This is a genomic window from Variovorax paradoxus (genome assembly GCF_030815855.1).
GTDB lineage: Bacteria > Pseudomonadota > Gammaproteobacteria > Burkholderiales > Burkholderiaceae_C > Variovorax > Variovorax paradoxus_M.
In genome coordinates this window covers 2,748,347-2,972,682 of the sequence record NZ_JAUSXG010000001.1, presented here as the reverse complement: position 1 = coordinate 2,972,682, position 224,336 = coordinate 2,748,347, and the positions used below count along the sequence as shown (strand labels likewise).

Sequence of the window (224,336 nt, the reverse complement as noted above, 5' to 3'; positions counted from 1 at the left end):
CGGCTGCTGGGACGCCGTGGATCTGTGGCCCGAGCGGCTGATCGTGATGACGCTCGAGCGCGTCGGCTCCGGCGCCGGCCCCGACCTGGAGACCCTGCAGGAAGTGCGGCGCCTGGCACCGAAGGCCACGGTCATTGGCGCCGGCGGAATCCGCAGCGAGGAAGACCTGGCGCTTGCTGCCGCGGCCGGCGCCGATGCCTGGCTGGTCGCCAGCGCGCTGCACGACCTGCACCTGCCACGGGTGCGCCGCTGATCCGGCGGATCGGGTGCGGCGAGGGTGGGTGTGGCATGCCATCAACCCGCCGCACACACGAACCGTGCCATCCCGCGCGGAGCCTGCATGCACTGCCGGGAGCCGCAACCGGCACGCATTGACCGTCAAAACCGCAACACTATGTCTCACAACGTGTGTGCCATGCGGCCGTCTGCCAGCCGAATTCCCCCCGCGTCCGAGGCGCGCGAGCCAGATCGGTGAATGGCACATGCCTTGCGTGGTTGCCCACCCATGAGCGAATTCGACCCCGCCGCGCAGCCCGCCGATCCTCCGTGGACCTGTCCGTTCTGTCCCCTGTTGTGCGACACCTTCGGCGTCGACCTCGGACCGCCCGGCACACCGCTGAAGCTGGTCGGCAGCGACTGCCCGCGCGCGCGCACCGCACTGGCTGCCTTCGACGGCTCCCCGCCCACCGCGCAGCCGCAGGTCGACGGCCGCGACTGCGATCTCGACACCGCGCTTGCCGCCGCCGCATCCCTGCTCGCGGCCAGCCGACAACCCTTGTTCGGCGGGCTCGGCACCGACGTCGCGGGTGCCCGGGCCTTGTATGCGCTGGCCTGCGAAACCGGCGCCATTTGCGACCCCGCGCAAGGGCAGGCGATGATGCATGGCTTGCGCGCCCTGCAAGACCGCGGCGGCTTCACCACCACGCTGGCGGAAGTGAGAACGCGGGCCGAGCTGATCGTTTGCATGACTGCAGATCCCACCGCACGCTATCCGGAATTCTTCCGCCGCTGCGGCATCGGGGAACGCGATGACGTGCACGCCGAAATGCTGCCCATGCACGGCGACCTGTTCGACACCGTGGCCCTGCTCGCGGCCATCGTCGCGGGCCGCATTCCGCCCGGCGACGATCGCGTGCCGGCCGGCCTGGCGGCACTGTCGATGCGCTTGCGGGCATCGCGCTATTCGGTGCTGGTGTACGAGCCCGGCCGCCTGCCGGCACAGGGCGCGTTGATCATCGAGGCCATTCAGCGCATCGTTGCCACGCTCAACCGGAGCACGCGCGCGGCCTCGCTGTCGCTGGGCGGCGGCGACGGTGCCGCCACCGTGAACCAGGTGTTCGCATGGCTCTCGGGCCTGCCGCTGCGTTCGCGCGCCGGACCCCTGGGCCTGGAACACGAGCCGCTGTGTTTCGACGCCGGGCGCCTGCTCGCCGATGGCGCGGTCGACACGCTGCTGTGGGTGTCGAGCTACGGCTCCGAGCCCGCGCCGCCCCAGGCCGGCATGCCGCGCATCGTCCTCGGCCATCCGGGCTTGCGGCCGCGCAACGGGGCGGCGAGTGCGCACCAGCAGGTGTTCATTCCCGTGGCCACACCCGGCATCGGCACCGACGGCCATCTGTTCCGTACCGACGGCTCGGTGCTGCTTCCGCTGCGCGCGCTGTACGAAGACGGGTTGCCGAATGTCGGAGATGTGCTCCGGCGCCTGACCCAGTCCGTCAAGTCGCTGAAGCAGGGGCGCGTGCAATGACCACGCTTCGCTTGCGCGGCGGCCGCGTCATCGACCCCACGAACGGCTGCGACGAGGTGCGCGACCTGTACCTGCGCGACGGCCGCATGGTGGACCTCGCGCCGAACGAGGTCGCGACCGAGGAGATCGACCTCGGTGGCTGCATCGTGATGGCCGGCGGCATCGACATGCACACCCACATCGGCGGCGGCAAAGTCAATCTTGCGCGCATGCTCATGCCCGAAGACCACCGCGCCAACGCGAACCCCCTTGCGCTGCCCGACAACGTGCTCGAGCTCGCGTCGTGCGGCACCTGCACGCCCGGAACGCTGGCCACCGGCTACCGCTACGTCGAGATGGGCTACACGGCGGCCTTCGAGCCGGCCATGATGGCCTGCAACGCGCGCCACACGCACATGGAGATGGGCGACACGCCCATCCTCGACCACGGCGCGTACGTGATGCTCGGCAACGACGAACTGTTTCTGCGCATGCTGGCCGAGCGCTGGGATTTCGAACGCATCCGAGACTATGCAGGCTGGACCATCAACGCCAGCAAAGCGATGGGCGTGAAGGTGGTGAACCCCGGCGGCATCTCGGCCTTCAAGTTCAACCAGCGCAAGCTCGACGTCGACGAGAACCACGTGCACTGGCAGGTCACGCCGCGGCAGGTGGTGCACACGCTGGCGCGCGCACTGCGCGAACTCGGCGTGCCGCATCCGCTGCACATCCACGGCAGCAACCTGGGGGTGGCGGGCAACATCCAGTCGACGCTCGACACCATCGCCGCACTGGACGGCTTGCCCGGCCACCTCACGCACATCCAGTTCCATGCCTACGGCACCGAGGGACCGAAGAAGTTCTCTTCCGCGGCGCTGCAGTTGGCGGAGGTAGTGAACGCGAACAAGAACGTCAGCATCGACGTGGGCCAGATCATGTTCGGCCAGACCGTCACGGCCTCGGGCGACACCATGCGGCAGCACGCGCAATCGGGCCTGGCCGATCCGCGCAAGTGGATCGGCGCCGACATCGAGTGCGAAGCCGGCTGCGGCGTGGTGCCGTTCCGCTACCGCGAGCAAAGCTATGTGAATGCGCTCCAGTGGGTGATCGGGCTGGAGATCTTTCTGCTGGTCGACGATCCGTGGCGCGTGGTGCTGACCACCGACCATCCCAACGGCGGCCCGTTCACGAGCTATCCGCACCTGATCCGCCTGTTGATGGACCGCAGCTTTCGCGCGGAGCAACTGGCCAAGCTGCACCCCGAAGTGGCGGACCAGGCGGCGCTGCGCTCGATCACGCGCGAACTGACGCTCTACGAGATCGCGATCATGACCCGCGCCGGCCCTGCGCGCCTGCTGGGGTTGCGCGACCGCGGCCACCTGGGCGCGGGCGCCGCGGCCGACATCGCGGTGTACCGCGAGAACGCCGACCGCGAGGCGATGTTCGCAACGCCCGAGTATGTGTTCAAGGACGGCGCACTGGTCTCGCGCGCCGGGCGCGTCACGGCGGCGCCGGTGGGCGGCACGCACTTCGTCGCGCCGGACTACGACCGGGGCATCGAGCAGCGGCTGCGCCGGCATCTCGCGGCGCAGGGTTCGGTCAATTTCGACCACATCGCGATCGGCCACGACGAGCTGTGCCAATGCTGCAACGGCGGGCGCCTGCTGCCCGCCGCGTGTTTCCAGGAGACGTCGTCATGAAGGCGGGTGCGGCATGACGGCGGCGCCGCCCCTGCAACGCAACGGCGTCGTCGTCGACGAAACCTTTGCAGAGGCCTTTCCGATGAAGGCCACGCGCATCGTCATTACGGCGCACACCCTCGAATGGGCGCGCCATGCGGCGGTGTCCGCCACGGGCTTCGCGACCTCGGTCATCGCCTGCGGTTGCGAGGCCGGCATCGAGCGCGAGCTGAGCCCGAGCGAGACGCCCGATGGCCGGCCGGGCGTGAGCGTGCTGATGTTCTCCATGTCGGGCAAGGAGCTTGGCAAGCAGCTCGAGCGCCGCGTGGGCCAGTGCGTGCTGACCTGCCCGACCACGGCGGTGTTCGCCGGCCTGCCGCGCCATGCCGGCAGCGACGTGGCCGCGCTCGGCAAGAACCTGCGCTTCTTCGGCGACGGCTGGCAGATTTCGAAGGTGATCGACGGCGTGCGCTACTGGCGCGTGCCGGTGATGGACGGCGAATTCGTCGCACAGGAAGATACGCCCGTGGTCAAGGCGGTCGGCGGCGGCAACCTGCTGCTGCTGGCGCGCGACACCGATGGCGCATTGGCTGCCTCCGAGGCTGCCGTGGCGGCGATGAAGCGGCTGCCCAACGTGGTCATGCCGTTTCCAGGCGGCGTGGTGCGCTCGGGCTCGAAGGTCGGCAGCCGCTACGCGAACCTGAATGCCTCGACCAACGACGCCTTCTGCCCCAGCCTCGTGGGCCTCGTGGCCCACAGCGAACTGGCAGGCCGTGGTGCTGCATCCACCGAGGAGATCGGCTGCGTGATGGAAATCGTGATCGACGGCCTGACCGAAGCCGACGTGGCCGCCGCCATGCGCGTCGGCATGGAGGCCGCCATCGCCATCGGGCCGGCCGGCGGGCTGCTGCGCATCTCCGCCGGCAACTACGGCGGCAAGCTGGGCCCCTTCCATTTCCACTTGCACAAGCTGCTTGGCGCGGGAGATTCGCCATGAGCCGCCGGGCCGCTCCCAAGGCGAATACCGCAGCGCGCAGCGCGGAGGTTGCGTTATGAGCCGCCGGGCCGCTCCCAAGGCGAATACCGCAGCGCGCAGCGCGGAGGTTGCGTTATGAGCGGATGGCATTTCAGGCTGCGGCAGATGCCCGCATTGCGCGTCGATCTGCGCGGCATCGTGCCGGTTGCGCTTGCACAACTGTCGGCTGCGCAGGTCGGGCAGCTGCCCGTGGGACACGGCAACGAGATGCTGGCGCTGGCCGAGCTGTTCGACATCACGCCGGGCGAGGAGGGCGTGCTGCATTTCGAGGGCAACCTAGAGCGCTTCGACCGCATCGGCTGGCAGATGGACGGTGGCCGCATTCGCGTCGACGGCCATGCGGGCCACTATGCGGGCGGCTGCATGCGCGGCGGCGAGCTGCGCATCGAAGGCCGTGCCGGCTTGCTGGCCGCCTGCGAAATGGCGGGCGGCATGCTCACGGTGGCGGGCGACGTTGGCGATTTCGCCGCGAGTACCCTGCCCGGCAGCATGGACGGCATGCGCGGCGGCACCTTCGTCGTTCACGGCAACGCGGGCGAGCGCTTCGGCGACCGCATGCGCCGCGGCACCGCGCTGGTTCATGGCGGCACGGGCGCGTTCCTGGGTTCGCGCATGGTGGCGGGTACGATCGCCGTGGGCGGGCATGTCGGCGCGCATGCGGGCTATGGCATGCGCCGCGGCAGCATCGTCTTCGCCGAGGCGGGAGCGGCCCTGCCGGAAGGCCTCCGGACGGCGCTGACCTTCGTGCCCAACCGCGCCGCGACTCCGGTGTTCTGGGCGCTGCTGGCACGCGACCTCGCGCGCCACGGCGGACTTTTCAGCGGCTTGCCCGCACGCCGCATCGAACGCCACCTGGGCGATCTCTCGGCCGACGGCAAAGGCGAGCTTCTCATCTGCCTTTGAGACTCGCCCCAAGGCTTTTCAAACCCTCCGGATACTCTCCATATGACGCACCCTTATCTTTTCCATGCAGGCGAAGCCACCGTTCTTGCCAGGGAGGGCCAGTTCACCGACGCCATGCCAGAGATCCTGATCGGCGCGACAGACGGGCCCGTGGGCCAGGCCTTCGCCAATATGATGGCGCAGAGCAAGGGCCATACCGCGATGTTCGCGATCCGTGCGTGCAACCAGCTCGTGCGGCCGGCCACGATCATGGTGCCCAAGGTCACGCTGAAGGATGTGGGCAACATCGACCTGTTCGGCGGCGTGGTGCAGAGCGCAACGGCCGACGCGGTGGTCGATTGCCTGATCGAAGGCATCATCCCCAGGGAACACGCCAACTCGCTGTGCATCATCAGCCTGGTGTGGATCGATCCGCGCTGCGCCAAAGACCAGGACCTCGACAAGAAAGACATGTACCGTACCAACTACGAAGCCACCAAGCTGGCCATCCGGCGCGCGCTGAACAACGAGCCCTCGGTCGACGAGCTGATTGCCAACCGCCATCGCATCAAGCACGACATGGACGACTGGAGCTGACCTTGCCATCTTTCGCGCTTCTCGACGACTGCGGCTCGACGCCGGAGCGGCCCACGAGCCGGCTGCATACCGGGTTCGTCCGCGAGCACCGCTGCACCGATGCGGCCGGCCTCGCCGACATGTGGGCGCGGGTCGATGCCGATTTGCGCCAGGGCCTGCATGCGGTGCTGCTGGCCGACTACGAATGGGGCGCCAAGCTGTTGCATGCGGGGCAGGCACGGCTCGCGCCGAACGACGCTTCGGCACTGCGCGTGTTGATGTTCCGCGACTGCGCCAGGCTCTCGGCCGGCGAGGCCGGCACCTGGCTGGAAAAGCTCGAACGGCGCGAGGCCGGCGAAGCGCATGAAGCCGGCATCTCGCAGCCCGCCGGCGTGATGGACCTGCAGCCCAGCATCGACGAACCCGCCTTCACCGAGGCCATCGCGCGCATTCACGAAGCCATCGCCGCGGGCGAGACCTACCAGGTCAACTTCACGTACCGGCTGCATGGACGAAGCTATGGTTCGCCCGTTGCTTTGTACCGCCGGCTGCGCGAGCGGCAGCCGGTGGCCTATGGCGCGCTGATCGCGCTGCCGGAAAGCACCGGCACGGCCGGCGAGAACGACCCGGCGGAGGAAACCACCCACGTGCTCTCCTGCTCGCCCGAACTCTTCCTGCGGAACGACGCCGGCGTGCTCACCGCGCGCCCCATGAAAGGCACCGCGGCGCGCGTCGATGCGCCCGAAGGCGACAGCGAAATGGCGCGCCTGCTCTCGGTCGACACCAAGAACCGGGCCGAGAACGTGATGATCGTCGACCTGTTGCGCAACGACATCGGCCGCGTGGCCGAGGTCGGTTCTGTCAAGGTGCCGACGCTCTTCGCCATCGAGCCCTACGCCACCGTGTTCCAGATGACCTCGACCGTGCAGGCGACGCTGCGGGCAGGCGTCGGCATGCCCGAGCTGCTGCGCGCGGTGTTTCCCTGCGGCTCCATCACCGGTGCGCCCAAGCATCGCACCATGGAATGGATCGCCGAACTCGAGAGCACGTCGCGCGGCCTTTACTGCGGCGCCATCGGCTGGGTCGATGCGCCGGCGCAAGGCGAGGCCATCGGCGACTTCTGCCTCTCGGTGGCCATTCGCACGCTCACGCTGGGCGCGGAATGCGAGGGCTTGCGGCCGCTGCGCCTGGGCATCGGCGCTGGCATCGTGCAAGACAGCGTCGCGGCCGACGAGTTCGAGGAGTGCCTGCTCAAGGCGCGCTTTCTCACCGCCCTCGATCCCGGTTTCGAGCTCTTCGAAACCATGCTGGTCACACCGCGCGAAGGCATCCGCTACCTGGACCGGCACCTGGGCCGGCTGGCGGGCAGCGCGCGTGCGCTGGGCTTCAGGTTCAGCCGCGATGCCGCAATGGAGGCGCTGCAAGAAGCATTGCCCGCACTGTCGCCCAGCCAGCCGTCGCGGCTGCGCCTGGCGCTTGCGCACGACGGGCGCATCGGCATCACGCACTCCCCGTTGCCGCCGTTGCCTCCGGGCGCGGTCAAGCTCGTTGTTGCGGACCAGCGCTTGCCCAATGCCAATCCGCTGGCCGCCTTCAAGACCACCGTGCGCCAGCACTACGATGCTGGCGTGCGCGCCGCGGAACGCGCCGGCGCCTTCGACAGCCTGTTCTTCACGGAGGACGGCCGGCTTGTCGAAGGCGGGCGCAGCACGCTCTTTGCACGCATCGACGGTCGCTGGTGGACACCGCCCGTTTCCGACGGTGCGCTGCCCGGCGTGATGCGCGGCGTGCTGATCGAAGACTCCATCTGGGAAGCCGCGGAGCGCAGCCTGTCTCTGCAAGACCTGCAAGCGGCACAGAAGCTCGTGGTGTGCAACGCGTTGCGCGGCGTGCTGCCGGCGCAGTTGCTCACTGAGTCTCAGCTGCGGCCGCAAGAGGCTTCGGCTGCTGCTGCTGCTTGATGCCGATGCGCAGTTCGCTGTCGGTCCCGCAATGAAGCTGGCGCTGTTCGATCTCGATCACACGCTGATTCCGTTCGACAGCGGCATGGCCTGGACGCGCTTCCTGGTGGCGCGCGGCGTGCTCCCGGCGGATGCCGAAACGGTCTACCTCGGCTATTGCCAGCAGTACTTGGACGGCACGCTCGACATCCGCGAGCTGCATCGCGTCAGCGTTGCGCCGCTGGCGAGCTTCGGGATGCTCAGGCTCCGGCAGTGGGCCGCGGAGTTCGAGGCCGAGATGGCGCCGCGGGTGCCCGAGGCGATGCGCGCGCTGGTGCGAAAGCACCAGGCCGCGGGCCACCTCTGCGCCATCGTGACCGCGACCACCCGCTTCATCGCCGAGCCCTTCGGCCGGGTGTTCGGCGTGGCCGACGTGCTGGCCACGCGCTCGCTGGTGATCGACGACACGCTCGACGGCGGCATCGATGGCGACCCGTGCTTCGGGGTTCACAAGCTGGCGCATGTGAACCAGTGGTTGGCGCTGCATGGCACGCGGCTCGATGCGCTCGAGCAGTCGTGGTTCTATTCCGATTCGGCGAGCGACTTGCCGTTGCTGGAGGCGGTATCGGACCCTGTGGCAGTGGCCCCGGATGAACGCCTGCGCGCGCGGGCGTTGCAATCCGGCTGGCCGATTCTCGAGCGCAGCTGAGCTACACCTGGATCAACCCCCACCGCAGCGCCACCCACGTCAGCTCGGCCTGGTTCGTGGCGCCGAGCTTCTGCTTCACGCGGTAAAGGTGCGAACCGACCGTGCTGAGCGAAAGGTTCAGCGTGCTCGCAATCTGCGCTACCGTCATGCCGCGCGCGAGTTGGATGAAGACCGAGAACTCGCGCTCGCTGAGCAGGTCGGCCGGGTTGGCTTCGCCCTCGATCTGCGCCGTCGCGAGCGCCTGCGCAGTGTTGGCGTCGATGTAGCGCTCGCCCCGCGCCACCGCCTTCACGGCGGCAATCAGCGCGTCGGGCGCGCTGCGCTTGGCCAGGTAGCCGAGTGCGCCGGCCCGCAGCACGCGGCGCGGATGAATGGTGTCTTCATGTGCCGACAACGCCAGCACGCGCGCTTTGGGGTCGTGGGCCAGCAGGCGCCGCAGGGCTTCGAGGCCGCCCATGCCGGGCATCGAAAGGTCCATCACCACCAGGTCGGGCCGCACCTGCGGATAGTCCTGGCAGGCCTGTTCGCCGGTGTCGGCTTCGGCCGCCACTTCGATCTGCGCGTCGGCCAGCAGCATGCGAAAGCCCATGCGCACCAGCGCGTGGTCGTCCACCAGCATCACTCGAATCGGCTGAGTCGCCTGGGTCATGTGTTCTCCGCGGCGGCTGCCGGCAAAGGCAGCCGCACCGTCAATTGGGCACCGCTGGGCGCGGCGGGTTCAAGGCGCAACTCGCCGCCCAGGCTGTCGATGCGCTCCGCGAGCCACCGCAGGCCATAGTGCCCGGTGCTGGTTTCCCTTGCAGCGGCAGGGCCGGGAAGGCCGTGCCCATCGTCCGTCAGCGTGAGCTTCACCGTTTGTTGGTCGCCCTGCAATGCAAGCACGATACGGCGCGCCTCGCCGTGCCGCAGGGCGTTGGTGATGCCTTCCTGCGCGGCGCGGTACAGCACCAGCGCGGTGTCGGTGTCGAGCCGGAGCCGGTCGAGCTCGATGTCCAGATGCCAGTCGATCTGCACCTCGCCATGGCTGTTGCGGGTTCGCTCCACCAGGTCTTCGAGTGCGGCCACCAGCCCGAACTTGTCGAGCACCAGCGGCGTCAGGCGCGGGATCATGCCGTGCATGGCCGTGTAGAGGCGGCCAGATTCCTCGGCGATCAGCCGCGCCGCCTGCTCGGCCTGCGGGTCGAGCGCCTGCACGCGCTGCGCGATCGACAAGGCCATGCTGCGCATCGCGGTGACCGACTGCCCCAGTTCGTCGTGCAGCTCGCGCGCGATGAGGCGGCGCTCCTGCTCGATCTTCTGGTCGACCCAGCGGCCGAGCTCGCGGCTTTCCGACAGGCGACCTTCGGCCCGCACGGCGCGGCGCTCGGTCTCGATGTGCTGCTGCAGCATGCCGACCATGCGGTTGAAGGCCGCGCCGATGGCTGCGGCCTCGGTGCCGGGCAGGGCGCGAAGCGCCACGTCGAAGCGGCCGCTCTCGAGTTGGTTCAGTGCATCGACGATGTCCGCGAACGGGCGCGTCGCGCGGCCCACGAGCCAGAACACGCCCGCGTTGACGACCGCCAGCAAGCCCAGCGCGCTGAGCATCAGCAGCACGAAATCGTCCCATGCGTCGAGCACGGCGCGCGAAGCGTTGGAAACCACCGCGAGCCGGCCGCCCGGAAAGGCAATGGACAACTGCGAGGGCGGCGGCGAAACCACGCCGGCGAACCAGTCCGGCGCATCGCGCCCGGCCTTGTAGACCGAAGTGGGCGAGCTGTACAGCACGCGGTCGTCGCTGTCGAGCAGCGTGATGTCGTTGGAGCGCACGCGCCCCACGCCTTGCAGAAACGACAGCATGGCCGGCGTGCCCTGCGCCGCATAGAGCCAGGCGGTGCGGTTCAGCAGCTGCGCCGCCACGCGATTGGCCGCCACGACTTCTTCATGCACCGATTCGCGCATGGCGCGCACCTGCAGCGCGAGCATGGCCGCAACGAACAGCAGCGTGAGCAGGCTGACGATCAGGTTGATCTTCAGGCGCAGCGTCACGGCGCAGTCCCGCTTCCGAAGTGGCCATGCTGCGCACAGTTGTCGAGCGCTGCGACCATCGCCGATGCCATCGCTGGATGCGAAGGGTCGTGGCCCGCGCCGTCGACCCACTGCAACTGGCTGTGTGCGATGCGCTCGTGCACCGCCTGCGCGCCTTCGGGCCGGCAGACCCGGTCGTCGCGCGAATGGAGCAGCAGGGTGGGCACCTTGGGGAGCGCGTCGAGCCGATCGAGCAGCGGGGGCGTGTCGAGCCAACAGCGGTGCAGCAGGTAATGGCTCTGCACCCGGTAGCGGTCGACCAGCGCGTCGAGCGTCTCGCGATCGGGTTCGGCTGCACGCTCGTCGTCCGATGCCGGGGAGGCGCCGCCGGCGAGCGTTCTTTCCCAATGCCACCACGCGAGAGCGAGCCGCCGGGGAAGGTCCGCATCGCCGCCGCGCGCCGGTGGCTGGAGGCCGCGGGCGAGAAAGCTCAGCAAGTCGTGGCGTTGATCGGTCGGTGCCACGGAGGCGAACCGCTCCCAGGCGGCGGTGGCGCGGCCGGCTGTGTCCTGGAAGAAGCCTTCGATGTCTTCGGCGCGCGGCAGGAACACCGCTCGCAGCAGCAGGGCCGCCACCGCTTGCGGCTCTGCCGCCGCATGGGCGAGCGCCAGCGTGGCGCCCCATGAGCCGCCGACCACGAGCCAGCGCGGCACTTCGAGCCGCTCGCGCACAAGGCGTAAATCCTCGAGCAGATTTTCTGTGCGGTTATGCACCGTCGCACCGCGCGGGCGGCTCCGGCCGGCACCGCGCTGGTCGATGCAGATCACGCGATACCGCGCAGGGTCGAAGAAGCGGCGCAGCAGCGGCGATGTGCCCGAGCCCGGTCCGCCGTGCAGCACCACGGCGCAGAGGCCCGCCGGATCACCACTTTCTTCTACATGCAGCACATGGCCGTGCGGCACCTCCCATGCGTGGGTGCGCCAAGGCGGAGTTTCAGGGTACAGGCCGGTAGAAAGCACGAGGGCCATGGTACGCGGTGGCCTCACTGCCGCTATTCATGAAAATCATGAAGCACCATTCATGATTTCACGGCTAGGTTGCGGCGATGCATCGGTTCAATATGCGTTCTGGAGCGCTCGAAGTTCCCGCAGCCGCCACGTGGCGCTGTGCAACTTTTTCAGGAGACACTATGAAATGGGAAACCCCGACGGCAACTGATCTTCGCTTCGGCTTCGAGATCACGATGTACGTCAGCGCACGCTGATTGCGCGCTTCTTCACAACCCGCCCCGGCATGCCCGGGGTGGGTTGTTTCGAACCCCTTTCTTCCTCATTCGATGCGCATCACCGTTCTGGGCTCGGCTGCCGGCGGCGGCTTTCCGCAATGGAACTGCAACTGCCCCAATTGCGCCGGTGTGCGCGCGGGCACGGTGCGCGCCAAGCCGCGCACGCAGTCTTCGATCTTCGTTCAGCCCGACGACAGCGCCGATGGCGTGCTGTTCAACGCATCGCCTGACATCCTCGAGCAGATTCGCAACAGCCCGGTGCTGCAGCCGGCACGTGCACTGCGCGACACCGCCATTGCCGGCGTGGTGCTGATCGACGGACAGGTCGACCATGCCACGGGACTTTTCATGCTGCGCGAGCGCGGCACGCCGCTGCCGCTGTGGTGCACCGACCCGGTCGCCGAAGACCTGAGTCAGGGTAATCCCGTGCTGCGCGTGCTCTCGCACTATTGCGGCGTGGCCCGCCACCCGATCGCGCTCGACGGCAATGCCTTCGAAGTGCCGGGCGTGCCCGACCTGAGTTTTCGCGCGCTCGCGCTCACCGGCAAGGCTGCGCCGTATTCCCCGCACCGCGAGCAGCAGGTGGCTGGCGACAACATCGGTGTGACCATGTTCGACCGCAAGAGCGGCAAGAGCCTGTTCTATGCGCCGGGCCTGGGCGCCATCACGCCGCCGGTGTTCGACGCCATGGCAAGCGCCGATGCCGTCATGGTCGATGGCACCTTCTGGACCGACGACGAGATGGTCCGCCTCGGTGTCAGCGGCAAACGCGCGCGCGAGATCGGTCACCTGCCACAGTCGGGCGAGGGGGGCATGATCGAATGGCTGGCGCGGCTGCCCGCGGCCACCCGCCGCATGCTGATTCACATCAACAACACCAACCCCATCCTCGACGAAGACTCCGATGAGCACGTGCTGCTGCGGCGCGCGCGCATCGAGCCGTGCGAGGACGGGATGACGATTCAACTCTGAAGCAAAGCGCCGGGCCCACCACCATGCACGCCGACAGAATCCAGGACCCGTTCCGCCCGGCCACCGGGAGCGAGCAAGCTGCGCCGGCGTGGGGCCGTGAAGAGTTCGAAGCCAAGCTGCGCGAGCGCGGCCGCAGCTATCACATCCATCATCCGTTCAACGTCATGCTCAACAGCGGCCGTGCCACGCCCGAGCAGATTCGCGGCTGGGTGGCCAACCGCTTCTACTACCAGATCGCGATCCCCATCAAGGACGGCGCGGTGATCTCGAACTGCCCCGATCCCGAGGTGCGGCGCGGCTGGGTGCAGCGCATTCTCGACCACGACGGTTTCGAACTTGGCGGCATCAAGGACGAAGGCGGCATCGAAGCCTGGCTGCGCCTGGCCGAAGCCGTGGGACTTTCGCGCGAAGAGGTGCTCGACCTGCGCCACGTGGTGCCGGCGATGCGTTTTGCGGTCGATGCCTATGTGAACTTCGCGCGCCGCGCGCCGTGGCAAGAGGCGGTGTGCTCGTCGCTCACCGAGCTCTTCGCGCCCGAAATCCACAAGCAGCGCCTGGCCACCTGGCCCGAGCACTACGCGTGGATCGAGCCGGGCGGCCTGAGCTACTTTCGCAACCGCGTGAGTCAGGCGCGGCGCGACGTGGAGCAGGGCCTGGCCATCACGCTCGGGCACTTCGACACCCGCGCGCTGCAGGAGCGCGCGCTGGAGGTGCTGCAGTTCAAGCTCGACATCCTCTGGGCCATGAACGACGCCATGGCAACGCGCTACGGCGTGACGGAGGCAACGGCATGACCGAGGCCAAGACCATGCTTGCCGCCGAAAGCAAACCCCGCGTCGGCCCCGGCTTTCGCCTGCAATGGGAGCCGGCGCAAGACTGCCATGTGCTGCTGTACCCCGAGGGCATGGTGCGGCTGAACGGCAGCGCGGGCGAGATCATGAAGCGCTGCGACGGCGAGCGCAGCGTCGCGCAGATCGTGGCCGACCTGGAACAAGCCTTCGACACCACCGGGCTCGAACCCGAGGTGCGCGGCTTCGTCGAAATGGCGGCGCAGCAGAACTGGCTGCGCTGGGACCCTGCATGACAAATGCGGCACCCCGCCCCGGACCGCCGCTCTGGCTGCTGGCCGAGCTGACCTACCGCTGTCCGCTGCATTGCGTGTTCTGCTTCAACCCGGTCGACTTCGCCCGGCAAGAGGACGAGCTCGGCACCGACGACTGGCTGCGGGTGCTGCGCGAAGGCCGCGAACTCGGCGCGGTGCAGTGCGGCTTGTCGGGCGGCGAGCCGCTGCTGCGCGACGACCTCGATATCATCATTGCCGAGGCCGCGCGCCTGGGCTACTACACCAACCTGCTGACCTCGGGCGTCGGCCTCACGGCGCAGCGCGCCGCCGCGCTCAAGGCTGCGGGCCTGGACCACGTGCAGCTGTCGTTCCAGGATTCCACGCGCGAGATGAACGACTTTCTCTCGCACACCAAGACCTTCGAACTGAAGAACCGGGTCGCGAAGATCATCAAGGACCAGGGCTGGCCGATGGTGCTGAACGTGGTGATCCACCGCATGAACATCGACCACATCGACCGCATCATCGAGATGGCGCACGAGATGGGCGCCGAGTACCTCGAGCTTGCCAACACGCAGTACTACTCGTGGGCCTTCGTGAACCGCGACCAGTTGCTGCCCACGCACGAGCAGCTGCGCCATGCCGAGGAGGTGACCGATGCCTGGCGCAAGCGGCTCGGCGAGCGCATGCGCATCTTCTTCGTGGCGCCCGACTACCACGAGGGCAAGGCCAAGAAATGCGTCAACGGCTGGGGCAGCATGTTCCTTACCGTGGCGCCCGACGGCACCGCGCTGCCGTGCCACACCGCCAAGATGCTGCCGGGCCTCGAGTTTCCGAACGTGAAGGCGCACAGCGTGCGCGACATCTGGTTCGACTCGGAAGGCTTCAACCGCTACCGCGGAACCGGCTGGATGAAGGAGCCCTGCGCGAGCTGCGACCAGCGCGAGCAAGACCTGGGCGGCTGCCGCTGCCAGGCCTACCTGCTGGCGCAGGATGCGGCCGCGGCCGATCCGGTGTGCGCGAAGAGCCCGGACCACCACCGCGTGGTCGAGGCGGTGGAGCGTGCGGCTGCGCGAGACCCCGCGGCGCCGGTCGAGCATCCGCTGGTGTTTCGCGATCCGGCCAGTTCGCGCCGGCTTTCCGCCGCGCTGGTCACGCCGGACGCGTGAGGCCGCGCGGCTGAAAGCGTTCGGCCGCTTTCTTCTCCCGCGCCATCGGCCGCCGTTCGCGCAGCCAGCCGAAATCCGGCGCAAACCGCCATGCCAGCAGCAGCAACGCGAGCAGCGCGGGAATCCACCGCAGGTCGGTATCGGTCGGCACCTGCTGCGCATAGCGGCGATCGAGCATGGCGCTCATCAGCGCATCCGGTTGGGTCAGGCGCCGGTAGTTCACACCCACCAGTTCGGCGAGCGAGCGCAAATGGTCTTGCCGCAGCTCCGAAAGATGCTCGTGATTCAGCGTGCCGCCCATGGCCGAGCCTTGCACCACCTCGTCGGCCCGCCAGTAGCCCGCGGGCTCGCCGCTGCTGCCGGTCTTGGGAATGGGCACCGGCACATCGCCGCCCACGCCGACGAGCCAGCCCTTCACGTCGCCGGGCTTGATGTCCGTCATCGGCGGGGTCTCGTTGATGCGCAGCGGCGGCGACTCCTGGCCGTCGCTGATGAAGACGAAACTCGTATCCGGCCCGATGCTGCGCGCACCGCGCACCGCCCAGGTCACGCCCTTGCTGACGTTGCTGGCATTGGCCCAGCGCATGCGCCCGTCGATGCGTTCGAGCGAGGCCAGCAGTTCTTCATAGTGGCTGCAGACCTCGACCGGCGTGAGGATCACCACCGAGCGGTAGTCCGCAAAAACGCTCCAACCCACCTTCGAGCCGCAGGGCAGCGCACCCAGCACGTCGCGCATGGCCGCACGCGCGAGCGCGAGCCGGCTCGCCGCCGCGTGGTTGAGCTCCACATCTTCGACGTTCATGCTCTGCGTGATGTCGAAGCTCACCTGCCAGTTGAACACCGGGCGCTGCAGCTGCAAGCGCGGCGGCCAGACGGCCAGCGCCAGCAGCAGCAGGGCGAGCAGCAGCGGCCCGTTGCCGGTGCTGCCGCCGAAGCGCCGCAAAGCTGACAGCCATCGCGCAGGCAGCGGCCGCAGCCTCACGGCAGGTCCCCGGCAACAAAGCCCGGAACCCGGACCCGCCGCTGCTCGTGCGCCGGCTGCTGCTCGGCGGAAAAGGCTTCCTGGTCTTCGGGCGCGAGGCGCAGCGCACGCTCCAGGTTGTAGCGCGCATCCCAGTCCTGCGGCGCGGCGCGCAGCAGGTCGCGCAGCCGCTGCTTGCCCAGTTCGAACAGGGGCAGGGCGCCGGCCTCTTGCGCCATGCCCTGGCGCAGGTACATGTTGCCGAGGTTGAAAAGCGCCTCCTGCGCCACAGGGTCGCGCTCGCCGCCCTGGATCAGCGCCGCGTAGCCCTTGAGCGCGGCATCGTGCGCCCCGGCTTTGGACAGCGCCAGTGCTTGTGCAAGCTGCAGTTGGCGCGGCGCCGATACGGGTGCGGGCGCCGCGTCCTTGCCGACCGGGGCGGCCGCGATGCGGGCGATCTCCGCGTTGAGGTCCATCGTCTGGCGCAGGCGCAACCCGCGCTCCAATGCCGTGCCGACGCAGCACAGGCTCAACACACCGAACATCAGGTGAACGGTACGCCGCTTCATGCGTTTTTCCGCCAGCTCTGCAGTTGCACGGCACGGCAGGCGAGCAGGCCGGCGCAGCACAGCATCGCCGCAACATAGAAGGCAGCGCCGTGGTCGCGCCGCGGCACGCGCTCGTGAATCGTCAGCGGAAAATTCTGCTGACGGTCGATCTCGGCCATGGCGGCCGCCATGGCGTTGGAATCGTCCACCTGGTAGAGCCGGTAGGGCGTGCTCAATGTCTTGAAGAACTGGTGCAGCGCCAGTTCTTCGCCGAGGCCATAGGCCGACACCGTTTCGGTGTTGAGGTTGGGCGAGTTGGGGCCGCTGCGCACGTAGATCCAGTAGAGGCCGATCTTCTCGCGCGCCAGGCCGGCATGAACGCGCTGGCGCGTCGCCTCGTCGAGCTGGGCGCCGCCGTCCGAGACGACCAGGATCACGCGGCTGCCCGAATAGCTGCGGCCTTCGAACTCTTCGATGGCCGCCAGCAGCGCGGCGCCCATGCGGGTTTCAGGCAAGCCGCGGCCGATGGCCGTGGCGGCGAGCGCGGCCTGCACGGTGTCCGTCTTCTGCGTGAAGGGCACCGCCACGATCGGCACCGTGCTGAAGGTCATGAAGGCAAACCGGTTGTCGGGCCGCTTGGCGACGAATTCGCCCAGCAGGTCGCGCACGACCTTGGCCTTGGGCTCCTGCGACATGCGGCCCGCGGTCTGCAGGCCGTTGGTGTGAACGGTGGCGTCCATGCTGCTGCTGCGGTCCATGAGAATGAGCACCTCCGCGCCGCGCCCGGGCCGCTCGACCACCGCGCCCGACTGCCCGGGTCCCGCAAGGCCGAGAACGGTGAACACCATGGCGCCGACCGCGAACGCACGCCACAGAAAACCGACAAGGCGGCCGATGCGATCCGACGGCAGCCAGGCCAGGTAGGAGAAGCCCAGCGTGTCGCTGCGCCGGCGCAAGAGCGGCAGCAGCGCGAGCGGAAGCAAAGCGAGCATCCAGGGCTGGGCGAGGTCGAAGCGCATGGCTCTGCTCCCGTCAATGCCGGTGGCGCTTTTCCGCATTGCGCAGGGCACGGCACAGCGGCTTGAGCGGATAGGCGGCGTGAGCCTCTGCCGACGCGGCGGCGCTCTCGGCAAAGAAGAAGCGCCGCGTCGACTCGCGATAGAAATCTTCGAGACGCGGCTGCAGCGGCCGCAAATAGGGTGCATCCGCCAGCAGCCGCGGCAGGCTGGCGCCGTGCACCACGCGGCCGGCGCTCCGGTTCAGCGCGCGGTGCACCACGCGCCATGCTTCGGGGCTGGCGGGGTCGCCGATGCGTTTCAGCTCGCGCCAGGCGTGCGCGAACGGAAGCTGCTGCGCTTCGCGGGCGTTGCGCCACGCCCACCAGGCGAGCCATGCCAGAAGCACCGCCAGCAGTGCGAGGAACGAGAGCTTCAGGTGCCGTTCGACGGCGTAGGTCGGAAGCGCCGCCACGGGGCGGTCCGGCCGCAGCGGCTGCAGATCGCCTTGCCCCGGCACTTCGAGCGGTGTCAGCGGGCCGATGCTGACCGGCCAGGCAGGCAGTGCCAGCGCCGCGCCCGATGCGGTCGCAATGCTGAGCGCCGGCAGCGAGACGGCGGTCAGCGTGCGCGGGGCGTTGATGATCTGGTAGTCGATGGCCAGCCAGCGCCGCCCCTCGGCATCAGTCTCGATGCGCGACGGCCTGCGTTCGAGCCACAGGTCGATGCGCGCAGCGCTGGGCATTGCGCCGGGGCGCAGCGGCTGGCCGGCCTGCTCAAGCAGCACGCGCTGCGTGAGAACGTCGCCGATCACATGGCCGAAAGCGCGGGGCTGCTCGACCGTGGCGGCGCTTGCCGCGCCGGCAGCAATGGCGAGCGCCAGCACGGCCGCAAAGAGCCGGTTCATGCCGTCGTCTCCATGAAGTACCGCGTGAGCGCTTCGGCGTCGAAACGGCCGTTCAGGTGAAAGGGCGGCATGCCGTGCGCGTTGAACAAGGCGTTGAGTTCGGCGCGCCGCTTTGCGACCGACTCGCGCCACCGCGCGCGCAGCGATTCGCGCATCCACAGGCTGCGCCGCACGCCGGTTTCGGCATCGCTCAAGGCGACCAGCGCGCGAGCGTCCGGCGGCTCCATTTCCGCCGGGTCCCAGACCACCAGCGGAACGACGCAGGCCGGTGCGAACTGCGCGAGCAGTTCGCCGAGTGCGTCGATCGACCAGTGAAAGTCCGAAGCCAGGAACACCAGTCCGCCGCGGCCCACCAGGCGTTCGGTGGCGCGCCGCAGGCCCGCCAAGGCCCAGTCGTCGGTGGGCGGCGCACCGGTTGTCGCACGGCACTCGCGCAGCATGCGTGCCATCAGGCTGCCGTTGCCGCGGCTGTGGCGCGCGGGCACAAAGAGGTCTTCGCGTTCGCGCTGGTCGAAGGCCAGCAGGCCGACCGTGTCGCCGGCGCGAAATGCGCTGTAGCCCAGCGCCTCGACCAAGTCGGCCACCACGTCGAGTTTGCGCCGCTCGGCGCCGAAATGCATCGAGGCCGACACATCCACCACCACATGCACGGGGATGGCCACGCGCAGCCGATGAATGCGCACCAGCCAGTCGCCGCGGCCGTCGCACACGCTGGCGCGCAGATCGATGCGGCGTGGGTCCGGGTGGTCGAACAACCGCCGGTGCGCGGCAAATTCCTGCCCGCTGCCCTGGCTCAGGCCGCGCTGCGCACCCGGCCGCCAACCGCCAAAGCGGCGCGGCAGCTGGTAGTGGAATTCGTCGATGCGCTCCATGGCATCACGGCGCCGCGATCTTGTCCATGATCTGCGCCACCAGCGCCTCCGACAGCTCAGCACGGCGCAACTCGTACACCGGCGTAAAGAACACGCGGTGGCCGAGCACCGAGGGCAGCACCGCCGCAAGATCGGCCGGTTCCAGGTGCGAGCGCCCCTCGAGCCAGGCCACCGTGCGCGCGGCGCGCAGCAGCGCGCTCATGCCGCGCGGGCTGGCACCGGCGAGGATCAGGCGGTCCATGTCCACGCCGTCGAGCCGGAGGCCGAACTTCTGCGGCGCTTCGGTGGCCTCCCACACATCGAGCACATAGCGCTCGATGGTCTCGCTCGCACTCACGCTGCGCTGCACCTCTGCGCCGATGGCGTTGAGCCGGTCCCAGGGCAGGATGGCGGGCGCCACCTTGTCGATCAGGCTTTCGGTGTCGTGGTAGGCCGTATCGAACACCAGCGACTGGCGAATGCCGCGGTCGGCGGGCTTGGGCATGTTCAGCTCGAACATGAACCGGTCGCGCGCCGCCGAAGCCAGCTCGAAAGTCTCTTCGCGCTCGACCTTGTTGCGGTCGGCAAACACCGTCATGTGGGGAAAGCTGTACTCGCGGTCGAAGGCCGATACCGTGCGCTCGGCCATGGCGCGCAACAGCAGCGATTGCACCTGTGGCCGGGCCCGGTTGATCTCGTTGAAAAAGAAAGTGACCAGCCGTTCGCCGTGGCGCAGCAGCGGCCCCGGGTCGATGCGGGGCCGCCCTTCGGCATCGACGTAGGTGTGATAGATCAGATCGCCCGGCATCAGGTCGACCGTGCCCTCCACACGCTCGAAATCGCCGCCGATGGCGCGCGAAAAAGCGCGCAGCACGGTCGTCTTGCCCACCCCCACGTCGCCCTCGAGCAGCACGTGGCCGCGCGCGAACAGCGCCACGTTGATGAGCCGGATCGTCTCGGCCTGCCCGATGATCGCTTTCGCGACTTCGCTCTCGAGGCGCAGCGCGAGGCGTCTCCAGTCTTCGAGTTGTTCTTCGGTGCCCATGGTGTTGCGTCCGACGGCCGGGCTATTTCGATTCCATCATCTTCTTGAGGTTGGCAAGGCCGCCGCGGTACACACCGGTCACGGCCTTGAGCGCGGCTTCGTCGTTGAGTTCCGGCGGCGGATTGTTATTGGGAAAGCCGCGGTAGAACGCGCCGCGCCATTCGACGACAGACTTGCCGCCGTCCGCCACCACGCTCAGGGTGGAGGTGTAGTTGGTGACCGGCAGCGCGCCGCCGTCCTTGGCGCGGTAGCTGTATTTCTTCTGTGCGTCGTCGTAGCTTTCGAGCGTTTCGACGAGCGTGCCGCCATCCTTGAGCTTGACGGTGCGGACCGAGCCTTCGGCGTTGCCCTTGTCGGCGGGGCTGTCCGCCACCGCGGGATGCCAGTCCTTCAGGGCGTTGAAGTTCTTGATCTTTGCCCACACCGCATCGGCCGGCGCCTCGATGGTGACTTTCTCGCTGGCCTTCTGGCGCGTCGGCCCATGGGCCAGGCTGGCAGAGGATGCGGCGAGAAGAAGGGATGCGAGAACGACAGAAAGAGCTCGTCGGCTGGAAGGATGAGTCAGCATGGAAGCGTCCGTGATGAAGTAGGGAAAGGTCGGTCGAAAAAAACGTCAGGGCTCGATCGGCGCGCCGATGAAGGCGCCGAACCCGCGGCTGTTCTGCCCCGTGGCAATGGTCTTGAGCTTCTGTCCGCTCGCGGCGTCGAGCACTTGCACGTTGTCGTCCATCCAGTTGACGACATACACGCGGTCGCCGTGCGCGGCAATGCCTTCGGGATACCCGAAGCCGGGGAGGGTGCGCAGCACCTTCAGCGAGGCCGTGTCGATCACGCTGACGGTGTCTTCGTGCTGGTTGGTCACATAGAGCAGCGCGCCGCCCTGAGCCAGCGCCGCGCCGTAAGGGGCCTTGCCCACCTTCACTGTTGCAATGACAGCCGGCCGGCGAACGTCGCGCAGGTCGATCACCGACACGTCGTTGCTCTGCACGTTGAGCGCGTAGAGCCGGGAGCGCGGAGCGTCGTAGAGCAGCGCGAACGGATGGCTGCCGACGCCCACGCGTGCCGCCACCCGGCGGGCTGCGGTGTCGACCACGGCCACGCTGTCGTCGTCGCGCTCGGCCACGAACACGGTGGCGCCGTCGGAATGTGCGGCCACGCCCGCCGGCGCATGGCCGACGGCAATCGAGGCCAAGGGCTTCGAGGCTTTGGCAGTCAGTGCGTCGAACAGCAGCAGCCGGCTGCTGTACCAATCGGCCACGTACAGGTGTTTGCCGTCGCCCGAAATGTCGATGCCCACCGGCCCGTCTCCCGCCCGCAGCGTGTTCACCACCTTCTGCAGGCGCATGTCGATGACCGAGATCGTCTTGCTGTCGGGGTTGGAAACGAAGGCCCGGCCCGCGCGGCTGGAGGCCACCACACCGGCCGGCGACCGGCCCACCGGAACAGTGGCAACCACCTGCTGCGATGCCAGGTCGATCACCGACACGTCATGGCTGCCCTGGTTGGTGATGTAGGCAAAAGGCGCGGCCCAGGCCCAGGCCGCGGCGCAGCAGAGCACCGTCGCTGCAAACCCGGTGCGCACAGGTGTTGCGTAACCCGTCATCGCCATGTGCCCGGGCTGTCGCGGCTCAGCGCGCGGTGGGAGGGCCGATGAAGCAGCCCTTGTTCACCTTGGCTTGCAGCGCCTTGTAGCGCTTGATGTCGGCCTGCAGCTTTTCAGAGTCGCGGATGTAGCCGCCGCGCTCGCCGCCGATGGTGGTGGCCTTGGCCGCGGTGCTCAGGTCGACATATTCCGAATACTTGACTTCCCTGGCCATGGCGTCGACCGCGCAAGAGCATTTGCTCGTCATCTCGAACTTGCCCGCGTCCGGATGCGCGGTGATGCATTCCTGCACGTACAGCACGCGATCGATGGTGGGAAAGTCGTTTGCATGCGGCGGGGCGCCATGAACGGCCATGGGGAGGCCGAGAAGACAAAGCATGCGCAAGATTTTTTTCATGGCGTTCGCTGGAAGATCTGGAAATGGCCGAGCTAGCGCGCCGGTGCCTTGGCCCCGTCGATGAGCAGTTCCTCGACGAGCAGGGGCTGGACAGCGGCGCTCTCGCCCGGTATGAAGGTGCGAATGCCGTAGACGCCGCCCGGCACTGCATCCGACAAGGTGAAGCGGTAGTTCTTGGTCGCAAACTTTTCGTACTTGGGCCGGTTCGGGTCGTCCAGGAAAGGACTGAACGCAATCTCCTTGCCCTTGACCGTGCGGCCCTGGTAGCGCAAAGACACGTCGCGCACCTCGGCGTCCTGGTAGATCGCCATGCGGATGCGCTTGCGAAAGTGGTTCTCGGAGCCGCGCGTGAGGCGCTTCATCTCGCGAACGTCGTGCTCCAGGAAGTAGAGGATGACGGGGTTGCCGTCGGCGGCGGGTACGTCGGGCACCGCCAGCTTGCGGGCGCCGCTCAGGAACACGCCTTTTGCATCGCAGCAGCCGCCGTTCGCTTTGGCAATGAGGGCCACGGTAACGTTGTCGGCAAAGGCTTCTTCGAAGCTGCCCGCCTTGCCGAAGGTATAGCGCAGCAGCATGGGCGCTTGCAGGCCCTGCAGCTGCGGCGTCATGAACAAGAGGCGCTCCGCCGCCGAGAAGTCGCGCTTGTCGGCCTCGGCGTGCGAGGCAAGGGGAGCACCGAGCAGGGCGCAGAGCAGGGCACAGGCGGAAGAACGAAGCGAAAAGGCAATGGCGAAGCGCATGGATGGAAAACCGGTCAGTTGTTGGGCGCTCCGAACGATGCATCGACCAGCGGAACGCCGTACTCCTTCAAGATGGCCTGGATCTCGGGCGCCTTCGATTCGATCAGCCCTTCGATCTGCTGCTTCCATTCGCGTTCGCCGTAGCGCACGCCCATCGCCATCTGGTAGTCGAGCCGCAGGCCTTTTTCGGACTTGAGCGGCACCACGACCAGCGCCGGAGTCTTGACACGCCGGGCGAAGAAGCCGGCAATCGGCCCCCAGACCACGACGGCGTCGAGCTTGCCTTCGGCCAGGTCTTTCTCGACGATCTCGCCCGGATACTGCGCGGGGTCGGCGCTCATGAGCTTGTAGGGCACGCCTTGCTCGAGCAGGCCATGCCGGTTGAGCCATTGCGAAGCCGGCGACCGGTCGTAGATGCCGATGCGCAGCGACTTGAGCTTGGCTGGATCGAGCTTCAGGAAATCTTCGGCCGAAGCCACGTTGTCCATGCCCTTGCCCTTGGGGAAGACCAGCGCATAGGTCGAGCGGTAGTAGGGCTTGGTCACCGAGACTTCATCGAGCCCAACGGGCACGCCCATCACGATGTCGCAAGGGTAGTCTTGCCCCGGCAGCTTGAAGCGCAGCGTGTTGCGAAAGAAGGCCATGCGCTGCGGAAACGAGTAGTAGACGACCGGCAGGCCGAGCGTCTTGCCGAACAGATCGGCGATGCGGTTCTCGATGCCTTCTCCCTTGGTGTTGGAGAAGGGCAGGTTGTTGGGGTCCTGGCAAACGCGGAATTCCTTGCGTGGCGGCGTTTCCTGCGCCTGGGCCGGAAGCACTGCGCAGCAGCATGCCGCGCCCACGAGACCCGCGAGGCCCGTCCGCAGTCGAGCGCCGAGGGAAAGGGGATTGGCAGCACGCTGCCGGGCGGTCATTTGTTTTCTTCCACTCGGGCGCGCGTGATTGCGCCGTCGGACCGGCCCTTCAGGTAGGCATAGAGCTGGTTGATGTTTTCCATCACCGCAGGGTTGTTGCCGAAGCTCTGCATGCCCTTGTCGAGCCGACCGTCGCGAACGGTCTTGATGAAGTCTTCCTTCTTCATGGTCTTGAGGCTGTTGATCAGCGAGGGGCCGACCATGCCTTCCTGGTTGGGTCCGTGGCAGCGGTCACACGCTGCGGAGCGCCAGGTGCGGAAACCCTTCATGGTTTCCGGGTCCACCTTGTAGCCGTCGGTTACTTTGTAGGGCGCGGGGTCCGGCGCGGCAGCGACGGCCAGTGTGCAGGCGACGCCGGCAAGCAGTACGAGGGAAGGCAGCAACGTTGACTTACGAAATTTCATGGCTCCAGGGTCTCCGGTATCTTTGAAGGTACGGGGGAGAGCCCTCGAGCGAGTGCTCTCCCTGTCCGCATGTTGCGTCTATCTGTCTCTCGACGCCTTGGTAATAACCTCAGTCGCTTGCTTCAACTTCAGTTGCTGGGCAGCGCAAACACGGTGAGCGAGCCGCCCAGTTCGGTGTATTGGCTCAGCTCCTTGTAGCCACCCACGGCACCCAGGCCTTCGGTGCTCTTCTCGGGGTCGATGCCCGCTGCCATGCCGATGCCGGCCCAGCCGCCGATGCCCGAGAACACGCCGATGTACTGCTTGCCCTTGTGCTCATAGGTGAACACGTTGCCGATGATCCCGGACGGCGTCTTGAACTTGAAGAGCTCCTTGTTGATGTCCTTGGCATCCACGCACTTCAGGTAGCCTTCCAGCGTGCCGTAGCAGGAGATCCCGCCGGCGGTGTTCAGCGAACCGCTCCACACCGAGAACTTCTCGGCCTTGGTCTGCACGATCTTGCCGGTGCCCGCGTCCCATGCAATGAAGTTGCCCATGCCGCCATGGCTGCCCGGCGTGGGGTACATCGAGAGCGTGGCGCCCACGTACGGCTGGCCCGCGGTGTACTCGACCTTGAACGGCTCGTAGTCCATGCAGACGTGGTTCGTCGGCACGTAGAAGAGCTTGGTGTTGGGGTCGTACGAGGCGGGTTGCTGGTCCTTGCTGCCGAGGGCGGCGGGGCAAACGCCCTTGGTGTTGACGTCGGCGCCGTTCTGCGCGGTGGAGTACTTGGCAACCACTTGCGGGCGGCCCGTCTTCATGTCGACGTGCGTGGCCCAGTTCACCTTGGGGTCGTACTTCTCGGCCACCAGCAGCGCACCGGTCACGCGGTCCAGCGTGTAGGCAAAGCCGTTGCGGTCGAAGTGCACCAGCGCCTTGGTGGGCTTGCCCTTGACGTTGATGTCCGCCAGGATCATTTCGTTGATGCCGTCGAAGTCCCACTCGTCATACGGCGTCATCTGGTAGACCCAGTTGACCTTGCCCGTGTCGACGTCGCGCGACCAGATGCTCATCGACCACTTGTTGTCGCCGGGCCGTTGCGCCGGGTTCCAGGTCGACGGGTTTCCGGTGCCGTAGTACACGGCATTGGTCGCCTTGTCGTAGCTGTACCAGCCCCAGGTGGTGCCGCCGCCGATCTTCCACTGGTCGCCCTTCCAGGTCTTCAGCGAAGAGTCCTTGCCTACGGGCGCCATCTTGCCGTCGGTCCAGGTCATGGTCTTGGCCGGGTCCATCAGCATTTCTTCGTCAGGCCCCGTGCTGAAGCCCTTCCAGGCCAGCTTGCCGTCCTTGATGTTGTAGGCGGCCAGGAAGCCGCGCACGCCGAACTCGCCGCCGCTGATGCCGGTGATGACCTTGTCCTTGAAGACGTGGGGCGCGTTGGTGTTGGTGGCACCGACCTTCGGATCGCCGTTCTTCACCGTCCACGCCACCTTGCCGGTCTTGGCATCGAGCGCAACCAGTGTGGTGTCGGCCTGTTGCAGGAAGACCTTTCCTTCGGCATAGGCAAGCCCGCGGTTCACCGTGTCGCAGCACATGACCGCGATCACTGACTGATCCTGCTTGGGTTCGTACTTCCACAGGATCTTCTGGGTCTCGACGTCGACCGCGAACACCTTGTTCGGGAACGGCGAGTGCAGGTACATCGTGCCGTCGACCACCAGGGGCGAGCCCTCGTGACCGCGCAGCACGCCGGTGGAGAACGTCCACGCGACCTGCATCTTGCCCACGTTGCTCTTGGTGATCTGATTCAACTTGCTGTAGCGCTGGTTGAACATATCGCCCGCTTGCGTGGCCCAGTTCTTGGAGTTGGCGATGTTTTTCTCTACATCGGCATTGGCAAGCGCCAAAGCCGGAAGAGCCAACATCGCGACGCCGATGTGCCGTACGAGACGGCCGGCGATCTGCCTGGAAAACTTCATAAATGTCTCCTCACATTTCAGTGGGTTTCGAACACGATCTGGCATCAGCCTGCGGATCTTTCGATCGCTTTGGCGAATGCTGCGGTCCGCAACATCCATGCCTGCCGTTTCATGCCGTGGCTGTCCCGCGGCGCGCTGTGCCCTCGATGCAAAGGCCTGCGGCTTCACTCGCAGGAGGGCATTGCGGCGCTGCACGCCCGCTGCTTGCGGCGGCGTGCCGCAATGGGAACTGAACCTAGGGAAATCCCGGGCGTTCGAAAGCATTGCGCAGTGCAGCACAACACCCATGCGGTTGCACGCGCACGGTGTGCGCATCCAAATTTGACGCAAAGTGTCTCGTGCGAAGTACGGATGCCCGGCGCCTGCGAGCCGCATCGGCGGCTGCACGGCCAAATGAGCAGGGACTCATCACAGTGAAAACCCTTGTGGGCCAGAGGCACAGAATTTGCGGCTCCAAGAGCAAACGGCAAATACCATTGAAATCCGAACAGCTCGACAAATTTCCTACATGCTGCGAACCATCGACTTAACCAAGCGCTATGGCACGCGCACGGCGCTTCGGTCGTTGTCGCTGCAGTTGGGTGCGGGCCAGTTCGTGGCATTGCTCGGCCCCAACGGCGCGGGCAAGTCGACCCTGTTCCAGGTGCTGACGGGCATGTTCGCCGCCGATGAAGGCGAGGTCGAAGTCGCCGGCCATTCGCTGCGCCGATCGGCCACTGCTGCACTGCGGCACATCGGCGTGGTGTTCCAGCAGATGTCGCTCGACCTGGACCTGAGCATCCGCCGCAACCTGCTGTTCCAGGCCGACCTGCACGGCCTGCCGCGGCGGCTGGCCGAAGAGCGCATTGCTTCGGCGTGCGAGCGCCTGAACATCGACGCGGACCTGAACCGCAAGGTGCGCGAACTGTCGGGTGGCAACCGGCGCAAGGTAGAGCTTGCGCGCGCGGGCCTGCACCGGCCGGCCGTGCTGCTGATGGACGAAGCCACGGTGGGGCTCGACCCGAAGTCGCGGCAGGATCTGCTGGCCGCGCTGCGGGCCGACGTGCGCGAGCGCGGCGTGTGCGTGCTGTGGGCCACGCACCGGGTCGAGGAAGCCGAAGAGGCCGACCGCGTGCTCGTGCTGCACAAGGGTTCCCTGCTGGCGGACGGCACGCCGGCGGAGGTGGGGCAGCTGCTCGGCGGCGCCACATTGGAGGCGGGCTTTATCGCGCGCACCGCCTGAACCAAGAAGAATTCGAGTCAAGAAAATGGAGACACCGCATGCCGCAACCTTCTTTGCTTTCGCTCCGTTGCGCCCCTGTTCGCGCGGCCTGCCGACCTAGCGCGATCGCGATCGCGTTCGTGCTGGCCGCCGCGGGCAATGCCGCACTGGCGCAAGGCACCGCCTATGTATCGAGCGAGAAGGACAGCGCGCTGACGATGATCGATCTCGGAACCCTGGCCGTGAAAGGCACCATTGCCACCTGCAAGCGCGCGCGCCACATCCAGCTGACGCCCGAGCGGCAGATCATGGTGGCGTGTACCGACTCCAACCAGGCCGACCTGATCGATCCCGCGAGCGGCAAGTCGGTGCGGCGCATTCCTCTCGGCGACGAGCCCGAGGCCTTCGACCTGTCGCCGGACGGCAAGGTCATCTATGTTTCCAACGAGGACGCGGGCGAGGCCAGCTTCATCGATACGGCCAGCGGCAAGAAGCTGCGCTCCGTGAAGGTGGGCGCGGAGCCTGAGGGCGTCAAGGTCAGTGCCGACGGCAAGACCCTGTACGTGACCTCGGAAGTGGCCAGCCTCGTGCACGTGATCGACACGGCGACCGGCAAGGTCGTGAAGAACGTCAAGGTCGGCAAGCGGCCGCGGCGCATGGCGATCACGCCCGACGGCAAGGAGCTGTGGGTCACCAACGAACTGGGCGCCAGCGTCAGCATCGTCTCGACCGCCACGCACGAAGTGATCGACACGCTGAAGTTCGAAGTGAAGGGCGCGCGCGCCGAAGACATCACGCCCGTCGGCATCCAGATGACGAGCGACGGCAAGCGGGCGTTCGTGGGCCTCGGCCGCGCCAATCACGTGGCGTTCGTCGACGTGGCCGCCCGCAAGGTCGGTTCGCTGGTGCTGGTCGGCAAGCGGGCCTGGAACGTCACGCTCGACAAGGCGCAGGCACGGCTGTACGTGGTCAACGGCCTGAGCGACGACGTGACGGTGGTCGATGTGGCCGGCGCCAAGGCCATCAAGAGCGTTCCGGTAGGGCGCGTGCCCTATGGGCTCGTGATCGTCGAATGAGGATGTACGCAACGGCATTCCGGTATGCGGGCGCGTGGTTGGCGGCTGCTTTCGGCCTCGGTCTTCTCGCTCCCATGGCGGTGGGCGCGGCGGTGCTCAAGGCGACCCTGATCACGCCCGGCGACGATCCCCGCCTGGAGCGTTCGCGCCTGGAACGGGCCTACCTCGGGCACCCGGGCGGTCCGCTTTCCGAAGGGCTCGAGGTCGCGCTCGAAGAAGCGAAATTCGAACTCGAGGCCACCGGCGCCGAGGTGGCGCTGGCCACCGCGCCGGCCGCTTCCATCGAGGCGGCGCGGGCCGCCGCGGTGGCCGCCGAGAAGGCGGGTGCCGCGGTGCTGCTGACCGACCTGCCGGCCGATTGGACGCTGGCGGTGGCCGATGCCGTGAAGTTGCCGGTACTGAACCTGAGCGATCCATCCGACCGGTTGCGCCAGCAGGACTGCCGCGCCCGCTTGTTCCACCTGATACCCAGCGAACGCATGCGCAGCGACGCGCTGGCGCAGACGCTGGTGTCGCGCAAATGGAGCAAGCTGCTCCTGCTGGTGGGCGGCAGCCCGCAGGACGCACTGCGTGCGGCGACCGTGCAGGCGTCGATCAAGCGCTACGGGTTGCAAGTGGTGGCCAGCAAGCCGTTCAAGCTCTCGGCCGACCCGCGCGAGCGCGACCTGGCCAATTCGCTGTTGCTCACGGCCGGCAACAGCTACGACGCCGTCTGGGTGGTCGACAGCGACGGCGAGTTCGCCCGAACGCTGCCGTACCGCACCGTGCTGCCGCGGCCGGTGGTCGGCGATGGCGGGCTGGTGCCTCTGGCCTGGCACGCGCAGTTCGAGCGCTACGGCGCGCCGCAGGTTTCGCGGCGCTTTGCCAAGGCCGCGAAGCGCCCGATGACCGCGCACGACTGGTCCGCGTGGATGGCCGGCAAGACGCTGGCGGCAGTCGCCATTGCCGCGCCCAAGGGTCCCAACACGGCCTGGGCACAGGCTATTGCCAAGAGCACGCTCGACGGTTCCAAGGGCACCGCCCTGAGCTTTCGCGCCTGGGACGGCCAGCTGCGCCAGCCCATGCTGCTGAGCGATGGGCAGGGCGTCATCGCGCAGGCGCCGGCCGAAGGCGTGCTGCATCCACGCAACGTGCTCGACACGCTGGGCGCCGATGCGCCGGAGAAGCTATGTCCGAACGCACGCTGAAAACCGAAACGCCCGCGGGCGAACACGCCGAGCCGGCGGCCCGGCGAGGTATTGGCCATGCCCTGCAGGCCATGCGCGCCATCATGCTGCGCGAGCTGTACAAATTCTCGCAGCAGACCGGGCGGCTGGTGTCGGCACTGGTGCGGCCGCTGCTGTGGCTGGCCGTGTTCGCCGCGGGCTTTCGCAATGTGTTCGGCGTGGCGATCGTCGAGCCCTACGACACCTACATTCCTTACGACGTGTACATCGTGCCGGGGCTGGTCGGCATGGTGCTGCTGTTCAACGGCATGCAGTCGTCGCTGGCGATGGTGTACGACCGCGAGATGGGCCTGATGCGCCTGTTGCTCACCGCGCCGCTGCCGCGGCCCTGGCTGCTGTTTTCCAAGCTGTGCGCCACCGCGCTGCTGTCGGTGCTGCAGGCGCTGGTGTTCGTGGTGGTGGCGGCGCTCATCGGCACCGAACTGCCGCTGCTGTCGCTCTCCGGGCTGCATGCGCTGGTGGCGCTGGCGGCCGGCGCGCTCATGCTGGGCGCGCTCGGGCTGCTGCTGTCGGTGCATATCAAGCAGCTGGAGAATTTCGCGGGCACGATGAATTTCGTCATCTTCCCGATGTACTTCCTGTCGACCGCGCTCTATCCGCTGTGGAAGCTGCAGGAGTCGGGCGCCGAGTGGGTGTACCAGCTGGCGCGCTTCAATCCCTTTACCTACGCGGTGGAATGGATCCGCTTCGCGCTCTATGGCAAGGACCCGGGCCTTGCCCCTTATGTGGTGCTGGGTTGCCTGATCGTCTTCTTCGGGTTTGCGTGCTGGGGCTACGACCCGCAGCGCGGTTTCGGCGGGCTGACCAAGCGCGGAGGAGGCGGGCCATGAGCGGGCAGGGCGGCTTCACCCGGCGCGGCTGGCTGCGCGATGCGGCTGCGCTGGCGCTGGGCGCGCTGCCCTTGGCGGGAGCGATGGCTTCGACCGAACCTTTTCCTTCGCGGCCCGTCACGCTGTGGGTGCCCTGGCCCGCGGGTGGCGCCACCGACATCTCGCTGCGGGTTCTGGCCGACCTGGCTTCCGCCGCGCTGGGCCAGACGGTGCTGACCGAAAACCGCGGCGGCGCCGGCGGCACACTCGCGATGCCGGTGCTGCAGCAGGCACGGCCCGACGGCTACACCATCGCCCAGATGCCGCAGCCGGTGTTCCGCGCGCCGCACACGCAGAAGGTGCTGTGGGACCCGATCCGCGATGTGACACCGATCATCCAGGTCTCCAGCGTGACCTTCGGCGTGCTGGTGGCGGCCGGCAGCCCCGTGCGTTCGCTCGACGACATGTTTGCATTCGCGCGCGCGCGGCCCGGCGAGCTGACCATTGCCACCAACGGCATCGGCACCACGCCGCACATGGTGCTGGAGGCGCTGTTCACGGCGCGCGGCTTGCGCTACATCCACGTGCCGTACAAGGGCACGGCCGAGCAACTGAATGCGATCGCGGGCGGGCAGGTGATGGCCGGCGTCAATTCCACGGGCTTTGGGCCGGCCGTCGATGCGGGCACGCTGCGGCTGCTGGCGATTTTTTCCGGCGAGCGGTCGAAGCGTTGGCCGCAGGTGCCCGTTCTGCGCGAGCTCGGCTTCGACATCGTGGCCAAGTCGCCCTACGGACTGGCCGGACCGCGCGGCATGTCGCCGAGGGTGGTAGCGGTGCTGCATGACGCTTTCAAGAAGGCCATGTTCGACCAGCGCTTCAAGGACGAGCTCGCCAAGTACGACCAGGAGGTCGATTACCTCGGGCCGGAGGCCTACGCGCAGTCTTGCCGGGAAATCTTCGCGCAGGAGCGCGCCATCGTCGAAAAGCTGGGCCTCACGCGCACCGGCACCTGAGGGAGGAGAACACCGTGAGCCGACCGAACCCGCAAACGACCCGCCGGCTGATCGGCCTTGCCGTGGCCGCCGCGGCCTGCCCCCTGACCGGGCAGGCGCAGGAACTCGCGGCGCAGGCCGGCAGCCTGCCCACCGTCGAGGTGGTCAGCGCCACGCCCGTGCCGGGCATCGAGGTGCCGAAGGACCAGATCCCGTCGAACGTGCAGACCGCGGACGACCGGAGCTTGCGCCGCGCGCAGAGCCTGAACCTGCCGGATTTCATGGCCACGCAGATGCCGAGCGTGAACGTGAACGAGATCCAGGGCAATCCGTACCAGGTGGACGTGAACTACCGCGGCTTCAGTGCGAGCCCGGTGCTCGGAACGCCGCAGGGGCTGTCGGTGTACCAGGACGGCGTGCGCATCAACGAGCCCTTTGGCGACGTGGTGAACTGGGACCTGATCCCGAAGGCGGCCATCTCGAGCATCACGCTGCTGCCGGGTTCCAACCCGCTGTTCGGCCTGAACACGCTCGGCGGTGCGCTGTCGCTGCAGACCAAGCGCGGCGACACGCACCCCGGCACCGAACTGGAGTTGCAGGCCGGCTCCTTCGGCCGCGTGAGCACCGAGCTCACGCACGGCCGCAAGCTGGCCGAAGGCGGGCACCTGTTTCTCGCGTTCGGCGGGCTCAATGAAGACGGCTGGCGTAACTTTTCGCCGTCACGCGTGAGGCAGCTGTTTGCCAAGGTCGGGCAAGACAGCGGCAAGCTTTCATGGGACCTGAGCTTCACCCATGGCGACAACCGCATGGTGGGCAATGGCTTGCTGCCCGAATCCATGCTGATGCAGAACCGAAAGCAGGTGTACACGCGGCCCGACCGCACCGAGAACCGCATGTCGATGCTCACGCTCAACGGCAGCTATCGCCTGAGCGACGTGCAGACGATTTCCATGACCGCGTACACGCGGCGCTCGCGCTACAGCACGCTCAACGGCGACCTCAACGACGATTTCAATCCGCCCGACGTCGAAGCCTCGGGCGTGGAGAACCGCACCTACACGCGCCAGCGCAGCGAAGGCGTGGCGCTGCAGTCGACCTACACCGCGGGCATTCACCAGCTCACCTTCGGTGCTTCGGTCGATCGCGCACGCACGCGCTTCCTGCAGACCGAAGCGGAAGGTTTTCTCGACGCCACGCGCGCTGTGGTGCCGCAGGAAGAGGCCGAGGCCGACGCGCTGCTCGCTGGCAAGAGCCGCACGATGAGCCTCTATTTTTCCGACCTGGTCACGCTGCAGCCGAACCTGCAGCTGAGCCTTTCGGGCCGCTACAACGACACCCGCGTGTCCACCCGCGACGATGGGCGCGCCTTGCTCGGGCTTTCGACCCAGCTCGACGGCGAAGGCCGCTACAAGAAGTTCAATCCCGCCATCGGGCTCACATGGCAGGCCACGCCGCGGCTCACCGCCTATGCCGGCTGGAGCCAGGGCAGCCGCGCGCCGAGCCCGATCGAGCTGGGCTGCTCCGACCCGGCCAACGCCTGCGTGCTGCCCAATGCGCTGCAGTCCGATCCGCCGCTCAAGCAGGTGGTGTCGCAGACCTTCGAAACCGGGTTGCGCGGCACGCTCGACCATGGGCTGCGGTGGAACGCCTCGGTGTTCCGCACGGTCAACAAGGACGACCTGCTGTTCGTCAGCAGCGGGCTTTCGCGCGGCTACTTCAGCAACTTCGGACGCACCCTGCGCCAGGGCGTGGAACTGGGCCTTTCGCAGCAGAACGACAGGCTGGACTGGTCGCTGTCGTACAGCTACCTGCGCGCAAGGTACGACTCGCCGGCGTGCCTGGTGTCCGAATCGAACAGCAGCGCCGAGACCAACGCCGCATGCACCGGCGAAGGCGAGATCGCGGTGCGGCCCGGCGATCGCCTGCCGGGCCTGCCGGCGCACTCGCTCAAGCTCAACGTCGACTGGCGCGTGACACCAAGCTGGAGCCTGGGCGCGCAGTACCGCGTCTATTCGCGGCAGACTGTGCGCGGCAACGAGAACGGCTTGCACGCGCCCGACGGCGCCGACTTCAGCGGCAGCGGCCGCATCGGCGGCTATGCGCTGCTCGACCTCACCACGCGCTGGAAGCTCGGTCGCAACGTGGAGCTTTTCGCCAAGGTGGCGAACGTGTTCAACCGCCGCTATGCCACCGCCGGCCAGCTGGGCCGCAACGGATTCGACGCCGGCGGCGCAGTGTCGGCGCCTGATGCATGGCGCAACGCCCAGTTCGTGGCACCTGGCGCGCCGCGCGCGGTGTGGATCGGCGTGAGGATGCAGCTGGGCGTCTGAGCCGCGCGCCGAAAAGCTCAGGCGGTGCGCCGCACGCTTCGCTTTTTCGCGGGCGCCCGCGCCGCCGGCAGCGAACCCAGCTGCTGCTGGATCTGCGCCTGCCCGTTCGCGCGCAGGTAGTCTTCGAACGCCAGGGCCACCTGCGGCAATTGCCGCGACGCCAGGTGCATCACGTACCAGTCGCGCACCACCGGATTGCCGGGCACGGGCAGCACGCCCAGCAAGCCGGCATTCATCTCGAGCACGCAGGTGTGCATCGACAAAAATGCGATGCCGAAGCCCGCGGCGCACATCTGCTTGATGGCTTCGTTGCTCGACAGCTCGGAGCCGATGCGCAGCGGCAGGCCCTGGTCCTTGAAGAAGCGTTCGACCGTGGTGCGCGTGCCCGAGCCGCGCTCGCGCACCAGCATGCGCGTGTCCGACAGCATGGCCAGCGTCGGCTTGGCAGCTGACATCAGCGGATGCGAAGGCGCCGCGAGAAAGGCCATCGGGTGCTTGGCGAAGGCGCTGGAGTCGGTCTTCAGCTCAGCGGGGGGGCGGCCCATGATGGCGATGTCGATCTCCTGGCCCGCGAGCATTCGCACGATCTCGTCGCGGTTGCCGACCTGCAGCTTCACCTTCACCTTCGGGTGCTCCTTGGCGAAGTTCACCAGGATGGGCGGCAGCAGGTATTCGGCCGTGGTGATGGCGCCCACGCGCAGCGTGCCCGAGAACACGCCCTGCAGCATCGCCATTTCGTCGCCGGCCTCGCGCCACAGGTCGAGGATGCGGCCCGCATAGCCCGCGAGCAGTTCGCCTGCTTCGGTCAGCCGGATGCCGCGGCCCGTGCGCTGCAACAGCGGCGTGCCGGCCGACTCTTCGAGCGTGCCGATCTGGATCGACACCGCGGGTTGCGTCAGATGCATTTCGTCGGCAGCCAGTGAAACGCTGCCGAGCCGCGCCACGGCGTGGAAGGTGGCGAGCTGGCGAAAGCTCGCGTGCTTGGTAAGAGGCATGAAGTGATATTAGGTTTCGCAAATGTGAATGTCAAAAGATTTAATTTTTCTTAATCTTTTATGCGGCCTACATTCACTTCACCGACAGCACCAACCCCCTTCACTCGAGAGGCACTCCATGGGCAACATGAACGAAGCAATCCAGATCACCGACGCCAAGAAGCGCTATTCGGCCGGTGTGCTGAAGTACGCGCAGATGGGCTACTGGGACGGCGACTACGTGCCGAAGGACACGGACATCCTGGCGCTGTTCCGCATCACGCCGCAAGAGGGTGTCGACGCCGTCGAAGCCGCCGCTGCGGTGGCCGGCGAATCGTCCACCGCCACCTGGACGGTGGTGTGGACCGACCGCCTCACCGCCTGCGACATGTACCGCGCCAAGGCCTACAAGGTGGAGCCGGTGCCCAACAACCCGGGCCAGTACTTCTGCTACGTGGCCTACGACCTCTCGCTGTTCGAAGAGGGCTCCATCACCAACGTGACGGCTTCCATCATCGGCAACGTCTTCAGCTTCAAGCCGCTGAAGGCGGCGCGGCTCGAGGACATGAAGTTTCCGGTGGCCTACGTCAAGACCTTCCCCGGCCCGCCGACCGGCATCGTGGTGGAGCGCGAGCGGCTGGACAAGTTCGGCCGGCCTTTGCTGGGCGCCACCACCAAGCCCAAGCTCGGCCTCTCCGCCCGCAACTACGGCCGCGTGGTGTACGAGGGCCTGCGCGGCGGGCTCGACTTCATGAAGGATGACGAGAACATCAACTCGCAGCCGTTCATGCACTGGCGCGACCGCTTCCTCTTCGTGATGGACGCAGTCAACAAGGCCAGCGCCGCCACCGGCGAGGTGAAGGGCAGCTACCTGAACGTCACGGCCGGCACCATGGAAGAGATGTACCGCCGCGCACAGTTCGCCAAGGAGCTCGGCTCGGTGATCGTGATGATCGACCTGGTCGTCGGCTACACGGCCATCCAGTCGATGAGCCACTGGTGCCGCCAGAACGACATGATCCTGCACCTGCACCGCGCGGGCCACGGCACCTACACGCGCCAGAAGAACCACGGCGTGAGCTTCCGCGTGATCGCCAAGTGGATGCGCCTGGCGGGCGTCGACCACATCCATGCGGGCACGGCGGTCGGCAAGCTCGAGGGCGACCCGATGACGGTGCAGGGCTACTACAACGTCTGCCGCGACACGCACACCAAGGTCGACCTGCCGCGCGGCATCTACTTCGACCAGGACTGGGGCGCGCTGCGCAAGGTGATGCCGGTGGCTTCGGGCGGCATTCATGCGGGCCAGATGCACCAGTTGCTCGACCTGTTCGGCGACGACGTGGTGCTGCAGTTCGGCGGCGGAACCATCGGGCACCCGCAAGGCATCCAGGCCGGGGCCACCGCCAACCGCGTGGCGCTCGAAGCCATGGTGCTGGCGCGCAACGAAGGGCGCGACATCGCCAACGAGGGGCCGCAAATCCTGCGCGACGCGGCCAAATGGTGCACGCCGCTGGCGGCTGCGCTCGACACCTGGGGCGAGATCTCCTTCAACTACGCCTCCACCGACACGTCGGACTATGTGCCGACGCCGTCGATGGCCTGAACCCGTTTTCCGTTCCGCAGTTCTCCAGGAGCAACAGACATGCGAATCACACAAGGCACTTTTTCCTTCCTGCCCGACCTCAGCAACGAGCAGATCAGCCGCCAGGTCGAGTATTGCCTCGACAAGGGCTGGGCCATCGGCCTCGAATACACCGACGACCCGCATCCGCGCAACACCTTCTGGGAGATGTTCGGCAACCCGATGTTCGACATCAAGGACGCGGCCGGCGTCATGCTCGAACTCGCGTCCTGCCGCAAGACCTTTCCGCAGCAGTACATCCGCGTGACCGCGTTCGACTCGACGCACGGCACCGAGTCGGTCGTGATGTCGTTCATCGTCAACCGGCCTTCGAACGAACCGGGCTTTCGCCTCATCCGCACCGAGGAGCCGGGCCGCACGATCCGCTACAGCATCGAAAGCTATGCGGCGCAGGCGCGGCCTGAAGGCAGCCGGTACTGAAAGACCCCGCTGCACGGAATTTTCTGGAGCCTTGCATGGACGCCACCGAAACCCCCGTCATCCCGGCCGTCGCCACCGCGCCGAAGCAGCTCTTCGAGTCTTCGGGCGTGAAGGCGCTGCTCGACCAGCTCGATGCCGAGCTGATCGGCCTGGCGCCGGTGAAGGGCCGCATCCGCGACATTGCGGCGCTGCTCCTGATCGACAAGCTGCGCCAGGAACAGGGCCTGCAATCGGCGCCGCCTTCGCTGCACATGTCGTTCACCGGCAACCCGGGCACCGGCAAGACCACCGTGGCCATGCGCATGGCCGAGGTGCTCAAGCAGCTGGGCTACGTGCGCAAGGGCCACCTGGTGGCGGTCACGCGCGACGACCTGGTGGGCCAGTTCATCGGCCACACGGCGCCCAAGACCAAGGAGGTGATCAAGAAGGCGATGGGCGGCGTGCTGTTCATCGACGAGGCCTACTACCTCTACCGGCCCGAGAACGAGCGCGACTACGGGCAGGAGTCGATCGAAATATTGCTGCAGGTGATGGAAAACCAGCGCGACGACCTGGTGGTGATTCTGGCGGGCTACAAGGACCGCATGGAGACCTTCTTCAGCAGCAACCCGGGCATGGCCTCGCGCATTGCGCACCACATCGATTTTCCGGACTACAGCGAGGCCGAGCTGATGCAGATCGCGCAGCTCATGTTGGGCCGGCTGAACTACAGCTTCGACGACGGCGCGGCGTCCACCTTCTCGCGCTATGTGGGCCTGCGCCGGCAGCAGCCGCACTTTGCCAATGCGCGATCGATCCGCAATGCGCTCGACCGCATCCGGCTGCGCCACGCGACGCGCCTCTTCGGCAGCGAGCAGGCCCTGACGCGCGAGCAGCTCTGCACGCTCGAGGCGCAGGACATTCTGGCGAGCCGCGTCTTCAATCCAGCAGCGAATGCCGTGGGAACGGAAGGAGCGTAACCATGAGCATCGAAGCCCTGGTATTCGACGTCGACGGCACCCTGGCCGACACCGAGGACGTGCACCGCATGGCCTTCAACCTCGCGTTCGACCAGCTGGGGATCGGCTGGCACTGGGAGCAGGCCGAGTACCGGTCTCTGCTGGCGGTCACAGGCGGCAAGGAGCGCATGAACGCCTACATCGATTCGCTGCCCCTGAGCGCATCGGAGAAAAACCGGCTGCGTGACCGCGTGCCCGAAATCCATGCCGCCAAGACGCAGCACTACACCGACATCGCACGCCGAGGCGGCATTGCGCTGCGTCCCGGCGTGTTGCGCTTCCTCGAAGAGGCCCAGAACGCCGGCTTGCGCCTGGCCATTGCGAGCACCACCACTGCGGTCAACATCGACGCGCTGCTGCAGGCCACGCTGGGCGCGAGGGGCCTCACGATGTTCGACGTGATCGCCTGCGGCGACCAGGTGCGCGCAAAGAAGCCGGCCTCCGACATCTACCTGCTCGCGCTCGACACACTCGGTGTGCCGCCCGAGCGCGCCATCGCCATCGAGGACTCGTCCAACGGCCTGCGTTCGGCGCTGGGCGCCGGCCTCTGGACCCTGGTCACGCCCACCTTCTGGACCGAGGGCAGCGACTTCAGCGGCGCCGGGCTGGTGCTGCCCGGGCTGGGAGACCCCACCGGTCCGCTGCCCGGCGAGCCGGGCGCGCGCCTCCAGTCCGCGGCGTGGCTCGGAATCGAAGAACTCTTGCGGATGGCCACCGTGGCCCCGTCTCCGAATGCCGTGCAGGCGCTCTACCGGGAGGACTGTTGAGATGCAGAACCCAAAACCCATCGCATCGGGGTTTGCCCCAGCCATGCGCATCGCGCCCAGCCTGCTGTCCGCGAACTTCGCGCGGCTTGGCGAAGAGGTCACGGCGGTCATCGAGGCCGGCGCCGATCTGATCCATTTCGACGTCATGGACAACCACTATGTACCGAATCTGACAATCGGCCCGCTGGTGTGCGAGGCCATCAAGCCCTACGCGACGGTGCCGATCGACGTGCACCTGATGGTCAAGCCGGTCGATGCGCTGATCCCCATGTTCGCGGAGGCGGGCGCCTCGATCATCTCGTTCCACCCCGAGGCCAGCGAGCACATCGACCGCACGATCCGGCTGATCAAGGCCAGCGGCTGCAAGGCCGGCCTGGTGCTCAACCCCGCCACGCCGCTGCAGGTGCTCGACCATGTGCTGGACCAGCTCGACCTGGTGCTGCTGATGTCGGTCAACCCCGGCTTCGGCGGGCAGAGCTTCATCGAGAGCGTGCTGCCGAAGATCGAGGCGGTACGCCGCCGCATCGATGCCAGCGGGCGCGACATCTGGCTCGAGGTCGATGGCGGCGTGAAGCCTGACAACGCCGCCCGCGTCGGCGCCGCCGGCGCCGACACGCTGGTGGCGGGCTCGGCCGTCTTCAGCGGCGGCCGCTATCGCGAGGCCATCGACGCGATTCGCAGCCAGGCGCTGCGGGGCCGGCATGCCGTGGAAGAGTGTCCCGCATGACGAAAGATCTACGCGATATCGACGCCATTGCCTTCGACCTCGACGGCACGCTGGTCGACAGCGCCCCGGACATCCGCGCGGCGCTGAACGCCGCGCTGAAAGAGGCCGGGTTCGCGCGCTTCGACCTGGACACAGTGCGCACATGGATCGGCGACGGCCCCGACGCGCTGATCCTGCAGGCCTTGCGCCAGCAGGGCGTTGCCGCCGACGAGGCGCTGCGCGCGCAACTGCGCCGGGCCTTCGATGCCGCCACGCTGGCGGCCCCGTTGCAGTTCGGCGGCGTGTTCGAGGGTGTGGCCGAACTTGTCGACGGCCTACGCCGTTCGCTGCCGATGGTGGTGGTCACGAACAAGCCGACGCCGCTGGCACGCGCCGTGCTGGATGCAGCGGGTCTGCTGCAGCCGATGGCGGGGGTTTACGGCGCCGATGCCGCGGCGCAGCGCAAGCCCGCGCCGTTCCTGCTGCAGGCCGCGGCGCACCGGCTGGGTGTGGAGCCCGCGCGCTTGCTGATGGTGGGCGACGGTCCGGCCGACCTGCTGGCCGCGCATGCCGCCGGCTGTCCGGCGGCGCTGGTGGCCTGGGGCTACGGCGGGCACGCGGCGGCAGCCGGGGCGCCGCCGGCGTGGCGCGTTGCGACGCCCCAGCAGCTGTTGTTGACGGTGCGCGAATCGCGCGGCGTTCGCGGCGATGAAGAAACGACGACAACGAACAGAGTTTTTTGAATCCAACCAGGAGACGATCATGCCGATTGCAGGCAAGGCCACGCTGACCCAGTACATCATCGAGGAGCGCCGCCGCCACCCCGGTGCCACGGGCGCGCTCAACGCGCTCATCACCGACGTCTCTCTTGCCTGCAAGGCGATCTCGCGCAAGGTGGCGCTCGGCGCGCTCGGCGACGTGCTGGGCAGCGCCAGAACGCAGAACGTGCAGGGCGAAGAGCAGAAGACCCTCGACGTGCTGAGCAACGACATGTTCCTGCGCGCCAACGAGTGGGGCGGCCACGTGGCGGGCATGGTTTCGGAAGAGATGGAAGAGCCGTACCTGCCGCCGCAGCAGTTCCCGCGCGGCAAGTACCTGCTGCTGTTCGATCCGCTCGACGGGTCGTCGAACATCGACGTGAACGTGGCGGTGGGCAGCATTTTCTCGATACTGCGTGCGCCCACGCTCGATGCCGATGCGAAGCCTGAAGATTTTCTGCAGCCCGGCACGGAGCAGGTGGGCGCCGGCTACGCGATCTACGGCCCTTCGACGATGCTGGTGCTGACGCTGGGCAACGGCACGCATGCGTTCACGCTCGACCCGCAGCTCGGCGAATGGGTGCTGAGCCATCCGAACCTGAGCATTCCGCGGCAGACCAGCGAATTTGCCATCAACGCGTCGAACAGCCGCTTCTGGGAACCGGCCGTGAAGCGCTATGTCGACGAATGCCTGGCCGGCAAGGAGGGCCCGCGCGGCATCGACTTCAACATGCGTTGGATCGCCTCGCTGGTGGCCGAGACGCACCGCATCCTGATGCGCGGCGGCGTCTTCATGTACCCGCGCGACAGCAAGGAATCAGGCCGTGACGGGCGCCTTAGGCTGCTGTACGAGGCCAACCCGATTTCCTTCTTGATCGAGCAGGCGGGCGGCATGGCCAGCACCGGCCGGCGCCGGCTGATGGCGGTGGAGCCGGAATCGATTCACCAGCGCATCGGCTTCGTCTTCGGCTCGTCCGAAGAGGTGGCGCGCGTGGAGGCGTACCACAGCGAAGACCCGCAGGACACCTACCAGGCCCCGTTGTTCGGCAAGCGCGGGCTCTTTGCGACGGCTGCCTGAACAACGGCGCAACGGCGCGCCAGCAACAAGACAGCAGGGCCGAGCGCGTGCGGCCCCGTACGAATTCTTTATCTCCCCGAGGCCACCATGTCAGCCAAGCATCCCATCGTTGCCATTACCGGTTCGTCCGGCGCGGGCACCACGTCCGTCACGCGAACCTTCGAGAACATCTTTCGCCGCGAGAGCGTCAAGGCGGCGATCGTGGAGGGCGACAGCTTCCACCGCTACGACCGCAGCTCCATGAAGGTGGCGATGGCCGAAGCCGAGGCCGCCGGTAACCGCAACTTCAGCCACTTCGGCGAAGACGCCAACCTGTTCGCCGAACTCGAGGCGCTGTTTTGCGACTACGGCGAAGCGGGTGTCGGCCGAAGCCGCAAGTATTTGCACGACGCTCAGGAGGCGGCTCCTTACAAGCAGGAGCCCGGCACCTTCACGCCGTGGGAAACGCTGCCGAACAGCGAGCTGCTGTTCTATGAAGGCTTGCATGGCGGCGTGACGACGGAGAAGGTCGACATTGCGCGCCATGTCGACCTGCTGATCGGCGTGGTGCCGGTGATCAACCTCGAGTGGATCCAGAAGCTGCACCGCGACAAGAACACACGCGGCTATTCCACCGAGGCCGTGACGGATGTGATCCTGCGGCGCATGAACGAGTACGTGCACTACATCTGCCCGCAGTTCACGCGCACGCACATCAACTTCCAGCGTGTGCCGGTGGTCGACACCTCCGACCCGTTCATTGCGCGAACCATTCCGAGCCCGGATGAGAGCCTGGTGGTGATCCGCTTCGCCAACCCGATTGGCTTCGACTTTCCGTACCTGCTGAGCATGCTGCACGACTCGTTCATGTCGCGCGCCAACACCCTGGTGGTGCCGGGCGGAAAGATGGAGTTGGCCATGCAGCTGATCTTCACGCCGATGATCCTGCGCCTCATGGAGCGGCGCAAGAAGGCCTATGCGATCTGACGAGCCGCGCACTCCCTGCACACCGCACAAAACCATCAACAGGATCTTCGGCATGACGATTGAAAACCTCGCCTTGCGCACGCAATGCGCCAACGCCATCCGCGCGCTGGCCATGGATGCCGTGCAAGCCGCCAACTCCGGCCACCCCGGCATGCCGATGGGCATGGCCGACATCGCCGAGGCCCTGTGGCGGCATCGCCTGCGGCACGACCCGGCCGACCCGCGCTGGATGAACCGCGACCGCTTCGTCGTTTCCAACGGCCATGGCTCGATGCTGCTCTATGCGCTGCTGCACCTGAGCGGCTATGCGCTGCCGATCGACGAGTTGCGGCGCTTTCGCCAGCTGCATTCGCGCACGCCGGGACACCCCGAGGTCGGCGTCACGCCGGGCGTCGAGACGACCACGGGGCCGCTGGGGCAGGGCATCAGCAATGCGGTTGGCATGGCTCTGGCGGAAAAGCTGCTGGCCGAGGAGTTCAACCGGCCCGGCCATGAGGTGATCGACCACCGCACCTACGTGTTCCTGGGCGACGGCTGCCTGATGGAAGGCATCAGCCATGAAGCCTGCTCGCTCGCGGGCACTTGGCGCCTGAACAAGCTGGTGGCGTTTTACGACGACAACGGCATCTCGATCGACGGCGAGGTCGGCGGCTGGTTCAGCGACGACACGCCGGGCCGCTTCGAAGCCTACGGCTGGACCGTGCTGCGCAACGTCGACGGCCACGACATCGCGGCGCTCGACGCGGCCATCGCAGAGGCCGCGGCCGCCGACCGGCCGGTGCTGGTGTGCTGCAAGACACGCATCGGCCAGGGGTCGCCAAACCGCGCGGGCACCGCGAAGGCGCACGGCGAAGCGCTGGGCGATGCCGAGATCGCGCTGACGCGAGAAGCACTCGGCTGGAGCGCCGCGCCCTTCGAAGTACCGCCAGTTATTGCGCAGGCCTGGTCGGCGCGTGAGAAGGGCGCCGCATTGCACCAGGCGTGGCAAGAGCGCTTTGCAGCCTATGCGCACGAGCACCCGGCGCTTGCGCGCGAGTTGATTCGGCGCCACCGCACCGATGCGCTGCTCACCGCGCAGGTCGAGGATGCATTGGCTTCGGCCGCGGCCGGCGCGGAGCAGCGCAAGGCCTCAGTTGCCACGCGCAAGGCCTCGCAGCAAGTGCTCGACGAGGTGGGGCCGGCAATGCCGGAGCTGATCGGCGGCTCGGCCGACCTCACGGGTTCGAACCTCACGGACTGGAAGGGCCACCGCGCGCTCAAGGGCACGGGCACAGGCAACCACGTGCACTACGGGGTGCGGGAGTTCGGCATGGCGGCCATCATGAACGGGTTGGCATTGCATGGCGGCTTCCGCCCGTTCGGCGGCACCTTCCTGACTTTTTCCGACTACGCGCGCAACGGTGTGCGCATGTCGGCGCTGATGAAGCTGCCGGTCATCTACGTCTTCACGCACGACTCGATCGGGCTTGGCGAAGACGGCCCCACGCACCAGCCGGTGGAGCATGCGTCGAGCCTGCGGCTGATTCCCGACGTCGACGTCTGGCGCCCGGCCGATGCGACCGAAACCGCCGTGGCTTGGCGGCAGGCGCTGCGCCGCGCGGACGGGCCGAGCTGCCTGCTGCTCACGCGCCAGGCGCTGCCGCATGCGGGCGAAGGCAGCGAGCGTATCGAGTCGATCGCACGCGGCGCGTATGTGCTGCGGCGCCCCGAGGCCGAGTGCGTGGCGCTGCTGGCAAGCGGCTCCGAGGTCGGCGTTGCGCTGGCTGCCGCCGCATTGCTGGCGGAGGAGGGCATCGAAGCCCGCGTGGTCTCCGTGCCGTGCATGGATGTGTTCGAACGCCAGGATGCGGCGTGGCGCCACGCGGTCATTCCGCGCCATCTGCCGCGCGTGGCGGTGGAGGCCGGCAGCACCGGCCTGTGGTGGAAGTTCGTCGGCGAATACGGCGACGTGGTCGGACTCGACCGCTTCGGCGAATCGGCGCCGGCCGGCGAACTGTTCAAGCTGTTCGGCCTGACCGCCGAGGTGGTGGCCGAGCGCGCCCGGCGCCTGCTTGCGAACGCCGCGCTGGCCAATGTGAAAGAGGCCGCATGAAGCCGGAGGCGGCACAGCGGCCGCCCTCGGCCATCCCCATTCCCCACATCGACAGGAGCCTCCCATGCCCATGATTTCGCTGCGCCAATTGCTCGACCATGCCGCCGAGCACCGGTACGGCGTGCCGGCGTTCAACGTCAACAACCTGGAGCAGATCCAGGCCATCATGCAGGCCGCCAAGAAGACCGACAGCCCGGTCATCCTGCAGGCCTCGGCGGGAGCGCGCAAATACGCGGGCGAGCCGTTCCTGCGCAAGATGGTCGAGGCGGCGGTGGAGATGTACCCGGAGATCCCGATCGTGATGCACCAGGACCACGGCGCCAGCCCGTCGATGTGCATGCAGGCCATTCGCTCGGGCTTCACCAGCGTGATGATGGACGGCTCGCTGATGGAAGACGCGAAGACCCCCGCGAGCTACGACTACAACGTGGGCGTGACCCGCCGCGTGGTCGAGATGGCGCATGCGGTCGGCGTGTCGGTCGAGGGCGAGCTGGGCTGCCTCGGGTCGCTCGAATCGGGCATGGCCGGTGAGGAGGACGGCAGCGGCGCCGAGGGCGTGCTCTCGCACGACCAGCTGCTGACCGACCCGCAGCAGGCGGCCGACTTCGTGTCGCGCACCGGCGTGGATGCGCTGGCGATTGCCATCGGCACCTCGCACGGTGCCTACAAGTTCAGCCGCAAGCCGACCGGCGACATCCTCGCGATCGACCGCATCAAGGAGATCCATGCGCGCATTCCGAAGACGCACCTCGTGATGCACGGCTCTTCGTCGGTGCCGCAGGAATGGCTGGCCGTGATCCGCGAGTTCGGCGGCGACATCAAGGAAACCTATGGCGTGCCGGTGGAGGAGATCCAGGAAGGCATCCGGCACGGGGTGCGCAAGGTCAACATCGACACCGACATCCGGCTGGCGATGACGGGCGCCATGCGCCGCGCCATGGGCAGCGACCGCAGCGAATTCGATCCGCGCAAGTTCCTGAAGGAGGCGACCGCGGCCGCGCGCGATCTGTGCATCGATCGGTTCCAGGCCTTCGGCACCGCCGGCATGGCGTCGAAGATCAAGCCGGTGGCGTTGTAGGAAAGCCCTGTGCGCGAAACCCGGGTCAGAGTCCGTGCACGAGGAACACGCCCTGGGGCGACACCGGCACTTTCAGCGTGTGCTCGCCCACCTTCGTGAAGCGGTATTCGCGGCCGTTGATGTACGCCGACTTGGTGTTGGTCCAGATTCGGTATTCATGGCCGTCCTTCAGGGGCGTGACCTGCAGCACGCGCAGCACCGGCGGCACGACCACCCTGAAGCTCAGCTGGCCCGTGGCGCTGTCGACCCCGAGCGTGGCTTCCGCCACGCACACGGGCGGCAGCAGCAGCAGCGCGGACAACGCGCTTTTCATGCACACCCCTGAAGAGAACATGCTTCCGGACATAAGGCTTTCCCCCCAAAAAACGCTGGGCTGGAGGCATCGCAACGACGCCCGACCTTCTTATATCGGCAGGCCTCTTCAAAAATTGAGGCCTGTGAAGCAAGTAAATACCGCAATCTCTCCGTGCGCAATCGCCTTTCGTCTGTTCAGCGATCTTTCTGGATGGGGAAGTCGGCCACGGCGGCGTCGCGCACGTACACGCTCACGCGCCGCGAAGGCGAGCCGGCAGTGCTCCAGGGCAGGGGCAGGTTGTCCTGGACCAGCTCGATCTCGTGGCTGCCCGCGGCCACCGAGGGAAAGCTGTAGAGGCCCTGCGCGTCGGTGCGCGCGACGTAATGGCGGTCGAGCACCACCGTGACGCCGCCGACGCCGCCTTCGCTCGCCTCGCGCAGTCCGTTGTTGTTCTGGTCGAAGAAAACGTAGCCTTCGAGCCTGCCTGCGCCCGTGCCCGGAGCGCCGCCGATGGGCGCGCTGGCCAGGCCGGCGCGGCTCTCGTAGCGCAGCGCCACCATGAACGAGCGGCTGGACGGAAGCACGAGCACCGCTTGCTGCATGGCCGTCGTCAGGGCCGATACGACGGCCGGGTTGAGCGACTCTTGCCCGCGCGCCGCGGCGTATTGGGCAATGAACGACCAGCCTTGGCCCAGCGGCCAACTCAGGCGCGCGTTGGCGCTCAGGAAGCGCGTTGCGGTGCCGCTGATGCCGTTGCTGCCGCGCAGGCTCAGGTCGAGCCGGGCACCGGCGGCCAGCGGCGTGGTGCCGAGCACGCCCCAGTGCGCCGAGCGTGCGTCGACGCCCGCCTGGCGCGATTGTTCGAACGCCAGCGAGGTCGAGAGCGTTTGCGTTTCGCCGACGCGCCACGCGTGATTGAGGCCCGTGCGCAGCACGCGCAGGTCGGTGCCTTGTGCAACGTCCGTGCGCCACTGGGTGTAGCCCCAGTCGGACTGATGCTCCCAGGTGAGCTGGGCCGAGCGCGCCGCGAAGCTGCCGCTGCGCGCTGCCACGTTGCCGGAAATCGCATCGCGCGAATCGAAGCGGAAGCGGCCGAACAGGCTGCCGTACAGCGAGCGGTTCTGGAGCCCGGTCACGCTGTCGCTCACCTCCATGTTGCCGCCCAACTGCCATTGGCGGGTGGACACGTCGCCGCGCCACGAGGCACCCCGCAGGTTGCTTGGCAGTGCATCGCCGCCCCAGCGCAGCGAAGGCTGGAAATAGAACACCGAGGCGTTCTGCTGCATGAGGCTCGTGCGCCAGGCGGCGTCGACCCAGCCGCCGCTCGCCGAATCGCGCGGTGCGCGCGACTGCGCATCGGTCGGTTGCCCGGTGCTGTTGGCCACGTTGGCCTGGACGCGCAGGCCGCCCACCCGTTCGCCGATGCCGCCGAAGCCGCTGCCGACCGTGTCGGCCCAGGGCGCCTGGCCCTGCCAGGAGACGGCGGTCCACACCGAGCGGGTGTTCTGGGCGAAGCCGGGCACGCCGTTGGCGTTGAAGTTGCGGGTTTCAATCAGCTGAACGGCCGCGTCGGTGCGGTCGAGCGCGGAGGGGCCTTGGCCGCTGCTCAGCTGGGTCTGCGCGCCGGCGCCTGCCGCGCTGCCTTGTCCGGACGAGAAACCCTGGAACGAGATACCGTTGAAATAGCCCAGCCGGCCAGCCGACGCATTGAAGGTGGTCTGGCCCGGGCGCTCGATGCTGAGGGCGATCCCTTCGATCGGCAGGCTCGGCAGGTAGACCCGGCCGACACCGCGCGCCAGCGGCGTGCTCGCCATGTTGATGTTGCCGATGCTGTTGTTGCCGAACCAGCCGCCGTCGAAAGGCAGGGCGCGCTGGTCGATGCGCCAGGTGCTGCCGTTGCGGTAGGTGTAGGGCACCTGCGTCGTGGGCGTGCCGGTGGTGCCGTATACACCGACGCCGCTCACCGGCACCGAATCGCGGTTGAAATTCAGGTTGGCGGAAAAGGTGCCGTGGTCCGGCGTGTCGAGGTGGCCCGAGAACAGCAGCGAATGGCTGCGCGAGCGCACGGCCCCGCTTTGCTGTGTCGACTGGCCCTCGAGGGTCCAGCCGCGCGGCCAGCCGCTGCTGCCGTCGCGGGCTTCGGGTTCTTCCACCGGCGCCGCTTGCGGGCTGTCGTCCAGCACGCGATCGACATAGTTGGCGGATGGGGGCTGCGCCCACGCCGCCGTGCCGGCCAGCGCCTGGCCCGCGCCGCACAAGCCGAGCGCGCCGTTGCGCAGCAGGCGTCTCATGGAGCGAAGCGCTGGTTGATCGGCAGCGAGCCGCTCTTGCCCCATTCCAGCTTGCCGCTGATCGTGATCGGGAAACGCACCGCAACGGGCGTTTCGCTTTCGCCGGGCTTGTTGGCCAGCAGCGCGATGTCGCGCGTTTCGCCGGCCATGATGGGCGTGGTGCTGGCCTGCAGTTCCAAGGCCGTGCCGCTCGCATCGGTACCGCTGAGGAAGCCGGCCAGGCGGCCGTGCGCGGTGCCGGTGTTGCGGATCTTGAGCACCGGCGTGGCCTGGCCGTCGACCGTTTGCACCGAGGTGCCCGCGAGCTCCAGCACCGGCGCCACATTGCCCACGGCGACATACACGATGACGCCGATGCGCGCACCCAGCGCCACCGGAACGCCCGGCGCGGCCGCGGCCTGCTGGCCTTCGATCATCACGGCGAAGCGGCATTCGGTTGGCGGCGTATCGGCCGGCGGCGTCACTTCGAAGCGGAAGCGGTAGGGGCGCCCCGGGGTGATGCTGAGCTCGCGCCGTTCGATGGCCACCCACGGCCGGCAACTGCCCGGCAACAGCTCGTCGCTGAAGTCGACCGAGGCATCGGGGCGAAAGGTCCAGTCGGCGGTCTTGAGCTTGTAGGCCCCGGCTTGCGTGTCGCGGTGCGTGAGCTCGATCACGTCGCGCACCCGTTCGCCCGGCTTGGTCGACAGTTCGAAGCGCGGCGGCGAGACGGCAAGAGAAAACTGCGCTTGAGCCGGCGTGCCCATCGTCAGGGCAACAAGGCCGGCGGCGAGCAGAAACACGGCCGCGCAGCGGCCATGGAAAAACAGTGCGACACGGCGCATCACGGCGATACCTCGATCTCGAAGAAAAATTGCAGGGATTGCGCGCGCTCCAGCTTCCGGCCGTCGACCGCGAGATCGATCACGATGCTTTCCTGCAGGAAAGACTCGCGCACCACGCCTTCGAACACCAGCGTGCGTCCGCCGCCGCGCACGGTGCCCGGGAGCAGCCTGCCTTGCGTGCGCCACGTGGCGACCAATTGCTCGCCGTCGGTCGGTGCCAGGGCAAGGTAGATGCGCGCGGGCCGATTGACCCAGGCCGACAGATTGAGCCGCAGCGCCACGGACATGCGGCCTTCCATCGTGTGGTCGCCCGAGCGGCCGGGCGCCAGTTGGCGCCAGCGCATCGGCGTGACCGGCTGGCTCACGAAGCTGCCGGTGTCGTCGACCCTGTAGGTTGCGGCGCTCGCGGGCGGCACTGCGGCCAGGGCCAGCAGACCGGCAAGCGCGGCAACGGCGGCAAGCGGGAGTCGGGCTTTCATGGCGCGGTGAGCGTGTAGGTCGCTGTCCCGCTGAAAGTGCCGGCGGGAACCAGCTGGGTGTTGAGATAGCGGAAGGCGAGGCAGCTCTCGAACCAGGTGTTGCGGGTGATCGACAACAGGCTCTGGGCGCCGCCCGCGAAGGTGCCGCTCGGAATGGTCGGCGTGTTGTCGCTGTTGCCCGAAGAGGTCCACGCAATCGTGCTGAACGGAATCGTCTCGCCGGCGGTGTTCGTCAGATTGGCTTGCGTGGTGACCGTCAGCGACGCCGCGCCGGCGGTGCTCGTGCCCGGCACGCGATAGAAGCCGCCTACATACACCTGTCCCGTGGTCGCAGGCGACGTACAGAACGCGAAGCCATCCCATGGACTGATCGTCACGGTGCTGTCGGTCGCCATGGGCAGGGCCGTGCCCGAGCCCAGCTGGGCGGCCGTCACAGTGACCGACACGAGATTGACGGTCGTGTTGTTGCCGGGTGTGCCGCGGTTGTTGAAGTTCCCGCCCGTCATCGTGCCGGCGCCCACTTGAAGGAAAAGCGCGCGGTTGCCGGCGTCGATGGCCGCCGTGAAGCCGTGCGCCGCCGGCAGCCAGACGCCGCCGCCGCCCAGCACAGCGAGCGCCAATGCGGCGCGCCGAAGTCGGGACTGTGGGGGCAACGCGAGCTCCATGCGGCTTTTTTCTAGACGGCGAGGGCAGAACAGGCCGGCCTTCGCTCACCGTGTTTCGAAAGCCGCGTGTTCCCGGACGTCGTGAACGCGATCAGGGGGCGGTCGCGGTGTAGGTCACGCGGCCGTTGTTTCCGGTCGTGTCGCCGTAGGTACCGGCGGGCAGGGTGGCCGTATTGGCGTATGCGAAGGTCCAGCTGCCTTCACGGCGCACGAGGCCGGCCGAGGCGGTCAGCGTGGTGGCCGTTGCCGAAGCACCACCGGCGGCGGCGTTGTTGAAGGGCGGGTGGGCGATGGCCGCGTTGGTATAGCCGGTGGTCGTCGTCGCGAGCGCACCGGGGGTCACGACGATATCGGTCCATGGCACGGTGGGGTCGCCAGCGACACCGCTGGTGAGTTGACCCGTGGTCGCGTTGGTCAGGCTGACGGTGCCGCTGTTGCCAAGCACGCGAACCGTGACGCCGCCGCCGGCGAGGTCGCCACCGGTGCCTGCCACTGCGGTGCCGTTGCCGATCGCGCCGGCCGGCACGTCGAACGAGACTTTATTCACCGTGGCGTTGTTCGCGAGGTTGGTGCCGGTACCGACTTGCAGGAAAAGCACTTTCGGCACGACGACCTTGAAGTCGAGTCTCGCGCTGGCGCTCTGGGCGCCCGCGCTGGTGACAAAGGTCGATTCCGCTTGCGCAGCGAGGGGGGCCAGGGCCGAAGCGATGGCCGTGATCAGAAGGAGTTTTTTCATGAAATGTAGGCTTTGTTACTAACTTCAAGGGAGGGGCCCGCGGAGTGTAAGCAAAAGTCTACATTTATGTTAGTTATTTAGTACTCAGGTTTACATTTTGGCTGTAAATTGCATCTTATTGCAACAAACAAGGCATTTGCGGGGCTCGGGGACCGCCGCCCAGGTGCAAATCGCCACCCGGAATCTGCCGTCAAAGCGCGAATTTCCCGGGCGGGGGGCTCAACCCGCCGTGTACCGCGACGCTTTACCGGCACGCAAAGCTGGACGCCACTTCGATGCTGCCGCCGATGTAAGCCGCTGTCTTCGGATACGGGCACAACGGCCGCGTGCGGGCGGGCGACCAGTCGGCGGGCAGCTCGGCATTGACCACGTTGGCGCCCGCCCCGCGCGCCGTGGCAACAACCGCCGCGGGAGCCTTGCCCTGTTCTACCCATGCGACGAGCGGCGTCAGCATGTCGAACTGGTCGGTGGCCGGCCCACCTCCGCAATGGTTCATGCCGGGCACGGGGAAGAAGCGCGCAAAGCCGGATGCATCGCCGCCGTTGGCCGCGCGCAGCTGCTCGTACCAGCGGGTGGTGTCGTCCGACGAGAACACCGCATCGCTGGTGCCGTGATAGACGATGAGCTTGCTGCCGCGATCGCGAAGCACCGGCAGGTTGCCGGGGTTCGGCGGCGTCATGAACGACATCGACGACTCCGTGTAGAGCGCGGTGCTCGCGAAGATGCCCGGCGCATCGGCGTCCATGCTGAACCCGAGCGCGAAGTCGATACCCGGCGGGCGGCTGGTCGCGAGCGGCGGGCTGCTGAAGACGAATCCGACCGCGGCGGTGTCCAGGTTCTGCGAGTTGGAGAATTCCCACTGCCGCCAATCGGCACCCCTGATGCCGGCATCAAAAGGAAAGCTGCTGTAGAGCGCGGTTCCCGCCGTGTTTCGCGCACCCGAGAAGATGTTGCCGAGCACGCTCTTCTGCGTGGCCGTGAGGCAGCTGCCGTTGCGCGCGCCGGTGCATGTGGTCACGTCGGCTGCGAGGTCGAAGGCCTGCTTGCACCTCTGGACATCGGCGACGATGCCGTCCACCGCGCCATCCAGGGCGTCGCAACGCGCGAGCACCGCGTTGGCGACCGTGGTCATTTCCGCCGGCGTGAAGGCGGTCTGCAGATCCGGCTTGCCGGCCGCGGTGTTGGCGGTGGTCACCCGGGCGTATTGCTGCACGCCGTAGAGCTGGGCCACCGCGGCCTTCGGCAGGTTGAAGCCGGGATTGCCGGCCAGGATGCCGTCGTATTGATTGGCGAACCGCGCAGCGGCCACCATCGCGTGGCGGCCGCCGTTCGAGCAGCCTCCGAAATAGGAGCGGTCGGGCGCGCGGCCGTAGGCCTTGGCAATGAGGTTCTTGGCCATGGGCGTGAGCTGCGCAACGGCGTTGTAGCCGTAGTCCAGGCGCGCCTGCGGATCGATGCCGAAGGTCGGGTTCTGCGAGCCCGAATGCCCCGCGTCGGAGCTGATGACCGCGAACCCCATGTGCAGCGCGGTGGTCGTGGGCGCGCCGCCGCCGATGCCGCCTGTCGCGCGGCCCACGTTGCCGTCCAGCCCGCCGTTGGCCTGATAGAAAAACCGGCCGTTCCAGTTGACCGGCAGGCGCATCTCGAAGCCGATCGCATAGGTCTTGCCGTCGACGCTGCTGGTGCGCTGGTTCATCTGCCCCTGGACGAGACAGTGCTCCGGGGCAGGCGTGCTCGCACCGGCGACCACGAGCGTGCCTGCGGCCACGGTACTCGCGCTGGTATAGACCGTGCCGCCAAACGCCGCCTTGCTTGCGAGATCGGTGCACGACTGCAGCGTGCCCGGGCGCGCTTCCGACACCGGGGAGCCGCCAGCGCCCGGCGTGGCAGGAACGAAGGCGAAACCTCCGCCTCCACCTCCACCTCCCCCGCCGCAGGCCGCGAGCAGGGATGCCGTGGCGAGAGCTGCCCATGTCGGGCGGCACGAAGAGAACACGGTGTGATCCATATTTGTCTCCTTTACCGGGGCGGGCCGGCGCGTCATAAAGTTATTTCAGGTAATCAATATAGTTTTGTTAGATAACTAAAAAATAGGGCAAACCCTTGCGCAGGGTTCTGCTCTGGACGCCATGGGCGTCCAGGAACGGCTTGAACCGCCAAGGCGTGCCGGTGGCTATCCCATCAGCGCCGCGGCCGCCTTGATGGCCTCGCGGATGCGGCCATAGGTGCCGCAGCGGCACACGTTCTCGATGGCATCGATATCGGCATCGGTGGGGTTGCGGGTGCGCCGCAGCAGGTCGACCGCCGCCATGATCTGGCCCGGCTGGCAGAAGCCGCATTGCGGCACGTCGAGGTTCATCCAGGCCTGCTGCACCGGGTGCAGCGTGTTGCCGTTGGCCAGGCCCTCGATGGTCGTCACTTGCCGGCCGCGCACGTCGGCCACCCGCGTCGAGCAGGCGGTGACCGCCTTGCCGTCCACGTGGCAGGTGCAGGCCTTGCACACGTTGATGCCGCAGCCGTACTTGGGACCGGTAATGCCGAGCTTGTCGCGCAGCACCCAGAGCAGTGCCATGTCGTCGGGCGCCTCGACATCGACGTTGCCGCCGTTCACCTTGAAAGATTGCACGGGCATGACGGGCCTCCTCAGGTGGGTACCGGCACGACGACCGGCGTGGGCAGCTTGCCCGGGGGGATGGGGGTGAAATCGACCGGGAAGTTCAGCGGAAAACTTCGCGGCTTTCGGCCGGCGGCACGCGCGTAGGCGTTGGCAATCGCGCCCGAGCTGGCCGACAGGCCCACCTCGCCCAGGCCGCCGATCGCCTCGGCGCCGTTGGCCGGCATGATGATGACCTTCACGTCTTTCGGGTAGTTCTTCATGCGCGCGAAGTGGTACTGCGAGTAGCTGCCTTCCAGCGGCAGGCCGTTCTGGATGTGCAGCCCCGCCGTCAGCACGATCGAGATCGACTCGCACAGGGCGCCCTGCATCTGCGCTTCGATGCCGGAAGGATTGATGGGCGTGCCGACGTCGATCGCAATGGTGGCGCGCGTCACCTTGGCGTCGGTCGGGACCCGCGCGTCGATCTCGACGATGCAGGCCGTGAAGGACTTCGACTCCTGATGCACGCCCACGCCCTGCGCGAAGCCCGCCGGCATGGCCTTGCCCCATTGCGCCGCCTCGGCCACGGCCTTCAGCACGGCGCGTGCGCGCGGCAGGCGCAGGTACTCGAGACGGAAGGCGACCGGGTCCCTGCCCAGCGCCCTGGCCATTTCGTCGACCAGGATCTCCTCCACCAAGCGAGAGGGCTGGATATGCACCGAGCGGTAGGAACAGGTGTTGATGTCCATCGCCACCGGCGTCAGCAGCTTGGTGGTGACACCGAAGTTGTACGGCGACGTGACCATGGTCTTGAGCATGACCTGCTCGATGCCGAAGTTGCCCACCGTCTGCGGAAAGCCGTTGGGCAGTGCGATGGCCGCGGCGCCCAGCATCTCGCCGAAGCCGTGGCGCGTATCGAGCCGCACTCCGGCGATGCGCTGCTCGAAGGCGATGACCTGGCCCAGCAGCATCGTGGCGCGCGCGCGGTGGAACATGGGCGGGCGCACCCGGCCATGGCGCATGTCGTCGGTGCGGTGGTACATCAGGCGGCAGGGCCGGCCCAGCGCCTTCGAAACCTGCACCGCTTGCAGCGTCGCGTCCCAGAACAGGCGGCGCCCGAAGGAGCCGCCCGAGGGCACGGCATGCACCTTGACCTTGTCCAGCGGCAAGCCCAGCTCGGCGGCCACGGCCTGCTGCGTGACGATCGGACTCTGCAGGCCGGACCAGATTTCGGCCCGGTCGGCGCGCACATCGGCAATGGCGCATTCGGTTTCCATCGGGCAGTGCGAGACCGCCGCGAACTCGAACTCTCCCTCGACCGTGAGCGCGCCCAGCGGCGGCAGCAGGAAAGGCAGCAGCGCGGACTTCAGCTTCTGCTGGATGCTGGCGTTCGATTCGCCCGCGACCGCGCCCGCGCTCCAGGTGACGTCGAGCGCATTCACCGCGGCCCAGGCCTGCCCGAAGGTTTCGGCCATGACCGCCACGCCGGGTGGCGTGGGCACGATGCCGCTCGTGGCGGGAATCGGCGTGATGCCGAGCACGCCCGGCATCCCCATCACCGTGTTCATGTTGTTGATGCGCACGAACTTGCCGTTGATGGTCGGCGGCCGGCACACCATGACGGGCTTCGCGTCGGGCACCGCCAGGTCGAGCGTGAACTTCTTGCGGCCGGTCACGATGTCCAGCGCGTCGAGCCGCGTCGTGCGCTGGCCGACCACCGCGTTCGCGGAGCCCGAGAGCAGCCCGCCCAGGCCGCCGAGCAGCGGCATGCCCGCATGCAGCGAACGCACGCTCGAGGAGCCGCCGGTGAGCTGGTTCCAGGCGAGTTCGGGGCTGGCATCGGCGGAGCCGACCTCGATTGCACTCAGCGGCAGACGCAGCTTGTCGGCCAGCATCATCGCTGCGGCGGTGGCGATGCCCTGGCCTGACTCCAGGCGCGGAAGCTCCAGCCGGACGCGGCCGTTGCCGATGTTGCTCACCTTGACCAGCGGCATGGTCGGCAGCGCCGTCACCGTCACCGCATCACCGATGTCGATCAGGTCGGTCGTGTCGGGCGGCGTCATCGGCAATATCGCGGCCTGGGCCGAGGAGGGAGCCGCCATGCCGCCGAGGCCCGCGGCGGCTGATAGCAACGGCGCGGAGGCCGCGTATCCCAGCAGGTTGCGCCGGCGCATGCCGGGCGGTTCGTCGTGAGAGGGCGCATGCGTGGGACGCGCGCCGGATTCCGGATGTTCCATCCTTTGTCTCCTGTCTTATGGTGTGGCGAACAGGAGTCAATATGGCATGATCGCCGCGCCAAAAATGTCTTTTCAGAGACATTCCTTACGCGTGTTCGCCAGCCTTCACGCGGGTCGGCGCAGGTGCAGTAGCGAGTCAGCGAGCCGAGGAAAACACGTATGCCGTCGATGGCCATGGAGACCATGCTCCGCGAGAGCTTGTGGGCGCAGACCCTGACGGCCGAAGAGCTCGACCGCGTGGTGCGCGAGTCCTACGAGCGCGAGGTGCCTGCCGCGGGTTTCGTGATGCGCCGCGGCGAGCCGGCCGATCTGTGGCTCGGCGTCATCGAGGGGCTCGTGAAGATGTCGGTCTCGCTGGCCGATGGCCGCATCTCCACGTTCACCGGCGTGACCACCGGCGGCTGGGCCGGCGAAGGCTCGCTGCTGAAGCCCGGCCTGTGGCGCTACGACGGCGTGGCCATGCGCCCGACGCGCATGGCCTGCGTGCCGCGCCATACCTTCGAACGCCTGCTGTCGACCAACCTCGAGTTCAATCGGTTCCTTCTGTTGCACATCAACGCACGGCTGAGCCTGTTCATCGGGCTCATGGAGTTCGACCGCTTGCTCGGTCCCGATGCGCGCGTCGCGCGTTGCCTGGCCAGCCTGTTCGATCCGATCCTCTATCCGCAGGCGAGCAGCTTCGTGCGGCTGAGCCAGGACGAGGTCGGGCTGTTGTCCGCGGTCTCTCGCCAGCGCGCCAACAGGGCACTGCATGAACTCGAGCGCGCCGGCCTGCTGCGGGTGGAGCATGGCGGCGTCGAGGTGATCGACCTCGAGGGCTTGCGCAGCTACCTTGGGGAGTGAGCGACCTCGCCGCCGAGCCCGGGCTGCAGAGGCAGCCACAGCGTGAAGCGGGTACCCGCGCTGCTGGACTTCCAGCTCACGGTGCCGCCAATGGCCGAGGCGCGCCGTTGCTGGTTGCGCAGCCCCCGTCCGCTCCGGCGCAGGGCCTCTTCCACGATGAAGCCGGATCCGTTGTCTTCGATGACCACGCACACGCCCTGACCCTCGGTGGCGGTGCTGAAGCAGATGACGGTGGCGCGCGTGTGGCGCAGCACGTTGGCCACGCATTCCTGCATGATGCGCAGAATGTGCAGTGCGCTGCTCGGGTCCAGCCAGGGCAGCGCAGGCAGGGGCTGCACCTCCCAGCGCAGCGCGAGGCCGGCGCTCTCGATGCGCGGCGCCAGCCGAAAGCGCAAGGTCGCGAGCAGCAGCAGCAAATCGGCGTCGACGCTTTCCATGGAATCGATGGCCAGCTTCAGGTCTTCCATGCAGCCTTTGAGCACGCCAGATACCTCGGCGTCGTTCAGCGCGCCTTGCTCCACCGAACGGATGGCGCTGATCAGCGACGAACCCAGGCCGTCGTGCATGTCTTGCATCAGGCGCCGGCGCTCGGCACTGAGCATTTGCTCGTTTTCGATCACGCGCAGCCGCTGATAGCTTTGCTCCAGCTCGGCTTCGCGCGCTCGCAGGCGCTCTGCGAGGCCCTTGTTCAGCCGGCCCACCTCGGCGAACGCGCCCGTGTAGCGCTGGAACATGATGTACGAGAAGATGAAGAACAGGCCGATGATGGCGTAGGGCGATGTGTACACGCTCTCCGGGCTGACCAGGTTGTTCTGCAGGAGCCCGTCATAGGAGGTGAATGCGACGGTCAACGCCGCCCAGCCCGCGACCAACCGCCCCTCGGGCAACTGCGCGCGCAAGGCCTTGCGCAGGTTCACCGCAAAAATCAGCACCGCGATGGGCAGCACCGCCAGGTTGAGCAGGGGCGTGAGCAAGTAGAGACTGGCGATCGACGTCGACGCATGCGGCAGCGTCGCGGCATTGCAGACCAGTGCCAGGGCCACCGACGAACGCGTCAGCCAAGGCGAGGGCTGCTGGTGCAAGCGCTGCAGGAACAGGTGGATGAGGATGATCAGCCAGAGCAGGGAAGCAACCGTCGTCCATTCGAGCCACTCGTCCGAGATCGGAAAGTAGTCGCCGCCCGCGTAGTAGTGAAACATCCGCAAGGAAGCGGTCGCCGAGATGGCAAAGAACAACAGGTAGAGCGATTCGCGCCTCTTGCCCAGCCACACCGCGAAGGCAAACAAGCCGACGGCCAGGAAAGCGGCGCTCCCCATGAACGGCAACTGCACTTGCAGCAATCGGCGGCCTTGGTAGCGCCAGCTCAGGGACGCCTGGTCGCCCACCCACACCGTTGAAAATCCGCTCCCGCTGCTGCGCAGACGGTCGACGCGAATCAGCACGGACGCCGGCGAAAGCGTGTGGGCCGCCGCGTTCAGCGGCAGCAGCAGCGGATGGTTGTAGCCGTTGTGCACGGGGCTGCCGTGGGATTGATAGAGCAACACGCCGTCGCCGTACACCGCGATGTGGCCCAGCGTCTTCCAGCGCGGGAGGTACAGAAGGCGCTCCTGTGCCGATGGCGCCACCGCGGCCAGGTCGATGCGGTACCAGTCGGTGACCGTCTGTGCACCGCCCGACGATGTGGGGACCAGCTCGCGACCGGCGGTATGCGGGAGGTTGACCGCTTTCCACCCCGTCGCTCGGCAGCCCGGCATCCTCGATACGCCGCGGAGGCGCGGAGTAGCCGGTACCGGCAACGGACAGCAATTCGGCATGCGTGATGTGGACAGCGCCGCCGCGCTCCGACAATTCGTTCGCCGTCGACGGCTCATTCGCGTGGGCACAAGGCAGAACGGCCAGCGGCAAGGTCAGCCACAGCTTTGCAATCCAAAGGCCAATCCGCCGACCGCCCTTGCTGCCCGGTTTCACGAAGCGCGCCAGTGATCTCGTCGACCGTACAGCCTCATGCGATGAGGTCCGACGTCCCGCTCTCGCGGGCCGGCGTGCGGCGGCCAAGGGCAAGAGGAGGCGTTTTCATCAGGTCACAATTATGTCTTCGGCCAACCACTCCGGCCAGCTGGACCTTTTTGCCGCGCGCTCGCGCGAGCGGGTCAGTTGAGGCAGCGTGCCTCGAGCGCGTCGATGAAGGCGCGGTCCCAACGGCCTTCCTTCATGGCTCGGATGGTCTCTGCTTCCGTCGCCAGGTGCGCTTGTGCCTTCTCGATCAGCAGCTCGGATTCGTCGGGCGCGAAGGCCATGAGCCCGTCCTGATCGCCGACCACGATGTCGCCCGGATTGACGACCATCCCGCCCACCGAAACCGGCACGTTGATCTCGCCGGGCCCGTCCTTGTAGGGACCGCGGTGGGTGACGCCTCGCGCGTAGACCGGAAACTCGCGCGCCCGGACCTCGGCAACGTCTCGGATGGCGCCGTCGATCACCACACCCAGGACGCCGATGTGCGCCGCGTAGAACGAGAGGATGCCGCCGACCACCGCATTGTTGAGGTCGCCGCCGGCGTCGATCACCAGCACGTCACCGGGCCGGCAGAACTCCAGGGCGCGCAAATACGTCAGGTTGTCGCCGCCGCGCGAGCGCGCCGTGACGGCCGTGCCCGCCATCGTCCGGCCGCTCGGGCGGTGGTAAGGGTGCAGGCCCATGCTGCCGATGTTGCGGTGCATGTTGTCGCTCAGCGCTGCCACGGGAATCTCCCGCAGCGCGGTGAGGATCTTGGGTGCGACCGGTGCGGCGGACGGGTTCTTGCGAATGGCTTTGTAGGGCATGGGTGTTCTCGGTGATTTCAGGGGCGCTTCAGCGCAGGGCCGCCACGGCTCGCGCGATGCGCGCGCAGCCTTCTTCCAGCGTCTCGATGCCGGTGGCGATGGAAAGACGGAAGTAGGGCGAGAGCCCGTAGGCGGTGCCCGCAACCAGTGCCACGCCTTCGCTTTCGAGCAGGTACATCACCACGTCGCCGTCTTCGTCAAGCCGCTTGCCCTCTGGCGTGGTCTTGCCGACGAGGCCACCGCAGTGGATGTACAGATAGAAGGCGCCGGACGGCGCGGCGCAGCGCAGGCCGGGAATGTCGTTGATGAGTGCAAGGGTGCGGTCGCGGCGCTGCTTGTAGATCGCCACGCTCTCGGCCACGAAGCCCTGGTTACCGTTGAGCGCCGCCGCGGCGGCCGCCTGGCTCACCGAGCAGCAGTTGCCGGTGGACTGCGACAGCAGCGTGTCCAGCGCCTGGATCAGATCGGCCGGGCCGGCTGCATAGCCGATGCGCCAGCCCGTCATCGCATAGGTCTTCGAAACGCCGTTCACCACCAGCGTGCGCTCGCGCAGCGCGGGCGCGACCGCAAGCAGGTGCGGCGTTGCCTCGGCGTCGAAGCGGATGTGCTCGTAGATGTCGTCGGTCATCACCATCACCTGCGGATGGCGCTGCAGCACCTCGGCCAGCGCGCGGTATTCGCCACCGGTGTAGCTGGCGCCGGTCGGGTTGCTGGGCGAGTTGATCAGCAGCCAGCGCGTGCGCGGCGTGATCGCGGCCTCCAGTTGCGCGGGCGTCAGCTTGAAGCCGTTGGCTTCGGGGCAGGCCACCGTGACCGGCGTGCCTTCGCAGGCCAGCACCATGTCGGGGTACGACACCCAGTAAGGCGCGGGAATGATGACTTCGTCGCCTGGCTCCAGCGTGACGGCAAAGGCGTTGTAGATCGCGCTCTTGGCACCGCTGGTGGCGATGACCTCGTTCATCGCGTAGCGCAGGCCGTTCTCGCGTTCGAGCTTGGCGATGATGGCCTGACGCAGCTCCACCGTGCCGGCCATGAGGGTGTAGCGCGTCGCGCCTTTCTCGATGGCGGCGGCAGCGGCCTGCCGGATGTGGGGCGGCGTGTCGAAGTCGGGCTCGCCCACCACGAGGTTCACGATCGACTTGCCCTGGCGGCGCAGTTCGTTGGCACGGTCGGCGGCCGAGGTGCTGGGCGAGGGCTTGATGCGCCGCACGCGGGCGGCAATGCGGGACGTGGTCACATGACTTCCTGTGTCTGGGATTGCATGGACTGAACGGTACGCAGATCGATCACGCGAGGCCAAGACGAGATTGCACTGGTCGTATAGGCGCAGCTTATGGTGAGCGCCTATACCTGCCGCACAGGCGCAGTGCTAGGCTCGGCTTTTGCTTGGGGACACGGCGTGAACCTGCGACGCCTCAAATATTTCGTGAAGATCGTGGACATCGGCAGCCTGACGCAGGCGGCCGAGGTTCTTTTCATCGCCCAGCCCGCGCTGAGCCAGCAACTGGCCACGCTCGAAGGCGAGGTGCGCCAGCAGTTGCTCGTGCGCACCAAGCGCGGCGTGACGCCCACCGAGGCCGGCAAGGTGCTGTACCGGCATGCGCAGATCATCCTGCGCCAGTGCGAGCAGGCGCGCGTCGATATGGAAGCGGCCGGCGAAGGGCTCTCGGGCCAGGTGTCGGTGGGGCTTGCGCCCGGCACGGCGGCCTCGGCGCTCTCGTTGCCGCTCTTGCGCACCGTGCGTGCGCGCCACCCCGGCATCCTGCTCTACCTGAACGAGAACTACGGCACCACGCTGAGCGAGCTCATCATGAACGGGCGCATGGACCTCGCTGTGCTCTACGGCGACAAGGCGATCCACGGCCTGAGCTTCCTGTCGCTGCTCAAGGAACCGCTGTTCCTGGTCGGGCCGGCAGCGATGCCGGCGCCGGCGCAGCCGGTGAAGCTGGCCGACCTGCGCGACATCGAACTCTTTTTGCCGCGCCCCTACAACGTGGTGCGCAAGCTGGTCGACGCGGCCTTCGTGCGTGCGGGCATGGCGCCGCGCGTGGTGGCCGAGATCGAATCGGCCTTCACGCTGACGGCGGCCATCGCCGACGGGCTGGGCGCTACCATCCTGCCGGCGTCGATGGCGCGCGAAGTGGTGGCGGCCTGCGGGGCCTGGCAGTTCCAGATCGTCGATCCCGTCATCGAGGCGCCGCTGGCACTGTGCCAGTCGGACCACCTGCCGCTTTCGGAGCCGGCGCAGGCGGTGAAAAGCATCCTGCTCGAGCTGGTGGTCGATCTCGCCACAACCTTCGCGGCCACGCCCGAACCCGATCTCGCCGCGCTGTCTTAAACGTGGTGTCGTACGTGGTGTCATAAGCCGGCCTTATCCCGGCACAGCCATTCCGTCTTGGGCTTTGTGTGCGCGGCCCGTTACCTTTCATGCCTGCCGTCACGCGTTCGCGGAATGCGTCGGCCACCAAGGATGTTCTGTCGCCACAGACAGGCCCGGCATGAAGCAGGAACAGATCAAGACGCTCATCGACGCACTCGCGGCCTCGGACCTTGCGGAGCTGGAGTACAGCGAAGACGGCAGCAGGTTGCGGCTGGTGAAGCAATCGGCGTTGACGTCTGGGCCAGCGGTGCGAAGCCCGGCGGTCGTGCGAAGGGCGCGCGCCGCGGTGTCTGCGGAACCGACGCCGGCGGCTGCAGCCGAATGCCTCGCGCCACTCTATGGCGTGGTGCACTTGCAGCCGACGCCCGGCGAGCCGCCGTTCGTGCAGCCGGGGCAGGCCGTGGAGGCCGGCCAGATGCTGTGCGTGATCGAGGCCATGAAGATGTTCAACGAAATTCGCGCCGACGCAGACGCCACCGTTCAGGCCGTGCTGGTGCGTTCGGGCCAGGAAGTGGACGCAGGGCAGCCCCTGTTCCGCTTCGGTTGAGGAAGGCCGCGCGATATGTTCGATACCGTCCTCATTGCCAACCGCGGTGAAATCGCTTTGCGCATCCTGCGCGCCTGCCGCGGCCTGGGCCTCAGGACCGTGGTCGCGCACTCCGAGGCAGACCGCGAGGCGAGCTACGTCGCACAGGCCGACCAGGCGCTGTGCATCGGGCCCTCAGCGCCGGGGCAGAGCTACCTGAACCAGTCCGCGATCCTGTTCGCGGCCGAAGTCAGCGGCGCGCAGGCCATCCATCCGGGCTACGGCTTCCTGTCGGAGAACGCGGCCTTTGCCGCGCGCGTCGAAGAGGCGGGGCTCGTCTTCATCGGCCCCAGCGCCGCCTGCATCCGTACCATGGGCGACAAGGTCTCGGCCAAGCGCGCGATGCGCAAAGCCGGCGTGCCCTGCGTGCCGGGGCCTGACGAGGCGCTGCCGCAAGACCCGGCGGCCGTCCAGGCCATTGCGCGCGACATCGGCTACCCGGTCATCGTCAAGGCCGCGGGCGGTGGCGGTGGGCGCGGCATGCGCGTGGTGCTGGGCGAAGCGGCGCTGCTCGATGCAATGGCGCTCACGCGCGAGGAAGCGCGCCAGGCCTTCGGCAACCCCGAGGTCTACATCGAGAAATTCTTGCTGCACCCGCGCCATGTCGAGATCCAGGTGCTGGCCGACAGCCACGGCAGCGCCGTGTGGCTTGGCAGCCGCGACTGTTCGCTGCAGCGCCGCCATCAGAAGGTGATCGAGGAGGCACCGGCGCCCGGCATCGACGACGCACTGATGGCCGAGGTGGGCGAGCGTTGCGCGGCCGCCTGCCGGCAGATCGGCTACTGCGGCGTGGGCACCTTCGAGTTTCTCTACGAGAAGGGCGCCTTCTATTTCATCGAGATGAACACCCGCCTTCAGGTCGAGCATCCGGTGACCGAGATGACCGCGGGCATCGACATCGTGCAGCAGCAGCTGCGCATGGCGCGCGGCGAGCGACTTTCGCTGGTGCAGCGCGAGGTGCGATGCCAGGGCCATGCGATCGAGTGCCGCATCAACGCCGAGAACCCCAACACCTTCGCGCCTTCGCCCGGGCGCATCACCGGCTGGCAGGTGCCGGGCGGTTTCGGAGTGCGCGTCGATTCGCATGCCAACGCCGGCTACCGCGTGCCGCCGTACTACGACTCGATGATCGCCAAGCTGATCGTGCACGGCGCCACTCGCACCGATGCGCTGGCCCGCATGCGCCTCGCGCTCGCGGAGATGCGCATCGACGGCATCGTGACCAACGTGCCCCTGCACCGCGAACTGCTGCGCGACGAGGGTTTTGCCGTCGGCGGCGTGGACATCCATCACCTCGAACGCTGGCTGCAGCAAAGGAGCGCGGCGTGATCGCAATTGCACAAGAGCCATCGATCAGTCTGCTGGGCACGACCGCGCTGATCTTCGAAGCGCCCGGGGAGATGAACCTCAGCTCGCAGCAGCGCATCTGGGCGCTGGCGCACGAAACCCAGGCCTGGCCAGAGATTCGCGAAGCTGTGCCGGGCATGAACAACCTGATGCTGACCTTCCTGCGCTCGCCGCGCGGCCATGCTGCGCTCGAGGCCCTGGAGGCGCGCCTGTGCGATGCATGGGACGCGGCCGTCGCGCTGCCGCGGGACGGCCGCGTGGTCGAGCTGCCCGTGGTCTACGGCGGCGAGGGCGGCCCGCACATGGCCGACGTGGTGGCGCACACGGGCCTCAGCGTCGAGCGGATCGTCGAACTGCATAGCGCGCCGCTCTATCCGGTGTATGCGCTCGGCAGCCACCCGGGCTACTGCTATCTGGGCGGCATGGACGCGCGCATCGCCACGCCGCGCCGCAAGGTGCCGGTGCTGAGCATCCCGGGCGGTGCGGTGTCGATCGGCGGTGCGCAGACCGGCGTCTCGGCCTCGGCCGGGCCCAGCGGCTGGAACACCATCGGCAGCACCTCGATGTGCTTCTTCGACCCGGCGAAGGACCCGCCCGCGGCGCTGCAGCCGGGCGACATGATCCGTTTCCGCGTAGAGGGCATCGTCCGATGATCGAAGTGCTTTCATCTGCCGCGCTCGCCACCGTGCAGGACCTGGGGCGCACCGGCAGCCTGCGCTGGGGCGTCGGCACTTCGGGCGCCATGGACAACCTGTCGCTCGCGGCCGGCAACCTGCTGCTGGGCAATGCGGTCGACGCGGCTGCCATCGAAGTCCCGGTGTTTCCGTTCAAGGTGCGGTTCGGCGAGGACTGCGCTTTCGCATTGACCGGGGCCGATTGCGCGGCGCGGCTGGACGACCAGCCGCTGCTGCCCTGGTGGGTGCACCGGGCGCGGACCGGGCAGGTGCTGGCGCTGGGCCTGCCGCAAGGCGGCGCGCAGCGCGGCAGCCGTGCCATGCTGTGCCTGGCGGGCGGGGTCGACGTGCCCGAAGTGCTGGGTTCGCGCAGCACGCAGTTGCGCGGCGCCTTCGGTGGCCATGAAGGGCGGGCGCTGCGCCGGGGCGATGTCTTGCGCGCGGCAGGCGCAGGCGCGGCATGCAAGACCGGCTTCGGCCTGGTGCCGCCCGCGCTCGCATTGCCGTTGGAGCGCGATGGCGTGGCCGCTGTACGCGTCCTGCCCGCAGCCGAGTACATGGCTTTCGAGCCGGCGTCGCGTGACGCTTTCTGGGCCGGTGAATGGAAGATCACCTCCCAGAGCGACCGCTACGGCTACCGGCTGGAGGGCGAAGCGCTGCGCCCCATCGCGCCGATGGAACTGCGCTCGCACGGCATCGTGCCCGGCGTGATCCAGGTGCCGCACAGCGGGCAGCCCATCATCCAGATGCGAGACGCCCAGCCCTCGGGCGGCTACCCCAAGTTCGGCACCGTGATCGAGGCCGACATGTGGCGTCTCGGCCAGGCGCCGATCGGCAGCCGCATGCGCTTCATCGAAACCACCTGGGACGAAGCGCTGGCCGCGCTCGATGAAGTGCGCGCCTGGCTGGACAAGGTGGCGCGCATGGTGGAACTGCACCGCGGTGCGCCTGTGCCTGTGGGAAGGCACTGAGATGGAACCTCTCTTTTCAATTCTTCTTCTTGTGTGTGAAGTGGGCGGTTCAGGGCGCCATTCAGGGCGCACTCCCGCCGACGGGGTACCTTGCTCCGCGAATGTCCCCCGGCCTGCGGCCTCCTCCTTGATTTCGCTGCGCAAGGCACCCCATCGGCCGGAGCGTTGCAAACAGCGGTCGTTGATCGGCGGTGCACCGAGAGCGTGCCCTAGTGCACAGGGCATCGGGTGCTCCCCGCAGCGAAATCAAGGAGGAGGCGAAGCCGGGGGACATTCGCGGAGGGGAGTACCCGGTGGCCTGTGCACGCGCCCTGAACAGCAGCGCCCTGAACAGCAGCGCCCCGAACAAAAGCGCCCCGAACAAAAGCACCCCGGGAAGAACTGACATGCAGGACACCGCACTGCGCACCCCGCAACTGGCCGCCTGGCTGGCCGGCACCGACATCGGCCTGCTCGAACTGCGCACGCCGCAGGGCACGCTGCGCCTCGGCCGGCAGGGCGACGAAATCATCGAACTGCCGGATGAAGAAGCCGAGCCCGAACGCCTGACAATCCACGCCCCTTCGGTCGGCCTGTTCCTGCACAGCCATCCGCTAGCCGCCGCGCCCCTTGCGCGCACCGGTGAACGCGTGGAAACCGGGCAAACCGTGGGCCTGATGAAGATCGGCCCGCTGCTGCTGCCCGTGACCGCGCCGCAGGCCGGCATCGTCGACCGCATCCACGCAGCCGACGGCCTTGCGGTCGGCTACGGTATGCCGCTGTTCGACCTGCAAGCCCTCTGACGAACGAGCAAGAAGGACACCCCATGGACATCGACCTGAACGCGGACCTCGGCGAAGGCTTCGGCCCCTGGCACATGGGCGAGGACGAGGCGCTGCTGGACATCGTCTCTTCGGCCAACGTGGCCTGCGGTTTTCATGCGGGCGACCCGGTCATCATGGACCGCACCGTGCGCATGGCGCTCGCGCGCGGCGTCGATGTCGGGGCGCACGTGGGCTTTCCCGACCTGCTCGGGTTCGGCCGCCGGCCGATGCAGATCGAGCCGAAGGAACTCGTCGCCTACGTGCTCTACCAGCTGAGCGCGCTCGACGGTATGGCGCGCACCGCCGGCCACCGCATGACGCACATGAGCTTTCACGGCGCGCTCGGCAACATGGCCGCGGCCGATGCGGCGCTCGCCGAGCCGCTGGTGCGCGCCGTGGCCGACTTCGATCCCTCGCTCACCATCAGTTCTTCCACCAGCCGCGCCATCGAGGATGCGGCCGCGCGCTGCGGCCTGCGCGTGCGCACCACCTTCCTGGCCGACCGCGCCTGCGACGACGACGGCCTGCTGGTGCCGCGCAAACTGCCCGACTCGGTGATCCACGACCAGGGCGCGGTGCTCGCGCGCGTGCGCCAGCTGCTGGAGGAAGGCACCGTCACCAGCTACAGCGGAAAAAAGATCACGATGCGCGCACATTCCATCCTGTTGCATGGCGACACGCCCGGTGCGGTGGACCTGGCCCGCGCGGTGCGTGGCGTGGTCGAGCAGGCGGGACGCGTGATGCCCATTTCGAGGCAGCCGGACTAGCAGGTCCGGAGCCCGGACATGGTGCTTACCCTAGGTCATGCGCACGAACAAGGGGCAACATAAGGGCGGCTTATCGCTCCACAGCCAATCCGTCTTGGCGCCGCGCAGAAGCGCTCGATACAGTGAATCAAAGCAGTGATCTGCAGTTTCCAACGAAAGAAGCAAGATGCCGTTCTCCGACTACAAGACCGCGCTGGTGACGGGCGCCTCCTCGGGCATCGGCGCCGCGGTCGTCGAGCGCCTGTGCAAGGAAGGCCTCACGGTCCATGCACTGGCGCGCAGCGGCGACAAGCTCGCCGAATTGGCCGCGCGCACCGGCTGCATTCCGCACGCCATCGACGTGAGCGACCTCGCCGGCATTACGCGCCTCACGCAGGAGGTGGCGTTCGACGTGCTGGTCAACAACGCCGGCGTGGACCGCCCCGGTTCCATCCTGAAGGCCGACGCCGAGGGCATCGACCTGCTGGTCGACGTGAACCTGCGCGCCGTGCTGCACCTGTGCCGTCTCGTGGTGCCCGGCATGGCCGCGCGCGACCGCGGCCACGTGGTCAACATCAGCTCCATTGCCGCGGCCTACAACTTCGGCGGCAACAGCACCTACCACGCGACCAAGGCGGCCGTGAGCATGCTGTCGCGCCAGCTGCGCATCGACGTGTTCGGCAAGCGCGTGCGCGTGACCGAGATCTGCCCGGGGCGCGTGGCCACCGACATCTTCGCGCACGTGCACGGCGATTCCGAGGAGACACGCAAGCGCTTCGTCGAAGGCTACGAGCTGCCGCAGGCCGAGGACATCGCCAACGCGATCGCCTTCGCCATCGCGGCGCCCATTGCGGTCAACGTGGGCCACATGGAAATCACGCCCACGCTGCAGGTGCCAGGCGGGCTCTCGACCGCGCGGCCGGAAGCGCCGCAGGCCTGAGCGGTGCCACGCTGCCGCACGCCGCCTCAAAGGAACAGCGCATGAAGGACTTCGATCTGCTGGCGATCCTGCTGAAACCGGAGTTCGGGGCGATGCTCTGGCACGGCCTGCAGCAAACGCTGAAGATCGCGGCCGGTTCATGGCTGCTGGCCATGGCCATGGCGGTCGTGCTGCTCGTCGTGCGCCTCACCCCGAGCCGGCTGGCCGAGCGCGTGGTGGCCGGCTATGTCTCCTACCACCGCAACGTGCCGACGCTGGTGCAGCTCATGCTCTGGTACTTCGGCATCTTCAGCCTGCTGCCCGATGCGCTGCAGGGTTGGCTCTCGGTGCACAACGCCGAGACCATTCTCTCGATCGTCGCGCTCGGGCTCTGCCAGGCCGCCTACTTCAGCGAGGACATGCGTTCGGGCCTGCGCTCGATCCCGGGCGGGCAGGCCGAGGCCGCGCGCGCCCTGGGCCACGGCTACATCGGCTCGATGCGCCATGTGATGCTGCCGCAGGCCATCCGCAATGCGGTGCCGGCGCTGGTCAACCACAGCGTGTCGCTGTTCAAGAACAGCAGCCTGGCGATGGCCATCGGCGTGGCCGAGCTGACCCACGCGGTGAAGGAAATCGAAAGCCAGAGTTTTCGCACTTTCGAGGCCTACAGCATGGCGACGGCGCTGTACCTCGTGTGCTCGCTGCTCATCATGGCCGTAGGCGGCTGGCTGGCGCGGCGCTACCGCATCGTGGGCGCGAGGTAACACGCCATGTTCAGCGTCCTTGAAATCCTTCGCGACAACTGGCTGCTGCTGCTCGTCGGCCAGTACCCCAGCGGCCCGCTCGGCGGCATCGTCGCCACGCTGATCCTCTCGATGCTGGGCATCGTGCTGGCGTTTCCGCTCTCGGTGCTGCTGGCGCTTGCGCGGCTGTCGCCCTGGCGCGTCTTGCGCTGGCCGGCCACGGTACTGGTCTATGTGGTGCGCGGCGTGCCGCTGCTGATGGTGATTCTGTGGGTCTACTTCCTGGTGCCGATCCTGATCGGGCGGGACGTGTCTGGTTTCACCACCATGCTGTGCACGTTGGTGATCTACGAGGGCGCCTACCTGTCGGAGGTGGTGCGCGCCGGCATCCAGGCGCTGCCCAAGGGCCAGACCGAGGCGGCGCGCGCGCTCGGCCACAGCCATCTCGGCACGATGTGGTTCGTGATCCTGCCGCAGGCGCTCTACAACATGCTGCCGAGCATGCTGAGCCAGTTCATCTCCACCATCAAGGAGACCACGCTGGGCTACGTCATCAACGTGCAGGAACTGACCTTCGCGGCCAACCAGATCAACAACCAGCTGCTGACCAAACCGTTCCAGGTGTTCTTCATCCTCGCGATGACGTACTACGTGGTCTGCTTCAGCCTGACCCAGCTCACGCAATGGCTGGAGCGGCGCATCGCCCACAAGCGGCTCGGTGCGACTTCCGCGAAGACATCCGAAGACGGTGCGCCGCTGCCGGCGCCGGTGGCGGCGAACCCGTGAGGCCGCGCACGACGGCCATCGGCAACAAGACCAGGAGACAGCGCCATGAACCCCGTTCCACACCCCAGAGGGGATGACACCATGATCCTGTTCTCCAACATCAACAAGTGGTACGGCGACTACCAGGCGCTGGCCGGCATCGACGCCGAGGTGAAGAAGGGCGAGGTGGTGGTGGTCTGCGGGCCTTCGGGCTCCGGCAAGTCCACGCTGATCCGCACCGTCAACCGCCTGGAAGAAGTGAAGTCGGGGCAGCTGCTGTTCGATGGCCACGACATTCACGCGCCCATGAGCAGCGCGGCACTCAACAAGCTGCGCAGCCGCATCGGCTTCGTGTTCCAGAGCTTCAACCTGTTTCCGCATCTCTCGGTGCTCGAGAACATCATGCTGTCGCCCATGCGCGTGCTGGGCGTGAGGCGCGGCGAGGCGAAAACCAGGGCGGCTCAGCTGCTCGAGCGCGTGGGCCTCTCGAACAAGGCCGGTGCCTACCCGGCGCAGCTTTCGGGCGGCCAGCAACAGCGCGTGGCCATTGCCCGCGCGTTGGCGATGGAGCCGCCGGCGATGCTGTTCGACGAACCCACCAGCGCGCTTGATCCCGAGATGGTGGGCGAGGTGCTGTCGGTGATGCGCAGCCTGGCCAACGACGGCATGACCATGATGTGCGTCACGCACGAGATGAACTTCGCCCGCGAGGTGGCCGACCGCGTCTGGTTCATGGACGCGGGCCGCATTCTCGAGAAGGCCGACCCCGAGAGCTTTTTCAGCCATCCGCAGCATCCGCGCGCGCAGCGCTTTCTGTCGGACCTGCGCGCGCATTGAATCGTCGTTTTCTTATTCTTCTTCGCATCCTCCAGGAGTTCATCATGTCGAACAGAACCGCTTTCCGTCTCACCGCCATCGGCGCCTGCCTTTGCGCTCTGTCCTTGCTGGCGCATGCCGACCAGTGGAGCGAGATCAGCCAGCGCAAGGAGTTGCGCTGCGGCACCTTTGCCGACGTGCCGCCGTTCGCGGCCCCCGATCCGAAGACGCGCGAAATGGTGGGCCACGACGTCGACCTGTGTCATGCGCTCGCCAAGGAACTCGGCTTGACGGCCAAGGTCACGCCGCTGTCGGTGGAGGCGCGTGTGCCCGAGGTCAAGCTCGGCCGCGTCGACGTGACCATTGCCAACCTGGCCTACACCAAGAGCCGCGGCGAGCAGATCCAGTTCAGCGACCCGTACTACGTGGCCAAGGAAATGCTCGCGGTGAAAGCCTCCGACCCAGGCTCGGCCAAAGCCGATTTCAAGGGCAAGCGCCTGAGCTCCACCAAGGGTTCGACCTCGGAGCTGTCGATCAAGATGAACGGCTCCGAGCCGGTGACCTTCCAGGACACGGGTTCGGCCTTCATGGCGGTGCAGCAGAACAAGTCGGTCGGCATGGTCGCGAACACCATGACCATCACCAAGCTGGTCAACCAGTCGAAGACCGAGGGCGTGGCGCTGAAGATGATCAACGAGCCGATGGTGCTGCAGCCCATCGGCATCGGCATGAAGAAGGACGAGCCGGCGCTGCTGTCCAAGGTGAACACCGCGCTCTACGCGCTGGAGAAGTCGGGCGAGCTCGACAAGCTCTGGGCGAAGTGGCTCGGGCCGAACACCGAGTACAAGATGGCGCGCGAAGAAAAAGTCATGCCGCTGGCCGACCTCAAGTTCGAACTCCTGCCCTGACTACGGGGCTTTGAACCGCTCGGCAGTTCAGGGCGTGTTGTCAGGCCGTGCCACCCCGAGTTTGCGCAGCGTCCGGTGGAAGTTGCTGCGGTCGATGCCGGCCTCGCGCGCTGCGTTGGCCATGTGCCCGCGATGCCGCGCCAGGGCGTCGGCAAGCCATGCCCGCTGGAACGCCTCGGTGGCTTCGCGCAGCGTGCCGCCGCCGCCGGCTGCAAGGTTCGCGTGCGCGCCCGCTGTGGCCGGCGCAGGCGGCACCGGCGGCTGTGGCGCAGGGCTGCCCGCGGCTGCCGCATCCAGCGCCAGATGATGCGGTTCGATGGCCGTCCACCGCGCACCGCGGCGCTGCTCGCCGAAGGCCCGGAGCGAGGCGCGACTGATCACATGCTCGAGTTCGCGCACGTTGCCTGGCCAGCGGTGCGCGAGGAGGGCGGCCTTGGCGGCCGGTGAAAGCCGCAGGTTGCGCGCGCCCAGGCGATGCTGGTTTTCTTCGAGAAAGCCGCCGGCCAGGCTCACCACGTCGCGTCCGCGCTCGCGCAGCGGCGGCACGACCAGCGGATACACCGAGAGCCGGTGGTAGAGATCGGCGCGGAAGCGGCCCTGTGCAATGGCGGCGGGCAGGTCGCGGTTGGTGGCCGCGATCACGCGGACGTCGACCTTGAGCGTGCGGTCGCTGCCGGGCCGCTGCACTTCACCGCTCTGCAGCACGCGCAAGAGCTTGGCCTGCACCGTCAGCGGCAATTCGCCGACCTCGTCGAGAAAGAGCGTGCCGCCGTCGGCGATCTCGAACTTGCCGCTCCGGTCCTGCACCGCGCCGGTGAACGCGCCGCGCTTGTGGCCGAAGAGTTCGCTGTCGGCCAGCGTCTCGGGCAACGCCGCGCAGTTCACCTGCACCAGCGGCTGGTCGGACCGCCGCGAACGCGCATGCAGCCGCTGCGCCACCAGGTCCTTGCCGACACCGGTCTCGCCGAGCACCAGCACCGTGAGGTCGGACATCGCGACCGTGTCGATCTCGCTGTACAGCTGCTTCATGGCGGGGCTGCTGCCCAGCAATTCACGCGGGGCACCGCGACCGGACCGCAGGGCCTGCGCGACAGCCTGCTCGCGCATGGCGCGTGCTTCCATTTCCTGGATCGTGTGGGCGGCCTCGATACCGGTCTCGACCAGTGCAATCAGCGCATCGAGCTGCGCCGGGCTCACGGCCTCGAACGCGCCGGGCTCGAGCGCGTCCAGCGTCAGCAGGCCCCACGTGGCGCCGCGCAGGCGCAGCGGCGCGCCCATGCAGTCGTGCACCGGCAGGATGCCAGGCTGGCCCGCGACGAGGCCGTCATAGGGATCCGGCAAGCCGCAGTCGTGGGCGAAGCGCAGGCCGCGCCCGCTTTCGAGCAGGCGCGCGAAGCGCGGGTGCGAGGCCACCGGAAACTGCCGCCCCAGGGTCTCGTCGCTCAGGCCGTCCACGGCCAGCGGCCGCAGCACATCGCCGTCGAGCCGCAGCAGCGCGGCGGCGTCGCATCGCACGAGGCCACGCGCCGCGGCAAGGAGCGCCCGGTAGCGCTGCGCCTCGGTGGCCGCATTCGCTTCTCTTGTGGTCAGGTTGACACTCGATGTGGTCATAACTACAACATTAATCTTGTTGTGAATTTGACCACGCGTCGAAAATCCCCAGTGGCGGCAGGCACTTGGCGCACGCCGCGGGCTGGCACGGATCGTGAGAAGCAAAGAGCTTCTTCACTGCCGATCCTGAAAGCCACAGATGACCCCGCAAACCATCGCCATCATCAAAGCCACCGTTCCCGCGCTCCAGGCGCACGGGGAGGCCATCACCAGCCACTTCTACCGGATCATGTTCGAGAGTCATCCCGAGGTGAAGGCGTTCTTCAACGAGGCGCACCAGGCCGCGGGCAGCCAGGCGCGCGCACTCGCGGGCGCGGTGCTGGCCTATGCCACGCACATCGACCGCCTGGAAGAGATTGCCGGCGCGCTGCCGCGCATCATCCAGAAGCACGCCGCGCTGGGCGTGCTGCCCGAGCACTACCCGATCGTCGGCGGCTGCCTGCTGCAGGCCATCAAGGACGTGCTCGGCGACGCCGCGACCGACGAGATCATCGCGGCCTGGGGCGAAGCCTACCAATCGCTGGCGGCTCTCCTGATCGCTGCCGAGGAAGAGGTCTACCGCGCCAACGCCGCACAAACGGGCGGCTGGCGCGGCGAGCGCGAGTTCCGCGTCGCGCGGCGCGAGCAGGAAAGCGAAGTCATCACCTCCTTCTACCTGGAGCCCACCGACGGCGGCCCGCTCCTCACGTTCTCGCCGGGCCAGTACCTCACGCTGGTGTTGAACATCGACGGCGAACCGCTGCGGCGCAACTACTCGCTGTCCGATGCGCCGGGCAAGCCGTGGTACCGCATCAGCGTCAAGCAGGAGGAGGGCGGCCGGGCCTCGAACTGGCTGCACGAGACGGCAAAGCCCGGCACCCTGCTGCGCGTGCAGGCACCTTGCGGCGACTTCGTGCTGCAGCCCGCGGGCGAGCGTTCGCGCCCGCTGGTGCTGGTCACGGGCGGCGTGGGCATCACGCCGGCCATGAGCATGCTCGAGTCGGTGGCACACACTGGCCGCCCGGTGCATTTCATTCATGCCGCGCGGCACGGCGGCGCCCACGCGTTCCGCGCGCGCGTCGACGAGTTGGCGGCGCAGCATGCCAATGTGAAGCCGCTCTATGTCTACGACACGCCGCGCGAATCCGATCCACCGCACGCGACCGGCTTTGTCACCCGCGAACTGCTGGCGCAGCAGCTGCCGCCCGACCGCGACGTCGATCTCTACTTCCTCGGCCCGAAGCCTTTCATGAAGGCGGTGTATGCGAGCGGCCTTGCGCTGGGCGTGCCGAAGCAGCAGCTGCGCTATGAGTTCTTCGGGCCACTCGAGGCACTCGAGGCATAAGGCGGGCAAGCTCCCGGGGAGGTGGCGAGGTGGCGAGGTGGCGACGTAGCCCCGCGGCGCTTGTCAGCCCAGCAACTCGATGGCCGCCTGAACGATGGGCCGGGCCCAGGGCGGCGTTGCCGCGAGCGCGGCCAGGTCGTCGGGCTGCGGAAAAATGGGCTCGCCCGCGCTGAGCTCGAGCACCAGGATCGGGTCTGCGATGCCTTTTCCGGGCAGCGCTTCCGCGCTGTTGTCGAAGACCTGCAGCCTTGTCAGCTTCGGCAGCAGCTGGATGAGGTTGGCGCGCGACGCGATCCAGCGCTCGCGGATCTTGGCTTCGGGAATGTCGTGGCCGCCGCGTGCCACTCTCGCTCGGACACGGGCAATGTGCTGCTCGGGCGAAGAAAGTCCGCAGTAGATCATGACCAAGTCGTGACTCGAGGCGCTACGGGCGAGCAGCGCGGGGATGGTGTTCGCGCCCAGCGTGGTTTCGAATGCGTAGCTGGAACCTTGCGCTATTGCCGCCTCCAGCCGCTCGCGGCCGAAATTCCATGCACGGGCGTTCGCTTCTTCAGGCGTCAGCCCGAGTTGTGCGATGAGCTCCCGGGCGAAGGTGTCCGGGTTGAACCAGCTCAGCCCGTGCTCGGCCAGCAAGGCGCCACCGACCGAGCTCTTGCCGGCGCCGTTCACTCCGGCCAGCACCAGGATGAACGGACGCGGGGTCACCGCCATCAGAATGTGTCGCCTGCCTTGGGACGTTGCTCCAGCTTGCCCTTGGCTGCGAACAGCTTGCCGACCTTCGCCGCCGCGTCGGGCTGCTGAAGCACGCCGAGCCGCGCGTCGAAGCGGCGGCCGAGTTCGTCGAGCACCGACTGCTCACGCGCCTTGAGCGCCTGCGCGTCCTCCACCAACTGGTTGTAGGTGGCTGCGGTCAGGAGCACCATCTCCACGGTCGAGTGGTTGGTCACGGCCACGCTGCCGGACTGCTGGACCTGGCGCACCACGTCGCCCCATCGGTTCTTGACATGGGAGGCGTTCTGACGCGGTAGATCGTTGAGGCTGGGCAGGACGGCGGCCATGATGTGCTCCTTTGTGTCCATTATGGCAAAAATGGGAAAAATAGGAAAAATGCGGTTCAAGTGGCTGCGAGTGACATACCGGGAAACCCGGAGAAGGTGTCGTCGCCGACGACGCGGCCAACGGGCGTTTGCGTCGCATCCCAATGAAGCGCCTAAGTCGACTGTTCCTCCCGTTCATGGCGAGAGAAATTGTCGACCGGTGCAATCCTGAGGGGGTCGCGCCTCGTCGGTCAATTGAGGTACCTGTCGGCTGCCGTCGTCTCAGGCTTGGCGATGGCCGCCGGGATGCCGACCATGCCCAGTTCGCCCATGCCCTTGACTTCCAGCGGGTTGACGATGGTGTCGTCTTCCTCGACGAAGACGGTCTCGATCGAATGGATGTCGGCATTCACCGGCACGCGGTAGTCCTGCAGGCTTGCGTTCATGATGCGGCCGGTCCGGTGATCGACTTCCGTTGCTTCCTCCAGCGCCATGCCGATGCCCCATACCACCCCGCCGATCTCCTGGCTATGCGAAGCGAGTGGATTGAGAATCTTGCCGCAGGCGGTGATCTCGACCACCCGGCTCACGCGGATCGTGCCCAGATTGGGATCGACCTTCACCTCGACGAACTGAGCGCCGTGAGCCAGCGAGGTGTATTTCGCGCGCTCGGGCGAAGGCGTGGCGTTGTAATGCGGTGTATCACGCCACCGGCAAGCGCATCCGCGACCTGCCGATCACACCGGAAAAGCTCCTGTGACCGCAGTCACCCCGCCCGCCTGGGCGGCGGCATCCGGTATCTCAGGGCTTCGATGACGAGGGCGAGCGCCGGCGAAAGCTGGCGACGATTGGCGTAGTAGAGGTGGTAGCCCGGGAAGGTCGGCCACCAGTCCTGCAGAACCGGAATCAGCCACCCCTCCTTGATGTGCAGTTCCACGATGTCGAAAGGCACGTAGGCGAAGCCCATGCCGTCCAGTGCCGCGCGCAGCATCAGGAAGGTGTTGTTGAACACCGTCTGGCCTTGAACCCGCACGCTGACCTGTTTTTTTTCCTTTCTCGAAATCCCACGCGTACAGACCGCCGTGCGTGGGGAGCCGCAAGTTCACACAGCGATGCGCCGTCAGGTCCGCGGGTTTCATCGGCACGGGCTTGCCCGCGAGGTATTCCGGAGAAGCCGCGACCGCCATCCTCAATGCCGGTGCAATCGGCACCGCCACCATGTCCTTGTCGACGCGGTCGCCCACCCGCACACCGGCATCGAACCTTTCGGCTGCGATGTCGGTGAACCCGTAGTCGACGCTGAACTCCACCTCGATGTCCGGATACTGCTTCAGCAGGGGCATGAGCCTGGGCCACAGCACCGTGGCAATCGCGTGGTCGTGCGTGGTGATGCGAACCGTGCCGGCCGGTTTGTCGCGCATCGCAGTGAGGGATTCGAGTTCCCGCTCGATGTCCTGCAATCGGGGGGCCAGCGTGTTGAGGAGCCGGGCACCTGCGTCCGTGACCGAGACGCTGCGTGTGGTGCGGGTCAGCAGGCGCACGCCCAGGCGGGCCTCCAGCGCCAGCATCGAGTGGCTGAGCGCCGAGCGCGACACGCCCATCTGGGCTGCGGCACGGGTGAAGCTGCGTTCGCGCGCAACGACGACGAACGCTTGCAGGTCATTCAGGTTTTCTTTTGCCATTGGTGAGCCATGTTCACATATGCATCCCGATTTTGCCTCCTTGTCGACGGGCTGCGATGTTCATAAAGTTCATGAACGCCCGTCGCTTCGACAGCGCCGGCGCAGTTCTTTCCATCAACCAGGAGTTGAATCCACCATGTGCATCCGACCCTTGAAAGCCGCGCTCTACCTTGCGGCCCTGAACTCCATCGGTGCAGGCGCGGAACCCGCGCCGGCCGCGGGGGCGCCCCAGCAGATCGCAAGGGCCGGCAGCCAACCCTCCGCGGTCGGTCCTGCCGAATATTTCACCGGGCGCGTCCGTGTCGATCCGGTCTGGCCCGCCACGGAAACCCTCAATGCCTCCGGTGGCCTCGTGACCTTCGAGCCCGGCGCCCGCTCCGCCTGGCACACGCACCCGGCGGGACAACGCCTGGTGGTCCAGTCGGGTGTCGGCCTGACCCAAGAATGGGGCAAGCCCGTGCAGGAAATCCGGCCCGGCGATGTCGTCTGGTGCCCTCCGGGCGTCAAGCACTGGCACGGCGCCGCTCCCTTCACGGCACTGGTCCACCTGGCCGTCACCGGCACCGTGGACGGAAAGAACGTCGAGTGGATGGAGAAGGTTACCGATGAGCAATACAACCAACGCTAGGCATTGCAGCAAGGCCGGCGTGCTGGCCTTGGCCCTATGCCTCGCAGCGGCGCCGTGCCATGCCGACACCGGCTCCCAGGAGTCCACGAACATGAACGCTACGCGCACCGCATCCGAGACGCTTTCGCTGCGTCAGCAATCCATCATCCCCATTGCAGCGTTCGCAGCGGCCGGCGACATCGCCCGTCTGAACGCCGCGCTCGAACAGGGGCTCGATGCCGGCCTGACGATCAACGACTCGAAAGAGATCCTGGTGCAGGTGTATGCCTATGCCGGATTCCCGCGCAGCCTCAATGCGCTGGGCGAACTGATGAAGGTCGTGGAGGCCCGCAAGCAGCGTGGTGTCCAGGACAAGCAGGGGCAACTGCCCTCGCGCCCCATCCCGAAGGGCGATGCACTGCTGGCGGCCGGGACGGCAAACCAGACGAAGCTCGTGGGGCAGCCGGTCAAGGGTGCATTGTTCGATTTCGCGCCGGTCATCGACGAATATCTGAAGACGCACCTCTTCGGCGACCTGTTCGAGCGAGACAATTTCGACTGGCCGAGCCGCGAGTTGGCGACGGTCGGCATGCTGTCGGCGCTTCCGGGCGCTGAGTCCCAACTCCAATCCCACATGGGCGTCAGCATGAACGTGGGCATCACCGCGACCCAGTTGAACCAGCTGACCAGGGTCCTTGCAGACCGCGTAGACGCGGGTGCGGCACGCAGGGCTCGTGAAGCGCTGGATCGCCAGCTTGCAACACGCCGGGGAAGTTGAATCGGGTCGGGACGCAATGCGGTGCAAGGGGCCCAACTGCTGTGCTGGCGGCGAAGCGCAATGGCGGATTGATTTGCTCTTGGGCTTTGTTCAACGCCTGCAGCTGAGCCTGTTCGTTCGTGCGAGTATCTTTGCAAGCGCAAGGAAGCATGTCGCTCACAATGCGCCAGCCAATGACCGCTTCAGAGCGCCGCGTAAAGACTGCAGTGGGCCCACCGCGGTTTTATGCGAGCCTGGCGGTCACGCCCGCCACCCCTTCAACTCGCAACGATCTTTTCAGGACAGATGTCGATGATCTACGAACTACGCATCTATACCGCAATGCCTGGCCGGCTACCCGATGTTCTTGCCAGATTTCGCGATCACACCGTGGGCATCTGGAACCGGCTGGGAATTCGTCAACTCGGATATTGGACGACTGCAGTCGGACCTGACAGCAACGCGCTGACCTACATGCTTGTCTGGGAGAGCCTGGCCGATCGTGAGGCCAAGTGGGGCAAGTTTGTCGTCGATCCCGAATGGATCGAGGTCAGAAAGGCGAGCGAGGCAGCCGGACCGATCGTTGCGAAGATGAACAACTCGTTCTTGGCGCCAACCTCTTTCTCGCCTGCGAAATAGTCTTTTCCGCGGCGGACGACACCGTTGGCTGCGACGCGGTATCGATGCCCGCAGATCTTTCCGGTCACGCACGATCACGGTATGAGCCCTGGCATCGATGTCCTCCCGCCGGATGCGGCAGATCTCGGCGGCCGCCGCATGAGAAACTACCAGCTTGATGTAGCCGATGTCCATGCTGATGGTGGCGGGACCGGCGCCTTCCTTGGCGCGGTCCTTGCCAAATTGGATGAGCCGTTCGCGCGGGAGGTCCTTCAGCTTCGGCTTGCCCAACTTCGTGTTCAGCGCAACGAGGGTGAAGGCCTTGGAGCGCCCAGGCGCGCGCAGCACTTCCCTCATGTCGGTGACATGCAAATCGATCAGGTCGCCGAAGGTGGTCGGGTCCTTGACCTTTGAGCGGGTGGCGGGCTCGCCCGGATCGATACGGCGCTCGGTCGCGAGAGCCCATTCCTGAGCGTCCCTGTGCCGGCGCCGACAGGGCGAAATGGGGCGTATTCGGGCGTTTTGGAGTGCACACGAGCGTGCACACGCGAGGGTCTAAGTGTATGAGTGATAAAGCTAAGCTGTTGAATTTAAAAGAGAAAATCATCTCCGTCGCGCCCATGATGGACTGGACGGACCGCCATTGCCGGTACTTCCATCGCCTGCTGTCGCGCCACGCGCTGCTCTATACCGAGATGGTGACGACGGGCGCGCTGGTGCATGGCGACGTTCCCCGGCACCTTCGCTTCAACGCCGAAGAACACCCCGTGGCCTTGCAGCTGGGCGGCAGCGAGCCGGCCGACCTGGCGCATTGCGCGAAGCTGGGCGAAGCGTGGGGCTATGACGAGATCAATCTCAATTGCGGCTGCCCCAGCGAGCGCGTGCAGCGCGGCGCTTTCGGCGCCTGCCTGATGGCCGAGCCGGCGCTGGTGGCCGACTGCGTGAAAGCGATGGTCGACGCAACGAGCGTGCCGGTGACGGTCAAGCACCGCATCGGCATCGACAAGATCGAGAGCTACGAGTTCGTGCGCGATTTTGTCGGCGCGGTGAGCGAGGCCGGCTGCGGCACTTTCATCGTCCATGCCCGCAATGCGTGGCTGCAGGGCCTGAGCCCGAAGCAGAACCGGGAGATTCCGCCGCTGCGCTACGAACTCGTGCACCGGCTCAAGCACGACTTTCCGGCGCTGTGCTTCTCGATCAACGGGGGCATTTCGGTCAATGCGCAGGTGCACGAGCATCTGCGGCTGCTCGACGGGGTGATGGTCGGGCGCGAGGCCTATCACAACCCCTGGTGGCTGGCCGAGTGGGACGCCGAGTTCTACGGCGCCGCGCCGCAGCCGCTGACGCGCGAAGAGGTGGAATCGCTGATGTGCGACTACATGGTTCGCGAGGCGGCGGCGCACGGCACGCAATGGTCGTCGATTGCGCGGCACATGCTGGGCTTGCGCAACGGCCTGCCGGGTGCGCGCCGCTGGCGCCAGGTGTGGAGCGACCACCGGCTCAAGACCCGCTCGCCGCACGAAGTGATGGCGCTGGCGCACGAGCCCGTGGCGCAGGCTGCCTAGAAAGCGACATGGCCCCCTTGCAGGGCAGGAGCCAACCCAAAGGGAGCCGGGTCGATTTGCATCAAACACCCGGGTATCATCAAGACGGGGTGTCCCTATGAAAACCTGTCGCAGAGGGCTCTATACAGGCCCGGAGGGTCTCGGTGCAGCACCGATTCTTCGGCTTAAAATTTGCCGCTTCCTTCATCGGGGCAGACGGGCTCGACCCCGTTCCGGGCACCACACTTAGACAAGGGAGCACTCAATGCCTCGTTACAACGCTCCATTTGAAATTCATGTGCACGGCGACGTGCCGCTGCGGTCCGACGTCAATTTCGATCAGATCCAGGAAGCACTCAAGCCGCTCTGGGCCTATGCGGGCGCCAAATCGCTGGCCGATGGCGCCACGAGCACCTACGAGGAAGAGCCCGGCATCCGTTTCGAGCAGAAGGACCACGTGCTCCAGATGTGCTGGACCGTGCCGGGCGACGAAGACTTTCGCCAGGCGCTCGACGAGATGTGCATGGCGCTGAACGAACTGTCGGAGCGCGGTGCCGCCATCGAGGTCACCTTCTACGACACCGACTTCGACGAGGAAGAGGGCGACCCCGACGAAGAATCGCGCGACGATTTCCTGATGCTGTTCGTGGGCCCCAATCCGGCCGCGATCATGCAGGTGCAGCGCGACCTGCTGGTGGAAGACGTCGTCAACCTGATGGAGCGCCACTTCGACGGCGCCGAGCTCGGTGGCGTCGTGTCGGAAATCGACCGCCTTTTCAGCGACCGCTTCGATGCGCTCGTGAATTCGCTCGAAATCGGCAAGCGGCCGCGTGGCACAGGCGGCAGCGGCAGTGGCGGCGGGCATGGCGGCGGCCGCCGTCCGCGCCACCTGCATTGAGGCCGTTCGGGGAACGCCCGGCGCCTTGACCGATCGCCGAATGGCGCTGTTTCCGTCCTCCGCCCTGAACCCCGGCGTGCGCAAGCGCGAGGTGTTCGGCTGGGCGATGTACGACTTTGCGAATTCAGGCTACACGACGGTCGTGATCACGGCCGTGTTTGCCGCTTACTTCGTGGGCGGCATCGCCAAGGGAGCGCCTTGGGCGGCCTTCGCATGGACCGCGGCACTCAGCGTCTCCTATGCCATCGTCATGCTCTCGATGCCCGCCGTGGGGGCCTGGGCCGACCGGCATGCAGCCAAGAAGCGCGTGCTTGCGATCGCGACGCTGGGCTGCGTGGTCGCCACTGCCGCGCTGGCAGTCACGCCAAGATTCTCGGGTTCGACAGGGGTCGCCTTGGCCATGGCGCTGGTGATCGTCTCGAACACTTTCTATTCGTACGGCGAATCGTTGACGGGCGCGTTTCTGCCGGAGCTCGCAACCGCCGAGGGAATGGGCAAGGTCAGCGGGTGGGGCTGGAGTTTCGGCTATATCGGCGGCATGCTCGCACTCGGCGTGTGCTTGGCCTACGTGCTGTCGGCGCAGGCAAAGGGGTTGCCGGCGTCGCACTTCGTACCTGTCACGATGCTGATCACGGCGGGCATCTACGGTGCGGCGGCTTGTGCCACCTTCGCATTGCTCCCCGAGCGTGCGCGGCCCCAAACGGCCCGCCAGGCGACGGGCACGTGGCAACAATTGCGTGCCACCTTCCGGCAGGCGCGTACCTACCGCGATTTCATGCAACTGCTGATCTGCACCGTCTTCTACCAGGGCGGCGTGGCGGTCGCCATCACGCTCGCGGCCATCTACGCCGAACAGGTCATCGGCTTCGTCGCGAGCGAAACCATGGTGCTGATCTTCGTGCTCAACCTGGCGGCCGCGATCGGGGCGTTCAGCTTCGGCTACGTGCAAGACCGCATCGGGCACAAGATCTCGCTGGCCGGCACGCTGGTGGCGTGGATTGCGGTCTGTGTGATTGCGGCGCTGGCGACCAGCAAGGGCGCTTTCTGGTGGGCCGCCGCCATCGCGGGGCTCGCCATGGGATCGAGCCAGTCGGCGGGCCGGGCGATGACGGGCTACCTGGCTCCGCCGCAGCAGCTGGCGGAATTCTTCGGCCTTTGGACCTTTGCCACGCGCCTGGCGAGCATCATCGGTCCGCTGATGTTCGGTGCCATCACGTGGGCGGCGGGCGGCAATCAGCGCATCGCCATTCTTTCGACAGCGGGGTTGTTCGTGGCGGGACTGCTGCTGTTGCTGCCCATCGACATGGCGCGCGGCCGGGCGGCCGCGCAGCGCAGCCGATAAGCCGCGGGCGGCGAATCAAGGCGTCTGCTGCTGCAGAGACTTCGGCACCCTGTAGCGTTCCCCGTCGTAGCGCAGCGTCACGGTGTTGAACCGCGCGGGCAGGGCCTTTTCCATGCAGCCCTGGTCTTCCTGCACCTGCGCGTGGCTCTGGACGAGCGTGCGCGAGAGTTGAAGGTCGGCAAAGCCGTTGCTGGCCGACTTGCCGACCGACACCATGGTGCGCAGTTTCTCGAAGCGGCCGGTGCAGGTGCTGTCCCACTCGCCGCTCTCGCGGTCGAGCTCGACCTCCTGCAGCACCTGGCGCAGCTTGCTGCCGTGGTGCACGTAGAGGCGAACGGTTTCGCTCGCGGCCGAGCTGCCGGGCGCCGTGCCCCGGTAGCGCACGCGCAGCCCGAAGGCACGGGTGTCGGAAGACAGCACATAGCGCGAGGTGTCGATGCGTATGTCCTGAATGGCGGTCGCGCTGTCTTCGTCGAGCGCGTCGGGCTGGAAGATGCGGCCGATCACCATGTCCCGCTCGGTGTTGCCGTTGTCGGGCCGCTGGATGAGCAGCAGTTCGAGATCGAACACCTTGGCGCCCGTGCTGCTGGTCTCGCGCGGCACGGGCAGCACCACGATGCTGCGCCCCGGAAAGGCGGGCCAGGGCTTGCATGCAGCCAGGCGCTCGTCGAGCGGGCGGTTCGGATACAGCTTGGCATGCATGCGCTCGGCCAGTCCGCTCTCGCAGGCGGCATGACTCAGGCCGGCGGCCGAGAGGCACGCCAGGAGCAAGGCATTACGTAATTGGGAGCGCATGCGGGTCGGCTTCAGGCCACGTTTGCGGCAGTTGCTGTTGTACCGTTTTGCCGGGGCTGTGGCAGCCAATGCGCGGCTGCAGCCTCGAGCACGGCAAGCTCGCCGCTGCCTTGCAGCAGCAGCCCCCCGTCGCCGCTGTCCGCAAGCCGGTCGAGCGAAGCCAGCACGCGACGGGTCTGCTGCGCAACCGCCGCGCCGGTGTCGATGAAGCGCAGCCCGGGTGGCGCGTGCCGCTGCAGTTCGTTTTTGACGAGCGGGTAGTGCGTGCAGCCGAGCACCACGGTGTCGACCTCGCCGGAAGCGTTGCCGAAGGGGCCGGCTTCCGCCATGTAGCGTGCGCAGAGCGCCGCGATGGCCTCGGTGTCGAAACCTTCGATGGCCTTCACGAGCCCATCGCAGGGCACGGCGCGAACGCTGGCAGGCCCCGCGAAGGAGTCGCGCAGGGCGGCGTACTTGGCGCTGGCCAGCGTTCCGCGCGTGGCCATCACCGAGATGTGGCCGGTGCGGCTCGCCGCCACGGCGGGCTTGAGCGCGGGCTCCAGGCCCACGATGGGCAACACCGGATGTTCGGCACGCAGCATGTGGATGGCCGCCGTCGTGGCCGTGTTGCAGGCCACCACCAGCGCCTTGATGCCGTGCTCGGCGACGAGCTGTCCGGTCACCTTGCGCGAGCGCTCGATCACATAGGCATCGCCGCGCTCGCCATAGGGCGCAAAAGCCGTATCGGCGAAATAGACGAAGCGTTCGCGCGGCAGCTCGGCGCGCAGCGCGGCGAGCACGCTGAGCCCGCCGACACCGCTGTCGAAAACACCAATAGGGCTCAAGCCTCTTCCATCATGATGGTCTTGAACTCGCCGCTGGCGATGCGCTTCTGCCACTCGGCCGGGCCGGTGATGTGCGCGCTGGTGCCGCCGGCATCGACCGCCACCGTCACGGGCATGTCGACCACGTCGAATTCGTAAATGGCTTCCATGCCCAGGTCTTCGAATCCGACGACCTTCGCGGTCTTGATGGCCTTGCTCACGAGGTAGGCGGCGCCGCCCACGGCCATGAGATAGGCGCTCTTGTGCTTCTTGATGGCCTCGATGGCGACCGGACCGCGCTCGGCCTTGCCGATCATCGCGATCAGGCCGGTCTGGGCCAGCATCATCTCGGTGAAGCCGTCCATGCGCGTGGCGGTGGTCGGGCCGGCGGGGCCCACGGCTTCGTCGCCGACCGGATCGACCGGTCCGACGTAGTAGATGACACGGTTGGTGAAATCCACGGGCAGCTTCTCGCCCTTGGCCAGCATGTCCTGGATGCGCTTGTGCGCGGCGTCGCGGCCGGTGAGCATCTTGCCGTTCAGCAGCAGCGTGTCGCCGGGCTTCCAGCTCGCCACTTCGGCGGGCGTGAGCTTGTCGAGATCGACGCGCTTGCTCTTCTTCTCGTCGGGCGCCCAGTTGACGTTGGGCCACAGGTCGAGCGAGGGCGGGTCGAGGTACACCGCGCCGCTGCCGTCCATCACGAAATGCGCATGGCGGGTGGCCGCGCAGTTGGGGATCATCGCGACGGGTTTGCTCGCCGCATGCGTCGGGTACATCTTGATCTTGATGTCCAGCACGGTGGCCAGGCCGCCCAGGCCCTGCGCGCCGATGCCGAGCGCATTGACCTTCTCGTACAGCTCGATGCGCAAGGCTTCGACCTTGCTGAGCTCCGCGCCCGAGGCCTTCTTGGCCTGCAGCTCGTGCATGTCCAGGTCGTCCATCAGGCTTTCCTTGGCCATCAGCGCGGCCTTCTCGGCCGTGCCGCCGATGCCGATGCCCAGCATGCCGGGCGGGCACCAGCCGGCGCCCATGGTCGGCACCGTCTTGAGCACCCAGTCGACCACGCTGTCGCCGGGGTTCAGCATCACGAGCTTGCTCTTGTTTTCGCTGCCGCCGCCCTTGGCCGCGACCGTCACTTCGACGGTATTGCCCGGCACGATCTCGGTGAAGATCACCGCGGGCGTGTTGTCCTTGGTGTTCTTGCGGTCGAACTGCGGATCGGCCACGACCGAGGCGCGCAGCGTGTTGTCGGGGTGGTTGTAGCCGCGGCGCACGCCTTCGTTGACGGCGTCGTCCAGGCTGCCGGTGAAGCCGCCCCAGCGCACGTCCATGCCCACCTTGAGGAACACGTTGACGATGCCGGTGTCCTGGCAGATCGGGCGGTGGCCCGTGGCGCTCATCTTGCTGTTCGTCAGGATCTGCGCAATGGCGTCCTTGGCGGCGGGACTCTGCTCGCGCTCGTAGGCACGGGCCAGGTGGGCGATGTAGTCGGCGGGATGGTAGTAGCTGATGTACTGCAGCGCGGCGCTGATCGATTCGATCAGGTCGGCCTGCTGGATCGTGGTCGTCATGGTGGGGGCTCTTTGGAGGAATGGGGAACGCCCCCGATTATCTCAGCCGCCACGCTCTGCCTCGCAGCGCGAGCTTGCGCTGCGCAGGCGCGCCCGATCCATCTGTGGATCGAGGCGTGAATGAGGGGTGACAGGGCGTATCGTGAGGCGATCGCCCGAAGCAAATAGCCTCTTCAAATGCGAGCCATTCTTATCGAGTGGATACTCGGCACCGCACCCGGCGAGCGGGCGCAACCATCCAAGACTGCGGAGTTTTTTCACCATGACGACTTCCCCCAAGACCCGTGCCGAGCGCGACACCTTCGGCCCGATCGACGTGCCGGCCGACAAGCTGTGGGGCGCGCAAACGCAGCGCTCGCTGCAGAACTTCGACATCTCCGGCGAGCAGCAGCCGCGCGAGATCATCAAGGCGCTGGCGCAGGTCAAGCGCGCCTCGGCCGTGGTCAACCATGCGCTGGGCCTGCAGGACGAAAAGAAAACCAAGGCCATCGTGGCCGCGGCCGACGAAGTCATCGCCGGCAAGCACCCGGGCGAGTTCCCGCTCGTGGTCTGGCAGACCGGCTCGGGCACGCAGACCAACATGAACGTCAACGAGGTGTTGGCCAACCGCGCGAGCGAAATCCTCGGCGGCGAACGCGGGGAAGGGCGCCTGGTGCACCCGAACGACGACGTGAACCGCAGCCAGTCGAGCAACGACGTGTTCCCGACCGCCATGCACGTGGCCGCGGTGGAGGCGATCACGCACAAGCTGCTGCCGGCCATTGCCAAGCTGCGCGGCACCCTGGCCAAGAAGGCAGAGGACTTCGCCGACATCGTGAAGATCGGTCGCACCCACCTGCAGGACGCCACGCCGCTCACGCTGGGACAGGAGTTCTCGGGCTACATGGCGCAACTGGCGCACGGCGAGGCGCATGTGCGCGCCGCGCTGCCGCACCTGAGCGAACTGGCGCTGGGCGGCACGGCCGTGGGTACCGGGCTCAATGCGCCGAAGGGCTACGCGGAGCAGGTGGCGGCCGAACTCGCAAAGCTCACGGGCCTGCCGTTCGTGACCGCGCCGAACAAGTTCGAAGCCATGGCCAGCGTCGATGCGCTGGTGCATGCCCACGGTGCGCTCAAGACGCTCGCGGCCAGCATGAACAAGATCGCCAACGACGTGCGCTGGCTCGCGAGCGGCCCGCGCAGCGGTATCGGCGAGCTCAGCATTCCCGAGAACGAACCCGGCTCGTCGATCATGCCGGGCAAGGTCAACCCGACGCAGAGCGAAGCCGTCACGATGCTCGCCGCGCAGGTGTTCGGCAACGACGTCGCCATCAACATCGGCGGCGCCTCGGGCAACTTCGAGCTCAATGTGTTCCGCCCGATGGTGGCGCACAACTTTCTGCAGAGCGTGCGCCTGCTGGCCGACGGCATGGTGAGCTTCAACGACCACTGCGCCGTGGGCATCGAGCCGAACCGCGAACGCATCACGGAACTGGTGCAACGCTCGCTGATGCTCGTCACGGCGCTCAACACGCACATCGGCTACGACAAGTCGGCCTACATCGCGAAGAAGGCGCACAAGGAAGGCACGAGCCTGCGCGAAGCGGCGATTGCTTCGGGGCACCTCACGGCCGAGCAGTTCGACCAATGGGTGATTCCGGAAAACATGACGGGCCGTTGATTCGGACAGCCCATGAAAAAAGAACCCGCGGGTCCTTTTTTGTTTGCCTGCCGATCGGCAGTCGATCAGTAGCCGATCGTGTAGCGCTGGCGCGAGTGAGCGGGCTTCTCGAGCTCGTCGATGAACGCGATGGCGTAGTCCTCGAAGGTGATCCAGCTGCGGCCTTCGGCGCTCACGAGCAGGTCGTCCTTGCCGAGGCGGAACTTGCCGGTGCGCTCGCCTTCGACGAATTCGGCCGAGGGCGAAAGGAAGGTCCAGTCGAGTTCCTTTTCGCTGCGCAGCGCTTCGAGGAACACACCGCCGGCCGAGGCTTCGGCGCGGTAGGCATCGGGGAAGTTCGGCGTATCGATCACCTTCAGGCCTGGCGCCGCGAACAGGCTGCCGGCGCCGCCGACCACCAGCAGGCGCTTTACGCCCGCGCGCTTGGCCGGCTCGACGATGGCCGCGGGCGGCACGGTGGAGAAGTGGGCGGCGCTGAACACGGCGTCATGGCCCGCCAATGCCTTTTCGAGCGCGGGGGCGTCGAGCACGTCCAGGTCGATGGCCTGCACATTGGCGCGGCCCGACAGCTTGTCGCTGGCTTTGCGCGCGATGGCGGTCACGGTGTGGCCGCGGCGCAGTGCTTCTTCGAGAAGGCGGCTGCCGGCGCGTCCGGTGGCGCCGATGATGGCGATGTGGCTCATGGGTGAATGCTCCTGAAAAGTTGAGGCGATGAAGCGCATCTTAGGTTTCTGGTTTCGAAAGAAATACCTCGATTTCCGCGCTTCTTTATTCCTAAAATCGTTCGAATGGATCGTTTGAACGCAATGCGGGTCTTCGTGACCGTGGTGGATTCGGGCAGCCTTTCGGCTGCGGCCGACAAGCTCGACCTCTCGCGGCCGGTGGTCACCCGCTATGTCGCCGAGCTCGAGCAATGGACCGGCGCGCGCCTCTTGCACCGCACCACGCGCCGGCTGAGCCTCACGGCGGCGGGCGAAGAATTGCTGCCGCGCTGCCGGCAGGTGCTCGAACTCGCGGGCGACATGCAGGCGGCCGTTCGGCATCCGGCGGAGGCGCCGCGCGGCCAGTTGCGCATCACGGCCAGCACGTCGTTCGCGCAGGCGCAATTGGCCGCAGCAGTGGCCGACTACGTGCGCCTCTATCCGGGCGTGGCGGTCGACCTGGTGCTGCTGGACCGGGCGGTGAACCTCGTGGACGAGCGCATCGACCTCGCGATCCGGGTGGCGGTGGAAATCGACCCCAACCTGATCGCACGGCGGCTCACCGATTGCCGCTCGGTGGTGTGCGCTTCACCCGGGTACCTGAAGGAGCACGGCGAGCCGCTGCGCGTGGAGGAACTGGCCCAGCGCAATTGCCTCACGCACTCGTACTTCGGCCGCAGCCTCTGGAACTTCACACGCAAGGACGACGGCACGCCGGTTTCGGTGGCCGTCGGCGGCAACATGTCGACCAACGATGCCGCGAGCCTGATGCAGCTTGCGCGGGCGGGGGCCGGCATCGCGATGTTGCCGACCTACCTGACGGCCTGCCTGCTGCGCTCCGGCGAACTGGTGCGGTTGTTCCCGGAGTTCGAGCCGCAAGTGGTGGGCATGTATGCGGTGTATGCCTCGCGCAAGCACATGCCGGCCACGCTGCGCACGATGCTCGACTTTCTGGCCGCGCGATTCACCGCGGTGCCGGCCTGGGACGCGCCGCGCACCGCTTAGGCCGCGAGGCCGCCCTCTCGGCTCAGTGCCCCTTGGCGGCGTTCCCGGTCATCAGCTTGTCGGTGTAGGCGATGGCAATGGCCGACAGCAGGAAGGTGATGTGAATCACGGTCTGGGCGATCAGCACCTTGTCCGTGTAGTTCTCTGCGTTGATGAAGGTCTTCAGCAGGTGGATCGAGCTGATGCCGATGATGGCCGTGGCCAGCTTCACCTTGAGCACCGACGCGTTCACGTGGCTCAGCCACTCGGGCTGGTCGCGATGCCCTTCCAGGTCCATGCGGCTCACGAAGGTTTCGTAGCCGCCCACGATCACCATGATCAGCAGGTTGGAGATCATCACCACGTCGATCAGCGCCAGCACCACCAGCATGATCACCGTTTCGTTGAGCGTGCCCACGGGCGCGGCGGTCTTGTAGCCGATGCTCGTGATCAGCGACTGCAGCGCTTCCTTGCTGCCGAAGGCAGCCTCGACAAGGTGCAGCAGCTCGACCAGGAAGTGCACCACGTACACCGCCTGCGCCACGATCAGGCCCAGGTACAGAGGCAGCTGCAGCCAACGGCTGGCAAAAATCAGCTTGGGGAGCGGCCGAAGCGGCGAGCCGGGGGCTGGGGTGGGCGGGTTCCGGGTATCGAAAGGGTCGGGAGCGGACATCGGGAGGAGGGTTGGGAACGACCGGAGATTCTAGAGGTGCCCTCGTGACCGACTCGTGATAACCCTGCGAACTAATATCGGACCCGTCAGTGACCCGTAAGTGGCTCCGCCGACATTACGGCCGCACCTACCCAGGAGACAAGAGAATGAGCAGCAGCGCGTCGAAGAACATCGAATCCGTTCTGGTCGAGAACCGTGTGTTCCCGCCCGATACCCGCGCCACCGAAGGCGCCCGCATCGCCAGCATGGCCGCCTACGAGGCCCTGTGCAAGGAAGCCGAGCAGGACTTCGAGGGTTTCTGGACCCGCCAGGCCCAGGCCAACCTGAGCTGGACCAAGCCCTTCACCCGCACGCTCGACGAGTCGAAGGCGCCGTTCTACGAATGGTTCGGCGACGGCGAACTCAACGCCAGCGCCAACTGCCTCGACAAGCACATCGGCACACCGGTCGAGAACAAGACGGCCATCGTGTTCGAGGCCGACGACGGCACAGTCACCAACGTCACCTACAAGGAGCTGCTCGCCCGCGTGAGCCAGTTCGCCAACGCGCTCAAGGCCGCGGGCATCCAGAAGGGCGACCGCGTCGTCATCTACATGCCGATGACGGTCGAGGGTGTGATCGCGATGCAGGCCTGCGCACGCATCGGCGCCACGCACAGCGTGGTGTTCGGCGGCTTCTCGGCCAAGGCGCTGCAGGAACGCATCATCGACGCGGGCGCGGTGGCCGTCATCACCGCCAACTACCAGCTGCGCGGCGGCAAGGAGCTGCCGCTCAAGGCCATCGTGGACGACGCCATCGCGCTCGGCGGCTGCGAGTCGATCAAGACCGTGTTCGTGTACGAACGCACGCCTACCGCCTGGGCCCGCGTCGAAGGCCGCGACAAGACCTTTGCCGAAGCGCTCAAGGGCCAGAGCACCGATTGCCCGCCCGTTCCGGTGAACGCCGAGCACCCGCTTTTCATCCTCTACACCTCGGGCTCCACCGGCAAGCCCAAGGGCGTGCAGCACGCCACCGGCGGCTACCTGCTGTGGGCCAAGCTCACGATGGACTGGACCTTCGACATCCGGCCCGAAGACGTGTTCTGGTGCACCGCCGACATCGGCTGGATCACGGGCCACACCTATGTGGCCTACGGCCCGCTCGCCGCCGGCGCCACGCAGGTGGTGTTCGAGGGTATTCCGACCTTCCCGCATGCGGGCCGCTTCTGGCAGATGATCGAAAAGCACAAGGTGTCGGTGTTCTATACCGCGCCCACCGCCATCCGCTCGCTCATCAAGGCGGCAGAGGGCGACGAGAAGGTGCATCCGAAGAATTGGAACCTGTCGAGCCTGCGCATCCTCGGTTCGGTCGGCGAACCGATCAATCCCGAGGCCTGGATGTGGTACCACCGCAATATCGGCCACGAGAAATGTCCGATTGTCGATACCTTCTGGCAGACCGAAACCGGTGGCCACGTCATCACGCCGCTGCCGGGCGCCACGCCATTGGTGCCGGGCTCGTGCACCTTGCCGCTGCCGGGCATCATGGCCGCGATCGTCGACGAGACCGGCAAGGACCTGCCCAACGGCGCGGGCGGCATGCTCGTCATCAAGCGGCCATGGCCCTCGATGATCCGCACGATCTGGAACGACCCCGAGCGTTTCAAGAAGAGCTATTTCCCGGAGGAAATGGGCGGCACGATCTACCTGGCCGGCGACGGCGCCGTGCGCAGTGCCGACCGCGGCTACTTCCGCATCACCGGGCGCATCGACGACGTGCTCAATGTGTCGGGCCACCGCCTCGGCACGATGGAAATCGAATCGGCGCTGGTGTCGAAGACCGACCTCGTGGCCGAAGCCGCCGTGGTAGGCCGTCCCGACGATGTGACGGGCGAGGCCGTTTGCGCCTTCGTCGTGCTCAAGCGTGCACGCCCGACCGGCGAAGAAGCCAAGCAGATCGCCAACGAACTGCGCGCCTGGGTCGCCAAGGAAATCGGCCCCATCGCCAAGCCGAAGGACATCCGCTTCGGCGACAACCTGCCCAAGACGCGCAGCGGCAAGATCATGCGCCGCCTGCTGCGCAGCATCGCCAAGGGCGAAGCCATCACGCAGGACACGTCCACGCTCGAAAATCCTGCGATTCTGGAACAGTTGTCACAGACCAATTGACTCGATCTGTAGGACATGGCCGTTAATGGGAAGCAGGGGCCGTTGAGGCCCGCGGCCTGAGGTACAACCGGCGGAGTTGCCATGCGCCTCGACGCGCATGGCGGATTCCGTTGTGTTCGATCTGTCCGAAGGAGGCCCCCCATGGGCGTGAGATCTGCTTTCCTGTTTGCCATTCTGCTGCTGATCGCGGCGCTCGCCGCGCTCAACTGGGGAACGCTGTCGACGCCCGTGCCGGTCTCGCTGGGCTTCATGACCGTTTCCGCGCCGCTGGGGCTCATGATGCTGGGGCTCACGGTGGCCCTCGGTGTGTTCTTCCTGGTCTATGTGCTGTACCTGCACAGTTCGGTGCTGCTCGATGCCAAGCGCCACAACAAGGAAATGCAGGTGCAGCGCGACCTCGCCGACAAGGCCGAGGCTTCGCGCTTCACCGAACTGCGCAACTTCCTCGAAGCGCAGGAGAACAAGCACATGGCGCAGAACGCAGAGCGCCATGCCGCGTTGCTGACCCGGGTCGGGCAGGTCGAGAGCGTGATCCGCCAGCGCTCCGAACAGTCGGACAACACCGTGGCCGCGCACATCGGCCAGCTCGAAGACCGCATCGAGCGGCGGCCGCTGCCCGCGGACATCGATCCGCGGGTCTGAGGCGCATCGGGGCGGCGTTACTTCGTGGACAGCACCCAGGTCGCGAGCTTCTTCGCGTCGGCTTCGCTGACCTGATTGTTGGCCGGCATCGGCACCGGCCCCCACACGCCCGAGCCGCCCTTGACGATCTTGCTGGCGAGCTTGTCGGCTGCGCCTTTGTCGTCCTTGTACTTGGCCGCCACATCCTTGAAGCTGGGGCCGAGCACCTTGCGCTCGACCGCGTGGCAGCTCATGCAGTTTTTCGACGTGGCCAGGGCCAGGTCGGCGAACGCGGGCGCCGCCAAGCCAATGCCCAAGCCGAGAATCGCGGACGACAAGAGTCTTTTCATGAGATGTAATTCGTAATGGCTGGGTTACATTCGATGCAACGCGATTGTAGGTAGCGCCGTGCACCGGCGCCCGGAAGCGTTTCCGACAAACCCCGAGGGATTCGCGATGCTTTTTCTGCTGTTGGGCCTGCTAGGCATAGGCCTGAAATATTTCGAAGTGGGCATGGTTGCCGGCTGGAGCTGGTGGATCGTGCTGTCGCCGTTCGCGCTGGCCGTGGCGTGGTGGGCATGGGCCGATTCGTCGGGCTACACCAAGCGCAAGGTCATCGAGCGTGAAGACCGGCGCAAGCAGGCGCGCATCGACCGGCAGCGCAGCAACATGGGCCTGCCGGCCAACAAGAGCCAGCGCCCGAAGCGCTGACACCCGAACTGGGCGGCACTGCAGACTGCATGCTGCCGCGTCGCTCCCACGCGTGAACGACGCGGGAGCCGCGCTTCAGAACTTGTCGAGCACCGCGCCCGAGCTGGCGCTCGAGGCGTTGAACGCGAACTTGGCCTGCACGCCGCGCGTGTAGCGCGGAGCAGGCGCCTTCCAGCCTTCGCGGCGCTTGGCCAGCTCGGCTTCGGGCACGTTGAGTTCGAGCACCAGCTTGTGCGCGTCGATGGTGATCGAGTCGCCTTCGTTCACGAACGCAATGGTGCCGCCCGCCGCCGCTTCGGGTGCCACGTGGCCCACCACCATGCCCCAGGTGCCGCCCGAGAAGCGGCCATCGGTGATCAGGCCCACGCTTTCGCCGAGGCCCGCGCCGATCAGCGCGCCGGTGGGCGCCAGCATTTCCGGCATGCCCGGGCCGCCCTTGGGACCGAGGTAGCGCAGCACCATCACGTCGCCGGCCACGATCTTGCCGGCCAGGATGGCCTGCAGCGCCGACTGCTCGTCGTCGAATACGCGTGCCGGGCCGGTGATGACCGGGTTCTTCAGGCCGGTGATCTTGGCGACCGCGCCTTCGGGCGACAGGTTGCCTTTCAGGATCGCGAGGTGGCCTTCGGCGTACATCGGCTTGTCGATAGTGCGGATCACGTCCTGGTCGGCGCGCGGCACGTCGGGCACGTCCTTCAGCACTTCGGCAATCGTCTGGCCGCTGATGGTGATGCAGTCGCCGTGCAAGAGGCCCGCATTCAGCAGCACCTTCATGACCTGCGGAATGCCGCCGGCCTGGTGCAGGTCGACCGCGAGGTACTTGCCCGAAGGCTTCAGGTCGCACAGCACCGGCACCTTCTTGCGCATGCGCTCGAAGTCGTCGATGGTCCACTCGACTTCGGCTGCATGGGCGATCGCCAGGAAGTGCAGCACCGCGTTGGTCGAGCCGCCCGTGGCCATGATGACCGCCACGGCGTTCTCGATGGCCTTCTTGGTCACGATGTCGCGCGGCTTCAGGTCTTTCTTGATCGCTTCGATCAGCACCTTGGCCGACTCCTTGGCCGAGTTCGCTTTCTCGTCGTGCGGGTTCGCCATGGTGGACGAATAGGGCAGCGAAATGCCGAGCGCTTCGAACGCGCTGGACATGGTGTTGGCCGTGTACATGCCGCCGCACGAGCCGGTGCCCGGAATGGCGCGCTTCTCGATCTCGTGCAGGTCCTCGTCGCTCATGTTGCCGGCGGCGTTCTGGCCCACGGCTTCGAACACGCTCACGATGTTCAGGTCTTGCCCCTTGTAGCGGCCCGGCAGAATGGTGCCGCCGTACACGTAGATGGCCGGCACGTTGGCGCGCAGCATGCCCATCAGGCCGCCGGGCATGTTCTTGTCGCAACCGCCGACCACCAGCACGCCGTCCATCCACTGGCCGCCGACGCAGGTCTCGATGCAGTCCGAGATGACTTCGCGGCTCACCAGCGAGTACTTCATGCCTTCGGTGCCCATGGCCATGCCGTCGGAGATGGTGGGGGTGCCGAACACCTGCGCGTTGCCGCCGGCTTCCTCGATGCCCGCGATGGCCGCGTCGGCCAGCTTCTGCAGGCCCGAGTTGCACGGCGTGATGGTGCTGTGGCCGTTGGCGACGCCGACCATCGGCTTCTTGAAGTCGCTCTCTTCGTAGCCCATGGCATAGAACATCGAACGGTTGGGCGCGCGGCTCTTGCCTTCGACGATGTTGGCGCTGCGGCGGTTGATCTGAATTGGTTTGGTGTCCATGGTGGGTGTCTCTTCTCGTGGGGGAATTCTCGGGGGAGGGGTCAAGTATCGGACTTCTCATTGATTCATTCCAATCCGATGTTGTGCGTTGATTGATATGCTCGACATATGAAAGAAGCCCTGATCGACCTGCGCGCCTGGCGCCAGTTCGTTGCCGTGGCCGAGGAGCTTCACTTCGGCCGAGCGGCGCAGCGCCTGCACATGACGCAGCCGCCCGTCACGCAGGCCATTGCCCAGCTTGAAAAGACGTTGGGCGTGGTGCTGTTCGACCGGACGCGCCGCCGCGTGGCGCTCACGCCCGCCGGCGAGGCCCTGCTGCCCGACGTGCGCGAGCTGCTGGCGCGTGCGCAGGCGCTTCCCGAGCGAGCCCGCGCGGCGGCGGCGGGACAGGTCGGGCGCGTGCGCATCGCCTTCGTTTCCACCATCGGTTTCGAGAAACTGCCGGCCTGGGTGCGCGAGTTCCGCGTGCTGTGCCCCGAGGTGGCGCTCGAACTGGTCGAGGCCACGGGCGACGTGCAGCTCGAAGCCTTCGCGCGCGGCGAGATCGACGCGGGGTTGATGCTGCATTCGCCCGGCGCTGCGCCTCCCGGGCTCGCGCGGCTGCCGGTAGAGCAGGAGCCGCTGGTACTGGCGATGCCGGCGCAGCATGCGCTCGCGAGTGCAACGCCCGTGCCGCTGGCGCAGGTGCTGGCCGAGCCGCTGGTGATCTTTCCGCGCCGCATCGTGCCTTCGCTGCACGACGCGATCCAGGCCCTTTATCACTCGGCCGGCCGCACGCCGACGGTGGCGCAAGAGGCCATCCAGATGCAGACCATCGTCAACCTCGTCTCGGGCGGCATCGGCGTGGCATGGGTGCCGCACAGCGTGATGCAGTTCAGGCGCGCGGGCGTGGTCTACCGCCAGGCGCGGGAGTTCAAGGGTGCAGGCCGCGGCGGCGTGGTGCTGCCCGCCTGCGAGACCAGTCTGGTATGGCCGGCGCAGGCCACGCATCCGGCGCTGGCGCGGTTCGTGGAATTCGTTCGCGAGCGCACGCAGAAGCCGGGCTGACCCGAGCCCGGCCGTTTGCTCCGGGCACAATCTGCCGCATGCTCATGTATCCGCAGATCAATCCCATCGCCCTGCAGCTCGGGCCGATTGCCATTCACTGGTACGGCCTGACTTACCTGGCCGCCTTTGCGCTGTTTTATTTCCTTGGAACCCGCCGGCTGCGCCACGAGCCGTACCGCTCTCTCGTCGGCGCGGGCGCCTGGCAACGCAAGGACATCGAGGACATTCTCTTTCTCGGCGTAATGGGCGTCATCGTGGGCGGGCGGCTCGGCTACTGCCTGTTCTACAAGCCCGAGTTCTATCTCGCGCATCCACTCGAAATTCTCTATGTGTGGCAGGGCGGCATGAGTTTTCATGGCGGCCTCTTGGGCGTGATCGGCGCGATGATCTGGTTTGCACGTTCGCGGGCGCGGCCGTTCTGGCAGGTGATGGACTTCGTTTCGCCCTGCGTGCCCACAGGCTTGGCGGCAGGCCGGGTCGGCAACTTCATCAACGGCGAGCTCTGGGGCCGCTTCAGCAGCCCCGACTTGCCGTGGGGCATGGTGTTTCCGCAAAGCGGCTCGATGCTGCCGCGCCACCCTTCGCAGGTCTACCAGTTCCTGCTCGAGGGGCTGCTGCTGTTCGTCATCATGTGGCTGTACGCGCGCAAGGAGCGTAAGGAGGGGCAGGTGGCTGCCGTGTTCCTGATCGGCTACGGCGCGCTTCGCTTCATTGCCGAATACTTCCGTGAGCCCGACGATTTTCTCGGGCTGCGTGCGCTGAACCTCAGCCAGGGGCAATGGCTCAGCGTGCCCATGGTGCTCTTCGGCATCGGCCTGTGGATCTGGGCCGCGCGGCGCCCGAAGCCGGCAATCGCCTGAGCGGCAAGGTCTCAGGGTAAGTCCGGGCCGCGCGTTTCATGCGCGGCCTTGCGCTGCATTCATTGCAGGCTCACAATTATGCGTAATTACAGGAAATTACGCTTTTGGGCCTCGGCTCGGAGCACTCCGCCATGCGCCTTGTCCCCAACTCCCTGCACGACGAAGTCGCTGCAACCTTGCGAGAGCAGATCTTCGCGGGCGAGCTGGCGCCGGGCAGCTTTCTCGACGAGGCGGCGCTGTGCGAGAGGCTGTCGATTTCGCGCACTCCGTTGCGCGAGGCGCTCAAGGTGCTGACGGCCGAAGGTCTGCTGCGGCATGAGCCGCGGCGCGGCTGCTTCGTACGCGAAGTGACGGAACGCGACCTCGACGAGATATTTCCGGTCATTGCGCTGCTCGAAGGCCGCTGCGCCTACGAGGCCGCGCGCAACGCGAGCGATTCCGAACTGCACGATCTCGACGCGCTGCACGAACGGCTGGTGCGCCATGCCAAGGCGAAGCGCATCAACGACTACTACGCCACCAACCACCTGATTCACGAGGCGATCATCCAGCTGGCCGACAACAAATGGCTGGCGCAGGTGATCGGCGATCTGCGCAAGATTCTCAAGCTCGCGCGGCTTCAGCAGCTGCACGCGCCCGGCCGGCTCGAGCAGAGCCTGTCGGAGCACCTGGCTGTGTTCGCGGCGCTCAAGGCGCGCGACAGCGAAGGCGCCGATGCCGCCATGCGCACGCACCTGACGCGCCAGCGCGAGGCGCTGCGCGAAGTGGCGCGGCAACAGAAATCCAGGGTGATGTCATGAACGGCACGAAGAAGGGCATCTCCCCACCCCACAGAATTGGAGTTTGTCGATGAGTGCGACCGAGTGGTTCCAGGCGCGGCTGCGCTCTGGCGAGAAGTCCGACAACAACGTACCCGTGGCACCCGATGGCGCTACTCGCAGCGCGCCCAAGACGGCGGCGAAGCCCAGCGTACGCTCCACGGCCGAGCGCATGCAGGCCACGCTGCGAAAGGCCGACGAAGCGCTGTCGCCGCGTGCCTTGCGCCGCGTGCTCACGGCCTTGCAGTCGGTCATCGATCCGCGCGTGAGCGAGGTCGAGGGCGGCCGCAGGGCGCATGCCATTGCACGCGAATACGCCGCTGCCACGCCCGAGGAGCGACGCGACTACTGGGCGCTGATGAGCGAGCATTTCGCGGCCGATCCGCAAAAGCTCAAGTCGGCGCGCGACCAGCATCAGGCCGCTGTCGGAACGCCCGACGAAGGCCAGGCCGAGCTGAAGCTGCGGCGTGCGCTGGTGTCGCCCCGCATGCGCCTCCTGCAGCGCTTTGCGGTCGAGCCGGAGGGCATGCGCTTCCTGGTCGACCTGCGCGCCGAGCTGCTGCCTTTCCTGAAGTCCGACAAGCGGTTGATCGCGCTCGATGCCGAACTGGAGCACCTGTTCTCCACCTGGTTCGACGTCGCATTTCTCGAACTGCGCCGCATCGACTGGCATTCGCCGGCTTCGCTGATCGAGAAGCTGATCCGCTACGAGGCCGTGCACGACATCAAGAGCTGGACCGACGTGAAGAACCGGCTCGACGACAGCGACCGCCGCTGCTACGGCTTCTTCCATCCGCGGCTGCCCAACGAGCCGCTGATCTTCGTCGAGGTGGCGCTGGTCGACCGCATCAGCGACGGCATCACGCCGCTGCTCGACGAGGCCGCCGTGCCCATCCTGCCGGCCAAGGCGACCACGGCGATCTTCTATTCGATCAGCAACACCCAGAACGGCTTGCGCGGCGTGAGCTTCGGCGATTCGCTCATCAAGCGCGTGGTCGAGACGCTGCAGGACGAGCTGCCGCGCCTGAAGACCTTCGCCACGCTCTCGCCGATTCCCGGCTTTCGCGCCTGGCTCGCGAAGAACGCCGCGGAGCTGCTGCCGCGCCTGGACGAAAAGCGCGAGGCCGAGCTCGGCCGCCTGGTCGGATCGCTGCCGCCCACCGCCGACCGCCTGCTTGCCGCGGTGGACGGCGCCGCCACGCTCGATGCGAAGTCGCCGCTGCGCCAATGGCTTTTGCAGGCGGCCGCCGAATACCTGGGCCACACGCTGATCGACGGTACGCCGGCCGATCCCGTGGCGCGCTTTCATCTGGGCAACGGCGCGCGGGTGGAGCGGCTCAACTGGGCCGGTGACCCGTCGCCCAAAGGGCACAAACAGGCGTATGGCCTGATGGTCAATTACCTCTACGATCTCAAGCGGCTCGACAAGCATCGCGCGTGGCTGGCCGACGGCAAGGTGGCGGTATCGGGAGATGTCGAAAGCCTGTTCTTCAAAAAAGGCTGAGTTCTGAAAGAAAGTCCGGGGCGTGATGCACCGGCCCGCATGGTGCGGCAATCTACAACGACAGGAGATGACAGATGACTCAGGGTTTTCAACGACGCGACGTGCTGCGCCTGGGCGCAGCCGGTGCAGCCGTTCTGTGCGGCGGCGCCCATGCGCAGGGGGGTAACTGGCCGACGCGGCCGGTCAACATGGTCGTGCCGTTTCCGGCCGGCGGCGGCACCGATGCGTTCGCGCGCCCGCTCTCGGCTCAGTTCTCCAAGATCACCGGACAGACCCTGGTGATCGACAACCGCGGCGGCGCCGGCGGCACCGTGGGCGCAAGCATCGCCTCGAAGGCGCAGGCCGATGGCTACACGCTCTTCATGGGCGCGGTGCACCACGCGATCGCCCCGTCGATCTACCCCAAGCTCGACTACGACATCGAGAAAGACTTCGTGCCGCTGATGCTGCTGGCCAATGTGCCGCAGGTGGTGGTGGTCAACCCGAAGCGCGTCACGTCCACCACGCTGCAGGAGTTCGTTGCCGCCGCCAAGCGCAACCCCGGCAAGCTCAACTACGGCTCGGCCGGTTCGGGCACGTCGCATCACCTGGCGGGCGAGCTGTTCAAGCTGCAGACCGGCACCTTCATCACCCATATTCCGTACCGTGGCGCGGGTCCGGCGCTGTCGGACCTGATCTCGGGCAACGTCGACCTGATGTTCGATGGCCTCGGCTCATCGGCCCAGCACATCAAGGGCGGCCGCATCAAGGCGCTGATGGTCGCCGGCAGCAAGCGCAACCCCGCATTCCCCGACGTGCCCTGCGCCGCCGAGGTGGGCCTGCCCGACTACACGGTCACCACCTGGTATGGCCTGTGGGCGCCCAAGGGCACACCGGCCGACCTGCAGGCACGCATCGTCGACGACATGAAGAAGGCGCTTGCCACGGACGAGCTCAAGGCCATCTGGGCTCAGAACGGGTCCGAGATTCCGAACCTCACCATGGCTTCGTATGGCGGTTTCGTCAACTCGGAAATCAAGCGTTGGGCCGCTGTGGTGAAGGCCTCGGGCGCCAAGCTCGAGTAATGAGCGGCAGCCAGATTTCCTTGCGCCGCGAGGGCGCCGTTGCGTTCGTCACCTTGTCGAACGCGGGGCGCCTCAATGCGATGACGCGCGCCATGTGGCGCGAGCTGCGTGCGGTGTTCGACGGCATCGGCCAGCCCGATGACACGGAGCTTCGATGCGTCGTTGTCGGCGGCGAAGCGGGAACCTTCTGCGCGGGTGGCGACATCTCCGAATACCCGTCGTTCCGTTTCGACGAAGCCAGTTTGCGCGAATTCCACGAGAACGAAGTCTGGGGCGCGCTGCAGGCCATGCTCGATTGCCCGCTGCCCGTGGTCGCGCAGATCGAAGGCGCGTGCATGGGCGCCGGCATCGAGATTGCGAGCTGCTGCGACATCCGGCTTGCTGGCGCCTCCGCGAAGTTCGGCGCCCCTATTGCCAAGCTCGGTTTTCCGATGGCGCCCCGAGAAGCCGCATTGGTTCACGGCGCCATCGGCGACGTGCTCGCGCGCGACATGCTGCTGGCCGCCGGCGTGCACGGCGCACAGCGCCTCTACGACGCCGGCTTTCTGCTGCAAGTGCTGCCCGACGACGAAGTGGCCGCCGCCGCGCAGGCGCATGCGGCGCGCATCGCTGCATTGGCACCGCAGGCCGCGCGCCTCCACAAGCGCACCTTCGCGATGCTGAAGGCCGGCGCGCAGTCGACCGAGAGCCTGCTCGCAACCGCCTACGACTACGCCGATTCCGCCGAACACCGCGAAGGCATCGCCGCCTTTCTGGCCAAGCGCACACCGAATTTCTGAAATAACTGCCGATGAAGACGAAAGCCAACCCCAACCTGTTTGCCGCCTTGCGCGCGGCCTTTCCGGCCGACCTCGACAGCATTGCCGTCGAGACCGACAACGGCCTGTTCTACTCGTGGCGAGATCTCGATCGCGCGAGCGCGATGATCGCCAACCTGCTCGGAGCGCTGGGCCTGGAAGAGGGCGCCCGCGTCGCGGTGCAGGTCGAGAAGTCGGTCGAGGCGATGATCCTGTATCTCGCCACCTTGCGTGCCGGCTACGTGTTCCTGCCGCTCAACACGGCCTATCAGAGCGCCGAGATCGAATACTTCGTCGGCAATGCGGAACCCGCCGTGGTGGTGTGCACCAGCCGCAATGCCTCATGGGTCGGGCCGATCGCCAATGCGGCGGGCACGCGGCATGTGTTCACGCTGGACGACAACCGCACCGGCACGCTGCTGGAAGTTGCCTCGCAGTGCAGCGACCAGCATGCGGTGGTCGACCGAAAAGCGGACGACCTAGCGGCGATTCTCTACACCAGCGGCACGACGGGCCGCAGCAAGGGCGCCATGCTCACGCATGGCAACCTGCTGTCGAACGCCCAGGTGCTCAAGGACTACTGGGGCTGGACAGAAGGCGACGTGCTGATCCACGCGCTGCCGATCTTCCATGTGCACGGCCTCTTCGTCGCACTGCACGGTGCGCTGCTCAACGGCAGCAAGATGATCTGGCTTTCGAAGTTCGACCCCAAGCGCGTGGTCGAGAAGCTGCCCGAAGCCTCCGTGTTCATGGGCGTGCCCACGCTCTACGTGCGGCTGCTGGCCGAGCCGGGGCTCACGCGCGAAGCGGTGCGCAACATGCGGCTCTTCGTCGCGGGCTCCGCGCCGCTGCTCATCGAAACCTTCGACGAGTGGCGCGAGCGCACCGGCCACACCATTCTCGAGCGCTACGGCATGAGCGAAACGGTGATGCTCACCTCCAACCCCTACAGCCCGGCGCAGGGCGAACGCCGCGGCGGCACGGTCGGCTTTGCTTTGCCCGGCGTGCAACTGCGCGTGCGAGACGACAGCGGGCGCGACTGCACCACCGACGAGATCGGCAACATCGAAGTCAGCGGCCCGAACGTGTTCGCCGGCTACTGGCGCATGCCCGAGAAGACGAAAGAAGAGTTCACCGCCGACGGTTTCTTCAAGACCGGCGACGTCGGCAAGATCGACGGCCGCGGCTACATCACCATCGTCGGACGCAGCAAGGACCTCATCATCAGCGGCGGCTACAACGTCTATCCCGCCGAGATCGAGGGCTACATCAACGAGCTGGCCGGCGTGGCCGAAAGCGCGGTGATCGGCGTGCCGCACCCCGACTTCGGCGAAGTGGGCGTGGCCATCGTCATTGCGAAGGCAGGCGGCGCGCTGGACGCCGATGCCATCGTGGCGGAGCTCAAGTCGAAGCTCGCGAACTTCAAGATTCCGAAGCGCTGCTTCGTGGTGGACGAACTGCCGCGCAACACCATGGGCAAGGTGCAGAAGGCGCTGCTGCGCGAGCGGCACAAGGGGTTGTTCACCTAGGTTTTCTCCACCCTCGGTGCGAGGGCGGTGGTGCGCGGTTCGTGAAAGATCATCGCGTCCACCGTGTCGGGCGAAGGCCGGCGGAACTCCACGCCGTAGCCCTCGAGCGTGTCGACGTTGAAGCTGCGTCCGTCGGCCGGCAGCAGGCGGTAAGTGGGCTGTCCCGGAATCGTCATGCCGAGTTCGCCGTTGGCGTCGAGCCTGATCTCGATCACGCGGCCGCTGTGCAGGTAGTCTCCGGCGCACAGCCGGCGAAACGCCGCATCCAGCACGTCGCCGGCCGCGATGCGGCGGAACACGATGTCTTCGACCATCTCCTCGAGCGGTATCTCGACGCGATCGATGTGGCCCTGCCGGTCGTAGCGAAACGTGAGCGTCCGCTTGCTGGGGTGCAGCACCGTCGGCCTGTCGGGGGTGATGAACACATCGTAGTGGCGGTGCTCGAGTTTTTCCTCGATACCGCGCCAGCGCCAGCCGAGGCCGTCGGCTTCCTTTTCGATGCGCAGGCGTCCGTAGGCCGGGTGCTCGTAGCCGCCGACATAGTCGTCGAGCGGGTGGCTCGGCCGGGTTCCGCTTTTGCGCACTTCCGCGCTCGCTTTTTCGTCGATCTTCTGCTGTTCGAGCGCCTGCTTGCGCCGGGGCACCAGCCGCCCGAGCCAGTCGACCGGCTCGCGGCCGCAGAGGCGGTCGAGCACCGCGTAGGTGAGGATCGCGTGGACGCTGCCCGGCGTGCGGTTCGTCAGCACCACCACGCCCGCGCGGCGTTCGGGCTGCATCGTCATGAGCGTGCTCCAGCCGGTCCACGAGCCCGAGTGCGCGATGGTGCGCTCGCCGCGGTACTGCTCGCAGAACAGGCCGAGGCCGTAGTGCGAGTCGCCGATCTCGGCGAATTCGGAGCGTCCCATGTGCACGCGCGGTGTCGTCATCTCGCGCAGCGCCTGCGCCGAGAGCAGCTGTCGTCCGTTCGCCTTGCCGTCGAGCAGGAAGCGCGACCACTTCGCAAGATCGGCCACCGAAGCGTTGATGCCGCCGGCCGGCATCGCGCGAATCGGCGACAGCGGTGTGCGGTACCGCGTGTCGCCATCCATCGCATGCGGGCGCGCGGCGTCTTCCGCGGCCGCGAGTGCTTCGATGGAGAAGCCGAAATGGCTGAAGCCCAGCGGCTTCATCAGGCGCTCGGTGGTGAACGCCTGATAGCTCTGGCCGCTGATGCGCTCGGTGACCATTCCCGCGACCAGGTAGCCGAGGTTCGAATACTGAAAGGTGTCGCGCAGGTCCTTGTTCGGTGCAAGGTGCCTGAGCGCCGCCAGCATCTGCGCGTCGCTCAGGTCGCCGGGCATGTGGATCCAGTCGTGCCGCGGCAGCCCGCTGTGATGGCACAGCAGGTCGCGCACGGTCAGCCGCTCGGTCGCCACGGGGTCGTGCAGGCGAAATTCCGGGATCACGTCGCGCACCGGACTGGACCATTCGAGCTTGCGCTCGTCGACCAGCAGGCCGAGGCCGGCCGCAGTGAACGACTTGGTGATCGAGCACAGCAGGAACTGCGTATCGACGGTCACGGGCAGGCCGGTGTCGGTGTCGCGCACGCCGTAGCCCTTGAGCACGGCAATCTCGCCGTCCTGGATCACGGCCAGGGCAAGCCCGGGTACTTTCCATTCCTGCATCGAGGCTTCGACGAGGCTGTCAAGATCGCTCCACATGGTCGGGTCCTTGGCTTTGCTTGCGCTTGAATAGGGCCGCGCATCCTAAAGCAAATGCCCGAAGCGCGGTCTTCTAGGCCGCGGCCAAGCCATTCATGAGCCCGCTGCGCGCATGGCAGTTGATGTACTCGTAGCTTTGCTCGTCGGCCTTGAGCACCGACACCTCGTGGTACACGCGCAGCTGCAGCTGGAAGTTCAGCGCCTGCACGTAGCGCATGAAGCTGCCGAAGATCGCGACGTGCGTCGGGTGCGACTCGGCCCATCGCTCCATGTCGGCGAGCGAGCGCCAGAAGCTCAGGCCGAACGATTTTTCGAGCGGCGTGCCCTTGGCGTCGAGATGGTGCATGTAGCGGTTGCTGTAGCAGCCGATGCCCAGACCCTGGTCGCGCAGGAAGTCCATGCCTTCGCGCAGTACCGGTTCCATCTCTTCCAGGTAGAGCTTGCGTTCTTGGCCGGTAGTGTCGGCCCATTCCTGGCCGGAGCGGATCATCGCGATGTTCTCGTGGCCCGCAACGCGCACGCGCTGCCCGGGAGCCGGCGTGCCGGCAATGACGGCGCGTGTGCCGGAGGGTGCCATGGCATCGTTTTGCGACAGCGGAATGCGGTCACGCATCGAACCCCAGTAGCCGTGCTCCTGCAGTTCGCCGCTCACGCCGCCCATCACCACGCCCACGCCTTCGAGCCGGTCCGGCGTGTTGAACATGGTCTCGAAGTGCTCGACGCGCGGTGACACCACTTCACGGAAGTAGCCGAGGCCCTCTGTCAGCCGTTCTTCCGAGCGCCACCACGCATCGGTCTCGGGCGCCGCGCACCAGCGCGCATGGGCTGCGGGGTCGTCCCAGTAGGCGATGGCGATCATGTGGTCGTAGCCGTCGGCATCGACGTGGTGTGCGAAATCGTGGTGGCCGGGGCCGTCGGGCAGCGCGAAGCCGGCCGCGATCTTCATCAGCGCGGCGCAAGCGCGCCCCTGCATATCGGCGCCGCGCGACTGCACGCCGAAGTAGCCCATCACCACCTGCCTCACCGCGGCCGGCGCGCGTGCCGACCAGACGGGGTAGGGCGGCGCGTAGTCGTCCTCCACGCGGCGGTGGCGCGTGCGTGGACATTTCAGGTGCTCTGCAATGGCGGATTCCATGGCGTGGCTCCAGCTTGTTCAGGCGGCCAGCTGCTGGCGCGCCGCGGCCGTCGGCTCGGGCGTGGCGACGATGGCTTCGAAGGCGCCGCCTTCGACCTCGGGCGTACGCTGCAGCACCACCGGTTCGCGCCGCGTCTTGTTCAGCAGCAGCTGCGTGACGTCGGGCCGCGAGTAATGACCGCTCGGGTCGGCCGCGGCCTTGGCGAGCGCAATCATTGCAAGGTCGATGTCTGCAATCACCAGCCCTTCCTGGTCTTCGGCCAACGGCGTACCGAGCGGCGAGCCGTCGGGTGCGTAGATGCGCGCAAAGCCGCCGCCCACGCGCAGCAACTGCTGCTTGCCCGCATCGGTGCACATCAGCTCGCTCATCGCCGGCGAAACCGTGGCGCACGGCGCGACGACGAAGCACTGGCCCTCCGCCGCGTACACCTGGCTGGCCGCATTGTTGAGCTCGGCGCCGAGGGCGAAAGCCGCGCCGCGGTAGAGCGAGAAGCTGGGCCAGGCGCCGCAATGGATCTGCTCGTTCTGTGCGTACATCGCGTATTTGCTGAGCGGCTGCAGGTGCTCCCAGCACGAGAGCGATCCGATGTTGCCGATGGCCGTTTCAGCCACGGCGAGGTCGGAGCCATCGCCTTCGCCGAACACGGTGCGCTCCACGTGCGTGGGCTTGAGCTTGCGGCGCGTCTGCACCGTGTGGCCCTGGTCGTCGATCAGCGCCTGAGCAATGTAGAGGCTGCCCGCGGCCTTTTCGCTGTAGCCAAGGGAAACCCAGATCTTGTGCTTGCGCGCGGCATCGCGGATGCGGTCGAACTCGCCCGAGCCGACGACCAGCGCGTTGTCGTGATAGCGCTGCACGAACTGCATGCCCCAGGCCGGCGAGTCGAGCCAGATCCACCAGGGATAGCCGGGCACCCAGGTTTCGGGAAAGGCGATGAGTTTCACGCCCTGGCCAGCGGCTTGGGCCATGAGGTCGATGGTCTTGTCGATGGTGCCGTCGAGATCGAGGAACACGGGCGCGGCCTGCACGGCGGCAACGCGGAGCTTGGGGTGAACGGTGGCGGGCATGGCGGGTCTCCGGGAGGGGGTGGTGAAACAACTTCGCACACCTCGCACCGGGTTTGCGCGGTGGCATGCGGGTTGCTTCAAGCGTAGATTCGCCGCCGCGAAACCCCTTGACCCGAACTTGCGGCGTTCTTGTTCCAGCGTTGCATGCCGGCTTTTCACGAAACCCGAGGAACCCCGATGAACCAGTTGCTCAGCACCGACGCCGTTCCGCGCGATCAGCGGCTCGCCTACTGGACCGACATGATCTGCAACGTGTACGTGCAGCTCGGGTGCGATGCGGTGCGCAGGGACGGTTCCGGCGATTTCGAGGGCAGCATCCGCCAGCACACGCTGCCGAGCCTCGATGTGTCGGTGGTCAAGTCGGGGCCGCAGAAGGTCATGCGGACGCCGGGGCACATCTCCCGGTCGGGCGACGACTACTTCCTGGTCAGCATCCAGGCCCGCGGCCAGGGCGTGGTGCGGCAGGACGGCCGCGACGCCGTGCTGGCGGCGGGCGACTTTGCGCTGTACGACAGCACCCGGCCGTACGAATTGCTGTTCGACAATGCTTTCGAGCAGATCGTGCTCAAGCTGCCCGGCGAACGCCTGCGCAGCGAGCTGCACGACACCGAAGCATTGACGGCCACCACCGTGTCGGGACGCGAGGGCGCGGGGCACCTGCTGCTCGGCATGATCCGCACGCTGCGCGAAGACATCGACACCTTGCAGCCTGCGTCGGCACTCGCGGTGGCCAATGGGGTGCAGAGCATTCTGGTCGCCGGGCTGCAAACGCTGCCCGCCGCGCGTGCGCCGGGTCTCAGCAATCTCACGGCCTACCACCTGGCCCGCGTGAAGCGGCGCATCGACGAGCAGCTGGCGGACCCGTTGCTCTCGGTAGGCAGCCTTGCGGCGGAGTTGGGCGTTTCAGCCAGCCACATTCACCGCATCTTCAAGAGCGAGCCGTTCACGCCGTCGCAGTACATCTGGGAGCGCAGGCTCGAAGCCTGCAGCCGCGACCTGCTCGAGCCGCGCCTGGCCGGCCGGCCGGTGGCCGACATTGCCTACGGCCGCGGCTTCAACGATGCGGCGCACTTCAGCCGTGCATTCCGCGAACGCTTCGGTTGCTCGCCGCGCGAGTGGCGGCAACAGCGGGTTCAATAACAATAAAAAAAGAAGGCGCGGCCTTCGCCGGGTTACTGCACCAGCAGCACCGAGATATCCGTTTCGGAAATCACCTTGGTGGCCACCGAGCCCATCAACGCACGGCCGAAGATGCCGTGGCCGTGGGTGCCGAGCACGATCAGCTGGGCATGTGCGGCCGTTGCCGACTTGAGAATTTCCTCGGCCGCATGGCCGTGGCGCTTGTCGATCGTGTAGTTGCTCACGCTGTTCTCCGCGAGCAATGCTTTCACGGGGTCGAGCACTTTGGCGTTCTCTTCGGCGTAGTAGTCGGCAATCACCTCTTTGCTGAGGTGGCGCGCCACGTGGCCCGAGATGCCCGTACAGACGTGCACGATGACCAGTTCATGGCCGTCCACGAACATGGCGCGGTTGGCGAGCAGGTAGTTGAGCGCCTTCTGCGTATAGGCGCTGCCGTCGACTGCGATGAGGATTTTCATGACCCGGTTATACGACCGGCGTCCACCTATCGCAACGGGTCTCACCCACGACCCGAGGGGCTTTCGAAATCCGCTGCGAACTCAGCCCTGCAGCCCCTTCCAGAGCATGTAGGCGGCGAGCAGGTACAGGATGCTCGCGAACACGCGCTTGAGCTTCTTGACCGGCAGGTTGTGCGCCGCCTTCGCGCCCAGGGGCGCGGTGAGCACGCTGCACAACGCAATCACCACGAGTGCGGGCAGCCAGATGTACCCGAAGGAGCCGTCGGGCAGGCCCTGCACCGACTGCCCGCTCACCACATAGCCGAGCACATTGGCCACGGCAATCGGAAAGCCGAGCGCGGCGCTGGTGGCCACGGCGTTGTGGATGGAGATGTTGCACCACGTCATGAACGGCACGCTGACGAAACCCCCGCCCGCACCGACCAGGCCCGAGATGAAGCCGATGGCGCCGCCCGCCGAGAGTTGCCCCGCAGTGCCCGGCATCTGGCGCGTGGGCTTGGGCTTGCGGTCGAGAAACATCTGCGTGGCGGAGAAGCCCACGAACAGCGCGAACACGATGGCCAGCACCGTGCCCTTCAGCAGCGAGAACACACCCAGGCTGCCCAGCAGGCTACCGATGACGATGCCCGGCGCCAGCCGCCGCACGATGTCCCAGCGCACCGCGCCGCGCTTGTGGTGCGCACGCACACTGGAAACCGAGGTGAAGATGATCGTCGCCATCGAGGTGGCAATCGCCATCTTCACGGCCAGATCGGAGGCCACCCCGCGGTGCCCCATGATGATCGTGATGAACGGCACCATGAGCATTCCGCCGCCGATGCCGAGCAGCCCCGCGAGAAAACCGGTGCCCAGGCCGAGCGCTGCGAGTTCGGCGATCAGGAGGGGGTCGAGCAGGGAGTTCACGCAGCGGGGCCTTGAGAAAAAGCAACGGCCCCGCGCAGCGCGTGCCGGGGCCGTATGAACGAAAAAAGGTGTCTGCAAGTGGGCGCCGAACCCGCATCCTGAACCAGGGTTCAGGTGGGCGAGGGCAGCAAGACTTCGGGTTCATCTGACGCGAGATGATCACACCCGTCAAGCGATGTACCAAGCCCGGCTCCGGAGAGCATTGGAACAAGGAAATATTAAGCCCGACGCGCACCGCAGACAGTTCGGATTTTACGCCTCCGGCGAGCCGGGCGCCGCTATTCAGAGTAAATGGTCATCGCCCGCAAGGGCTTGATCGAGTTTCTGAATGAGTTGCGCGGCCTTGACATCGGCTTCGCCGGCATCCGCCGCGGGAGCAGCGAAAGTCGAGGCCGTCGGTGCCGCCGCGGCGGCAGCCTGCTGTGCGGCCAGGTCGAAAGCCAGGTTCAGCGAAGCCAGCACGGCAATGCGGTCACGGGCCTTCACCTTGCCCGCATCGCGGATCTTGCACATGGCCGCGTCCACGCGATCGACGGCGTCGCGCAATTGCGCCTCGCCGCCGTCGGGGCAGCCGAGCAGATAGCTCTGGCCCATGATCTGAACTTCAATCTGCTTCATGCGGGGGAATCTTCGGAAGGTGGTTCGGCCGGCAGCCGCTCGAGCAAGGCGTCGAGGCGCGTGCGGGCCGCGGCGAGCCGCGACTTGAGCCCGTCGCGCTCGCGCGTGAGCGCTTCGACCTGCTCCTGCAGCAGCGCATTGGTGCGCTGCACCTCTTCATGACGCACGAGCAGGCGTTCCACACGCTCGGCGATCTGGTCGATGGGGCTGGAGGCGGGCATGGTTGGCGATTGTAGTTTCCCAGGACAGGCGGTCCGGTCCGCCGCGCGCGGCGTGGAACCGGGACGGATTCTGCGGCCTGCGCGAGGCGCTTTCCAAATTTTCCGCGACGAACAACAACAGCTTGCGCAACTTTTGGCTTAATGCGCCGGCGAGAGGCCCTAGAATCCCGCCCGTTGGTGCCTGCGTCGTGGTTCACACGCCGCGGTTCAACGGGAAGCAGGAGTGAACGCCCCCGGAAACGGGACAAGGCAGAAGCCGCCTGCGCTGCCCCCGCAACGGTCAAGCAGTCGACGCCGCAAGCGTCAACCTCATCCATCCAGCCACTGGGCGCCCTGAAACAGGCGTCTGGGAAGGCGGTGAGGCCGCACTGCCAGCCCGGATACCGGCCAACGAGGCGGCTGCCGCATGCGCGATCGATATCGATGCATGAAGCGGCCATTGCGCCCAAAACGCTGGCGGGGAGGCCGGCAACGGGCATAGACGCTCGTTCGTTCGGTCCATCCATGATTTCCTGCGTTCCCCTTTCTCTCGGCCGTGCTCCCGCGCGCCGTCGCCGCCTTGCCTGCCTGCCGCTTGCGCTGGCCTCCGCTTTCGGCGGCATGGCGCTGATTCAACTGCCCTCGACGGCGCATGCCCAGCAAGCTGCGGCCACGCTGGGTGAAACCGTGGTGACGGCCAACCGCACGCCGCAGCCGCTGTCGGACCTGGTGAGCGACGTGTCCATCATCGACCGCCAGACCATCGAGCGCAGCGGCGCCGTCGGCGTGGCCGACGTGCTGGCGCGCCTGCCGGGCATCGAGATCACGCGCAACGGCGGCGTGGCCAGCACCACCAGCCTGTTCATCCGCGGCGCGGATACGCGCTTCACGGCGGTGTACATCGACGGCGTGCGCGTCGATTCGCAATCGACCGGGGGTGCCGGCTGGGAAGGCATTCCGCTCGCGCAAATCGACCGCATCGAAGTGCTGCGCGGCCCGGCCGCCGCGGTGTACGGCTCCGATGCCGTGGGCGGCGTGATCCAGCTCTTTACCCGCCGCGGCGAAGAAGGCGTGGCGCCCTATGCGGGTGTGGGCTTCGGCAGTCATGGCCTGCGCAAGGCGGAGGCGGGCGTGAGCGGGAAGTCGGGCAACCTCGACTATTCGTTCGGTGTCGCGCACGAAGAAAGCAAGGGCTTCAACGCACTGCCGATCGAAAAGCGCACGCCCTCGAAAGACGGTTTCACCAGCCCCGACCGCGACGGCTATCGCGGCGACTCCGGCAACCTGCGCCTGGGCTACCAGCTCACCCCGAACCAGCGGCTGGATGCCACGCTGCTGTACAGCGACACCAACGCCGGCTACGACTCGCCGGTGTTCAGCAGAAGGCCGCCGCTCCAGTTCGACAACGACGTTTCGCAGAACACGCTGCGCACGGCCGGGCTCTCGTGGTCGGCCAAGTGGAACGACGTCTACAGCACGCGCGTGCAGGTGACCGATTCGCAATCGGTCTACAAGACGCAGCCTTCGTTCTACCGCACCGAGACGAATCTGCGCGGCTATCTGTTCCAGAACGAGTTTCGCTTCGGCCCCCACCTCGTGACGGCGACGCTCGAACGCCGCGAAGACGCGCTCGAGAACGCGCCGACCACCTTCACCGGCCTGCTTTCGCGCAAACGCTCGCAGGATGCGGTGTCGCTCGGCTACGGCTTCGTGCAGGGGGCGCACTCGCTCCAGCTGCATGTGCGCCACGACGACGACAGCGAGTTCGGTGGCAAGACCACCGGCAGCGTCGCCTACGGCTATTCGATCACGCCGAAGCTGCGCGCCACCGTGTCGGCCGGAACCGCGTTCCGCGCACCCACGCTGTACCAGCGCTTCAGCGAATACGGTACGCCGACGCTCAAGCCCGAGTCGAGCCGCAACGTCGAGCTCGGCTTGCGGTACACCGACGGCGACACGCATGCGGGCATCGTGGTGTACCAGAACCGCGTCAAGGACCTGATCGTGTTCGACGGCGGGGCCACGAATTGCGATTCCGGTTTCGGCTGCTACGCCAGCACGGCGCGCGCGCGTTACCGGGGCATTACCTTGTCGGGCGGCCACCGCATCGGCGACGTCACGCTGCGCGCATCGGCGGACTTCCAGGATCCGCGCGATCTGGAAACCGACAACCTGCTCGCACGCCGCGCGCGCCGCCACGGCACCCTGGGCGCCGACTGGCGCGTGGCCGGCTGGACGCTGGGCGCCGAGGTGCAATCGTCGAGCAAGCGCTTCGACGATGCCGCGAACACCCGCACCTTGAGCGGCTACACCGTGCTGAACCTCGTGGCCAGCACGCAGATCACGCGCGACATCGGCCTGGTGGCGCGCGTCGACAACGTGGGCGACAAGGACTACACCTTGGCACGCGGCTATGCCACCGGCGGCCGCAACGTGTACGTCGGCCTGAAGTGGACCCCGCAGTAAGTAGACTTCGCCGCGGGACGGCCCCAAAGGAAGAAAGGTGCCCATGACCATTGCACATGAATTCATCCTCGGGGGCCAGAAAAGCGGCAAGTCGCGCCAAGCCGAGCAGCGCGCCATCGACTGGCTGGCCGGGGCGCCCCCAGCGCGCCGCGCCGTGCTGATAGCAACCGCCGAGGCCCTCGACGACGAAATGCGCGAGCGCATCGTGCGTCATCAGGCCGACCGCGCCCGGCGCGTGCCGGCCCTGCGGACCGTCGAAGAGCCGGTCGAGCTGGCGCGCGCCATCGTTTCCGAGAGTGGTCCCGAAACGCTGGTGGTGGTCGACTGCCTCACGCTCTGGCTCACCAACCTGCTGATGCCGCTGCGCTCCGAGGCCGCGAAGCCGGCCACGCGCACGCCCTCGGCTCACGTCTCCATGCTGCTTCTCGCGCTGCACGAGGCACGCGGGCCGGTGGTGCTGGTCGGCAACGAGATCGGCCTGGGCGTGATTCCGCTTGGCCGGGAAACGCGTGCGTTCGTCGACACGCTGGGCCGCATGAACCAGGACGTCGCGGCCGCGTGCCACCGTGTCACGCTGATGGTGGCTGGGTTGCCGTTGACTTTGAAGACGCCCGCCGAATGACGAAGCACCGGACGATGAAATTTCTTTGCGCGGCCCTCGGCCTTGGCCTTTTCTCGCTGGCCGCGCACGCGCTTGAAGTGACCGACGAGCGCGGCGTCACCGTGAGCCTGCCGCAGTCGCCGCAGCGCATCGTCACGCTGCTGCCTTCATTGACCGAAGGTGTCTGCGCGCTCGGGGCCTGTTCGCGGCTGGTGGGCGTCGACAACTATTCCAACTCGCCAAAGGCCGTGCGCGCGTTGCCGCAGCTGGGCGGAGGGATCGACCCCAATGTGGAAGCCATCGTGGCGCTGCGGCCCGACGCGGTGCTGCTTGCCAAGTCGTCGCGCGTGACGCAGCGGCTGGAGGCGCTGGGTCTCAAGGTGCTGGTGCTCGAACCCAAGAGCCATGCCGATGTGCGGCGCGTGCTCGACACGCTCGACCAGGTGCTCGGCACCCGCGAGGCGCCGACGGTCTGGCGCGCGATCGATGCCAGCGTGTCGGCGGCGGCGCAATCGCTGCCGGCCCGCGCGAAGGGCCAGCGCGTGTACTTCGAGGTCAACAGCGCGCCGTTTGCGGCCGGCGAGTCGTCGTTCATCGGCGAAACGCTCACGCGGCTGGGCGTGAAGAACATCGTGCCGGCTTCGCTCGGTCCGTTTCCGAAGCTCAATCCCGAGTACGTGGTGCGTGCCAATCCCGATCTCATCATGGTCAGCGTGCGCAGTGCGCAAGGTCTCGAGCAGCGCCCGGGCTGGAGCGGCATCCGCGCGGTGCGCGAAGGCCGCATCTGCCGCTTCAGCGCAGAGGAGTCCGACGTGCTCGTGCGCCCCGGCCCGCGCATGGACGAGGCCGCACGATTGATGGCGCGCTGCCTCGCAGACAAGGCCGGTTAAAAAGCCGCAAGAACTTCATGCACACGCACCATCAGCGCCGGGTCTGGTTCTTCGGCATCGCATTGCTCGGCCTGGGCGGTGCGCTCGCCATGCTCGGCCTGGGCATCGGCAGCACCGGCTTCGAAAGCCTGCTGGCGGCTTGGCGCGACCCGGTGGCGCTGCAGATCGTGTGGGACATCCGTCTGCCGCGCACGCTCGGCGCCTGGCTTGCGGGCGCGCTGCTCGGGCTTGCGGGCGCGGTGGCGCAGGGCCTGTTCCGCAATCCGCTGGCCGACCCGTATCTGCTCGGCAGCGCCTCGGGTGCTTCGCTCGGCGTGGCGGTGGCGCTCATGCTGTTCGGCGGCTCGGCCGCCAGCATGCAATGGGTGATGCGCCTGGGGCTCACGGGCGCGGCTTTCGTCGGCGCGGTGCTCGCGGTCATGCTCACATTGGTGCTTGCGCGCGGGGTGCAGCAGACACTGCGGCTGCTGCTCGCGGGCGTGATTGTGGGCGTGGTGCTCGGCGCCGCCAAGGACCTGATCACCATCGCGTCGGCCGATGTCCTGCAGGCCATCCAGGGCTTCATCCTCGGCAGCACCGGGCTGGTCGGATGGAGCGCATGCGCCGTCATGGCCGTGGTCGGCGTGGTGTGCCTGCTGCTGGGCTGGGCGCTCGCGCCGGTGCTCGACGGGCTTGCACTCGGAGAAGCGACCGCGAGGAGCCTGGGCTTGCCGCTGGGGGCGATGCGCGCCGCACTGGTGGTGGTGCTCGCGCTGGCCACCGGCGCGGCCGTGGCTCAGACCGGGCTGATCGCTTTCGTGGGGCTGGCCTCGCCGCATCTCGTGCGGTCCGTGGTGAAGACCACGCATGCCGGGTTGATCGTGCTTTCCGCGCTGATGGGTGGCCTGTTGTTGATGTCGGCCGACCTGGCGGCGCGCTGGCTCATCGCCCCGCAGGAACTGCCGGTGGGCGTGCTCACGGCCGTGCTCGGCGGCAGCTACCTGCTGTGGCTGATGCACCGGCGCAGCGCGCGGGGCGGTGTGGCATGAGCGGCCACATCCCGGCGCTCGAGGCGCGCGGTGTAAGCGCCACGCTCGGCAACGCCGAGGTGCTGCACGGCATCGACCTGAAGCTGGGTGCCGCGCGGTGGACCAGCATCGTCGGGCCGAACGGCGCGGGCAAGTCGACCTTGCTCAAGGCGCTCGCGGGCCTGCTTGCGCACCGCGGCGAGGTTTTTCTGTTCGGCGAAGCGGCGGCCAAAGTGCCGGGCCGCATCCGCGCGCAGCGCCTTTCGTGGCTGGGCCAGAGCGGCGCGGCCGGCGAGGGCAGCGCCGACGACCTGATGGTCTACGACATTGCGATGCTCGGCCGCCTGCCGCACCAGCGTTGGCTCGCCACGCCGAGCGCGGCCGACCGCGAGGCGGTGGAACGCGCATTGCGCAGCACCCAGGCCTGGGACTGGCGCGAACGGCCGCTGGGCCAGCTCTCGGGCGGCGAACGCCAGCGCGTGCTGCTGGCGCGTGCGCTCGCGGTCGAGGCCGAACTGCTCCTGATGGACGAACCGCTCGCCAACCTCGACCCGCCGCACCAGGCCGACTGGATGCAGACCACGCGTGCGCTGGTGGCCCAAGGGCGCACCGTGGTCAGCGTGCTGCACGAACTGCCGATGGCGCTCGCGGCCGATGAACTGGTAGTGATGAACCATGGCCGCGTGGTGCACCACGGCGGCAGCAGCGACCCGGCCACCCATGCCGCGCTCGAACAGGTGTTCGACCACCGCATTCGCGTGCACCGCGTGGCGGACCAGTGGATCGCCTTGCCGAACTAACGACTTCAGAATACCCACGACATCATGCAGATCGAAACACCCCCCAGCGACAAACCCTACGAAAAGCCCGAAGGCGAGCGCCGCGGCATCGTCATCGTGAACACCGGCGACGGCAAGGGGAAGAGCACCGCCGCCTTCGGCCTTGCGCTGCGCGCGCACGGCCGCGGCAAGGCCGTGAAGATCTACCAGTTCATGAAAGTGCCCTCGGCGCGTTTCGGCGAGCACCGCATGTTCGAGCAGATCGGCATGCCCATCGAAGGGCTGGGCGACGGCTTCAGCTGGAAGAGCCAGGACCTGGAGCGTTCAGGCCAACTGGCGCGCGACGGATGGGAAAAAGCCAGGGCGGCCATTCTTTCCGGCGAGTTCTTTCTGGTGGTGCTCGACGAGATCACCTATCCGCTGATCTATGGCTGGGTGCCGCTCGAAGTCGTGCTCGAAACCTTGCGCGAGCGGCCGAAGCATGTGCACGTGGTGCTCACCGGCCGTCGCTGCCCGCCCGAGATCGTCGAACTGGCCGACACCGTGACCGAGATGACCATGGTCAAGCACGCGTTCAAGGCCGGCATTCCCGCCCAGCGGGGCATCGAGGACTGAGCCGTTGGCAGCCGCGGCCGCCTTGTGGCTTGCGCTGGCCATCGACCGCTGGCTGGGCGAGCCCGCGGCGCGCTGGCATCCCGTGGTGTGGATGGGGCACTATCTTGGCTGGTTCGGTTCCCGCAACGCACCGCAGGCGGCCGATGCGAGGCCGCGTGATCTGCTGCTGTTCCTGAAGGGAGCGTTGGCCTGGTGCGCGGGTGCGCTGTTCGCCGGCGCCGTGGCGCTGGCGGTGCAGGCAGTCGCTGTGCAATCGCTGCCCGTCTGGGCAACGGCCCTGGTGCTCGCGCTCGCGCTGAAGCCGCTTTTCGCGTGGCGCATGCTGCGGGGCGAAGTGCTCGCGGTCGAGGCAGCATTGGCTGTGTCGCTCGAAGTTGGCCGCGCGCAACTTGCCCGGCTGGTGAGCCGCGATGTCTCCGCGCTCAGCGGGCACGAGGTGCGCGAAAGCGCCATCGAATCGCTGGCCGAGAACCTCAACGATTCGCTCGTGGCGCCGGTGTTCTGGTTCGTGCTGCTGGGCTTGCCCGGCGCGGCAGTCTACCGATTCGCCAACACCGCCGATGCCATGTGGGGCTACCGCGGCGAGCGCAACGGGCGAGATTGGACGTGGTTCGGCAAGTGGGCCGCGCGCGCCGACGATGTGCTCTCGTGGCTGCCGGCACGGCTCACCGTGCTGCTGCTGGCGCTTGCGGCGTGGCAATGGCCACGCGGGCTGGCACGGGAGGCGCGCCATACGCCTTCGCCCAACAGCGGATGGCCGATGGCCGCGATGGCATTGCTGCTTGGCGTGCGGCTGGCCAAGCCGGGCGTGTATGCCTTGAATGCTGAAGGGCGGCGAGCCCAAGGACTAGACCTTCGACGCGCAATTGTTCTATGCAAGAGAGCGGTTCTGCTAATTGAAGGTTCAGCGATCATCCTCGCAGGCACGCTGGCTATGGCGGTCTGTGCGTAAACCATGCGCAGTGATCTTCGAATGAAGCGAATCGTGGAGCCCAACTACTGAAATAATCAGTGATCAAATTGCTGATCGAGCAGTTCACCTACATGACCTCACATCTATCGCTTTCCCTCGATGTTCTCTCTTGGGATGCGACGCGCGAAAGTTCCTCAATTGCGGAAGATCCGGATTGGAAGAAGCCGTATCAATACTGGAAGCATGCGGACCATTTACTGACCCACGACGGTGGCGAGCACTATCGAATTGATTGCATTGCGAATCTGAAGAGGGCTGTCGATCATCGGCTGAAGCGCTTGAACTCGTTATACCGATTCAAAAAAATCGCGGATCCGAAAAAACCAAACGAACTCCTGGAGATGTTGGGTCATTTCGGGGTAGCGAGGCCTGCGATGCTTCTGGAGATTTCGGCACTTCGGAATTTGCTAGAGCATCAGCACAAGGCTCCACCTAGCACGAGTCGTTGCCAAGAGTTGGTTGAATTTATTTGGTACTTCCTCAGATCCACCGACGCGCTCAGTACCTCTGTAGTTAGCACCTTCACGCTGGTTTTGGACGGGAGTATTGGCAACGAAACTTTTTGGCTCTCTGTCACGTATGGCCCGAATGTCGATTGGAAGTGCTCTGTATGGGGCTGGGTACCAGAAGCGCTCGCTAGCAAATCCTCGGCGGGAGGCATTGAGCTGAGCTTGGAAAGCGCCGAAAACTACGAGCAATTTTCTGCGAAGAGGGCGAATCTGACAGGCATGGTGAAACCGGGTCCTAACCGTTCGACATCTGACGTCTTCTTGAAAGGCGAGGTAGTGGGACGTCCAGAGGCTTTCTCAAGGTTGACTGAAATCTACTTCTCAGTTCTTTGAGCTTGTCGCATATGCAATTCCACTCGCGTTCATGCATTGAGCATGCTCGGGGGCAATGAAGGAGCCGGATTGATTTGCTCGTCAGATTTGACGGCTGTTGCGCACGGCGGCCCTGATGCATCGGGGGCCGCTCGGCACGACTTTTCAACCAACAGCAACGCGGCGGGCCCATGCCCAGCCGTTCTGGCCGCGCTGCGCGCAGCCGATGCAGCGCACTATCCAGACCCAGGCTACACATCGCTGCGCCGCGCGCTGGCAGGTTTTCATGGCGTTGAGCCCGGCCGTATCGTGATTGCTGCGAGTGCAAGCGAATTCATCCACCGCATCAGCGCCGCTTGGGCGCAAGGTGGTGGACGGAAGGTCTGCCTGCCCGTGCATAGCTACGGCGACTACGAACGTGCAGCTTCGGCTTGGGGCTTGCAGGTGTCGCGCATTGCCGCACCGCGAGGAGATGCGGCACTGCGCTGGCTGTGCGAACCCTCCAGTCCGCTGGGCCAGCCCGAAACCGATCTTGAATCTCAATCGAGGGCCATCGACACCTGCGTGCTCGACATGGCCTACGAGCCGCAGCGCCTGGAAGGCCGGGCGTCGTTCGACGTGGTGCAGCGCAACCGTGTCTGGCAGCTGTGGACGCCAAACAAGGCGATGGGCCTGACCGGCGTTCGCGCAGCCTATGCCATCGCACCCGAAAGCGACGACGCTGCGGCGCTGAAGCAGCGCCTCGAACAACTGTCACCTTCCTGGCCGATCGGCGCCCACGGCGTGGCGTTGCTCGAAACCTGGGTCGGCGACGAAGCACAAGCCTGGCTCGCGCAAAGCCTGCACACCCTGCGAGCTTGGAAGGCGCAGCAGCGCGCCATCTGCGAATCACTGGGATGGCAGTGCCTGCCGAGCGACGCCAACTTCTTCTGCGCGCGCACCGATGCGCCGTATCCGCAGTTGTTCGCCGCGCTGCGCGCCGAAGGCGTCAAACTGCGCGACTGTGCATCCTTCGGACTGCCGGGCCACGTGCGGCTCGGCGTGCTGCCGCCGCAGAGCCAGCAGGCGCTAAGAGAGGGCTGGGAAAGGGCGGCCGCCGCCGGGCATTGAACGGCGACGAGCGAGGCCTCGCCCCCGTGCTCGGTACCATCACGAGACTCTTTCCCCGAGCAACTGTTTCAAGGAGAACAACGCCATGTCCGAATACACCGCGGAAATCCTCTGGCAGCGAGGCGACCAGGACTTCCTTGGCAACACCTACAGCAGAAGGCACTCGATGCGCTTCGACGGCGGTGCGGAAGTGCCGGGCTCCTCGTCGCCGCACGTGGTGCCGCTGCCGTTTTCCGATGCCGCGGCGGTCGATCCGGAAGAGGCTTTCGTCGCTTCGCTGTCGAGCTGCCACATGCTGTGGTTTCTCACCATGGCGGTGAAGCGCAAGTTCAGCGTCGACCGCTACTTCGACGCGGCGAGCGGCCTCATGGAAAAGAATGCCGAGGGCAAGCTCGCGATGACCGTGGTCACGCTCCGCCCTGAGGTCACATTCTCTGGTGTCAACCTGCCCACGCGCGAGCAGGTCGAACACATGCACCATCGGGCGCACGAGGAGTGCTTCATTGCCAACTCGGTGAAGACCGAGGTGCGCTGCGAACCGGTATTCGCCTCAGGCGAGTGAATCGACGAGCGGCTCAGCGCCGCTGCAGCCGCGGGTTCTTCGCAAACAGCTCGGCGGCCCAATCGACGAACGCCCGCACCTTGGCGCTCAGATGGCGGTTGGGCGGATAGACCACGTGAATCGGCAGCGGGTCGCGGTGCCATTCGGGGAGTATCTCGACCAGTTCGCCTGCTTCCAGCAGTGGCTCGGCCATGAACGTAATGCACTGCGAAATGCCGAAGCCGCCGAGCACCGCCGCCATGTGGGCATTGCTCTCGTTGACCGACACGCGGTAGGGGCCGTTGAGTTCGATGTACTCGTCGCCCTTCCTGAACTCGTGCGGGTAGATGCGCCGCGTGCTGCCCGAAAAATAGCTCACCACATGGTGCCGCTTTTCGATGTCGTTCGGATGCTGCGGAATGCCGTAGCGCTTGACGTAGGCGGGCGACGCCACGGTCACGAAATGCAGCGTGCCGATGCGCCGGGCCACCAGCGACTGGTCGCTCAGCTCGCCGGCCCGGATCACGCAGTCGACGTTGTCGCTGATGAGGTCGACCGGGCGGTCGCTCACGCCCAGGTCGACCTGGATGTCCGGATAGCGGTCGCAGAAGGTGGCCAGGGCGGGCAGGATGATCAACCGCGCCACCGAGGTGCCGATGTCGATGCGCAGCCGCCCCGTGGGATTGGCCTGCGCATTGGTCATGCTGGCTTCGATGTCGTCGAAATCGTTCAGCAGGCGGGCCGCGCGTTCGAAGTAGGCCGCGCCGTCCGGCGTGACCGTCACGCGCCGCGTGGTGCGGTTGAGCAGCTTCACCCGCAGGCGCGACTCCAGCGCCTGGATCTGCTTGGTGACCGTTCCCTTGGGCAGGGCGAGCGAGTCCGCGGCACGCGTGAAGGTGCCGGCTTCCACCACGCGGACGAAGATCCGCATTGCCTGGATTTGATCCATTGATGACTGTTCCTGGAACCCGGCCATTGCCGAGAGGACGCGGATTCTCACACAAGGTGACAATCCCCCGAGAGTTTCCGGATTGTTAGCCGTTTGGAAACAGAGTAGGGGCAGCTTGCCTGTTTAACGCCACACTGGCCGCCTTATATTTCGACTATCGCCAATCCTCCTGAGGTTGCCTCCATGTCACCCCGTCCGTCGTCCCGCTCTGCCGAAGCCGCTGCTCTCGCCGCGGCAGAAGGCGTGGAAGCCGATCTTTCGATCGAGCTGCCCGGCCGTGAGCCCGTGGGTGCCCGGGTCTACGGGCAGCGCCCGCGGGGCGAAACGGTGCCGCTGGTGCTGCATTTCCATGGTGGCACCTTCATTTGCGGCAACCTGGACAACGGACGCAACGTGGCCCGGCTGCTGGCCGGGGCGGGCGCGGTGGTGGTGTCGGTGGCTTATCCGCTGGCACCCGCTTCGCCTTTCCCCGAGCCCATCGAGGTGGGCTATGCGGCGCTCGAATGGCTCTACAAGCAGCGCGTGAAGCTCGGCGGCAAGGGCGCCCAGGTGTACCTGGCCGGTGAAGAAGCCGGCGGCAACCTGGCCGCCGGGGTGGCGCTGATCGCCCGCGACAGGGCGCATCCGCCGCTGGCAGGGCAAATTCTGCTGTCGCCCATGCTCGACCCGTGCGCGGGCACGGCGTCGTTGCGCAAGGCGACCAGCGACGAGCCCGAGTGCCGCTGGGCCACCGGCTGGGAAAAGTACCTGAGCTGCCCGTCGAACGCGATGCACCCCTACGCGGTGCCGAGCGGATCGATCCGGCTGTCTTCCCTGGCACCGGCCCTGGTGCTGGTGGGACAGGACGATGCCATGCGCGACGAGGCGCTGACTTTTGCCGGGCGCCTGCGTGCGGCCGGCATCGACGTGACGAGCAGCGTGCTGCCCGGCGCCGCGAACTGGCCCAAGGCGCTGTACGACCCCGAGCCCTCGGGTTGCAAGGCGTGCGAGGCCAGCGTGCAGCAGCATTTCCGCGAATTTTTCAGTGCCACCACGCCGCCTCCGGTCGCACCCAAGCCCAGCTAGGTAGGGCCGGTCGCGGCAGCCTGGCCGGCGACGCGACGCCGCCCTCGGCCCACCGGTAACCCCGGTCATTTTTGAGTTCCGCCTCCTGGTGCCACAAGCACCGGGATGGCCTGTTGCATCCCAAGAAGTCATCGAGAAGGACGAATCATCATGTCGAACAACAATCAAAAACTGTCTTCCGCCGCGCGCAAGGGGCTGTGGCCCGCCGTGACCGGCCTCACCGCCGTGCTGGCGGTGGCCGCCGCGGTGCTGGGCATGCACAGCTTCAAGGCCGAAGCCACCGCGCCGGCCGCGGCGCAGCAGGGCACGCCGGTGTCGGTGGCGACCGTCGCGTCGAGCGAGATCAATGCCTGGGACGAGTTCTCGGGCCGGCTCGAAGCGGTTCAGCGCGTCGACGTGCGCTCCCGCGTGGCCGGCGCCGTGCAGGCGGTGCACTTCCGCGAGGGCGCGTTGGTGAAGCAAGGCGACCTGCTGATCACCATCGACCCCGCACCGTATGCCGCCGAGGTGGAACGCGCCGAAGCGCAGGTGGCATCGGCCCAGGCCCGCCAGGCGTTCAGCCGCAGCGAGCAGGAACGCGCCAAGCGCCTGTGGGACCAGCAGGCCATTGCCCAGCGTGAATACGACGAGCGCGTGAACGCCAGCCGCGAAGCCGACGCCAACCTGCGCGCCGCGCAAGCCTCGCTGCAATCGGCACGCCTGAACCTGGGCTACACGCAAGTGCGTGCGCCTGTGTCGGGCCGGATCGGCAAGCTCGAAGTGACCCAGGGCAACCTGGTGGCCGCGGGCCCCGGCGCGCCGGTGTTGACCACGCTGGTGTCGGTGAGCCCGATCTACGCGAGCTTCGACGCCGATGAGCAGGTGATCACGCGGGCCCTGAAAGACCTGCCGAGCGGCGCCAGTGCGCGCGGCCAGATCGAGAGCATTCCCGTGCAGATGGGCACCGCCGGCCTCGAGGGCACGCCCTTCACCGGCAAGCTCCAGCTGATCGACAACCAGGTCGACGCCCGCAGCGGCACCGTGCGCGTGCGGGCCTCCTTCGACAACAAGGACGGCGCGCTCATTCCCGGACAGTTCGCCCGCATCCGCATGGGCCAGGCACGCAACGACTCGGCGCTGCTGGTGAGCGAACGCGCCATCGGCACCGACCAGAACAAGAAGTTCGTGATGGTCGTGGGCGAAGACAACAAGGCTGTGTACCGCGAGGTGACGCTCGGCGCGTCGATCAACGGACTGCGTGTGGTGAGCAAGGGCCTGAAGGCCGGCGACCGCGTGGTGGTCAACGGCCTGCAGCACATCCGCCCCGGCGCGCTGGTGGTGCCACAGAGCGTGACGATGGACGCGAAGACCGACACGAAGCAACAACAACCGGAACGCGTCGCGGAAGCCGCGAAGTCCTGAACTCGGAGGGGAGCGCGTTTGCGCTCGCCGGAGAAACAACATGAATCTCTCTAAATTCTTCATCGACCGGCCGATCTTTGCCGGCGTGCTGTCGCTATTGATACTGATAGCCGGTCTGATCGCGCTGCGCGGGCTGCCGATTTCGGAATACCCCGAAGTCGCGCCGCCCTCCGTGGTGGTGCGCGCCCAGTACCCCGGCGCCAACCCCAAGGTGATCGCCGAAACCGTGGCCACGCCGCTCGAAGAGCAGATCAACGGCGTCGAAGGCATGCTCTACATGGGCAGCCAGGCCACCACCGACGGCGTGATGACGCTGACGGTGACCTTCCGCCTCGGCACCGATCCCGACAAGGCCCAGCAGCTGGTGCAGAACCGCGTCTCGCAAGCCGAGCCGCGCCTGCCGGAGGAAGTGCGCCGCCTCGGCATCACGACCGTCAAGAGCGCGCCCGACCTGACGATGGTGGTCCACCTCGTTTCGCCGAACAACCGCTACGACATCAACTACCTGCGCAACTACGCGGTGCTGAACGTGAAGGACCCGCTCGCGCGCATCGAAGGCGTGGGCCAGGTGCAGATCTTCGGCGGCGGCGACTATTCGATGCGCGTCTGGCTCGACCCGCAGAAGGTCGCGCAGCGCGGCCTTTCGGCGAGCGATGTGGTGGCTGCGATCCGCGGCCAGAACGTGCAGGCCGCTGCCGGCGTGGTCGGCGCTTCGCCGGGCCTGTCGGGCGTGGACATGCAGCTCTCGATCAACGCGCAAGGGCGCCTGCAGAGCGAAGAAGAGTTCGGCGACATCATCGTCAAGAGCGGCACCGACGGCGCCGTGACCCGCCTGCGCGACATCGGCCGGCTCGAAATGGGCGCCGCCGACTACTCGCTGCGCTCGCTGCTGAACAACGACCCGGCCGTCGGCATGGGTGTGTTCCAGGCGCCGGGCTCCAATGCGCTCGACATCTCGTCCAACGTACGCAAGACGATGGCCGAGCTCAACAAGAACATGCCGGAAGGCTTGGAATACCGCATCGCGTATGACCCGACGCAGTTCGTGCGCGCGTCCATCGAATCGGTGATCCACACGCTGCTCGAAGCCATCATGCTGGTGGTGCTGGTCGTGATCCTGTTCCTGCAGACCTGGCGCGCGTCGATCATTCCGCTGCTGGCCGTGCCGGTGTCGGTGATCGGTACTTTCGCGGTGCTGCACATCCTCGGTTTCTCGATCAATGCGCTGAGCCTGTTCGGGCTGGTGCTGGCCATCGGCATCGTGGTGGACGACGCCATCGTGGTGGTGGAAAACGTGGAGCGGAACATCGAGGCGGGGCTCACGCCACGCGAAGCGACGTACCGCGCGATGCGCGAAGTGTCCGGGCCCATCATCGCGATTGCGCTGGTGCTCGTGGCCGTGTTCGTGCCGCTGGCTTTCATCAGCGGCCTCACGGGCCAGTTCTATCGCCAGTTCGCGGTGACCATCGCGATCTCGACGGTGATCTCGGCGATCAACTCGCTGACCTTGTCGCCGGCGCTCGCCGCCTTGCTGCTGCGCGGCCACGACGCTCCGAAGGACGCGCTGACGCGCGGCATGGACAAGGTGTTCGGCTGGCTGTTCCGCGGCTTCAACAGGCTCTTCAGCCGAGGTTCGGAAGCCTACAGCGGCGGCGTCAAGAGCGTCATCTCGCGCAAGGCGCTGATGCTGGCGATCTACGTCGCGCTGATTGCCGTGACCTTCGGCCTCTTCAAGGCCGTGCCCGGCGGTTTCGTGCCGGCGCAGGACAAGCAATACCTGATCGGTTTTGCCCAGCTGCCCGACGGCGCCACGCTCGACCGCACCGACGAAGTGATCCAGCGCATGGGCGAGATCATGAAGAAGAACCCGAACGTGGAAGACGCCATCGCCTTCCCGGGCCTGTCGATCAACGGCTTCACCAACAGCTCGAACTCGGGCATCGTGTTTGCCACGCTCAAGCCTTTCGACCAGCGCAAGCGCGCCGACCAGAGCGGCGGTGCGGTGGCCGGCCAGCTCAACGGTGCTTTCTCGAGCATCCAGGATGCGTTCATCGTGATGTTCCCGCCGCCGCCGGTGGCGGGCCTGGGCACCACGGGCGGCTTCAAGCTGCAGATCGAAGACCGCGCCTCGGTCGGCTACGACCAGATGGACGCGGCGGTAAAGGCCTTCATGGCCAAGGCCTATGCCACTCCCGAGCTCACGGGCATGTTCACGAGCTGGCAGGTCAACGTGCCGCAGCTGTATGCCGACATCGACCGTACCAAGGCCCGTCAGCTCGGCGTGCCGGTGACGGACATCTTCGACACCATGCAGATTTATCTCGGCAGCCTGTATGCGAACGACTTCAACAAGTTCGGCCGCACCTACAGCGTGCGTGTGCAGGCCGATGCGCCTTACCGCGCACGTGCCGAAGACGTGGGCATGCTGAAGGTGCGCTCAACCACGGGCGAGATGGTGCCGCTGGCCGCGCTCATGAAGGTGAATTCGACCTTCGGTCCGGAACGCGCCATGCGCTACAACGGCTACCTGGCAGCCGACATCAACGGCGGCCCGGCGCCCGGCTATTCGTCGGGCCAGGCACAGGACGCGATCACCAAGATTGCGGCCGAGACGCTGCCCAAGGGCGTGAGCTTCGAGTGGACCGAGCTGACCTACCAGGAAATCCTGGCCGGCAACTCCGCCTTCCTGGTGTTCCCGCTGGCCATCCTGCTGGTGTTCCTGGTGCTCGCCGCGCAGTACGAGAGCCTGACGCTGCCGATCGCCATCATCCTGATCGTGCCGATGGGCATTCTGGCCGCGATGACCGGCGTATGGATATCGGGGGGTGACAACAACGTCTTCACGCAGATCGGGTTGATCGTGCTGGTGGGGCTGAGTGCGAAGAACGCGATTCTGATCGTGGAGTTCGCACGGGAGCTGGAGTTCGCCGGACGCACGCCCATCCAGGCCGCGATCGAAGCGAGCCGCCTGCGCCTGCGCCCGATTCTCATGACCTCGCTGGCCTTCGTGATGGGTGTGCTGCCGCTCGTGCTGTCGACCGGCGCGGGCTCGGAGATGCGCAAGGCCATGGGCGTGGCGGTGTTCGCCGGGATGATCGGCGTGACGGCCTTCGGCCTGTTCCTGACGCCGGTGTTCTACGTGCTGATGCGCCGCCTCGCGGGCAACCGCCCACTCAAGCTGCACGGCGACGTGCCGCACGGGGAAGACTTCGTTTCGGCGGCCCATCCGGCTGCGCCGGCCCACGGAGGTTCCGGCGGTGGCGGGCTGCACCCGATGCCTGCTTCGCCGCGTCCTTCGCACGGCTCGCATGACTGATCGCCTGAACGATCAAGAAGAAAGATCATCATCATGAAGTTCGCATTCCAACCTTTGGTTCGACCGCTTCGCACCGCCTTGCTGCCGCTGGTGGCAGCCCTGGCGCTGGCCGGCTGCGCGACCGTGCCCTCCGGCGTGCCGGAGATCCAGACCACGGCCCAGTTCAAGGAGCAGGGCGCCGCCCCGCCCGCGGGCTGGACGCGTGCCGTGCCTTCCGAAGCGCAGGCGCGCGGCGCCTGGTGGCTGGCGTTCAACGACCCGGTGCTCAATGCGCTGGTCGAAAAGGCGGACGTCAACAACAACAACATCCAGGCCGCCGCGGCTCGGCTTGCCGAGGCTCGCGCCCTGGCGCGCAGCGCCCAGGCCGACCGCCTGCCGCAGATCGGGCTGGGTGCCGGTGCCAACCGCGGTGCGGGCCTCGACAAGGCCACGGCGAGCACAAGGCCGGCCACCATGACCAACATCGGCGCCACCTTCTCGTACGAGGTCGACCTGTTCGGCCGGCTCTCGGGCGCGAGCAATGCGGCCAAGCTCGATGCGGCCAGCCGCGAAGCGCTGCTGCAAAGCACGCGGCTCGCGGTGCAGGCCGAAGTGGCTCAGACCTACCTGCAGCTTCGCGCGCTCGATGCCGAACGCGCCCTGGTGCGCGAGCAGGTCGAGGCCTACCGCGACACGCTGCGCCTGACGCAGCGCCGCCAGCAGGCCGGCGACATTGCCGAGCTCGACGTGGCACGCGTGCAGACCGAGGTGTCGTCGACCGAATCGGACGCGCTTGCGCTCGACCGGCAGCGCGCCCAGGTGGAGCATGCGCTCGCGGTGCTGGTGGGCGACTCGGCCTCGAGCTTCGGCCTGCGTACCGACGACTGGGCCACCGCGCTGCCGTCCGTGCCGCCGGGCGTACCGGCCACGGTGCTGACGCGCCGCCCGGACGTGTCGGCCGCACAGAACGCGGTGCTCGCTGCACAGGCCCGCGTGGGCGTGGCGCAGGCCGCCTGGTTTCCGGACATCTCGCTGACCGGCGCCGCGGGCTACGCATCGCCGGAAATCGGCGACCTGTTCAAGTGGTCGGCCCGTTCGTGGGGCGTGGGTGCGCTGCTCTCGCTGCCGATCTTCGACGGCGGCCGCCGCGAAGCCGGTGTGCAGGGCGCCAACGCCCAGCTCGACGGCGCGCTCGCGAACTACCGCAGCCAGGTGCTGGTGGCGTTTCAGGAGGTTGAAGACCAGTTGTCCGCCATCCGCATCCTGCAGGAACAGTCGACCGTACAGGCGCAGGCCGTCACCTCGGCTCAGCGCGCGACCAGCCTGTCGGACACGCGCTACCGCAACGGCTACATCAGCCAGCTCGACCTGCTCGACGCCCGCCGCAGCGAACTGCGCAACCGGCGCCAGGCGCTGCAGGTGAAGTCGGCGCAGTACCAGGCGGCCGTGGGGCTGATCCGCGCCATCGGCGGTGGGTGGGAGGTGCCGAGCGCCACGGCGCAGGCGACGTCTCAGCCGGGCGGAGCCGCCGCGGTACAGACCGCGGCACGCTGACACACCAAAGGGGCGCAAGCCCCTTTTTCTTTGTGCGGCCGCGTTTCGGGGAAAGCGGCGTGCGGCGACAACAGACAATAGCCGCATGACAACCCGATGCGTGATGGTTCTGGGCACGACCAGCGGCGCCGGCAAGAGCTGGCTGACCGCTGCGTTGTGCCGCTGGTATGCGCGGCAGGGCCTCAAGGTGGCGCCTTTCAAGGCGCAGAACATGAGCAACAACGCCCGCGTGGTCGATGGCGGCGAAATCGGCAGCGCGCAGTATTTCCAGGCGCTGGCCGCGCGCGCCGTTCCCGACGTGCGCATGAACCCGCTGCTGCTCAAGCCCGAGCGCGACACCCACAGCCAGGTGGTGCTGATGGGGCAGGTGAGCGAAGAGCTCACGGCCATGCCCTGGCGCGGACGCAGCGAGCGCGTCTGGCCGCGGATCGCGGAGGCGCTCGATGAACTGCGTGCCGAGAACGACGTGGTGGTGATCGAAGGCGCCGGCTCGCCGGCCGAGATCAACCTGATGGCGAGCGACATCGTCAACCTGCGCGTGGCCTGCCATGCGGAGGCGCGCTGCCTGCTGGTGACCGATATCGACCGCGGAGGCGCCTTCGCGCATCTCTACGGAACGTGGGCGTTGATGCCCGAGAGCGACCGCGCGTTGCTGCGCGGTTTCGTGCTCAACAAGTTCCGCGGCGATGCGTCGCTGCTGGCGCCGGCGCCGCAGCAATTGCAGGCGCTGACCGGCATCGCCACCGTGGCGACGCTGCCGATGTGGAGGGAGCACGGCCTGCCAGAGGAAGACGGCGTGTTCGACCATCGAAGCTATGCGAGCGGCACGGTCACGCGGACGGTGGCGGTCATCGCCTATCCACGCATCAGCAATCTCGACGAATTCCAGCCGCTCAAGAACGTGCCGGGTGTCCGCCTGGTCTGGGCGCGCACGCCGGCGGACGTGGCTGGCGCCGACTGGATCGTGATGCCGGGTTCCAAGCACACGAGCGGCGATCTCGCGTGGCTGCGTACGCAGGGTCTGGACCGTGCCATCGCGGCGCACGCGGCCGGCGGCGGTGCCGTGCTGGGCGTCTGCGGCGGCCTGCAGATGCTGGGCGAGGCGCTGGTCGATCCGCATGGCATCGACGGCAACGCACCGGGCCTCGGCCTGCTGCCACTGGTGACCGTGTTCGAGCGCGAGAAGACCGTGCGCCATCGGTCCGCCATCTTCGGCGAACTGAGCGGGCCATGGGCCCCCCTTTCCAACGTGGAAATGGCCGGCTACGAAATACATCACGGCCACACCGCAATTCACCCGCAGATGGCGCAGGACGGCCATGCCGTGATGCCCGAGGGGCTGGCTTGGCAGAACACCCGCGGCAACGTGCTGGGCCTCTACCTGCACGGCCTGTTCGAAGATGCGGCCGTGTTGCACGCGCTCTTCGGCGCTACGGCACCCACGCTCGACGCCACCTTCGACGGCTTGGCCGATTTCATAGACACCCACTTCGAGGCCGGCGTATTGCAAGGCCTGATCGCATGACTACCGACAACGAAACCATTCCCTCCATTTCCGACCTTCACGACGACGCGCTCGCGGCACGCCTGCAAACCGCGCTCGACAACAAGACCAAGCCGCTCGGCGCGCTAGGGCGCCTCGAAAGCCTGGCCCTGCGTATCGGCCTGATCCTCGGCAGCGAAACGCCCGTGCTCGAAGCGCCACAGATGCTGGTGTGCGCGGGCGATCACGGCCTGGCGGCGCGCGGCGTCTCGGCGTTCCCGAGCGATGTGACGTGGCAGATGGTCGAGAACTTTCTCGCGGGCGGGGCGGCCGTGAGCGTGCTGGCGCGCCAGCACGGACTCGCATTAACGGTGGTTGATTGCGGCGTGCGGCGCGACTTCCAGGCGCGCCCGGGGCTGGTGTCGCGCCGGATCGCTGCCGGCACGGCCGATGCGTCGGCCGGCCCGGCCATGACGGCCGGGCAATGCGCAGAAGCCATTGCCAATGGGCGAGAGGTGGTGCGTGCGCTGCCCGGCAACGCCTTGCTGCTCGGCGAGATGGGCATCGGCAACAGCTCGGCGGCGGCCATGCTTCTCGCGCGTCTGGCCAATCTCGATATCGATGCCTGCACCGGCGCAGGCACCGGTCTCGATGCAGCCGGACTGGCGCGCAAACGAGCGGTGCTGCGCGAAGTGCTGGCGCTGCATGCGTCGGCGGCTGCGCCGCTCGATGCGCTGGCCGCGTTCGGCGGCTTCGAGATCGCCACGCTGGTCGGCGCGGTGCTGCAGGCGGCGCACGAGCGGCGCGTGATCGTGGTCGACGGCTTCATCGCCAGTGCCGCGGTGCTCGTCGCACAGGCGCTGCAGCCGCATGTGGCGCAGCGCTGCGTGGCCGCGCACAGTTCGGCGGAACCCGGGCATGCCATGCTGCTGAAGCACCTCGGACTCGAACCCTTGCTGAATCTGGACCTGCGCCTCGGCGAAGGCTCGGGCGGCGCGCTGGCTTGGCCGCTGCTCGAATCGGCCTGCCGCATCTTGCGCGAGATGGCCAGCTTCGAGGCGTCGGGCGTGTCGCGCAAGGACAGCTGAGTTTCATGAACGGTGTTCGCCACTATCTACTGGCCCTGCAGTTCTTCACCCGGGTGCCGGTGACCGGCCGGGTCGCCGAATGGGTCGGGTTCAGCCCGCAGATGCTGCGTGCGAGCGCGGCGCACTTTCCCGGGGTCGGCTGGCTTGTGGGTGGTGTGGGGGCGGCGGTTTTCGTGCTGGCGCTGCAGGGCTTGCCCGGCGCCGCCGGTGCGCTGGCCGCGGCGCTGTTGAGCATTGTCGCCACGGTGCTGCTCACCGGCGCCTTTCATGAAGACGGGCTGGCCGACGTGGCCGACGGGCTGGGCGGAGCCTCCGACCGGAACCGCGCACTCGAGATCATGAAGGACTCGCGCATCGGAGCTTTCGGCGCCATCGCGCTGGTGCTGGCGCTCGGGCTCAAGGCCGCGCTGCTCGCATCGATCGCGGGGCAGGGCGCGCAAGTAGCCGCAGGCGCCATCGTGGGCGCGCATGTGCTTTCTCGATTGGCACCGCTGTTCCTGATCCGCTGGCTGCCTTACGTGGGCGATGCCGGCGCGAGCAAGGCCAAGCCGCTGGCCGATGCGATCGGCGGCAGCGCCTTGCTGGTCGGCATGCTCTGGTCGGTTCCTGCTGTCGCTCTGGTGCTGCTGACGCAAGGCGCCGCAAGAACGATCGCCGTGGTGGCGGCATGCGCTCTTGCGGCGCTGGTCATGGCGCGCATGTTCCGGCGCCGGCTGCAGGGGTTCACCGGCGACGGGCTCGGCGCGACACAGCAGGTGTGCGAGCTCGCGATCTATCTCGCGCTGGCATGGCAGGCATGAAGCTGTGGCTGGTGCGTCATGCGCAGACCGACGCCGCGCCGGGCCTTTGCTACGGCGCGATGGATGTGGGCGTGCCGGCCGAGGCGACGCTGGCAGTTGCGAACGCGGTGGCGGCCGGCCTGCCGGCGGGCGTCGCGCTGGCCCACTCGCCCTTGCGGCGTTGCGCCGAGCTGGCACAGGCCATCGGCATGCTGCGCCCTGACCTCGCCGTTCGCGCCGACCTACGCCTGGCCGAAATGGATTTCGGCGCCTGGGAAGGCCGCCCGTGGTCGTCCATCGCTCGCGCCGAATTCGACGCGTGGACCTGCAACTTCGCCGAAGGTCTTCCGGGCGGCAACGGAGAAAGCACGACAGGCTTCATGCAACGCACGGGTGCTGCTTTCGACGAGTGGCGCGCATCGGGGCAAGACGCGGTGTGGGTCACGCATGCGGGTGTGATGCGCGCGGTGCAGCTGCTGAACCGCGGCGTGCGGCGCGTGGACGACGCCATGCAGTGGCCGTCGGCGCCCATTGACTATGGTGCGTGCCAGCTGATCGAATGCGGCTGAAACAAGGCGCCGCGGCGGTTGGCTCTCGCCGCCGCTGTTGCCGCCGTCACCGCAATGCCGACACTGTCCACGTCCGAACGCCTGTACGTCCGTCTCGACGGCGACCCCTTGCATGGGCCGGAGGCCGATACGCCCGCGGGCACGCTGCAGGCCTTTGCCGTGCCGGCGCCGCTGCGCGCGCAGGTTGCTCACATTCTTCTCTACAGGGAAAGCTTTCCCGAAGGCCATGAGGTCCTGGAGCGCGTGCTGCCCGATGGGGCGGTGCGGCTGGTCTTCAACCTGGGCGATGCGCCCTCGGCGGGCGAAAGCATCGGGCACCCCGTCCAGGTCTTGGGCGCGTCAGCGGCGCCGGCCATGGTGCGGCTGAGCCGGAAGATGGAAGGGCTGTCGGTCACCCTGCGCCCCGGCGCGGCCGCGGCCTTGCTGGGAAGGCCGGCCGGTGAAATTGCGGGCACCGCGGTGCATCTGGACGAACTGTGGGCGGGCCACGGTGCCGAACTGCTGGAGCGCATGGCCGAACAGCCGGACGACGTCTCGCGGGTGTCGGTGCTGTGCGCCGCCCTGCAGCGGCGGCTGGCCGACGGCGATGCCGTCGTTCATCCGGCTGCCGTGCGCGCGGCGCAGCTCATCACGACCTCGGGCGGGCGGGCTCCGGTGCGCGAGGTTGCGGCCGCCGTGGGTCTCGGCGAACGGCGGTTGCAGCAGATTTTTCAGCAGCAGGTGGGTTTGTCTCCGCGGGCCTGGAGCAGGCTGGCGCGGATGCGTGCCTGCCTGCACGCCCTGCGGCTGCAGCGCGTGCCGGCCTGGGCGGACCTTGCGCTGGACGGAGGCTTCTACGACCAGTCGCACCTCGTCAATGAGTTTCGCGCGCTGTGCGGCCTCACGCCGACGGAGTTCCTGGGGCGTGCGATTTCGGGTTCTTCCAAGACGGCGGATTGAGGTGCCGTTACTGTTCGGCTCGAACCGGAAACGAAAGGAAAACCCATGCAAGCCGACAACAAGAACGGGCCGTTGAAAGGCCGCGTGGCCGTGGTCACCGGGGCCAGCCGCGGTGCCGGCCGCGGCATCGCGGTGGAGCTGGGCGCCGCGGGCGCCACCGTGTATGTCACCGGGCGAAGCACGCGGGAGCGGCCGGCCGACACCTATGGCCAGTTGCTCGCGCTCTCGGAACTCGAAGCACTGCCCGGCAGCATCGACGAAACCGCCGACGAAGTCACCCGTATGGGCGGACGCGGCATCGCGGTGCGTTGCGACCACACGCAGGAAGACGAGGTAAAGCAGCTCTTTGCGCAGGTGCAGCGCGAGCAGGGTCGTGTGGACCTGCTCGTGAACAACGCCTGGGGCGGCCACGAGACCTTCGCTGGTGTGTTCGAGGCGCCGTTCTGGGAGCATCCGCTTTCCAACTGGGACTCGATGTTCGACCGCGGCGTGCGCAACCACCTGCTCGCCGGCCGATTCGCCGCGCCGCTGATGGTGGCGCAACAGAGCGGACTGATCGTGACCACCACCTTCTGGGACCGCGGCAACTACCTGCGCGACCTGTTCTACGACCTCGCCAAATCGGCCATGACCCGGCTGGCCTTCGGCATGGCCGAGGAGCTTCGCCCCCACGGCGTCGCTTCGCTGGCCGTGTCGCCGGGCTGGATGCGCACCGAGTTCGTGCTGGCCGCCTACAAGTCCGACGAGGCGCATTGGCGCGAGCAACCGGCATTGGCACGGACCGAGTCGCCGCGCTATCTCGGCCGCGCGGTGGCCGCGCTGGCAGGCGATGCGCGGGTGCTGGAGAAAAGTGGCGGCGTGTACCGCGTGGCCGACCTGGCGCGCGAATACGGCTTCACCGACGTCGATGGCCGGCAGGTCGAAGCCTTCGAGATGTAGCCGGAACAGGCCCGAGAACAGGCCCGAGAACAGGGCGGAGAACAGGCCCGCTTCAGGCCGACTTGGGCCGCGGCGTCTTGGGCTTGTAGTCGCAGTACGGTGCCACCGCGCATTCCCAGCACTTCGGCGTGCGTGCCACGCAGATATAACGCCCATGCAAGATGAGCCAGTGGTGCGCATGCAAGCGGAACTCGAAGGGCACCCGCTTCTCGAGCTTGAGTTCCACTTCGAGCGGCGTCTTGCCCGGCGCGAGCCCTGTGCGGTTGCCGACGCGAAAGATGTGCGTGTCGACCGCAATCGTCGCCTCGCCGAACGCCACGTTGAGCACCACGTTGGCGGTCTTGCGGCCGACCCCCGGCAGCGCCTCGAGCTCGGCGCGCGTGCGCGGCACTTCGCCGCCATGCTGCTCCACAAGAATGCGGCAGGTCGCGATCAGGTGCTTGGCCTTGCTGCGGTAGAGCCCGATGGTCTTGATGTATTCCTCGAGGCCCTCCACGCCCAGCCGGAGGATCGCCTGCGGCGTGTTCGCCACCGGAAACAGCTTGCGCGTGGCCTTGTTCACGCCCACGTCAGTGGCTTGCGCGGAAAGCAGCACGGCGGCCAGCAGTTCGAAGGGCGTGGCGTATTCGAGTTCGGTTTCAGGGGTGGGGTTGGCCGCCTGCAGCGTGGCGAAGAAGAGGGGAATGTTGTCTTTTTTCATGGGGTCTGGAGGCGCGGCGCCCGCCTGCCATGCGAGGCAGGGCGGCGATAGGCGCAATATATCGTTGAAAGCCGATGGCCTTACGCAGCTTTATTGCCCGCGGCTTTCGCCACAATAGCGCCTCAGAAAGTGAGACCTCCCATGCAATTCGCTTCCCGCCTCGACAACGTCGAAACCTCCGCCATCCGCGAGCTCTTCAAGCTCTTGGGCAAGCCCGGCATCATCAGCTTTGCGGGCGGGTTTCCCGACAGCGCCATGTTCGATGTCGAGGGCCTGAAGGAGGCGAGCCAGAAGGCGCTCACCGAGGAGCCCGGCGGCGCATTGCAATACGGCGCCACCGAAGGCTACGAGCCGCTGCGCAGCCAGCTCAGTTCCTTCATGAAGACCAAGGGCGTGGACGTGGACCCGGGCGGCCTGATCGTCACCACCGGCAGCCAGCAGGCGCTCGACCTGTTGGGCAAGACCATGATCTCGCCCGGCGACAAGGTGATCGTCGAAGGCCCGACCTTCCTGGCCACCATCCAGTGCTTTCGCCTGTACGGCGCGCAGCTCATCAGCGCCCCCATCGACGCCAACGGCGTGAAGACCGACGAGCTCGAAAAGCTCATCGCCGAGCACAAGCCCAAGTTCGTCTACCTGATTCCCACCTTCGGCAACCCGAGCGGTGCCATGCTGGCGCTGGAGCGCCGCAAGAAGGTGCTCGAACTGGCCGTCAAGTACCAGACGCTGATCGTCGAGGACGACCCCTACGGCGACCTCTACTTCGGCGAAGCGCCGCCGCCCTCGATCCTGGCTTTAGCCAAGGACGTGCCGGGCAGCCGCGAGCTGCTCGCGCACTGCGGCAGCCTCAGCAAGGTGCTGAGCCCGGGCCTGCGCATCGGCTGGATGATCGCGCCGGCCGAGCTGCTGGCCAAGGCCACGATGTGCAAGCAGTTCAGCGATGCGCACACCAGCACCTTTGCCCAGGCCACCGCCGCGCAGTACCTCAAGAGCGGGCGCATGCCGGGCACGCTGGCGCATGTGCGCGAGGTGTACGGCCAGCGCGCGCAGGCCATGGGCGCGGCGCTGAAGCGCGAACTGGGTGATGCGGTGAGCTTCACCCAGCCGCAGGGCGGCCTGTTCTTCTGGGCCCGCCTCACGGGTGCCAACGGCAAGCTGGCAGATGCGAGCGAACTGGCCAAGCGCGCCATCGAGCAGCTCGTGGCCTTCGTGCCCGGTGCGCCGTTCTATGCCGAGAAGCCCGACATGGCGACGCTGCGGCTGAGCTTTGCGACGGCCGACGTGGCCAAGATCGAAGAAGGCGTGAAGCGCCTCGGCCAAGCCCTGTGAAGCTTCAGGGCGAGCGGTGCAGGCGGGGCGCCGCCAGCAGCGCCAGGTTGTCCGCAATGGCCGCATCCACGTTCGGATAGCGGCCTTTCATTTTCGATAGCGTCATGATGGTCTGGAGCGCCTTCAGGTCCTTGACCGAGGGCGCGACCTTGATCTGCGCGATGGCCGCCGATGCGTTGCCGCCGTTGACCAATGCCATTACCTTGCTTGCCCAGTCGTTTGCGCGCGCCATGTTGTCTTCACCTGCTTTCAATTGAACCGCCGACTGTACACAGCGCGGCGCGTTAGGATCACCCATGAGAAAAACCTTTCAGCTTCAGGTCGAGGGCAAGCACCCCGACCGACTCCTCGAAGCCATCAAGCACGAGATTCGCAAGTACATCAAGCGCGAGCGCCGGCGCGTTCTGCCCGAGGGCAGCGACTTCTGGGACTTCGATTGCAAGTTCGGCACCTCGGCGGAAACGGCCGAAGCCGTGCACCTGTCGGCCATCACGGGCCTGATCGACGGCGTCGTCAAAGAGGCCGGCAAGCAGTTCTATGTCGAGATCCTGGCCAGGCCCGGCAAGCGCACACCGCGCCCGGCCGGGGAGCGGGCGGAAGAACCGCCCGAGGAAATCTAGCCTCTTTTCAGTCTTCTCAGATCAGCGCCTGCGCGAGTTGCAGCCCGTAGCGCTGCTCCACATCGTGCAGCGCACGCGCAATCGAGGGGTGCAGCCGCACCCCGTTCTTCGACTGCGCATCGCGGCGTTTCAAGCCGCCTTCACCCGGCAGGCGCACCGGCTTCGCGGAATCGATGGGCGTGTTGTCGCGGCACCGCGCGGCCACATGGTCCATCTGGCGCAGGAACGCTTCCTTGCCGCCGAACGCGTGCAGGTCATGCAGCGTGATGTGCACGGTCGCACCCCAGCCCTCGGGCGGATCGGCACGGCCATGGCCCGCGAGCCCGGCCGTCAGCGTCTCGACCAGCAGTGCCATGCCATAGCCCTTGTGGCCATGGCTCAAGCCTCCGACCGGCAGCAGCGTGCCGGGCGGCTGGTCGAACAGCACCTGCGGGTTGTTCGAAGGCTTGCCCTCGGCGTCGATCAGCCACTCTTCGGCAAAGGTCTCGCCGGCTGCGCGCTTGCGGTTGCTCATGCCGTTGGTGGTGATGGAGGCCGAGATGTCGACCATCACGCCGCCCTGCGACAGCGGAAAGCCCATGGCCAGCGGATTCGGCGTGAACACCGCCTGCGTGCCGCCGAAAGGCGCGACACTGGCCGTGTTGGGGTCGGAGCAGGCGAGCAGCATCAGCATGTCTTCCTGCAGCGCGCGCAGCATGTAGACCGCGAGGCAGGCGATGTGATGGCTGCGCCGGATCACGAGCGAGGCGGTTCCGAGTTCGCGCGCACGCGGCAGCAGCAGGTCCAGGCCCTGGTCCATGAGCCAGGGGCCGGGCAGGCGCTTGCCGTCCCAGAGCACGGCGGCCGGGCGGTCCGAGAGCACCTCGGGGGCGCCGTCATGCGCCATGCCGCCCGATTCGATTTCCTTCACGTAGCCGGCCAGCAGCGCGAGCCCGTGCGTGTCATGGCCCAGCAGGTCGCCCTCGACCAGCGTGCGGGCGACGCTGTCGGCCATCGATGCGGCGAGGCCGGCCTTTTGCAGCAACGCGCTGGCGTAGTCCCTGAGTGCGTCTGCGCTGTAGAGCGGGGCGGTGTCGGTCATTTTTTGAGGATCTCCAGCAAGCGGTCGAGGCCGCCTTCGTTGATGGCGACCATGGCCTGTTCGCGCACCTTCGGCTTGGCGTGGTAGGCCACTGAAAGGCCGGCTTCGCCCATCATCGGCAGGTCGTTCGCACCGTCGCCTACGGCAATGGTTTCCTGCGGCGAAATGCCCATGAGGGACGCGACTTCGAGCAGCGTGCGGCGCTTCTCGGCGCCGTCGCAGATGTCGCCCCAGCTTTGCTGCACCACATGGCCCGTGAGCTGGCCATCGGCTTCGCCGAGCAGGTTGGAGCGCGCGAAGTCGATGCCCAGGCGGTCTTTCACGCGGTTGGCAAAGAACGTGAAGCCGCCCGAGACGAGCAGCACCTTGAGGCCCGCCGCCTTGCAGGCCGCGACCAGTTCGGCTGCGCCCGGGTTGAGCTTCAGCCGCTCGTCATACACCTGCTGCAGCGCGTCGACCGGCACGCCCTGCAGCAGTGCCACGCGGCGCCGCAGGCTTTCCTTGAAGTCCTTGATCTCGCCGCGCATCGTGGCTTCTGTGATCGCCGCCACCTCGGCCTTCTTGCCGACCGCATCGGCAATTTCGTCGATGCATTCGATGTTGATCAGCGTCGAGTCCATGTCGAACGCGATCAGCTTGAAATCGGCCAGCGCCAGCGGCGGCTTCACGCGCTGGATCACGAGACCGGGGGAGAATTCTGTAGCGCTCATGCGGGGGCGATTTCCTTGACGAGGGGTTGACCGAGGCTGCGCAGCACGTCGCGCACCATCTGTGCGCGGTCTTTCGGCTCCTTGAGTTCGCGTTCGATGCGAAGCTTTTCGTTGCCTGCAAGCTTGATGTGCCTGTTCTTCTGCACCAGCTGGATGATGGCCATGCCGTCGACCGGTGCGTCCTTCTTGAAGGTGATGTTGATGATGCCCGGCGCCGCGTCGACCTTGACCACGCCATAAGGCCGCGCCAGCACACGCAGCCGGTGCGTGTCGATCAGCGTCTGCGCCTGTGGCGGCAGCTTGCCGAAGCGGTCGACGATTTCTTCGAGCAGCGTGTCGATCTGGTCGGGCGTCTTCGCGGTGGCCAGCTTCTTGTAGAACGAGAGGCGCAGGTGGACGTCGCCGCAGTAGTCGTCGGGCAGCAGGGCGGGGGCGTGCAGGTTGATCTCGGTGGTGACCGACAGCGGCGCGAGCAGGTCGGGCTCCTGCCCGGCCTTGAGCGCGCGCACGGCTTCGCTCAGCATCTCGTTGTAGAGCTGGAAGCCGATCTCCATCATGTTGCCGCTCTGGTTCTCGCCGAGCACTTCGCCGGTGCCGCGGATTTCGAGGTCGTGCATCGCGAGGTAGAAGCCCGAGCCCAGCTCTTCCATCTGCTGGATGGCGTCGAGCCGCTGCGCCGCCTGCTTGGTGAGGCCCTCGGTGTCGGGCACCATCAGGTACGCATAGGCCTGGTGGTGAGAGCGCCCGACGCGGCCGCGCAGCTGGTGCAGCTGCGCCAGGCCGAACTTGTCGGCGCGGCTCATCACGATGGTGTTGGCGGTCGGCACGTCGATGCCGGTCTCGATGATGGTCGAGCACAGCAACAGGTTGTAGCGCTGCGCCACGAAGTCGCGCATCACGCGTTCCAGTTCGCGCTCGGGCATCTGGCCGTGGGCCACGGCAATGCGCGCTTCGGGAAGAATCTCTTCGAGCTTCTGCCGCCGGTTCTCGATGGTCTCGACCTCGTTGTGCAGGAAGTAGACCTGCCCGCCGCGCTTCAGCTCGCGCAGCACGGCTTCGCGGATCACGCCCGTGCCTTCGTTGCGCACGAAGGTCTTGATGGCGAGGCGCCGCTGCGGCGCGGTAGCGATCACGCTCAGGTCGCGCAGGCCTTCGAGCGCCATGCCCAGGGTGCGTGGAATGGGCGTGGCGGTGAGGGTGAGCACGTCGACCTCGGCGCGCATCGCCTTCATCGCTTCCTTGTGGCGCACGCCGAAGCGGTGCTCCTCGTCGATGATGAGCAGGCCCAGGTTCTTGAACTTGATCGACGGCGAGAGCAGCTTGTGCGTGCCGACCACGACGTCGACCGTGCCCTCGGCCAGGCCCTTGGCCGCCGTGGTGATTTCCTTGGCCGAACGGAAGCGGCTCATCTCGGCCACCTTGACCGGCCACTTGGCGAAGCGGTCGACCAGCGTCTGGTAGTGCTGCTCGGCGAGCAGCGTGGTGGGCGCGAGAAACGCCACCTGCTTGCCGCCCGTGATCGCGATGAACGCGGCGCGCAGCGCGACCTCGGTCTTGCCGAAACCCACGTCGCCGCAGACCAGGCGGTCCATCGGCTGCGGCGAGATCATGTCCTGCACCACGGCGTGGATCGCGGCTTTCTGGTCGGCCGTTTCCTGGAAGCCGAAGTCGTTGGCGAACACCTCGTAGTCGGCGGCCGAGTAGCGGAAGGCATGGCCTTCGCGTGCGGCGCGGCGGGCATAGATGTTGAGCAGCTCGGCGGCCGAGTCGCGCACCTGTTCGGCGGCCTTGCGCTTGGCTTTCTCCCACTGGCCGGAGCCCAGCCGGTGCAGCGGCGCCTCGTCGGCGCTCACGCCGGTGTAGCGGCTGATCTGGTGCAGCTGCGACACGGGCACGTAGAGCGTGGCCTTGTCGGCGTATTCCAGGTGCAGCATTTCCTGCAGCAGCGGCTTGCCTTCGGCATCCACGCCCTGGCCCAGGTCCATGTGCATCAGACCGCGGTAGCGGCCGATGCCGTGCGCGGTGTGGACCACCGGGTCGCCGACGTTGAGCTCGGAAAGGTCTTTGATCAGCGCCTCGACGTCGCTGACCTGTTCTTGCTTCTTGTTGCGGCGGCGCGTGGTGGGCGCGGTGGCGAACAGCTCGGTCTCGGTGACGAGGTCGATGCCCTGTTCGCGCCACGCGAAGCCCGAGGCCAGCGCGGCAGTGGCGATGCCAATTTTTTCGTCCGTCGAGGCCTCGAACTCGGCCAGCGAGTCGAAAGCCGGCGGGCTCACGCCGCTCGCGCGCAGGAAGTCGAGCAGGCTCTCGCGCCGGCCTTCGCTTTCGGCAATCAGCAGCACGCGGTGCGGCGTGGCGGCAATGTGGGCCTTGAGGCCGACCAGCGGGTCTTCCGCGCCGCGCACCACGGCGAAGGGCGGGAGCCTGTCGAACTCGGCGTAGGGCGTGTCGGTGGCGATGTCGCCACCTGCATTTCCACGAATTGCAAGCTGCGCATGCGGCTTGGCGCGCTGGTAGAACTGCTCGGCGTTGAGGAACAGCGCCTCCGGCGGCAGCGCCGGCCGCTCGGGGTCGCCGCGCACCAGGCGATAGCGCTCGTTCGTGTCCTGCCAGAAATGCTGGAACGCCGGCTCGAGGTCGCCGTGCAGCACCACGGTGGCATCCGGGCCGAAGTAATCGAACACCGTGGCCGTCTCGTCGAAGAACAGCGGCAGGTAGTACTCGATGCCGGCGGTGGCGACGCCGTTACCCATGTCCTTGTAGATGCGGCTCTTGGTGGGGTCGCCTTCGAGCAGTTCGCGCCAGCGGCTGCGAAAGCGCGCGCGGGCGTCGTCGTCCATCGGGAACTCGCGCCCCGGCAGCAGCCGCACCTCGGGCACGGGATAGAGGCTGCGCTGGGTGTCGGGGTCGAAGGTGCGGATCGAGTCGATCTCGTCGTCGAACAGGTCGACGCGAAACGGCACCAGCGAACCCATGGGAAACAGGTCGATCAGGCCGCCGCGTACCGCATATTCGCCGGGGCTCACCACCTGCGTCACATGGCTGTAGCCGGCCAGCGTGAGCTGGGCCTTGAGCTTCGACTCCTCGAGCTTCTGCTTGGCCTTGAAGTGGAAGGTGTAGCCGGCCAGGAAAGCCGGCGGTGCGAGCCTGTAGAGCGCTGTGGTGGCGGGCACCAGCACCACGTCGGCTTCTTTCTGGCTGATGCGCCAGAGCGTGGCGAGCCGCTCGCTGATCAGGTCCTGGTGGGGAGAAAAGCTGTCGTAGGGGAGCGTCTCCCAATCAGGGAACAGGGCGCAGCGCAGGTCCGGCGCGAAGAAAGCCATTTCGTCGATCAGGCGCTGGGCGTCGTTGGCGTCCGCCGTGAACACGGCGGTGGCGCGGCCGGCAGCCTTCTCGCGCATGCCCAGTTGCGCCAGCAGCAAGGCGTCGGCCGACAAGGGAGGACGCGGCAGCGTGAATCGCTTGCCCGCCGTGAGGTGGGGGAGGTCCATGGAACGCTTTAAAAATGCAGAACACCCCGCGTCAGCTGGCGAGGGGTGTGAAGCGGTCGATTCTAGAATGGCGGCCCCTTATTCGCTTGCCGGCCGTTGCCGGTGCCGGACCCATGTCTTCCTCCCGACTTTTTGTGCTGATTCCTTGCGCCGGCTTCGGCCATCGCGCGGGTGGTGCCCGGCCCAAGCAATACCAGCGGCTTGCGGGAGCGTCGATGGTGGCTCACACGGTGGAGGCTTTTCGCGCTTTGGCGAGCCGCTTTGCCGGCTTGGCGGTGGTGGTGTCGCCGGACGATCGCGATGTGCAGGCAGCGCTGCCGCGTTTTCCGGCGACGGGCGAGTTCCTGCTGCAGGTAGGCGGCGTCACGCGCGCGGCCACGGTGCGCAACGGCCTGGCCGCGTTGCGGCAGAAAGGCGCCGGGGCGCACGACTGGGTGCTGGTGCACGATGCGGCGCGCTGCCTCGTCACATCGAGCCAGATCGAGGCGCTGATTGCGGCGTGCGAACACGACGCCGTCGGCGGCCTGCTGGCGCACCGGTTGGCCGATACGCTGAAGGTGTCTTCGGCCGATAGCCGGGTTTCGCAGACGCTGTCCCGCGCCGACAAGTGGCTGGCCCAGACACCGCAGATGTTCCGCATCGGCATGCTGCTCGATGCGCTGGAACGCGCGGGCGATGCGGTGACGGACGAAGCCGGCGCGATCGAGGCGATCGGTCTTTCGCCGCTGCTGGTTCCGGGCAGCGCACAGAATTTCAAGGTGACGTTTCCCGAAGACTTCGCGCTGGCCGAAGCGGTTCTGCTCGGCCGCAAGAAGGCCGTGGCATGACGGCACCGTTCCATATTCGTGTCGGCGAGGGCTGGGACGTTCACCAGCTGGTGGCGGGACGCAAGCTGATCCTGGGCGGTGTCGAGGTGCCGCACACCACGGGCCTGCTGGGGCATTCGGACGCCGACGTGCTGCTGCATGCCATTACCGACGCATTGCTCGGCGCGGCGGGCCTGGGCGACATCGGCCGGCATTTCCCCGACACCGATGCACAGTTTCGCGGCGCCGATTCGGCGGCGCTGCTGGCCGAGGCGGCGCGCCGCGTGCGTGCGGTGGGCTGGGAGATCGGCAATGTCGACAGCACGGTGATCGCGCAGGCGCCCAAGCTGGCGCCGCATATTCCGGCGATGTGCCAATGTATTGCGCAGACACTGGGGCTCGCGCCCGATCAGGTCAACGTAAAAGCCAAGACGGCCGAAAAGCTGGGTCCCGTCGGCGAGGGCCGTGCAATGGAAGCGCGGGCGGTGGTGCTGCTCTACCGCTGAACCGGCAGCGAGGCACCGCTGATGCGCGGCCGACGGGCTATGGGCTGATCAAGCCCGGCGGCCGCCGGGTGCTTCCGCCGGTTTTGGCACCGGCATGGCACGCGGCATGCGAATGTGCGCCGCAAGGCCGCGTCCCGGCGTGCTGGTGAGCGCAAAGGTGCCGCCCATGCGTTCGATGTTCTTGGCGACGATCGACAGGCCGAGGCCGGCGCCGGCCGCCGAGGTGCGGGCCACGTCGCCGCGGAAGAAGGGCTTGGTCAATTGCGAGAGCAGGGCGGGCTCGACGCCTGCGCCGTGGTCCCGCACCTTGATCAGCACCGCATCATTGTTCGACTGGGCCTGGATCACCACGTCGGCCACGCCGGTCGAAGGCGTCTTGCCGTAGCGCCGTGCGTTTTCCACCAGGTTGGAGATCACGCGCGTGAGCTCGACTTCGTCGCCCATCACGCGCAGGTCGGCCGGCACATCGACCCGGATATTCATTTCCTCGTAGTCCTGCACGGCGTAGGTGCAGGCATCGACCACGTCGCGCAGCAGCACGGGCTTGGGGTCGACGTGGTCGGGGCGAGCGTAGTCGAGAAACTTGTCGATGATGGCGTCGAGCTGGGCGATGTCGGCCGCCATGTGGTCGCGCGCGTCTTCGTCGGCCACGCTCATCTCGGTTTCGAGCCGCAGGCGCGCCAGCGGGGTGCGCAGGTCGTGCGAGATGCCGGCCAGCATGATGGCGCGGTCCTGCTCGATCTTGGCGAGCTGGTCGGCCATGCGGTTGAAGCCGATGTTCACCGCGCGGATCTCGTTGGTGCGGGCGCGCTCGTCGAGCCGGTGTGCCTCGTATTCGCCTTCGCGCACCTGCATGGTGGCGCGCGACAACTGCTTGAGCGGCAGGTTGATCAGCCGCGTGATCAGCGCCGCGCCGGCCAGGGACAGCGCCATGGCCGTGCTGAGCCAGACCAGCCAGGTGCGGCCACCCACGCGGCTGAAGCGGGTCGGGTCGAGCAGCAGCCAGTAGGCGTCGCTCTCGATGGTGAACCCGATCCACAGGCCCGGCTCCTCGTTGACGCGGCTGGCCACCGTGGTGCCTTCGCCGAGCTGGTCGATCAGCTCTTCAGTCACGCGCTGGTCGAGCGCGCCGCTGGTGTAGGGCTGAAAACGGTCGTTGGGCTCGCGCGGGAGGATGCGCACGCCTTCCTGGTCGGCCAGCGTCTTGATGAGCGACACCCGCGTGATCGCGTCCGAGTACACCAGCGCCGCGCGCGTGAGGTTCACGAGCGAGGCGATCTGGTGCGCGGTCTGGATGGCGCGCGGCTCGTACTCGAGCGAGCGAAAAGTCTGCAGCCAGGCGACCGTGCAGCCGATCAGCAGCAGTGCGAGCAGGAAGAACGTGCGCCAGAAAAGGCTGAAGCCGACCTTGAGGCCCGGCCGCCGGTCGCGCTGGCCGGAGCCCTCGAGGGGGCTCGGCATCGTGACCTGGGCGCCGTCCTCTTGGGCTGGGCTGGTTCTGGCGGATTGCAGGCCGATGGCCACCTCTGAACGTCGTTCAGGCCGCGCCGTCCGGCACGAACACGTAGCCCACGCCCCACACGGTCTGGATGTAGCGGGGTGCCGCGGCGTCGGCCTCGACCAGCTTGCGCAGGCGCGAAATCTGCACGTCGAGGCTGCGGTCGAAGGGCTCGAACTCGCGGCCGCGGGCCAGTTGCGCGAGCTTTTCGCGCGACAGCGGCTGGCGCGGGTGGCGCACCAGCGCCTTCAGCATCGCGAATTCGCCGGTGGTGAGGGACAGTTCCTCGCCGTCCTTCTTGAGCGTGCGCGAGCCGAGATCGAAGGCGAACGGCCCGAACGTGACGGTTTCGTTCTCGGTGGAAGGGGCGCCCGGTGCCTCGAGCGGCGGACGCCGGCGCAGCACGGCATGCACGCGGGCCAGCAATTCGCGGGGGTTGAACGGCTTGCCGAGGTAGTCGTCGGCGCCGACTTCGAGGCCGACGATGCGGTCGACGTCTTCGCCCTTGGCGGTGAGCATGATGATCGGCGTGCGGTCGTTGGCGGCGCGCAGCCGGCGGCAGACGGAAAGGCCGTCTTCGCCGGGCATCATCAGGTCGAGCACGATCAGGTCGACCGTGTCGCGCAGCAGGATGCGGTTGAGCGCCTTGCCGTCCTCGGCCACGATCACTTCGAAACCTTCCTGGGTGAGGTAGCGGCGAAGCAGGTCGCGGATGCGGGCGTCGTCGTCGACGATCACGATCTTGTCGGTGCGAGCGGGAACTTGAGTCATTTCTACAACGTTGAATTTGTAACAGCGCCGATTCTGAAGGCGTTAGCCCCCGGTTGAGCCGGTTTTACTTATGGTTTGACACTAAGTTACAAAACTTGCGGTCGCTCGCTGTCTAGTCATCCGACGTTCGCTCAGCGGTGGCAAAGTCCGGCCTGTCCTGTGACTTTTGTGCTCAATGAGAACTTTTTTTCCCGCGTTGCCGATCATCGTGGCCTGCAGCTTTGGCCCTGCCTTGGCCCTCGCTGGGGACTTTCTCAAAGTTGGCGACACACGCCGAAGCGAAGTGCGGGAAGCCGTGGCCGCCCACCGTGCGGCCCAGCGCGACGAGATCCGCCGCGAGGAGGCCGCGGCCGGCCGGCGCCTCACGGCGGCCGAACTCTTCGAGTTGCGGCAGCAGGTGCGAAGGCAGTGGACGCCGCCTGGAACCCCCAACGTTTTGAATTCGGCAGAATCGCAACCGGCCGAGCGAATCGCGCCAGCGCCGATCTCGGCGACCCGCGCATTGACCTTGCCCCGCAGCCAGCGCCGCTGAGGCGACGGGCCCGCGGTCCTGCGTTCTTGTTGAGTTGAATACCAATCCAGGGAGTATTTCGTCTTGAAAAAAATCAAATTGATCGCGGCTTGTGTCGCATTGGCCGCGGCCGGAGCCGCGGGGACTGCCATGGCCCAGAACATGGCCGCGCCGCCGCAGAACGTGCTGCAGCTCACCGCCTCGGGCACCGTCGAAGTGCAGCAGGATTTGCTGAGCATGACGCTCACCACCACCCGCGACGCTACCGATGCCGCGACGGTTCAGTCGCAACTCAAGGCCGCGGTGGACGCCGCGCTGGCCGAAGCCAAGAAAAACGCACAGCCGGGCCAGCTCGACGTGCGTACCGGCAACTTCAGCCTGTCGCCGCGCTACACGCGTGAAGGCAAGATAAACGGCTGGCAAGGTTCCGCGGAAATGGTGCTCGAGGGGCGCGACTTCCCCCGCATCACGCAGACCGCGGGCCGCATCACCACGCTCAATGTGGGCAACGTCGGCTTTGCGCTGAGCCGCGAGCAGCGCGCCAGGACCGAGACCGAGGCGCAGACGATCGCCATCGACAACTTCAAGCAGAAGGCCAACGAACTGGCCAAGGGCTTCGGCTTCGGCGGCTACACGCTGCGCGAAGTTTCGGTGAATGCGAACGACAGCGGCCCGATCCGGCCCCGCATGATGGCGGCAGCAGCCAAATCCTTTTCCGCCGATGCGCCGGTGCCGGTGGAAGCCGGCAAGACCGCGGTGGTCGTGAACGTATCGGGATCGGTGCAGCTCAAGTAAGGGAGAGCGGCCAGCGGGCACTGCCGAGCCGCTGTCCCGCTGTCCTGATTACTGCGCGGTCCAGCCGCCGTCCATTTGCCAGGCCACGCCGCGCACCTGGTCGGCGGCGGGCGAGCACAGGAATACCGCAAGGCCACCGAGCTGCTCCACCGTGGTGAATTGCAGCGAAGGCTGCTTTTCTCCGAGCAGTTCGTTCTGCGCCTGCTCGGCCGAAATGCCTTCCCGTGCCGCGCGGTCGTCGATCTGCTTTTGCACCAGTTGGGTCAGCACCCACCCGGGGCAAATCGCGTTGCTGGTGATGCCGGTGGTCGCGGTTTCGAGCGCAACCGACTTGGTGAAGCCGACGATGCCGTGCTTGGCCGCCACATAGGCCGACTTCTGCGCGGAAGCGACCAGCCCGTGGGCCGACGCCACATTGACGATGCGCCCCCAGTTGGCTTCGCGCATGGCCGGGATCGCCAGCCGGGTCGTATGAAACGCGCTCGTAAGGTTGATGGCGATGATGGCGTCCCAACGTTCCGGCGGAAAGTCTTCGACCTTTGCCACGTGCTGGATGCCGGCGTTGTTCACGAGGATGTCGACGCGGCCGAACCGGGCCGCCGCGAACTTCATCATGTCTTCGATCTGATCGGGTTTGCTCATGTCGGCGCCGTGGTATTCGGCGCGCACGCCGAGCGCCTCGATCTGGGACTTGGGGGCCTCGGCATCGCCGAAGCCGTTGAGCACGATATGTGCGCCTTGCTGTGCAAGTGCCTTGGCAATGGCAAAGCCAATGCCGCTGGTGGACCCCGTGACAAGCGCGGTTTTGCCTTTGAGCATGAAGATCAATCTCCGGATGAATTAGGATGCGACGAGACCATTATCCGCACCAGGACGACTTCGTTTTCATGACCGACCCGACGCTTCATTACGTGGCGTGCGATGACGCCCAGGGCGGCCATCGCATGGCCTATTGGCAATGGGGCGACGCGCGCAGCGCGCATGTGGTCATGTGCGTGCACGGCCTGACCCGGCAAGGGCGCGATTTCGATGTGCTGGCCCAGGCCATCGTGGCGCGCGCCGACGGGAACGTGCGCGTGGTCTGCCCCGACGTCGCAGGGCGCGGCCGGAGCGACTGGCTGCGCAATGCGGCGCTTTACCAGGTGCCGGTCTATGCGGCCGACATGCTGGCGTTGATAGCGCAACTGCATCGCGAACAGCCGATCGACACGCTCGACTATCTGGGCACCAGCATGGGCGGGCTGATCGGCTTCGTGCTGGCGGGCCACAAGCAATTGCCGCTGGCCCGGCCGATACGCCGCTTTGTCGTGAACGACGTCGGCCCGACCATCGAGGCGGCGGCCATTCAGCGCATCGGCGCCTACGTGGGGCAAGGCGGCCGCTACGCGAGCGTACAGGAGGCAGCCGATGCCATGTGGGCAATCTCGACCAGCTTCGGCCCGCACACGCCCGCCCAATGGCTTGCCTTGTCGCAGCACATGGTGGTGCCGGCGTCTCAGCGCACGGCCGATGGTTCGGGCAAAGCAGATGTCGTTGAGAACGACAGCGCCGGGCCCTGGTTGCTTCACTACGACCCGGCCATCGCCGTGGCGCTGCGCGCCATCACGCCCGAGGCCGCGGCCCAGGGCGGCGCGGTGATGTGGAGCCTGTACGACGCCATCGATGCGCGCACGCTCGTGACACGCGGCGCCCAGTCGGATCTGCTGTCGCGCGAAACGGCCCTTGCGATGACAGAGCGCGGCCCGCGCGCGGCGTTGTTCGAGTTCGACGGCGTGGGCCATGCGCCGACCTTCGTCGATCCCGCGCAGGCCGCCGTCGTCACATCCTTCTTGTTCGATTGAGTCCCACGTGAAGCGCGAGTCTTCGAGCCTCCAGACGGCACACATGTCCGATACGGCGATGGTCGACTATCCGTTGTCCGCCGCAACGGCCGATCGCACCCCGGTCATGGAGAACATGCTCGCCCGAGCGCGCGCGTTTGCCGAGCCGCTGATTGCCGACGAAAAGCTCGACACCGGCGAGAACACGCTGGCGCATGCCGATGCGGTGGCCGCCATCGTCGCGAAGATGGGCGGCTCCGAGGCCATGCAGGCCGCGAGCTATCTGGTTTACTCGTGCCAGCACCTGAACCGTCCGCAGGAAGTCATCGCCAAGGTGTTCGGCGATAACTTCGCCGCGCTGGCGGTCGAGACCACCAAGCTGGTTCGCGTGCAGGAGCAAGCCCGCTCGGCGTCGCAGGGCCATCACCTGTCGGAAGGCGCGGGCGCGCAGACCGAGAACGTACGCAAGATGCTGCTCGCGTTCTCGCGCGATCTGCGCGTCGTGATGCTGCGCCTGGCTTCGCGGCTGCAGACCTTGCGGCATGCCGCGGCCAGCAAGCAGCCGGCGCCCGAGAGCGTGGCGCGCGAGTCGCTGCAGGTGTTCGCGCCGCTGGCCAACCGGCTCGGCATCTGGCAGGTGAAGTGGGAGATCGAAGACCTCTCGTTCCGCTTTCTGGAACCCGAAACCTACAAGCTGATTGCGCGCCTGCTCGACGAGAAGCGGGTCGAACGCGAAGGCCACATCGAGCAGCTGCGCTCGCAGCTCGAACGCGAGCTGCAGGCTGAAGGCGTGCGCGCCACGGTGCAGGGGCGGCCGAAGAACATCTACAGCATCGTCAAGAAGATGCGCGGCAAGTCGCTCGACTTCGCGCAGGTGTTCGACATCCTGGCGCTGCGCGTGGTGGTGCCCGACGTGAAGGATTGCTACGCGGCGCTGGCCTGGGTGCACTCGCATTTCCTCCCCATCGACGAAGAGTTCGACGACTACATCGCGCGGCCCAAGCCGAACGGCTACCAGTCGCTGCACACCGTGGTGCGAGAGCGGGTCGACGGCAAGCCGGGCAAGCCGATCGAGATCCAGATTCGCACGGAAGAAATGCACGACCATGCCGAGCATGGCGTGGCGGCGCACTGGGCCTACAAGGAAGCAGGGCACAAGGGCTATGCGGGCGTGTGGGCGAGCGGAGAGTACGACGCGAAGATCGCCGTGCTGCGCCAACTGCTGGCGTGGGAGCGCGACCTTTCGGGCGGCTCGCAGGGGCAGGGCCTCTTCGACGACCGCATTTATGTGCTGACGCCCGACGCGGCGATCGTCGAACTGCCGCAGGGCGCAACGCCGGTCGACTTTGCCTATACCGTGCACACCACGCTCGGCCATCGCTGCCGCGGCGCGCGTGTCGACGGGGCGATGGTGCCGCTCAACACGCCGTTGTCCAACGGGCAGACGGTCGAGATCATCGCGGCCAAGGAAGGCGGTCCGTCGCGCGATTGGCTCAACGCCGAGCTGGGCTATCTTGCAAGCCACCGCGCCCGCGCCAAGGTGCGCGCGTGGTTCAATGCGCAGATCACGCACGAAACCGTGGCGCGCGGGCGCGAGGCCGTCGAGAAACTGCTGCAGCGCGAAGGCAAGACGTCCACGCGGCTCGAGGACCTGGCTTCTCAGCTGGGGTTCAAATCGGCGGATCATCTGTTCGAGGTGGTCGGCAAGGACGAGTTCTCTCTGCGCAACATCGAGATGCTGTTGCGCCCGCCCGAGCCCGCGCCGAACCCCGACGACGGCGTGCAGATCAAGAAGCCGCGCGCCAGCGAAAAGTCAGGCAAGGGCGGCGTGCTGGTGGTGGGCGTGTCTTCGTTGATGACTCAGCTTGCCAAGTGCTGCAAGCCCGCGCCGCCCGATGCCATCAGCGGCTTCGTGACCCGTGGCCATGGCGTGAGCGTCCACCGCACCGACTGCAGCAATTTCCGGATGATGGCCTCCCGCGACGGCGAGCGCGTGATCGACGTCGAGTGGGGAGCGGCCAAGGGCGGCGAAGCACCGATGTATGCGGTCGACGTCGCCGTGGAAGCGGCCGACCGCCAAGGCTTGCTGCGGGACATCTCCGATGTGTTCGCAAGAGAGAAGATGAACGTGATCGGCGTGCAGACGCAATCGGTCAAGGGCACGGCATGGATGACGTTCACTGTGGAAATCGCCGATGCAGCGCGGCTCACGCAGGTGCTTGGCGTCGTGACGGCGGTTGCTGGTGTGCGATCTGCACGTCGGCGCTAAAAAGCGCGTTTTCTCCTGCTACAATAGCTGCTTCTCGGACACATCCTTAGGCGCGTAGCTCAGCTGGTTAGAGCACCACCTTGACATGGTGGGGGTCGTTGGTTCGAGTCCAATCGCGCCTACCAATTTCTGTTTCAACTTCCGGCCAACCACCGGGTCTGTTGAACAGAGCTTTCACCGGGTTCCCCGGTGTTTCAATCGTCCTTGCGGTGAAGCAGGCAAAGACCATGGCCACGTTGTTGTGCTACCTTGGCCGCACTGCAAACCTTTTCCAAATTTCTTGATAAGCGATCTGATGAATACGCGATCAACGATGGTTGATCGGGCTCATGCCGATATGCGCCTGGCCGCATTGCTCAAGCAGGCCCCCATTGAATTTGCACGCGCGGTCTACGGCATCAACGACCACGCGAGCGGCCGCACCGATACCATGGCGGCGCGCGAAATTGCGCGCGCGCTGCAGCAAGGCATATCCGTCACGCAGGAGCGCGCCGAACAGCGCTCCCGCGCCTACTTGCCGACCTCGGGCCACGAGCACTGTCCGCGCTGTTGGGTGGTTTACGGCCACAAGAGTCCTCTGCGTTTCAGGGAAGCTGCCGGAGACCGGCCCGAGACGGCGGCCTGCAGCGCGTGCGGTGCCGAGTACGCGACAACGTTCGATTGAAGGAGCGGGATGCGCGGTCAGGGTAAACCTTGTCGCGGTGCAGCAAAACCGCTACCTAGAATTGATCGGATGACATGGGCATCCATGTGAAGGAGTCCGCAGTGCAGAGCAAGAAGTCCGGGGTCAAGCCGGTGCAACGTGTAATCAAGAAGTACCCCAACCGAAGGCTCTACGACACCGAGACATCCACGTACATCACGCTCACCGAGGTGAAGCAGCTGGTCATACAGAATGCCCAGTTCGTGGTGCGCGATGCCAAGACCGGCGACGACCTCACGCGCAGCATCCTGCTGCAGATCATTCTCGAAGAAGAAGCGGGCGGCGCGCCGATGTTCACCGAACAGGTGCTGGCCAACATCATCCGTTTCTACGGACAGGCGATGCAGGGCTACATGGGCCCGTATCTCGAGAAGAACATCCAGGCCATGACCGAGGTGCAGGCCCAACTCGCGGACAAGGCTGAAGGCCTCACGCCCGAGATGTGGTCGCGCTTCATGACCATGCAGTCGCCGATGCTCCAGGGACTGATGGGCAACTACGTCGAGCAATCGAAGAATGTGTTTCTGCAGATGCAGGAGCAGATGCAGAAGAACACCGAGCAGGTTCTGGGCGCATTCGGCCTCAAACGCCCCTGAAATCCCGCTCCCGGCCGATAGCTGGGACAATAGGGGCATATATGAGCGAAGTTGCCTCCCCCGAACGTACCGTCACGCCGGCTGCCCCCAAGGTCGGCTTTGTGAGCCTGGGCTGCCCCAAGGCCCTGACCGATTCCGAATTGATCCTGACCCGGCTCAGTGCCGAGGGCTATCAAACCTCCAAGACCTTCGAAGGCGCCGACCTGGTGATCGTCAACACCTGCGGCTTCATCGACGATGCCGTGAAGGAAAGCCTCGACACCATCGGCGAGGCACTGGCGGAAAACGGCCGCGTCATCGTCACGGGCTGCCTCGGTGCCAAGACCGGCGACCAGGGCGGCAACCTGGTGCGGCAAATGCACCCCAGCGTGCTGGCCGTGACCGGTCCGCACGCCACGCAGGAGGTCATGGATGCGGTTCACGCCAATTTGCCGAAGCCGCATGACCCGTTCGTCGACCTGGTTCCCAACACCTTCGGCATCGCAGGCCTCAAGCTCACGCCGCGGCACTATGCGTACCTGAAGATCAGCGAAGGCTGCAATCACCGTTGCACCTTCTGCATCATTCCGTCGATGCGCGGCGACCTCGTGTCGCGTCCGGTCGGCGATGTGCTCGGCGAGGCAAAAGCCTTGTTCGAAGGCGGCGTGAAAGAGCTGCTGGTCATCAGCCAGGACACTTCGGCCTATGGCGTGGACGTCAAGTACCGCACCGGCTTCTGGGATGGCAAGCCTGTCAAGACCCGCATGCTCGAACTGGTGCGCACGCTGGGCGAAATAGCCGAGCCTTACGGCGCCTGGGTTCGGCTGCACTATGTGTACCCCTACCCGAGCGTGGACGAAATCATTCCGCTGATGGCGAGCGGCCAGGTGCTGCCTTATCTCGACGTGCCGCTGCAGCACAGCCATCCCGATGTGCTCAAGCGCATGAAGCGGCCGGCCAGCGGCGAGAAGAACCTGGAGCGCCTGGCGCGCTGGCGCGAGGTTTGTCCCGAGCTCGTGATCCGCAGCACCTTCATCGCCGGCTTTCCGGGTGAAACGGAGCAGGAGTTCGAGCATCTGCTCGACTTCATCCGCGAAGCCCAGATCGACCGGGCCGGTTGCTTTGCCTACAGCCCCGTCGAAGGTGCCACGGCCAACGACATTCCCGGCATGCTGCCGCCGGCGGAGCGCGAAGCGCGCCGCGCGCGCTTCATGGAAGTGGCGGAAGCCGTGTCGATCGCCAAGCTGCGCCAGCGCATCGGTGCAACGATGCAGGTGCTGGTGGATTCGGCGCCGGGCATGGGCCGCAAGGGTGGCATCGGGCGAACCTACGCCGACGCGCCCGAGATCGACGGCACCGTGCGCCTGCTGCCGCCCGAGAAAATCAGCAAGACGCTCAAGGTGGGTGAATTCACCCGAGCCCGCATCGTCGGGGCCGAGGGCCACGACCTGATCGCGCTGCCGATTTAAACCGCCGCCGCCGGGCTCCAGACGAGCCGCAGCCGCCGTCGCGCCCATCGGCCCTTGTCAGGCGCAAAAAGAAAAGCCCGCTTGAGCGGGCTTTTCGATCGGCTTGAATGGGGCGGCCGATGCCCGGCAGTTTTCAGTCATCCGAGCGCGAAATGACCAGAAGGCTCATGAACAACGCGCCGAGGAACATGCCGATTAACAAGGTAAATGCTGCGATCACGATAGTTTCCGTAGGTTTGATATCCGTATTTTCAAACCAAACGTAACCTTATGTGTGATTTCTCGTTACCTTTAGACGCATATGCATGGAACAGTGTGACTTTTGCCACACTTCAGCGTCCCGCTTCTCGGGAGTTCCGGGACTCTAGAAGGGAAGTGCGTCGTCAGCTTGCAACGCTTGACCCGGGTACAGGTACTTGAAGTAGGCGCCCGACTTCCCGTAGAGCTGCGTCGCGAGCGCCACCGGATCTTCGTTGCGGTGCTGTTCATAGAGCACGGGGCCCCAGAGGATGAACCCGTCGATGCTCAGCGACTGAGGACGAGGCTCGATCGCCTTCCAGGCGTGCGCGAACTTCGAGATCCACGCCAGTGCTTCAGCCAGCGCATGGTTGCGAGCGGGATAGTTGGATTCTTCGGGCGTGGACATGGCGGTTATCCTTTGTGAAAAGACTGTACAAATATACAGGAAATCTCCGCCTTGCCGAGCGATTTGGTCCTCGCGCCCGAGGCTAGTTGCGCGTGGTGAACCACGCCCACAGAGCCGTGCCAACAGCGATCCAGATTGCAAGAACGAGCACAGCACCCGCGATGCTTCGAGGCTTCGCGCCTTGTTCTTTCATCCACTTGTCTGCGCGCGCGCGGCATTCTTCGAGGACATCGGCCGGAATGAGCCGGATGTTCAGCCAGATGAGGCCGGGCAACAGCAAGGCATCGTCGAGGTAGCCAAGTACCGGAATGAAATCGGGTATGAGGTCGATCGGGCTCAATGCATAAGCGACGACGAACGCGGCGAGGGCCTTTGCGAACCAGGGCGTTCCGGAGTGGCGGTAGGCAAACCACAGCGTGACGGCGTCGCGCTTGATCCGGGAAGCCCAATGCCTGATGCTTTTGAAAATGGACATGGACGAGAAGGAGTGCGGTGCGTCGACGCAAGTATGGCGCGGACAGTGGCGGCAGCAGCCGTCGCGCGGATCGACGAGGCTGTCGTTGCTCGCCGTGGTATCGTGCACCACAGGCTTCACAGCCTGTCGCAACTCCGCAGATTCCCCATGATCCTGCAGCGAGTTGAACGCCGCGCTCATCAGGTTGGGTTTGCGGTTCACCTTTACTGGCAACGCGGTGTATTGACTCCGTTGCCACGCTTCTTGAAACTGTGCGCGATCATTCGTCGATGGACTGCGTCAGAATGGCGGAAAACCGCTGCTCCGTGAGCGGTCGCTGCATCACTTCATGAGACGAAGCCCGTTCCACTTGTCCGAATCCGTGTCGTCGAAAACCGTTTCGCAGGAGATCCCAATCCGGGGCTGCGAGGGTGTGCGCGAATGCGGCGGACTACCGTCGATCCGGCTCAGTCTGGCTGCGATCGATTATTGCGGGGGAGAGCATCCCTCGATCATGTTCCCAGGGAAAAGAAAAAACCCCTGTAAATCTAAGATTCACAGGGGTTTCAGCTTGGTAGGGGTGGTGCCCAGAAGAGGACTCGAACCTCCACGATGTTACTCGCTAGTACCTGAAACTAGTGCGTCTACCAATTCCGCCATCTGGGCCCGCATAACCGCCGAAGCAGTTATGTTTTGAATTTCAGGAAAGAGAGAATCATATCAAAAATAATGGCCACTCCAGCGGACTGCTGGATGAATTTGAAGGAACTGTTCAAGGACATCGCGACGGACACGGTTTCGTGCAGCGCGACGACGGCGAAGCCGACATCTATCTGCCCCCGAACGAGATGCGCGCGGTGCTGCACAAGGACCGCGTCAAGGCGCGCGTGGTGCGGCAAGACCGGCGTGGGCGTCCCGAGGGGCGGGTGGTCGAAATCGTCGAGCGCCCGGAGCAGCCGATCATCGGCCGCCTGTTGCATGAAGGCGGCATCTGGCTCGTCGCGCCCGAAGACAAGCGCTACGGACAGGACGTACTGATTCCCAAGGGCGCGACCGGTCCCGCAAAGGTGGGGCAGGTTGTCGTGGTGCAGCTCACCGAGCCGCCGGCCCTGTTCGGCCAGCCGGTGGGACGCGTGAAGGAAGTGCTCGGCGAGATCGACGACCCGGGCATGGAGATCGAAATTGCCGTGCGCAAGTACGGCGTGCCGCACGAGTTTTCCGCGGAATGCCTGGCCGAAGCCAAGGCATTGCCCGAGAAGGTCCGACCCGCCGACAAGAAGGGCCGCATCGACCTGACCGATGTGCCGCTGGTCACCATCGACGGCGAGGACGCACGCGACTTCGACGACGCCGTGTACTGCGAGCCCGCGAAGGTTGGCCGCGGCAAGGGGTGGCGCCTGCTGGTTGCCATTGCCGATGTCAGCGCCTATGTGCAGACCGGGTCGGCCATCGACATCGATGCCTACGACCGAGCCACCAGTGTCTACTTTCCGCGCCGCGTTATTCCGATGCTGCCGGAAAAGCTTTCGAACGGTTTGTGTTCGCTGAACCCCGAAGTCGAGCGACTGTGCATGGTGTGCGACATGCTCGTGGCGGCCGACGGCGAGATCTACGCCTACCAGTTCTATCCGGCGGTGATGTTCAGCCACGCACGCTTCACCTACACCGAGGTGGCTGCCATTCTCGGCAACACGCGCGGCCCCGAGGCGGCCAAGCGCAAGGACCGCGTGAAGGACCTGCTGAACCTGGCCGACGTCTACAAGGCGTTGCTCAAGCAGCGCGGCAAGCGCGGGGCGGTCGACTTCGAAACCACCGAGACGCAGATCATCTGCGACGACGCCGGCCGCATCGAGAAGATCGTGCCGCGCACGCGCAACGAGGCCCACCGCCTGATCGAAGAAGCCATGCTCGCGGCCAATGTGTGCAGCGCTGACTTCATCGCCGAAGGCAAGCACCCGGGCCTGTTCCGCGTGCACGAAGGCCCGACGCCCGAGAAGAAGGAAATCCTTCGCGGCTACCTGAAAGCCATGGGTGTGGGGTTGAGCATCACCGATGATCCGCGGCCCGGGGAGTTCCAGGCGATTGCCGAAGCCACCAAGGAGCGGCCCGACGCGCAGCAGATTCACACCATGCTGCTGCGCTCGATGCAGCAGGCCATCTACACGCCCATCAACAGCGGCCACTTCGGCCTGGCTTACGAGGCTTACACGCACTTCACGAGCCCGATCCGGCGCTACCCGGACCTGCTGGTGCACCGCGTGATCAAGGCCATTCTCGGCAAGACGCGCTACCAGCTGCCGATGCTGCCGACGCCGGGCGAGGCGCATGCCAAGCTGGCCAAGCGGCTGGCCTCGCGCGTGAAGGCGCCGACCACCAAGCCGCAGAAAGCCACGGTCGCTCCGACCAAGGAAGTGCTGGCCTGGGAAGCGGCCGGCCTGCATTGCAGCGCCAACGAGCGCCGCGCCGACGAAGCGAGCCGCGACGTCGAGGCGTGGCTCAAGTGCAAGTACATGCGCGAGCATCTGGGCGAGGAGTATGGCGGCGTGGTCACGGCGGCCACGACCTTCGGCATCTTCGTCACGCTGGACGCCATGTATGTCGAGGGACTCGTGCACATCACCGAGCTCGGCGGCGAATACTTCAAGTTCGACGAGATGCGCCAGGAACTGCGCGGGGAGCGCACCGGCATTCGCTACGCCATCGGCACCCGTGTACGGGTGCAGGTAAGCCGCGTCGACCTGGACGGACGCAAGATCGATTTCCGCCTGGTGCGCGAGGGCGAAGAGCTCACGGCACGTGCCATGAAGGACAAGGGCGTGGGCTCGGCCGGCGTGCCGATCAAGGCATCGGCCAAGCGCAGCTCGCGCCACAAGGCCGAAGCGGCGGCTCCCGAGCAGCGCAGCGAGCGCGTCGTGACCGCTGCGGCGGGGCCCCAGTCGGCCATGCAGGCTTTCAAGTCGGCGGTGAAGAAGGCCGCCAACAAGATGAAGGGGCGCAAGCCTCGCCGCGCGTGACGCACGACGCATTGCATTCATACATCATCGAGACAGACAACCCCAGAAGGAGACACCGAGCATGAGCGTGGAAAACAACAAGGGCCGCATCGCGATCGTGACGGGCGCCGGCACCGGCATCGGGCGCGCCGCGGCGCTTGCATTGCTGGCCGACGGCTGGAGCGTGGCGCTGGCGGGCCGCCGCCTCGAACCGCTGGAGCAGGTGGCGGAAGAGTCGGGAGCCGGCGCGCGTGCCTTCGCGGTGCCGACCGACGTGGCGAATTCCGAATCGGTGCAGGCGCTGTTCGCCGCCGCCGTGGAGCGCTTCGGCCGCGTCGATCTGCTGTTCAACAATGCCGGCGTGGGCAACCCCCCGGGTCCGTTCGAGGACTGGACGCCCGAGCAATGGCGCGGCGTGGTCGACATCAACCTGAGCGGCATGTTTTTCTGCATTCAGCAGGCGTTCCGCACGATGAAGGCGCAAACCCCGCGGGGCGGGCGCATCATTAACAACGGCTCCATCTCGGCCACGGCTCCGCGGCCGAATTCCGCGGCCTATACCGCGACCAAGCACGCGGTGGAAGGGCTGACCAAGACGGCCTCGCTCGACGGACGCAAGTACGACATCGCGGTGGGCCAGGTCGACGTGGGCAATGCCATGACCGAACTGGCCGCGCGCATGGCCAAGGGCGTGCCGCAAGCCAACGGCGAACTCGCGATCGAGCCGCTGATCGACGTGAAGATCGTCGGCCAGTCGGTGCTCTACATGGCGAACCTGCCGCTCGAGGCCAACGTGCTGTTCCACACCATCATGGCGACGAAGATGCCCTTCGTCGGGCGCGGCTAGAAGCTTTCAGCAGGGTGCCTGGCGCGCCAGCGCGCCGGCCGTCAACGGAGGCGCATCGGCCGGCCAGGTGTCGGCGATGCGGCCGTGGCGCCAGACCGCTCGGTGCGCTGCTTCGAAGGCCGGTTCTTTCGCGGCCAGCGCGGCGCCGATCATTCCGGCCAGAACGTCGCCGGTGCCGGCGGTGGCGAGCCTGGCATTGCCGGTCAGATTGAACAGCGGCGGTGTGCCGCTGTCGTCGGCGATCACTGTTCCCGAGCCCTTGAGCACGGCCACGACGCCGTAGCGCGACGCCAGTTGGCGGGCTGCTGCCAGCCTGTCCGCCTGGACGTCGGCGGCCGAGCAATTCAACAGGCGCGCGGCCTCGAGCGGATGCGGGGTGATCACGGTCGGCCTTCCGCGCCGGGCGCGCGATGCGAGCTGCGTTTGCAGTGCGCTGTCGACGGCGATGGCATTCAATGCATCGGCATCGAGCACCAATGCAGCCGCTGTCGCCAGCACGCGCGGCAGCACCGTGCGTACCGCCGCGCCACCGCCGCATCCGCAAACCGCTGTCGTTCCCGAGAGATCAATGGCGTTGGCGTCTCGCAGCATCAGTTCGGGCTGGGCCAGATCGACGGGGGCTGCATTCGGGTCGAGCAAGCCGACGAACACGCGTCCGGCGCCCGCATGCAGCGCAGCCGATCCGGCCAGCAGGGCGGCGCCGGCCATGCCGGAGGCACCGCCGATCACGGCAACATCGCCATAGCTGCCCTTGTGCGATGCGTGAATGCGCGCCGGGTCCGTCGGTGCGCCCGCAAGGCGTGCGGCGGGTGGCTCGGCAATCTCGCTGCAACCCAGGTCGTCGAACCAGACCGTGCCCGCGGCGTCGCGGCCCTGCGTTGTGAACAGGCCCGGTTTCAGGGTCAGGAGGGTCGCGCAGAAGCGGGCCGAGGCGGCGCCCTGGTGCGCGGTATTCCAAACCCCGGTGTCGGCATTCAGCCCGGACGGCACGTCGATGCTGAGTACCGGCCGGGCCGTCGCATGCATCTGCCGCAGCCACTCGGCCATGGCGTTCTCGGGTGGCCGGACCGCGCCGATGCCGAGCAACGCATCGATGGCCAGGTCGTATGCGGCCGGCGGTGTCGGGGCGAAGATCACGCCGGCGTCCCGGGCCCGCTGCAACGATGCCTTCGCATCCGGCGGCAGGCGGTTTTCGTCACCCGCGAAAGTGACGATCGGCAGGAAGCCTCGGTGCTGCAGCTGCGCAGCCGTTTCGAAACCGTCGCCGCCGTTGTTGCCGGGCCCGCAGGCGATCCATACCGTGCGCGCGTGCGGCGCAACCGCCATCGCCAGCCGCGCCACGGCAATGCCTGCGCGCTGCATCAGCGTGTGGGCGGGCAGGGCGGCTGCCGCCGCGTGCTCGATGCGCCGCGTCGCCGCGATGTCGAACAGGTCGGCGATGGTGGCTGACGTGATGCGTTGCATCGGGCCATTGTGCCGCCCGATGCTGGGTGAACGAAACCCTACAGACCGAGCCGCTCGATGCCCAGGCCTTCGAGATCGACGCCTGCATCGCGGCCCCTGATCAGGTCGGCCACGACGCGCGCGCTGCCGCACGACAATGCCCAGCCGCTCGAGCCATGGCCCAGATTGAGCCAGACACCCGGCACGCCGCTGGCACCGAGCACCGGAGGGCCATCGGGCAGCATCGGCCGTGCACCCTTCCATTGCTGCACGCCCGACTGCAGCGTGACCGCGCCGGGGAACCAGTCGTGCAGCACCTTGTAGAGCGTTTGCACAGAGGATGAATTCATCGTGTTCAGGGAACCGCCGATTTCGGCGCTGCCGGCCACGCGCACGCGCTGGCCCAGGCGCGAGATCGCGACCTTGTAGCGTTCGTCCATCACCGCACTGCGCGGCGCATTGAGCGATTCGCGAATCGGCGCGCTGACGGAATGGCCGTAGATCGGCGCCATCGGAATCCGAAGGCCGAGCGGCCGCAGCAGCGAGGCCGAGGCGAGCCCGGCGCACACCACCACCGCATCGAAACGCAGTGGAGGGGAGCCGCTCGCGAGCGACACCGAGGTCGGCTCGGCGCGGCTCAGCGGCGCGATGTCGCAGTTGAAATGGAACTGGGCACCAAGTCCTTCGGCTTCCCACTTGAGCAGCAGCGCGAACTGGCGGCAGTTGGCCACTTCGTCGTCGGGCAGGTAAATGCCGCCCGCAAGCGCCGTGTCGGTGCTGAGCGCGGGTTCGATGCGCCGGGCCTCGTCGGCGTCGACTTCGCGAAAGACGCTGCCTGCCGCCCGCAACACGTCGAGACCGGGCTGTACCAGCTTCTTCTCGCGTTTGGAGCGCAGCAGCACAAGGTAGCCGTCGCTGCGCTCGTAGCTCAGTTCGCGGGCCTCGGTCACCTCATGCAGGCGGGTGCGGCTGTAGAACGCCAGCCGCTGCATGCGGGCGCGGTTGGCCAGGTAGGTTTCGAGCTTGCAGGCTTTTTGCCAGCGCGACATCCAGCCGATATCGCGTGAATTCAGCGGCCAGCGCAGCTTGATGGCGCCGTGGGAGGAAAGCAGCGAACGCAGTACCTTGGCGCGCATGCCCGGTGCGGCCCATGGCGTCACATAGCCCGGTGCGACCACGCCCGCATTGGCAAAACTGGCTTCCTCGGCTGCCGCGCCGCGGCGCTCGAACACAGACACTTCATGGCCGTCCGAAGCCAGTTCCCAGGCGGTGGTGACGCCGATGATGCCGGCGCCCACGATCGCGATTTTCATTGAATGCTTGAGTAAGAAGAGATGGCTGACGCCCGTCGGTGGGCGTGCAGCTATTGTCTTCGCAGTGCGTGTTCCATTTGTAAGGCGATCGCGAGAACGGCGTCGTCGTGCAGCGCGGCGTGCCACAGCATCAGGCCGACCGGCAACTCGCCGGCGGCATGGCAGGGCAGCGAGATGGCGCAGCCGTCGAGCATGTTGACGATCGACGGGTTGCGCAGCAGCAGTGCGTTGATGCGGAAGAACTCCTCGTCGCGCTGGGTGCCCGGTGCCACGCTTGCGATAGTAGGCGCGGTGATCGGCACGGTCGGCGACAGCACGGCGTCGTAGGGTGCGAGCGCCGCTTCGACGCCGGCGATCCACGCCCGCCGCGCATTCACGAGGTCGATGTACTCGTGCGCCTTCATGCCGGCGCCGCGCAGGATGCGCTGGGCAACGCGAGGGTCGTAGCCGGCGCCGCTGCGCTCCAGCAAGAGCCGGTGCCAGGCGTAGGACTCGGCCGCCGAGAAGCCGCCGGTGGCGTTGATGGCCTGCAGCTGCGCCAGTTCCGGCAGCGCGATTTCCTCGACCTGGGCACCTTCGGCTCGCAAGGTCCGCAGCGCGTTGTCGAAGGCGTGGGCCACGGCCGGCTCGATGCCGTCGAAGAACACGTTTTTCACGACGGCGAGCCGGTACGCTCCCAGGGAGGCCGCGCCGGCGGTCACCCGGCGCGCCGCGAGGATTTCATGTGCAGCCACGGCGTCCCGCACCGAGCGCGTCATGGCGCAGACGGTGTCGAGCGTGGTCGACAGCGGCAGCGCGCCGTCGGCCGGCACGAGGCGGGCGGTGCTCTTGAAGCCCACGATGCCGTTCAGCGCTGCGGGAATGCGGATCGAGCCGCCCGTGTCGGAACCCAGCCCGATGAAGGCCGCTCCGGTCGCGACCGAGATGGCGGCGCCGGAAGACGAGCCTCCGGGGATGCGCGGCGTGGCCGCGTCGCTCGCATTGGCCGGGGTGCCGTGGTGCGGGTTGACGCCCACGCCCGAGAAGGCGAACTCGCTCATGTTGGTGCGGCCGGTCAGCACGCCGCCCGCGGCGCGCAGACGCGCCACGGCGACCGCGTCGGCCTTGGCGGCAGGCGCATGCGAAAGCACCACGGAGCCCGCCGGCGTCGGCTGCCCCTCGATGTCGAACAGATCTTTCGCGGTGAAGGCGAGTCCCGAAAGCCTGCTTTGCGGCACCGCGAGCGCAACCTGCTGGCGGGCTTCGTCGAACAGCGTGCGGGTGAAAACGTGGGCGCAGGCGGGGGATTCGGAGATTTCGACGGCGCGCTCCAATTCGGTGCGTGCATCGGTGCCGCCTGCCAGAAGGTTCAGACGGGCGGCGTGAAGGTCGTTCATGGGTGGGCTGCGAGGGGCGCGGACGGCTCGGTTCGGGGGTGGGCAAGGAGAAAGACAGGGAGGGCCGTGCTATACTCTTTGGGTTTCGCTGACCATGCGACGACTCTCGTCGCAGCCAGCCAGACACATTCGCAAACCGGCCCAATCAAGGTGTTGTGACTCCCTTCGAAGGAGCCGCAAAACGGGCTGGATTTTAGACCCAACCTTTGGAGTAATTTCTAATGTCGACCACCATGCGCGAAATGCTGGAAGCCGGTGTCCACTTCGGTCACCAAACCCGCTTCTGGAACCCCAAGATGGCCCCGTTCATCTTCGGCCATCGCAACAAGATTCACATCATCAACCTGGAAAAGTCGCTCCCGATGTTCCAGGACGCGATGAAGTACGCCAAGCAGCTCACCGCCAACCGCGGCACCATTCTCATGGTCGGCACGAAGCGCCAGGCCCGCGAAATCGTGGCTGCCGAAGCCCGCCGCGCCGGCGTGCCCTTCGTCGACACCCGCTGGCTCGGCGGCATGCTGACCAACTTCAAGACCGTCAAGACCTCGATCAAGCGTCTGAAGGACATGAAGGCCCAGCAAGAAGCCGGCCTCGACAGCCTGAGCAAGAAAGAACAGCTCACGTTCTCGCGTGAAATCGCGAAGCTCGAAAAGGACATCGGCGGCATCCAGGACATGGCAGCACTGCCCGACGCCATCTTCGTGATCGACGTGGGCTTCCACAAGATCGCCGTGGCAGAAGCCAAGAAGCTCGGCATTCCGCTGATCGGCGTCGTGGACTCCAACCACTCGCCCGAAGGCATCGACTACGTCATTCCGGGCAACGACGACTCGTCGAAGGCCGTCACGCTGTACGCCCGCGGCATCGCCGACGCGATCATCGAAGGCCGCAACAGCGCCGGCGGTGACGTGGTCAAGGCCGTTGCCGAAGGCAGCGACGAATTTGTCGAAGTCGAAGAGGGCGCCTCGGCCTGATCGAGTGCTCTCACGCGCCTGAAGAAGGGGCTTTGGTGCCCCTTTTTTTTAATCTGATTTTTTGGACACGGAGATAGAACAATGGCTGCAATCACCGCAAGCATGGTCGGCGAACTGCGCGCAAAGACCGACGCGCCGATGATGGAATGCAAGAAGGCCCTGACCGAGGCCGACGGCAACATGGAAAAGGCCGAAGAGCTGCTGCGCATCAAGCTCGGCAACAAGGCTGGCAAGGCTTCGGGCCGCATCACCGCCGAAGGCGTGGTCACGGCATTTGTCGAAGGCTCGGCCGGCGGCATGATCGAGATCAACTGCGAAACCGACTTCGTCACCAAGAACGACAGCTTCCTGGCTCTGGCCAACGCTGCCGCGATGCTGGTCGCCAAGCACAACCCCGCCGACATCGCTGCGCTCGGCGCGCTGCCCTATGAGCAGGACGGCTTCGGCCCCACGCTCGAAGACGTGCGCAAGGGCCTGATCGGCAAGATCGGCGAGAACATGAGCTTCCGCCGCTTCAAGCACTTCGCCGGCAACGGCAAGCTGGCTTCGTACCTGCACGGCACGCGCATCGGCGTGATGGTCGAGTTCGAAGGCGACGACACGTCGGCCAAGGACGTTGCGATGCACATCGCCGCCATGAAGCCGGTCGCGATCCAGGCCTCCGACGTGCCCGCAGAGCTGATCGAAAAAGAGCGCGCCGTGGCCGCCGGCAAGGCCGAGGAAGACCGCAAGACGGCCGAAGCCGAAGGCAAGAAGCCGCAGCCTGCCGACATCGTTGCCAAGCGCATCGAAGGCGGCGTGCAGAAGTACCTGAAGGAAGTCTCGCTGCACAACCAGGCGTTCGTGAAGAACGACAAGCAGACCGTCGAACAGATGCTCAAGGCCGCCGACACCACCATCAAGGGCTTCACCCTGTACGTGGTCGGCGAAGGCATCGAAAAGAAGGTCGACGACTTCGCCGCCGAAGTTGCAGCCCAGGTCGCTGCCGCCAAGGCCGCCGCGTAAAAACTGTTACGCCCCAAAGCGGCGGTGCATGCATGTGTGCCGCCGCTTTTTCACCGCCTCGTTCTACACTCGCCCCGCCAACCCAAGTAAGGAAATTGCCCATGTCTGATCCCCGCCCAGCCCACAAGCGAATCTTGTTGAAGCTGTCGGGTGAGGCGTTGATGGGAGACGATGCCTTTGGTATTAACCGGGCGACCATCGTTCGCATGGTCGAGGAAGTGGCGGAAGTGGTGAACATGGGGGTGGAAGTCGCGGTCGTGATCGGCGGCGGCAACATCTTCCGCGGTGTCGCGGGAGGTTCCGTGGGCATGGACCGCGCCACGGCCGACTACATGGGCATGCTGGCCACGGTCATGAATGCGCTGGCGCTGGCCGACGCCATGAACAAGCAGGGGCTGGTGGCGCGCGTCATGTCCGCCATTGCGATCGAACAGGTGGTCGAGCCTTACGTGCGGCCCAAGGCGCTGCAGTATCTCGAAGAGGGCAAGGTCGTGGTGTTCGCGGCAGGCACCGGCAACCCGTTCTTCACCACCGACACGGCCGCCGCGCTGCGCGGCGCCGAAATCGGCGCCGAACTGGTGCTCAAGGCGACCAAGGTCGACGGCGTCTATTCCGCCGACCCGAAGACCCATCCCGATGCAACGCGCTATTCGACGCTCACTTTCGACGAGGCGATCGCGCAGAATCTCGGCATCATGGACGCTACGGCCTTCGCGCTGTGCCGCGACCAGAAGCTGCCGATCAAGGTGTTCTCGATCTTCAAGAACGGCGCACTCAAGCGCGTCGTCATGGGCGAGGACGAAGGCACGCTGGTGCATGCCTGAGGAGTAAATGAGATGACGACCCCTACCATTGCAGAAATTCGCAGTTCGACCGACGCGAAGATGAATCAGTCGCTGGCTGCATTCCAGAACAACCTCACCAAGATCCGTACCGGCCGCGCCAATTCCGCGCTGCTCGACTCGATCCATGTCGACTACTACGGCTCGCAGGTTCCGCTGAGCCAGGTGGCGAACGTGTCGGTGCTCGATTCGCGCACGATCAGCGTCCAGCCCTGGGAAAAAGGCATGGGCGCCAAGATCGAAAAGGCCATCCGCGAAAGCGACCTGGGCCTGAACCCGGCCTCGATGGGCGACCTGATCCGCGTGCCGCTTCCCGCGATGAGCGAAGAGCGCCGCAAGGAAATGACCAAGCTGGTCCGCAACGAAGGCGAAAGCGCCAAGATCGCCACGCGCAACCTGCGCCGCGACGCCAACGAGTCGGTCAAGAAGCTGGTGAAGGACAAGCTCGCTTCCGAGGACGACCAGAAGCGTGCCGAAGCCGAAATCCAGAAGGTCACGGACCGCCATATCGCGGAAATCGACCGCCTGGTCGCGGCCAAGGAAGCGGAGATCATGGCCGTTTGAGGCTGCGCATGGCCTCGTCTTCGCTGCAGATCCCCCACCACATTGCCATCGTCATGGATGGCAACGGACGCTGGGCCACGCGGCGATTCTTGCCTCGCGTGGCGGGACACAAGCAGGGCGTCGAATCGCTGCGGCGCTGCGTCAGGGCCTGTGTCGATCGCGGCGTGGGCATTCTCACGGTGTTCGCGTTTTCGTCGGAGAACTGGAACCGGCCGCCCGAAGAAGTTTCGGGGCTCATGGAGATCATGGTCGGCGCGCTCGCGCGCGAGGTGCCCAAGCTGGGCCGCGACGGCGTGCGGCTGCATTTCGTCGGCGAGCGGGCCGGGCTCTCGAAGAAAATGGTGCAGGGCCTGATCGACGCCGAAGAGGCCACGGCGCAGAACACCCAGTTGATACTCAACGTCTGCTTCAACTACGGCGGCCGTTGGGACATTGCACGCGCGGCCGCCAAGCTGGCCGAGCAGGGCGAGGCGCTCACGGAAGCCAATCTCGATCGCGCCATGGCCCTGTCGCATGTGCCCGATCCCGACCTGCTCATTCGCACCGGCGGCGAGCAGCGCCTGTCGAACTTCCTGCTCTGGCAGAGCGCGTACGCGGAGCTCTTCTTCAGCGACAAGCTCTGGCCCGAGTTCGATGAAACCGAACTGGACGCGGGAATTGCCGCGTTCCAGGCTCGCGAGCGCCGCTTCGGCAAAACCTCCGCGCAGGTCACGGCCGGCAGCGATTCCACTTCAGATCGCCAGTTGGCCTGACGGCCTTCAACGGCCCGAAACACCGCCGCATCGCATGCTCAAACAACGCATCCTCACGGCCATCGTCCTGTTGGCAATCCTGCTGCCGGCGCTTTTCTATCCGTCGTACGTTCCTTTCGCCTGCGTCATGCTGGTGCTGATCGGCGCCGGGGCTTGGGAGTGGGGTCGCCTGAACGGCTACGGACAACGACTGTCGGTGTTTCTCGGCCTGGAAACGGTGGCGCTTTGCGCGTTGTCGTGGTGGATCGGGCTGCTCGAGCGGCCGCTGATGCTCATGTGGCTGCTGGCCAGCGCCGCCTGGGTGCTCGGCGGCGCCGTGCTGTTGCGCGTGGCGGTGCCCGGATGGCCTCGCATTCCGCGCGGCCTGCGGCTTGTCGGCGGGCTGCTCGCACTCTGGGTGGCGTGGCTCGCGGCCGTGCAGGCGCGCATGGTCGGCATCAACTTTCTGCTTTCGATTCTCGTGCTGGTCTGGGTGGCCGACGTTTTTGCCTATTTCGCGGGCCGCGCCTTCGGGCTCAAGTTCACGCGCGGCAAGCTTGCGCCCGCCATCAGCCCCGGCAAGAGCTGGGAAGGCGTGTGGGGCGGCATGGCGGGCGTGGTGGTGCTGGCCTTCGCGTGGGTCTGGGCCGACCGCGCAGCCGGCGCAACGGTGGCCAGCCTCTATACCCGGCTGCATGAACGCGGCTGGTGGTTGCTGCTCGTGGGCGTGGTGTTTCTCGCCGCGATGAGTGTGGTCGGCGATCTCGTCGAGTCGCTGATCAAGCGCAGCGCCGGCGCCAAGGACAGCAGCCGCCTGCTGCCGGGCCACGGCGGCGTGCTCGACCGCGTGGATGCCCTCTTGCCGGTGCTTCCCATTGCCATGATGCTGGCCTCCTTGTGAACATACCCAAACAACGCATCACGGTGCTGGGCTCGACCGGTTCGGTCGGAGTCAACACGCTCGACGTCATTTCGCGGCACGCCGAGCGTTTCGAGGTGTTCGCGCTTTCCGCATCGACCAAGGTCGATGAACTGCTGGCGCAATGCGCACGGTTTTCGCCGCGGTTCGCCGTCATGGCCAGCGCGCCGCATGCGGCGCTGCTGGCGGAAAAAATCAAGCACAACAACCTGGCGACGCAAGTCCTGAGTGGCAGCGATGCTATCGAGAAGATAGCTTCGCACGAGGAAGTCGACGCTGTCATGGCCGCCATCGTGGGGGCTGCGGGCCTCGCCCCTTGCCTGGCCGCCGCGCGCGCCGGCAAGCGGCTGCTGCTGGCCAACAAGGAGGCGCTGGTGGTCGGCGGCGAGCTGTTCATGCGCACCGTGCGCGAGGGCGGCGCCACGCTGCTGCCGATCGACAGCGAGCACTCGGCCATCTTCCAGTCGCTGCCCGAAGACCCGTCCACCTGGTCGCGGCGCATCGACAAGATCATTCTCACCGCTTCGGGCGGCCCGTTCCTCACGCGGGCTCCCGGCACCTTGGGCTCGGTGACGCCCGAGCAGGCCTGTGCCCATCCGAACTGGGTCATGGGGCGCAAGATTTCGGTCGACTCCGCCACCATGATGAACAAGGCGCTCGAGGTGATCGAGGCGCGCCATCTGTTCGGCGTGCTGCCCGAGCAGATCGAGGTGGTCATCCATCCCCAGAGCGTGGTGCATTCGATGGTGCAGTTCACTGATGCCTCGGTCATCGCGCAGCTCGGAACGCCCGACATGCGCGTACCCATCGCCGTCGGCCTGGCCTGGCCCGAGCGCATCGAAAGCGGGGCGGGGCGGCTCGACTTCCGCCAGATGGCGGCACTGAGCTTCGATGCCCCCGATGCGGCGCTGTTCCCCGGACTGGGTTTGGCCTGGCATGCGCTGCGTGCGGCGCCGGGGACCACGGCGGTGCTCAATGCCGCCAACGAAGTCGCGGTCGAGGCCTTTCTGGACCGGCGCCTTCGCTTCGATCGCATTCATGCGGTCAACATGGAAACTTTGGAGGCCATTGCGCCCTCCAAGCCCGGATCGCTGGCCGACCTGCTGGCGATCGATGCCAGTGCCCGCGCAGCCGCCAATGCCGCGGCGCTGCGCTTTGCGGCCTGATACGCCAGACAACCGAGGACCCGGATGCTCACTGTCATCGCTTTTGTGGTTGCCATCGGCGTGCTGATCGCCGTGCACGAATACGGCCACTACCGCGTCGCGGTGGCTTGCGGCGTCAAGGTGCTGCGGTTCTCGGTCGGCTTCGGCAAGACGCTGTACCGCTGGCAGCCGAAGCGCCAGCATCCCGGCCAGTCGACCGAATTCGTCATTGGTGCGTTCCCCCTCGGCGGCTACGTCAAGATGCTCGACGAGCGCGAAGGGCCGGTGGCGCCGGAAGAGCGGCACCGCGCGTTCAACACGCAGCCGTTGCGCTCGCGCGCCGCCATCGTTGCCGCCGGGCCCATTGCCAACCTGCTGCTCGCCGTGGTGCTTTACACGGTCGTCAACTGGATCGGCGTGGATGAACCCGTCGCCAAGCTGGCCCGCCCCGTGGCGGCCTCGCTGGCCGAAGCCGCGGGCTTGCGCGGCGGCGAGCACGTCACGCGCGCCGGTTTCGACGGCGACCTGGCACCCGTGCAATCGTTCGAGGACCTGCGCTGGCGCATGACGCGCGGCGCTCTCGACGGGCAGGACCTGACGCTCGAAATCGCGGGCGAGGACGGCCGGCCCGAACGCCAGATCGTGCTGCCGCTGAGCCGCATGGAGGCCAAGGACGCCGACCCGCAGATGTTCCGCAAGATCGGCGTGCTCGCACCGCTGACCCGGCCCGAAATCGGCCAGGTCATGGCCGGCAGTGCCGCGGAACGCGCCGGCCTGCGCGATGGCGATCTGGTCCGGGCCATCGGCAACGCGCCCATCGTCGACGGACAGCAATTGCGCGAGGTGATCCGGACATCGATCGACGGCGACCAGCCGCGCGCGCAGACCTGGCAGGTGCTGCGCGGCGGGCAGTTGCTCGAGCTTGAAGTCAAACCCGAGCTGCGCGACGAGGCGGGTGTGAAGGTCGGCCGGATTGGCGCTTACGTCGGGGCACCGCCCGAAATGGTCACAGTGCGGCAGGGGCCCATCGACGGTGTCTGGCGCGGCATCGTGCGCACCTGGGAGGTCTCGGCCCTCACCGTTCGCATGATGGGCAAGATGGTGATCGGCGAAGCTTCGCTCAAGAACCTGAGCGGCCCGCTCACGATTGCCGACTATGCGGGCAAGTCCGCAAGCCTCGGGCTGACGCAGTACCTGGTGTTCCTTGCGCTGATCAGCGTGAGCCTCGGTGTGCTCAATCTCATGCCGCTGCCGGTCCTCGATGGGGGGCACCTGATGTATTATCTTTGGGAGGGCCTGACCGGCAAGAGCGTCTCTGACGCTTGGATGGAACGGCTTCAGCGCGGCGGTGTCGCTTTGCTGCTGGTCATGATGTCGGTCGCACTCTTCAACGACGTCACGCGGCTCTTTGGTTAACTTTCTGCCGGCCCTTTCCGCGCCGGCCCAATTCACAGATGAACACAAACTTCAGTCGCTTTCGCCTGCGTAGCGTTGCCGCGGTGGTGGCCAGCGCGCTGGCGGCCACGGCAGCTTGGGCCGTCGAGCCTTTCACGGTGCGCGACATTCGCGTAGAAGGCTTGCAACGCGTCGAGCCCGGCACGATCTTCGCGTCGCTGCCGCTGCGTGTGGGCGATACCTACAGCGACGAACGCGGATCGGCGGCCATCCGCGCGCTGTTCGAACTGGGTTTGTTCAAGGACGTGCGCATCGACGTCAACGGCAATGTGCTGGTGGTGATCGTCGAAGAGCGGCCCACCGTTGCGGACGTCGATTTCGTCGGCACCAAGGAATTCGACAAGGCCGCGCTCCAGAAGGCGCTGCGCGAAGTCGGCCTGACCGACGGCCGGCCGTACGACAAGGCGCTGACCGATCGTGCCGAGCAGGAGCTCAAGCGCCAGTACGTGAGCCGCAGCCTCTACAACGCGCAGGTCGTGACCACGGTCACGCCCATCGAGCGCAACCGCGTCAACCTCACGTTCACCGTGACCGAGGGCGATTCGGCCCGCATCCGCGAAGTCCGCGTGGTCGGCAACAAGGCGTTCAGCGAATCGACGCTGCTGAGCCTGTTCGACCAGGACAGCGGCGGCTTCATGAGCTGGTACACCAAGTCGAACCAGTACTCGCGTACCAAGCTGAACGCCGACCTGGAAACGCTGCGCTCGTACTACATCACGCGCGGCTATCTCGAATTCCGCATCGACTCGACGCAGGTTGCCATTTCGCCTGACCGGCAGGACCTGTCGGTGACCGTGAACATCACCGAAGGCGAAAAGTTCGTGGTGGCCGGCGTCAAGCTCGACGGCAACTATCTGGGCCGCGACGAGGAGTTCAAGTCGCTCGTGACCATCAAGCCCGGCGAGCCGTACAACGGCGAGCAGGTGACCGAGACCACCAAGGCTTTCACGGACTACTTCGGCACCTTCGGCTATGCGTTCGCGCGCGTGCAGGCCCGCCCGGAAATCGACCGCACCAACAACCGCGTGATGCTGACGCTGCAAGCCGAGCCCTCGCGCCGCGTTTACGTCCGCCGCGTGGCGGTGGGCGGCAACGCCAAGACGCGTGACGAAGTGATCCGCCGCGAGTTCCGCCAGTTCGAGGCCTCGTGGTACGACGGCGACAAGATCAAGACTTCGCGCGATCGCGTGGACCGTCTCGGCTTCTTCACCGAAGTGAACGTCGAAACCCAGGAAATCCCCGGTTCGCCCGACCAGGTCGACCTGGTCGTGAACGTGGCGGAAAAGCCCACCGGCAGCCTGCAGCTCGGCGCCGGCTACTCCAGCGCCGAGAAGGTGGCTCTGACCTTCGGCATCTCCCAAGAGAACGTGTTCGGTTCGGGCAACTTCCTGGGCTTGCAGGTCAACACCAGCAAGTACAACCGCACACTGTCGCTGACCACCACGGACCCGTATTTCACGCAGGACGGCATCTCGCGCACGGTGAGCGTCTATCACACCACGACGCGCCCCTATTCGACGACCATCGACGGCGACTACAAGCTGGTCAACCAGGGCGCTTCCATTCGCTTTGGTGTGCCATTCAGCGAAGTGGACACGGTCTTCTTCGGCGTAGGTCTCGAGCGGTACGCGTTTGATCCGAATACGTCGACAGCATTTTCGGGGCTCTTCACCCCGGCGTCCTATCTTCGCTATTTCCAATGCTCGAAAGACGCGTCAGGGTTGTTCGTGACGGAGTGCGACCAGAAGAGCGTGTGGGGCGTCCCGCTGACCATCGGCTGGGGCCGCGACAGCCGCGACAGCGCGCTGACACCGACAACCGGGCGCTTGCAGCGAGCCAACCTGGAACTGGGCGTCGGCGGCGACATGAAGTACGTCAAGACGAACTACCAGTATCAGCAGTTCTTCGCAATCAACAAGCAATACACGTTTGCGATCAACGCCGACGTGGGGTATGCCAAGCCCCTCGGCGGCAAGGACTACCCGATCTTCAAGAACTTCTATGCCGGTGGCCTGGGCTCCATCCGCGGCTTCGAGCAGAACTCGCTCGGTCCGCGCGATGTGCCGTTGGCCTTCCAGTCCGAAGGCGCCGCACTGGGCGGCACCAAGAAGGCCGTCTTCAATGCGGAGCTCAGCACGCCGTTCCCGGGTGCGGGCAACGACCGGACCCTGCGCCTTTACGGCTTCTTCGACGTCGGCAACGTGTTCGGTTCGCGCGCCCCGGGCCTGACGGACGAGCAGTACAAGGCGCAGAAGAAGTTGCGCGCCTCCGTCGGCCTCGGGGTCAGCTGGATCTCGCCGCTCGGCCCGCTGCGCCTGGCGTACGCTTTCCCCATCAAGTCGCAGAAGGAAGTTCTGGACCCCAACAACCCCAATATTGTCCTGATCCCGAAGGATAGAATTCAGCGCTTGCAATTCCAGATCGGAACTTCTTTCTAAATGACGCATTTGATTCGCGCCGCCGCTGGCGCGTTGTTGATCCCCGTTTTTGCGCTGGTTGCCGCGCCTGCTGCCCAGGCGCAGGAGACCTTTCGCATTGGATTCGTGAATCCGGACCGTGTGCTGCGCGAAGCCCAGCCGGCCAAGGCCGCGCAGGCCAAGCTCGAGGCCGAGTTCCTCAAGCGCGAGAAAGATCTCACGACCCAGGGCGAAGCGCTGAAAACGGCCTCGGAGAAATTCGAGCGTGAAGCGCCCACCTTGTCGGAAAGCCAGCGCACGTCGCGTCAGCGCGCGCTGGTCGACCAGGACCGCGACTTCCAGCGCCGCCGCCGCGAGTTCCAGGAAGACCTCAATGCGCGCAAGAACGAAGAGCTCCAGCAGGTCTACGAACGTGCCAACCGCGTGGTGAAGCAGGTGGCCGAGGCTGAAAAGTACGACGCGATCCTGCAAGAAGCGATCTACATCAACCCGAAGCACGACATCACGGACAAGGTGATCAAGGCGCTGAACGCCTCGACCACTTCTTCCGCGCCTGCGGGCGGCAAATAACGCCGCAAAAACGGCGTGGCATTGCAGCTCGGAGCCATCGTTGACGCCCTTGGGGGCGAGCTCCACGGCGACGCTGCGCTGCCCATCGAGCGGCTTGCGCCGCTCCAGAATGCACAGCCCGATGCGCTCAGCTTCCTGAGCCATCCCAAGTACCAGCAGGAATTGGCAGCCTGCAAGGCCGCCTGCGTGATCGTTTCGCCCGCGATGCGCGAGGCGGCGGCCGCGCGCGGTGCATTCATCGTCGCCTCCGACCCGTATCTCTATTTCGCTCGCCTGACCCAACTCTGGAAGGCGCACCATGCGCGTCCGGAGGCCGATCGCATCCATCCTTCCGCGGTCATTCATCCCGAAGCCCATGTGGATGCCACCGCGCGCATCGGCGCCTTGTGCGTGGTGGAGCGGGGCGCGCAGGTCGGTGCCGGCACGGTCCTCAAGTCGCGCGTGACGATCAGCGAAGACTGCATCGTCGGCGAGCGCTGCCTGCTGCATCCGGGCGTGGTGATCGGTGCCGACGGCTTCGGCCTGGCACCGCACGAAGGTGCCTGGGTCAAGATCGAGCAGCTGGGTGCGGTGCGCATCGGCAACGATGTCGAAATCGGCGCCAACACCTGCATCGACCGCGGCGCGCTCGACGACACCGTCATCGAAGACGGCGTCAAGCTCGACAACCTCATTCAGATCGGCCACAACGTGCGCGTGGGCAAGCACACCGCCATGGCGGGCTGCGTCGGCGTGGCCGGCAGCGCCACCATCGGCGCGCACTGCACCTTCGGCGGCGGCGCCATCGTTCTGGGCCATCTCACGGTGGCCGATGGCGTTCACGTGTCCGCCGCCACGGTGGTCACGCGCTCCATTCGCAAGCCCGGCCAATACACCGGCATGTTCCCCATCGACGACAATGCGAGCTGGGAAAAAAATGCTGCAACGCTCAAGCAGTTGCACAGCCTGCGCGAAAGACTCAAGGCGCTGGAAAAGGCCCCCCAGAAAAAGTGAAGACGATGCAGGAACAGAAAATCATGACGACGACGCTCGATATCCATCAAATCCTCAAGCTGCTGCCCCACCGTTACCCGTTCCTGCTGGTGGACCGCGTGCTGGACATGGAAAAGGGCAAGCGCATCACGGCGCTCAAGAACGTGACCATGAACGAGCCGTTCTTCAACGGCCACTTTCCTCACCGTCCGGTCATGCCGGGCGTGCTGATGCTCGAAGCCATGGCGCAGGCGGCGGCGCTGCTGTCGTTCCATTCGCTCGACATCGTGCCCGACGACAACACGGTCTATTACTTTGCGGCCATCGATGGCGCGCGCTTCAAGCGCCCCGTGGAACCTGGCGACCAGCTCACGCTCGAAGTCGAAATCGAGCGCATGAAGGCCGGCATTTCGAAGTTCAAGGGCCGCGCCCTGGTCGGCAGCGAACTCGCCTGCGAGGCCACGCTGATGTGCGCCATGCGCCAGATCAACTGATCTTGCGGCAGTTACGACAAGGCATGACGCAGGTTCATTCGACAGCGCTGATCGATCCGAAGGCGGAACTCGACGCCTCGGTTTCGGTCGGGCCCTACACCCTCATCGGCCCGCATGTGCGGGTGGGCGCCGGCACGACCATCGGCGCGCATTGCGTGATCGAGGGCCGCACCACCATCGGCCGCGACAACCGGATTTTCCAGTTTTCTTCGCTCGGCGCGATCCCGCAGGACAAGAAATACGCCGGTGAGCCGACCGAACTGGTCATCGGCGACCGCAACGTCATCCGCGAGTTCTGCACCTTCAACCTCGGCGTGCCGGGCGCGGGCGGCATCACGCGCGTGGGCAACGACAACTGGATCATGGCGTACACGCACATCGCGCACGACTGCCGTGTCGATGACCACACCACCCTGGCCAACAACACCACGCTCGCCGGCCACGTGCATCTGGCCGACTGGGTCACGGTCGGCGGGTTGACCGGCATTCACCAGTTCGTGTCGGTCGGCGCCCACGCCATGGTCGGCTTCGCCAGCGCCGTGTCGCAGGACGTGCCCCCCTTCATGCTGGTCGACGGCAACCCGTTGGCGGTGCGCGGCTTCAACGTCGTGGGTCTGCGCCGCCGCGATTTCTCGGTGCCTCGGCTTGCCGCGGTGAAGCAGATGCATCGCCTGCTGTACCGGCAGGGCAAGACGCTCGAAGAGGCGCGTGCCGGCATCGCCGCGCTGGCGTCCGAGACACCCGAGGCGGCCGAGGACGTGGCGCTGATGGAGCGCTTCCTGGCCAGTTCAACGCGCGGCATCGCGCGTTGAAATAACCATCGCCATGGGCAAGGACGAACAGCGACGCTTCGCGCTGGTCGCGGGAGAAGCTTCCGGCGACCTGCTGGCGGGCCTTCTTCTCGACGGTCTGCAGGCGCGCTGGCCGTCGCTCCAGACCGTGGGCATCGGCGGTCCCCGGATGCTCGCACACGGCCTTCAGAGCTGGTGGCCACAAGAAAAGCTCGCGGTGCGCGGCTATATCGAGGTGCTGCGCCACTACGCCGAAATTGCCGGCATCCGCCGCCAGCTCAAGGCGCGGCTGCTGCGCGAATGGCCCGAGCTCTTCATCGGCGTGGACGCGCCCGATTTCAACCTCGATCTCGAGGCCGGCTTGCGCAGCCGCGGCATGAAGACGGTGCACTTCGTCTGTCCTTCGATCTGGGCCTGGCGTGCCGACCGCGTCGAAAAGATCCGCGCCGCGGCCGACCACGTGTTGTGCATTTTTCCGTTCGAACCCGCACTGCTGGCGGAACACGGCGTGCAGGGCAGCTATGTCGGCCATCCGCTGGCCAATGTGATCCCCATGGCGCCCGACCGCAACGCCGCCCGCGCGGCCTTGGGGCTGGCGCCGGATGCACAGGTCGTCGCCTTGCTGCCTGGCAGCCGCCGTTCGGAGGTGCGTTATCTGGCCGCCCGGTTCTTCGCCGCCGCGGCGCAGATGCTGAAGACAAGGCCCACGCTTCAGTTCGTCGCGCCCATCCTGCCGAGCCTGAGGGTGGAGGTCGAGGCCCTGCTGCAGGCCAGCGGCGCGGCGGGGCGCGTGAAGTTGCTCGACGGCCAGTCGCACGTCGCGCTGGCGGCCTGCGACGTGACGCTGATCGCCAGCGGCACCGCCACGCTCGAAGCGGCGCTTTTCAAGCGGCCGATGGTCATCGCGTACAACATGAACGCGCTGTCGTGGCGCCTCATGCAGCGCAAGCAGCTCCAGCCCTGGGTCGGTTTGCCCAACATCCTGTCGCGCGAGTTCGTGGTGCCCGAACTGTTGCAGGAAGCGGCCACGCCGGAGGCGCTGGCCCACGCCACGCTGGAGTGGCTGGACGCGCCCGAGAAAACGCAGGCGCTGCAACAAAAATTTTCAGAGCTGCACGTGCAACTGCAGCGCGATACGCCGACACTTTGCGCCGATGCGATCCAGAAAGTTCTTGAAGGCTGAGCAGGCGGCCCTCGTGTGGGACGCGCCGGGCCTCGTCGCGGGCGTCGACGAAGCAGGCCGCGGCCCGCTGGCCGGCCCGGTAGTGGCCGCGGCCGTCATCCTGGACGACCAGCGCCCTATCCGCGGCCTGGCCGATTCCAAGACATTGACGGCGCTTCAGCGCGAACGCCTGCACGACCAGATTCTGGCCAAGGCGCTGTGCTGCTCAGTGGCGCAGGCCAGCGTCGAGGAAATCGACACCCACAACATCCTGCAGGCCACGATGCTCGCCATGCGCCGCGCGGTGGAGGGCCTGCGCCTGAAGCCTGCCAAGGTGCTGGTCGACGGCAACCGCCTGCCGACACTCGATGTGCTGGCCGAGGCCATCGTCAAGGGTGACGCGCGGGTCAAGGCCATCTCGGCCGCGTCGATCCTGGCGAAGGTCCATCGTGATCGCCTGTGCGAGCAACTGCACGTCGAGTTTCCGCACTACGGTTTTGCCGGCCACAAGGGGTACGGTACGCCGGAGCATCTCGAAGCGCTGCTGCGCCACGGTGCGTGCGTTCATCACCGGCGGTCGTTCAGCCCGGTGGCGGCGGCCCTGGCGCGTGCAGCCGGCGAAGTCGCCATGTCGGCCGATGCCACCATGCCGCTCGCGGTGGCCGCATCGACGGTCGAGACCGTGCATCTCGACCTGCGCGCGCTCCCCTGAGATGTTCGCCGCATGACCACTCCCATCGGCGCGAGCCACATCAGCTCGCGCGACAATCCGCTGCTGAAGGATCTGCGCAAGCTGGCACAGGACCCTGGGGCCTACCGAAAGCTCGGCCGGGTGTGGCTGGAGGGTGACCATCTATGCCGAGCGGCTCTCGCCAGGGGCATCGAGCCCGCCATCGCAGTATTCTCAGAGTCGTTCTGGCCGCAATGTCCTGCCGAATGGGCGAGCGTTGCTATCAAAACGGTAGTGGTCGACGATGATCTCCTGCGCGGCACCAGCGGCCTCGAGTCGCCCGCGCCCATGGGATTCGTGCTCGACCTGCCCGAACGGCCGGTGCTGCTGCCCGATGCCCCGAGCGTCGTGCTCGACCGCCTCCAGGACGCCGGCAATGCCGGCTCCATTCTGCGCAGCGCGGCAGCTTTCGGCTTCAAGCAGGTGATCACGCTCAAGGGCACGGCCGCGCTGTGGGCGCCGAAGGTGCTGCGAGCCGGTATGGGCGCGCATTTCGGCTTGCGATTGATCGAAGGCGTGGAGGCCGACGCGCTCGACGCGTTGAAAGTGCCGCTGGTGGCCACCAGTTCGCACCGCGGCGAGTGGCTGCACCAGGCCCGTCTGCCGCACCCCTGTGCCTGGTTGATGGGCCACGAAGGGCAGGGCGTCTCGCCAGCGTTGGAGGCGCGGGCAATCCACCACATCCGCATTGCACAGCCGGGCGGCGAAGAGTCGCTGAACGTGGCGGCCGCAGCGGCCATTTGCCTGCACGCGAGCGGCGCGGCCGGGCTTGGGCAAGCCGCTTCCTGACCTTGGGCGTCCTAAAGGGCACCGCCCGCGTATGTTTTCCGGCCTTGCGAGGCAAGAGTGTGACGCCGCCGGGCTACAATCGGGGGCTTACTCGCAATAGCGTCGCCCGGCCGCCTTTAACGCCAAAATCCCCTTAAGCAGCAGTCCGCAGGCAACGCGCCTGGGGCTCCGGGCGACCGTAACCATCCGGAGAACCCAGTGCTTTTGTCTCTCAAGGGAAGTTTCCCGCCCGCCATCCTGGCGCTCGCAGACGGCACGGTCTTTCAAGGCAATTCGATCGGAGCCACCGGCTCCACGACCGGTGAAGTGGTGTTCAACACCGCCATGACCGGTTACCAGGAAATCCTCACCGACCCGAGCTACTGCCAGCAGATCGTCACCTTGACGTATCCGCATATCGGCAACTACGGCGTCAACGGGGAAGACATCGAAGCCGACAAGATCCATGCCGCGGGCCTGATCATCAAAGACCTGCCGCTCGTCGCATCCAATTTCCGCAAGACCGCGACGCTGAACGAATACCTCGTGGCCGGCAAGACGGTGGCCATTGCGAACATCGACACCCGCAAGCTCACTCGCCACCTGCGCACCCACGGCGCGCAGAACGGCTGCATCCTGGGCCTGGCCGCGGGCGAGGCTGTCACGCAGGCGCTGATCGACAAGGCCATTGCAGCGGCCAAGGCCGCGCCCAGCATGGCCGGCCTCGACCTCGCCAAGGTGGTGTCGGTCCAGCAGACCTACGAGTGGACCGAAACCGAGTGGAAGCTCGTGAATCTGAACGGCAAGCCGGGGTACGGCGTGCAGATCACGCCCAAGTTTCATGTGGTGGCCTTCGACTACGGCGTCAAGAAGAACATCCTGCGCATGATCGCGCAGCGCGGCGCGCGCATTACCGTGGTGCCGGCGCAAACGCCCGCGGCCGACGTGCTCAAGCTCAAGCCCGATGGCATCTTCCTGGCCAACGGCCCGGGCGACCCGGAGCCTTGCGACTACGCCATCAGCGCGGTCAAGGAACTGATCGAAACCGGCATCCCCACCTTCGGCATCTGCCTGGGCCACCAGATCATGGCGCTGGCCTCGGGCGCGAAGACCTTCAAGATGAAGTTCGGCCACCACGGCGCGAACCACCCGGTGAAAGACCTGGACAACGGCCGCGTGAGCATCACCAGCCAGAACCACGGCTTCGCGGTCGACGAGAAATCGCTGCCGGCCAACCTGCGCGCCACCCACATCAGCCTGTTCGACAACACGCTGCAGGGCCTGGCGCGCACCGACAAGCCGGCGTTCTGCTTCCAGGGCCACCCGGAAGCTTCGCCCGGGCCGCACGACATCGGCTACCTGTTCGACCGCTTCACCGCGCTCATGGAGCAGGCACGTGGCTGATGCACCCGCGGTGCTCGACGTCTCGGTCATCGCCGCCTTGCGCGATGCCGAGGGCAAGATCTATGTGCTGCGCGGCCTCAAAGTCATGCTGGCGCAGGACCTTGCCGCGCTCTACGGCGTCGAGACCCGGGTGTTGTTGCAGGCCATGCGCCGCAACCTCGATCGTTTTCCCGCGGATTTCGCTTTCAGCCTGGAGAACCAGGACCTCGATGATTTGAGATCACAGCTTGTGATCTCAAAACCCGAGAAGCCGGGTTCCGGCGGCGCGCGCTACCGAAGCGTGGCCTTCACCGAACAGGGCGTTGCCATGTTGTCGAGCGTGCTGCGCAGCGAACGCGCCGTGGCCGTCAACATCGAGATCATGCGTACCTTCGTCAAGCTGCGCAGCATGCTGTCGGAGCACGCCGATCTCAAGCGCAAGCTGAACGCGCTGGAACAGCGATACGACCAGAACTTTCGCGATGTATTCAACGCGATCCATCAACTGATGGATGAACCGAAGCCGGGCGCCTACAGCGGCCGCGGCATCGGTTTCACCAAGGACAAATAAGATGCCCAAGCGCTCAGACCTCCAATCCATTCTCATCATCGGCGCCGGCCCGATCATCATCGGCCAGGCCTGCGAGTTCGACTACTCCGGCGTGCAAGCCTGCAAGGCATTGCGCGAGGAGGGCTACAAGGTCATCCTGATCAACAGCAATCCCGCGACGATCATGACCGACCCGGCCACGGCCGACGTCACCTACATCGAGCCCATCACCTGGCAGACGGTCGAGAAGATCATCGCCAAGGAGCGCCCCGACGCGATCCTGCCGACCATGGGCGGCCAGACCGCGCTGAACTGCGCGCTCGACCTCTGGCGCAACGGCGTGCTCGACAAGTACACCGGCGCGGCCACCGGCAAGCCGGTCGAGCTGATCGGCGCCACGCCCGAAGCCATCGACAAGGCCGAAGACCGCCTGAAGTTCAAGGACGCGATGACCAAGATCGGTCTTGGCTCGGCGCGCTCCGGCATCGCCCACACCATGGACGAAGCCTGGGCCGTGCAGAAGACGCTCGGCTTTCCGACCGTGATCCGCCCCAGCTTCACGCTCGGCGGAACCGGCGGCGGCATCGCCTACAACCCCGACGAGTTCGAGACCATCTGCAAGCGCGGCATCGAAGCCTCGCCGACCAACGAACTGCTGATCGAAGAATCGCTGCTCGGCTGGAAAGAGTACGAGATGGAAGTCGTGCGCGACAAGGCCGACAACTGCATCATCGTCTGCTCGATCGAAAACCTCGACCCGATGGGCGTGCACACCGGCGACTCGATCACCGTGGCGCCGGCGCAGACGCTGTCCGACAAGGAATACCAGATCCTGCGCAATGCCTCGCTGGCCGTGCTGCGCGAGATCGGCGTCGATACCGGCGGCTCGAACGTTCAGTTCTCCATCAACCCGAAGGATGGCCGCATGGTCGTCATCGAGATGAACCCGCGCGTGTCGCGTTCGTCGGCGCTGGCCTCCAAGGCCACGGGCTTCCCGATCGCCAAGGTCGCGGCCAAGCTGGCCGTGGGCTACACGCTCGACGAGCTGCGCAACGAGATCACGGGCGGTGCCACGCCCGCGTCGTTCGAACCGTCGATCGACTACGTGGTCACCAAGATCCCGCGTTTCGCGTTCGAGAAATTCCCGCAGGCCGACTCGCGCCTGACGACGCAGATGAAGTCGGTGGGCGAGGTGATGGCCATGGGCCGCACCTTCCAGGAATCGTTCCAGAAGGCCCTGCGCGGCCTCGAAGTGGGCGTCGACGGCCTCAATGAGAAGACGCAGGACCGCGAAGTGCTCGAGAAGGAACTGGGCGAGCCCGGCCCTGAGCGCATCTGGTACGTGGGCGATGCCTTCGCCATGGGCCTGAGCGTCGACGAAGTGTTTGCGCTGACCAAGATCGATCCGTGGTTTCTGGTGCAGATCGAAGAGATCGTGAAGATCGAGCTCGAGCTGGAAACCAAGTCGCTGGACGACATCGACAAGGACACGCTGCTCGCGCTCAAGAAGAAGGGCTTCTCCGACCGCCGCCTGGCGCGCCAGCTGAAGACCACCGACACCGCGATCCGCGAAAAGCGCCGCGCCCTGGGCGTGCGCCCGGTCTACAAGCGCGTGGACACCTGCGCGGCCGAGTTCGCGACCAACACCGCCTACATGTACTCGACCTACGAGGACGAGTGCGAGGCCGACCCGACGGACAAGAAGAAGATCATGGTGCTCGGCGGCGGCCCGAACCGCATCGGCCAGGGCATCGAGTTCGACTACTGCTGCGTGCACGCCGCGCTCGCCATGCGCGAGGACGGCTACGAGACCATCATGGTCAACTGCAATCCCGAGACCGTGTCGACCGACTACGACACCTCCGACCGCCTGTACTTCGAGCCGCTCACCCTCGAAGACGTGCTTGAAATCGTCGACAAGGAAAAGCCGCTCGGCGTGATCGTGCAGTACGGCGGCCAGACGCCGCTCAAGCTCGCGCTCGACCTCGAAGCCAACGGCGTGCCGATCATCGGCACCTCGCCGGACATGATCGACGCGGCCGAAGACCGCGAACGCTTCCAGAAGCTGCTGCACGAGTTGGGCCTGCGCCAGCCGCCGAACGCGACCGCCCGCACCGAGCCCGAAGCGCTCGAAAAGGCCGCAGCCCTCGGTTATCCGCTGGTGGTGCGTCCGAGCTATGTGCTCGGGGGTCGCGCGATGGAAATCGTGCACGAGCAGCGCGACCTCGAACGCTACATGCGCGAAGCCGTCAAGGTGAGCAACGACTCGCCGGTGCTGCTCGACCGCTTCCTGAACGACGCCGTCGAGTGCGACGTCGATTGCATCCGCGATGCCGAAGGCGGGACGCTGATCGGTGGCGTGATGGAACACATCGAGCAGGCCGGCGTGCACTCGGGCGACTCGGCCTGTTCGCTGCCGCCCTACAGCCTGAACGCCGACACCATCGCCGAACTGAAGCGCCAGAGCGCCGCGATGGCCAAGGCGCTCAACGTGGTCGGTCTGATGAACGTGCAGTTCGCCATCCAGCAGAAGGACGGCAAGGACGTCATCTACGTGCTCGAAGTGAACCCGCGTGCGTCGCGCACCGTGCCTTACGTGAGCAAGGCGACGGGCATCCAGCTCGCCAAGGTGGCGGCACGCTGCATGGCCGGCCAGTCGCTCAAGTCGCAGGGTGTGACCAAGGAAGTGACGCCGCCTTACTTCAGCGTGAAGGAGGCCGTGTTCCCGTTCGTCAAGTTCCCGGGCGTGGACACCATCCTCGGCCCCGAGATGAAGTCGACCGGCGAAGTGATGGGCGTGGGCAAGACCTTCGGCGAAGCATTCGTGAAGTCGCAGCTGGGCGCGGGCACGCACCTGCCGAAGTCGGGCAAGGTCTTCATTTCGGTGAAGAACAACGACAAGGCGCGCGCCGTGGAAGTGGCGCGCGGCCTGGTCAAGCTCGGCTTCGAGATCGTCGCGACCAAGGGCACGGCGGCTGCCATCGGCGCCGCGGGCATCGAATGCGCAACGGTGAACAAGGTGACCGAAGGCCGTCCGCACATCGTGGACATGATCAAGAACAACGAGATTGCGCTGGTCATCAACACGGTGGAAGAGCGCCGCAACGCGATCACCGATTCGCGCCAGATCCGCACCTCGGCGCTGCTGGCGCGCGTGACCACCTTCACCACGATCTTCGGCGCTGAAGCCGCGGTCGAGGGCATGGGCTTCATGGACGAGCTCGGCGTCATCTCGGTGCAGGAGATGCACGCGCAGCTGGCTGCCGTGGCCTGAGCCGAGCCTGAGTGCCATGGAAACCCAGCTCGTCGAACTGGACCTCCGCGACTGGAGCGCGGCCACGCCCAATGAGGCGTGGATCGCGGCGCTGGAGTCCGGCAAGGTGCTGTACTTTCCGCGCCTGGGCTTCGAGCTGCTGGCTGAAGAGCGCAGCCTGCTGACGCCCAGCCTGCTGTCGCCCGACGTGCGCAACATCAGCCTCGACGCCCACGGCAAGCTCAAGGGCGCGGTCGGCGACGAGGCAGTGCAGCGCACGGCAGCGGCGATGGTGGGGCGATTCCGGGCGCAGGCGCAGCAGCTCATCCATGGGCTATTGCCGCACTACACGCCGGCCTTGCGGCTCGCGCCGACCAGCTACCGGCCGGCTCAGGTCGAGACGCGCGTGCAGTCGTGGCGCGCCGACGACCGGCGGCTGCACGTGGATGCATTTCCGTCGCGGCCCAACTACGGCGAGCGCATCCTGCGTGTGTTCACCAACGTGAATCCCGATGGCGCGCCGCGCGTGTGGCGCGTGGGCGAGCCCTTCGAGGACGTCGCCAAACGCTTTCTTCCGCGCGCCAAGCCTTATGTGCGCTGGCAGGCCAAGCTGCTGCAGGCACTGCACGTCACCAAGTCGTTCCGCAGCGAGTACGACCACCTGATGCTTCAGCTGCACGACGGCATGAAGTCGGACATGGCGTACCAGGAAAATTCGCCACAGGAAACTGCCAAGTTCCCGCCCGGCTCGGTGTGGGTGTGCTTCTCCGACCAGACCTCGCATGCCGTGATGGCGGGCCAGTACATGCTCGAGCAGACCCTTCATCTGGACGCGTCGAAGCAATACAATCCGGATTCGAGCCCGCTCGCCATCCTGAGCCGGCTGACCGGACGCACACTCGTCTGATCCTGTCCCCTATCGACCGCCGAACGGCAGCGTTCGGCGGTTTCGCTTTATGGAGAACCCAACATGGCCACCATTCCAATCACCAAGCGCGGTGCCGAAAAACTGCGCGCTGAACTGCATCAACTCAAGACCGTGGACCGCCCCTGGGTCATCAACGCGATTTCCGAAGCCCGCGCGCAGGGCGACCTGAGCGAGAACGCCGAGTACGAGGTCGCCAAGGACCGCCAGGGCTTCATCGAAGGCCGCATCCAGGAAGTCGAGGGCAAGCTCTCGGCCGCACAGATCATCGACCCGAGCGAGCTCGATGCGGGCGGCAAGATCGTGTTCGGCTCCACGGTGGAGCTCGAGGAAGAAGAGTCGGGTGAGGCCGTGAAGTACCAGATCGTCGGCGAAGACGAGGCCGACCTGAAGCTGGGCCTGATCAACATCTCCAGCCCGATCGCACGCGCGCTGATCGGCAAGGAAGAGGGCGACACCGCCGAGGTGCAGGCGCCGGGCGGCCTCAAGCGCTATGAGATCGTCGCGGTCCGCTACATCTGATCAGATCTGATCTGCCGCCGATGAAAGACCGCCTCGCGCTGCTGCTGGCCGCCTTCTGGTGGGGCAGTCTCACGACGATCGGTTTCGTGGTCGTGCCGATGCTTTTCGCAAGGCTCGGCAACCCCGCCGTGGCGGGCAATTTCGCGGGCCAGCTGTTCGAGGCGCAAAGCTGGATTGCCATCGGCTGCGGCCTGCTGCTGCTGGTTCACTTCAGGACGAAGATGGACGACCGCATCGACAACGCCTCGATGACCGCCATCTTCCTGATACTCGGGGCGTTGCTGCTGGCGTTGCTCCAGCAATATGCCGTGGCGCCGCGGATTCTTGCGCGTGACAACCTGAAGCTGTGGCACGCCGCGGGAAGCGGCATGTACCTGGTTCAGTGGCTGTGCGCGGGTGTGCTGCTGTGGCGCATGGGCGCCAAGGCCCCGACCGCAAGCTAAGTCCGGACGACAGCGGCGGAAGGCGGGACCTGCCGCAGCCGCTGCCCGGTCACTTCATTCTTTCCAGAACTTCGAAATCCAGCGCGCCGGCCGGATAAAGCGGAAAGCCCGGTTGCGCCGGCCCGCCAGTGCGTCGGGCGGATTGCATTCGCCATGGAACACCACGATGCGCGCGCCTTCCGGCACGAACGGCTCGTCCCAGTAGTTGGCGGGCCAAGCGGGAATGCCGTGGTACTTGAAGCTCGGGCACCAGGCTGTGGGCCAATAGCCCAGCTTGCCTTGCTTGTGCATCATCGCGGACAGGTAGGTCTGCTCGTTGCGGTACTCGGCTTGCACCTTGTCCATGTTGTCGCGGAAATGCGCCAGCACGTCGGCATGGGCACCCAGCTCGAAGCGGTAGACCGACGAGTTCCCCGTGATCCGCTGGCGCCGCCAGGGGCGCGCGTAGTCGTGAATGATCAGGAATTCGCCGGGGCACTCGAAGAATGCGTCGAGGCTGCCTACGATGACCACGTCGACGTCCAGGAACAGGGCCGTGCCGCGGAGGCCGTGCAAGTCTTTTTCGAAAGTGGTGAGCTTCTTCCACGCGCCATCGCGCTGGCCGGGCGCCAGCTGCAGGTTGAGCGGCGGAATCGGCAGGCACGCGACTTCGGGGCGGATGCCGGTGCCGTCGTCCGTCAGGCACACGAACTTGAAGTCGCCGCTGAGGTTGCGGCGCACCATCGCGTAGAGGCGGTTGACGTATTCGGGCCCGTACTTGGTGCCCCACTTCATGCAGAGGATATGGCGCTGGGCGCCTTGCGCTGCCGCCAAGCTCAGTCTGCCTGGTTGCGCTTCTTGGCCGACAGCGGCCGCTTCGCCTTGGCGCGCTTGATGGTGCCACCGGGGGTGAGCCGCTGGTTGCCGAGCACGCGCAGGGTCTTGATCTCGGGGCGCTGGCCGCCGCGTTTGCTGTACTTCAGGATCTTGACGTCGCGCGGGCCGGGCATGCGGTCTTCATCGACCACGCGCTCTTTCTCGGGCTTGGGGCGCCACAGCACGAGCAGCTTGCCGATGTGCTGGATGGGCGCCGCATCGAGCTCGTCGGCGAGCTCTTGCAGCATGGCATCGCGCGCCAGTCGGTCGTCGGAGAAGACGCGGATCTTGATCAGCCCGTGGGCCTTGAGCGCCGCGTCGGCCTCTTTTTTAACGGCAGGGGTCAGCCCGTCTCCACCGACCATGACGATCGGATCCAGGTGGTGAGCTTCGGCGCGGTGCACCTTGCGCTCGGCAAGGGTAAGTTGAATGGCGGGCATCCCCGTATTATCGAGGGTAGAAAGCAACCTCTCGAACCGCCGGGCCGCTTCCAAGGCGAATACTGCAGCGCGAAGCCCGAGAGGCGACCCATGAGCACCAAGGCAAAAAGCAAAAAAGTCAACAAGGCGTGGTTGCACGACCATATCAACGACCCGTACGTGAAACTCGCCACGCGCGAGGGTTACCGCGCCCGCGCCGCCTACAAGCTCAAGGAAATCGACGAATCGCTCGGCCTGGTCAGGCCCGGCCAGCTGGTGGTCGACCTCGGCTCCACGCCCGGCGCCTGGAGCCAGTACCTGCGGCGGCGGATGTCGCCCGACGGCGCCGCGGCAGGTGCGCTGAACGGCACCATCATCGCGCTCGACATGCTGCCGATGGAGCCGATCGAGGGCGTGACCTTCCTGCAGGGGGATTTTCGCGAGCCGGAACTGCTGGAGCAGGTGCTGGGCGTGATGGCGGGCCGGAAAGCCGACCTGGTGGTTTCCGACATGGCGCCCAACCTGTCAGGCATCCATTCGGCCGATGCGGCCCGCGTGGCGCACCTGATCGAGCTTGCAATCGACTTCGCCCAGCACCATCTGAAGCCCGAAGGGGCGCTGGTGGCCAAGCTTTTCCATGGCAGCGGCTATGACGAGCTGGTGAAGCTCTTCAAGGCCAACTTCCGTACCGTGAAGCCGTTCAAACCGAAGGCATCGCGCGACAAGTCGTCCGAAACCTTTCTGGTCGGCATGGGTCTGAAGGCCCAGGAAACGCTTTGATACCTTGAGGCTGCAGCCCTGAAAAGGGTGTCGATGAGGCGCAAACCCTTGTCAAGCTATGGCTGCTTTAGGGAAATGCCCGCTTTTCGCAGCTTGAAAAGCCTAAAATGGGGCGCAATTGCGTATCCATAGCGCGTTCTTTTCACAATCTTGTCACGCGCTTTCGACTGGAGCTTCGTTTGAACAATCAGTGGTTTTCCAAAGTTGCCGTATGGCTCGTCATTGCCATGGTGTTGTTCACTGTGTTCAAGCAGTTCGACACCCGCGGCGGCGTTGGCTCGGGGACGGTGAGTTATTCGGAGTTCCTGGATCAGGTTCGAAACAACCAGATCAAGAGCGCCGTCATTCCTGAAGGCGCCGGCGGCGGAGAAATCGTCGCCGTCACCAACGACGATCGCAAGATCCGCACGACCGCCACGGTGCTCGACCGCGGCCTGGTGGGCGACCTGATCGACCACAACGTCAAGTTCGACGTCAAGCCGCGCGAAGAGGGCTCGCTCCTCATGACGCTGCTGGTGAGCTGGGGGCCCATGCTGCTGCTGATCGGCGTCTGGGTCTACTTCATGCGGCAGATGCAGGGCGGCGGCAAGGGCGGCGCGTTCAGCTTCGGCAAGAGCAAGGCCCGCATGATGGACGAGAACAACAACACGGTCACTTTCGCCGACGTCGCGGGTTGCGACGAAGCCAAGGAAGAAGTCCGTGAAGTGGTCGACTTCCTCAAAGACCCGCAGCGCTTCCAGAAACTCGGCGGCCGCATTCCGCGCGGCCTGCTGCTGGTCGGCCCTCCGGGTACAGGCAAGACCTTGCTGGCCAAGTCGATCGCCGGCGAAGCCAAGGTTCCGTTCTTCTCGATCTCGGGTTCCGACTTCGTCGAAATGTTCGTCGGCGTCGGCGCTGCCCGTGTCCGCGACATGTTCGAGAACGCCAAGAAGAACGCTCCCTGCATCATCTTCATCGACGAAATCGATGCGGTGGGCCGCCAGCGCGGTGCCGGCCTTGGTGGCGGCAATGACGAGCGCGAGCAAACCCTGAACCAGATGCTGGTCGAGATGGACGGCTTCGAAACCAACCTGGGCGTGATCGTGGTGGCCGCCACCAACCGCCCGGACATCCTGGACGCCGCGCTGCTGCGCCCGGGCCGTTTCGACCGCCAGGTGTATGTCACGCTGCCCGACATTCGCGGCCGCGAGCAGATCCTCGGCGTTCACATGCGCAAGGTGCCGCTCGGCCAGGACGTGAACCCGAGCGTCATCGCGCGCGGCACGCCCGGCATGTCCGGCGCCGACCTGGCCAATCTCTGCAACGAAGCTGCCCTGATGGCCGCACGACGCAATGCGCGCGTGGTCGAGATGCAGGACTTCGAGAAGGCCAAGGACAAGATCTTCATGGGCCCCGAGCGCAAGAGCATGGTCATGCCCGAGGAAGAGCGCCGCAACACGGCCTACCACGAGTCCGGCCACGCGCTCATCGGCAAGCTGCTGCCCAAGTGCGACCCGGTCCACAAGGTCACCATCATTCCGCGCGGCCGCGCCCTCGGCGTGACCATGAGCCTGCCGGCACAAGACCGCTACAGCTACGACCGCGAATACATGCTGAACCAGATCAGCATGCTGTTTGGTGGCCGCATCGCCGAAGAAGTGTTCATGCACCAGATGACCACCGGCGCGAGCAACGACTTCGAGCGTGCGACGTCCATCGCCCGGGACATGGTCACGCGCTACGGCATGACCGATGCATTGGGCCCGATGGTCTATGCCGAGAACGAAGGCGAAGTGTTCCTTGGCCGCTCGGTCACCAAGACCACGAACATGAGCGAGCAGACCATGGAAAAGGTCGACGCCGAAGTGCGCCGCATCATCGACGAGCAGTACGCCCTGGCGCGCCGCCTCATCGAAGAAAACAGCGACAAGATGCACACCATGGCCAAGGCCTTGCTCGAGTGGGAAACCATCGACAGCGAACAGCTCGACGACATCATGGCTGGCCGCGCACCGCGTCCGCCCAAGGACTGGACGCCGCGCATTCCGCCGTCGGGCAGCGGTGGCAGCGGCGGTACGCCGGCTGTCAATCCGGATCCGGCACCGACAGCTGCCTGAAGTGCATCCGGCTTCACAAAACAACGGGGCCTCTGGCCCCGTTTTTCATAGCGGAGGTGCCGCATGACGGCAGCTTCGTTGACTTGGCAGACGGCACGATTCGCCATCGATCTCGCGCAGCCGCGCGTGATGGGCATCGTCAATGTCACCCCCGATTCCTTTTCCGACGGCGGGGCGCATGCCTCGACCGCGGCCGCCCTGCAGCATTGCGAGCAGTTGCTGAAGGAGGGCGCCGACATCCTCGACATCGGCGGCGAATCGACCCGGCCTGGTAGCCCGGCCGTTCCGCTCGATGCCGAACTGGCGCGCGTGCTGCCGGTGGTCCGAGAGGCCGTCAAGCTGAACGTGCCGATTTCCGTCGACACCTACAAGCCGGAAGTCATGCGCGCCGTGCTCGACCTGGGCGCCGACATCGTCAACGACGTCTGGGCGCTGCGGCGGCCTGGCGCGCGCGAGGCGGTGGCCGCACACCCCTCATGCGGCATTTGCCTGATGCACATGCACCGGGATCCGCAAACCATGCAGGCCGCGCCAATGCAGGGCGACGTGATCCCCGATGTGCTGTCGTTCTGGGCCGAGCAGCTGGCACAACTCCGCGCGCTGAAGGTCGATCCGTCGCGAATCACGCTGGACCCGGGCATTGGTTTCGGCAAGACCGTGGCGCAAAATTTTGCGCTGCTCGCACGCCAGCGTGAACTGCTCGAGGCCGGCTATCCGCTGCTGCTGGGCTGGTCTCGCAAGTCGTCGATCGGCACGGTCAGTGGCATTCCGGCTGCTGCCGAACGCCTCGTGCCCAGCGTGATGGCCGCGGTGCTCGCAGTAGACCGCGGCGCGGCCATCGTGCGGGTGCACGACGTGCGCGACACCGTGGCGGCACTCGCCGTGTGGCGTGCCATGAAGGCCGAGGAACCGCATCCGGGCTCATCGACTTCATAAGATCGACAACAAGAAAAACCCCCATGACACGCAAATACTTTGGTACCGACGGCATCCGCGGCACGGTCGGCCAGTCGCCCATCACACCCGACTTCGTGCTGCGCCTCGCACATGCCGTAGGCCGCGTGCTCAAGAAGAGCCAGTCGCGCCCGACGGTGCTGATTGGCAAGGACACGCGCATTTCAGGCTACATGCTCGAATCCGCGCTGGAGTCGGGCTTCAACTCCGCCGGCGTCGACGTGGTGCTGCTGGGCCCGCTGCCCACGCCCGGCGTCGCCTACCTCACGCGCGCGCAGCGTGCGAGCCTGGGCGTGGTGATCAGCGCAAGCCACAACGCCTTTCCCGACAACGGCATCAAGTTCTTCAGCGCGCAGGGCACCAAGCTCGACGATGCCTGGGAGCTTGCCGTCGAGGCCGCACTCGAAGAGGCCCCCGTGTGGGCTGCCTCCGCCGACTTGGGCAAGGCCCGCCGCCTCAACGACGCACCCGGCCGCTACATCGAGTTCTGCAAGAGCACCTTCGCCAACGACCTGACGCTGCGCGACATGAAGCTCGTGATCGACGCGGCGCACGGCGCGGCCTACCAGGTGGCGCCTAACGTGTTCCACGAGCTGGGCGCCGATGTGGCGAGCATCGGCTGCGCACCCGACGGGCTCAACATCAACAAGGGCTTCGGCGCCACGCATCCCGAGGCGCTGGTCGCCGCGGTGACGGCGCAGAAGGCCGACTACGGCATTGCGCTCGACGGCGATGCCGACCGCCTGCAACTGGTCGATGCCAGCGGACGCCTGTTCAACGGCGACGAGCTGCTCTACCTGATGGTGGCCGAGCGCATCGCGCGCGGCGAAAAGCCCGCGGGCGTGGTCGGCACGCTGATGACCAACAAGGCCGTCGAAGTGGCGTTGCGTGGGCAGGGCATCGAGTTCGTGCGCGCCAAGGTGGGCGACCGCTATGTGCTCGAAGAACTCGACAAGCGCGGCTGGATCCTGGGCGGCGAGGGCTCGGGCCATCTGCTGGCGCTCGACCGCCACACCACTGGCGACGGCATCGTGAGCGCGCTGCAGGTGCTGCAGGCCTGCGTGCGCAGCGGCAAGACGGTGGCGCAACTGCTCGCCGACGTCACGCTGTTCCCCCAGACCCTCATCAATGTCCGCCTGACCCCGGGGCAGGACTGGAAGAGCAACAAGGCGCTGGCCGGCGAAACGCAGCGTATCGAGGCCGAGCTCGGTGACGCGGGGCGCGTGCTGATCCGCGCGAGTGGCACCGAGCCGCTGGTTCGCGTGATGGTCGAGGCGCGCGACGCGAAGCAATCCGAGTCGTGCGCGAAACGCCTCGCCGCAACCCTCGAACCCGCGCCATAGCGATGATCGACGTCGTTCTGGCGGACTATCGCAATTCGGGGCATGCAGCCGCGCTGGTTGATCTGCTCGATGCTTATGCACGCGACCCTGCCGGTGGCGGGACGCCGCTCGAAGCGGCGGTGTGTGCCGGACTGCCCGCGGCGTTGGCCGCGCGGCCGCAAGCCTTCAGCGTGTTGGCTTACGACGGTGCGCAGCCCGTCGGCCTTATCAACTGCATCGAAGGTTTTTCAACCTTCGCCTGCCAGCCGCTGGTCAATGTGCACGACGTGGTCGTGCTGGCCAGCCACCGTGGCCGGCGCGTTGCGCAGCAGATGTTCGCGCGGGTGGAGCAAGAGGCTCGCGCGCGGGGTGCCTGCAAGCTCACGCTGGAAGTGCTTTCGGGGAATGAGCCAGCGTTGCGCAGCTACGAACGCGAAGGGTTCATGAACTACCAGCTCGATCCGGCGTTCGGGCACGCCGTGTTCTTGCAGAAGAAGCTCTGAAAAAGAAGAAGGCCGAGGCGCGCTCCGTGCCGTCGGCCTTCACCCCAACCCTCTCCCGGAGGGAGAGGGGGTAATACACAGATCAGAAGCGTGTCACGGGCGCTTCGGCTTCGGTCTTGCTGGGCGCGTACTTACCCAACTCCCACTTCGCGATCGCGTTGCGGTGCACTTCGTCCGGACCGTCCGCGAAACGCAGCGTGCGCGCACCAGCGTAGGCATAGGCCAGCGGGAAGTCGTCGCACATGCCGCCGCCGCCGTGCGCCTGCATGGCCCAGTCGATCACCTGGCAGGCCATGCTCGGTGCGACCACCTTGATCATCGCGATCTCGTTTTTCGCGACCTTGTTGCCGGCCACATCCATCAGCCAGGCGGCCTTGAGCGTGAGCAGGCGCGCCATGTCGATCTTGCAGCGCGCTTCGGCGATGCGCTCCTGCGTCACGGTCTGCGAGGCGACGGTCTTGCCGAAGGCGACGCGCGAGGAGGCGCGCTTGCACATCAGCTCGAGCGCGCGCTCGGCCAGGCCGATCAGGCGCATGCAGTGATGGATGCGCCCGGGGCCAAGGCGGCCTTGCGCGATTTCGAAGCCACGGCCTTCGCCGAGCAGGATGTTGTCGACAGGCACGCGCACGTTCTCGAAATACATCTCGACGTGGCCGTGCGGCGCGTCGTCGTAGCCCATCACGTTGAGCGGGCGCACGATGCGGATGCCCTTGGCGTCAGCCGGCACGATCACCATACTCTGCTGCGAGTGGCGCGGCGCATCGGGGTCGCTCTTGCCCATGGTGATGAAGACGGCGCAGCGCGGATCGGCGGCACCCGAAATCCACCACTTGTGGCCGTTGATCACGTACTCGTCGCCCTGGCGCTCGATGCGGGTCGCGATGTTGGTGGCATCACTGGAGGCCACGTCGGGTTCGGTCATTGCGAAGGCGGAGCGAATCTGGCCTTCGAGCAGCGGCTTGAGCCAGCGTGCCTTGATGGCCTCGGAGCCATAGCGGGCGATGGTCTCCATGTTGCCGGTATCGGGCGCCGAGCAGTTGAACGCTTCCGAAGCCCATGGCACCCGGCCCATGATTTCCGCCAGCGGTGCATATTCCTGGTTCGTGAGGCCGGCGCCTTCATAGCCGGATGCGGAGGCGCTGTCGACCGGCAGGAACAGGTTCCACAGGCCCTGGGCCTTGGCCTTCTCCTTCACCTTCTCGACGGTCTTGAGCGCGGTCCAACGCTTGCCCGCGGCCGTGTTGGCTGCCAGTTCAGCTGCGTACTCGGTTTCGGCCGGGTAGATGTGCGTGTCCATGAAGGCCGTGACGCGCTTCTGCAGTTCCTTGGTCTTGGCCGAATATTCGAAATCCATGCTGTCTCCTGGTGGGTTTTTTTTGAGGGCTGGTTACGCCTTTTGGGCGAACTGCCAGGCCATGTCGGCCATCGGTCGCGCGCCGCGGGCAGAGGCCACGGCTTGCTCGCTCGACGCGGTCCCGGCCTCGACCCGCTTGGCAATGCCTTGCAGGATCGCGGCCATGCGGAACAGGTTGTAGGCCTGGTAGAAATTCCAGTCGGGCGCCAGCGCCTCGGGCGTGCTGATGCGCGTGCGCTCGCAGTAGCGCCGGATGTATTCGCTCTCGGTGGGAATGCCCAGCGCTGCAACATCCACGCCGCCGATGCCGCGGCCGGTGGTCGGGGGCATGTGCCACGACATGCAGTGGTAGCTGAAGTCTGCCAAGGGGTGGCCCAAGGTGGAGAGCTCCCAGTCGAGCACCGCAATGATCCGCGGCTCTGTGGGATGGAACATCACGTTGTCGAGGCGGTAGTCGCCATGGACGATCGACACTTTGCTTTCGTCGCGTGCGCTCGCAGGCATGTGCGCGGGCAGCCAGTCGATCAGGCGCTCCATGGGCTCGATGGGCTGAGACAGCTCGCCGGCACCATCGGTCGAGGCCTTGTACTGCTTGCTCCAGCGGCCGATCTGGCGCTCGAAATAGTTGCCGGGCTTGCCGTAGTCGGCAAGGCCGCGCTCGGCAAACTTCACGGTGTGCAGCGCGGCGATGACGCGGTTCATCTCGTCGTAATAAGCCGCGCGTTCGGTGTTGGTGAAACCGGGCAGCGATTGGTCCCAGAGGACCCGTCCCTGCATGAACTCCATGACATAGAAGGCACGGCCAATGATGGATTCATCCTCGCACAGGCAGTGCATGCGCGGCACGGGCACATCGGTGCCCTGCAAGCCGCTCATGACCTTGAACTCGCGCTCCACCGCATGCGCCGAAGGCAGCAGCTTGGCGACGGGGCCGGGCTTGGCGCGCATCACGTAGCTCTGCGTGGGCGTGACGAGCTTGTAGGTCGGGTTCGATTGCCCGCCCTTGAACATCTCGACCGTCAACGGGCCCTTGAAGCCATCGAGGTTCTTCGTGAGCCAGGCCGCCAACGCCCTCGATGTCGAAGGCATGCTGCTGCGAGACGGCGCGGGTGCCGATGAAGTTCGAGAAGTCCTGGCTCATGTCTCTGTCTCTTTTTGGTTTTCTTAGGTCTCAGCTTCGGAGACACGCATCAAGGCTGCGCGGTCCAGGACGACCAGCCCGCCCGGCTCGATCCGGATGGTGCCCTCGCGTTCCATGGTCTTGAGCTCCTGGTTGACCCGCTGGCGCGAGGCGCCGAGCAACTGCGCGAGTTCTTCCTGCGCCAACTGCAGGCCGATACGCGTCTGGCTGCCATCGTCCAGGTTGGGCACCCCGTAGCTGCGGACCAGGTGGATGAGCTGCTTCGCCAAGCGTGCGCGCAAGGGCAGGGTGTTGAGGTCTTCCACCAGCCCGAACAAGGTGCGGATGCGGCGTGCCTGCAGCCGCATCAGGGCTTCGTACAGCTCCACGTGCGCGGCCAGGATCTTCTGGAAGTCGGCCCGCGCCACGCAAAGCACCGTCGTATCGCCGTGCGCATAGGCATCGTGCGTGCGCCGGTCCCCGTCGAACATGGCCACGTCGCCGAACCAGATGCCCGGCTCCACATAGGTCAGTGTCACCTGCTTGCCCGAAACGGCCGTCGAACTGACGCGCACCGCGCCCTTGGCACAGGCGATCCAGTGATCGGGCGGATCGCCGCGGGCAGCGATCAGGTCGCCGTCCTTGTAGCGTTTGACAAAAGCGCATCGGAGAATGTCGTGCCGTAGCGATGGAGAGAGAGAAGAAAACCAGCGACCACTGTTGATCGCTTCACGTTCTTCGATGGTAAGAATGGGGTCGTCCATTGGTCTGTCCTGTCGGCGACTGAAAGGCTGAAGGGTGTCACGGGAGTGACGTCGTGCCGCTATTCGTAGTGCGGCGGCTTCTTCTCGAGAAACGCGTCGATGCCGATGCCGGCATTCGGGTGGTGGAGGTTGCGAACGAAGTGGTCTCGCTCCTGCGAAAGCTGCGTTGTGAACGTGGCGCCGCGCGCTTCGCTGAGCAGCTCCTTGATGCTGGCCAGCGAGTTCGGTGCGCGCGTATTGAGCTTGGCCGCAAGCGCCAGCGCGCTTGCAAGCGCCTGGCCGTTTTCGCTCAGTTCGTTGACCAGCCCGAGCGCATGCAGCCGCGGCGCACCGATGCGCTCGCCGGCCATCAGCCACTCGCTGGCCAGCTGGCGCGGCAACGCCTGGCCCAGGTGCCAGCTCAGGCCGCCGTCGGGCGACAGCGCCACGTTGCTGTACGAGGCCGCAAAGATCGCATCGCGCGCGGCCACGACGAAGTCGCAGGCCAGTGCCAGCGAAAAGCCGGCACCCGCGGCCGCGCCTTCGACCGCCGCAATGATCGGCTTGGGAAAGGTGCGGATGGAATCGATCCAGTTGTGCAGGCCCTCGATGCTTTCGGCTTGCACCGACGGGTCGCGCTGGCGGTTGTCGGACAGCCGCTGCAGAGAGCCGCCGGCACAGAACCATGCGCCTTCGCCCACGATGACGACGCTGCGGATTTCATCGCTGCTTTCGGCGCCGTTGAGTGCCTCGATGCCTGCGGCGTAGATCTCGGGCCCCAGTGCATTGCGCTGGGTGGGATTGGCGATCGTCAGCACCATGGTGCGTCCTTCGCTGGTGCTCTTGAGTTCGGCGGTCATCGCTGTGGTGCTTCCTTGGCGTTTGTTTGTTTATTCTTCTTCGTGCAGCAGGCTCAGGCCGATCGCGCCGCGGCGCCGCAGCCACGGGCTCGGGCGATAGCGCGGGTCGCCGTAGACGGTCTGCAGGTTGAACAGCACTTCGAGCATGTTGGTCGGCCCGTAAAGGTTGCCCATGGCCAGCGGACCGCGCGGATAGCCGAGACCCAGCTGAACGGCGGTTTCGAGATCGGCCGGCGAGCAGACGCGCTGCTGGCACATGTCGGAGGCGATGTTCACGATGGTGCCGATCACGCGTTGCGTGACGAAACCGCCGCTGTCGCGGATCACGCTCACGGCCTTGCCGTCGCGCGCGAAGAGGGCGTGCGCCGCATCGCGAATGTCGCGCCGCGTGGCGGGGTTGGTGGCGAGCACGCGGCGCTTGGTGGCGGCATCGTCGATCAGCATGTCGATGCCGACGGTGCGGGTGGCGTCCAGCCGTTCGACCGCGGCCACGGTGGTCACGTCGAAGCCCAGCGGTGCCACCAGGATGAGCGAGGTGGGGGCGGCCATGGCGCCGCTGTCGATCTGCGCGCCCAGCGTGTTGATCAGGCGCAGCAGCTCGGCACGGCGTGCGGCGCGGGGCGACACCCACACCGAAGGCAGCGCGGCCAACGTGGGCGGTGCGGCTTCGGGAGGCTGCTGCATCACGCCGTCGTTGTAGCTGTAGAAGCCCTCATTGGTTTTTCGGCCGAGCACGCCTGCGGCAAGGCGCTGGGCCGTGATTACGCTGGGGCGGAAGCGCGGCTCCTCGTAGTACTGGTGATAGATCGATTCCATCACCGGATGCGACACGTCGAGCGCCGTGAGGTCCATCAGCTCGAACGGGCCGAGGCGGAAGCCGGCCTGGTCCTTCAGGATGCGGTCGATGGTGGCGAAGTCGGCCACGCCTTCGCCCACGATACGCAGCGCCTCGGTGCCGTAGCCCCGGCCGGCGTGGTTGACGATGAAGCCCGGCGTGTCCTGCGCCTGCACCGCGCTGTGGCCCATCTGCACCGCATAGCCGGCCAATTGCTTGCAGACTTCGGCCGACGTCTTGAAGCCCGCCACCACCTCGACCACCTTCATCAGCGGCACGGGGTTGAAGAAGTGAAAGCCAGCCACGCGCTCCGGGTGCTTGAGGCCGGCCGCAATGGCCGTGACTGAAAGCGACGAGGTGTTGGTCGCGAGCGTGGCCGTGGGCGCGACGAACGATTCGAGTTCGCGGAACAGTTTGCGCTTGACCTCGAGGTCTTCGACCACCGCTTCGATCACGAGATCGCAGTGGGCGAGGGCAGCGACCGAATCGACTGCCTTGACGCGGGCGATCTGCGCATCGCGCGCCGCGGCATCGATCTTGCCCTTTTCGTGCAGCTTGTTCCATTGCGCCACGAGGGCTTCGCGCCCGCGTTCCGCGGCACCTGCAAAACTGTCGAGCAGCAGCACTTCGCTGCCCGCCTGCGCGGCGATCTGAGCGATGCCTCGGCCCATGGCGCCGGCGCCGACGACGCCGATCCGGGTGTAGTTCACTGTCATTGGAAGAAGATTTTCACTGGTTGAGAGAGATCCGGGCCTGGCTGCAGGCGCTGGGCGCGGCGCTTGCGCAGCCTCCGATTTTGCAGTCACCCGGCGCAGCGGGGTCCCGGGTTTTACGCGGGGCCGTGCTCGCGCCGTATGTCAAACCGTGTTGTCAGGCCGCGCGGCGGCTGCGATCGATGGTCACGCTCAGGCCGATGGCCAGCAGCAGCAACGCCAGGCCGACCCAATTCATCCAGGCGACCGCGTCGTTGGCGAGCAGCCATCCGCCCAACCCGGCCCCGACCGCCTGGCCGATGTAGATGCCCGAGCTGTTGAGCGCCACGGAACCCGGCGCGAGGGCGGGCGCCAGGCCCACCAGCCGTGCCTGCTGCGCCGAGTTGGTCGCGAAGCAGCCCAGGCCCCAGGGCACGAGAACGGCCGCCAGCCAGGGGAGCGTGACGGCCCACGGCCAGAGAAAGAGGCTGAGCGCGATCAGCGAACTCGTCAGGAGCACCATGCGGCCCGGGCCCACGCGGTCGATGAAGCGGCTCACCAGCATGTTGCCCACCAGCCCGAAGACGCCGAACAGCGCCCACATCAGGCTCAGCGTGGTGGGGTCCGCGCCGAAGTTCTGTTTCAGGATGGGACCGAAATAGCTGAACAGAACGAACTGGCCGGCACCTTGCAGCGCGGTGACCGACACGATGCCCATCAGCACCGGGCTGCGCAGTACGCGCGACCAAGCCGCCGCCGTGAGCGCCGCCGGACGGATGCCGCGCGGCAGCGTCAGCCAGATCGCCCCCGCACTCACGACGCGTGAGCATCGCAATGGCCATGAAAGCCATGCGCCAGCCCAGGTGGCCGCCGATCAGCGCGCCCAGGGGCAAGCCCAGCACCGAGGCCATCGACCAGCCCAGAAAGACGAAAGTCACGGCGCGTCCGCGCTGCTCGGGCGGCACCAGCATGCCGGCGCAGGCGGCGGCCTGGGGCGTGAAGATGGCCGGCGCAACCACCGTGAGCATGCGCACCGGCAGCAGGGCGCCAAAACTCGGCATCAGCACGGAAAGGACGTGCCCGGCGGCGTACCAGAGCAAGGTGAGGGCCAGCAGCCGGCGGCGGTCCCAGCCCGCAACCACCGCCGCGAGCAACGGGGCGCCCAGGCACATCACGACCGCGGCGACCGTGATCAGCTGGCCCGCGGTTGCCACGGTGACGGCCAGCGACGTGCTGATTTCATTGAGCGTGCCGGGCACCACCATCACACCGGTGCCGATCACGAAATTGCCGGCCAGCAGCGCCCACAGCGCGCCCCGGGGCGCCGGCCGGCTCACTGAAGGACCTTCGCCTTCGGCTGCGGTATTTGCCTTGGGGCGGCCCAGCGGCTCATGAAATCACCGGCGAACCTGCAGTGCGCCGGGGTTCACGATGTTGGTGGGGTTGCCCTTGATGAAGCTCACGACATTGTCGAAAGCCTGGCCGAAATAGCTTTCGTAGCTGTCTTGCTCGACATAGCCGATGTGCGGCGTGCAGATGCAGTTTTCGAGGCGCAGCAGCGCGTGGCCCTGCAGCGGCGGCTCGCTCTCGAACACGTCGACGGCTGCCAGCCCCGGCCGGCCGCGGTTGAGCGCGGCGAGCAGGGCATCGGGCTCGACCAGTTCGGCACGAGACGTATTGACGAAGAGCGCCGTCGGCTTCATGCGCGAAAGGTCTTCGAGCGTGACCAGGCCCACGGTTTCTTCGTTGAGCCGCAGGTGCACCGACAGCACGTCGGCCGCGGCGAAGAACTCGTGCCGGTTCTGCGCCACCTGGAAACCGTCGGACCGCGCCTTGGCGCAGCTCGCCTCTCGGCCCCAGATCACGACCTGCATGCCGAAGGCCTGCCCGTAGCGCGCCACCAGCTGGCCGATGCGGCCATAGCCCCAGATGCAGAGCGTTTTGCCCTTCAGCACCGAGCCCAGCCCGAAATTGGCTGGCATCGAGGCCGACTTGAGCCCCGACTGCTGCCAGGCCCCGTGCTTGAGGTTGCTGATGTACTGCGGCAGCCGCCGCATGGCCGCCATGATCAGCGCCCACGTGAGTTCGGCGGGCGCCTGAGGAGAGCCGGTGCCCTCGGCCACCGCCACGCCGCGCTCGGTGCAGGCCGTGACATCGATATGGCCGCCCACCCGTCCGGTTTGCGAGATGAGCTTGAGCTTGGGCAGCTTTTCGATCAGCTGGCGCGAGATGTGGGTGCGCTCGCGGATCAGCACGATCACATCGGCGTCCTTCAGGCGAATCGAGAGTTGACCAATGCCCTTGACCGTATTGGTGTAGACCTTGGCCGCATACGCGTCCAGCTTGGCGGCGCAGCGCAGCTTGCGCACGGCGTCCTGGTAATCGTCGAGGATCACAATGTTCATGGCGTGCCATTGTGCCTCGCAGCATTGGCATGCCGCGCGTGTGAACGTTTGGATACCCGCCCCGGGCCATGGTCACCGGGGTTTGCACGTGCTCAATGCAGGTGCGTAGAGCGCGGTGCGGCGCTGACGGCTTCCATGGCCTCGAGTGCCGCCAGCCGGTCGAGCTCGGCGCACACATCGGCCATGCGGCCCGAAATCACCATCCGGTTGGTGCTGCGTTTTCCACCCTGGGGCCCGTCGACCACGCGAATGACGCGCAGCGGTCGCGCAGGCACGGCCGCCGCCTTGGGTGCGGCCGTGCCGTGGGCGCGGGCCGTGCAGGCCGGCCGCACTGCGACGTAGCGCAACCCCGCGGAGGCGTTGCTGCTGTCTCGGTGGCGCGGGCGGCGCGCCGGCAGCAACCGGCTTGCAAGCGATTGCAGCGGCATCCACAAATCAACGATGGCGAGGAGGGCGATTCCCATGTGAACTCCAAAAAAGTCTGAGGTTGAACACAGGCAGGATTTCTTTGACTGGACGCAACAGGGTGATGGCGACTTCGCGCCATACGCCCGCCACCTGCTGCGGCCGGATGGGGTGCTGCTTTCGGCAGGCCGCGAGGTCTACATCAGCATGGTGTTGCGAATGAGACCGACCGCCAGGCCTTCGATTTCGAAAGGCTCGCCGGGCTGGACGATGATGGTCGGGTAGTCCGGGTTTTCGGCATGCAGCTCGATGACCTGCTTGTTGCGCTTGAGGCGCTTGACCGTGACTTCGTCGCCGAGGCGGGCCACCACGATCTGGCCGTTGCGCGCTTCCTTGGTGGCCTGGACCGCGAGCAGGTCGCCGTCCATGATGCCGGCGTCGCGCATGGACATGCCGCGCACCTTCAGCAGGTAGTCGGGCTGGCGCTGGAACAGCGTGTTCTCGACGTAATAGGTCTGGTCGACGTGCTCTTGCGCCAGGATGGGCGAACCCGCCGCCACGCGGCCGATGAGAGGCAGCGCAAGCTGCGCCATGCCGGGCAGCGAAAGCGAAAACTGGACGCCTTCGCGATGGCGCGACTCGTTGAGCGAGCGCAGCGCATCGCCCTTGAGCCGGATGCCGCGCGAGGTGCCGCTGACGAGTTCGATCACGCCCTTGCGGGCCAGCGCCTGCAGATGCTCCTCGGCGGCGTTGGCCGACTTGAAGCCCAGTTCACTGGCAATTTCTGCCCGCGTGGGCGGAGCACCGGTACGGGCGATGGCGCTCTGGATCAAGTCCAGGATTTGCTGCTGGCGGGCGGTAAGCTTCACGGCGAACTGCATATGTGGTTCCTTGCGGCACTGGCTGAATATCCAGTACCTGTATTTTTAACCAGTTTTTAAAAGTTGGCAAGCCATGGTTAATTCACTTTCGCCCAGCCTGCGGCGGGTGGTGGTCCTGGGCACGGGCGGCACCATTGCCGGACGCGCAGCAAGCGGCGGTGACAACATCGGCTACACCGCCGGGCAAGTGGGCGTGGCAGACCTGCTCGGCGGCATCGACGCGCCCGAGGGCCTGGAGCTCGTGGCGGAGCAGGTGGCACAGCTCGACAGCAAGGACATGTCGTTCGACACCTGGCTGCAGCTCGCGCAGCGGTGCGCCGGCCGGCTGGCCGAAGCCGATGTGGCGGGCGTGGTGATCACGCACGGCACCGACACCATCGAAGAAACCGCCTTCTTCCTTCAAACGGTGCTCGCTCCCGGCAAGCCCGTGGTGCTGACTTGCGCCATGCGCCCGGCCAGTTCGCTTTCGCCCGACGGCCCGCAGAATGTGCGCGATGCCATAGCGGTCGCAGCCGCACCATCGGCGAAGGGCGTGACGGTGGTCTGCGCGGGCGCGATCCACAGTGCGCTGGATGTTCAGAAGGTGCACACCTACCGCCCGGATGCGTTTGCATCGGGCGACGCCGGCCCGGTGGGCTACGTGGAAGAGGGGGCGGTGCGGCGCCTGCGCGACTGGCCGCAATCGCCAGCGGGGAAGCGCTCGAAAATTCTCGAAGCGAAGCCGGGCACGGCAACGCGCTGGCCCCGGGTCGAGATCGTCACCAGCCATGCCGGCGCGAGCGGCGCCATCATCGACCTGCTGCTGCAGGAGCGGGCTGCCGGCGTGGCCGAGCCGGTCCGAGGGCTGGTTCTGGCTGCGACGGGCAACGGCACGGTGCACCACGCGTTGGAGGCTGCTGCGCTCCGCGCCCATGACGCGGGTGTGACCGTGCTGCGTGCGACACGTTGCGCGAGCGGGCGCATTCTGCCGAGGCCCGACGACCGGCTTCGCGATGCCGGTGCCTTGACGCCGGTCAAGGCACGCATCGCGCTGATGCTGGAGTTGCTCGAGACGGCGGCCGCCTGAGGAACGGTGATCGCGGGCGGCAAGGCGAGCGGGCGACAGGCCCGCCGCTGAAGTTCAGCTGCTCAGGGCCGTCAGCGCGCGCTGGGTGATCTCTTCGACCGTGCCCACGCCCTTGATGGCGCGGTACTTCGGTGCCGAAGCCGGGTCCGACTTGGCCCAGGCCGAGTAGTAGTCGACCAGCGGACGCGTCTGCTGGCTGTACACCTCGAGCCGCTTGCGCACGGTTTCTTCCTCGTCGTCCTTGCGCTGGATCAGTTCTTCGCCTGTGATGTCGTCCTTGCCTTCGACCTTCGGTGGATTGAACTTCACGTGATAGATGCGGCCCGACGCCGGATGCGAGCGCCGGCCGCTCATGCGTTCGATGATGTCGCTGAACGGCACGTCGATTTCGAGCACGTAGTCGAGCTTGACGCCCGCTGCCTTCATCGCATCGGCCTGCGGAATGGTGCGCGGGAAACCGTCGAACAGAAAGCCGTCGGCGCAATCGGGTTGTGCGATGCGTTCCTTCACGAGGTTGATGATCAGGTCGTCGCTCACCAGGCCGCCCGATTCCATCACCGCCTTGGCTTGCTGGCCCAGCGGCGTGCCGGCCTTGACGGCCGCGCGCAGCATGTCGCCGGTCGAAATTTGAGGAATGCCGTACTTCTGGCAGATGAAGGCCGCTTGCGTGCCTTTGCCCGCCCCGGGCGCGCCCAGCAAAATTAGTCTCATGGTGTCCTCGGACGGTTCTTAGATCTTGTGTCGCACCCTGCCATGGCCCAGGAGCCGTTGTGCAAGGCGGAATTGCATCGAGGATAGCATGCGTCAGCGTGAAGAAATTCCGTTTCCGCCACTGCGCGGGCGCACGCCTCAGAGGGGCGGCTGGGCTGTGAACAATGCGCGGACGCGGGCCAGGTCTTCAGGGGTGTCGATGCCCGGCCCGGGCGCCGCATCGGTGACGTGCACCGCGATGCGATGGCCGTGCCAGAGCGCGCGCAGCTGTTCGAGCGCCTCGGTCGCCTCGACGGGAGCGGGCGGCAACGAGGGAAACTTGCGCACGAAGCCCGCGCGGTATCCGTAGATGCCGATGTGGCGCAACGGTGCCGGCGTGGGCAGCGCCGAGGGCAGCGCGCGGTTGACTGCGCCGTCGCGCCACCACGGAATGGGCGCGCGGCTGAAATAGAGCGCGTTGCCCCGGGCATCGAGCACCGCCTTCACCACGTTCGGGTTCAGAAAGTCGTCCAGCGAATCGATTTCGTGGGCTGCCGTGCTCATGGCAGCCTCCGGATGAAGCGCCAGCGCGGATGCCACGGCATCGATCAGCGCGGGATCGATCAGCGGTTCGTCGCCCTGCACGTTCACGACGATATCGTCGCCGTCGAGGCCGAGTTGCTCGCAGGCTTCGGCGAGACGGTCGGTGCCGCTGGGGTGGTCCTGGCGCGTGAGGATGGCTTGTACGCCGTGTTCCTTGCACGCCGAGACAATGGACAGGTCGTCTGCGGCAACCACCACTCGCAGCGCGATCGATCGGGCCGCGCGCTGCGCCACGCGCACCACCATCGGCAGGCCGGCGATGTCCGCCAGCGGCTTGTTGGGTAGCCGTGTCGAAGCCAGGCGAGCCGGCACCAGAACGGTGAAGCTCATTGGGGCACCCTCGGCGCTGCGCTCACAGCCCCAACTCTTCGTCGGACAGCGTGCGGGCCTCGTTCTCGAGCAGCACCGGAATTCCGTCGCGCACCGGATAGGCGAGGCGGGCGCTGCGCGAGCAGAGCTCCTGCTTTTCGGCGTTCCAGGTCAACGGGCCCTTGGTCACGGGGCAGACGAGCAGTTCAAGCAGCTTGGTATCCATCGAGCGATGATAGCTTTGCGTCGAGCGCGGCGAAGAATTCCGGCGCCGGCGTGAAATGCAGCGGCACAGCAAGCGCGGCGGGCGCTTTTCGCCACAGCTTGACCGCATCTTTTTCGGTGCAGAGCAGCGGGCGCCCGGCGTCGGAAGGGGCTTGCCAGCCATCGAAATCGAAGTGGTCGGGCAACGCCATCGTCTCGGCCAGCGTCAGGCCGCGCGCCCGCAGCATGTCGAAGAAGGCTTCGGGCCGTGCAATGGCCGCCAGCGCGGTCACCGGCTGGCCGACCAGAGCCTCCAGCGGCATGCGTTTTCCGTCTTTCGCCACGGCCTCATGCGCCAAGGTGCGTTCGGCGGTGTAGCCGCCGAACGCGGGGTTCGTGCCGCTGTGGAGCACCAGGTCGCACGCACGCGGCCAGCGCTCGCGCAAGGGACCTGCGGGCAGCCGCCATCCATTGCCGACGCCTCGGTCGTCGAACACGCAAATCTCGATATCGCGCGCAAGCGCCAGGTGCTGCAGTCCGTCGTCGCTCACGATGACCTGCGTGGCCGGGTGCCGGGCCAGCAGGGCGCGCGCGGCCTCGATGCGGCGCCGCGCCACGAAAACGGGCGCGCCGGTGGCATGGCGGATCAGCGCCGGTTCGTCGCCGACGTCTTGCGGATCGCTTGCGTCCAGCACCTCACGGCAGTCGCCGGTGCGGCGGCCGTAGCCGCGCGAGATCACTCCGACATGCAGGCCGCGAGCCTGCAGATGCCGGACCACGGCCATCACGACCGGCGTCTTGCCGGCGCCGCCCGCAATGACATTGCCGACCACGATCACGGGCACCTGTACGCGCTCGGTCTTCAGCCACCCCAGCCGGTAGAACCAGCGCCGCGCCGCAAAAAGCGCCGCGTAGAAAAGCGACAGAGGCCACAGCAGGCAAGCGAGCACACCGCGATGCAGCCAGGCGCGCTGCAGCCGTGAGGCCGATGCGCCGGTACTGCTGCTGCGGCCGTGCGACGGCACTCAGCGTCCTGCTTGCGCCGTCGATTGGGCTGCGAAGGTGATCTGCACCAGGCCCGCGCGGCGCGCCGCTTCCATCACCGTGATCACGGCCTGGTGCGGGCTGCTCGCGTCAGCGCTGATGATGACCACGCTGTCCTTGCCGGCGGTGGCTGCGGCACCCAGCGCGGCGGTCACCGTCGCCACATTGCGGTCGGCGAGGGGCGTCTTGTTGATCGAATAGCGGCCGTCGGCGGACACCGCCACGATCACTTCCTTCGGGTAGTCGCGCTGCGAATCGACGTCCGCCGTCGGCAGGCGCAGCTGCATCTCGGTGAACTTGCTGTAGGTGGTCGACAGCATCAGGAAGATGAGGACGACCAGCAGCACGTCGATGAACGGGATCAGGTTGATCTCCGGCTCGTCCCGTGCACCGTGGCGGAAATGCATGCGGCCGCGGCTCATGGCGAGCCTCGGCCGAACGGCGCGGCAGTGGCAAGCGTGGCGGCCATCATTTCCGCAGCGCGTTCAGGTGGCGGGCAAAACGCTCGCCCGACAACTCGAGGTTCAACAGATATTCGTCGACCCGGCTACGGAAATAGCGCCAGAAGATCAGCGTCGGAATCGCCACGATCAGGCCGAACGCCGTGTTGTAGAGCGCGATCGAGATACCGTGCGCCAGTTGCGCCGGATTGCCCGAGCCGACCGCGCCGCTTCCGGGGGACTGCGAACCGAAGATCTCGATCATGCCGATCACCGTCCCGAGCAGGCCGAGCAGCGGCGCCGCCGACGCAATCGTGGCCAAGGCCGGCAGGTAGCGTTCCAGCCTGTGCGCGACGGTACGGCCCGAGGCCTCCATGGCCGCGCGCAGGTCCTCCTCGGTGCAGCGCGGGTTGGCGTTGAGCGCCCGAAGGCCGGCGGCCAGCACCTGCCCGAGCATCGAATTGCGTTCGAGCTTGGTCACCACGTCGGGCCCCGGAACCGAGCCGTGCGAAACGGTCATCGCCTCGTCGAGCAGTTTGGGCGGCAGGACCTTCACGGTCTTCAGACTTGTGAAACGTTCTATAACCAGCGCGAGCGCGATGATCGAACAAGCGAGCAATGGCCAAATCGGCCAGCCCGCGGCAACTATGATGGAAAACAAGAAAACCCTCCGGCCCGTAGACTGCAAATGCGCGGCGATTATCCACCGAGCCCACCATCGCCACTCGGCTTGTTTGCGTGTAAGCGATGACGCACAGATTCTGTGGATAACTTTGTGATTAACCTGCTGCGCAACCTGCCCGGACCCGCATGGGGCGGGCTTCCCGTTAGATCGATTGAATTTTGAGCAGTACTTTTTCCAATGAAATCAACGGCTTGCACGGCAAACCGTGCGCCCGTTTCGTACCAAGGCCTCACCATCGGGGGGTGGCCACTCACTGTGGAAGAGTGGTCGCCAGCCACTTGCGGGTTTTGTGAACTTGCGTGAACCGAATGCCACACCGGGTCCGCGGATCTGGGCTGTCGGGGCTTTGTGCCGGGCGGTTGCCGACGCGCTCGACGCACGCTTCAACCCGGTCGCGGTGCGCGGCGAAATCTCGGGCTTTTCGCGGGCCTCGAGTGGACATTGTTACTTCGCGCTCAAGGACGAGTCCGGCCAACTGCGCTGTGCGATGTTCCGGCGAGCCGCGGGCCTGCTCGATTTTTCGCCGCGCGACGGCGACCAGGTCGAGGTGCGTGGGCGCTTGGCGGTCTACGAGCCGCGCGGCGATCTGCAACTGGTGGTCGAAAGCCTGCAACGCGCGGGGCAGGGGGCCTTCTTCGAGCAGTTCCTGCAGCGCAAGGCACGGCTCGAAGCCGAAGGGCTTTTCGATGCCGCGCGCAAGCGTGCGCTGCCCACCATGCCGCGCTCGGTGGGCCTGGTGACCTCGCTCGGTGCCGCGGCTTTGCATGACGTGGTCACGGCGCTGCGGCGCCGCGTGCCGCACATTCCGGTGGTTCTGGCGCCGTCGCCGGTGCAGGGTGCCGGCGCGCCGGCGGAACTCGTGCGTGCGTTGCAGTCGCTCTATGCGCTGGAGCCGGCCGTCGACGTGATCCTGCTGGTGCGGGGCGGCGGCTCCATCGAAGATCTCTGGGCCTTCAACGACGAAACCCTGGCCCGCACCATCGTCCAGAGCCCGGTGCCGCTGATCTGCGGGGTAGGGCACGAAACCGACTTCACCATCGCCGACTTTTGCGCCGACCTGCGCGCACCCACGCCCACGGCGGCGGCGGAACTCGTCAGCGCGCCGCAGGCGATGTGGCTCGGCGCACTCGACCTGCTGGAAGAGCGGTTCGGCGACGCGGTGGGCGCGCGTCTCGACCTGCTGGGCCAGCGGCTCGACCAGGCGGCGGCGCGACTCGGCCGACCCTCGACACTCGTGGCCCGCCAGCAGCTTCGGTTGGCGCACCATGCCCAGCGGCTGCACTACGCATTGCGATCGAGGACCGAGCGTCTTGCCCACGTGCCGCGTTCGATTTCGGCCGACTTCCCTTTGAAGCTCGAGCGCGCACTGGCGCAGCGGCGCGAGCGCCTCGAGCGCGTGGCCTTGCGCCTTCGGCTGCTCGACCCGGCCCTGGTGCTCCAGCGCGGCTATGCCTGGCTCACCGGCGCCGACGGTCGCGCGATTGTCAGCGCCAAGAAACTGAACGCGGGCGACGCCGTGGTTGCGCGGCTCGCCGATGGCTCGGTCGACCTGACAGTCACGCCCGGCGAAACGGGACCGCGTCCGACGCCGGGTGCGTAATTCCTTTCTAGAATCCTGTATTCCCCGCAACCAACCCACGAGAAAAAACCATGGAACATGTGCTCCCACCCCTGCCGTACGCCCTCGACGCGCTGGCACCCGAGTACTCGAAGGAAACCCTCGAGTACCACTACGGCAAGCACCACAACGCCTACGTGGTGAACCTGAACAACCTGCAAAAGGGCACCGAGTTCGAGTCGATGCCCCTGGAGGACATCGTCAAGAAGTCCAGCGGCGGCATCTACAACAACGCCGCCCAGATCTGGAACCACACCTTCTTCTGGAACTGCATGAAGCCCCAGGGCGGCGGCGCTCCCACCGGCGCGCTGGCCAAGGCCATCGATGCCAAGTGGGGCAGCTACGACGCCTTCAAGGAAGCGTTCGTGAAGTCGGCCGTGGGCAACTTCGGTTCGGGTTGGACCTGGCTCGTGAAAAAGGCCGACGGCTCGGTGGACATCGTGAACATGGGCGCCGCCGGTACGCCGCTGACCACCGGCGACACCCCGGTGCTGACGGTGGACGTGTGGGAGCACGCCTATTACATCGACTACCGCAACCTGCGCCCGAAGTTCGTCGAGACCTTCCTGGCCAAGCTGGTGAACTGGGACTTCGCCGCCAAGAACTTCGGCTGAACCGGTTTCCCCCATTGAAAAAGCCGACCGGAAGGTCGGCTTTTTCGTGAGCCCGTGGCAGGGCGACGGGTGCTCAGCGCTTCGAGGCGGCAAAGAGCTCGCCGCCCAGCTTGGCGCCTTTCTTGATGTTCTTCTTGGCGAACCAGCCCTGGTTCATTTCGAGCACGAAGCGCACCGGCTCCTCGGAACAGTGCGAATTCTCGGTCATCGGCTGCATGTCGACCAGGTTGACGATGCGGCCGTCGTTGGCCACGAAGGCCGCGGTGAGCGGCAGCAGCGTATTTCTCATCCAGAAGCACTGGGTCGCCGGCTGGTCGAAGACAAAGATCATGCCCTCGGCCTGCGGCATCTCCTTGCGGAACATCAAGCCGATTTCCCGTTGTTGGGGCGTTTGCGCGACCTGCGCGTCGATCTTGTACAGGCCGACGGACAACTGGGTGCGTGCGAGATCGGTCTGGGGTTGCTGTTGTGCCTGCGCGGGGCCTGTCAGGGCGGCGGCGAGCAGGAGCAGGGCGGCGAAACGCTGAAACATCGGGGCTTCTTTCAGGGCGGGTTCAAGGGCGCGGGGCCCATAAAAAATGCCCGCTGATGCGGGCATTGCCGGTGAGCTTGGAAGCTTACACCTTCTTGGCTGCAGCCGTGTGCGCCTTGGCCACGTGATGGCGCGCCTTGTGCTTCTTCACGGCGTGCTTGACTGGCGCCTTCGCCTTGTGAGCGGCGGCCGCGACAGGCGCATCGGCCTTGGGAGCGGGTTCGGTTTGCTGAGCGAATGCACCGGCTGCGAAGAGACCGGCCACGAGGGCTGCGATAAGCTTGTTCATGAGAGACATCCTTTGAGATTGTTGATATGGACCACCTCCCTGTGGAGGTGAACATTCAACGCGGCAGCCGCTCGCCCCGGTTGACAGCCGTCTTCTTGCTGCGGACGAAAAAAAACGCTCCGGAGAGCGTTTTTTCCGAGACTGGCCGAATTACTTCGGCGTGCCGCCTTGGGTCGACTTGCGCTTGACGCTGCCGTCCTTGTTGCGACGACGCTGGTCGCGCGTTTCGGCGCGCTTTTCGCCAGACGCTGCAGCCTTGTCGGTGCCGATGGCGCCGGCTTCAGGCGTCTTGGCGATGTCGCCAGCGGGAGCAGCCACTTGACCTGCGGGCTTGGCGGCCTTCTTCGCTTCAGCGCGGGCTTGGGACTTGCTGTTGGTAGCGTTCCCTTGCTCAGGCGTGGTGCCGGTGGGGTTCTGGGCGTAGGCGCCAGCGGCGAACAGGCCAGCGATCATGACTGCGAGAATTTTGCTCATTGATGATTCCTCTATCGAGAATTGGTTGGAAACGCCTCCCGGCGAGCAGAAGGTCAGCCACTAACGAACCCATTGGCCCGAAGGTTGACAAACGCCCGCTGATGGGTTGCGTCTAAAATGTACAGCGATTTGTTCGCGGGCTGTACAGCGATTCCCCGTCGTTGTCTGAATTCGCAGACAGTCGTCCGAATTACGTCACTCCCGGAGTCGTTTCCCCTCATGTCCAGCTACCAGCACATCAAAGTCCCGGCCGAAGGTCAGAAGATCACGGTCAACGCCGACAATTCGCTCAATGTGCCTGACCAGCCGATCATTCCCTTCATCGAGGGCGACGGCACGGGGCTGGACATTACGCCGGTGATGCTCAAGGTGGTGGATGCAGCGGTGGCCAAGGCCTACGGCGGCAAGAAGAAGATCCACTGGATGGAAGTCTATGCCGGCGAAAAGTCGACCAAGGTCTACGGCCCGGACGTCTGGCTGCCCGAAGAAACGCTGCACGCCGTGCGCGACTACGTCGTTTCCATCAAGGGCCCGCTGACCACGCCCGTCGGCGGCGGCATCCGCTCGCTGAACGTGGCGTTGCGCCAGGAACTCGACCTTTACGTGTGCCTGCGCCCCATCCAGTACTTCGAAGGCGTGCCCAGCCCGGTGCGCGAGCCGCACAAGACCAACATGGTCATCTTCCGCGAGAACTCGGAAGACATCTACGCCGGCATCGAATTCGAAGCCGAAAGCGACAAGGCCAAGAAGCTCATCAAGTTCCTGCAGGACGAGCTGGGCGTCAAGAAGATCCGCTTCCCCAACACTTCCGGCATCGGCGTCAAGCCCGTGTCGAGGGAAGGCACCGAGCGCCTCGTGCGCAAGGCGCTGCAATACGCAGTGGACAACGACAAGCCCAGCGTCACCATCGTGCACAAGGGCAACATCATGAAGTTCACCGAAGGTGGCTTCCGCGACTGGGCCTACAACCTGGCCGCCAAGGAATTCGGCGCCGAGCTGATCGATGGCGGCCCGTGGATGAAGTTCAAGAACCCCAAGACGGGCAAGGAAATCACCGTCAAGGACAGCATTGCCGACGCGTTCCTGCAGCAGATTCTCCTGCGTCCCGCCGAATACAGCGTGATTGCCACGCTGAACCTCAACGGCGACTACGTGTCCGACGCGCTGGCTGCGCAGGTCGGCGGCATCGGCATTGCCCCGGGCGCCAACCTGAGCGACACCGTCGCCATGTTCGAAGCCACCCACGGCACCGCTCCCAAGTACGCCGGCAAGGACTACGTGAACCCCGGTTCCGAAATCCTCTCGGCCGAAATGATGCTGCGCCACATGGGCTGGACCGAAGCCGCCGACCTGATCATCAGTTCGATGGAAAAGTCGATTGCCAGCAAGAAGGTCACCTATGACTTCGCGCGCCTGATGGACGGCGCCACGCAAGTGAGCTGCTCGGGCTTCGGCCAGGTGATGATCGATCACATGTAATTGCATTCCGGCGCCCAGGCGCCATGAAGCCAGGCCCTCCAGATCTTCCCGGTCTCGAGGGCTTTTCTTCTTGCGGCTTCGACCAGATCAGAGCAGGTTGGCGAAATGGAACACCTTGCGCCGAATACTCTATTTTTCTCGGAGCGGGTGCCGCGTAATATTTGCACTGTGGTTCTCACGAACGGCGGAATTTTTTCCATCGTTTGTGGTGTCGCACACGACGCAAGCCCCTTGATTTGTCGATTACGCGCCACCAAGTCTTCTTGCGCCGGCACGGTGCTTGCACGCTCTATAGAATCTTTTTTATGGCAACGAGAATTCCCAAGACTCCCAGCACTCCGCCGGCCCAGAAACCGGGCGGGGAAGACGGAGATTCGGTCGTTCTGGAGCGGCGGCCGCAAAAAACCGCGCCGCCCCAGATGTACCAGGTGGTCATGCTGAACGACGACTACACCCCCATGGAGTTTGTCATCGTCGTCCTGCAGGAATATTTCAACAAGGATCGCGAAACCGCGACCCAGATCATGCTAAAGATTCATCTCGATGGCCGCGGCGTTTGTGGGGTTTATTCCCGCGATCTGGCGGCCACCAAGGTCAACCAGGTGATGGAGGCGGCGCACCAGGCCGGACATCCGCTGCAGTGCGTGAGCGAGCCTGTTGCGTGAACCAGTTGAATTGCGCAAGCTCCAACCCATCTGAGAACATATTTACAGCAAGGCAAAAGGAAATCACATGATTGCCCAGGAACTGGAAGTCAGCTTGCACATGGCCTTCGTCGAGGCCAGGCAGCAGCGCCACGAGTTCATCACCGTGGAGCATCTGTTGCTCGCTTTGCTGGACAACCCGAGCGCCGCAGAGGTTCTGCGCGCCTGCTCGGCCAACGTCGACGACCTGCGGGCGTCGCTCACCAACTTCATCAAGGACAACACGCCCCAGGTGGCGGGTACCGACGATGTCGACACCCAGCCCACGCTGGGTTTCCAGCGCGTCATCCAGCGCGCCATCATGCATGTGCAGTCCACCGGCAACGGCAAGAAGGAAGTCACCGGCGCCAACGTGCTGGTCGCGATCTTCGGCGAGAAGGATTCGCACGCGGTGTACTACCTCCACCAGCAGGGCGTCACCCGCCTGGACGTGGTGAACTTCATTGCCCATGGCATCAAGAAGAGCGATCCGCCTGAAGCCGTCAAGGGCAGCAGCGAGTCGTCTTCGGGCGAGGGCGAAGAGGGCGGCGGCGAAAAGAACGAGAAGGCTTCGCCTCTCGAGCAGTTCACGCAGAACCTCAATCAGCTCGCCAAGGACGGCAAGATCGATCCGCTGATCGGCCGCGAATACGAGGTCGAGCGCGTGATCCAGATCCTGTGCCGCCGGCGCAAGAACAACCCACTCTTGGTGGGTGAGGCCGGCGTGGGCAAGACCGCCATCGCCGAAGGCTTGGCATGGCGCATCACGCAGTCCGACGTGCCCGAAATCCTGGCCGAGGCGCAGGTCTACTCGCTCGACATGGGCGCATTGCTGGCCGGCACCAAGTACCGCGGCGATTTCGAGCAGCGCCTGAAGGGCGTGCTCAAGTCGCTGAAGGACAAGCCGAACGCCATTCTGTTCATCGATGAGATCCACACCCTGATCGGTGCGGGCGCGGCTTCGGGCGGCACGCTCGACGCGTCGAACCTGCTGAAGCCGGCGCTCTCGAGCGGCCAGCTCAAGTGCATCGGCGCCACCACCTTCACCGAGTACCGCGGCATCTTCGAGAAGGATGCGGCCCTGTCGCGCCGTTTCCAGAAGGTCGACGTGGTCGAGCCGACGGTGCAGGAAACCGTCGACATCCTGAAAGGCCTGAAGTCGCGCTTCGAAGAGCACCACGGCGTCAAGTACGCGGTGGCGGCCCTGCAGGCGGCGGCGGAGCTGAGCGCCAAGTACATCAACGACCGCCATCTGCCCGACAAGGCCATCGACGTGATCGACGAGGCCGGTGCCGCCCAGCGCATTCTGCCGGCGAACAAGCGCAAGAAGACCATCAGCAAGACCGAGGTCGAGGACATCGTCGCGAAGATCGCGCGCATTCCCCCGGCCAACGTCAGCAACGACGACCGCGGCAAGCTGCAGACCATCGAGCGCGACCTGAAGAGCGTGGTGTTCGGCCAGGACAAGGCACTCGAGGTGCTGGCGTCCGCGGTCAAGATGGCGCGTTCGGGCCTCGGCCGAGAGGACAAGCCGATCGGTTCGTTCCTGTTCAGCGGCCCCACCGGCGTCGGCAAGACCGAAGCGGCCAAGCAGCTCGCCTACATCATGGGCATCGAGCTGATCCGCTTCGACATGTCCGAATACATGGAGCGCCATGCGGTGAGCCGTCTGATCGGTGCGCCTCCGGGCTACGTCGGGTTCGACCAGGGCGGCCTCTTGACCGAAGCCATCACGAAGAAGCCGCACGCGGTGCTGCTGCTCGACGAAATCGAGAAGGCGCACCCGGACATCTTCAACGTGCTGCTGCAGGTCATGGACCACGGCACCCTGACGGACAACAACGGACGCAAGGCCGACTTCCGCAACGTGATCATCGTGATGACCACCAACGCGGGCGCCGAGACCATGAACAAGGCGACCATCGGCTTCACCAACCCGCGCCAGGCGGGCGATGAAATGGCCGACATCAAGCGCCTGTTCACGCCCGAGTTCCGCAACCGCCTGGACGCTACCGTGAGCTTCAAGGCGCTCGACGAGCAGATCATCCTGCGCGTGGTCGACAAGTTCCTGCTGCAGCTCGAAACGCAGCTGGCCGAGAAGAAGGTCGACGTCACGTTCAGCGATGGCTTGCGCAAGCACCTCGCGAAGAAGGGCTTCGATCCCCTGATGGGCGCGCGCCCGATGCAGCGCCTGATCCAGGACACGATCCGTCGTGCACTGGCCGACGAGCTGCTGTTCGGACGCCTGATCGACGGCGGCCGCCTGTCGGTCGACATCGACGACAAGGGCGAAGTGCAGTTGGACATCCAGCCGCTGCCGAAGAAGGAAGGCAAGTCCAAGCCTGAAGCCGAAGAAGCCGCCGCAGGCTAAAGCGGGGCCGGCAAAGCCGGTTCCGCGGTATTTCTGGCAACACTGAAAAGGCCGGTAGCATTCGCTGCCGGCCTTTTTTTTTGGGGCCGGCATTTACCTCGTACGCAGTTTTACTTTGATCCTCCCCGAGCTCAGTCAGGAATGGAAAACCGGCCTCTCTCTGGCCTGGAGCGGCTATATCGCCGTGCTGTCGGTCTGGATCGTGATGCAGAAGCGCGCGCCGGTCTCCACCATGAGCTGGATCCTGTCGCTGGCGCTGTTGCCGTTCGCGGGCTTTGTCATCTATTACTTCCTCGGGCCGCAGCGCCTGCGCAAGCAGCGGGTCAAGCGTTTGCGCAGCCGCGCCAGCGCGCACACGCAGGCCGACCTGGCGCGTGTGCGCGATGCGGCCCAGAACGCGCCGCCGGCGCTGCAGCAGATGGCGCGACTGGGCACCGCGGCCTGCGGGCTGCCGGTTTCGAGCGCTACGGGCGTGGCGCTGCTTTCGGGCGGTGCGCGTACCTTCGACGCCATCTTCGATGCCGTGCGCGCGGCGCGCGACCACATCCACCTCGAGTACTACATCTTCGAGCCCGACCAGATCGGCACGGCGCTGCGCGACCTGCTCGTGGACCGCGCCGGGCAGGGCGTGTCCGTGCGCCTGCTGCTCGACGCGCTGGGTTCCAAGCGCATCGGCCGCAAGTTCATGGCGCCGCTTGTTGCCGCGGGCGTGCAGGTTGCGCTCTTCCACGACACGCGCATCGGCCGACGCCTGCGCCCGGTGACCAACTACCGCACGCACCGCAAGATCGTCGTGTGCGACGGGCGCGTAGGTTTTACCGGCGGCGTCAACATCACCGACGAGGAAGACAAGCGAACGCGCCCCGACGCCTACCACGACGTGCATCTGCGCATCGAGGGCAGCGCGGTGCGCTGGCTGCAGACCACTTTCCTGGAAGACTGGACCTATGCCACCGGCGAAGATCTCCGTGAGATGGACCACCTGATGGGCGCCATGCTGCCGCAGGTCGAGGCCGGCGACATTCCTGTACAGATCGTGACCAGCGGCCCCGACAACATGCTGGAGCCCATCCACCGCATGCACGTCGAGGCCATTCATTCGGCGAGCGAACGCGCCTGGCTCACCACGCCGTACTTCGTGCCCGGCGAGCCTGCCATGATGGCGCTGACCAGCGCGGCGCTGCGCGGCGTCGACGTGCGGCTGCTGGTGCCGCGCCGCAGCGATTCGGCCATTGTGAGCGCGGCCGCGCGCTCCTACTTCGACGAGCTGATTGCGGCCGGCGTCAAGGTGTGGGAGTACAAGGCGCGCATGCTGCACTCCAAGACCTTGGTGGTCGACGACCATTGCGCGATGATCGGTACCGCGAATTTCGACAATCGCAGCTTCCGATTGAATTTCGAGGTGAGCGCGGTGGTCTATGGCCCCGAGCTGGCACGCCCCCTGGCCGCGCAGTTCGAAACGGACCTCCACAGCTCCGGCGCGGTGCGCGCCCACCGCCAGCAAAGTTTCTGGCGCCGCCTCGGCGACGCGATTGCACGATTGTTTTCTCCCTTGCTCTGAATGAACCACACCTTTCTCTGGCACGACTACGAAACCTTCGGTGCCGTGCCGCGCCGTGACCGGCCTTCGCAGTTCGCCGCCATTCGCACCGACGCCGAGCTGAACGAAATCGGCGAGCCGCTGATGATCTACTGCAAGCCGGCGCCCGACTACCTGCCCAGCCCCGAGGCCTGCCTGATCACCGGCATCACGCCGCAGCTCTGCCTGGAACGCGGCATCCCCGAGAACGCCTTTGCCGCGCAGATCGAAAAAGCCTTTTCGCAGCCCGGCACCATCGGCGTGGGCTACAACACCATCCGTTTCGACGACGAGGTCACGCGGTTCCTGTTCTGGCGCAACCTCATCGATCCGTATGCGCGCGAGTGGCAGAACGACTGCGGGCGCTGGGACCTGCTCGACGTGGTGCGCCTCACCTATTCGCTGCGGCCCGAGGGCATCGAGTGGCCGAAGAAAGAAGACGGCAAGCCCAGCTTCAAGCTCGAACACCTGGCGCGCGCCAACGGCCTGCTGCACGAGTCGGCGCACGATGCGCTGTCCGACGTGCGCGCCACCATCGCGTTGGCGCGGCTCATCCGGGACAAGCAGCCCAAGCTGTTCGAGTTCGCCTTCGGCCTGCACAAGAAAGACCGCGTGGCCAGCGAACTCGGCCTGCCGGCCATGCGGGAAACGGCCAAGCCTTTCCTGCACATTTCGGGCATGTTCCCGGTCGAGCGCGGATGCCTCGGCGTGATGTGGCCGCTCGCCAGCCATCCGACCAACAAGAACGAGCTCATTGCCTGGGACCTGGCCCACGATCCGAGCGAGTTGCGCGACCTCGATGTCGAGACGCTGCGCCTGCGCCTCTTCACGCGCACCGCCGACCTGCCCGAAGGCGTGGTCCGCCTGCCGGTCAAGGGCATTCACCTCAACAAGTCGCCGATGGTGGTCGGCAACCTGCGCACGCTGGCACCCGCCATGGCCGAGCGCTGGAACGTCGATCTCGATGCGGCCATGCGCCACGCGGCCATCGCACGCGACCTGCCCGACATGAGCGCCATCTGGTCGCAGGTGTACGCCCGTCCCAAGGAGGCCGCGCCCGACGTCGACGAAGACCTCTACGGCGGCTTCGTCGGCAATGCCGACCGGCGGCGGCTCAACCAGCTGCGCGCGCTCTCGCCCGAAGAGCTGGCAAAAGACCGCACCGGTTTCGACGACGGGCGGCTCGAGGAAATTCTCTTTCGCTACCGCGCGCGCAACTGGCCCGAGCTGCTCAGCCCCGAGGAAACCGAGCGTTGGGAGGCGCTGCGCGTCGCGCGGCTGTTCAAGGGCGAGGGCGGCGCGCGCACCATCGAAATGTTGTTCAGCGAAGTCGATGCGCTGTCCGAAACCGCGGATGAGCGGGGCGAAGAAATCCTGGGTGCGCTTTATGAGTATGCCGAGGCCATTGCGCCCGAAGCCTGAAATCCACGGACCCAAGTGAACTGCGCCATGCCGTCCGTCGTCACCCGATTGCGCCTGGTGGCCGCTTTGGCGGTGGTGGTCATCCTCGCCGGATGCGGCGCATTGCCATTTGCACCCGAGGACTCGAAAGCCTGCGCTACGGACTTCGCAGCCTTCGAGCGCGACGCGCTGTATTTCGGCCGTGCCATTCCCGCCGGCGGACAAGTGTCGGACGCACAGTGGGCCGCGTTCCTCGATACCGTCGTAACACCCGTCTTCCCCAAAGGACTGACGGTGCTCGATGCGGCCGGGCAGTGGCGTGGCGCCTCGGGCGGCGTGGTGCGCGAACCCTCAAAGCTCGTGGTGCTGCTGCATCCACGCAGTCCCGAGGACGATGCCGCCATCGCCGACATCATCGGCACCTACAAGCAGCGCTTCGGCCAGGAGGCCGTGCTGCAGGAAAGGCAGTCCGTCTGTGTCCGCTTCTGAAAGCGAAAACGACCACAGCGCCGTCCGGCGCCTTGTGGCCGCCGACGCCACGGCTTACCGCGCCTTGATGCTCGGCGCCTATGCCAAGCACCCCAGCGCCTTCACTACCACAGTGGAGGAGCGCTCCGGTCTGCCGCTTCGCTGGTGGGAAGAGCGGCTGGGTTCGGATGCAAACGAGGCCAGCGTGGTCTACGGCGCTTTCGACGAGTCGGGCGTGCTGGTGGGCGCGGCGGGTTTGAGCTTGGACGCGCGGCAGCGCGCCCGCCACAAGGCCACGCTCTTCGGCATGGCCGTGGCGGCTTCCGCACGCGGGGTCGGTTTCGGCCGGCGGCTGGTGCTTGCGGTTCTGGCGCATGCCCGCGCAGTCGAACGGCTGCGGCTGGTGCAACTCACGGTGACTGAAGGCAACCACACCGCGCAGGCGCTGTACGAGCGCTGCGGTTTTCAGGTCTTTGGCGTGGAGCCGCTCGCCATCGCGATCGACGACGAACTGCTGGCCAAGGTTCACATGTGGTGCGACCTCGACGCAGGCCGCTAACTCTCTTCTGCCGATTCGATTGCAGGCGCCGGAATCGATGCGTCGAATTCAGGCTTTCGGAATCATCCATCCCGTCTGGCCGCCACGGCCAGGAAGATGCAGCGCGGCCGTCGCGGCCGGCGTTTCCGCCAGCAAGCGCCCCTTGCGGAACACCTTGAGCCGCGTCGCGCGCAGCCGGATCGCCTCGACCGGGTCGCGCGCCTGCAACAGCACGAAGCTCGCGTCGCAGCCCGCCTCGAGGCCGTAGCCCTCGAGGTGCATCACGCGCGCGGCATTCGTGGTCACTGCGTCGAAGCATTGGCGAATGCCGGCCTGGCTCGTCATCTGCGCCACGTGCAACCCCATGTGCGCCACTTCGAGCATGTCGCCCGAGCCCATGCCGTACCACGGGTCCATCACGCAGTCGTGACCGAAGGCGACGTTCACGCCGGTGGCCATGAGTTCGGGCACGCGTGTCATGCCGCGCCGCTTGGGGTAGGTGTCGTGGCGGCCCTGCAGGGTGATGTTGATCAGCGGGTTCGAAACGACGCTGACGCCGCTCTGCGCAATCAACGGCAGGAGCTTGCTCACGTAGTAGTTGTCCATCGAATGCATCGATGTGCAATGCGAGCCCGTCACGCGACCCTGCATGCCCAGGCGCCAGGTTTCGGCGGACAGCGTTTCGATGTGGCGCGAGAGTGGGTCGTCCGACTCGTCGCAGTGCATGTCGACCAGCTTGCCGCGCTCGGCCGCAAGCTCCATCAGCAGCTTCACGCTCGCGGCGCCCTCGGCCATGGTGCGCTCGAAATGCGGAATGCCGCCGACCACGTCCACGCCCTTGTCGAGTGCACGCTTCAGGTTGTCGACGCCGCCCGGCGAGCGCAGCACGCCGTCCTGCGGAAAGGCGACGAGCTGCAGGTCGAGATACGGCGCAACCTGGCGCTTGACCTCGAGCAGCGCATCGACAGCGAGCAGGCTCGGGTCGCTCGTGTCCACGTGCGAACGAACGGCCAGCAGGCCCTTGGCCACCGCCCAGTCGCAGTACGCGAGCGCACGTTCGATCAGCGCATCGGCCGTGAGCAGCGGCTTGAGCTCGCCCCACAGCGCGATGCCTTCGAGCAGCGTGCCGCTCTCATTGACGCGCGGCAGGCCGTAGCTCAGCGTGGCGTCCATATGGAAGTGCGGGTCGACGAAATGCGGCGAAAGCAGCAGGCCTTGTGCATTGAGCTTTTCATGCGCCGGTGCATCGAGGCCTGCGGTGACCTCGGCAATGCGGCCGCCCTGCACGGCGATCGACATGCCGGTGCGGCCGTCGGGGAGTGTGGCGTTCGTGACGAGGAGGTCGAGCATGGTGAAATTCCTGGACTGTCGTTCAGCGCGTGCGCTGCGCCCTATAGCGGTACTGCCCCGGCGCCGGTCCGACCTCGATGGTCACGCGGCGCAGCTTGTCGTCGTGCCCGGACGTCGCTTTCGCCGTCACCACGATGCCGCGCGGCGTGGCGCGGCAGGTGAGGTCGGCGAGCGCGACCTCGGCATGGTCGTTGTCGAGCTCGGCAATCGCCACCGTGTGCTCGGCATGAAGGCTGCCGTTGGCATCGCGCGTCATCCACTGCACGTAGAGGAAGGACTGCGCGTACTGGTCGGCATGGACGACGCGGTACGTGCCCTGACGGGTCTTGCCCCAGGTGCCGCACAGCTGCACCCAGCTGACCGCATCGGCCGTCTTGAAGGTGTCGTAGCTGTAGTCGCTGCCGAGTGCATGCGCGCCTGTGCCGCCCAACGTCGACAGCGCGGCGAGCAGTGTTGCAGCGGTGGTCTTCATCATCAGCGTTCCCCTTTGCGATAGGGCTTCATCAGCGCCTGGGGATAGCTGGCCTTACGCGCCACCAGCACGAGCGCGAGGATCGACAGCAGGTAGGGCAGCATCAGGTAGATCTGGTAGGGCAGCACGGCATCGCCCGATTGTTGCAGCCGAAGCTGCAGCGCGTCGAAGAACGCGAACAGCAGCGCGCCGAGCAGGGCCTTGCCGGGCCGCCACGAGGCGAACACCACGAGTGCCACGCAGATCCAGCCGCGGCCGTTCACCATGTTGAAGAAAAAGGCGTTGAAGGCGGAAAGCGTGAGGAACGAGCCCGCGACGCCCATCAGCGCTGAGCCCGCGACGATGGCGCCCGTGCGCGTGGCGGCGACCGACACGCCCTGGCTCTCGGCCGCCTGCGGGTTCTCGCCGACCATGCGCAGCGCGAGCCCGAGCGGCGTGCGGTACAGCACCCAGCCGATGGCCGGCACCAGCAGCAGCGCGAACAGCGTGAGCGCGGTTTGCGCATTCAGGATCGGCATCGGCAGCCACTCCATCGGCGCGAAGGGCGTGATGGTCGGCGGCGTATTCACCTTCGGAAAACTCACGCGGTAGCCGAAGTAGCTGAGCGCGGTCGCCAGCAGCGTGATGCCCAGCCCCGAGACGTGCTGCGACAGCGCCAGTCCGACGGTGAGAAAGGCGTGGAGCAACCCGAACACCATGCCCGTGAGCGCGGCCACGGCCACGCCGGCCCACAGCGGCGCGCCGGCGTACACCGCGAGCCATCCCGTGAAGGCGCCCGCGACCATGATCCCTTCGATGCCGAGGTTGAGCACGCCCGCGCGTTCGCACAACAGCACGCCGAGCGTGCCGAGGATCAGCGGCGTGGCGATGCGCAGCACCGCGACCCAGAAGGCCGGATTGGCGAGGATGTCGAGCAGGTCGGTCATTTCATCCGTACCCGGTACTGCGTCAACAGCGTCGCCACCAGCACCGCGATCAGCGAGGCCGCGACGATCACATCCGCGATGTAGGTCGGAACCCCCACCGCGCGGCTCATGGTGTCGGCGCCGACCAGCACGCCCGCCACGAACACGCCCGCGGCGATCACGCCCAGCGGATGCAGGCCCGCGAGCATCGCGATCACGATGCCCGTGTAGCCATAGCCCGGCGACATGTCGAGCGTGACGTAGCTCGTGCGGCCCGCCACTTCGATGGCGCCGGCCAGCCCGGCCAGCGCGCCCGAGAGCAGCGCCACCATCACCACGGTGCGCGTGACCGGCACGCCGGCAAACGCGGCGGCGCGCGCATTGGCGCCCATCGCGCGAATGTCGAAGCCCAGCACCGTGTACTTGAAGATCGCCCACACCATCACCGCGAGCGACACGGCCCAGAGCAGGCCGGTGTGCACCCGCGTCTGGGCGACGAGCTTGCCGAGCTCCAGGTCGGATTGCAGCGACACGCTCTGCGGCCAGCCCATGGCGGCCGGGTCTTTCATCGGACCGTCGAGCAGCGCCGACACGCCGAGCAGCACGATGAAGTTGATCAGCAGCGTGGTCACGACCTCGTCGACGCCGAGCTTGTTCTTCATCAATGCCGGCCCGAGGAGCAGCAGGGCGCCCGCCACGGTGGCGGCCAGCATCATCAGCGGGAACAGCACCCAGGGCGCGAGCTCGAAGCCGGTGCCGCCGTGCATGCCCCCCACAGCCACGGCGGCGAGCGCGCCGGCGAACAGCTGCCCCTCGGCGCCGATGTTGAAGAGCCGCGCCTTGAAAGCGACCGTGGCCGCCAGCCCGGTGAGGATCAGCGGAATCGCGCGTGTCAGCGTCTCGCTCCAGGCGAAGACCGAGCCGAAACCGCCTTGCAGCAGCAGTGCGTAGGTGCGGCCGACTGGCGCACCGGCCCAGAGCACGAGCAATGCGCTCACTGCCATGGTGAACGCGACCGCGCCGACGGGCGCCAGCACCAGCGCGGCGCGCGAGGTTTCGTGGCGTCGTTCGAGCCGCATCATGACGTGCCTCCCGGGCGCTGAGGCGCCGTCGCGCCGGCCATCGCCAACCCGATGGCTTCGCGCGTCCACGCCGATGCGGGGCGCGCTTCGCCGAGATGGCCGCCATGCATCACGGCCACGCGGTCGCCGAGCGCCAGCACTTCGTCGAGATCGTCGGAAATCACCAATACCGCCGCGCCGGCATCGCGCGCGGCGATGAGTTGCTGCTGCACATAGGCGACGGCACCGATGTCCAGGCCCCAGGTCGGCTGGTGCGCCACGATGAGGCGGGGCGCGCGCGTCGGATACTTCTTGTCGTCGCTTCCCTTGGCCTCTTCGGCCTGTTCGGGCGCCAGCAGTGCGCGCCCCAGGATCAGCTTCTGCATGTTCCCGCCGGAGAGCGAACGCGCTGGCGCCATCAGTCCGGCACCGCGCACGTCGAACGCTTCTTCGATGCGCCGGGCATGCAGACGGGCCGCGGCGCGCCGCACAAACCACGACCAGCGCGAGAAGACCGGGCTGCGCAGCCGCTCCGACACTGCGTTCTCCCACACCGGCAGGTCGCCGACCACGCCCACCGCATGCCGGTCTTCGGGAATGCGCGCCACGCCGCGTTGCACCAGCCGCGCCGGCGAGGGCGGCAGCGCGCGGCCCATCAATTGCGCGGTGCCCGAGACGGCGCGGCGCGTGCCGCACAACAGTTCGGCCAGCGCCACCTGGCCGTTGCCCGAGACGCCCGCAATGGCGGTGATCTCGCCGGCGCGCAGCGTCAGCGACACCTCGCGGAGGGCGCTTGAATGGTCCTGCCCGCCGTCCTTGCCCGATGCAGTGCTGACGTGGTCGAGCACGCACACGGCATCGCCGACGGACCTGGCCGGCCGCCGCTGCGGCGCTTCAACCGCATGCCCGACCATCCACAGCGCGAGCTGCGCCTGCGTGGTATCGGCCGTGCGCGCCTCGGCCACGAGCTTGCCGCCGCGCAGCACGGCGATGCGGTGCGACACGCGCAGCACCTCGCCGAGCTTGTGGCTGATGAAGATCACCGAGAGGCCCTGCGCCACCATCTGCGCAAGCGTGGCGAACAGCGCCTCGCTCTCTTGCGGCGTGAGCACGGCGGTCGGCTCGTCGAGGATCAGGATGCGCGCACCGCGATACAGCGCCTTGAGGATCTCCACGCGCTGCCGCTCGCCGACCGACAAGCTGCCGATCTTCGCGTCGGGCTGCACCGGCAAGCCGAAGCGCTGCGCCACGTCGAGCAGTCGCGCACGCGCGGCCGCGCGGCGCGACACCGGGAGCCACAGCGGCTCGGTGCCCATCATCACGTTGTCGAGCACGCTGAGGTTGTCGGCCAGCGTGAAATGCTGGTGCACCATGCCGACGCCGGCAGCGAGTGCGGCCTTGGGGTTGCCCGGCGGCAGCGGGGCGCCGAACACCTCGATGCGGCCTTCGTCGGCGACATAGTGGCCGAACAGGATGGACATGAGCGTCGACTTGCCCGCGCCGTTCTCGCCGAGCAGCGCGAGCACTTCGCCGGCCTGCAGGTCGAGCGAGATGGCGTCGTTCGCCACGAGCGTGCCGAAGCGCTTGGTGATGCCCCGGAGGCGGAGAACCGTGGTGCCGGTCATGAAGGTCTTGCTCCTTCCCCCTTTGGGGGAAGGCTGGGATGGGGGCAGACGGCGCCCGCAATCCTTCTGCGCTCAACCGAAGGCCGCTTGCCCCCACCCCGGCCCTCCCCCGGAAGGGGAGGGAGTAAGCCCGGCATCACTTCCACGCAGCCAGGAACGCCAGCATGACCTTGGCCGAGTTGTCGGCCGCGATGCCCATGAAGGTGCCCATCTCGTTCTCGCCCTCGCCACCGCCCGCGAGATCGCTCAGCGAGCGGAAGGCGATGTACGGCACGCCGTTGCTGTAGGCCACCATGCCCACGGCCGCGGTTTCCATGTCGAGCACGTTGGCCTGGAAGGTCTTGAAGGTGTATTCGCGGTACGCCTTGTTGTCCATGAAGGCCTGGCCCGAGACGCCGTTGCCGCCGACGACGAGCTGGGGCTTGCGGGCGAGGCACTTCCCGCCACTGCAGTTCGCCAGGTCGACGCTGCGGATGCTGCGCGCCACCTCGAGCATCTTCGGATCGGCCTCGAACCAGAACTTGCGCTCGATGGCCGGTTTGGCGGCCGAGCGCACCTCGACCGGGCGCGGAAACATCATTCCGAAGTTGGGCAGCGTCGCGTCCTTGATGAAGGGCGGGGCGCTGTATTTGGCCGGCGCGGTTTCGCGCGCCATCAGCACCTCGAGGTACTGGCCCCATTGCGCCGGCACCGTGACGTCGCCCACGTGCAGCGACGGGTTCACCCCGCCGGCGATGCCGCTGAACACGATGTGGCTGATGCGAAAGCGGTCGAGCACCAGCTGCGT

The 224,336-nt window shown here is 66.5% G+C and carries 217 protein-coding genes, 2 tRNA genes, 4 pseudogenes and 1 riboswitch (2 of these 224 running past the window's edge); of the genes and pseudogenes, 134 read left to right on the top strand and 89 right to left on the bottom strand.

The annotated features are described in order from the left end of the window. The 8 genes from QFZ42_RS14015 to QFZ42_RS13980 form a co-directional block, all read left to right on the top strand. Window positions 1-253: the final stretch of a HisA/HisF-related TIM barrel protein gene (locus QFZ42_RS14015; protein WP_307701532.1), read on the top strand. It extends 488 nt beyond the left edge of the window; 253 of the gene's 741 nt are visible here — the last part of the coding sequence; the start codon falls outside the window, past its left edge; the stop codon is at window positions 251-253. Window positions 254-505: 252 nt separating this feature from the next. After that, entirely contained in the window at window positions 506-1,747 is a 1,242-nt protein-coding gene (locus tag QFZ42_RS14010) for a formylmethanofuran dehydrogenase (RefSeq protein WP_307701531.1), read from the top strand. After that, a complete protein-coding gene (locus tag QFZ42_RS14005) occupies window positions 1,744-3,426 on the top strand; it encodes a formylmethanofuran dehydrogenase subunit A (RefSeq protein ID WP_307701530.1) in 1,683 nt (560 codons plus the stop codon). The genes QFZ42_RS14010 and QFZ42_RS14005 overlap by 4 nt, the downstream gene beginning before the upstream one ends. A 13-nt stretch (window positions 3,427-3,439) precedes the next feature. Further along, entirely contained in the window at window positions 3,440-4,402 is a 963-nt protein-coding gene (fhcD, locus tag QFZ42_RS14000; protein WP_307701529.1) for a formylmethanofuran--tetrahydromethanopterin N-formyltransferase, read from the top strand. Between the two features lie 114 nt (window positions 4,403-4,516). Then, window positions 4,517-5,344 (top strand): formylmethanofuran dehydrogenase subunit C, encoded by an 828-nt coding sequence (locus QFZ42_RS13995; protein ID WP_307701528.1) that lies wholly within the window; start codon window positions 4,517-4,519, stop codon window positions 5,342-5,344. 42 nt (window positions 5,345-5,386) lie between these two features. Continuing rightward, the gene (gene fae, locus QFZ42_RS13990; RefSeq protein WP_307701527.1) at window positions 5,387-5,920 is read left to right on the top strand and encodes a formaldehyde-activating enzyme; all 534 of its coding nucleotides are present in this window, start codon (window positions 5,387-5,389) and stop codon (window positions 5,918-5,920) included. A 2-nt stretch (window positions 5,921-5,922) separates the two neighbouring features. Then, complete coding sequence (locus QFZ42_RS13985; protein ID WP_307701526.1) at window positions 5,923-7,860, top strand: chorismate-binding protein; 1,938 nt, start codon at window positions 5,923-5,925, stop codon at window positions 7,858-7,860. Window positions 7,861-7,891: 31 nt separating this feature from the next. Beyond that, a complete protein-coding gene (locus QFZ42_RS13980) occupies window positions 7,892-8,548 on the top strand; it encodes an HAD family hydrolase (protein WP_307701525.1) in 657 nt (218 codons plus the stop codon). A gap of 1 nt (window position 8,549) precedes the next feature. Here QFZ42_RS13980 and QFZ42_RS13975 read toward each other — a convergent pair whose 3' ends face one another. From QFZ42_RS13975 to QFZ42_RS13965, 3 genes are read right to left on the bottom strand one after another with little or no spacing between them, the layout of a single operon-like run. Then, the gene (locus QFZ42_RS13975; RefSeq protein ID WP_307701524.1) at window positions 8,550-9,197 is read right to left on the bottom strand and encodes a response regulator; all 648 of its coding nucleotides are present in this window, start codon (window positions 9,195-9,197) and stop codon (window positions 8,550-8,552) included. Then, on the bottom strand, window positions 9,194-10,573 hold the full coding sequence (locus QFZ42_RS13970; protein WP_307701523.1) for a histidine kinase: 1,380 nt from the start codon (window positions 10,571-10,573) through the stop codon (window positions 9,194-9,196). Before QFZ42_RS13970 ends, QFZ42_RS13975 begins: the two co-directional genes overlap by 4 nt. Next, window positions 10,570-11,580 (bottom strand): alpha/beta fold hydrolase, encoded by a 1,011-nt coding sequence (locus QFZ42_RS13965; RefSeq protein ID WP_307701522.1) that lies wholly within the window; start codon window positions 11,578-11,580, stop codon window positions 10,570-10,572. Before QFZ42_RS13965 ends, QFZ42_RS13970 begins: the two co-directional genes overlap by 4 nt. A gap of 161 nt (window positions 11,581-11,741) precedes the next feature. Between QFZ42_RS13965 and pqqA the strand changes: the two genes are divergently transcribed. From pqqA to pqqE, 5 genes are all read left to right on the top strand, one after another. Then, window positions 11,742-11,816 (top strand): pyrroloquinoline quinone precursor peptide PqqA, encoded by a 75-nt coding sequence (gene pqqA, locus QFZ42_RS13960; RefSeq protein ID WP_010100094.1) that lies wholly within the window; start codon window positions 11,742-11,744, stop codon window positions 11,814-11,816. A 72-nt stretch (window positions 11,817-11,888) separates the two neighbouring features. Next, the gene (pqqB, locus tag QFZ42_RS13955; protein WP_307701521.1) at window positions 11,889-12,809 is read left to right on the top strand and encodes a pyrroloquinoline quinone biosynthesis protein PqqB; all 921 of its coding nucleotides are present in this window, start codon (window positions 11,889-11,891) and stop codon (window positions 12,807-12,809) included. A gap of 23 nt (window positions 12,810-12,832) precedes the next feature. Further along, complete coding sequence (pqqC, locus tag QFZ42_RS13950; RefSeq protein WP_307701520.1) at window positions 12,833-13,603, top strand: pyrroloquinoline-quinone synthase PqqC; 771 nt, start codon at window positions 12,833-12,835, stop codon at window positions 13,601-13,603. Beyond that, on the top strand, window positions 13,600-13,893 hold the full coding sequence (gene pqqD / locus QFZ42_RS13945; RefSeq protein ID WP_307701519.1) for a pyrroloquinoline quinone biosynthesis peptide chaperone PqqD: 294 nt from the start codon (window positions 13,600-13,602) through the stop codon (window positions 13,891-13,893). Before pqqC ends, pqqD begins: the two co-directional genes overlap by 4 nt. Next, window positions 13,890-15,041: a pyrroloquinoline quinone biosynthesis protein PqqE gene (gene pqqE / locus QFZ42_RS13940; protein ID WP_307701518.1), complete on the top strand. Its 1,152-nt coding sequence runs from the start codon at window positions 13,890-13,892 to the stop codon at window positions 15,039-15,041. The genes pqqD and pqqE overlap by 4 nt, the downstream gene beginning before the upstream one ends. Here the strand turns inward: pqqE and QFZ42_RS13935 are convergent. From QFZ42_RS13935 to QFZ42_RS13875, 13 genes are all read right to left on the bottom strand, one after another. Further along, the gene (locus QFZ42_RS13935; RefSeq protein ID WP_307701517.1) at window positions 15,025-15,984 is read right to left on the bottom strand and encodes an MxaL protein; all 960 of its coding nucleotides are present in this window, start codon (window positions 15,982-15,984) and stop codon (window positions 15,025-15,027) included. The two genes, pqqE and QFZ42_RS13935, sit on opposite strands and share 17 nt — an antisense overlap. Before the next feature lie 35 nt (window positions 15,985-16,019). Continuing rightward, the gene (locus tag QFZ42_RS13930) at window positions 16,020-16,571 is read right to left on the bottom strand and encodes an MxaK protein (protein ID WP_307701516.1); all 552 of its coding nucleotides are present in this window, start codon (window positions 16,569-16,571) and stop codon (window positions 16,020-16,022) included. Then, window positions 16,568-17,569, bottom strand: a complete 1,002-nt coding sequence (locus tag QFZ42_RS13925; protein WP_307701515.1) for a vWA domain-containing protein — start codon at window positions 17,567-17,569, stop codon at window positions 16,568-16,570. The genes QFZ42_RS13930 and QFZ42_RS13925 overlap by 4 nt, the downstream gene beginning before the upstream one ends. Before the next feature lie 13 nt (window positions 17,570-17,582). Further along, the gene (locus tag QFZ42_RS13920) at window positions 17,583-18,452 is read right to left on the bottom strand and encodes a calcium incorporation protein MxaA (RefSeq protein WP_307701514.1); all 870 of its coding nucleotides are present in this window, start codon (window positions 18,450-18,452) and stop codon (window positions 17,583-17,585) included. Further along, window positions 18,449-19,324 carry a DUF58 domain-containing protein gene (locus QFZ42_RS13915; RefSeq protein WP_307701513.1) on the bottom strand — a complete coding sequence of 292 codons (876 nt, stop codon included), beginning with the start codon at window positions 19,322-19,324 and terminating at the stop codon, window positions 18,449-18,451. The genes QFZ42_RS13920 and QFZ42_RS13915 overlap by 4 nt, the downstream gene beginning before the upstream one ends. 4 nt (window positions 19,325-19,328) lie before the next feature. After that, window positions 19,329-20,348, bottom strand: coding sequence for an AAA family ATPase (locus tag QFZ42_RS13910; RefSeq protein WP_307701512.1), 1,020 nt, complete (start codon window positions 20,346-20,348; stop codon window positions 19,329-19,331). 22 nt (window positions 20,349-20,370) lie between these two features. Beyond that, a complete protein-coding gene (locus QFZ42_RS13905; RefSeq protein ID WP_307701511.1) occupies window positions 20,371-20,916 on the bottom strand; it encodes an SRPBCC family protein in 546 nt (181 codons plus the stop codon). Window positions 20,917-20,961: 45 nt separating this feature from the next. Then, window positions 20,962-21,951, bottom strand: a complete 990-nt coding sequence (locus tag QFZ42_RS13900) for a YncE family protein (protein WP_307701510.1) — start codon at window positions 21,949-21,951, stop codon at window positions 20,962-20,964. A 25-nt stretch (window positions 21,952-21,976) separates the two neighbouring features. Then, a complete protein-coding gene (locus tag QFZ42_RS13895; protein WP_307701509.1) occupies window positions 21,977-22,348 on the bottom strand; it encodes a hypothetical protein in 372 nt (123 codons plus the stop codon). Between the two features lie 32 nt (window positions 22,349-22,380). Then, on the bottom strand, window positions 22,381-23,088 hold the full coding sequence (locus QFZ42_RS13890) for a hypothetical protein (RefSeq protein WP_307701508.1): 708 nt from the start codon (window positions 23,086-23,088) through the stop codon (window positions 22,381-22,383). A gap of 14 nt (window positions 23,089-23,102) precedes the next feature. After that, complete coding sequence (locus tag QFZ42_RS13885; RefSeq protein WP_307701507.1) at window positions 23,103-24,002, bottom strand: substrate-binding domain-containing protein; 900 nt, start codon at window positions 24,000-24,002, stop codon at window positions 23,103-23,105. After that, a complete protein-coding gene (locus QFZ42_RS13880; protein WP_093011263.1) occupies window positions 23,999-24,406 on the bottom strand; it encodes a c-type cytochrome in 408 nt (135 codons plus the stop codon). Before QFZ42_RS13880 ends, QFZ42_RS13885 begins: the two co-directional genes overlap by 4 nt. A 128-nt stretch (window positions 24,407-24,534) precedes the next feature. Further along, a complete protein-coding gene (locus tag QFZ42_RS13875; protein WP_373423390.1) occupies window positions 24,535-26,310 on the bottom strand; it encodes a methanol/ethanol family PQQ-dependent dehydrogenase in 1,776 nt (591 codons plus the stop codon). Window positions 26,311-26,872: 562 nt separating this feature from the next. On the opposite strand from QFZ42_RS13875, the gene QFZ42_RS13870 reads away from it, so the two are divergent. From QFZ42_RS13870 to QFZ42_RS13845, 6 genes are read left to right on the top strand one after another with little or no spacing between them, the layout of a single operon-like run. Further along, window positions 26,873-27,586 (top strand): ABC transporter ATP-binding protein, encoded by a 714-nt coding sequence (locus QFZ42_RS13870; RefSeq protein ID WP_307701505.1) that lies wholly within the window; start codon window positions 26,873-26,875, stop codon window positions 27,584-27,586. Window positions 27,587-27,624: 38 nt separating this feature from the next. Further along, window positions 27,625-28,641, top strand: a complete 1,017-nt coding sequence (locus QFZ42_RS13865) for a PQQ-dependent catabolism-associated beta-propeller protein (protein WP_307701504.1) — start codon at window positions 27,625-27,627, stop codon at window positions 28,639-28,641. Then, window positions 28,638-29,828 carry a branched-chain amino acid ABC transporter substrate-binding protein gene (locus tag QFZ42_RS13860; protein WP_307701503.1) on the top strand — a complete coding sequence of 397 codons (1,191 nt, stop codon included), beginning with the start codon at window positions 28,638-28,640 and terminating at the stop codon, window positions 29,826-29,828. The genes QFZ42_RS13865 and QFZ42_RS13860 overlap by 4 nt, the downstream gene beginning before the upstream one ends. Then, on the top strand, window positions 29,810-30,697 hold the full coding sequence (locus QFZ42_RS13855; RefSeq protein WP_307701502.1) for an ABC transporter permease: 888 nt from the start codon (window positions 29,810-29,812) through the stop codon (window positions 30,695-30,697). The genes QFZ42_RS13860 and QFZ42_RS13855 overlap by 19 nt, the downstream gene beginning before the upstream one ends. Next, the gene (locus tag QFZ42_RS13850) at window positions 30,694-31,689 is read left to right on the top strand and encodes a tripartite tricarboxylate transporter substrate binding protein (protein WP_307701501.1); all 996 of its coding nucleotides are present in this window, start codon (window positions 30,694-30,696) and stop codon (window positions 31,687-31,689) included. Before QFZ42_RS13855 ends, QFZ42_RS13850 begins: the two co-directional genes overlap by 4 nt. A 14-nt stretch (window positions 31,690-31,703) precedes the next feature. Next, on the top strand, window positions 31,704-33,998 hold the full coding sequence (locus QFZ42_RS13845; RefSeq protein ID WP_307701500.1) for a TonB-dependent receptor: 2,295 nt from the start codon (window positions 31,704-31,706) through the stop codon (window positions 33,996-33,998). Window positions 33,999-34,015: 17 nt separating this feature from the next. Here the strand turns inward: QFZ42_RS13845 and QFZ42_RS13840 are convergent, their stop codons facing one another. Further along, window positions 34,016-34,993: a LysR family transcriptional regulator gene (locus QFZ42_RS13840; RefSeq protein WP_307701499.1), complete on the bottom strand. Its 978-nt coding sequence runs from the start codon at window positions 34,991-34,993 to the stop codon at window positions 34,016-34,018. A 118-nt stretch (window positions 34,994-35,111) separates the two neighbouring features. Between QFZ42_RS13840 and QFZ42_RS13835 the strand changes: the two genes are divergently transcribed. From QFZ42_RS13835 to fba, 10 genes are all read left to right on the top strand, one after another. Next, on the top strand, window positions 35,112-36,578 hold the full coding sequence (locus QFZ42_RS13835) for a form I ribulose bisphosphate carboxylase large subunit (protein WP_373423335.1): 1,467 nt from the start codon (window positions 35,112-35,114) through the stop codon (window positions 36,576-36,578). Between the two features lie 39 nt (window positions 36,579-36,617). Next, window positions 36,618-37,037: a ribulose bisphosphate carboxylase small subunit gene (locus tag QFZ42_RS13830; protein WP_307701497.1), complete on the top strand. Its 420-nt coding sequence runs from the start codon at window positions 36,618-36,620 to the stop codon at window positions 37,035-37,037. 35 nt (window positions 37,038-37,072) lie between these two features. Continuing rightward, window positions 37,073-37,996 (top strand): CbbX protein, encoded by a 924-nt coding sequence (cbbX, locus tag QFZ42_RS13825; protein WP_307701496.1) that lies wholly within the window; start codon window positions 37,073-37,075, stop codon window positions 37,994-37,996. A 2-nt stretch (window positions 37,997-37,998) separates the two neighbouring features. Next, entirely contained in the window at window positions 37,999-38,802 is an 804-nt protein-coding gene (locus QFZ42_RS13820; protein WP_307701495.1) for an HAD-IA family hydrolase, read from the top strand. Between the two features lies 1 nt (window position 38,803). Then, a complete protein-coding gene (gene rpe / locus QFZ42_RS13815; RefSeq protein WP_307701494.1) occupies window positions 38,804-39,529 on the top strand; it encodes a ribulose-phosphate 3-epimerase in 726 nt (241 codons plus the stop codon). Continuing rightward, window positions 39,526-40,251, top strand: coding sequence for an HAD-IA family hydrolase (locus QFZ42_RS13810; protein WP_307701493.1), 726 nt, complete (start codon window positions 39,526-39,528; stop codon window positions 40,249-40,251). The genes rpe and QFZ42_RS13810 overlap by 4 nt, the downstream gene beginning before the upstream one ends. A 19-nt stretch (window positions 40,252-40,270) precedes the next feature. Then, window positions 40,271-41,344: a class 1 fructose-bisphosphatase gene (locus QFZ42_RS13805; RefSeq protein ID WP_307701492.1), complete on the top strand. Its 1,074-nt coding sequence runs from the start codon at window positions 40,271-40,273 to the stop codon at window positions 41,342-41,344. 87 nt (window positions 41,345-41,431) lie between these two features. Continuing rightward, a complete protein-coding gene (locus QFZ42_RS13800; RefSeq protein WP_307701491.1) occupies window positions 41,432-42,310 on the top strand; it encodes a phosphoribulokinase in 879 nt (292 codons plus the stop codon). Window positions 42,311-42,362: 52 nt separating this feature from the next. Then, on the top strand, window positions 42,363-44,402 hold the full coding sequence (gene tkt, locus QFZ42_RS13795; RefSeq protein WP_307701490.1) for a transketolase: 2,040 nt from the start codon (window positions 42,363-42,365) through the stop codon (window positions 44,400-44,402). A 64-nt stretch (window positions 44,403-44,466) separates the two neighbouring features. After that, window positions 44,467-45,480, top strand: a complete 1,014-nt coding sequence (fba, locus tag QFZ42_RS13790) for a class II fructose-bisphosphate aldolase (RefSeq protein WP_307701489.1) — start codon at window positions 44,467-44,469, stop codon at window positions 45,478-45,480. Between the two features lie 25 nt (window positions 45,481-45,505). On the opposite strand, the gene QFZ42_RS13785 is transcribed toward fba, so the two are convergent. The 9 genes from QFZ42_RS13785 to QFZ42_RS13745 form a co-directional block, all read right to left on the bottom strand. Then, window positions 45,506-45,793 (bottom strand): hypothetical protein, encoded by a 288-nt coding sequence (locus tag QFZ42_RS13785; RefSeq protein ID WP_307701488.1) that lies wholly within the window; start codon window positions 45,791-45,793, stop codon window positions 45,506-45,508. 176 nt (window positions 45,794-45,969) lie between these two features. Beyond that, on the bottom strand, window positions 45,970-48,066 hold the full coding sequence (locus tag QFZ42_RS13780; RefSeq protein WP_307701487.1) for an SdrD B-like domain-containing protein: 2,097 nt from the start codon (window positions 48,064-48,066) through the stop codon (window positions 45,970-45,972). After that, complete coding sequence (locus QFZ42_RS13775) at window positions 48,063-48,890, bottom strand: COG1470 family protein (RefSeq protein ID WP_307701486.1); 828 nt, start codon at window positions 48,888-48,890, stop codon at window positions 48,063-48,065. The genes QFZ42_RS13780 and QFZ42_RS13775 overlap by 4 nt, the downstream gene beginning before the upstream one ends. Beyond that, on the bottom strand, window positions 48,890-49,369 hold the full coding sequence (locus QFZ42_RS13770; RefSeq protein WP_307701485.1) for a hypothetical protein: 480 nt from the start codon (window positions 49,367-49,369) through the stop codon (window positions 48,890-48,892). The genes QFZ42_RS13775 and QFZ42_RS13770 overlap by 1 nt, the downstream gene beginning before the upstream one ends. Then, entirely contained in the window at window positions 49,366-50,034 is a 669-nt protein-coding gene (locus QFZ42_RS13765) for a hypothetical protein (protein ID WP_307701484.1), read from the bottom strand. The genes QFZ42_RS13770 and QFZ42_RS13765 overlap by 4 nt, the downstream gene beginning before the upstream one ends. A 91-nt stretch (window positions 50,035-50,125) precedes the next feature. Then, a complete protein-coding gene (locus QFZ42_RS13760; protein WP_307701483.1) occupies window positions 50,126-50,770 on the bottom strand; it encodes a hypothetical protein in 645 nt (214 codons plus the stop codon). 244 nt (window positions 50,771-51,014) lie between these two features. Continuing rightward, window positions 51,015-52,778, bottom strand: a complete 1,764-nt coding sequence (locus QFZ42_RS13755) for a tannase/feruloyl esterase family alpha/beta hydrolase (protein ID WP_307701482.1) — start codon at window positions 52,776-52,778, stop codon at window positions 51,015-51,017. 165 nt (window positions 52,779-52,943) lie between these two features. Next, on the bottom strand, window positions 52,944-53,402 hold the full coding sequence (locus QFZ42_RS13750) for a (2Fe-2S)-binding protein (RefSeq protein WP_307701481.1): 459 nt from the start codon (window positions 53,400-53,402) through the stop codon (window positions 52,944-52,946). A gap of 11 nt (window positions 53,403-53,413) precedes the next feature. Next, window positions 53,414-55,603, bottom strand: a complete 2,190-nt coding sequence (locus QFZ42_RS13745; RefSeq protein ID WP_307701480.1) for a molybdopterin cofactor-binding domain-containing protein — start codon at window positions 55,601-55,603, stop codon at window positions 53,414-53,416. 159 nt (window positions 55,604-55,762) lie between these two features. On the opposite strand from QFZ42_RS13745, the gene QFZ42_RS13740 reads away from it, so the two are divergent. Next, window positions 55,763-56,446: a Crp/Fnr family transcriptional regulator gene (locus tag QFZ42_RS13740; RefSeq protein ID WP_307701479.1), complete on the top strand. Its 684-nt coding sequence runs from the start codon at window positions 55,763-55,765 to the stop codon at window positions 56,444-56,446. On the opposite strand, the gene QFZ42_RS13735 is transcribed toward QFZ42_RS13740, so the two are convergent. The 3 genes from QFZ42_RS13735 to QFZ42_RS13725 form a co-directional block, all read right to left on the bottom strand. Further along, window positions 56,431-58,200, bottom strand: coding sequence for a sensor histidine kinase (locus QFZ42_RS13735; protein ID WP_307701478.1), 1,770 nt, complete (start codon window positions 58,198-58,200; stop codon window positions 56,431-56,433). The genes QFZ42_RS13740 and QFZ42_RS13735 overlap by 16 nt on opposite strands. A gap of 396 nt (window positions 58,201-58,596) precedes the next feature. Further along, a complete protein-coding gene (locus QFZ42_RS13730; protein WP_307701477.1) occupies window positions 58,597-59,268 on the bottom strand; it encodes an RraA family protein in 672 nt (223 codons plus the stop codon). A 28-nt stretch (window positions 59,269-59,296) separates the two neighbouring features. After that, complete coding sequence (locus QFZ42_RS13725; RefSeq protein WP_307701476.1) at window positions 59,297-60,505, bottom strand: aspartate transaminase; 1,209 nt, start codon at window positions 60,503-60,505, stop codon at window positions 59,297-59,299. Window positions 60,506-60,667: 162 nt separating this feature from the next. Between QFZ42_RS13725 and nac the strand changes: the two genes are divergently transcribed. The 12 genes from nac (at window position 60,668) to QFZ42_RS13665 (ending at window position 70,926) form a co-directional block, all read left to right on the top strand. Continuing rightward, a complete protein-coding gene (gene nac, locus QFZ42_RS13720) occupies window positions 60,668-61,606 on the top strand; it encodes a nitrogen assimilation transcriptional regulator NAC (RefSeq protein WP_307701475.1) in 939 nt (312 codons plus the stop codon). Window positions 61,607-61,766: 160 nt separating this feature from the next. Beyond that, on the top strand, window positions 61,767-62,195 hold the full coding sequence (locus QFZ42_RS13715; RefSeq protein ID WP_307701474.1) for an acetyl-CoA carboxylase biotin carboxyl carrier protein: 429 nt from the start codon (window positions 61,767-61,769) through the stop codon (window positions 62,193-62,195). A gap of 15 nt (window positions 62,196-62,210) precedes the next feature. Next, the gene (accC, locus tag QFZ42_RS13710) at window positions 62,211-63,563 is read left to right on the top strand and encodes an acetyl-CoA carboxylase biotin carboxylase subunit (protein WP_307701473.1); all 1,353 of its coding nucleotides are present in this window, start codon (window positions 62,211-62,213) and stop codon (window positions 63,561-63,563) included. Then, a complete protein-coding gene (pxpB, locus tag QFZ42_RS13705; protein WP_307701472.1) occupies window positions 63,560-64,234 on the top strand; it encodes a 5-oxoprolinase subunit PxpB in 675 nt (224 codons plus the stop codon). Before accC ends, pxpB begins: the two co-directional genes overlap by 4 nt. Continuing rightward, window positions 64,231-65,226, top strand: a complete 996-nt coding sequence (locus QFZ42_RS13700; protein WP_307701471.1) for a 5-oxoprolinase subunit C family protein — start codon at window positions 64,231-64,233, stop codon at window positions 65,224-65,226. The genes pxpB and QFZ42_RS13700 overlap by 4 nt, the downstream gene beginning before the upstream one ends. Before the next feature lie 386 nt (window positions 65,227-65,612). Continuing rightward, window positions 65,613-66,008 (top strand): acetyl-CoA carboxylase biotin carboxyl carrier protein, encoded by a 396-nt coding sequence (locus tag QFZ42_RS13695; RefSeq protein ID WP_307701470.1) that lies wholly within the window; start codon window positions 65,613-65,615, stop codon window positions 66,006-66,008. 23 nt (window positions 66,009-66,031) lie between these two features. Continuing rightward, a complete protein-coding gene (locus QFZ42_RS13690) occupies window positions 66,032-66,796 on the top strand; it encodes a LamB/YcsF family protein (protein WP_307701469.1) in 765 nt (254 codons plus the stop codon). 166 nt (window positions 66,797-66,962) lie between these two features. Then, the gene (locus QFZ42_RS13685; protein ID WP_307701468.1) at window positions 66,963-67,715 is read left to right on the top strand and encodes an SDR family oxidoreductase; all 753 of its coding nucleotides are present in this window, start codon (window positions 66,963-66,965) and stop codon (window positions 67,713-67,715) included. 41 nt (window positions 67,716-67,756) lie between these two features. Next, window positions 67,757-68,458 (top strand): amino acid ABC transporter permease, encoded by a 702-nt coding sequence (locus QFZ42_RS13680; RefSeq protein ID WP_307701467.1) that lies wholly within the window; start codon window positions 67,757-67,759, stop codon window positions 68,456-68,458. Window positions 68,459-68,464: 6 nt separating this feature from the next. Next, complete coding sequence (locus QFZ42_RS13675; RefSeq protein WP_307701466.1) at window positions 68,465-69,223, top strand: amino acid ABC transporter permease; 759 nt, start codon at window positions 68,465-68,467, stop codon at window positions 69,221-69,223. Window positions 69,224-69,304: 81 nt separating this feature from the next. Then, window positions 69,305-70,039: an amino acid ABC transporter ATP-binding protein gene (locus QFZ42_RS13670; RefSeq protein ID WP_307704236.1), complete on the top strand. Its 735-nt coding sequence runs from the start codon at window positions 69,305-69,307 to the stop codon at window positions 70,037-70,039. Between the two features lie 44 nt (window positions 70,040-70,083). Continuing rightward, window positions 70,084-70,926: an ABC transporter substrate-binding protein gene (locus tag QFZ42_RS13665; protein WP_307701465.1), complete on the top strand. Its 843-nt coding sequence runs from the start codon at window positions 70,084-70,086 to the stop codon at window positions 70,924-70,926. Between the two features lie 27 nt (window positions 70,927-70,953). Here the strand turns inward: QFZ42_RS13665 and norR are convergent, their stop codons facing one another. Next, complete coding sequence (norR, locus tag QFZ42_RS13660) at window positions 70,954-72,537, bottom strand: nitric oxide reductase transcriptional regulator NorR (protein ID WP_307701464.1); 1,584 nt, start codon at window positions 72,535-72,537, stop codon at window positions 70,954-70,956. 139 nt (window positions 72,538-72,676) lie between these two features. On the opposite strand from norR, the gene hmpA reads away from it, so the two are divergent. Beyond that, on the top strand, window positions 72,677-73,861 hold the full coding sequence (hmpA, locus tag QFZ42_RS13655) for an NO-inducible flavohemoprotein (RefSeq protein WP_307701463.1): 1,185 nt from the start codon (window positions 72,677-72,679) through the stop codon (window positions 73,859-73,861). A 63-nt stretch (window positions 73,862-73,924) separates the two neighbouring features. Here the strand turns inward: hmpA and QFZ42_RS13650 are convergent, their stop codons facing one another. The 4 genes and pseudogenes from QFZ42_RS13650 to QFZ42_RS13635 form a co-directional block, all read right to left on the bottom strand. Then, window positions 73,925-74,572, bottom strand: a complete 648-nt coding sequence (locus tag QFZ42_RS13650; protein ID WP_307701462.1) for an AAA family ATPase — start codon at window positions 74,570-74,572, stop codon at window positions 73,925-73,927. Then, window positions 74,572-74,919, bottom strand: coding sequence for a type II toxin-antitoxin system prevent-host-death family antitoxin (locus QFZ42_RS13645; protein WP_307701461.1), 348 nt, complete (start codon window positions 74,917-74,919; stop codon window positions 74,572-74,574). The genes QFZ42_RS13650 and QFZ42_RS13645 overlap by 1 nt, the downstream gene beginning before the upstream one ends. A gap of 230 nt (window positions 74,920-75,149) precedes the next feature. Continuing rightward, window positions 75,150-75,557, bottom strand: a pseudogene (locus tag QFZ42_RS13640) (molybdopterin cofactor-binding domain-containing protein); the annotation flags it as partial. Window positions 75,558-75,664: 107 nt separating this feature from the next. Continuing rightward, window positions 75,665-76,580 (bottom strand): annotated as a pseudogene (locus QFZ42_RS13635) (LysR family transcriptional regulator). Window positions 76,581-76,716: 136 nt separating this feature from the next. Between QFZ42_RS13635 and QFZ42_RS13630 the strand changes: the two are divergent. The 7 genes from QFZ42_RS13630 to QFZ42_RS13600 all read left to right on the top strand — a co-directional run bounded on the left by QFZ42_RS13630 (window position 76,717) and on the right by QFZ42_RS13600 (window position 82,346). Then, a complete protein-coding gene (locus tag QFZ42_RS13630; protein WP_307701460.1) occupies window positions 76,717-77,208 on the top strand; it encodes a (R)-mandelonitrile lyase in 492 nt (163 codons plus the stop codon). A 91-nt stretch (window positions 77,209-77,299) separates the two neighbouring features. After that, a complete protein-coding gene (locus QFZ42_RS13625; protein WP_307701459.1) occupies window positions 77,300-77,965 on the top strand; it encodes a carboxymuconolactone decarboxylase family protein in 666 nt (221 codons plus the stop codon). A gap of 285 nt (window positions 77,966-78,250) precedes the next feature. After that, window positions 78,251-78,583, top strand: a complete 333-nt coding sequence (locus tag QFZ42_RS13620) for an NIPSNAP family protein (RefSeq protein ID WP_373423334.1) — start codon at window positions 78,251-78,253, stop codon at window positions 78,581-78,583. An 81-nt stretch (window positions 78,584-78,664) separates the two neighbouring features. Next, window positions 78,665-78,976: a hypothetical protein gene (locus QFZ42_RS13615; RefSeq protein ID WP_307701458.1), complete on the top strand. Its 312-nt coding sequence runs from the start codon at window positions 78,665-78,667 to the stop codon at window positions 78,974-78,976. Window positions 78,977-79,125: 149 nt separating this feature from the next. Then, window positions 79,126-80,127 carry a tRNA dihydrouridine(20/20a) synthase DusA gene (gene dusA, locus QFZ42_RS13610; protein ID WP_307701457.1) on the top strand — a complete coding sequence of 334 codons (1,002 nt, stop codon included), beginning with the start codon at window positions 79,126-79,128 and terminating at the stop codon, window positions 80,125-80,127. Window positions 80,128-80,371: 244 nt separating this feature from the next. Further along, window positions 80,372-81,004, top strand: coding sequence for a DUF6806 family protein (locus QFZ42_RS13605; RefSeq protein ID WP_307701456.1), 633 nt, complete (start codon window positions 80,372-80,374; stop codon window positions 81,002-81,004). Between the two features lie 40 nt (window positions 81,005-81,044). Then, complete coding sequence (locus tag QFZ42_RS13600) at window positions 81,045-82,346, top strand: MFS transporter (RefSeq protein ID WP_307704234.1); 1,302 nt, start codon at window positions 81,045-81,047, stop codon at window positions 82,344-82,346. Between the two features lie 15 nt (window positions 82,347-82,361). Here the strand turns inward: QFZ42_RS13600 and QFZ42_RS13595 are convergent, their stop codons facing one another. The 3 genes from QFZ42_RS13595 to QFZ42_RS13585 are packed head-to-tail and all read right to left on the bottom strand — an operon-like array spanning window position 82,362 to window position 85,515. After that, complete coding sequence (locus QFZ42_RS13595) at window positions 82,362-83,141, bottom strand: hypothetical protein (RefSeq protein ID WP_307701455.1); 780 nt, start codon at window positions 83,139-83,141, stop codon at window positions 82,362-82,364. Between the two features lie 11 nt (window positions 83,142-83,152). Further along, complete coding sequence (gene murI, locus QFZ42_RS13590; protein WP_307701454.1) at window positions 83,153-83,965, bottom strand: glutamate racemase; 813 nt, start codon at window positions 83,963-83,965, stop codon at window positions 83,153-83,155. Then, window positions 83,962-85,515 (bottom strand): fumarate hydratase, encoded by a 1,554-nt coding sequence (locus QFZ42_RS13585; RefSeq protein ID WP_307701453.1) that lies wholly within the window; start codon window positions 85,513-85,515, stop codon window positions 83,962-83,964. Before QFZ42_RS13585 ends, murI begins: the two co-directional genes overlap by 4 nt. Window positions 85,516-85,777: 262 nt before the next feature. On the opposite strand from QFZ42_RS13585, the gene fumC reads away from it, so the two are divergent. Then, complete coding sequence (gene fumC, locus QFZ42_RS13580) at window positions 85,778-87,175, top strand: class II fumarate hydratase (RefSeq protein WP_307701452.1); 1,398 nt, start codon at window positions 85,778-85,780, stop codon at window positions 87,173-87,175. 65 nt (window positions 87,176-87,240) lie between these two features. On the opposite strand, the gene QFZ42_RS13575 is transcribed toward fumC, so the two are convergent. Next, a complete protein-coding gene (locus tag QFZ42_RS13575; RefSeq protein WP_307701451.1) occupies window positions 87,241-87,858 on the bottom strand; it encodes an NAD(P)-dependent oxidoreductase in 618 nt (205 codons plus the stop codon). Window positions 87,859-87,963: 105 nt separating this feature from the next. On the opposite strand from QFZ42_RS13575, the gene QFZ42_RS13570 reads away from it, so the two are divergent. Continuing rightward, window positions 87,964-88,881, top strand: coding sequence for a LysR family transcriptional regulator (locus QFZ42_RS13570; protein WP_307701450.1), 918 nt, complete (start codon window positions 87,964-87,966; stop codon window positions 88,879-88,881). Window positions 88,882-88,903: 22 nt separating this feature from the next. Here QFZ42_RS13570 and QFZ42_RS13565 read toward each other — a convergent pair whose 3' ends face one another. Continuing rightward, window positions 88,904-89,533: a TIGR00645 family protein gene (locus QFZ42_RS13565; RefSeq protein ID WP_307701449.1), complete on the bottom strand. Its 630-nt coding sequence runs from the start codon at window positions 89,531-89,533 to the stop codon at window positions 88,904-88,906. A 146-nt stretch (window positions 89,534-89,679) separates the two neighbouring features. Here QFZ42_RS13565 and acs point away from each other — a divergent pair, with 146 nt between their 5' ends. Both acs and QFZ42_RS13555 read left to right on the top strand, forming a co-directional pair. After that, window positions 89,680-91,680 (top strand): acetate--CoA ligase, encoded by a 2,001-nt coding sequence (gene acs / locus QFZ42_RS13560; protein WP_307701448.1) that lies wholly within the window; start codon window positions 89,680-89,682, stop codon window positions 91,678-91,680. Between the two features lie 141 nt (window positions 91,681-91,821). Next, window positions 91,822-92,322, top strand: a complete 501-nt coding sequence (locus QFZ42_RS13555; protein WP_307701447.1) for a LapA family protein — start codon at window positions 91,822-91,824, stop codon at window positions 92,320-92,322. Between the two features lie 17 nt (window positions 92,323-92,339). Here QFZ42_RS13555 and QFZ42_RS13550 read toward each other — a convergent pair whose 3' ends face one another. After that, window positions 92,340-92,651 carry a c-type cytochrome gene (locus QFZ42_RS13550; protein ID WP_307701446.1) on the bottom strand — a complete coding sequence of 104 codons (312 nt, stop codon included), beginning with the start codon at window positions 92,649-92,651 and terminating at the stop codon, window positions 92,340-92,342. 106 nt (window positions 92,652-92,757) lie between these two features. On the opposite strand from QFZ42_RS13550, the gene QFZ42_RS13545 reads away from it, so the two are divergent. Beyond that, the gene (locus tag QFZ42_RS13545; RefSeq protein ID WP_307701445.1) at window positions 92,758-93,012 is read left to right on the top strand and encodes a TIGR04438 family Trp-rich protein; all 255 of its coding nucleotides are present in this window, start codon (window positions 92,758-92,760) and stop codon (window positions 93,010-93,012) included. A 75-nt stretch (window positions 93,013-93,087) separates the two neighbouring features. On the opposite strand, the gene ilvD is transcribed toward QFZ42_RS13545, so the two are convergent. Then, complete coding sequence (gene ilvD, locus QFZ42_RS13540) at window positions 93,088-94,782, bottom strand: dihydroxy-acid dehydratase (RefSeq protein ID WP_307701444.1); 1,695 nt, start codon at window positions 94,780-94,782, stop codon at window positions 93,088-93,090. A gap of 108 nt (window positions 94,783-94,890) precedes the next feature. On the opposite strand from ilvD, the gene QFZ42_RS13535 reads away from it, so the two are divergent. The 7 genes from QFZ42_RS13535 to QFZ42_RS13505 all read left to right on the top strand — a co-directional run bounded on the left by QFZ42_RS13535 (window position 94,891) and on the right by QFZ42_RS13505 (window position 102,401). Then, window positions 94,891-95,829, top strand: coding sequence for a LysR family transcriptional regulator (locus QFZ42_RS13535; RefSeq protein WP_307701443.1), 939 nt, complete (start codon window positions 94,891-94,893; stop codon window positions 95,827-95,829). A gap of 38 nt (window positions 95,830-95,867) precedes the next feature. Next, complete coding sequence (gene lgt, locus QFZ42_RS13530; RefSeq protein ID WP_307701442.1) at window positions 95,868-96,689, top strand: prolipoprotein diacylglyceryl transferase; 822 nt, start codon at window positions 95,868-95,870, stop codon at window positions 96,687-96,689. Window positions 96,690-96,820: 131 nt separating this feature from the next. Further along, window positions 96,821-97,489: a GntR family transcriptional regulator gene (locus tag QFZ42_RS13525; RefSeq protein WP_157614278.1), complete on the top strand. Its 669-nt coding sequence runs from the start codon at window positions 96,821-96,823 to the stop codon at window positions 97,487-97,489. A 49-nt stretch (window positions 97,490-97,538) separates the two neighbouring features. Beyond that, window positions 97,539-99,011, top strand: a complete 1,473-nt coding sequence (locus QFZ42_RS13520; protein WP_307701441.1) for a malonyl-CoA decarboxylase — start codon at window positions 97,539-97,541, stop codon at window positions 99,009-99,011. A 74-nt stretch (window positions 99,012-99,085) separates the two neighbouring features. After that, on the top strand, window positions 99,086-100,075 hold the full coding sequence (locus tag QFZ42_RS13515; protein ID WP_307701440.1) for a Bug family tripartite tricarboxylate transporter substrate binding protein: 990 nt from the start codon (window positions 99,086-99,088) through the stop codon (window positions 100,073-100,075). Next, on the top strand, window positions 100,075-100,854 hold the full coding sequence (locus tag QFZ42_RS13510) for an enoyl-CoA hydratase/isomerase family protein (RefSeq protein WP_307701439.1): 780 nt from the start codon (window positions 100,075-100,077) through the stop codon (window positions 100,852-100,854). The genes QFZ42_RS13515 and QFZ42_RS13510 overlap by 1 nt, the downstream gene beginning before the upstream one ends. 11 nt (window positions 100,855-100,865) lie before the next feature. After that, on the top strand, window positions 100,866-102,401 hold the full coding sequence (locus tag QFZ42_RS13505; RefSeq protein ID WP_307701438.1) for a malonate--CoA ligase: 1,536 nt from the start codon (window positions 100,866-100,868) through the stop codon (window positions 102,399-102,401). Here QFZ42_RS13505 and QFZ42_RS13500 read toward each other — a convergent pair. The 3 genes from QFZ42_RS13500 to QFZ42_RS13490 form a co-directional block, all read right to left on the bottom strand. Then, window positions 102,398-104,101: a serine hydrolase gene (locus QFZ42_RS13500; RefSeq protein WP_307701437.1), complete on the bottom strand. Its 1,704-nt coding sequence runs from the start codon at window positions 104,099-104,101 to the stop codon at window positions 102,398-102,400. The genes QFZ42_RS13505 and QFZ42_RS13500 overlap by 4 nt on opposite strands. Before the next feature lie 73 nt (window positions 104,102-104,174). Then, entirely contained in the window at window positions 104,175-105,236 is a 1,062-nt protein-coding gene (locus QFZ42_RS13495) for a phenylacetaldoxime dehydratase family protein (RefSeq protein WP_307701436.1), read from the bottom strand. Window positions 105,237-105,254: 18 nt separating this feature from the next. Then, a complete protein-coding gene (locus QFZ42_RS13490) occupies window positions 105,255-106,301 on the bottom strand; it encodes a carbon-nitrogen hydrolase family protein (protein ID WP_307701435.1) in 1,047 nt (348 codons plus the stop codon). A 177-nt stretch (window positions 106,302-106,478) separates the two neighbouring features. Here QFZ42_RS13490 and QFZ42_RS13485 point away from each other — a divergent pair, with 177 nt between their 5' ends. Further along, a complete protein-coding gene (locus tag QFZ42_RS13485; RefSeq protein WP_307701434.1) occupies window positions 106,479-107,441 on the top strand; it encodes an AraC-like ligand-binding domain-containing protein in 963 nt (320 codons plus the stop codon). A 32-nt stretch (window positions 107,442-107,473) separates the two neighbouring features. On the opposite strand, the gene QFZ42_RS13480 is transcribed toward QFZ42_RS13485, so the two are convergent. The 4 genes from QFZ42_RS13480 to QFZ42_RS13465 form a co-directional block, all read right to left on the bottom strand. Next, window positions 107,474-107,899 carry a universal stress protein gene (locus tag QFZ42_RS13480; protein WP_307701433.1) on the bottom strand — a complete coding sequence of 142 codons (426 nt, stop codon included), beginning with the start codon at window positions 107,897-107,899 and terminating at the stop codon, window positions 107,474-107,476. Window positions 107,900-107,980: 81 nt separating this feature from the next. Further along, window positions 107,981-108,802 (bottom strand): sulfite exporter TauE/SafE family protein, encoded by an 822-nt coding sequence (locus QFZ42_RS13475; protein ID WP_307701432.1) that lies wholly within the window; start codon window positions 108,800-108,802, stop codon window positions 107,981-107,983. A gap of 282 nt (window positions 108,803-109,084) precedes the next feature. Beyond that, the gene (locus QFZ42_RS13470) at window positions 109,085-109,420 is read right to left on the bottom strand and encodes a cell division protein ZapA (protein ID WP_307701431.1); all 336 of its coding nucleotides are present in this window, start codon (window positions 109,418-109,420) and stop codon (window positions 109,085-109,087) included. Then, window positions 109,417-109,641, bottom strand: a complete 225-nt coding sequence (locus QFZ42_RS13465) for a DUF904 domain-containing protein (protein WP_307701430.1) — start codon at window positions 109,639-109,641, stop codon at window positions 109,417-109,419. The genes QFZ42_RS13470 and QFZ42_RS13465 overlap by 4 nt, the downstream gene beginning before the upstream one ends. A gap of 159 nt (window positions 109,642-109,800) precedes the next feature. Next, window positions 109,801-110,047: riboswitch (cobalamin riboswitch) on the top strand. A 98-nt stretch (window positions 110,048-110,145) separates the two neighbouring features. Between QFZ42_RS13465 and QFZ42_RS13460 the strand changes: the two genes are divergently transcribed. The 10 genes from QFZ42_RS13460 (at window position 110,146) to QFZ42_RS13415 (ending at window position 119,444) form a co-directional block, all read left to right on the top strand. Continuing rightward, window positions 110,146-112,086 carry a TonB-dependent receptor domain-containing protein gene (locus QFZ42_RS13460; RefSeq protein WP_307701429.1) on the top strand — a complete coding sequence of 647 codons (1,941 nt, stop codon included), beginning with the start codon at window positions 110,146-110,148 and terminating at the stop codon, window positions 112,084-112,086. A 43-nt stretch (window positions 112,087-112,129) separates the two neighbouring features. Then, complete coding sequence (locus QFZ42_RS13455; RefSeq protein ID WP_307701428.1) at window positions 112,130-112,708, top strand: bifunctional adenosylcobinamide kinase/adenosylcobinamide-phosphate guanylyltransferase; 579 nt, start codon at window positions 112,130-112,132, stop codon at window positions 112,706-112,708. Beyond that, the gene (locus QFZ42_RS13450; RefSeq protein WP_307701427.1) at window positions 112,705-113,577 is read left to right on the top strand and encodes an ABC transporter substrate-binding protein; all 873 of its coding nucleotides are present in this window, start codon (window positions 112,705-112,707) and stop codon (window positions 113,575-113,577) included. The genes QFZ42_RS13455 and QFZ42_RS13450 overlap by 4 nt, the downstream gene beginning before the upstream one ends. Window positions 113,578-113,594: 17 nt before the next feature. Further along, on the top strand, window positions 113,595-114,605 hold the full coding sequence (locus QFZ42_RS13445; protein ID WP_307701426.1) for a FecCD family ABC transporter permease: 1,011 nt from the start codon (window positions 113,595-113,597) through the stop codon (window positions 114,603-114,605). Continuing rightward, a complete protein-coding gene (locus QFZ42_RS13440; protein ID WP_307701425.1) occupies window positions 114,602-115,384 on the top strand; it encodes an ABC transporter ATP-binding protein in 783 nt (260 codons plus the stop codon). The genes QFZ42_RS13445 and QFZ42_RS13440 overlap by 4 nt, the downstream gene beginning before the upstream one ends. 24 nt (window positions 115,385-115,408) lie before the next feature. After that, window positions 115,409-115,978 carry a cob(I)yrinic acid a,c-diamide adenosyltransferase gene (gene cobO, locus QFZ42_RS13435; protein WP_307701424.1) on the top strand — a complete coding sequence of 190 codons (570 nt, stop codon included), beginning with the start codon at window positions 115,409-115,411 and terminating at the stop codon, window positions 115,976-115,978. 4 nt (window positions 115,979-115,982) lie between these two features. Then, the gene (gene cbiB / locus QFZ42_RS13430; protein ID WP_307701423.1) at window positions 115,983-116,930 is read left to right on the top strand and encodes an adenosylcobinamide-phosphate synthase CbiB; all 948 of its coding nucleotides are present in this window, start codon (window positions 115,983-115,985) and stop codon (window positions 116,928-116,930) included. 59 nt (window positions 116,931-116,989) lie between these two features. Beyond that, the gene (locus QFZ42_RS13425; RefSeq protein ID WP_307701422.1) at window positions 116,990-117,793 is read left to right on the top strand and encodes a hypothetical protein; all 804 of its coding nucleotides are present in this window, start codon (window positions 116,990-116,992) and stop codon (window positions 117,791-117,793) included. A gap of 42 nt (window positions 117,794-117,835) precedes the next feature. Next, window positions 117,836-118,882, top strand: a complete 1,047-nt coding sequence (locus QFZ42_RS13420) for an aminotransferase class I/II-fold pyridoxal phosphate-dependent enzyme (protein WP_307701421.1) — start codon at window positions 117,836-117,838, stop codon at window positions 118,880-118,882. A gap of 85 nt (window positions 118,883-118,967) precedes the next feature. Further along, window positions 118,968-119,444 (top strand): OsmC family protein, encoded by a 477-nt coding sequence (locus QFZ42_RS13415; protein ID WP_307701420.1) that lies wholly within the window; start codon window positions 118,968-118,970, stop codon window positions 119,442-119,444. Between the two features lie 13 nt (window positions 119,445-119,457). On the opposite strand, the gene QFZ42_RS13410 is transcribed toward QFZ42_RS13415, so the two are convergent. After that, a complete protein-coding gene (locus QFZ42_RS13410) occupies window positions 119,458-120,372 on the bottom strand; it encodes a LysR family transcriptional regulator (protein ID WP_307701419.1) in 915 nt (304 codons plus the stop codon). Window positions 120,373-120,555: 183 nt separating this feature from the next. Here QFZ42_RS13410 and QFZ42_RS13405 point away from each other — a divergent pair, with 183 nt between their 5' ends. The 10 genes from QFZ42_RS13405 to QFZ42_RS13360 all read left to right on the top strand — a co-directional run bounded on the left by QFZ42_RS13405 (window position 120,556) and on the right by QFZ42_RS13360 (window position 133,484). Next, a complete protein-coding gene (locus QFZ42_RS13405; protein ID WP_307701418.1) occupies window positions 120,556-121,437 on the top strand; it encodes an alpha/beta hydrolase in 882 nt (293 codons plus the stop codon). 150 nt (window positions 121,438-121,587) lie between these two features. Continuing rightward, window positions 121,588-122,838 (top strand): efflux RND transporter periplasmic adaptor subunit, encoded by a 1,251-nt coding sequence (locus QFZ42_RS13400; RefSeq protein WP_307701417.1) that lies wholly within the window; start codon window positions 121,588-121,590, stop codon window positions 122,836-122,838. 40 nt (window positions 122,839-122,878) lie between these two features. After that, entirely contained in the window at window positions 122,879-126,154 is a 3,276-nt protein-coding gene (locus tag QFZ42_RS13395) for an efflux RND transporter permease subunit (RefSeq protein ID WP_307701416.1), read from the top strand. A gap of 33 nt (window positions 126,155-126,187) precedes the next feature. Continuing rightward, complete coding sequence (locus tag QFZ42_RS13390; RefSeq protein WP_307701415.1) at window positions 126,188-127,687, top strand: efflux transporter outer membrane subunit; 1,500 nt, start codon at window positions 126,188-126,190, stop codon at window positions 127,685-127,687. A gap of 85 nt (window positions 127,688-127,772) precedes the next feature. After that, window positions 127,773-129,212, top strand: a complete 1,440-nt coding sequence (locus tag QFZ42_RS13385; RefSeq protein WP_307701414.1) for a cobyric acid synthase — start codon at window positions 127,773-127,775, stop codon at window positions 129,210-129,212. Then, window positions 129,209-130,258 carry a nicotinate-nucleotide--dimethylbenzimidazole phosphoribosyltransferase gene (gene cobT / locus QFZ42_RS13380; protein ID WP_307701413.1) on the top strand — a complete coding sequence of 350 codons (1,050 nt, stop codon included), beginning with the start codon at window positions 129,209-129,211 and terminating at the stop codon, window positions 130,256-130,258. The genes QFZ42_RS13385 and cobT overlap by 4 nt, the downstream gene beginning before the upstream one ends. A 5-nt stretch (window positions 130,259-130,263) precedes the next feature. Next, on the top strand, window positions 130,264-131,058 hold the full coding sequence (locus QFZ42_RS13375; protein ID WP_307701412.1) for an adenosylcobinamide-GDP ribazoletransferase: 795 nt from the start codon (window positions 130,264-130,266) through the stop codon (window positions 131,056-131,058). Continuing rightward, on the top strand, window positions 131,055-131,606 hold the full coding sequence (locus tag QFZ42_RS13370; RefSeq protein ID WP_307701411.1) for a histidine phosphatase family protein: 552 nt from the start codon (window positions 131,055-131,057) through the stop codon (window positions 131,604-131,606). Before QFZ42_RS13375 ends, QFZ42_RS13370 begins: the two co-directional genes overlap by 4 nt. Window positions 131,607-131,660: 54 nt before the next feature. Then, complete coding sequence (locus QFZ42_RS13365) at window positions 131,661-132,545, top strand: helix-turn-helix domain-containing protein (protein WP_307701410.1); 885 nt, start codon at window positions 131,661-131,663, stop codon at window positions 132,543-132,545. A 45-nt stretch (window positions 132,546-132,590) separates the two neighbouring features. Further along, window positions 132,591-133,484 carry an SDR family NAD(P)-dependent oxidoreductase gene (locus tag QFZ42_RS13360; protein ID WP_307701409.1) on the top strand — a complete coding sequence of 298 codons (894 nt, stop codon included), beginning with the start codon at window positions 132,591-132,593 and terminating at the stop codon, window positions 133,482-133,484. A gap of 52 nt (window positions 133,485-133,536) precedes the next feature. Here the strand turns inward: QFZ42_RS13360 and nth are convergent, their stop codons facing one another. Further along, window positions 133,537-134,184, bottom strand: coding sequence for an endonuclease III (gene nth, locus QFZ42_RS13355; RefSeq protein ID WP_307701408.1), 648 nt, complete (start codon window positions 134,182-134,184; stop codon window positions 133,537-133,539). 141 nt (window positions 134,185-134,325) lie between these two features. On the opposite strand from nth, the gene QFZ42_RS13350 reads away from it, so the two are divergent. Beyond that, the gene (locus QFZ42_RS13350; protein WP_307701407.1) at window positions 134,326-135,513 is read left to right on the top strand and encodes an aminotransferase-like domain-containing protein; all 1,188 of its coding nucleotides are present in this window, start codon (window positions 134,326-134,328) and stop codon (window positions 135,511-135,513) included. Between the two features lie 4 nt (window positions 135,514-135,517). On the opposite strand, the gene QFZ42_RS13345 is transcribed toward QFZ42_RS13350, so the two are convergent. Then, window positions 135,518-135,745, bottom strand: a complete 228-nt coding sequence (locus QFZ42_RS13345; RefSeq protein WP_012747682.1) for a hypothetical protein — start codon at window positions 135,743-135,745, stop codon at window positions 135,518-135,520. A 64-nt stretch (window positions 135,746-135,809) separates the two neighbouring features. Between QFZ42_RS13345 and QFZ42_RS13340 the strand changes: the two genes are divergently transcribed. Further along, window positions 135,810-136,133, top strand: coding sequence for a DUF6172 family protein (locus QFZ42_RS13340; RefSeq protein WP_307701406.1), 324 nt, complete (start codon window positions 135,810-135,812; stop codon window positions 136,131-136,133). Between the two features lie 16 nt (window positions 136,134-136,149). Here the strand turns inward: QFZ42_RS13340 and QFZ42_RS13335 are convergent, their stop codons facing one another. The 3 genes from QFZ42_RS13335 to mfd are packed head-to-tail and all read right to left on the bottom strand — an operon-like array spanning window position 136,150 to window position 141,415. Next, window positions 136,150-137,214: an Ldh family oxidoreductase gene (locus QFZ42_RS13335; RefSeq protein WP_307701405.1), complete on the bottom strand. Its 1,065-nt coding sequence runs from the start codon at window positions 137,212-137,214 to the stop codon at window positions 136,150-136,152. Further along, window positions 137,211-137,924, bottom strand: a complete 714-nt coding sequence (serB, locus tag QFZ42_RS13330) for a phosphoserine phosphatase SerB (protein ID WP_307701404.1) — start codon at window positions 137,922-137,924, stop codon at window positions 137,211-137,213. Before serB ends, QFZ42_RS13335 begins: the two co-directional genes overlap by 4 nt. After that, window positions 137,921-141,415 carry a transcription-repair coupling factor gene (gene mfd / locus QFZ42_RS13325; RefSeq protein ID WP_307701403.1) on the bottom strand — a complete coding sequence of 1,165 codons (3,495 nt, stop codon included), beginning with the start codon at window positions 141,413-141,415 and terminating at the stop codon, window positions 137,921-137,923. The genes serB and mfd overlap by 4 nt, the downstream gene beginning before the upstream one ends. 113 nt (window positions 141,416-141,528) lie before the next feature. On the opposite strand from mfd, the gene ispD reads away from it, so the two are divergent. Further along, window positions 141,529-142,242 carry a 2-C-methyl-D-erythritol 4-phosphate cytidylyltransferase gene (gene ispD / locus QFZ42_RS13320; RefSeq protein ID WP_307701402.1) on the top strand — a complete coding sequence of 238 codons (714 nt, stop codon included), beginning with the start codon at window positions 141,529-141,531 and terminating at the stop codon, window positions 142,240-142,242. After that, window positions 142,239-142,727 (top strand): 2-C-methyl-D-erythritol 2,4-cyclodiphosphate synthase, encoded by a 489-nt coding sequence (ispF, locus tag QFZ42_RS13315; protein WP_307701401.1) that lies wholly within the window; start codon window positions 142,239-142,241, stop codon window positions 142,725-142,727. Before ispD ends, ispF begins: the two co-directional genes overlap by 4 nt. A gap of 48 nt (window positions 142,728-142,775) precedes the next feature. Here ispF and QFZ42_RS13310 read toward each other — a convergent pair whose 3' ends face one another. After that, window positions 142,776-144,188: a sensor histidine kinase gene (locus QFZ42_RS13310; RefSeq protein WP_307701400.1), complete on the bottom strand. Its 1,413-nt coding sequence runs from the start codon at window positions 144,186-144,188 to the stop codon at window positions 142,776-142,778. A gap of 76 nt (window positions 144,189-144,264) precedes the next feature. Continuing rightward, the gene (ompR, locus tag QFZ42_RS13305; RefSeq protein ID WP_126749638.1) at window positions 144,265-144,996 is read right to left on the bottom strand and encodes an osmolarity response regulator transcription factor OmpR; all 732 of its coding nucleotides are present in this window, start codon (window positions 144,994-144,996) and stop codon (window positions 144,265-144,267) included. Window positions 144,997-145,192: 196 nt separating this feature from the next. Between ompR and QFZ42_RS13300 the strand changes: the two genes are divergently transcribed. Together QFZ42_RS13300 and QFZ42_RS13295 are read left to right on the top strand one after the other, a co-directional pair. After that, window positions 145,193-145,528, top strand: coding sequence for a hypothetical protein (locus QFZ42_RS13300; RefSeq protein WP_307701399.1), 336 nt, complete (start codon window positions 145,193-145,195; stop codon window positions 145,526-145,528). A gap of 63 nt (window positions 145,529-145,591) precedes the next feature. Continuing rightward, a complete protein-coding gene (locus QFZ42_RS13295; RefSeq protein WP_307701398.1) occupies window positions 145,592-146,302 on the top strand; it encodes an SIMPL domain-containing protein in 711 nt (236 codons plus the stop codon). Between the two features lie 48 nt (window positions 146,303-146,350). On the opposite strand, the gene QFZ42_RS13290 is transcribed toward QFZ42_RS13295, so the two are convergent. Next, a complete protein-coding gene (locus tag QFZ42_RS13290) occupies window positions 146,351-147,121 on the bottom strand; it encodes a 3-hydroxybutyrate dehydrogenase (RefSeq protein WP_307701397.1) in 771 nt (256 codons plus the stop codon). 26 nt (window positions 147,122-147,147) lie between these two features. Here QFZ42_RS13290 and QFZ42_RS13285 point away from each other — a divergent pair, with 26 nt between their 5' ends. The 6 genes from QFZ42_RS13285 to rimO all read left to right on the top strand — a co-directional run bounded on the left by QFZ42_RS13285 (window position 147,148) and on the right by rimO (window position 153,138). Then, complete coding sequence (locus QFZ42_RS13285; protein WP_307701396.1) at window positions 147,148-148,143, top strand: alpha/beta fold hydrolase; 996 nt, start codon at window positions 147,148-147,150, stop codon at window positions 148,141-148,143. Window positions 148,144-148,186: 43 nt separating this feature from the next. Beyond that, window positions 148,187-150,391: a RelA/SpoT family protein gene (locus QFZ42_RS13280; protein ID WP_373423333.1), complete on the top strand. Its 2,205-nt coding sequence runs from the start codon at window positions 148,187-148,189 to the stop codon at window positions 150,389-150,391. 48 nt (window positions 150,392-150,439) lie between these two features. After that, window positions 150,440-150,516: transfer RNA gene (locus QFZ42_RS13275), tRNA-Val, on the top strand. Window positions 150,517-150,728: 212 nt separating this feature from the next. Then, window positions 150,729-151,055 carry a hypothetical protein gene (locus QFZ42_RS13270; RefSeq protein ID WP_307701395.1) on the top strand — a complete coding sequence of 109 codons (327 nt, stop codon included), beginning with the start codon at window positions 150,729-150,731 and terminating at the stop codon, window positions 151,053-151,055. A 74-nt stretch (window positions 151,056-151,129) separates the two neighbouring features. Then, complete coding sequence (gene phaR, locus QFZ42_RS13265) at window positions 151,130-151,690, top strand: polyhydroxyalkanoate synthesis repressor PhaR (RefSeq protein WP_307701394.1); 561 nt, start codon at window positions 151,130-151,132, stop codon at window positions 151,688-151,690. 41 nt (window positions 151,691-151,731) lie between these two features. After that, window positions 151,732-153,138, top strand: a complete 1,407-nt coding sequence (rimO, locus tag QFZ42_RS13260; protein WP_307701393.1) for a 30S ribosomal protein S12 methylthiotransferase RimO — start codon at window positions 151,732-151,734, stop codon at window positions 153,136-153,138. A gap of 364 nt (window positions 153,139-153,502) precedes the next feature. Here rimO and QFZ42_RS13255 read toward each other — a convergent pair whose 3' ends face one another. From QFZ42_RS13255 to QFZ42_RS13245, 3 genes are all read right to left on the bottom strand, one after another. Then, window positions 153,503-153,784, bottom strand: a complete 282-nt coding sequence (locus QFZ42_RS13255; protein WP_307701392.1) for a hypothetical protein — start codon at window positions 153,782-153,784, stop codon at window positions 153,503-153,505. 82 nt (window positions 153,785-153,866) lie between these two features. After that, on the bottom strand, window positions 153,867-154,259 hold the full coding sequence (locus QFZ42_RS13250; RefSeq protein ID WP_307704232.1) for a YkvA family protein: 393 nt from the start codon (window positions 154,257-154,259) through the stop codon (window positions 153,867-153,869). Between the two features lie 560 nt (window positions 154,260-154,819). Continuing rightward, window positions 154,820-154,904: transfer RNA gene (locus QFZ42_RS13245), tRNA-Leu, on the bottom strand. 80 nt (window positions 154,905-154,984) lie between these two features. Between QFZ42_RS13245 and rnr the strand changes: the two genes are divergently transcribed. Next, on the top strand, window positions 154,985-157,252 hold the full coding sequence (gene rnr, locus QFZ42_RS13240; RefSeq protein WP_307704231.1) for a ribonuclease R: 2,268 nt from the start codon (window positions 154,985-154,987) through the stop codon (window positions 157,250-157,252). 61 nt (window positions 157,253-157,313) lie between these two features. Further along, the gene (locus tag QFZ42_RS13235; protein WP_307701391.1) at window positions 157,314-158,078 is read left to right on the top strand and encodes an SDR family oxidoreductase; all 765 of its coding nucleotides are present in this window, start codon (window positions 157,314-157,316) and stop codon (window positions 158,076-158,078) included. A gap of 6 nt (window positions 158,079-158,084) precedes the next feature. On the opposite strand, the gene QFZ42_RS13230 is transcribed toward QFZ42_RS13235, so the two are convergent. From QFZ42_RS13230 to QFZ42_RS13220, 3 genes are read right to left on the bottom strand one after another with little or no spacing between them, the layout of a single operon-like run. Further along, window positions 158,085-159,542, bottom strand: a complete 1,458-nt coding sequence (locus QFZ42_RS13230) for an NAD(P)H-hydrate dehydratase (RefSeq protein WP_307701390.1) — start codon at window positions 159,540-159,542, stop codon at window positions 158,085-158,087. Window positions 159,543-159,580: 38 nt separating this feature from the next. Beyond that, the gene (locus QFZ42_RS13225) at window positions 159,581-160,834 is read right to left on the bottom strand and encodes a D-amino acid dehydrogenase (protein WP_307701389.1); all 1,254 of its coding nucleotides are present in this window, start codon (window positions 160,832-160,834) and stop codon (window positions 159,581-159,583) included. A 50-nt stretch (window positions 160,835-160,884) separates the two neighbouring features. Continuing rightward, complete coding sequence (locus QFZ42_RS13220; protein WP_307701388.1) at window positions 160,885-162,210, bottom strand: amidase; 1,326 nt, start codon at window positions 162,208-162,210, stop codon at window positions 160,885-160,887. A 221-nt stretch (window positions 162,211-162,431) separates the two neighbouring features. Between QFZ42_RS13220 and rpsB the strand changes: the two genes are divergently transcribed. The 22 genes from rpsB (at window position 162,432) to QFZ42_RS13110 (ending at window position 184,825) form a co-directional block, all read left to right on the top strand. Beyond that, window positions 162,432-163,184, top strand: coding sequence for a 30S ribosomal protein S2 (gene rpsB / locus QFZ42_RS13215; protein ID WP_307701387.1), 753 nt, complete (start codon window positions 162,432-162,434; stop codon window positions 163,182-163,184). 81 nt (window positions 163,185-163,265) lie between these two features. Then, on the top strand, window positions 163,266-164,189 hold the full coding sequence (gene tsf, locus QFZ42_RS13210; RefSeq protein WP_307701386.1) for a translation elongation factor Ts: 924 nt from the start codon (window positions 163,266-163,268) through the stop codon (window positions 164,187-164,189). 101 nt (window positions 164,190-164,290) lie between these two features. After that, window positions 164,291-165,013: a UMP kinase gene (gene pyrH / locus QFZ42_RS13205; RefSeq protein ID WP_307701385.1), complete on the top strand. Its 723-nt coding sequence runs from the start codon at window positions 164,291-164,293 to the stop codon at window positions 165,011-165,013. 12 nt (window positions 165,014-165,025) lie between these two features. Further along, the gene (frr, locus tag QFZ42_RS13200) at window positions 165,026-165,595 is read left to right on the top strand and encodes a ribosome recycling factor (RefSeq protein ID WP_307701384.1); all 570 of its coding nucleotides are present in this window, start codon (window positions 165,026-165,028) and stop codon (window positions 165,593-165,595) included. 8 nt (window positions 165,596-165,603) lie between these two features. After that, window positions 165,604-166,347 (top strand): polyprenyl diphosphate synthase, encoded by a 744-nt coding sequence (uppS, locus tag QFZ42_RS13195; RefSeq protein WP_307701383.1) that lies wholly within the window; start codon window positions 165,604-165,606, stop codon window positions 166,345-166,347. Window positions 166,348-166,381: 34 nt separating this feature from the next. Beyond that, window positions 166,382-167,227, top strand: a complete 846-nt coding sequence (locus tag QFZ42_RS13190) for a phosphatidate cytidylyltransferase (protein ID WP_307701382.1) — start codon at window positions 166,382-166,384, stop codon at window positions 167,225-167,227. Continuing rightward, window positions 167,224-168,411 carry a 1-deoxy-D-xylulose-5-phosphate reductoisomerase gene (gene ispC, locus QFZ42_RS13185; RefSeq protein WP_307701381.1) on the top strand — a complete coding sequence of 396 codons (1,188 nt, stop codon included), beginning with the start codon at window positions 167,224-167,226 and terminating at the stop codon, window positions 168,409-168,411. Before QFZ42_RS13190 ends, ispC begins: the two co-directional genes overlap by 4 nt. Before the next feature lie 24 nt (window positions 168,412-168,435). Further along, window positions 168,436-169,806, top strand: a complete 1,371-nt coding sequence (rseP, locus tag QFZ42_RS13180; protein ID WP_307701380.1) for an RIP metalloprotease RseP — start codon at window positions 168,436-168,438, stop codon at window positions 169,804-169,806. A 38-nt stretch (window positions 169,807-169,844) separates the two neighbouring features. Then, window positions 169,845-172,283, top strand: a complete 2,439-nt coding sequence (gene bamA / locus QFZ42_RS13175; RefSeq protein WP_307701379.1) for an outer membrane protein assembly factor BamA — start codon at window positions 169,845-169,847, stop codon at window positions 172,281-172,283. Further along, entirely contained in the window at window positions 172,284-172,832 is a 549-nt protein-coding gene (locus tag QFZ42_RS13170; RefSeq protein ID WP_307701378.1) for an OmpH family outer membrane protein, read from the top strand. Between the two features lie 15 nt (window positions 172,833-172,847). Next, entirely contained in the window at window positions 172,848-173,825 is a 978-nt protein-coding gene (gene lpxD / locus QFZ42_RS13165; protein WP_307701377.1) for a UDP-3-O-(3-hydroxymyristoyl)glucosamine N-acyltransferase, read from the top strand. A 5-nt stretch (window positions 173,826-173,830) separates the two neighbouring features. Continuing rightward, window positions 173,831-174,298, top strand: coding sequence for a 3-hydroxyacyl-ACP dehydratase FabZ (fabZ, locus tag QFZ42_RS13160; RefSeq protein ID WP_307701376.1), 468 nt, complete (start codon window positions 173,831-173,833; stop codon window positions 174,296-174,298). A 23-nt stretch (window positions 174,299-174,321) separates the two neighbouring features. Then, window positions 174,322-175,110 (top strand): acyl-ACP--UDP-N-acetylglucosamine O-acyltransferase, encoded by a 789-nt coding sequence (lpxA, locus tag QFZ42_RS13155; RefSeq protein WP_307701375.1) that lies wholly within the window; start codon window positions 174,322-174,324, stop codon window positions 175,108-175,110. 13 nt (window positions 175,111-175,123) lie between these two features. Beyond that, window positions 175,124-176,272 carry a lipid-A-disaccharide synthase gene (gene lpxB / locus QFZ42_RS13150; RefSeq protein ID WP_307701374.1) on the top strand — a complete coding sequence of 383 codons (1,149 nt, stop codon included), beginning with the start codon at window positions 175,124-175,126 and terminating at the stop codon, window positions 176,270-176,272. Continuing rightward, window positions 176,244-176,963: a ribonuclease HII gene (gene rnhB / locus QFZ42_RS13145; protein WP_307701373.1), complete on the top strand. Its 720-nt coding sequence runs from the start codon at window positions 176,244-176,246 to the stop codon at window positions 176,961-176,963. Before lpxB ends, rnhB begins: the two co-directional genes overlap by 29 nt. Before the next feature lie 12 nt (window positions 176,964-176,975). Next, complete coding sequence (locus tag QFZ42_RS13140) at window positions 176,976-177,770, top strand: TrmH family RNA methyltransferase (protein WP_307701372.1); 795 nt, start codon at window positions 176,976-176,978, stop codon at window positions 177,768-177,770. A 198-nt stretch (window positions 177,771-177,968) separates the two neighbouring features. Further along, entirely contained in the window at window positions 177,969-179,153 is a 1,185-nt protein-coding gene (gene carA / locus QFZ42_RS13135) for a glutamine-hydrolyzing carbamoyl-phosphate synthase small subunit (protein WP_307701371.1), read from the top strand. A gap of 10 nt (window positions 179,154-179,163) precedes the next feature. Next, window positions 179,164-179,703 (top strand): ORF6N domain-containing protein, encoded by a 540-nt coding sequence (locus tag QFZ42_RS13130; protein WP_307701370.1) that lies wholly within the window; start codon window positions 179,164-179,166, stop codon window positions 179,701-179,703. 1 nt (window position 179,704) lies between these two features. Next, window positions 179,705-182,956, top strand: a complete 3,252-nt coding sequence (gene carB, locus QFZ42_RS13125; protein ID WP_307701369.1) for a carbamoyl-phosphate synthase large subunit — start codon at window positions 179,705-179,707, stop codon at window positions 182,954-182,956. Between the two features lie 16 nt (window positions 182,957-182,972). Then, window positions 182,973-183,842: a Kdo hydroxylase family protein gene (locus QFZ42_RS13120; RefSeq protein WP_307701368.1), complete on the top strand. Its 870-nt coding sequence runs from the start codon at window positions 182,973-182,975 to the stop codon at window positions 183,840-183,842. Window positions 183,843-183,905: 63 nt separating this feature from the next. After that, entirely contained in the window at window positions 183,906-184,382 is a 477-nt protein-coding gene (gene greA, locus QFZ42_RS13115; protein ID WP_307701367.1) for a transcription elongation factor GreA, read from the top strand. Window positions 184,383-184,402: 20 nt separating this feature from the next. Beyond that, window positions 184,403-184,825, top strand: a complete 423-nt coding sequence (locus QFZ42_RS13110; protein ID WP_307701366.1) for a DUF4149 domain-containing protein — start codon at window positions 184,403-184,405, stop codon at window positions 184,823-184,825. A 54-nt stretch (window positions 184,826-184,879) separates the two neighbouring features. Here QFZ42_RS13110 and QFZ42_RS13105 read toward each other — a convergent pair whose 3' ends face one another. Beyond that, window positions 184,880-185,638: a glycosyltransferase gene (locus QFZ42_RS13105; RefSeq protein ID WP_373423332.1), complete on the bottom strand. Its 759-nt coding sequence runs from the start codon at window positions 185,636-185,638 to the stop codon at window positions 184,880-184,882. A 2-nt stretch (window positions 185,639-185,640) separates the two neighbouring features. Further along, window positions 185,641-186,120: a YhbY family RNA-binding protein gene (locus QFZ42_RS13100; RefSeq protein ID WP_307701364.1), complete on the bottom strand. Its 480-nt coding sequence runs from the start codon at window positions 186,118-186,120 to the stop codon at window positions 185,641-185,643. Window positions 186,121-186,210: 90 nt separating this feature from the next. On the opposite strand from QFZ42_RS13100, the gene QFZ42_RS13095 reads away from it, so the two are divergent. The 5 genes from QFZ42_RS13095 (at window position 186,211) to QFZ42_RS13075 (ending at window position 191,754) form a co-directional block, all read left to right on the top strand. Further along, window positions 186,211-186,879 (top strand): RlmE family RNA methyltransferase, encoded by a 669-nt coding sequence (locus QFZ42_RS13095; RefSeq protein ID WP_307701363.1) that lies wholly within the window; start codon window positions 186,211-186,213, stop codon window positions 186,877-186,879. 179 nt (window positions 186,880-187,058) lie between these two features. Beyond that, entirely contained in the window at window positions 187,059-188,975 is a 1,917-nt protein-coding gene (gene ftsH / locus QFZ42_RS13090) for an ATP-dependent zinc metalloprotease FtsH (protein ID WP_307701362.1), read from the top strand. 78 nt (window positions 188,976-189,053) lie between these two features. Next, window positions 189,054-189,911, top strand: coding sequence for a dihydropteroate synthase (gene folP / locus QFZ42_RS13085; protein ID WP_444875732.1), 858 nt, complete (start codon window positions 189,054-189,056; stop codon window positions 189,909-189,911). A gap of 23 nt (window positions 189,912-189,934) precedes the next feature. Next, window positions 189,935-191,272, top strand: a complete 1,338-nt coding sequence (gene glmM / locus QFZ42_RS13080; protein ID WP_307701360.1) for a phosphoglucosamine mutase — start codon at window positions 189,935-189,937, stop codon at window positions 191,270-191,272. Window positions 191,273-191,274: 2 nt separating this feature from the next. Then, a complete protein-coding gene (locus QFZ42_RS13075; RefSeq protein ID WP_307701359.1) occupies window positions 191,275-191,754 on the top strand; it encodes a GNAT family N-acetyltransferase in 480 nt (159 codons plus the stop codon). 82 nt (window positions 191,755-191,836) lie between these two features. On the opposite strand, the gene QFZ42_RS13070 is transcribed toward QFZ42_RS13075, so the two are convergent. The 9 genes and pseudogenes from QFZ42_RS13070 to lexA all read right to left on the bottom strand — a co-directional run bounded on the left by QFZ42_RS13070 (window position 191,837) and on the right by lexA (window position 201,049). Beyond that, window positions 191,837-193,108 (bottom strand): acyl-CoA dehydrogenase family protein, encoded by a 1,272-nt coding sequence (locus tag QFZ42_RS13070; protein WP_307701358.1) that lies wholly within the window; start codon window positions 193,106-193,108, stop codon window positions 191,837-191,839. Between the two features lie 33 nt (window positions 193,109-193,141). Further along, a pseudogene (locus QFZ42_RS13065) lies at window positions 193,142-194,249 on the bottom strand (phosphotransferase). 23 nt (window positions 194,250-194,272) lie between these two features. Beyond that, window positions 194,273-194,992 carry a Crp/Fnr family transcriptional regulator gene (locus QFZ42_RS13060; protein WP_307701357.1) on the bottom strand — a complete coding sequence of 240 codons (720 nt, stop codon included), beginning with the start codon at window positions 194,990-194,992 and terminating at the stop codon, window positions 194,273-194,275. A gap of 59 nt (window positions 194,993-195,051) precedes the next feature. Next, a complete protein-coding gene (locus QFZ42_RS13055; protein WP_307701356.1) occupies window positions 195,052-195,831 on the bottom strand; it encodes an oxepin-CoA hydrolase, alternative type in 780 nt (259 codons plus the stop codon). Window positions 195,832-195,861: 30 nt separating this feature from the next. After that, on the bottom strand, window positions 195,862-197,382 hold the full coding sequence (locus QFZ42_RS13050) for a 3-hydroxyacyl-CoA dehydrogenase (protein ID WP_307701355.1): 1,521 nt from the start codon (window positions 197,380-197,382) through the stop codon (window positions 195,862-195,864). Between the two features lie 154 nt (window positions 197,383-197,536). After that, window positions 197,537-198,695: pseudogene (locus tag QFZ42_RS13045) on the bottom strand (MFS transporter). A gap of 60 nt (window positions 198,696-198,755) precedes the next feature. Continuing rightward, the gene (locus QFZ42_RS13040; protein ID WP_307701354.1) at window positions 198,756-199,763 is read right to left on the bottom strand and encodes a D-2-hydroxyacid dehydrogenase family protein; all 1,008 of its coding nucleotides are present in this window, start codon (window positions 199,761-199,763) and stop codon (window positions 198,756-198,758) included. A 92-nt stretch (window positions 199,764-199,855) separates the two neighbouring features. Continuing rightward, a complete protein-coding gene (locus QFZ42_RS13035; protein ID WP_307701353.1) occupies window positions 199,856-200,227 on the bottom strand; it encodes a hypothetical protein in 372 nt (123 codons plus the stop codon). Window positions 200,228-200,365: 138 nt separating this feature from the next. Continuing rightward, window positions 200,366-201,049 (bottom strand): transcriptional repressor LexA, encoded by a 684-nt coding sequence (lexA, locus tag QFZ42_RS13030; protein WP_307701352.1) that lies wholly within the window; start codon window positions 201,047-201,049, stop codon window positions 200,366-200,368. A gap of 73 nt (window positions 201,050-201,122) precedes the next feature. Between lexA and QFZ42_RS13025 the strand changes: the two genes are divergently transcribed. Continuing rightward, the gene (locus QFZ42_RS13025; protein WP_307701351.1) at window positions 201,123-202,115 is read left to right on the top strand and encodes an asparaginase; all 993 of its coding nucleotides are present in this window, start codon (window positions 201,123-201,125) and stop codon (window positions 202,113-202,115) included. A gap of 54 nt (window positions 202,116-202,169) precedes the next feature. Here the strand turns inward: QFZ42_RS13025 and adk are convergent, their stop codons facing one another. The 6 genes from adk to QFZ42_RS12995 form a co-directional block, all read right to left on the bottom strand. Beyond that, entirely contained in the window at window positions 202,170-202,826 is a 657-nt protein-coding gene (gene adk / locus QFZ42_RS13020) for an adenylate kinase (protein WP_307701350.1), read from the bottom strand. Between the two features lie 138 nt (window positions 202,827-202,964). Beyond that, a complete protein-coding gene (gene kdsB / locus QFZ42_RS13015) occupies window positions 202,965-203,738 on the bottom strand; it encodes a 3-deoxy-manno-octulosonate cytidylyltransferase (RefSeq protein ID WP_307701349.1) in 774 nt (257 codons plus the stop codon). A gap of 22 nt (window positions 203,739-203,760) precedes the next feature. After that, window positions 203,761-203,943 (bottom strand): Trm112 family protein, encoded by a 183-nt coding sequence (locus tag QFZ42_RS13010; protein ID WP_013541700.1) that lies wholly within the window; start codon window positions 203,941-203,943, stop codon window positions 203,761-203,763. Next, window positions 203,924-204,946, bottom strand: a complete 1,023-nt coding sequence (lpxK, locus tag QFZ42_RS13005; RefSeq protein ID WP_307701348.1) for a tetraacyldisaccharide 4'-kinase — start codon at window positions 204,944-204,946, stop codon at window positions 203,924-203,926. Before lpxK ends, QFZ42_RS13010 begins: the two co-directional genes overlap by 20 nt. Continuing rightward, window positions 204,947-205,372: an ExbD/TolR family protein gene (locus tag QFZ42_RS13000; protein ID WP_307704230.1), complete on the bottom strand. Its 426-nt coding sequence runs from the start codon at window positions 205,370-205,372 to the stop codon at window positions 204,947-204,949. Window positions 205,373-205,433: 61 nt separating this feature from the next. Continuing rightward, a complete protein-coding gene (locus QFZ42_RS12995; protein WP_307701347.1) occupies window positions 205,434-206,066 on the bottom strand; it encodes a MotA/TolQ/ExbB proton channel family protein in 633 nt (210 codons plus the stop codon). A gap of 313 nt (window positions 206,067-206,379) precedes the next feature. Between QFZ42_RS12995 and xseA the strand changes: the two genes are divergently transcribed. Both xseA and QFZ42_RS12985 read left to right on the top strand, forming a co-directional pair. Beyond that, window positions 206,380-207,690 (top strand): exodeoxyribonuclease VII large subunit, encoded by a 1,311-nt coding sequence (gene xseA / locus QFZ42_RS12990; RefSeq protein ID WP_307701346.1) that lies wholly within the window; start codon window positions 206,380-206,382, stop codon window positions 207,688-207,690. 50 nt (window positions 207,691-207,740) lie between these two features. Beyond that, the gene (locus QFZ42_RS12985; RefSeq protein WP_307701345.1) at window positions 207,741-208,322 is read left to right on the top strand and encodes a superoxide dismutase; all 582 of its coding nucleotides are present in this window, start codon (window positions 207,741-207,743) and stop codon (window positions 208,320-208,322) included. A 73-nt stretch (window positions 208,323-208,395) separates the two neighbouring features. Here the strand turns inward: QFZ42_RS12985 and QFZ42_RS12980 are convergent, their stop codons facing one another. From QFZ42_RS12980 to QFZ42_RS12970, 3 genes are all read right to left on the bottom strand, one after another. After that, window positions 208,396-208,854, bottom strand: coding sequence for a DUF192 domain-containing protein (locus QFZ42_RS12980; RefSeq protein WP_307701344.1), 459 nt, complete (start codon window positions 208,852-208,854; stop codon window positions 208,396-208,398). An 85-nt stretch (window positions 208,855-208,939) separates the two neighbouring features. Further along, window positions 208,940-209,143: a hypothetical protein gene (locus QFZ42_RS12975; RefSeq protein WP_307701343.1), complete on the bottom strand. Its 204-nt coding sequence runs from the start codon at window positions 209,141-209,143 to the stop codon at window positions 208,940-208,942. 150 nt (window positions 209,144-209,293) lie between these two features. After that, complete coding sequence (locus QFZ42_RS12970; RefSeq protein WP_307701342.1) at window positions 209,294-209,617, bottom strand: cell envelope biogenesis protein TolA; 324 nt, start codon at window positions 209,615-209,617, stop codon at window positions 209,294-209,296. A 219-nt stretch (window positions 209,618-209,836) separates the two neighbouring features. Here QFZ42_RS12970 and icd point away from each other — a divergent pair, with 219 nt between their 5' ends. From icd to QFZ42_RS12935, 7 genes are all read left to right on the top strand, one after another. Then, entirely contained in the window at window positions 209,837-211,096 is a 1,260-nt protein-coding gene (icd, locus tag QFZ42_RS12965) for an NADP-dependent isocitrate dehydrogenase (protein WP_307701341.1), read from the top strand. Between the two features lie 305 nt (window positions 211,097-211,401). Continuing rightward, window positions 211,402-211,761, top strand: a complete 360-nt coding sequence (gene clpS / locus QFZ42_RS12960; protein ID WP_307701340.1) for an ATP-dependent Clp protease adapter ClpS — start codon at window positions 211,402-211,404, stop codon at window positions 211,759-211,761. A 67-nt stretch (window positions 211,762-211,828) separates the two neighbouring features. After that, window positions 211,829-214,150, top strand: a complete 2,322-nt coding sequence (gene clpA / locus QFZ42_RS12955) for an ATP-dependent Clp protease ATP-binding subunit ClpA (protein WP_307577023.1) — start codon at window positions 211,829-211,831, stop codon at window positions 214,148-214,150. 115 nt (window positions 214,151-214,265) lie between these two features. Continuing rightward, the gene (gene cls / locus QFZ42_RS12950) at window positions 214,266-215,711 is read left to right on the top strand and encodes a cardiolipin synthase (protein ID WP_307701339.1); all 1,446 of its coding nucleotides are present in this window, start codon (window positions 214,266-214,268) and stop codon (window positions 215,709-215,711) included. After that, window positions 215,712-217,151: an exodeoxyribonuclease I gene (gene sbcB, locus QFZ42_RS12945; RefSeq protein ID WP_307701338.1), complete on the top strand. Its 1,440-nt coding sequence runs from the start codon at window positions 215,712-215,714 to the stop codon at window positions 217,149-217,151. A 27-nt stretch (window positions 217,152-217,178) separates the two neighbouring features. Beyond that, entirely contained in the window at window positions 217,179-217,619 is a 441-nt protein-coding gene (locus QFZ42_RS12940; RefSeq protein WP_307701337.1) for a DUF3574 domain-containing protein, read from the top strand. Further along, entirely contained in the window at window positions 217,606-218,157 is a 552-nt protein-coding gene (locus QFZ42_RS12935; protein WP_307701336.1) for a GNAT family N-acetyltransferase, read from the top strand. Before QFZ42_RS12940 ends, QFZ42_RS12935 begins: the two co-directional genes overlap by 14 nt. A gap of 48 nt (window positions 218,158-218,205) precedes the next feature. On the opposite strand, the gene QFZ42_RS12930 is transcribed toward QFZ42_RS12935, so the two are convergent. The 6 genes from QFZ42_RS12930 to QFZ42_RS12905 form a co-directional block, all read right to left on the bottom strand. After that, window positions 218,206-219,486, bottom strand: coding sequence for an amidohydrolase family protein (locus tag QFZ42_RS12930; RefSeq protein WP_307701335.1), 1,281 nt, complete (start codon window positions 219,484-219,486; stop codon window positions 218,206-218,208). 22 nt (window positions 219,487-219,508) lie between these two features. Next, window positions 219,509-219,961, bottom strand: coding sequence for a hypothetical protein (locus QFZ42_RS12925; RefSeq protein ID WP_307701334.1), 453 nt, complete (start codon window positions 219,959-219,961; stop codon window positions 219,509-219,511). After that, window positions 219,961-220,884: an ABC transporter permease gene (locus tag QFZ42_RS12920; RefSeq protein WP_307701333.1), complete on the bottom strand. Its 924-nt coding sequence runs from the start codon at window positions 220,882-220,884 to the stop codon at window positions 219,961-219,963. The genes QFZ42_RS12925 and QFZ42_RS12920 overlap by 1 nt, the downstream gene beginning before the upstream one ends. Next, window positions 220,881-221,942, bottom strand: coding sequence for an ABC transporter permease (locus QFZ42_RS12915; protein ID WP_307704229.1), 1,062 nt, complete (start codon window positions 221,940-221,942; stop codon window positions 220,881-220,883). Before QFZ42_RS12915 ends, QFZ42_RS12920 begins: the two co-directional genes overlap by 4 nt. Further along, a complete protein-coding gene (locus tag QFZ42_RS12910) occupies window positions 221,942-223,549 on the bottom strand; it encodes an ABC transporter ATP-binding protein (protein WP_307701332.1) in 1,608 nt (535 codons plus the stop codon). Before QFZ42_RS12910 ends, QFZ42_RS12915 begins: the two co-directional genes overlap by 1 nt. A gap of 136 nt (window positions 223,550-223,685) precedes the next feature. Further along, on the bottom strand, window positions 223,686-224,336 hold the 3' portion of the coding sequence (locus tag QFZ42_RS12905) for a 5'-methylthioadenosine/S-adenosylhomocysteine nucleosidase (protein WP_307701331.1). 294 nt of this gene lie beyond the right edge of the window; 651 of the gene's 945 nt are visible here — the last part of the coding sequence; the start codon falls outside the window, past its right edge — the gene reads right to left on this strand; the stop codon is at window positions 223,686-223,688.

Coding starts and splice junctions, on each gene's coding strand:
- ilvD (WP_307701444.1), bottom strand. CDS start 94,782: ATGGACACCAAACCAATTCAGATCAACCGCCGCAGCGCCAACATCGTC.
- lexA (WP_307701352.1), bottom strand. CDS start 201,049: ATGCAGTTCGCCGTGAAGCTTACCGCCCGCCAGCAGCAAATCCTGGAC.
- QFZ42_RS13885 (WP_307701507.1), bottom strand. CDS start 24,002: ATGACCGCCCGGCAGCGTGCTGCCAATCCCCTTTCCCTCGGCGCTCGA.
- QFZ42_RS13620 (WP_373423334.1), top strand. CDS start 78,251: ATGTCGATGATCTACGAACTACGCATCTATACCGCAATGCCTGGCCGG.
- icd (WP_307701341.1), top strand. CDS start 209,837: ATGTCCAGCTACCAGCACATCAAAGTCCCGGCCGAAGGTCAGAAGATC.
- QFZ42_RS13190 (WP_307701382.1), top strand. CDS start 166,382: ATGCTCAAACAACGCATCCTCACGGCCATCGTCCTGTTGGCAATCCTG.
- QFZ42_RS13700 (WP_307701471.1), top strand. CDS start 64,231: ATGATCGAAGTGCTTTCATCTGCCGCGCTCGCCACCGTGCAGGACCTG.
- lgt (WP_307701442.1), top strand. CDS start 95,868: ATGCTCATGTATCCGCAGATCAATCCCATCGCCCTGCAGCTCGGGCCG.
- QFZ42_RS13505 (WP_307701438.1), top strand. CDS start 100,866: ATGAAGACGAAAGCCAACCCCAACCTGTTTGCCGCCTTGCGCGCGGCC.
- QFZ42_RS13895 (WP_307701509.1), bottom strand. CDS start 22,348: ATGAAAAAAATCTTGCGCATGCTTTGTCTTCTCGGCCTCCCCATGGCC.
- pqqE (WP_307701518.1), top strand. CDS start 13,890: ATGACAAATGCGGCACCCCGCCCCGGACCGCCGCTCTGGCTGCTGGCC.
- sbcB (WP_307701338.1), top strand. CDS start 215,712: ATGAACCACACCTTTCTCTGGCACGACTACGAAACCTTCGGTGCCGTG.
- rnhB (WP_307701373.1), top strand. CDS start 176,244: ATGCGATCCAGAAAGTTCTTGAAGGCTGAGCAGGCGGCCCTCGTGTGG.
- pyrH (WP_307701385.1), top strand. CDS start 164,291: ATGTCTGATCCCCGCCCAGCCCACAAGCGAATCTTGTTGAAGCTGTCG.
- rimO (WP_307701393.1), top strand. CDS start 151,732: ATGAGCGAAGTTGCCTCCCCCGAACGTACCGTCACGCCGGCTGCCCCC.
- QFZ42_RS13450 (WP_307701427.1), top strand. CDS start 112,705: ATGACGAAGCACCGGACGATGAAATTTCTTTGCGCGGCCCTCGGCCTT.
- QFZ42_RS12980 (WP_307701344.1), bottom strand. CDS start 208,854: ATGTTTCAGCGTTTCGCCGCCCTGCTCCTGCTCGCCGCCGCCCTGACA.
- mfd (WP_307701403.1), bottom strand. CDS start 141,415: ATGGACCTCCCCCACCTCACGGCGGGCAAGCGATTCACGCTGCCGCGT.
- QFZ42_RS12915 (WP_307704229.1), bottom strand. CDS start 221,942: ATGCGGCTCGAACGACGCCACGAAACCTCGCGCGCCGCGCTGGTGCTG.
- QFZ42_RS13585 (WP_307701453.1), bottom strand. CDS start 85,515: ATGACGACCACGATCCAGCAGGCCGACCTGATCGAATCGATCAGCGCC.
- QFZ42_RS13910 (WP_307701512.1), bottom strand. CDS start 20,348: ATGGGCACCGAAGAACAACTCGAAGACTGGAGACGCCTCGCGCTGCGC.
- QFZ42_RS13365 (WP_307701410.1), top strand. CDS start 131,661: ATGCCGACACTGTCCACGTCCGAACGCCTGTACGTCCGTCTCGACGGC.
- QFZ42_RS13100 (WP_307701364.1), bottom strand. CDS start 186,120: ATGCCCGCCATTCAACTTACCCTTGCCGAGCGCAAGGTGCACCGCGCC.
- glmM (WP_307701360.1), top strand. CDS start 189,935: ATGACACGCAAATACTTTGGTACCGACGGCATCCGCGGCACGGTCGGC.
- greA (WP_307701367.1), top strand. CDS start 183,906: ATGGCCACCATTCCAATCACCAAGCGCGGTGCCGAAAAACTGCGCGCT.
- QFZ42_RS13110 (WP_307701366.1), top strand. CDS start 184,403: ATGAAAGACCGCCTCGCGCTGCTGCTGGCCGCCTTCTGGTGGGGCAGT.
- ompR (WP_126749638.1), bottom strand. CDS start 144,996: ATGACTCAAGTTCCCGCTCGCACCGACAAGATCGTGATCGTCGACGAC.
- QFZ42_RS13830 (WP_307701497.1), top strand. CDS start 36,618: ATGCGAATCACACAAGGCACTTTTTCCTTCCTGCCCGACCTCAGCAAC.
- QFZ42_RS13555 (WP_307701447.1), top strand. CDS start 91,822: ATGGGCGTGAGATCTGCTTTCCTGTTTGCCATTCTGCTGCTGATCGCG.
- tkt (WP_307701490.1), top strand. CDS start 42,363: ATGACGATTGAAAACCTCGCCTTGCGCACGCAATGCGCCAACGCCATC.
- QFZ42_RS13340 (WP_307701406.1), top strand. CDS start 135,810: ATGAGAAAAACCTTTCAGCTTCAGGTCGAGGGCAAGCACCCCGACCGA.
- QFZ42_RS13545 (WP_307701445.1), top strand. CDS start 92,758: ATGCTTTTTCTGCTGTTGGGCCTGCTAGGCATAGGCCTGAAATATTTC.
- QFZ42_RS13855 (WP_307701502.1), top strand. CDS start 29,810: ATGTCCGAACGCACGCTGAAAACCGAAACGCCCGCGGGCGAACACGCC.
- kdsB (WP_307701349.1), bottom strand. CDS start 203,738: ATGAGCTTCACCGTTCTGGTGCCGGCTCGCCTGGCTTCGACACGGCTA.
- cbbX (WP_307701496.1), top strand. CDS start 37,073: ATGGACGCCACCGAAACCCCCGTCATCCCGGCCGTCGCCACCGCGCCG.
- QFZ42_RS14005 (WP_307701530.1), top strand. CDS start 1,744: ATGACCACGCTTCGCTTGCGCGGCGGCCGCGTCATCGACCCCACGAAC.
- rpsB (WP_307701387.1), top strand. CDS start 162,432: ATGTCGACCACCATGCGCGAAATGCTGGAAGCCGGTGTCCACTTCGGT.
- QFZ42_RS13670 (WP_307704236.1), top strand. CDS start 69,305: ATGATCCTGTTCTCCAACATCAACAAGTGGTACGGCGACTACCAGGCG.
- QFZ42_RS14010 (WP_307701531.1), top strand. CDS start 506: ATGAGCGAATTCGACCCCGCCGCGCAGCCCGCCGATCCTCCGTGGACC.
- serB (WP_307701404.1), bottom strand. CDS start 137,924: ATGAGCGCTACAGAATTCTCCCCCGGTCTCGTGATCCAGCGCGTGAAG.
- cobO (WP_307701424.1), top strand. CDS start 115,409: ATGCAGATCGAAACACCCCCCAGCGACAAACCCTACGAAAAGCCCGAA.
- fumC (WP_307701452.1), top strand. CDS start 85,778: ATGACGACTTCCCCCAAGACCCGTGCCGAGCGCGACACCTTCGGCCCG.
- QFZ42_RS13390 (WP_307701415.1), top strand. CDS start 126,188: ATGAAGTTCGCATTCCAACCTTTGGTTCGACCGCTTCGCACCGCCTTG.
- QFZ42_RS13810 (WP_307701493.1), top strand. CDS start 39,526: ATGACGAAAGATCTACGCGATATCGACGCCATTGCCTTCGACCTCGAC.
- QFZ42_RS13095 (WP_307701363.1), top strand. CDS start 186,211: ATGAGCACCAAGGCAAAAAGCAAAAAAGTCAACAAGGCGTGGTTGCAC.
- QFZ42_RS13350 (WP_307701407.1), top strand. CDS start 134,326: ATGCAATTCGCTTCCCGCCTCGACAACGTCGAAACCTCCGCCATCCGC.
- QFZ42_RS13405 (WP_307701418.1), top strand. CDS start 120,556: ATGTCACCCCGTCCGTCGTCCCGCTCTGCCGAAGCCGCTGCTCTCGCC.
- QFZ42_RS13220 (WP_307701388.1), bottom strand. CDS start 162,210: ATGAACGACCTTCACGCCGCCCGTCTGAACCTTCTGGCAGGCGGCACC.
- rseP (WP_307701380.1), top strand. CDS start 168,436: ATGCTCACTGTCATCGCTTTTGTGGTTGCCATCGGCGTGCTGATCGCC.
- QFZ42_RS13500 (WP_307701437.1), bottom strand. CDS start 104,101: ATGTGGAGCGATCTTGACAGCCTCGTCGAAGCCTCGATGCAGGAATGG.
- QFZ42_RS13060 (WP_307701357.1), bottom strand. CDS start 194,992: ATGGACGACCCCATTCTTACCATCGAAGAACGTGAAGCGATCAACAGT.
- QFZ42_RS13735 (WP_307701478.1), bottom strand. CDS start 58,200: ATGCCGGGCTGCCGAGCGACGGGGTGGAAAGCGGTCAACCTCCCGCAT.
- QFZ42_RS13230 (WP_307701390.1), bottom strand. CDS start 159,542: ATGCAACGCATCACGTCAGCCACCATCGCCGACCTGTTCGACATCGCG.
- QFZ42_RS13490 (WP_307701435.1), bottom strand. CDS start 106,301: ATGCCCGCCACCGTTCACCCCAAGCTCCGCGTTGCCGCCGTGCAGGCC.
- fabZ (WP_307701376.1), top strand. CDS start 173,831: ATGCAGGAACAGAAAATCATGACGACGACGCTCGATATCCATCAAATC.
- QFZ42_RS13870 (WP_307701505.1), top strand. CDS start 26,873: ATGCTGCGAACCATCGACTTAACCAAGCGCTATGGCACGCGCACGGCG.
- QFZ42_RS13755 (WP_307701482.1), bottom strand. CDS start 52,778: ATGGATCACACCGTGTTCTCTTCGTGCCGCCCGACATGGGCAGCTCTC.
- QFZ42_RS13250 (WP_307704232.1), bottom strand. CDS start 154,259: ATGTCCATTTTCAAAAGCATCAGGCATTGGGCTTCCCGGATCAAGCGC.
- QFZ42_RS13055 (WP_307701356.1), bottom strand. CDS start 195,831: ATGACCGCCGAACTCAAGAGCACCAGCGAAGGACGCACCATGGTGCTG.
- acs (WP_307701448.1), top strand. CDS start 89,680: ATGAGCAGCAGCGCGTCGAAGAACATCGAATCCGTTCTGGTCGAGAAC.
- QFZ42_RS12930 (WP_307701335.1), bottom strand. CDS start 219,486: ATGCTCGACCTCCTCGTCACGAACGCCACACTCCCCGACGGCCGCACC.
- QFZ42_RS13465 (WP_307701430.1), bottom strand. CDS start 109,641: ATGCCCGCCTCCAGCCCCATCGACCAGATCGCCGAGCGTGTGGAACGC.
- QFZ42_RS13285 (WP_307701396.1), top strand. CDS start 147,148: ATGCGACGAGACCATTATCCGCACCAGGACGACTTCGTTTTCATGACC.
- QFZ42_RS13920 (WP_307701514.1), bottom strand. CDS start 18,452: ATGAACCGGCTCTTTGCGGCCGTGCTGGCGCTCGCCATTGCTGCCGGC.
- QFZ42_RS13880 (WP_093011263.1), bottom strand. CDS start 24,406: ATGAAATTTCGTAAGTCAACGTTGCTGCCTTCCCTCGTACTGCTTGCC.
- QFZ42_RS13890 (WP_307701508.1), bottom strand. CDS start 23,088: ATGCGCTTCGCCATTGCCTTTTCGCTTCGTTCTTCCGCCTGTGCCCTG.
- QFZ42_RS13410 (WP_307701419.1), bottom strand. CDS start 120,372: ATGGATCAAATCCAGGCAATGCGGATCTTCGTCCGCGTGGTGGAAGCC.
- QFZ42_RS13630 (WP_307701460.1), top strand. CDS start 76,717: ATGTGCATCCGACCCTTGAAAGCCGCGCTCTACCTTGCGGCCCTGAAC.
- QFZ42_RS13000 (WP_307704230.1), bottom strand. CDS start 205,372: ATGCATTTCCGCCACGGTGCACGGGACGAGCCGGAGATCAACCTGATC.
- fhcD (WP_307701529.1), top strand. CDS start 3,440: ATGACGGCGGCGCCGCCCCTGCAACGCAACGGCGTCGTCGTCGACGAA.
- QFZ42_RS13235 (WP_307701391.1), top strand. CDS start 157,314: ATGAGCGTGGAAAACAACAAGGGCCGCATCGCGATCGTGACGGGCGCC.
- QFZ42_RS13565 (WP_307701449.1), bottom strand. CDS start 89,533: ATGTCCGCTCCCGACCCTTTCGATACCCGGAACCCGCCCACCCCAGCC.
- QFZ42_RS13455 (WP_307701428.1), top strand. CDS start 112,130: ATGACCATTGCACATGAATTCATCCTCGGGGGCCAGAAAAGCGGCAAG.
- QFZ42_RS13595 (WP_307701455.1), bottom strand. CDS start 83,141: ATGCGCTCCCAATTACGTAATGCCTTGCTCCTGGCGTGCCTCTCGGCC.
- QFZ42_RS12975 (WP_307701343.1), bottom strand. CDS start 209,143: ATGAACAAGCTTATCGCAGCCCTCGTGGCCGGTCTCTTCGCAGCCGGT.
- phaR (WP_307701394.1), top strand. CDS start 151,130: ATGGGCATCCATGTGAAGGAGTCCGCAGTGCAGAGCAAGAAGTCCGGG.
- QFZ42_RS13805 (WP_307701492.1), top strand. CDS start 40,271: ATGCCGATTGCAGGCAAGGCCACGCTGACCCAGTACATCATCGAGGAG.
- QFZ42_RS13525 (WP_157614278.1), top strand. CDS start 96,821: ATGCGCCTTGTCCCCAACTCCCTGCACGACGAAGTCGCTGCAACCTTG.
- QFZ42_RS13925 (WP_307701515.1), bottom strand. CDS start 17,569: ATGCGCTTCGACCTCGCCCAGCCCTGGATGCTCGCTTTGCTTCCGCTC.
- QFZ42_RS13370 (WP_307701411.1), top strand. CDS start 131,055: ATGAAGCTGTGGCTGGTGCGTCATGCGCAGACCGACGCCGCGCCGGGC.
- QFZ42_RS13690 (WP_307701469.1), top strand. CDS start 66,032: ATGGACATCGACCTGAACGCGGACCTCGGCGAAGGCTTCGGCCCCTGG.
- QFZ42_RS13360 (WP_307701409.1), top strand. CDS start 132,591: ATGCAAGCCGACAACAAGAACGGGCCGTTGAAAGGCCGCGTGGCCGTG.
- QFZ42_RS13665 (WP_307701465.1), top strand. CDS start 70,084: ATGTCGAACAGAACCGCTTTCCGTCTCACCGCCATCGGCGCCTGCCTT.
- QFZ42_RS13010 (WP_013541700.1), bottom strand. CDS start 203,943: ATGGATACCAAGCTGCTTGAACTGCTCGTCTGCCCCGTGACCAAGGGC.
- QFZ42_RS13395 (WP_307701416.1), top strand. CDS start 122,879: ATGAATCTCTCTAAATTCTTCATCGACCGGCCGATCTTTGCCGGCGTG.
- QFZ42_RS13470 (WP_307701431.1), bottom strand. CDS start 109,420: ATGAAGCAGATTGAAGTTCAGATCATGGGCCAGAGCTATCTGCTCGGC.
- accC (WP_307701473.1), top strand. CDS start 62,211: ATGTTCGATACCGTCCTCATTGCCAACCGCGGTGAAATCGCTTTGCGC.
- QFZ42_RS13170 (WP_307701378.1), top strand. CDS start 172,284: ATGACGCATTTGATTCGCGCCGCCGCTGGCGCGTTGTTGATCCCCGTT.
- QFZ42_RS13650 (WP_307701462.1), bottom strand. CDS start 74,572: ATGGCGGTGACCCCGCGTCCGTTCATCCTGGTGCTGGCCGGAGTGAAC.
- QFZ42_RS13035 (WP_307701353.1), bottom strand. CDS start 200,227: ATGGGAATCGCCCTCCTCGCCATCGTTGATTTGTGGATGCCGCTGCAA.
- QFZ42_RS13025 (WP_307701351.1), top strand. CDS start 201,123: ATGGTTAATTCACTTTCGCCCAGCCTGCGGCGGGTGGTGGTCCTGGGC.
- QFZ42_RS13070 (WP_307701358.1), bottom strand. CDS start 193,108: ATGGATTTCGAATATTCGGCCAAGACCAAGGAACTGCAGAAGCGCGTC.
- QFZ42_RS13760 (WP_307701483.1), bottom strand. CDS start 50,770: ATGAAAAAACTCCTTCTGATCACGGCCATCGCTTCGGCCCTGGCCCCC.
- QFZ42_RS13850 (WP_307701501.1), top strand. CDS start 30,694: ATGAGCGGGCAGGGCGGCTTCACCCGGCGCGGCTGGCTGCGCGATGCG.
- QFZ42_RS13995 (WP_307701528.1), top strand. CDS start 4,517: ATGAGCGGATGGCATTTCAGGCTGCGGCAGATGCCCGCATTGCGCGTC.
- QFZ42_RS13800 (WP_307701491.1), top strand. CDS start 41,432: ATGTCAGCCAAGCATCCCATCGTTGCCATTACCGGTTCGTCCGGCGCG.
- QFZ42_RS13460 (WP_307701429.1), top strand. CDS start 110,146: ATGATTTCCTGCGTTCCCCTTTCTCTCGGCCGTGCTCCCGCGCGCCGT.
- QFZ42_RS13685 (WP_307701468.1), top strand. CDS start 66,963: ATGCCGTTCTCCGACTACAAGACCGCGCTGGTGACGGGCGCCTCCTCG.
- lpxA (WP_307701375.1), top strand. CDS start 174,322: ATGACGCAGGTTCATTCGACAGCGCTGATCGATCCGAAGGCGGAACTC.
- QFZ42_RS13785 (WP_307701488.1), bottom strand. CDS start 45,793: ATGAAAAGCGCGTTGTCCGCGCTGCTGCTGCTGCCGCCCGTGTGCGTG.
- QFZ42_RS13905 (WP_307701511.1), bottom strand. CDS start 20,916: ATGCTGACTCATCCTTCCAGCCGACGAGCTCTTTCTGTCGTTCTCGCA.
- QFZ42_RS13270 (WP_307701395.1), top strand. CDS start 150,729: ATGCGCCTGGCCGCATTGCTCAAGCAGGCCCCCATTGAATTTGCACGC.
- QFZ42_RS13820 (WP_307701495.1), top strand. CDS start 37,999: ATGAGCATCGAAGCCCTGGTATTCGACGTCGACGGCACCCTGGCCGAC.
- QFZ42_RS13865 (WP_307701504.1), top strand. CDS start 27,625: ATGCCGCAACCTTCTTTGCTTTCGCTCCGTTGCGCCCCTGTTCGCGCG.
- QFZ42_RS13675 (WP_307701466.1), top strand. CDS start 68,465: ATGTTCAGCGTCCTTGAAATCCTTCGCGACAACTGGCTGCTGCTGCTC.
- adk (WP_307701350.1), bottom strand. CDS start 202,826: ATGAGACTAATTTTGCTGGGCGCGCCCGGGGCGGGCAAAGGCACGCAA.
- QFZ42_RS13860 (WP_307701503.1), top strand. CDS start 28,638: ATGAGGATGTACGCAACGGCATTCCGGTATGCGGGCGCGTGGTTGGCG.
- QFZ42_RS12925 (WP_307701334.1), bottom strand. CDS start 219,961: ATGATGAAGACCACCGCTGCAACACTGCTCGCCGCGCTGTCGACGTTG.
- fae (WP_307701527.1), top strand. CDS start 5,387: ATGACGCACCCTTATCTTTTCCATGCAGGCGAAGCCACCGTTCTTGCC.
- QFZ42_RS13050 (WP_307701355.1), bottom strand. CDS start 197,382: ATGACAGTGAACTACACCCGGATCGGCGTCGTCGGCGCCGGCGCCATG.
- QFZ42_RS13780 (WP_307701487.1), bottom strand. CDS start 48,066: ATGAGACGCCTGCTGCGCAACGGCGCGCTCGGCTTGTGCGGCGCGGGC.
- tsf (WP_307701386.1), top strand. CDS start 163,266: ATGGCTGCAATCACCGCAAGCATGGTCGGCGAACTGCGCGCAAAGACC.
- lpxB (WP_307701374.1), top strand. CDS start 175,124: ATGGGCAAGGACGAACAGCGACGCTTCGCGCTGGTCGCGGGAGAAGCT.
- pqqD (WP_307701519.1), top strand. CDS start 13,600: ATGACCGAGGCCAAGACCATGCTTGCCGCCGAAAGCAAACCCCGCGTC.
- QFZ42_RS12910 (WP_307701332.1), bottom strand. CDS start 223,549: ATGACCGGCACCACGGTTCTCCGCCTCCGGGGCATCACCAAGCGCTTC.
- QFZ42_RS13625 (WP_307701459.1), top strand. CDS start 77,300: ATGAACGCTACGCGCACCGCATCCGAGACGCTTTCGCTGCGTCAGCAA.
- QFZ42_RS13520 (WP_307701441.1), top strand. CDS start 97,539: ATGAGTGCGACCGAGTGGTTCCAGGCGCGGCTGCGCTCTGGCGAGAAG.
- QFZ42_RS13730 (WP_307701477.1), bottom strand. CDS start 59,268: ATGCCCTACAAAGCCATTCGCAAGAACCCGTCCGCCGCACCGGTCGCA.
- QFZ42_RS13875 (WP_373423390.1), bottom strand. CDS start 26,310: ATGTTGGCTCTTCCGGCTTTGGCGCTTGCCAATGCCGATGTAGAGAAA.
- QFZ42_RS13255 (WP_307701392.1), bottom strand. CDS start 153,784: ATGTCCACGCCCGAAGAATCCAACTATCCCGCTCGCAACCATGCGCTG.
- QFZ42_RS13480 (WP_307701433.1), bottom strand. CDS start 107,899: ATGAAAATCCTCATCGCAGTCGACGGCAGCGCCTATACGCAGAAGGCG.
- rpe (WP_307701494.1), top strand. CDS start 38,804: ATGCAGAACCCAAAACCCATCGCATCGGGGTTTGCCCCAGCCATGCGC.
- QFZ42_RS13975 (WP_307701524.1), bottom strand. CDS start 9,197: ATGACCCAGGCGACTCAGCCGATTCGAGTGATGCTGGTGGACGACCAC.
- pqqC (WP_307701520.1), top strand. CDS start 12,833: ATGCACGCCGACAGAATCCAGGACCCGTTCCGCCCGGCCACCGGGAGC.
- QFZ42_RS13120 (WP_307701368.1), top strand. CDS start 182,973: ATGGAAACCCAGCTCGTCGAACTGGACCTCCGCGACTGGAGCGCGGCC.
- QFZ42_RS13930 (WP_307701516.1), bottom strand. CDS start 16,571: ATGAAGCGGCGTACCGTTCACCTGATGTTCGGTGTGTTGAGCCTGTGC.
- QFZ42_RS13495 (WP_307701436.1), bottom strand. CDS start 105,236: ATGGAATCCGCCATTGCAGAGCACCTGAAATGTCCACGCACGCGCCAC.
- QFZ42_RS13615 (WP_307701458.1), top strand. CDS start 78,665: ATGAGCCCTGGCATCGATGTCCTCCCGCCGGATGCGGCAGATCTCGGC.
- uppS (WP_307701383.1), top strand. CDS start 165,604: ATGGCCTCGTCTTCGCTGCAGATCCCCCACCACATTGCCATCGTCATG.
- norR (WP_307701464.1), bottom strand. CDS start 72,537: ATGACCACATCGAGTGTCAACCTGACCACAAGAGAAGCGAATGCGGCC.
- QFZ42_RS13680 (WP_307701467.1), top strand. CDS start 67,757: ATGAAGGACTTCGATCTGCTGGCGATCCTGCTGAAACCGGAGTTCGGG.
- QFZ42_RS13310 (WP_307701400.1), bottom strand. CDS start 144,188: ATGCCGAGCCCCCTCGAGGGCTCCGGCCAGCGCGACCGGCGGCCGGGC.
- QFZ42_RS13290 (WP_307701397.1), bottom strand. CDS start 147,121: ATGCTCAAAGGCAAAACCGCGCTTGTCACGGGGTCCACCAGCGGCATT.
- QFZ42_RS13900 (WP_307701510.1), bottom strand. CDS start 21,951: ATGACGGGTTACGCAACACCTGTGCGCACCGGGTTTGCAGCGACGGTG.
- dusA (WP_307701457.1), top strand. CDS start 79,126: ATGAGTGATAAAGCTAAGCTGTTGAATTTAAAAGAGAAAATCATCTCC.
- QFZ42_RS13485 (WP_307701434.1), top strand. CDS start 106,479: ATGAACCAGTTGCTCAGCACCGACGCCGTTCCGCGCGATCAGCGGCTC.
- QFZ42_RS13075 (WP_307701359.1), top strand. CDS start 191,275: ATGATCGACGTCGTTCTGGCGGACTATCGCAATTCGGGGCATGCAGCC.
- QFZ42_RS13600 (WP_307704234.1), top strand. CDS start 81,045: ATGGCGCTGTTTCCGTCCTCCGCCCTGAACCCCGGCGTGCGCAAGCGC.
- pqqB (WP_307701521.1), top strand. CDS start 11,889: ATGCGCATCACCGTTCTGGGCTCGGCTGCCGGCGGCGGCTTTCCGCAA.
- QFZ42_RS13745 (WP_307701480.1), bottom strand. CDS start 55,603: ATGGAACATCCGGAATCCGGCGCGCGTCCCACGCATGCGCCCTCTCAC.
- QFZ42_RS12985 (WP_307701345.1), top strand. CDS start 207,741: ATGGAACATGTGCTCCCACCCCTGCCGTACGCCCTCGACGCGCTGGCA.
- QFZ42_RS13570 (WP_307701450.1), top strand. CDS start 87,964: ATGGATCGTTTGAACGCAATGCGGGTCTTCGTGACCGTGGTGGATTCG.
- QFZ42_RS13415 (WP_307701420.1), top strand. CDS start 118,968: ATGTCCGAATACACCGCGGAAATCCTCTGGCAGCGAGGCGACCAGGAC.
- QFZ42_RS13965 (WP_307701522.1), bottom strand. CDS start 11,580: ATGGCCCTCGTGCTTTCTACCGGCCTGTACCCTGAAACTCCGCCTTGG.
- QFZ42_RS13915 (WP_307701513.1), bottom strand. CDS start 19,324: ATGGAGCGCATCGACGAATTCCACTACCAGCTGCCGCGCCGCTTTGGC.
- QFZ42_RS13440 (WP_307701425.1), top strand. CDS start 114,602: ATGAGCGGCCACATCCCGGCGCTCGAGGCGCGCGGTGTAAGCGCCACG.
- QFZ42_RS13510 (WP_307701439.1), top strand. CDS start 100,075: ATGAGCGGCAGCCAGATTTCCTTGCGCCGCGAGGGCGCCGTTGCGTTC.
- QFZ42_RS13280 (WP_373423333.1), top strand. CDS start 148,187: ATGTCCGATACGGCGATGGTCGACTATCCGTTGTCCGCCGCAACGGCC.
- QFZ42_RS13835 (WP_373423335.1), top strand. CDS start 35,112: ATGGGCAACATGAACGAAGCAATCCAGATCACCGACGCCAAGAAGCGC.
- QFZ42_RS13445 (WP_307701426.1), top strand. CDS start 113,595: ATGCACACGCACCATCAGCGCCGGGTCTGGTTCTTCGGCATCGCATTG.
- QFZ42_RS13375 (WP_307701412.1), top strand. CDS start 130,264: ATGAACGGTGTTCGCCACTATCTACTGGCCCTGCAGTTCTTCACCCGG.
- QFZ42_RS13535 (WP_307701443.1), top strand. CDS start 94,891: ATGAAAGAAGCCCTGATCGACCTGCGCGCCTGGCGCCAGTTCGTTGCC.
- clpS (WP_307701340.1), top strand. CDS start 211,402: ATGGCAACGAGAATTCCCAAGACTCCCAGCACTCCGCCGGCCCAGAAA.
- QFZ42_RS13750 (WP_307701481.1), bottom strand. CDS start 53,402: ATGCCCGTGCAATCTTTCAAGGTGAACGGCGGCAACGTCGATGTCGAG.
- QFZ42_RS13605 (WP_307701456.1), top strand. CDS start 80,372: ATGCCTCGTTACAACGCTCCATTTGAAATTCATGTGCACGGCGACGTG.
- cobT (WP_307701413.1), top strand. CDS start 129,209: ATGACTACCGACAACGAAACCATTCCCTCCATTTCCGACCTTCACGAC.
- QFZ42_RS13980 (WP_307701525.1), top strand. CDS start 7,892: ATGAAGCTGGCGCTGTTCGATCTCGATCACACGCTGATTCCGTTCGAC.
- QFZ42_RS13715 (WP_307701474.1), top strand. CDS start 61,767: ATGAAGCAGGAACAGATCAAGACGCTCATCGACGCACTCGCGGCCTCG.
- carB (WP_307701369.1), top strand. CDS start 179,705: ATGCCCAAGCGCTCAGACCTCCAATCCATTCTCATCATCGGCGCCGGC.
- hmpA (WP_307701463.1), top strand. CDS start 72,677: ATGACCCCGCAAACCATCGCCATCATCAAAGCCACCGTTCCCGCGCTC.
- QFZ42_RS13840 (WP_307701499.1), bottom strand. CDS start 34,993: ATGCCTCTTACCAAGCACGCGAGCTTTCGCCAGCTCGCCACCTTCCAC.
- QFZ42_RS13420 (WP_307701421.1), top strand. CDS start 117,836: ATGCTCGGGGGCAATGAAGGAGCCGGATTGATTTGCTCGTCAGATTTG.
- QFZ42_RS13225 (WP_307701389.1), bottom strand. CDS start 160,834: ATGAAAATCGCGATCGTGGGCGCCGGCATCATCGGCGTCACCACCGCC.
- QFZ42_RS12970 (WP_307701342.1), bottom strand. CDS start 209,617: ATGAGCAAAATTCTCGCAGTCATGATCGCTGGCCTGTTCGCCGCTGGC.
- QFZ42_RS13515 (WP_307701440.1), top strand. CDS start 99,086: ATGACTCAGGGTTTTCAACGACGCGACGTGCTGCGCCTGGGCGCAGCC.
- QFZ42_RS12920 (WP_307701333.1), bottom strand. CDS start 220,884: ATGACCGACCTGCTCGACATCCTCGCCAATCCGGCCTTCTGGGTCGCG.
- QFZ42_RS12940 (WP_307701337.1), top strand. CDS start 217,179: ATGCCGTCCGTCGTCACCCGATTGCGCCTGGTGGCCGCTTTGGCGGTG.
- QFZ42_RS13385 (WP_307701414.1), top strand. CDS start 127,773: ATGACAACCCGATGCGTGATGGTTCTGGGCACGACCAGCGGCGCCGGC.
- QFZ42_RS13740 (WP_307701479.1), top strand. CDS start 55,763: ATGCCGTCGATGGCCATGGAGACCATGCTCCGCGAGAGCTTGTGGGCG.
- QFZ42_RS13765 (WP_307701484.1), bottom strand. CDS start 50,034: ATGGAGCTCGCGTTGCCCCCACAGTCCCGACTTCGGCGCGCCGCATTG.
- fba (WP_307701489.1), top strand. CDS start 44,467: ATGCCCATGATTTCGCTGCGCCAATTGCTCGACCATGCCGCCGAGCAC.
- clpA (WP_307577023.1), top strand. CDS start 211,829: ATGATTGCCCAGGAACTGGAAGTCAGCTTGCACATGGCCTTCGTCGAG.
- QFZ42_RS13775 (WP_307701486.1), bottom strand. CDS start 48,890: ATGCGCCGTGTCGCACTGTTTTTCCATGGCCGCTGCGCGGCCGTGTTT.
- QFZ42_RS13645 (WP_307701461.1), bottom strand. CDS start 74,919: ATGGCCGCCGTCCTGCCCAGCCTCAACGATCTACCGCGTCAGAACGCC.
- ispF (WP_307701401.1), top strand. CDS start 142,239: ATGACGGCACCGTTCCATATTCGTGTCGGCGAGGGCTGGGACGTTCAC.
- QFZ42_RS13335 (WP_307701405.1), bottom strand. CDS start 137,214: ATGACCGACACCGCCCCGCTCTACAGCGCAGACGCACTCAGGGACTAC.
- QFZ42_RS13345 (WP_012747682.1), bottom strand. CDS start 135,745: ATGGCGCGCGCAAACGACTGGGCAAGCAAGGTAATGGCATTGGTCAAC.
- QFZ42_RS13575 (WP_307701451.1), bottom strand. CDS start 87,858: ATGAGCCACATCGCCATCATCGGCGCCACCGGACGCGCCGGCAGCCGC.
- QFZ42_RS13140 (WP_307701372.1), top strand. CDS start 176,976: ATGACCACTCCCATCGGCGCGAGCCACATCAGCTCGCGCGACAATCCG.
- QFZ42_RS13040 (WP_307701354.1), bottom strand. CDS start 199,763: ATGAACATTGTGATCCTCGACGATTACCAGGACGCCGTGCGCAAGCTG.
- frr (WP_307701384.1), top strand. CDS start 165,026: ATGACGACCCCTACCATTGCAGAAATTCGCAGTTCGACCGACGCGAAG.
- QFZ42_RS13695 (WP_307701470.1), top strand. CDS start 65,613: ATGCAGGACACCGCACTGCGCACCCCGCAACTGGCCGCCTGGCTGGCC.
- QFZ42_RS13400 (WP_307701417.1), top strand. CDS start 121,588: ATGTCGAACAACAATCAAAAACTGTCTTCCGCCGCGCGCAAGGGGCTG.
- bamA (WP_307701379.1), top strand. CDS start 169,845: ATGAACACAAACTTCAGTCGCTTTCGCCTGCGTAGCGTTGCCGCGGTG.
- QFZ42_RS13770 (WP_307701485.1), bottom strand. CDS start 49,369: ATGAAAGCCCGACTCCCGCTTGCCGCCGTTGCCGCGCTTGCCGGTCTG.
- QFZ42_RS13550 (WP_307701446.1), bottom strand. CDS start 92,651: ATGAAAAGACTCTTGTCGTCCGCGATTCTCGGCTTGGGCATTGGCTTG.
- ispD (WP_307701402.1), top strand. CDS start 141,529: ATGTCTTCCTCCCGACTTTTTGTGCTGATTCCTTGCGCCGGCTTCGGC.
- nth (WP_307701408.1), bottom strand. CDS start 134,184: ATGAAAAAAGACAACATTCCCCTCTTCTTCGCCACGCTGCAGGCGGCC.